Source organism: Paucibacter hankyongi (assembly GCF_037482915.1).
Lineage (GTDB): Bacteria > Pseudomonadota > Gammaproteobacteria > Burkholderiales > Burkholderiaceae_C > Paucibacter_A > Paucibacter_A hankyongi.
The window spans coordinates 115,116-288,098 of record NZ_JBBHJX010000005.1 but is presented as its reverse complement, the minus strand read 5'-3'; the positions used below and the strand labels follow the sequence as shown (position 1 = coordinate 288,098).

The following is a 172,983-nucleotide window of genomic DNA, read 5'->3' as shown; positions in this document are numbered from 1 at the left end:
CGGCGTCAGCAGCACAGAAGCGAGATTATGACCGATTTTCTTCAGCCTCGTCAAGTATTTTGAAAATTCTTTCAAAACCCAACTTCTTTCACTCCCTTCGCTTCCAAGAAGCTCTCATCAGCGAAGCCCGCTAGTCTAGCATGAATAAATTGGTCGACGGCAAATTGATTGAAGAGGCGAACAATCGCCTCGCCCACTAGCGAGACTAGCAAGATCGGCCGAGGCGTCGATTAGTGAGGCAGGGATGTGTTTTTCTGCGCAGCAAAGGCCAGTTCCGCGGCAGTTTGCGGATCCTCGCTTTGAAGCACAGCAGTCACGGCCCGGGCCAAACGGCCGGCATCGGCACGCAAGATGCGCTGCTTGACCGACGGGATTTGAGATGGGTGCATGGAAAAGCTACGCAGGCCCATGGCCAACAGCAGATCCGTGAAGGCTGGGTCGCCGGCCATCTCGCCGCAAACACTGACCGACTTACCGGCATTGCGCGCATGGGCGATAGAGCCTGCGAGCAATTGCAGCACGGCCGGGTGCCAAGGATCGTAAAGATGGGCTACCGCCTCGTCCGCTCGGTCAATGGCCAAGGTGTACTGAATCAAATCATTGGTGCCGATGGAGACGAAGTCCACATGCCGAAGCAACATCGGCAGCATGACGGCCGCCGCCGGAATTTCAATCATCACACCCAGATCCACGACGCCAAACGCGTGGCCAGCGTCATTGAGTTGCTGCTGAACCTTCTTGATCGACTCCAAGATTTGGCGCACCTCATTCAGGTGAGCCACCATCGGAATCAACAGTCGCACCTTGCCAAAGGCGCTGGCGCGATAGATGGCGCGCAATTGCTGCCGGAACATACTGGGTTCCGCCAAGCTCCATCGGATGGCGCGCAGGCCCATGGCCGGATTCAATACATGCTCATGGCGCAACTCGCTGGCGCTCAGACGATCCAAGGGCTTGTCTGCACCGACATCCACGGTTCGAATCGTCACCGGCATGCCACGCATGGCCTCCACAGCCGCGCGGTAGGCCAGAAACTGCTCATCCTCGCTGGGCAACTCTCCGCCACGGTTCATGAACAGGAACTCGCTGCGAAACAAACCCACTCCGGTCGCGCCGGCCTCAACGGCTGCAGGCGCGTCAGCGGGCAATTCGATATTGGCGTGCAACTCGACACGCTCACCGTCCAAAGTCACCGCAGGTGTATGTCGTAAGCGTGCCAAACGGGCTCGCTCCAATTCACTCTGACGCTGCCGGAAGCGATATTCCTCCAGCATGATTGGTGACGGATTGACGATGACTGTGCCGGCATCTCCATCAATGATGATCCAGTCATCCTGACGAATCAGCCGCGAGGCCTCCCGTGTGCCCACGACGGCTGGAATATCCATGCTGCGCGCGACAATGGCGGTGTGGGAAGTCTTGCCGCCGATGTCGGTGATGAACCCATGGAACACGCTGCGCTTGAATTGCATCATGTCGGCCGGGGCAATATCGGTCGCCACCAGCAACAGCGGATCCTCCCCAGCGAAATCGCGCTGCACCACGCTGGCAGCATCCACCGGCGCCTTGCCCTGTTCACGCGCCAAGGCACTCAGTATGCGCTCCACCACCTGCTCGAGATCAGCCTTGCGCTCGCGCAGATAGTCATCCTCCATCTCGTCGAACTGGCGCGCCAACACTTCCAGTTGGGCTGACAACGCCCATTCCGCGTTGTAGTGCCGCTCAACAATCCAATGCTTGGTTGCACCGAGCAAGGCCTCGTCGTGAAGCAGCATCAAGTGCACATCGAGTAAGGCTGCCAACTCATGCGGCGTGTCGCCGGGCAGGTCCTGCTTCAGGGTCTCTAATTCCAGCGCGACTTCATCACGGGCGCGCAATGCGCGGCGAATTTCAGACTCAATCTGACTCTCGGTAATGAAGTAGTGCGCCACATCCAGCCGACTGGACGCCACCAAAACGGCCCGACCAATGGCCACGCCGCGCGATACCGGGATGCCGAAAACCTGGAAGCTCATGCGCCGACTTTAGCAGGCTGCCAGGGGCCCTCACCGTCATTGATTCGTCACTCATGCGTCACGCCGGCGTCACCCCTAGCCCCGAGCATCAGCGCTGCCCACCAACGACCAGCAAGAGGCTGCCCATGAGGGATTTACCGCTGCCCACCCTGCCCTTCTCAGACCTGCGTCCGCGCATGCCCGAGACACGCCCCGCCCCGCCATCAATGCCACAGCCAAGCCCGAGCCGGACGCCTGCCGCGCGCCTGGATGTGAGCTGGGCACGCTGCGAAGACGAGGTGCTGGAGGCGCAGCGCCTGCGCTTTCAAGTTTTTGCCGATGAGATGGGCGCCAGGCTAAGCATTCCCAAAGGCGCACCGGCGGGACACGACGTTGACGCCTTCGACCCGTTCTGCGAGCACTTGCTGGTGCGCGCGATGGACGCCGACGGTTGCCCCGGTCAAGTGATTGGCACCTATCGAGTCCTGACCCCAGCTGCTGCCAAGCGGGCTGGAGGCTTGTACAGCGAAACCGAATTTGACCTGACTCGCTTGCGCAATCTGCGCGAGCGCATGGTCGAACTGGGTCGCTCCTGCATCCATCCCGAGCATCGTTCGGGCGGCGCCATCATGGCTTTGTGGGGGGCGCTGGCGGAATTCATGCAGCGCAATGATCTCGACACAATGATCGGTTGCGCCAGCATCAGCATGCGCGACGGCGGTCACTTTGCCGCCAGCCTGTGGAAGCAATTGGAACAAAGCCATTTGTCCAGCATCGAATGGCAGGTGCGTCCGCGTCTGCCGCTGCCCGTTGAGGAACTACGCCACGATCTGGCCGTAGAGCCGCCCCCGCTGATCAAGGGCTATTTGCGCTGTGGTGCACGCATTCTCGGCGCGCCCGCCTGGGACCCGGACTTCAACACCGCCGATTTGCCGATGATGATGAGACTGGCGGACTTGCCGGCCCGCTATCGGCGCCATTTCATGGGCTGAAGGGCGAGCCGCACCGGCAACTCAGGTCACTGGCCTTCGCCGAACTTATCGTTCACCAAGGCCGTGATCGCGTCCTGCGCGGCCTGCTCATCGGGGCCTTCGGTTTCCAACTCGACCTGCGAGCCCATGCCGGCCGCCAACATCATCACACCCATGATGCTTTTGGCATTCACCCGGCGGCTGTTGCGGCTCATGAATACCTCGCACTGAAAAGACCCGGCCAGCTTGGTCAACTTGGCGGAGGCCCGGGCATGCAGGCCCAATTTATTGCTGATGGTGAGCGTGGACTTGATCATTGTTATTGAAGCTCAGGGCTTCGAGCAGGGGTTCACAGGAATCTCATTCAACATGATGCCGCGCAAGCCACCTTGTGCGGCCCGGTCGGCCAAGTCCGCCAGCGGCTCGTTCACGTAACACAGCGAACGCCACAACATTGGCACATTGACACCGCTAAGCACGCGCACATGCGGGCCTTGCAAACGCATCGCCGCGTTGCAGGGCGTCGCGCCAAACACATCGGTCAATACCAAAGCTTCGACATGACCCGCCTTGTCCAGCAAGGCGCGAGCCGCCGCTTCGACCGCTTCGGCCGACATCTCTGGGCTCACGTCCAGCACGGCCAGTTGCGGTGCGCAATTTGGGAATGTGTGCTCGGCCACCGCTTTCATCGCGGAGGCCAGGGGCGCGTGGGCAATCAGGAGTAGACCGGGCATGGCGCGATTATCAACGGAGCGTCATGCACTCAAGTCACTCAACCCTGCGAAGCCCACGAAAGATGCACAGACATGCGCCCGGACGAGCGCCACCGGGAGGCTTCACTCATCCAGCTTCAGCGAAGACAAGAAGCCGTCCCATGCCTCTTCGCCACCTTTTTTGCCCAGCATGACCACCTGATAGACACGCAAGCCACGCGAAAAAACCGCCATACGCGCCTGTTGCGAGCCGCCCACCAAGGTCTGCACCTGCGCTTCGGGGTTGGGCGTCATGCCGGGCACCGACACCGGCTGGGAGGCTGCCACTTCGGCATGAAGTTTCCCAGCCAAGGACTGCCGCATCTGCAGCAAGGCGGGCGTCACCAGCTGCGGATCCGGCAACTCTGCCCAAGCCAAGGAGAAGCTCAAATCCGACGCCTTGCACTCGGCCAGCCCCATGCTCGAAGGTTCGGCCGCCGTAGCCGGCCGGGCATTGATTTGCGGCTTGCAAGGAAATACAGCCAGGATGCCGCTGCCGGCGGGCCTGACCTCGCGCCAATCCAAGGCGGGCGAACAAGCCGCCAAGGCCAGGGCCAAACAAAAAATGGAGGCGAACCGCCCCGGGCGACGCGGCAAGGCCAAGTGCTTCGAAATCATGCCGCCATTATCAAGTCGCTGGGGCGAGCCGAGCCGAGGGCCCATCACGACCGGGTGTCGCACAATCAAATCCATGCAACATCAGGCCCCACCCACTCCCAGCCCAAGCCAACCCCAGCAGAACAGTAACCCTGCAAGCCCGCCGATGGCGCTAGCGGGCGTGCGCATCCTCGACCTGTCCCGTGTGCTGGCCGGACCCTGGTGTACCCAGACCCTGGCCGACTTGGGGGCCGATGTCATCAAGGTCGAACGTCCCGGCAAAGGCGACGACACGCGCAGCTGGGGGCCGCCGTATTTGAAGGACCAAGACGGCGCGGACAGCAGCGAAGCGGCCTACTACCTTGGCGCCAATCGCAACAAACGCTCCATTGCGATAGACATCGCCAAGCCCGAGGGTCAAGCCTTGATCCGAAGGCTGGCCGCCAGCGTCGATGTGCTGGTTGAGAATTTCAAGGTCGGTGACCTGGCGCGTTACGGCCTTGACGCACAAACCTTGCAGGCCGCCAACCCGGGCTTGGTCGTTTGCTCCATCACCGGTTTTGGTCAAACCGGCCCCTACAAGGAGCGCGCCGGCTATGACTACGCCATCCAGGGCATAGGCGGGCTGATGAGCGTCACCGGCGAGCGTGATGATCTGCCTGGCGGTGGCCCGCAAAAAGTGGGCGTGGCGGTGGCCGACTTGTTCACCGGCATGTACGCCTGCGTTGCCATCCTGGCGGCATTGCGCCACCGGGACGCCACCGGTCAAGGTCAGACGATCGACATGGCCTTGTTAGACACCCAAGTCGCCATGCTGGCCAATCTGGGAGCCAACTATCTGTGCACCGGCCAAACGCCCGGCCGCATGGGCAATGCGCACCAGAACATCGTGCCCTATCAGGTGTTTGAGGCGGCCGACGGGCATTTGATTTTGGCCGTCGGCAACGACTCGCAATTCAGCAAGTTCTGCCGCATTGCGGACCACCCCGAATGGGCCTTAGACCCGCGTTTTGCCAGCAACGCGGCGCGTGTGCAGCACCGCGAAACGCTGGCCCCGCTGATCGCAGCCGCTCTCAAAGCACGGCCCCGCGATGAGTGGTTGTCCGCGCTGGAATCCGCTCAAGTGCCTTGCGGGCCCATCAACAACCTCGCCCAAACCTTTGCCGACCCGCAGGTACAAGCCCGCGGCATGACGGCACCGATCCCACACCCACTCAACCCGGACCTGCGCCTGGTGGCCAGCCCGATCAAGCTGTCGGCCACGCCGGTCAGCTACCGGCAAGCCCCCCCGACGTTGGGCCAGCATTCACAGCAGGTGCTGCGCGAAGCCGGCCTGGATGAAATGGAAATTGCGTCACTGTTCAAGACCGGCATCGTCGCCTGAGACCCGGCCAAGCGTGAGAAATTACGCACAAACAGGCGCGCAAGGCGAGGTAAAGCAGCGCTGAACGCTGTTTCCCCCGGATCGAGGGATGGACGCTCGAGGGCATCGCACTGACCATGGCGGCCGCTGTGGCTCATTCGCCACTCTGGCCTCAACAAACAGAACACCGCCCACAGCAATTCCGCGCCTCTTCATGTCCAAGCCGCCAACTGCTTCCACTGCCAGTGCCGCCCACGCCGCCGCGAACGATGTCGCCGGCGCGCCCAGCCACGCGCAGTGGGCCGACATCGTGCAGCAGTTGGGCGCAGAAATCGCTGGCCCGCTCAGCTCGGCCATGGAACGCATCCACGACCTGATCAGCACCGGCCAAATTGACCGCCAAAGCCTGCGTTCACTGAAGGAAAGCGTCGGCCAGGCCCGTGAGGCCGGGATGATGGGTCAACAATTGGCTCGGCTGGCCTCGGGGCGCTTACGCCTGTCGCGCGAACGCATGCACTTGACGCAGATTTTGCGCAGCGTGCTGGCCCAGCGCAGCCGCGAAACCCAGGCCCGTGGCATCCAAGTGCGGCAGATGCTCAAGCCGGTCGAAGTGATGACCGACGGATCACTGCTGTTCTCCTTGCTCAACGCCTTGATGGATTGGGCCTTGTCCAGCACCCACAGCTCGGTGGATCTGCGCCTGGACCTGACGCCCTGGCCGGCCAAAGCGCGCCTGGTTTGCCGCTTTGCTCACCGCTCACTGGACCTGCTGGACGATCCGCGCGCTCAGGAGCTGCCGCGCGCGCTCAACTCCTTGTCTTGGCGCTTGGTCGAGCAGACCGCCATCACCATGGGCGTACTGCCCCTGCGCGAAGATGAAGCCGGCATCACCGTGTTGACACTTGAATTCCCGAACACGGTCAGTGAAGAGACCGGGACTCCCGTCACGCCGCTTGAACCGGGCGCAGCTCAATTGCCGCAGCTGGAGCGCGAGCGTGACTCCGAGTACCTGCCCTCCAGCAATTCCAAGCCGCTGGCCGGTAGCCATGTCTTGATCGTGTCGCAGCGCCGCGACCTGCGCACACAGATCCAGTCCTCCATTCAGCACATGGGCTTGATCATTGATCTGGTCGGCAGCATGGCCGAGGCGCTTCAATTCTGCGAGGAAGGCCTGCCGCACGGCATCATCTTCGAAAGCGGCCTGCGCGGCCCCGAGTTCGAGCGCCTGCATGCCGAGACGCTGCGTGAAGTCCCGAACTTCTGTTTCGTCGAGGTACTGGACGAGCCGCATCTGACCCAGCTGTCGACCGCCACCGCGGACGCACTGGCACGCATTTCCCGCTTGCATGTGGCCGATGCCCTGCCCTCGGTGTTGCTGTTCGAACTCTCCAAGAGCCTGTAAACCTCGGGGAGCAGCGCCTTTCCGGCCCGGCTACACTGCGGCCATGAAGTTGCAACAAGCCGTCTTGATCCCCGTCCTGCTGGCCGCCTTGGCCGGCGGCGGATTTATGGCCTACAAGAGTCTGGGTCAGCAAGAAAAGGCCCCCGCCATCAGCTATGTGCTGCTGAACGGCGAGAAGCTCGACTCCCGTCAATGGGCCGGCAAGGTCATGCTGGTGAACTTCTGGGCCACCAGTTGCACCACTTGCGTGAAAGAAATGCCGCAGATCATCGCCACCCATGAGAAATTCAAGGGCCGCGGTTTTGACACGCTGGCCGTGGCCATGAGTTACGACCCGCCGGCCTTTGTGGCCAATTTCGCCGAAAGCCGCAAGCTGCCGTTTGGCGTGGCAATCGACAACACCGGCGACATCGCCAAGCAGTTCGGCAAGATCCAATTGACCCCGACCACCTTGCTGATCAACAAGCGCGGCGAGGTGGTCAAGCGCTATGTGGGCGAGCCCGACTTTGCCGCTCTTCATGGTCTGGTCGACAAGCTGCTGGCCGAAGCGGCCTAAGCCCAAGCCAGGCCGATCCAAAGTTTCACCCATGCAAGCCAAGGCCTACCGACTCTTGCGCCGGCTCAGCCTGGCGAGCCTGCTGCTCGGCCTGAGCCTAGGCGCATTTGCCGCCGACGAGCCCCTCGACAAAAACACCGTGGTCTTGGCCGGTGAAGATGACTGGGCACCCTATAGCGCGGCCGAGAAACCCGGCGCCGACACCCAAACCAGCCCGATCGGCTATAGCGTGGACCTGGTTCGCGCTGTCTTGGCCAGCCAGGGCATCAAGGTGCAATTCATCAACGTGCCCTTTGCGCGCTGCATGCAGTACGCCAAGACCGGCCAGGTGGCGGGCTGCTTCAACGCGACCATCACCGATGACAACCGCGCCGACTATGTCTGGCACCAACCGGCCATGTTCGAAGAGGAGTTGTCCATCTTTGGCCGGGCCGACAACAACGGCAGCGAATTGCGCCTGGCCGATCTGCGCGGCAAGCGTGTGGCCTATACGAATGGCTACACCTATCCCAGCGAGTTCATGCACGACAGCCGCATCCAGAAGTTCAGCGCCGTGTCCGACGGGGCCTTGCTGCGCATGCTGCTGAACAAGCGGGTCGACTACATCCTGCTGAATCGCACGCCAGGCTGGATGCGCATCGACGCGACGCCCGAGGCCCGCAACCAAATCAAACGCGTCGGCTTGGTGTCGATGGATGGGTTCTGGGTAGCATTTTCCAAACAGCACCCGCAGGGCGAACGCCTGGCGCAGGCCTTCAGCCAAGGCCTGGTACAGATGCGGCGCGACGGCAGCTACCAGCGCCTGCAAGACGATTTCCGGCGCCGCGTGCGCTACCGTTGAATTTCGGCGTTCGCCCCAAGCGGCCCGCTTGCGGCGGGGAACCAGACCCGAACACAAGTCCCCACGCCCTCGCGCCCGACACCCAATTCGATGCGCGCGCCATGTTGCTCGGCAATCGTCTGCACGATGGCCAGCCCCAGGCCCAGGCGCTGATGGCCTGCTTCGCCGGAGTGAGCGGCACCGCGTGATGGAGCTTGAAAGCGCTGGAACAAGCCCCGCTGCAAGGCCGGCGCCATGCCCGGGCCATCATCCTCCACCTCCAGGAACGGCTGCCCCAGTGCCTCACCGGTGCGCATACACACATGCGCATTCACGGGGCGACCATGCAAGAAGGCGTTTTCAAGCAAATTGCTGGCCATCTCATGCAGGTCGCCGCGACGACCCCGCACCGGCGCAGGCTCCAACTCAAAACTCAAATCGATGCCGCGCTGCTGCGCCTGATCAAAAAATTCACTCGCGCAGGACTCCGCCGTGTCGCGCAAGTCCAGCCTTGCAAAAGGCTCCTGCGCCATCGCCTCGGCGTTGGCTCGGGCCAAGGCCAGCAGCTTGGCCACCAAGCGGCCCATGCGGTCCAGAGCCAACGTCATCTGCACCATACGGCCTGTCACCGCCCCCGCGCCGTCGGCCGCAGGCTCGGCCGCGTCTTGCCGCAACAGATCCAACTGCAATCGCAAACCGGCCAGGGGCGTACGCAATTGATGGGCCACGTCGCCAATAAAGCGTTGCTGCGCCTGAGACAGGCCCTGCAAGCGGACCAACAAGCCATTGATCGCCCCCAACAATCCGCGCAATTCCAAGGGCAGCCGCTGCGTATCCAGGGGCTGCCATTCCCCCGCCGGGCGTCGCTCCAGCAAGGCCGCTGCGCGCTCCAGCGGTCTGAGCAGATGGCGCGTGACCAGCCACAGCGTCAACAGGGCGCAGGCCCACAGCGCCAAGCCCAGCGCGGCAGAGTTGAATAGCAAACGCTGCGCGGCCGCATCGCGCTTGCGCGTCGTCTCAGCCACCACGACGCGGGCGCGCCAAAACGGCCCCTGGCGCGGCAACACCAACACACGCAAGACCTGACCCTCGCAGCGCATTGTCTGCGCCAGTTCCTCGCCGGCCGCTCCCGGCGAGGCCGGCGCCCTTGCCGCAGCAACGGCGGTAAAAATCTGCAAGCCACCATCACCCCAGACAAACCGCCCGGACTCATCCAGCACCGCCATGCGCATTTGATCGACCGTGTCGGCCTGCAAGAGCGCCTGCGCCGAAGCGGGCAGATCGACATCCAGGTCATTGTCCGAATCAATCTCCACCCGCGCCGCCAGGGCCACGGCCACATTCAGCAGCGCCTTGTCAAAGGCCGCATCCGTCATTTGTTGAGCGGCCCGGTGATTGATGACCAGGGCCAGCAACAAGACCACGGTCAAGGGCGCGGCCAAGCCCAGCAACAGGCGCTGGCGCAGCCCGTCGGGCCAACAAGCGGCGAGTCGCTCAAGCATCGCTGGCGGCGCCCGACATCAAGCGATAACCAACACCCCGCACGGTGTCGAGCTGGAGTCCGGCCCCTTGCAACTTATGGCGCAGGCGGGACACATGAGTTTCAAGCGCGTTGCTGGACATCTCCCGGTCCCATTCGCTCAAGCTGTGCAGCAGCTTGCGCTTGCTCACAATCGTCGGGCTTTGCAAAACCAGCGCCAGCAACACGGCCCATTCCTTCGGCGTCAGGGGCAAGGCTTCGCCGTGCAGCGAGGCCATCTGCTGCGGCATGTCCAAGTGCAAGCTCCCCAGACTCAGCCCGGCCGCACCGGCCGCACCACTGCGACGGATCAAGGCCCGCAAACGGGCCAGCAACTCGGGCAACACAAAGGGTTTGACCAGATAGTCATCGGCCCCCTCATCCAGCCCACGCACGCGATCGGCCCAGTCTCCACGCGCGGTGAGCAGCAAGATGGGCAGGCTTTTGCCTTGCGCGCGTACACGCCGAAGCAGCGCCAGGCCATCCACATCGGGCAAGCCCAAGTCCAGCACCAGCGCGTCGTACTCGGCTTGCCCCAGGGCCGAGAGCCCATGCTCGCCAAGACCAAAGGCGTCCACCCCATAGCCCTGCCGACACAGGGCTTCCCGCAAGCCCTCGCGCAACGAGACGTCATCCTCGATCAACAAAACACGCATGCCTTTGAACCCGCCAACGGCCATCGAACCATGATTTGATTCTGGCACCGGCGCGCGACGACTCAAGCCTCTAGCAGTCCCTGCTTTTCGCAATGCAGCCGCGCCAGGGCTCGACCCGGTAATTCGTAAGACTTTGCAAGAAAACCGCCGCCCCGTGGTTTAGACAGGCAATCGACAGCTTCCAAAACGTAATCTTTCACGCGTCATCTCGAAGCCCGAAACATCGATGCGAACCGACGCAGGCCTTCCGAGGCGATTTACACAAGCTCACAGCTTGTTCGCCCGCTTCGGCCTAAGGTCTGCCTCAGCAAGCCCGAGCAATCCTCGACGAACGCACGGGCTTGCGCCCACCGCCTTGCAGCAACAGTCCAGGAGTTGAATGCCATGCCTAGCTACACACTGAACGTCAATGGACGTGAACATATCGTCAACGTCAGCAGCGAAGCGATGCCCTTGTTATGGGTCTTGCGTGATGTGATCGGCTTGACCGGCACCAAATACGGCTGCGGCATCGAGGTCTGCGGCGCCTGCACCGTCTGGGTCAACGGCCAGCCAGAGAAGGCCTGCAAGATGGATGTGTCCTCGGCCGCCGGCAAACAGATCACCACGATTGAGGGCCTGTCGGCCGACCGCAGCCACCCGGCGCAAAAAGCCTGGATCGCACACCAAGTACCGCAATGCGGCTACTGCCAGTCGGGCATGTTGATGAGTGTGGCGGCAGCCATGAAGGCCGGCCATCACGGCCAGGAGATCGCCAACGAGGTCAAGAACGTTTGCGTCTGTGGCACCTATCAGCGCATCAAGCAGGCCGTGACCGGTTTGTAAGCAGGAGAACACCAAATGCAAACAACGCTTCAACTCGACCGGCGCCAATTTCTTGCCGGTAGCGGAGGCCTCACGCTGGCCCTGTTCCTGCCGGCCAACTCGGCCGAGGCCGCGGCGGGCTCTGCAGTCAATAGCTGGCTCACCATCGGCAGCGATGACAGCATCCAGCTGACGATAGGCTGCTCAGACATGGGCCAAGGTTCCTTCTCCGGCCTGGCGCAGATTCTTTGCGAAGACCTGATGGTGGACCCCGCGCGGGTCAAGCTGGTGCAAGGCGCCCCCACTTTGGCGGTGCCGGCCCCCATCGGCAGCGCCATCAACACGGTCGGCAGCGGCGTCACCCGCGGCAATTTTTGGAAACTGCGCGACGCCGGAGCCATCGCCCGCGAAATGCTGGTCTCGGCGGCCATGGCGCAGATCGGCGATGGTGCGCGCAGCAATTACAGCGTCAACAACGGCGTGGTGACGCACGGGCCAAGCGGCCGCGCCCTCAGCTACGGCCAGCTGGCGGCAGCGGCCGCCCTGCTGCCCGCGCCAAGTTCAGCGCCGCTGGTGCCAGACAGCCAGTTCCGCTGCATCGGCAAGACGATGGCACGCTCAGACATCCCGCTCAAGGTCGACGGCAGCGCCGTTTACGGTTTGGATGTGCGGGTGCCGGGCATGGTCTATGCCGTCATCCGCCACTGCCCCAGCTTTGGCGGCAAGCTCGCTGCCACACCACCGACACCGGCGGGCATGCTGGCCGTGGTGCCCACCAAGGTGATGGCCGGCACGGCGCGTGGCGCCGAAGCGCTGGGCAATGTCAACGCATTGGCCGTGGTCGGCCCGACCACCTGGGATGCCTGGCAAGCGGCGAAGCGCCTGTCGCCGCAATGGATCTTGCCGGCCAATGTGGCCAGTCTGAACAGCACCCAGTTCATGCTCGATGCGCAGGCCTTGATGAGCAACGCCACCGCCTACGTGGCCGGGGCGGCCAACCCGCCGGGCACGCTCTACACGGTCGAGCGCAGCACCGCCGACGCCAATGCGGCCATCGCCACCGCCGCCAAGACCATAGAGGCCAGCTACAGCCTGCCCTATGTGGCCCATGCCTGCATGGAAGTCTTGAACTGCACGGTCGACTACGTGGCCGGACTGCGCTGTGAGGTCTGGGCTCCGACCCAATCGGCCAAGTCGGCGCTCAGTCTGGTCTGCGCCATCACCGGCCTCAGCGCCGACAAGGTCATCCTGCACACCACCTACCTGGGCGGCGGCCTGGGCCGCAAGGCCGAGCTGGACTTCATCAGCCAGGCCGTGCAGGTGGCGATGGCGGTGCAACGCCCGGTCAAGCTGATGTGGCCACGCGAAGAAGACTTCAGCCACGACCAATACCGCCCCATGGCCCTGGTCCGAGCCCGCGCTGGTTTGGATGCAAACGGCCAAATCGCCGGCTGGACTTACCGCAATGTCTCGCCCTCCATCCTCGGGCAACGTGGCGCGACGCTCGGCGCCAGCGGCGACAGCCAAGGCTCCGAAGCTTCGAACGCGCTGCCCTATAACTTCGGGGCCCGACTGACCGAATGGGTCAGCCACACCGCGCCGATCCCGGTCGGATTCTGGCGCTCGGTCGGAGCCTCGATCAATACCTTCGCGGTCGAGTCGATGATCGATGAATTGGCGGCCGCGATCGGGCAAGACCCGCTCCAATTCCGTCGCGCCCGTCTCAACAGCCCACGTTGGCTGGCGGTGCTGGAGGCCGCTGCCCAAGCGTCCGGCTGGGGCTTGCCCGGACCGGCCGGCACGGCGCGCGGCATCGCCATCGGAGCCGCCTTCAACAGCATCGTCGCCCAAGTGGTGGAAGTGAAAGCTGGCACGGCCGGGCCGGTGGTGACGCGGGTGTGGGTCGCCATCGACTGCTATATGACGGTCAACCCGGGCTCGGTGGAGGCGCAAATCGTCGGCGCCGTCGTGCATGCCATCAATGCCACCTTGTACGGAAAGCAGACCTTCGTCAACGGCGCCGCGCAGGTGAAGAATTTCAACACCAGCCGTATGTTGCGTCTGAACGAGATGCCCAGCGTGGCGGTGAAGATCATGCCGCCACCGGCAGCGGCCGACCGCAATATGCCACTGGGTGGCGTGGGCGAGCTGGGCGTGCCGACCTTTGCGCCGGCCATGGCCAACGCATGGTTCAAGCTCAGCGGCAAGCGCGTACGCAGCCTGCCCTTCTACCCGACGGCCACGATGGGAGGCTGAAGCCAAGCTGCACCGAGCCCTCCCGGGCTCGGGCGGCTCAAACGGTTTTACTCGCCCGCAGTAGGCTGAGCGGCCTGAGCCGCATGCTCGGCCTGCTGATCGGCGTGGTAGCTGGAGCGCACCATCGCGCCCACGGCCGCATGGCTGAAGCCCATCTTGTAGGCTTCGGCTTCGAACATCTTGAAGGTGTCCGGGTGCACATAGCGGCGCACCGGCAGGTGGTGGCCGGACGGGGCCAGGTATTGCCCGATGGTCAGCATGTCGATGTTGTGGGCACGCATATCGCGCATGACCTGCAGAATCTCTTCGTCGGTCTCGCCCAGGCCCACCATGATGCCGCTCTTGGTCGGCACGCCCGGCACCTCGGCCTTGAAACGCTTGAGCAGGTCCAAGCTGAACTGATAGTCGGAACCGGGGCGCGCTTCCTTGTAGAGGCGCGGTGCAGTCTCGAGGTTGTGGTTCATCACATCTGGCGGGGCGGCCTTCAGAATGTCCAAGGCACGATCAGCGCGGCCACGGAAGTCGGGCGTCAAGATCTCGATCTGGGTCGTCGGGCTGAGTTCGCGGATCTTCTGGATGCACTCGACAAAATGGCCGGCGCCGCCGTCACGCAGGTCATCGCGGTCCACGCTGGTGATCACCACGTACTTGAGCTTCAGCGCGGCGATGGTCTGCGCCAGCTTCAGCGGCTCTTCGGTATCGAGCGGGTCGGGGCGGCCATGGCCCACGTCACAGAAGGGGCAGCGACGGGTGCACTTGTCACCCATGATCATGAAGGTGGCCGTGCCCTTGCCGAAGCATTCGCCGATGTTCGGGCAGGACGCTTCTTCGCAAACGGTGTGCAGCTTTTGCTCGCGCAGGATCTGCTTGATTTCGTAGAAGCGGGTGCTGGGAGAACCGGCCTTGACGCGAATCCAGTCGGGCTTTTTCAGCGTTTCTGCCGGCACGATCTTGATGGGGATGCGGGCCGTTTTGGCCTGCGACTTTTGCTTGGCGCTGGCGTCATACGCCTCGCCCGTCTTCGCTTCGTGAGTGATGTTCTCGGTCGCCATGCCAGCCAAACTCCAAATGATCGTTCAGCCTTCGAGCTGGGCCTGCAGCCGCTCGCCGAAACGCTGGGCCACCTCGGGCCAATCCGCAAAAACCCCAAGTGTAACGAGGTCCACCGTCGCCAGACCCGCATAACCACAGGGGTTGATGCCGGCAAAGGGCTGCAAATCCATCGCCACATTCAGCGCCACACCGTGATAGGTGCAGTGCCGGCTGACCTTGATGCCCAGCGCCGCCACCTTGCCCAGACCGCGAAATGGGTCCATCGGGTCGGCCGGGCCGGAGAGCGCCGCATGGTTGTGCGGGTCATTCAGCCGCACATAAATGCCGGGCGCACCCGCCACCCTGTGGCCTGTGATGCCATAGGCGTCCAGCGTTTGAATCACCGCCGCTTCCAGGCGGAACACATACTCGCGCACGAAGTAGCCGGCGCGCTGCAGATTGATCAAGGGATAGGCCACCACCTGGCCAGGGCCGTGATAGGTCACCTGACCGCCCCGGTTGGTCTGCACCACCGGGATGCCGCCGGCCTGCAGCACATGGTCAGCCTTGCCCGCCAAACCTTGGGTATAGGTGGGCGGATGCTCGCAAAGCCAGAGTTCATCAGGGGTATCGGGCCCACGCGACTCGGTGAATTCGCGCATCGCCTCCACAGTCGGCGCATAGTCCACGCGCCCCAGGTTCTTCACAACAATCATGGCCGAATAGTAGCGCCAGGCTGTAAGGCCCCGGCGCGGACAAGCGACTGAGATTGAGTTAGCGTTCAAGACGCGCCACCCCAGCCCATACCCCCGAAGGACTCTCATGTCGTTTGTTCGCCGAACCATTTCCGCAGCACTGGCCATCGTCTTGATCAGCAGCCTGCTACTCACCACGATGAGCAGCCGGGCCGAGAGCAGCCCGCTGGAGCAGGCCTTGTCGGCCTATGAAGCGGGCGACTTGCGCGCTGCGGCACGTGGTTTTGCAGCCCTGTCCGCCAAACGGGCGCCGTTGGGCGACTACAACCTGGCGATGATGCATTTGCGCGCCGAGTTAGCCAAGCCCAATCCACGCGAGGCCAAGCGCCTGCTGGAACGCGCCGCCGCCAATGGCTTGGTGCGTGCCGAATTGGCGCTGGGCCAGTTTTATGAGCAAGGGTTGTTGGGCAAGCCCGATCTGAAGCAGTCCACCCAATGGTTCGCACGTGCCGCCGAGCATGGCAGCAGCGATGCCCAGGTGGCCCTGGCCACCGCCTACTATCTGGGCCGGGGTGCGACGCAAGACATGACCCTGGCAGCGCAGTGGTACCGCGAGGCGGCAAACGCCGGCGATGTCGGGGCGCAATACCTGCTGGCGTCGATGTATGAAAGCGGGCTCGGCCTCCCGGCCGATCTGCGGCTGGCGCGCTATTGGTACGACATTGCGGCCCGAAATGGCGACGAGGCCGCCCCCAGCAAGGTGCTGGACCTGGATCGACGCCTGGCGGCCGAAACCGCGGGCTAAGCCCGCGCGGCTGACAACAGGACCTTTACAGCACCACCTTGACCATCGGGTGGGTGCTGAGCGTGCGGTACAGCTCGTCGAGCTGTTCGCGGCTGGTGGCCGTGACGGTGATCGTCAGGCCCATATAGTTGCCGGCCTTGCTGGGGCGGCGCTCGATTGTCGCGGCATCAAATTCGGGGTCGAACTGCAGCGCCACCATCGTGATGGCCTCGACAAAGCCCTCCACATGCGAGCCCATCACCTTGATCGGGAAGCGCGAGGGGTATTCGATCAGCGATTGCTCGGGCGGGATGTCCGGCGGCGGGGTCATCGGGGGTAGATTACTCATCGTCTTCTTCTCAAATTCTCAAATCGATTGCAGCAGTTTGGCGCGCTGATAGGCCTCAAACAGGCGGGCATAGACCGGGCCGGGCTTGCCGTGCAGGGCGCCATGGCCGACCGGTTGGTGGTCCAGCGTGGTCACCGGCAGCACCTCTTTGGTGGCCGAACTGAGGATGATCTCGTCGGCAGCGAACAACTCGGCCTCCGAGATCGGGCGCAGGTTGTAGCCAATGCCGATTTCCTCGCAGAGTTCCTTCAGCAACTCAACCCGAATGCCTTCCAGCACCTGCTCGCTCTTCTGCGGGCCGAGCAGCGCGCCTTCCTTGACGATCCAGACATTCGAGGCCGAAGCCTCGGTCAAAAAACCGTCGCGCAACAAAATCGTCTCCGTCGCGCCCTGGTCGGCCGAAATCTGCCGGGCCAGCACATTGCCGAGCAAGGAGGTGCTCTTGATGTCGCCGCGCTCCCAGCGGAAGTCGCGCGCGCTGACGCAGCTGACGCCGTGATGGCGCTCCTCGGCCGAAATCGGACGGGCCTCGCTGCTGTAGGCAAAAAGGGTCGGCTTGATCTCGCTGGGCATCACATGGTTGCGTGGCGCAACACCGCGTGTCACCTGCAGATAGACCCACTGGTCCTCGGCATCAACCTTGGAGACCAGCTTGCGCACAATCTCCAGCCACTGCGCACGCAACAAGGGGCTGATGATGCGCAGCTTGGCGAGGCTGCGCTCAAAGCGGTCCATATGGCTCTCGAAGCGGAACAAACGCCGCCCATAGACCGGCAGCATCTCGTAGGCGCCATCGCCGAAGATGAAGCCACGGTCCATCACCGAGATTTTGGCCTCGGCCAAGGGCGTGTATTCGCCATTCAAATAGCAATACACATCGGGCAAAGCGTTTGTCTTCATGCAACGTCCTCCTGATCTCGGCAGGCCGTCAAAGGCCGGCCGCGTCTCAGACTGAGACTATCTCAGAACTGAGGCCGGACCGGCAGCCCTTACTTGATCCAAAGCCGGATGGCATCCCAGGCCCGGCCAAAAATACCCGCCAGCGGCACCGCCTCTTGCACCACCAAGGGCACTTCGGCCACGGGGGTACCTGCGGTGGTGGTCACGGTCAGGGTGCCGACGCGCTGGCCCTTGGTCAAGGGTGCAACCAGCGGATCGGTACGCTCCACCTTGGTCTGCAGCTTGGCGCCATCACCGCGCGGCACGGCCACAAACACGGCACTGGCGGCGCCCAGCTTGGCCTCGCGGGCCGCGCCCTTCCAGACCGGCACGGTACTGATCGCTTGGCCGTCTTCGAACAAACGCACCGCATCAAAGGCCGAGTAACCCCAGTTCAGCAACTTTTGGCTTTCGCTGGCGCGGGCTTCCTTGGAGGCCGTGCCCATCACCACGCTGAGCAGGCGGCGCTTGCCATTCGGAAACTCGCGCTGGGCGCTGGAGACCAGGCAGTAGCCGGCGGCTTCGGTGTAACCGGTCTTCATGCCGTCCACGCTAGGGTCGCGGCGCAACAGCAGATTGCGGTTGTCTTGGCGAATCTTGTTGAAGGTGTAGTCGCGCTGCGAGTAGTAGCTGTAGTACTGCGGAAAGTCGCGAATCAGATTCGACGCGATCACCGACAGATCACGCGCGCTGCTGCGGTGGCCTGGCTCGGTCATACCGGTGACGTTCTTGAACTCGGTGTTCTTCAAACCCCAGGCCTGCGCCTGACGATTCATCATCGCCACGAACTGCTCGACGGTGCCGCCCACGCCTTCGGCCAAGGCGACCGAGGCGTCATTGCCGGATTGGATGATCATGCCGCGCAGCAGCTCATCGACCTTGGGCGTCATCGTGGTGTCGATGAACATCAGCGAGGGGTCGCCCTTGCGCTCGTCCCAAGCGCGCTTGGACACGGTCAGCGGCTGCTCCAGCGTCAGGCGCTTGTCGCGCAAGGCGCCGAAGACGATGTAAGCCGTCATCAACTTGGTCAGCGAAGCCGGATCGTTTGGCGTATCGGCATCACGCTCGGTCAGCACCCGGTTGGCCGACATGTCCAGCAGCAGGTAGCTGCGCGCAGCGATCTCGGGCGCTTGCGGCGCCTGCGCTTGTGCCGGCAATGTGGCCACAGCGGCCGCGGCGGCCAGAACAAGAGCGATCAGTCGTTTCAATATCATCATCAAGAAGTCTCGGGGAATTCAGGCCTGCCAGCTGCGAACCACAATGTTCTTCAGCAATGGCAATTGCCCATGGAAAAAATGTCCGACGCCGGGCACCACAACGACCGGCAGGGCCTGCGGCCGCGCCCAGTCCAGCACCGAACTGAGCGGCACCACATCATCGACCTCACCGTGAATCACCAAGGTGTCGGCCGGTACCGGCGCGGTATCAAAACGGCTGGTAGCCGGGCCGACCAGCACCAGGCGCTCCGCCTGTTGCCCCTCGGCAAGACGGAGGGCCGCCTGCGAACTGACATAGGCGCCAAATGAAAAACCAGCCAGCACCAAGGGCTCATCGGTGTTGCGCACCGCATGGAGCGCCGCCAGCGCGTCATCAATCTCGCCACGCCCCTCGTCCCACACGCCCTCGGACCTGCCGATGCCGCGGAAGTTGAAGCGCGCCGCGCGATACCCTAACTGAACAAAGGCACGGGCCAAGGTTTGCACGACCTTGTTGTCCATCGTGCCACCCTGGGTCGGATTGGGATGACAGATCAAGGCCAGACCACGCGGAGCAAGGTCGGAGGCCGGGCTGTCGATGGCACATTCAATGACGCCTGCCGGGCCGGCAATCAGGCGCTTTTCGGTTTGTGCGTTCACAACTCAGAGCCCGACACTATCGGGCAAGAGCAGGCGCTCCACCACTTCGCCGTTCTTCAAATGCTTGTCGACGATTTCGTCAATATCGCTTTGGTCGACATAGGTGTACCAGGTCGCATCGGGATACACCACCGCCACCGGGCCACCGGCGCAGCGATGCAGACAACCCGCCTTGTTGACGCGGACGCCGCCAACGTCGGCCAAGCCCAAGTCACGCACGCGCGCCTTGCAATGATCAAAGCCAGCCTGCGCTCCATGCTGGGCGCAGCTGTTTTTGCCGCTGTCACGCTCATTGAGGCAGAAGAAGATGTGTCGCTTGAAATAGCTCATGGCCCTATTGTAGGGATGGGGCCCAAGCGAACCCTGGCAGGCAGTTGGGCTGCCGGGCCTAAACCTCGCGCTTGGCGACCAGCGTCAGCAACCAGGCCACCGCCGCAAACGGCCAGACCCAGCCGACCCATTCGGCCAGCCCGTAGAGATTGACGAATCGGCTTTGCTCCCAGGTCTGCAGCCGTTGCGCCAGATAAGGATCGGTCGGTGCCTGGCTGACCAAGGCGATCAAGGCACACATCACCACCAAGCCCAGCGCCGCACAGACACGGCGCGGCATTAGCGTTGCGATCAAGCCCAGCACGACGCCGGCGGCCAAACCCGGCCAAGTGGCCAAGGTCAGCCAGGCCCAGGTGTTTTGCGGACCGAAGTTCAGCCCGGTGGACAGCGCCGTGACCAAGACGCCTAACAAACCGGCTCCCAGCACCAGGAACACCCGCCGCAGGCCCGGTCGCGCTACCGACAAGCCCAGCAAGGCCGGTGACAAGACGCCCAGTGCAATCGTGATCGCCTCCAAACCCGGCGGCAGGGCCCGCGTCTCGTCGACCATGCTGTCCGCCCATTGCAGCGCCCAGGGCGTGCCCTCGAGCAGGTCTTGAGCGGTCAATTGCAGATGCGGCAACCATTGCCCTAAGGCGAGCGGGATGGGCGCCGGGAACAACAGGCCCAGCGGCCACAAGGCCAGCAGCGCCAGCGCGCCGGCGCAATGCGGTTGAAACCAGAATTCGCGCACATCGTGCCAGCGCCGCAGGCCGCCGAAGGCGTTCAGCAACAAGCCCAGCAACAGGCCCACCGCCGCGCCGATCGAGTTGAGCAGCCAATCGGCCAGCGAGGGCACCCGCGAGGGCAGGAAATACTGGCCAGTCTCCATCAGGAAGGACAGCAAGGGCCCCGGCAACAAACCCATGGCCACGCTGGGCCACAGACCCAGGCCACTGCGCAAACCGGCTGCCAAACCCAGCAGCCCCAGCGGCAAATAGCCCAGCAGATTGATGTATTGGTCAAAGAGGCCGAAATAGCGCGGCCAAGGCAGGCCGACCATGCCCTGCAAGGTCAGTCCGGGCGGCCAGACCCAAGGGCCAAAGGGATAGAGGCTGGCGTAAACGATCAGAGCCGCATAGGCCAACAGCAGCCAAGTGGCGGAACTTTGCCTGCGCACCGTGCGGCCCCAACCCTCAGAAAGGCTTCACCACCACCAAGACCACAATGGCCGCAAACATCAGCACCGAAACCTCGTTGAAAACGCGGAACCAGCGGTGGCTGCGGCGATTGGCCAGCTGCTCAAAGCTGCGCAGAATGCTGCGGCAGACATGGTGATAGCCCACCGCGCCCAGCACCAGCAGCAGCTTCAGGTGCAGCCAGCCGCGATTGAAACCCTGGAAGTTTTCCATCCACAGCCAAGCACCCAAGCCCAGCGCCGGAATCATCAGCATCGTCATGAAGCGATACAGCTTGTGCGCCATCAGCAGCAGGCGTTCCCGCTCGGCATGGCTGTCGGCCGGCACCATGGCCAGATTCACGAAGATGCGCGGCATGTAGAACAGGCCAGCAAACCAACTGGCGACGAAGACGATATGAAAGGCTTTGATCCAGAGCATGGGCGGATTATGCGTGGCGACACAAAATCAGCTCGCCGGGCGCCGTGCGAGCCATAAGGATGACTGCGGGCGAATTGGACAAAAAAAAGCCCCGGCTACACAGCCGGGGCGAGAAAGCCTTTTCGCTGTCATCACGCAAAGGCTCCTGCTCAGGGAGGAAAAGCAGGGAACGACCACCTTGCGGCTATCATTCGAAGTGAATATTAACAGAAACGTCACGGCCTTGTCAGCCTGACATGTCGCTTAGATTGCGCAGTCCCGCACAGAGCGCCAGATTTTCTTGAAATTTGACGGAGTTTTCATTTGTCCCGCTCAACCTTGAACCCCGCTCCCTTCCCGGCCAGCCGCCCGCGCCGCTTGCGCCGCGATGCTTTCACCCGCGCGCTGGTGCGTGAGCATGGCCTGCGCGCCAGCGACCTGATCTTGCCGGTGTTCGTGCACGAGGGTGTCGACCGGGTTGAGCCCGTCTTGTCCATGCCCGGCGTGGCCCGCCTGAGCCTGGATCGGCTGATCGGCGTGGCCGAGGAATGCGTCGACCTGGGCATCCCGGTGCTGGCGCTGTTCCCGGTCATTGACGCCGCATTGAAGACACCCGACGGCGCCGAGGCCGCCAACCCCGATGGCTTGGTGCCACGCGTCGTGCGTGCATTGAAAGACAAAGTCCCCGGCCTGGGCATCCTGACCGACGTCGCCCTCGACCCCTTCACCAGCCACGGCCAAGACGGCGTGCTGGACGAAACGGGCTACATCCTGAACGACCAGACGGTCGAGATGCTGACCCGCCAGGCGCTGGTGCAGGCCGAGGCCGGCGTCGACATCGTCGCGCCGAGCGACATGATGGACGGGCGTATCGGCGCCATCCGCCAGGCGCTGGAGGCCCATGGCCACATCCACACCCGCATCATGGCCTACAGCGCCAAGTACGCCAGCGCCTTCTACGGTCCCTTCCGCGATGCGGTGGGCTCCGCCGGCAACTTGGGCAAGGCCGACAAAAAGACTTACCAGATGGACCCGGGCAATAGCGATGAGGCCTTGCGCGAAGTGGCGCTGGACATTGCTGAAGGTGCCGACATGGTGATGGTCAAACCCGGCATGCCCTATTTGGACATCGTGCGTCGCGTCAAGGACGAGTTCCGCGTGCCCACCTTTGCCTACCAAGTCAGCGGCGAATACGCCATGATGAAGGCCGCCGCCGCGAATGGTTGGCTGGACCATGACGCGGTGATGATGGAGTCGCTGCTGGCCTTCAAACGCGCCGGCGCGGATGGCATCTTGAGCTATTTCGCCCTTGAGGCGGCTCGCCTGCTGAAGAAGGGCTGATGCGGGTTTTTCATATTCACGGCGACCGCTTCACCGAGCTGGGCCGCCTGCCCGCCGACCTGCCCGAAAGCGGTTTTCTGTGGCTGGGCTGCGGACGGCGTGAATTTGAGTTGCAGCATTTGGAGGTGCAACTGGGCTTGCAGCGCTGGGGCTGCGGCGCCTTGGTCGACCTGCACGTGGCGGATCTGGTCAACAACCAACTGCCCTCGCACTTCGACTACACGTCGTGGTACGACCTGCTGGTCTTTCGCCGACTGGCGGCCGCCCCCGGCAGCGAAGACTTGTTCGTGGACGACGAGCACGGCACGCTGGCCAGCGCGCAACAAGCGTTTCGCGCCATCGACACCAGCCCGGTTGGCTTCGCCGTCTTTGACCGGGTGCTGCTGACGGTGCACCCCACCGATTGCGCGGTGCGCGACTACTTCGCCGGCAAGATGGGCGCCCTGACCGAAGGGCGGGATCTGCGCGGCAGCTCGCGCCTGCCGAATAGCCCGGCCGAGTTGATGCTGCGCATGGTCAACCATATGGTGGACAGCTATCTGGAGTTGCGGCGCCTGCTGACGCGCCAGATGGGCACACTACAGCGCGCATTGATGGACTCGCGGCATGAGTTCAATCAATGGCCGCTGTTGCTGGAATCCCGTGACGCCCTGCACCGCCTGGAGGACACCTGCGAAGACCAGCGCAGCGCCATCCAGGAATGGATTGATGTGCTGGACGATTGGCCGACCAGCACCGACTCGGCCACGCAGCGCGAGCGCGAGTTGCTGCGGGTGCGTTCACGCGACGTGCTGGAACACATTGAACGCGTACTCAGCCATGTGCGGCGGATGGAGTCCTCGTCCGAGTCGGCGGTGCAGATGCACTTCTCGGCGCTGGGGCACCGCACCAATAACATCATGCGCACACTGACCGTGCTGACGGCGATCTTTTTGCCGCTGAATCTGATCACCGGCATCTTCGGCATGAACTTTGACAGCCTGCCGCTGATTCACCGTGCCACTGGCTTTTGGATCGCCTTTGGCGTGATGGGCGTGGTGGCGCTGCTGCTGGGCGGTTTTTTCTGGCGCAAGCGCTATCTGGGCACCCAGCGTTGAACGGGACGACGGCTGAAGCCGACGCTCAGGCTCGCTGGTAGGGGTCCGCAAACCCCAGCCCCACCATGATCTCGGACTCGCGGGCCTCCATGCATTCAGCCTCGTCCTCTTCCTCATGGTCATAACCCTGCGCATGCAGGGTGCCATGCACCAGCATCTGGGCGTAATGGGCGGCAATCTCGATGCCCGCTTCTTTGGCCTCGCGCTCGACCACCTCGGCGCAGATGACCAAATCGGCCGTCACCACCGGCTCATGGCTGTAATCAAAGGTCAGCACATTGGTGGCGTAGTCCTTGCTGCGGAAATCACGGTTCAAGGCCTGCCCCTCTTCGGCATCCACGATGCGCACGGTGATTTCGCCCGGCAGCTCCAAGGCGGCACGAATCCAGCGCTGCACCTTGTGGCGCGGCAATAGCGCGCGGTGGCGTGGGTCGGCGAATTGCAGCGACAGGCTCAGTTCGACTTGGCTCATTGCAGGCTCCCCTTCTCTGCCTTGTTCAATTTGGCTTCGGCCGCCGTGCGCGCCTCGTAGGCCTCCACGATGCGGGCCACCAACGGGTGGCGCACCACATCGGCGCTGGTGAAGCGCGTCATCGCGATGCCCTTGACCTTGGCCAACACCCGTTCGGCGTCCACCAGGCCGCTGGTCGTGCCGCGTGGCAGGTCGACCTGACTGGTGTCGCCGGTGACCACGCATTTGCTGCCAAAGCCGATGCGGGTCAGGAACATCTTCATCTGCTCGGGCGTGGTGTTCTGCGCCTCATCCAGAATCACAAAGGCGTGGTTGAGCGTGCGTCCTCGCATGAAGGCCAAGGGCGCCACCTCCAGCAAACCCTTTTCAAAAGCCTTGGTAACCCGATCAAAGCCCATCAGGTCGTACAAGGCGTCGTACAGCGGGCGCAGATAGGGGTCGACCTTTTGGGTCAGATCACCGGGCAGAAAGCCCAGCCGCTCGCCGGCTTCGACGGCAGGCCGGGTCAGGATGATGCGCTGCACCGAGCTGCGCTCCAAGGCGTCAACGGCACAAGCCACCGCTAAAAAGGTCTTGCCGGTGCCGGCAGGGCCAAGGCCAAAGGTGATGTCATGGGCCATGATGTGGCGCAAGTATTCATGCTGACGCGGCGTGCGGCCGGCCAGATCGGCCCGGCGCGTGCGCAGTACAAGCGCTTCGGCCGGCGCCTTGGGCTCTTGCGTCGCAACTTGCTTGCGCTTGCTCGCCGGCTTCAGCTCTGCGGCCGCCTCGGCCAAGGCCAATTGCAGAATTTCCGGCGCGATGGCGCGGCGGCCGCGCTCGTACAGACTCAGCAGCAGTTGCAGACTCCGCTCGGCCGCGGCTTTCGGGCCCTCAATTCGAAAATGCTCATGCTGGCGCACGATGCGAACGCCCATGCCGGCCTCGATTTGACGCAGATGCTCGTCCAGGCTGCCGCACAAATGGGCCAAGCGGCGGTTGTCGACCGGGGCAAATTCATGGCGAAAAATCACGAGTTGGCTTTCTTTCAAACGCTTTGAGCAAGAAGCACATTGTCGCCCGAGCAAGTACGGGGGCGAAGCCGGGTCGACGTCCTGCACAATCGCCTCCCATGCATTGTTCGACACCTCTTGATACAGCTCTCGACCTGCCCGCTCGGCGCGGCCTCGCAGGGTTGGCGCTGCCTTTGCCTCTTCTGTCTGTGCTGCTCCTGCTTCCAGGCGTGGCGCTGGCTCAAGCCACCGGGCCCATGAGCGGCGGGCTAGAAATGGGCGGACTCACGCCTTTGCTGCAAGCCCTTTTGGCCGGCATGCTGCTGATGATGAGCGCATCCACCGGTCTGATTGCCTACAGCCACGCGGGCGACCGCCCGACCGGCTACCTCAGCGCGGCCCTGCTGGCCGGCGGGCTGTGGGCACTGTTGCCGACACTGAGCGCGGGTCAAGCATTCCCCGCTGGAGCGCAACAAGCGCTGGCTCTCGCCTTGCTGGTTTGGGCAACGTGGGGCGCGGTGCAATACCTGCTGCATCAAATTTCCGCGTCCAGAACATGGATTGACCGTATCTTGCTGCTGCAAGGTGTCGTCGCTCCGCTGAGCCTGGTGTTGGGACCCGACGCCATGGCGTCTGGCATCTTGCGTGCCTGGTACAGCTTGATGTGCGTGGAATTGCTGCTGGTCATCGTTCGACATCTGAATGTACGGCGCCGTCGATTGAGCGTCAGCGCCAGCCCCTCGCGCCAGCAATCCCGAGACGTCTTCATCGCGGCAGGCCTCTTGGGCGCCGCCGCAACGTCTGCCTTTCTGGTTCTGGCAAACACCCTCGTGGGCTTGCCGCTCGTTCAATACGCGGACCTGAGCTCTTTCATGCTGATGGGCTTCCCCTTGGCCCTGCTCGGGCATGGGCTGCTGGCCACCGTGGCGATAGGCCAAGCTCGCAAGGCCGCCGAAGCGCAGCAGGACCAGATGGAACAGGCCATGATCGAACGCGTGGCCGAGGTGGAACGCAGCTACGGCGAAATGGCCGAGCAAAAGCTCGAGCAAGTGACCGAACGCGAGCGCAAGCGCATCGCCGCCGACCTGCATGACGACCTGGGCGCCAAGCTGCTGACCATCGTCCACACCAGTGAATCGGATCGCATCTCGACCCTGGCCCGTGAGGCTTTGGAAGAAATGCGCCTGTCCGTGCGCGGCCTGACGGGCCGCCCGGTACAACTGCTGGACGCGCTGGGCGACTGGCGTGCCGAGGTGGTGTCTCGCCTCGGTCAAGCCAATATCCTGGCCGAGTGGAAGTCACCGCCGGAGGACATCGTCCATACCCTGCCGGCGCGCGCTTACGTGCAAACCACACGGATCTTCCGCGAAGCGGTCAGCAACATCATCAAGCACAGCGGCGGTACCCATTGCACCATCAGCTGCCATGTGCAGGACGGCGATTTTCTGGTGACGATCCAGGACAACGGTCAGGGCATTCCGGCCGAACTGGATGGCCGCCTTGACCGCGGCCACGGCATGGCCAGCATGAAGTCACGCGCCAAGCAGATGCAGGGGCAATGTCTGGTGGAGTCCGGCCCGGGCTGGGGAACCGTGATTCGTCTCACGATTCCGCTCTAAACAGCGTGCAATTCGACTCCAACCCGTTGGCAGCGAGCCGATAAAGCCTTACTGTTACCGATGAATCCGAGCCGGTGCACCTTGCATCCAAGCCCGCACCCTGCCGCCAGCGACCGAGAACCCCATGGATCACATCCTCCTGCTTGAAGACATTCCTGAAATCCGCGCCTGGTTGAAAGCGCTGATCAAGCAGGTGTTTGCCAATGCACAAATCACCGAATGCTCGCGCGTGCAGGACGCTTTGGCCTTGGTCAACAGCCAGCGTTTCAATTTGGCACTGCTGGATTTGGGGCTGCCCGATGGCTCCGGCGTTGATGTGATCGCCGCCCTGCGCGACCGGCAACCCGAGGCCCAGTCGGTCATCGTGACCATTCACGATGATGACGAACATCTGTTCCCAGCACTGCAAGCCGGCGCCTTTGGCTATTTGCTGAAGGAGCAATCGCGCGAACTGCTGGTAGAGCAATTGCAGCGCATGAGCCAGGGCGAGCCGCCGCTGTCGCCCTCTATTGCGCGCAAGGTGATCTCCTACTTCGCCAAACAGAACCGCCCACAGGCGGCAGCACTGCTGCATGAGGTCTCACTGACCGACCGCGAAACCGAGGTGCTGCTGCGCGTGGCCAAGGGCTTCACCCTGCCGGAAATTGGCGTGCAGCTCGGCCTGTCGCGCCACACCATTGCCGATTACGTGAAGCAGATCTACCGCAAGCTGAATGTCTCCTCGCGCGCGGAAGCCGCCTTGGAGGCGCAACGCTTGGGCCTGTTCGGCAGGAACTGAAGCACAGCGCGATCGGCCGGATAATGGGCCGATGATTGGAAGACTGACAGGCGTCATCGCGGAAAAATCGCCCCCGCTGGTTCTCATCGATGTGCAAGGCGTCGGCTACGAGGTCGACGTGCCCATGAGCACCTTCTACAACCTCGGCAATCTGGGCGACAAGGTCTCGCTGCTGACCCATTTTGTGGTCCGCGAGGATGCCCAAATCCTGTTTGGCTTCCTCAGCGCCGAGGAACGCGCCACCTTCCGCCAGCTGATCAAGATCAGCGGCGTCGGCCCGCGCATGGCGCTGTCCTTGTTGTCCGGGCTGTCGGTGGCCGAGTTGGCCCAAGCGGTGGCGCAGCAACAGAGCGCCCGCTTGGTCAAGGTGCCCGGCATCGGCAAGAAGACCGCCGAGCGACTGCTGCTCGAGCTCAAGGGCAAGCTGGGGCCTGATTTGGGTCTGCCGGTCAATGTAGCGAACGACAACCAAGGCGATATCTTGCAAGCCCTGGTGGCCCTCGGCTACAGCGAAAAGGAAGCCGCGCTGGCACTCAAGGCCTTGCCGGCCGAAATCGGCGTTAGCGAAGGCATCAAGCTGGCGCTCAAGGCGCTGTCACGTTAAGTAGCGAGCGCAGATGAGCATTCAGACCGACGATTTCGCCAGCCCGATCAATCCAATCAACCCGGCCGCGCGCGTGATCAGCGCAGCCCCCAACTCACCCAAAGAAGAGGCGATCGAGCGGGCACTGCGCCCCAAGCTTCTGGACGAGTATGTGGGGCAATCGAAGGCGCGCGAGCAGTTGGAAATCTTCATCGGCGCGGCCCGCAAGCGTGACGAAGCGATGGATCATGTGCTGCTGTTCGGCCCGCCGGGTCTGGGCAAGACGACGCTGTCCCACATCATCGCCGCCGAGTTGGGCGTCAATCTGCGCCAAACCTCCGGCCCGGTGCTGGAAAAGCCCAAAGACCTGGCGGCCATCCTGACCAATCTCGAAAAGAACGATGTGCTCTTCATCGACGAGATCCACCGCCTCTCGCCCGTGGTGGAAGAAATCCTCTACCCGGCGCTGGAGGACTACCAGATCGACATCATGATCGGCGAGGGCCCGGCAGCCCGCTCGATCAAGCTGGACCTGCAGCCCTTCACCCTGGTCGGAGCCACCACCCGAGCCGGCATGCTGACCAATCCGCTGCGCGACCGCTTTGGCATCGTGGCGCGACTGGAGTTCTACACCGATGCCGAACTGCAGCGCATCGTGACCCGCTCGGCAGCGTTGCTGAACACGCCGATGGACGCCGAGGGTGCGATGGAAATTGCACGCCGTTCACGCGGCACACCGCGCATCGCCAACCGCTTGTTGCGCCGGGTGCGTGACTATGCCGAGGTCAAGGGCAATGGCCATATCGGCAAGAACATTGCCGACAAGGCGCTGGCCATGCTGGATGTGGATCCACGCGGCTTTGACCTGATGGACCGCAAACTTCTGGAGGCCATCGTGCATCGCTTTGACGGCGGCCCGGTTGGCCTGGAAAACGTTGCCTCAGCCATTGGCGAAGAGGCAGGCACGATCGAAGACGTGATCGAGCCCTACCTGATCCAACAAGGTTTCCTGCAACGCACGCCACGTGGCCGCATTGCAACCTTGGCGGCCTTCAAGCATTTGGGCGTGACACCACCCAAAGCGAGCGGGGCCTTGTTCGAGGAATAGCCTGACCCTCGCGTCAGCAAGGCAGAGAGGCAGCAATTTGCTCGCTGCCGCTAACGCCATTCAGGCATAAAAAAAGCGACCCGAAGGTCGCTTTTTTGATTCTGTCGCGAACGATCAGAAGTTGTGGCGCACGCCGACGGCGAAGGAATCCAGATCGCCCATCTTGGTGTTGTTGACATCAACAGCCGTGTAGAAACCGTACACCTTGGTACGCTTGCTCAGGTTGTAGTTGTAAGCCACGGTGTACTGCTTGGCGCCATGGTTGCCGAAAGAGCCACCAGCCTTGGTGCCGCCAACGTTCAGGTGGAACTCGGAAGCGCCCATGGCGTACATGGCAGACACGCGACCGACGTCACGGGTTGCATTGCTACCCACGCCCATGTCTTCACGCTGGTAGTAGCCACCGAAAGTGAACGCGCCCAGCTCATACAGACCGCGGACAGCATATTGCTTGGCTTCGCCTTGCTTGCTGTAGCCAGCACCCAGGTGCAGAGGGCCCATGTCGTAGTTGCCCGACAGGTCGAAGGCGCGCTCGTCGCCCTTGGCACCTTCACCAGCGTGGGCGGTGATTTCAGCCGAGAAGCCACCGAACACAGGCGTGAAGTAGCCAACCTTGTTGGTGCTTGTCCAACCAGCGCCGGAGTACAACTTGTCTTCCGAGTTGCCGGTGTCATGGTTGTGCATGGAGATGTAGTCGGCGGTCGCGAAGTACGAACCGTTGGTCCAACGACCCAGCTTGACGGCACCGAAGTTGCCGCTCAACTGCACTGCAGCTTCACGATTCCAGAAGGCTGCATTGGAAGCCTTGCCGTCGTCCGAATTCAGGCCATGCTCCAGCATGAACTGAGCCTTCAGGCCGCCGCCCAGATCTTCAGTACCCTTGAAGCCCAGACGCGAGTTGTTGTTGAAGACGGTCGCAACGCGATCGCCGCCATTCGTGGAGATGCTTTCCACGGAAGTATTGATACGGCCCCACAGGGTGACCGAGCTTTGAGCGAATGCGGGGGCGGCGAATGCTGCAACAGCTGCCACGAGAGCGATCTTTTTCATCGTATGCCTTTGTGAGTTGAGATTGAGCTGAGCTTGGTGGCCCGGTCTTCTGCGCAATGTGGCGTGAGTATAGAAGTCGAACGCGAGGGGCGCAGCATTCCGACGCGAAATTGCAACACTTAACTGCTATACCCCAAGGCATGCGCTTTCACACTTGCCAAGTGCACAGAAAGATAACGAGCAAAGTCCGCGCAGGCGGCGGGGCTTAGCGTTAGACGGGCTCAGCCTGCCTCGTCCAAGGCCAGCCCGTCAAGGTGGGCGCAGTCATGCCAACCGATCAGGCCAAAGCCTTCTGAGGCATACAGCAAACGGTTGATTGCCGCATTGGCCAAGACCCAGCTGCGCGGCGCCTGTAGCGATTGGCCGGTGCTTGCCCGGTACAGGCAATCAAGCACGCCGCCATGGCTGATGACGACCACAGTTTGGCCCGGGTGAGCCTGGGCCAGCCGCTGTACCGCCTCCACACTGCGGCGATAGAAGTCTGCCAGCGTCTCACCGCCCGGCGGGCCGAAATCGGCATCGCGCCGCCGCCAACGCTCGCTGTGCGAGGGCCATTTGTCGGCAATTTCCTGCCAGGTCAGACCCTCAAATTCACCAAAGCCGCGCTCCCGCAGGCCCACATCCAGTTGCAAGGGCGGCAATTCAGGTCGAAGTCGCAACAAGGGCGAGGCGGTTTGTTGCGCGCGAGCCAAGTCGCTCGCGTAAACCGCATCGATGGCTTCGTCCTGCAGCGCGTGCGCCAGTCGCTCGGCCTGCAGCAATCCCAGGGCACTGAGCCCGATATCGGTATGCCCCTGAATTCGGCTGGCGCGATTCCATTCGGTTTCGCCATGCCGGATGGCCAAGATGCGGGTGCTGCTATCGAGCGACATGACTCAAACGCCCCACAGCACCGGCTCACCAGCCTTTTCGCTGTGTCGCATCAATTCAATCAAGGGCCAGACGCGCTGGCGCAGGCTGATGCCCTCGCGCCGGGGTGGTGTCTCCCCTGCGGCCACGGCCTCGGCCTGAGCCGCTGCAAAGGCCGCGTCATCGTCGCTCGCTGCACGCTCCAGCGTTTGCATCGCCGCCGACAACTCGGCGGCTGGCAGCAATCCCTGCGCCGAGGGCTCTCGCCCCAGCAGCGCCAACATCTGATCGCCCTGCGGCCCCAGCATGATGACGTCCGCGCCTGCTTTCGACTTGAATTTGTAAATCATGTAGCCCCACCTCACATTGCCGTTCAGCCATTATTGTGAGGGCTGGATGGAGCGGAAAGGCGAGTCAAAAAGTCAAACGGGCTCTGGATATGCGCCGATAAAAGCACATGACCAGAACCCGCTTACACCAACAAGCCGCCCATCAGCTGCATACCCGATCGCCCCGGGGGCGAAGGGGGCCGCCTCCACACGCGCTCCTCAAAGGCCTGAGGATCGAGCGCCGGGGCATACAAAAAACCCTGAAACTCGTCACAGCCGGCGCGCGCCAGGAAGTCCCGCTGCACCTCGGTCTCAACCCCTTCCGCGATCACATGTAAGCGCAGGGCCTGACCCATCTGAATGATGGCATTGACGATGCCGGCGTCACTGACATCGCCGGGCAGCCCTTTGACAAAGCTGCGATCAATCTTCAGGCGCTGGATCGGGAATCGCTTCAAGTAGCCCAGGCTGGAATAGCCGGTACCAAAGTCGTCGATCGACATGCACACGCCCAGAGCCGCCAAGGCTTGCAGCCGATGCAGCGCTTCTTCGGCGTCTCGGAGCAAGATGGATTCGGTCAGCTCCAGCTCCAGCAGCGCGGGCGGCAAACCAGAGCTCCGCAAGACCTGGGCCACCGTCTCGGCGAACTGGCTTTGCTGGAACTGCAAGGCGGAGACATTGACCGCTACCGGCATGCGCCAACCCTGGCGCAGCCAAGACGCCGCTTGCTCCACCGCTTGGCGCAACACCCATTCGCCAATGGCCACGATGAAGCCGCTTTCCTCGGCCACCGGGATGAACTCGCCCGGTGAAATTTCGCCCCGCAGCGGGTCGCGCCAGCGGATCAGCGCCTCGGCGCCAATCACCTGCCCCGTGCCCAAGGCGATCTGCGGTTGGTAATGCAGGCGGAACTGCCCCTCCTGCAGCGCCTGACGCATGGCGTGATCCAGCCGCATGCGCGAGAGCAGGTCAACATCCTTGCGCGGCTGGTGGAAGTGAAAGGTCGATCGACCGCTCTCTTTGACCCAATGCATCGCCCGCTCGGCGCTCGCCATCAATTCTTCGGCACTGGCGCCATCGCCAGGGAAAAGTGCAATGCCGGTGCTGCAGGTGACGGTAAAGCTCAGCGTGTCGAAATTGAAGGGCCGCGACATCGCCTCCTGCACCCGCCGCGCCGCGTGTTCGGCGCCGCGCGTATCGGCCTGATGAATCAGCAAGGCGAACTCATCGCCGCCAAGCCTAGCCACCGTATCGACCTCGCGCAGGCAGGCCTTCAAGCGCTCGGCCACTTCCTTCAGTACCCGGTCGCCATAGGTATGACCCAAGGTGTCATTGATCTGCTTGAAGCGATCCAGATCCACATTGAGCAAGGCAAAGGGCGCGTTCTCGCGCTTGGCCATGGCCTGCGCGTAGTCCAAGCGTTCCGACAGGGCGCGCCGATTTGGCAAGCCGGTCAACATATCGCAATGCGCCAGCTCGTCAATGCGCTGATTGGCCGCCATTTTTTCGCTCAGGTCGCGGAAGGAATAGACCCGCCCGATCGGCCGCCCGCGGCTGAACTGCGGCAACGAGACCCGCTCCAGCACCCGCCCGTCGCTCAACTTGATCACATCGCTGCTCTGCAGCAGCGGCGCTTCTTCGATGGCTGCCAGGCGCTGAGCATAGGCGGCGCCGTCAATGACGCTGCGTCGCATCCAGGTCTGCACCGCTTCGTCATTACGCTCCAGCAGCAGATCGGCCGGAATGCCCCACAGCGAAGCGAAGCGCCGGTTGAAGGAGCGCATACGCCCGGCCAAGTCAGAGACCAGAATGCCGTCGGCGGTCGACTCCAACGTGGCCTGCAACTCGGCCACCAAGGCCTCGCGCTCCTCTTCGCTCTGACGCTGGCGGCTCAAATCTCGAATCGCCACCAACCAGTAGCCTTGGGGGGCCCCGGTCGGCCTGACCGGACTGATGCGGCGGGTCACCCACAGCATCTGGCCATTGGCATGCCGGATCAAGGTGTCGGAATTGAGACTGGCCGAGCTATTGCCTGCCGCTTCCATCCAGAACATCGCATCCTCGGGCGTGCTGGCCAGTGCCTCCACCGACTGTCCGAGCAACTGCTCGGCGCTCATGCCCAAGAGCTGCGTGGCCGCGCTATTGACCGCGAGGATGCAACGGCTGCGCCCATCCACCAACCACGCGGCCTCCAGCAAGCCCTCCATCAGGGCTGCAAAAGGTTCGGTAGAAGGCTGAGGGAGGCTTGGAAACTGCAGGCTGACCACGTTCACGCCGCCAACTCCGTCGCACCCATCCCGCCTCCGGCGCCAGCGCCGTTGCTGGGCTCGAAGAAGTAGGCAATACGGGTGCGAGGACTCAGGTAGTCCATCGAAGCGCGCGGCAACTGCTGCGCCTTCAGGCTGCGACGAATGCCGAGATCCGGCATATCTTCCAGATTCAGCACCAAGGCTTCTTCGCGCGGCACCTTGGGGTCGTGCACCATCACGCGCGGCTTCAGCGGTCGGGACGAATTGACGGCCACCACCAAGGCGAAACGGTCATCGGTCAACTGCACGGCCGAACCCGGTGGGTACACCCCCATCATGCGAATAAAAGCATTCAGCATGGTGGCATCAAAGCGATTGCGCCCCTGCGCAAACATCAGGGACAAGGCCTCGTGTGGCGTCATCGCCTTGGAGGCCAGCAAGGGATTGCACAGACCGTCGAAGCGATTCACCAGCGCGACGATGCGCGCGCCGGCGCTCATCTTGTCCATATTGATGCGCTGAGGGAAGCCGCTGCCGTCCGCGTTCTCATGGTGCTGGGCAATGATCAGCAAGGGGCCAGGCGACAAACCCATGCCTTGCGCGATCGCCACACCCTTGGCCACATGCTGTTGGTAAGCCTGAACTTCGGCATTGCTGAAACTGTCGTCGCGATTGCGCAAACGGGCCAGCACCTCCAGCTTGCCGACGTCGTGAAGCAAGGCGCCCACGCCCAGGTCCATCATTTCATCGCGGTTCAAGCCAAAGGCTCGCCCCAGCAGCAAGGAGATGATGGAGACATTCAAGGCGTGCGCGGTACTGCGGTCCCCGGCACCTTCATTCAGCAGGCGAATGTTGAGATCGCCTTCGACCAACATCTTGTCCAGCAGCGCCGCGGTCAAGGCCGTGGTCTGCTCGCGGCTGACACGCGGATCGCGCGGCACCAGATCCATCACTTCACGGAAGGCCGACGCGGCCTCGCCGTATTGGCGCTCACACAGTTGCAAAGCATCGCGCTGCGCGGCCAGGGCGCGCCGATGCGCTTCACGCGCCAATTCCTCGGCCGAACTGACTTCCGCAGCCGTGCTCGCCACCGGCGCCGCGACGGGCAGCGGTGTGGCGTCCATGTGCAAATCACTCTTGCCGGGACTCCAGCGCACCTGACTCAAGCCCAGGCGGCGCAATATCAGCAACTGATCCTCGGAAGCCAGCTTGAAACTGCTGAGCGGGAACGGATGCGACATCCAGCCCAGATCCAGGTGGATAAACATCCCCACCTTCAGCTGGCCTACATCGATCAAAGGATCGGCAGTTCTGTCCTTCATAGTTTTCCTACGCCTGTTCGTTGAGGCGCCCTCCAGTCAAGCTTCGGCTCGATTTTGGCCAAACTTTAGCGCCTGAACGAGTATTCCGGCGCTTCGATGCACTGGCAGAAATTCATGTGCGAATTGTCACGCCGCCAGAGCGAAAACGGGGGCCTATCTGTACAGTTGCGCCACTCGCCCAAAACGCGGCGCCCCAAATTTGAAGAGGAATTGATGAGCCAAGCCTATATCTGTGATGCCATCCGCACCCCCTTTGGGCGCTATGCGGGGGCGCTGTCCTCGATCCGCGCCGACGATCTGGGCGCGATCCCGCTGCGCGCGCTGATGGCGCGCAACCCGAATGTCGATTGGGAAGCCGTCGATGACGTCCTGTACGGCTGCGCCAACCAGGCGGGTGAAGATAACCGCAATGTAGCCCGCATGTCGGCGCTATTGGCCGGCCTGCCAATGAGCGTGCCCGGCGCCACCTTGAACCGCCTCTGCGGCTCGGGCCTGGATGCGGTTGGCTCGGCCGCCCGGGCGATTCGCGCCGGGGAAGCACAGCTGATGCTGGCCGGCGGGGTCGAAAGCATGAGCCGAGCGCCTTTTGTGATGCCCAAGGCCGAAGGCGCCTTCTCACGCAGCAACGCCGTCTACGACACCACCATCGGCTGGCGCTTCGTCAACAAGCTGATGAAGGCTCAATATGGCGTCGATTCGATGCCTGAGACCGCCGAGAACGTGGCGCTTGACTTCGGCATCGACCGCGAAGCCCAGGACCGTATGGCCCTGGCCAGCCAGTTGAAGGCCGTCGCCGCGCAGCAAGCGGGTTTCTTCGACCAAGAAATCACACCGGTAGAGATCGCCCAGAAGAAAGGTGATCCACTGCTGGTGAACCAAGACGAACACCCGCGCGCGACCAGCCTGGAGATTCTGGCCAAGCTCAAGCCCATCGTGCATGCCCAAGGAACGGTCACGGCCGGCAACGCCTCGGGCGTCAATGACGGCGCCTGTGCGCTGCTGCTGGCCAGCGAGAGCGCGGCGGCCAAACATGGGCTGCGCCCGCGCGCCCGTGTCGTCGGCATGGCGACGGCCGGCGTCGCGCCGCGCATCATGGGCATTGGTCCGGCCCCAGCCAGCCAAAAAGTGCTGGCCTTGACCGGCCTGAGCCTGGCCCAGATGGATGTGATCGAGCTGAACGAAGCCTTCGCCGCCCAAGGCCTGGCGGTCTTGCGCCAGCTCGGCCTGGCCGACGATGACGCTCGCGTCAACCCGAACGGCGGAGCCATCGCCCTGGGTCATCCGCTGGGTGCCAGCGGCGCCCGGCTGGTCACCACGGCCGTCAACCAACTGCATCGCAGCGGTGGGCGCTACGCCTTGTGCACCATGTGCATCGGCGTCGGCCAAGGCATCGCCCTGGTGATTGAACGGGTCTGACCCGCGCCGCTGACCATAACAGGGGCCACCGCCCCGCCACACGATCAAGCCATGAGCCCTCCTCATGGCTTGATGCTTTTTTGTCAAGCACAGGCGCCTTTGCATGCCGCGCAAGCGCTCCTCAACATGGGATACTGAATCCACAAGTCCGGTCGCGCTGCGCACATATATTGCCAAAAACCACGGACATCCATATTCTGTCGCCAACCCTTATTCAGCCAGCCAGAACCATTCGCAGACCAGACTTTCCAGCCATTTAGAAGTCGCGCCGCCCGCTCCCCAGCCAGCCGCCCCGGGAGTACAGGCACCCGTTAGGCGCTCATGTAGTCGCAATTCACCCTGGCCTCTCGGCATTTGGGTCTGAGCGGGGACGGCGATGACTTCTACAACGCGTGGCTCGTGGCCCGTTTCTGTGGATTTCTGGCGCAAAATGCACCAGCAAAATGTCAGCAGCACGCGCCTTTGATGATTTAGCCGCCTTCCAGGCCCCAGCGATGAACCCGCTCGACCGTCCGGCCGACCAGGTCGACCCGGCCGGTCTGGCCGAAACCTCTGGCCCTTTGAAACGCGATTTGGTTGCGGGTCTGGAAAAGGGCTTGGCAGTGATCGAGGCCTTTGACCAAGAGCGGCCGCGACTGACCATCAGCGAAGTGGCCGTGCGCACCGGTCTGACCCGCGCAGCCGCCCGGCGCTACCTGCTGACCTTGGCCCATCTGGGCTTTGTCACACAAGAACGCAAGATGTTCGCGCTGACACCCAAGGTGTTGCGACTCGGCCAGAGCTATATGCACTCGGCGCGCCTGCCCCGCATCGTCGAGCCGGAACTGCACAAGCTCGCCTACGCCATGAAGGAAGCCAGTTCAGCCGGCGTGCTGGATGGCAATGACGTGATCTGCATCGCCGCCACCAGCGCGGGCCGGGTGGTGTCACCGACGCTGCAACCCGGCTTCCGGGTGCCGGCCTACTGCGCCGGTACCGGCCGCGTGATGCTGGCAGCGATGCCGCCGGCGGAAGCCGACGCCTGGATCGCCCGCCAAACGCTGACCGCGCTGACGCCCAATACCGTGACCCATCCGGAGCGCCTGCGCATTGAAGTGGCACGGGCGCGGTCCCTGGGCTATGCCTGCGTCGACCAGGAATTGGAAATGGGCTTGCGCACCGTCGCCGTGCCGCTGAAGAACTACCGCGGCGAGGTGGTGGCGGCCATGTGCATCAGCGTACATGCCTCACGCATGAGCATGGATCAGATGGTGGAGAACTGCCTGCCCCCGCTGATGCAGGCGCAGGCTCACCTGCGCATGCTGCTCTAGTCACTTCCGTCTCGTCACTTCAGCCCAGATAGCGACGCTGCTGCAGCAAGGGGCTGACCCGGTAGCGCTCGCTGAGGTAGGCCTCGAACAGCCCGCCCAGCAGATCGACCACCGGTGCTGCCCCCAGCAGCGCCAGCCATTCAAACGGCCCGGCCGGGTAATTGACGCCCAGCTTCATCGCCAGGTCAGCGCCCTGCTCGTCGCAGACGCCTTGCCAGACCGCGTCCGCACCCTCGTTGACCAACATGGCCACCGTGCGGGCCACCACCAAGCCCGGCACGTCCCGCATCACCAGCGGCTCCCAGGCCAAGGCGCGACACAAGTCGGCCACTTCGGCCTGCGCAGCGGGGCTGCTGCGCGGACCAAAGGCGAGCGGCAATGCATCCATGCGGTCAGGCGCCACAGGCCAGTCCATCACCGCCAACTCGGTCTGATTCAACTCAAAGGCCAGCTGGGCGGCACTGCGGCCGCGACTCAGATGAACCTGCATCGCACCGACCTGCAAACCCGCCCATGAGGACTCGGCTTGGCGCTCAAAGGCCAAGCCCTTGTGCCCCAGCCAATCGGCGAGTCGCTCGACCAAGCCCCCTTGCCCATGCACACAGATTGAAGGCAGAGCCTGCTGCGGCGCCGCCACCGGGCCGCTGGCCTCGGGCGTGCCGATATAAAAACCGCGGCCGACCTTGCGGCCCAGGCGGCCGCCATCGACCAAGGCTTTTTGCACCAGCGAAGGGCTGTAGCGCTTGTCGCCAAAATTAGCCTCGAAGACCGACTGCGTCACCAGGAAATTGGTGTCATGCCCGATCAGGTCCATCAACTCACAGGGGCCCATGCGAAAGCCAGCGCCACGCAAGGCGCGGTCCATCTGAGCCGGCGTCCCCGCCTGCTCTTGCAGCAAGGCCAGCGCCTCGGCGTAATAAGGCCGCGCAATCCGGTTGACAATGAAGCCAGGGGTCGACTTCGCGTGCACCGGCGTCTTACCCCAGCGTCGCGCCAAGCGCTCGATCACCGCCGCCACGCTCGCCTCGGTCTCGGCGCCCGACACCACCTCGACCAATTTCATCAAAGGCACCGGGTTGAAAAAATGCATGCCCACCAGTCGTCCGGGGTTTTGCATGCCATTGGCCAAGGCAGTCACGCTGATCGACGAGGTGTTGCTGGCGATGATGGCGCCGGCGGGCAGCAGCGCATCCAACTGACGCAGCAGCGCCTGCTTGGGCTCGAGTTTTTCGACAATCACCTCGATCACCAAACCGGCCTCGGCCAGTTCGCTCAACTCGGCGGCCGGGCTGATGCGCGCCAACACCGCGTCGCGCTCAGTCAGCTCCATGCGCCCCTTGCTAACCAGCCCATCCAGCGCCTTGGCCATCTGCGCCAGCGCCGCCGCGGCCGCGCCTTCGCGCACGTCTAGCAACCGCACCGCATGGCCCGCCTGCGCCGCCACCTGGGCAATACCTGCACCCATGATGCCGGCACCGACCACGCCGACCAAGGCGGGCCGCTCGGCCGCGACCATCCAATTCATCGCTTCCATTGTTTCGCTCATCGTCCGCTTTCAGTCCCTGCCACCCAGCCACGCGGCCGGCCGTTTGGCCACAAAGGCCGCAAAACCCTCGCGGGCCTCCTCGCCGCTGCGTACCCGGGCGATCGTCTGCGCCGTCAGCTCGCGCAACTCCGGCGTCACCGGGCCGACCTCCATCTGTGCCAGCAAGGCCTTGATCTCGGCCTGTGCTCCCGGGCCGCAAGCCAGCAACTCGGCAACCCAATGGTCGATGGCCGCGTCCAGCTGATCACTGCCCTCCACCACCTGATGCAAGAGCCCGATCTGCAAGGCCTCGGAGGCTGAGATACGACTGGCGGTCAGCGCCAGTCGGCGCGCCTGACGCACGCCGACCGCGTTGACCAGATAGGGGCCGATGACGGCCGGCAGAATGCCGAAACGCGCCTCACTGACCGCAAACTTGGTGTCGGCACTGGCCACCGCGATATCGCAGGCACAGGCCAGACCGACGCCGCCGCCCAGCGCCAAGCCTTGGATGCGCGCCACGGTGGGCTTCGGGCAATTCGCCAGCAACTGCAGCATGTCGGCAAAGCGCCTGGCATCGGCCAAGTTGGCTTCTTGCGAGGCGGCCGCCGCGCGGCGCATCCATTCGATGTCGGCACCGGCGCTGAAGGCCTTGCCGGCGCCGGCCAACACCAACACCCGCACCGCCGGATCGGCCTGGCAATGTTGCACCGCCTGGCCCAGCTCCGAAATCATCAACTCATTGAAGGCATTGAATACCTCCGGTCGAGTCATGGTGATGTGCGCCACACCGCGCGCATCCACCGCAATCGTCAATGTCTCCACCTGAAACTCCTTGTAATCTCTCAAGTATCGCAGCGCCAAGCGGCTGTCTTCGATTCCTTGTCGGTACGCCCGCAAGCGGCACAATCCCTTCATGAATCTCGTCATTCCGATCCAAACCGAGGGCAGCCGACGGCCCGCCCGCGGGGGTGGCCTGCGTGGCCGCCAGGCCAGTCACACCGCTCTTGCAAGCGTCCGAAACTTGCTGGGCGACGCGCCGCGCCGGCGCGACCTGCTGATCGAGCATCTGCACCTGATTCAAGACCGCCACGGTCATTTGAGCGTCGACATGCTGGCCGCGCTGGCCGAAGAGATGAAGCTCTCGCAGGCCGAAGTGCACGAGGTCGCAAGCTTCTATCACCACTTCGACATCGTCTACGAAGGCGAACAGGCCCCGGCCTCACTGAGCCTGCGCGTTTGCAACTCCCTCAGCTGCAGCATGGCGGGCAGCGCTGGTCTCAGCCGCAAGTTGCGCGAATTACTGGCCGAGCAAAGCGGCGTGCGGGTGATCGAGGTGCCTTGCGTGGGCCGCTGCGAACAGGCCCCGGTTGCTGTGCTGGGCCAGCGCCCGGTCGGCCGGGCCACGTCGGCACAACTGATCGAGCTGATGCAGCAGGGTCAGACTCAAGATCTGTTGCCGCAGCATCAGCCGCTACAAGACTATTTAGCCCAAGGTGGCTACCGTGTCTTGGACCAGTTATTGGCCGGTACACGCAGCATCGAAGACACGCTACAGACCTTGAGCGACTCCGGCCTGCGCGGGCTGGGCGGCGCGGGATTTCCGCTCGGTCGCAAATGGACCATCGTGCGCGAACAGCCGGCCCCACGGCTGATGGCCGTCAACATCGACGAGGGCGAACCCGGCACCTTCAAGGACCGCTATTACCTGGAGCGCGAGCCGCAACGCTTTCTGGAAGGCATGTTGATCGCCGCCCACTGCGTCGGCGTCGAGGCCATCTACATCTATCTGCGCGACGAATACCACGCACTGCACCGGCTGCTGCGCGAAGAAATCGCGGCGCTGCAGGCGGCCCGCCCCGACCTGCCGCCCATCGAGTTGCGGCGGGGCGCCGGTGCCTATATCTGCGGCGAAGAATCGGCCATGATCGAGTCGATTGAAGGCAAACGCGGCTGGCCACGTCAGCGCCCGCCCTATGTGGCCGAACGCGGCCTGTTTGGTCGGCCGACGCTGCAACACAATATCGAATCGCTGCATTGGGTACGTGAGATTTTGGAGCGCGGCGCCAACTGGTTCTCGAGCCAGGGCCGCCACGGCCGCAAGGGCTTGCGCAGCTTTTCGCTATCCGGCCGGGTCAACAAGCCCGGCGTTCACCTGGCGCCGGCCGGCATCACCGTGCAAGAGTTGATCGACGAATATGGCGGCGGCATGCAAGACGGCCATCAGCTGTACGGTTACTTCCCCGGCGGGGCTTCGGGCGGCATGCTGCCGGCCGCGCTGGCCGATGTGCCCTTGGACTTTGACACCTTGCACGCGCATGGCTGCTTCATCGGCTCGGCCGCCGTGATCGTGTTTTCGCAGCATGACAGTGCACGCCAGTTGGCGCTGAACGCGATGGAGTTCTTTGAGCACGAAAGCTGCGGCCAATGCGTGCCCTGCCGCGAGGGCGCCCAACGGGCTGTCGAATTGATGCGCCAACCGCGTTGGGATCTCCCGCTGCTGGAGGACCTGTCCACCGTCATGAGTGATGCCTCGATCTGCGGCCTGGGCCAGGCCGCGCCCAATCCGCTGCGCTGCGCCCTGCGCTACTTCCCGCAAGAATTCAGCGCGGAGGGCCTGCAGTCATGAGCCACTTGCACAAGAAAGACGCGCCACATCAGCCCGAGCAAGCGGTGCGCTTCCTGCTCGACGGCGAGCCGATGCTGGCCGAGCCGGGCGAGTCGATCCTGAACGCGGCCAAGCGCCACGGTGTGGCCATCCCGCATCTGTGCCACCAAGACGGCCTCAACCCGGCGGGTAACTGCCGCGCCTGCGTGGTGCAAATCGAGGGCGAACGTGTACTCGCCGCCTCGTGCTGCCGCACGCCGCGCCCGAATCAACACATCCACCTGAAAAACGAACGGGTGCAGAAGGCCCAGGCCATGGTGCTGGAACTGCTGGCCGCCAAGGCGCCGGCGCAGGCCCACACGCGCAACTCCGAGCTGACGCAATGGTGCGAGGCCTTGCAGCTCGGCGCGCCACGCTTTGCCCGCCACCCCGCCCCGCCCGCCGACCGCAGCCACCCCGCCATCAGCGTGCAACTGGACGCCTGCATCCAATGCATGCGCTGCGTGCGAGCCTGCCGCGACGAGCAGGTCAATGATGTGCTGGGCATTGCCGGCTGGGGCCACGACACCCGCATCAGCTTCGATGCAGACGAGGCCATGGGATCCAGCTCCTGTGTGGCCTGCGGCGAATGCGTGCAAGCCTGCCCCACCGGCGCACTGACGCCCGCCAACGGCGCGGCGCTGCAGCAGGCCGACAGCGTGGTCGATTCGGTCTGCCCCTATTGCGGCGTTGGCTGCCAGCTCAGCTACCGGGTCAAGGACAACAAAATCATCGAAGCGGTCGGGCGCGACGGCCCAGCCAACCGCGGCCGCCTGTGCGTCAAGGGCCGTTACGGCTATGACTATGTCTCGAGCACCGAACGACTGCGCACGCCCTTGATCCGCCGCGATGGCGTGGCCAAGGACCCTGCCGATATCGGCCGAGTCCGGCGCGGTGAACTGCCGCTGAGCGCACTCTTCCGCGAAGCCAGTTGGGACGAGGCCTTGGGTTTTGCCGCCGCCGGCCTGGCCCGTCTGCGCGACGCGGGCGAGCGCGGCAGCCACAGCCCCTTGGCCGGCTTCGGCTCTGCCAAGGGCAGCAATGAAGAGGCCTATTTGTTCCAGAAGCTGGTGCGCCAGGGCTTTGGCAGCAATAACGTCGACCACTGCACACGGCTGTGCCATGCCAGCTCGGTGGCCGCGCTGTTGGAAGGCTTGGGCAGCGGCTCGGTCAGCAACCCGGTGGCGGATGTCGAACATGCGTCGCTGATCCTGCTGATCGGCGCCAACCCCAGCTCCAATCACCCGGTGGCGGCGAGCTTCATCAAGAACGCGGTCAAGGACAAGGGCGCCACGCTGATCGTGGCCGACCCGCGCCGCGCACCGATGGCCCGTTTCGCCACCCACCATCTGGCCTTCCGGCCCGACACCGATGTGGCGATGCTGAACGCGCTGCTGCACGTGATCATTGCCGAGGGCCTGACCGACCCGGACTTCATCGCCGCTCGGGTCAATGGTTATGAGGCCCTGAAGGCCGCGGTGGCCGAGTGCACACCGGAACGCATGAGCGAGATCTGCGGCATTGCGCCGGCGGTGCTGCGCGATGTGGCCCGGCGTTATGCCCAAGCCTCTTCGGCGATGATTCTGTGGGGCATGGGCATCAGCCAACATGTACACGGCACCGACAACGCCCGCTGCCTGATCGCGCTGGCCATGATCACCGGCCAGATTGGTCGCCCCGGCACCGGCCTGCATCCGCTGCGCGGCCAGAACAATGTGCAGGGCGCGTCCGACGCCGGCCTGATCCCGATGATGCTGCCCAATTACCAACGGGTCGCCAATGCCGAATTGCGCCAGCACTTCGAGGCGCTCTGGGCCACGCCGCTCGACCCGCAGCCGGGCCTCACCGTGGTGGAGATCATCCATGCGGCCTATGAGGGTCGCATCAAGGGCATGTTCATCGAGGGTGAAAACCCGGCCATGTCAGACCCTGACCTGGACCACGCGCGAGCCGGCCTGGCGCGGCTGCAGCATCTGGTCGTGCAAGACATCTTCGCCACCGAAACCGCCTTGCTGGCCGATGTGATCCTGCCGGCCTCCTCGCATCTGGAAAAGTGGGGCAGCTACACCAATACCGACCGGCTGATCCAAGTCGGCCGACCCGCCCTGAACCCACCGGGGCAAGCGCGCCAAGACCTCTGGATCATCGAGCAAATCGCGCGCCGCATCGGCTTGCCCTGGCACTATTGGCAGGCCGATGACGGCAGTGGCGCCCTGGCCGCGGAGGCACCGGTGGCGCGCGTGTTTGAAGAAATGCGTTCGGTGATGGCGCCGCTGGCCGGCGTACCTTGGTCGCGCCTGCAGCGCGAAGAGGCGGTGGTCACGCCAGCGCCGCTGGAGAGCGAAGCCGGCCACGCGATCATCTTTGAGCAACAGTTCTTGACCCCGGACGGGCGCGCCCATCTGGTGCCGGCCGGTTTCACGCCGGGCCCCGAACAACCGGGCCACGACTTTCCCTTGGTGCTGGCCACCGGCCGGGTGCTAGAGCATTGGCACACCGGCGCGATGACGCGGCGCGCCGAGCTGCTCGACGCCCTCTCGCCGACACCGCTGCTGCAGATGCATGCCGAGGATGCCGCCGGCCTGCGCCTGCACGAAGGCCAGGCGATCCGCATGACCTCGCGCCATGGCGAAGTCGAGGCCCTGCTGCAGATCAGCCCGGAAGTGCGGCCAGGCCAGGTCTTTCTGCCCTTCTGCTATTGGGAGGCCGCAGCCAATGTCTTGACCGGCAGTGCGCTGGACCCGGCCGGTAAGATCCCAGGCTTCAAAGTCACCGCCGTGCGCGTGGCGGCAGCATGAAACCACCATGAAGTTCGCCCTCTTGATCCTGATCGGCCTCTTGCTCGGCGCCCCGAACTGCGCCCAGGCTCAAGTACCGAGCACGCAAGCGCCGCCGCTGCTGGTCCGCCATGCCTTGGCTCAGGAGCAAAACGCCAAGGTGCTGACCTATGAGCAGGCCGTGCTGCGGCTCTTATTGGACAAGACGGTGGCCAGCCACGGTCCCTACTTGCTGCAAGCCACCGAGGTGGTGTCGCAGAACCGCGCGTTTTTGCAGTTAGCGGCCGGCGAGCTGGACTTGCTCAGCTCGATGAGTTCACGCGAACGCGAAACCCAGGGCTTGCCGATCCGGGTTTGCCTTTACCGCGGCCTGCTTGGTGTACGCCTGCCGATCGCGCTGAACCAGCGCCGCGAGCAACTGGAATCGGTCAACACCCTGCAGCAGGCGCTGGCCCTGCGCATCGGTCAGGTGGCCGATTGGCCCGACACCAAGGTCTTGAGCGACAACGGCTGGAAGGTCGAGCGGCTGCCGCGCCTGAGCACCTTCCCCGAGATGCTCAAACGTGAGCGCATCGATCTGTTCGCCCTCGGCGCCATCGAGGTCTACCCGATCATTGACACCATGCCCGGGTTGAGCGTCCTCGACCAATGGTTGATTGCCTACCCAGCGGTCTTCTACTTCTTCGTCAACCCAAAACAAGCCGCGCTCGCCGAACGGCTGCGTCGCGGCTGGGACATCGTCTTGGCCGACGGCAGCTTCGAGGCCTTGTTCGAGCATTGGGTTGGGCCACAGCTGGCGCGCGCCCGGCTCAATGAGCGTCGTTGGCTGATTCTAAAGAACCCAGAGCTGCCGCCCGCCACGCCCTTGGGCGACGCCCGGCTGTGGCATCCGCTGGTGCGCAACCGGGTGCTGGCCGGCAACAGCCCGGCCCCTTGAGTCGGCGGCGCCATCCTGCGTCTTTACCCAACAGCAATGCGGCGCGGGCGCTGCGGCCACGACAATTTGAGGGCAAGTCCAGCCTAGAGTCTGGCGCTCCCCTTGACCCGAAACCCGGAACCCGCCGTCGCCCACATGCCGCAAAATTTTCTGGCTTCGTCTACCCGCACCCTGCTGCCTTGCTTATTGCTTGCGGGCTGCTTGATCGGCTGCGCCGGCCCGCGCCACGCCAAGACGCCCTACGCACCCCGGCAGGACTTGGCCGCCGCACAAGAACGCGCCGAGGCCCTGGCCGCCGGCGGCTACACGGCCGAGGCGCCCACCAGCCTGACGCTGTCGCTGCAGCAATGGGTGCTGAAGGGTGAAAGCGTGCCGGTCAGCTTGGCCTTCCCGAGCAGCGGGCGCGGCGTGCCGCTGCTGGTCTATTTGCCCGGCCTCGGCGAGTCGGCCCAAGCCGGCGCGCATTGGCGTCATGCCTGGGCCCGCGCCGGTTACGCGGTCTTGAGTTTGCAAGCGCTGGAGACCGACGCCCAAGCCTGGTCTTCACCACTGGCCCGCTCCGCCGAGTTCAAGGCGCTGGCCCTGCAACATCAGCAGCCCGGCTTGCGCACCGAACGGCTGCGTCTGCTCGCGCACGCGCTGCAAGAGGCCCGCGCACGGGCCAAGGCGGGCGACAGCCTGTGGTCACGGGTCGACTTCGAGCGCATGGCCCTGGCCGGCTATGACCTGGGCGCCGACACGGCACTGGCCTGGGCCGACGCAGCCTCGGACGGCTCGGCCCAGGCGCTGCCAAGGCCACAAGCGCTGATCCTGCTGAGCCCGCAGATGCCGCCGCCCGAGTCCTCGGTGGCCGACTCGCCCGCGCCCCCCGGTCTGCGGCTGCCACTGCTGGCCATCAGCTCGCGCCGCGACACCGACCCGACGGGTCTGATCGGATCCCCGGCGCAGCGCATTGCCTTTTTCTCTCGGCTGACGGCCTCGGGCGATAAATACCTGCTGCTCTTGAACAGCAGCAGTCATGCCGCGCTGGCCGGAGCCAGCGGCATGGAAGAAGCACCCAACGAGCCCACCAGTGGCCGCGGCATGAGCGGCGGGAACGCCGGCAACGCATCCCGCGGCAATCGCGGAGGCAACAGCAGCGGAGGAAACTCACGCGGCGGCGGCATGCAGGATCACCGCGGCAATGGCCAGATGGCGCCGGCCCCCGCCCCGCTGCTGCGCGACAACGGCAACCAGGAGGCCGGCGTCGCCATCGAACACAGCAGCATCGCCTTTCTGGACGCGCATGTGCGCGGCCGGCCCGAGGCGCAACGTTGGCTGCAACTGCGCCCATCCGTCTGGTTGGCCAGTTTGGCCGAATGGCGGCTGCGCTAGGATGCGCCAACGACCGACATAGATCGCTAAACCCACATCACACAGGCAGAGCCGCATGATTCTCGAAATCGCCGAAATTCACATCGCGCCCGGCCAGCAGGCCGCCTTTGAAGCCGCCATTGCGCACGGCATCAGCAGCGTGATCTCGCGCGCCCAGGGCTTCATCAGCGCCAAGGTGCAGCGCGGCATCGAGTCCCCCGAGCGCTATATCCTGCAGATCGAATGGGCCACGCTGGAAGATCACACCGAGCATTTCCGCGCCGGCCCCCTATTCCCGGCCTGGCGCGCCATCGTTGGGCCCTTCTTTGCCCAAACGCCTCGGGTGGAGCACTTCTCCAGCGTGCTTTGAGGCCGGCGCTCCGGCCGCGCTGAAACGCGGTTCGGGCCGCACCGCTTGCCTTGCGTCAAGGCCTGCACACATCGCCAGGCCTACACTGAAGCCCCTGCTGCGCCACCGCGCACGCGCCGCCCTTTGCGGGGCTCCTAAGGCCAATCAGCGACGTCATGGACAAGCATTACCTGACCCCTCTTTTCACGCCCGAATCGATCGTGGTGTTCGCCGGCGCGGCGGACAGCCCTGAAGGCCAGACCAGCCAAGCCCGCGCCTTGCACCAGGCCCTGGGCAGCCAACGCTTCAACGGCAGCCTGCTCTACCTGGACATCCACACCACCGGCACGCTGGCCGACCTGGCACAAGCACGCGCCGACCTGGCCATCATTGCGCTGCCGCCGCAGGACATGGTCGCCGCCTTGGAGATTGCCGGCCGCATGACGTGCCGCGCCGCGCTGCTGATCAGCAGCGGCATCTCGGCCGAACAAGCGGCAGTGCTGAAACGGATCGCCAAACGTGAAGGCATGCTGCTGCTCGGCCCCAACAGCCTCGGCCTTCAACGGCCCTCGCAGCAACTGAACGCCAGCATTGCCGGCGACTTGGCCAATGTCGGCCCCTTGGCGTTGGTGTCGCAGTCCGGTGCCCTCACCGCCTCGATGCTGGACTGGGCGCGCAGCAATGCGGTCGGTTTTTCCTCGGTGGTGTCGCTGGGGCCGAATACCGGCGTTGACATTGCCCAGGTGCTCGACTTCCTCGCCCACGACGCCCAAACGCAAAGCATCATCGTCTACCTGGAGGGCATCTCCAACGCACGCCGCTTCATGAGCGCGCTGCGCTCGGCCGCCAATGCCAAGCCGGTGGTGGTGCTGAAGGCGGGCCGCAAGCCGGCCGGCAACGCCGCCGCGCAAACCCATAGCGGCGCCATCGTCGGCAGCGACGAGGTGTTTGACTCGGCGCTGCGTCGCGCCGGCGCCGTTCGGGTGCGCTCGTTTGTCGAGTTATTCTCCGCCGCCAAATGCCTGGCCTCGCGTTACCGGCCGGTCGGCAAGCGTCTGGCCATCGTCACCAATGGCGGCGGCCCCGGCGTACTGGCGGCCGATTGGATCAATGAGCTGTCGCTGCAACTGGGCACGCTGCCGCCCGAATCAGCGGCGCGCCTGAAGCCGCTGCTGCCCGAACTCGCCAGCTTGACGGATCTGATCGACCTGTCGGAGGATGCCGATGGCGCGCACTACCAGGCCGCCATCGAAGCCGCCGGCCGCGAGGCGCAGATCGACGGTGTGCTCGCCATCTACTCGCCCAAGCTGGGCGCCGACACCAATGCGGTGGCGCGCGCGCTCGCCGAGATCAAACGCCGATTGAGCAAGCCGCTGCTGGCCTGCTGGATGGGAGATGCCTCGGTGGGAGAGGCGCGCCAATTGCTCAATGAAGCGACCATTCCCAGCTTCCGCACCCCCGAGGCCGCGGTCGGCGCCTTTGGCAATATTGCCGCCTTCTATCAAAACCAGCGCCTGCTGCAGCAAACGCCGCCGCCGCTGTCCGCGCTGGCCAAGCCCGATATCGAAGCGGCCCGCCTGGTGATCGAGGGCGTGCTGGCCGAGCGCCGCAAGGTGTTGACCGAGATGGAGTCGAAGACGCTGCTGTCGGCCTTTCAGATTCCGGTCACCCACACCATCCTGGCCCGCAGCGCCAATGAGGCGATGATGATGGCCACCCAACTCGGCTACCCGGTGGCCCTGAAGATCGACTCACCCGACATCAGCCACAAGTCCGATGTGCAAGGCGTGGTGCTGGGTCTGACCCACGGCGCCGCGGTCAAAGAGGCCTATACCGAGATGATGGAGCGGGTCAGCCGCCTGCAACCCCAAGCGCGCATCAATGGCGTGACCGTGCAGAAGATGGCCGGCGCCAAGCGTGGCCGCGAGGTCTCGGTCGGCTTGGTCACCGACGACCCCTTCGGCCCGGTGGTGGTGTTTGGCGCCGGAGGCACCATGATCGAACTGATCGCCGACCGCGCCATGGAGTTGCCGCCACTGAATCTCTACCTGGCGCACCGCCTGATCGAGCGCGCCCGTGTGGCCGACACGCTGGGCGAATGGCGCGGTGCGAACGCGGTGAATATGGATGCGCTGGAGCAGGTGCTGCTGCGCGTCTCCGAGATGGTTTGCGAGCTGCCACAGCTGCGCGAGATGGACATCAACCCCATCATCGTGGATGAGTTCGGCGCGGTGGCCGTGGATGCGCGCATCGTCATCGACAGCGCGCCGCTGGCCATCGGACCGGGCTCGCAGCGTTATGGCCACCTGGCCATCTTGCCCTACCCGGCGCGGCATGAGCAGGTGTTCCCAATGCGCGGTGGTGGCGAGTATCTGGTGCGGCCAATCCGCCCCGACGATGCGCAGATGCTGCAAGACTTGGTGCAGCGACTCTCGCCGGAGAGCCGCTACTTCCGCTTCATCTCGTCGATGTCCGAGCTGCCACCGGCGCTGCTGGCACGCTTCAGCCTGATCGACTATGACCGCGAAATGGCCCTGGTGGCCATCTTCAAGGAACGCACGCCCGGGGCCGACGGAGAGATGATGGAGAGCGAGCGCATCATCGGCGTGTCGCGCTACATCACCAACCCGGACCAGAGCAGCTGCGAGTTTTCGCTGGTGGTGGCCGATGATTTCAGCGGCAAGGGCCTGGGCTCGCGCCTGATGGACAGCATCATGGAGGTCGCGCGCGAGAAGGGCCTGAGCGAGATCAATGGCATCGTGCTGGCCAAGAACCCCGGCATGCTCAAGCTGATGAAAAGCCTGGGCTTCACGATCAAGCCCTTCGACGAAGACCCCGATTTCAAGTGGGTGACGCACGCCTTGTGAGTCGTCAAACCCGCGTTAACTGAAGCGCCGGTTCATGGCGCAGCCCAATAGGAAACGGCCGGCACCTCGCGGTGACCGGCCGTCCTTCTTTCAACGCTGTTGGCCCAGCATTGGGCCGACGGGCTGACTGATTACTTCTTGGCCTTCTTGGCGGCCGGCTTGGCAGCGGGCTTGGCGGCAGGAGCAGCCTTGGCAGCCTTGCGAGCAGCAGCCTTAGGATCCACAGCAGCCTTGAAGCCGGCGCCAGGTGTGAACTTGGGCAGCTTGGCGGCAGCGATCTTGATCTTGTCGCCGGTGCTGGGGTTCACGCCGGTACGAGCGGCACGGGCGTGCTGCTTGAAGGAACCAAAGCCGGGAATCGACACGGCGCCGCCCTTTTTGACGGTGGTGACCACGGCGTCAAGCAGGGTCTCGAGAATGCGGCCGGCTTCGGCCTTGGTCAGCTCGTGCTTGGCGGCCAGATGTGCGATCAGTTCGGTTTTATTCATTCCAGGGTCTCGTCTGAGGTTTAGCCCGACCATCTCGGGCGGCGCTATTTTGTACCGAATCGCCGCAATAGCCGATGACGACTTGCTAAAAAGGGTAAGCGCCGGCAAAAAATCTTGCCTGGTGTGTGGCCAATTGTCCGTTCAGCGGCCAATCAAGTAAGCTTGACGCCGCCAACTTTCGCCCCGACAAGGGATCCATGAGAGCTTCAGCCAAGCATTTGCAGGTTTCAGCACCGGCCGCTCCAGCGCAAATCGACGCGGCCCTGGCCCAAATGGGCTGGCCGGCAAGCGCCGAGCTGGGCCGTATGCCGCTGCTGTTGTGCCTGCTGGATGCCCAGCGTCAAGCCTTGTTTGCCACCGATGCTTTGCTGCGTTATGCGGCCGGCCAACAGGCCCGGCCGGCCGAGCCCGATTGGCGGGTCTTGATCCACCCCGATGATGTGCCGGACTTTGAGCGCGCATGCGAACTGAGCCTGACCCGCCATGTCGGTCAGCTCGAGCTGGACTACCGACTGCGCGGCGCCGATGGCATCTATCGATGGCACTTGGCACAGCTGCGCTCGCTGCCGGTGAGCGAGATGCGAGACGCCACACGCTGGCTGCTGCTAGTCCATGTCGACATCGACGCCCGCAAACAAGCCGAGACCCGGCTGAAGGACAGCGACGATCTGTGGAAGCTGGCCCTGGAGAGCAATGGCGACGGCGTCTGGGACTGGCATGTGCAGACCGGCGTGGAGCTTTTTTCGCCGCGCATCTTGCAAATCTATGGCTATGCGCCGGGCGAAATTGAACCCGACCCGGCCGAGCTCGACGCTCGCACTCACCCCGATGACTTGGCGCAGATGCGAGCCGACCGCGACGCTCATTTCTCCGGACACACCGCCATCTACAGCAACGAGCACCGCGTGCTGTGCAAGGACGGCAGCTGGAAATGGGTACACAGCCGCGGCATGGTGATCAGCCGCGATGCGCAAGGACGGCCGCTGCGTATGGTCGGCACCCACACCGACATCACGCTGCGCAAACAAGCCGAGGCTTTGATCTGGGAGCAAGCCCATTTCGACGCACTCACCGGCCTGCCCAATCGTCGTAGCCTGCGCGACCGACTGGCGCTGAACCTGCAGGTCGCCGAGCGCGCGCAAGGGCAATTGGCGGTGCTCTTCATCGACCTGGACCATTTCAAGGAAGTCAACGACACGCTCGGCCATGATGTGGGCGACGCCCTGCTGATCGAGGCGGCGCGGCGCATCGAAGCCTGCTTGAGCCCCGGCGATACGGTGGCCCGCATGGGCGGCGACGAGTTCACCGTCGTCCGCCAGCCGGTGGCGGACGCGGCCGATGCGGAGCAGATTGCGCACGCCATCATCAGCACTTTGTCGAGCGCCTTTCAGCTCGGCAGCGAACGGGTCTTTGTGTCTGCCAGCATTGGCCTGAGCCTTTACCCACAAGACGGACGCCAGATCGAGAGCTTGTTCAAACATGCCGACCAGGCCCTCTATGTGGCGAAGGCGGCGGGCCGCAACCGGCTTGGTCGTTTCACCCCGGACCTGCAAGAGGCCGCCTTGAAGCGCATGCGGTTGAGCAACGACCTACGCGAGGCGCTGACGCAGCAACAGCTGTTTTTGGAGTACCAACCGATCGTCGACCTGGCCAGCGCCGAGATCCACAAGGCCGAGGCGCTGCTGCGCTGGGCCCACCCGACGCTGGGCTTGGTCAGCCCCGCCGTCTTCATCCCGTTGGCGGAGGCCAGCGGTTTAATCATCGAGATCGGTGAATGGGTGTTTCGTCAGGCGGCCAGCCAAGTCAAGCAGTGGAGGGAACAGATCGACCCTCAGTTTCAAATCAGCATCAACAAGTCGCCAGTGCAATTCCGCGATGAGGCGGGGCAAGGCGCCGGCCAGCACCGCTGGAAAGACACCATGCTGGCGCTCAATTTGAGCGGTGATGCCCTAACGGTAGAAATCACCGAAGGCCTGTTGCTGGAGGCGGACGATGGCGTCCGGCAAAGCCTAGCGAACTTGCATGCGGCCGGCTTCCAGGTCTCCTTGGATGACTTTGGCACCGGCTTTTCATCGCTGGCCTATCTGCACAAGTACAACATCGATGTGATCAAGATCGATCAACGCTTTGTGCGCCAACTGCAGCCCGGCGCCAAAGATTTAGCCCTGTGTAAGGCCATCATCACGATGGCGCATGAGTTGGGCATGCAGGTGGTGGCCGAAGGCATTGAGACCGAGGAACAGCGCGACCTGCTGCTGGCCGCCGGCTGCGACTATGGCCAGGGCTATCTGTTTGCACGCCCGATGGCTGCCGCGAATTTGGAAGCCGCGCTGAAAGCGGGCAAGTCCTGACCCCAAGGGCAGAACCTCCTCACGCACGAGAGTCGCCAAATGACAAAAGGGTCAGCACTTGCGTGCTGACCCTTCTTCAATTTGGTGCCCAGGAGAGGCTCGGTCACGTCCCGCGACCCCGGCGCCGCAAGCATGCGGACGCCCTTCTCGTCCTCACGCAAAGTCCGCAGGGACTTTGCTTCCTGGGAAGCACAGAATGACAAAAGGGTCAGCACTTGCGTGCTGACCCTTTTTCAATTTGGTGCCCAGGAGAGGACTCGAACCTCCACGGAGTTACCCGCTAGTACCTGAAACTAGTGCGTCTACCAATTCCGCCACCTGGGCTTTTTCTTCTCTTTGCTGTGACGCGCCTTGCGGCTTCGATCAGCGAAGAGGCCGGACTATAGCATGAGTTTTCGAGCCCAACTCTGCTCGCCCTAAAAAGATTCAATAAAACTAGAGCACCGAGCGCAGCGCCGCGTAGACGCGGTCCACATCTTCCGCGCCGGTACGCCAGTTGCTGAAGGCCGCTCGCACGGCCCAGCGCCCCTGGAAGAAGGTCGGTGTCAAGAAAGCCTCACCGGTATCGCGCAAGCGCTCCAACAGCGCTTGCAGCGTGGGCAGATCATCGACACCCCGGACCGCAAAGCAAACAATATTGAGGCGCACCGGTGCCAGCAATTGCAGGGTCAGGTCTTGCGTGATCCAGTCGCCGAGGCGGCGCGCGCAGTCGATATTGCGCACCACAATTTCGGCATGCCCCTCGCGGCCATAGGCCTGCAGACTGAACCAGGCCGGCAGGGCCCGCCAACGGCGTGAGTTCTCCGGCGTCAGATGCACGAAGTCGGGCTTGGCATCAAGCGCCTCGCCCAAGTAGGCCGAGGCATTGCGGAACACGCGCAGTTGCAGATCCCGCCGCCGCGTGAACTGCAGGGCGCTGTCATAAGGCACGTTGAGCCATTTGTGGCAGTCGACGCAGATCGAATCAGCCTCGTCCAAGCCGGCGACCAGATCGGCCACGCGATCGTCGAGAGCCGCAAAGGCTCCAAACGCCGCATCCACATGGAGCCAGAAGGGATGCCGCCGACGCAGCGCCAGCAAGGCATGCAAGTCATCGAAGTCGCCGCTGTTGACGCTGCCCGCATTGGCCACCACGATCAACGCCTCGCCGGGGCGGTCCAGCAAGGCCTGCTCCAGTGCTGCCACATCGATTGCGTCACGCCCGGGCAAGCACGCCACCGCCTGCACGGCGCGCCGCCCCAGACCCAACATGGACGCCGCCTTGTGGATGCTGGAATGGGCGGCAGCACTGAGAATGGTCACGGGGCCTAGGGACGCCAAGCCGTCTTCGCTGACCCGCACGCCGCGCTGCTCGCCCACCCACTCACGACCCAGCGCCAGGCCCACAAAATTCGACATGGTGGCGCCGCTGACGAAAGCGCCATGCTGCGCCGCCCCCAGGCCAAACCAGGCGCCGAGCGCCGCCACCGTCACCCGCTCCAATTCCGGGGCCTCAGAGTCCCAGCCGGCGGTGGGGTTCTGGTCCAGGGCCGACACCAGCCAGTCGCCCAACAGGCTGGCTGGTGTAGCGCCCCCGGTCACAAAACCGAGGTAGCGCGAGCCGGCGCTGCCCGACAACTGCGGCAGCCATTGCCGCTCAAAGCCTTGCAGCGCCGCCGCCGCCCCCACGCCCTTGTCCGTATCGGCGGGCGCGGGTGCGCCCTCGCGAGGTGCCTTGGCCGCCGGCCAATCGTCGAGCCCCTGCAAATGCTGCAGGGCGACGGCCCTCGCGTCCGCGGTCAGTTCGAGCCATTGGCTGAGATCGTGGTTGAGGAGTTGGTGCATAGGGAGTTCCAGTTAAGCAAGCGCCGCCGCAGGCCTCAATGCTAAAGTGGATTGGACTTAACACAGCAATCCAATTTCAGCCCGATGGACTGGCTCGAATCGCCCTCAATGCTCGGCGCTTGGCGTGAAAACCCGGGCCCGCTCTATGCCGCCCTGGCCAGTGCGCTGCAGGGGCTGCTGCTACGCGGCGAACTCTTGCCCGGGGACCGCCTGCCGCCCGAGCGGCGCCTGGCCGAACAACTGGGCTTGAGCCGCTCGACCGTGGTGGCCGCCTACGCACGGCTGGCCGAGGGCGGCTGGGTCGGGGCACGCCAGGGGCAGGGGACGACCGTGCTGGCGGGCCCGCCCGGCCATGTCGCAGCAGGGCGGCACCGTACCGCCATGGGCAGCCCGGTGCTGGCTCGCAGGCCGGCGCAGCGGGCCGACTGGGTGGACTTCTCGCTGGCCACCGCGGTGCCCGATCTGGCCTGGCTGACACCCAGCGAGGCCACCCAAAGGCTGGTGCTGCGCGAAAGCGCCTATCAACCCGAAGGCCTGCTGGCGCTGCGCGAGCGCATTGCCGCCCGCTACAGCCGGCAAGGCCTGCCGACCACGCCGGAGCAGATCCTGGTCTGCGCCGGCGCCCAGCAGGCTATCAGCTTGGTCGCGCAGCATTTTCTCGGCCCCGGTGATCGAGTGCTGCTGGAAGACCCAAACTACTTCGGCGCCATCGATGTGCTGCGCAGCAGCGGTGCCCATCTACAAGGCATTGCGGTGCAGCCACGCGCGACGCATGCCAATGCCTTCATCGAGGCGCTTGAACGCAACCGCCCGAAGCTGGCCTATGTGTGCCCCGGCCTGCACAACCCGACCGGGCAAAGCTGGTCAGCCAGCGCCAGCCACCGCTTGGGCCGGGCGGTTGCACGCAGCGGCACATTGCTTTTGGTCGATGACTCGCTCAGCGAGCTGTGCTTCACGGCCGTGCCTCCGCCCTTGCCCGCCGCGCCGGGCACCGCCATCGTGCATGTGGGCAGCCTGTCAAAAACCTTGTGGGCGGGCTTGCGCGTCGGCTGGCTGCGGGCGCCGCCCGCCATCATGGAAGCGCTGCGGCGCACCAAGACCTGCGCCGATATCGCCAGCAGCAGCTTGACCGGCGCCATCGCCTGCGACCTGTTCGATCGCCTTGATGCCCTGATCGAACCGCGCCGCAACACGCTGCAGACGCAGTGCCAGGTCTTGCTGCGCGCCATCGGCGAGCAGTTGCCGGGCTGGCGCGTACGCGCGCCTGACGGCGGCCTGTTTCTATGGGCCAAGCTGCCGGCGCACGGGCCACGCGCCAGTACTTTGACGCGGGCGGCGGAACGGGCCGGTGTGCGCCTGACGCCGGGCACTGCGCTAACGCTGGGGCCAGACGGCGAAAACTTTGTGCGACTGGCCTTCACCCAAACATCGGCCTTGGCGCTGGAGGGCGTCAGGCGGCTGGCCAGCCTCGATCCGCCAGACTGAACCGCACTATTCCACTTGCTGATGCATGCCCGCGTGGCGATGGCACACCGCTTGCTTAAGGCTGCAGGCAAGCCGCAGCTCATCTTGAAGGGACAGCATATGCCAAGCACCAGCATCGTCACGCAGCGCCGCCCACGCCACAGTCAGCGCGCCATCACCACCGCCAAGGCCCTGAGTCTGGTGGCGGTGATCTGGGGCCTTCTCTACCCCGCACTGCTGTGGGGCATGGGCGCCCTGCTGCGGGTCTGAACGCCCGACTTTTGTGCGGGCGACCGGGCTCACGTCAGTGGGCTGCCTGGTCGCTCGGGTCGTTCGAGTCGCTCAGCGCGCCAGGCCGAAAGGATCGTCGATCGAATGCGCCGGTTGGCTGAACCAGCGCGGCCCTTCGGCCGACATATAGACATGGTCCTCATGCCGGATACCAAACTCCCCCGGCACGCAAATCATCGGCTCATTGCTGAAACACATGCCGACATCCAGCGGCGTTTCGTCGTTGTCGACCAGATAGGGCCATTCGTGAATGTCGAGTCCACAGCCGTGCCCGGTGCGGTGCGGCAGCCCCGGCAACTCGTAGCGCGGCCCCAGGCCCGCGGCAGCAATCACACGACGTGCCGCACGATCCACGTCGCGGCAAGGGGCGCCCAGTTGCGCGGCCTCGAAGGCGGCCGCCTGTGCAGCTTTCTCCAAATTCCAGATTTCCCGCTGGCGCGGGCTGGGCTCGCCAAAAACATAGGTGCGCGTGATGTCGGACATATAGCCGTGCACCAGGCAGCCGGTGTCAATCAGGACCACATCGCCCGCCTTCAGCCGCTGCGCTTCCTTTACCCCGTGCGGGAAGGAACTGGCCACACCGAACAGCACGATGCAGAAGTACGAACCGCTAGCCCCCACCTTGCGGTGCGCGCTGGCAATGAAAGCCTCGACCTCGGTCGTGCTGATGCCCTCTTGCAGCATGCTGGCGGTGGCGCGGTGCACGGCCATGGTCATGTCATGCGCGCGCTGCATCAAGGCGATTTCCGCGCTCGACTTGCGCATGCGGCAGGCGGCGGTGACCGGCTTGGCGTTGACCCAGGCGATGCCCTCGCGCTGCAAGCCATCGACGACGAACAAGGGCGTGTCTTCGCCAAGGGCGACCCGCGCCGAACTCGCCACACCCAGATCAGCCAGCACCCGGCGGCACAGGGCGTAGGGGCTCTCATGCTCTTGCCACAGATGCAAGCCGCCCGGCAGCTGCATGTATTCACGCAGCGTGCCCTCTTCAAACGCCGGCGCAATGTACTGCGGCTCGCCCTCGGCGGGAATGATCAGGCCGACCAGGCGTTCGCTGGGGTGCCACACGGTGCCGCTGAAGTAACGCATATTCGTGCCGGCATGCGCATACAGCGCCCCCAGGCCCAGCTGCCGCAGCAAGGCCTGCGCCGCCGCCACACGGGCGCGGTATTCGTCCAGACCAATGGCCTGGGCGCCGCCCATCATGTCGCTCAATGTCGCCAGCGCCGCTGCCGCGCTCGTGCCGCCTACACCCAAGGTCATCGCAGACTCCGCAAATATATTTATTAAATATCTTAACCGATGCGGCGCTTCAAGTACAAAGCGGCCTGCGGTCTCACGCTTGCCATGGAGTTTCCCTGATGATTGAACTTGTTGCTGGTCTTGTGCTGTTTCTGGGCGTGCATTCGGTACGCATTGCTGCCGACGACTGGCGCGGCCGGCAAATTGCCCAGCGTGGCGAAGCGGTTTGGAAGTTGAGCTACACCGCGCTTTCGCTGCTGGGCTTCGGCCTGATCGTTTGGGGCTATGGCCAGGCCCGCTTGAGCCCGCAAGTGCTGTGGGCCACGCCCAAGGGCATGAGCCATCTGGCCGCACTCCTGACACTGATCGCCTTCGTCTTCCTGAGCGCCGCCTATGTGCCACGCAACGCCATCAAGGCGCGGCTGCGCCACCCGATGGTGCTGGGCGTCAAGGTCTGGGCCTTGGCGCATCTGCTCGCCAACAACACGCTGGCCGACCTGCTCTTGTTCGGCAGTTTCCTGATCTGGGCGGTGCTGTGCTTTCGCGCCGCCCGCCAGCGCGATCGCGTGAGCCCGCCCGCGGCGCTGCAGGCGCGCCCGCTGAACACCGCGCTGACGCTGGTGATCGGTGCGCTGGCCTGGGCCGCTTTTGCGTTCTGGGCTCACGCAGCGTTGATCGGCGTGCGCCCGCTGGGCTGAGCCCTTGCCGATGAGCCTCGGTTACAAGCGGGGCCGGTGCTTGCCATAGCTGAGGGCCACAAATCCATCCAGCAGCATGCCGCGGCGACGCTGAGTTACCCTTGCGCCCCATGCATCCCTTCAAGAAACTGCTGGCCTATGCCCAGGGCCACCGGCGCGATATTCGCCTGGCCACGCTGTACTCCATCCTCAACAAGTTCTTTGACATCCTGCCCGAGGTGCTGATCGGCGCCGCAGTCGATGTGGTGGTGCGCGGTGAGCAGAGCTTTTTGGCCAAGAACCTCTTGGTCAACTTCGGCATCACCGACACCTGGCAGCAGTTGCTGGTCTTGGGTGCGCTGAATGTGGTGGTTTGGATTGGCGAATCAGGCTTCGAGTACTTGTTGGAGCTGAAGTGGCGCGGCCTGGCGCAAAACATTCAGCATGAGCTGCGCCTGGACACCTACCGCCATGTACAAAAGCTCGAACTCAGTTACTTCGAGAACCAGCGCACCGGCGCGCTGATGTCGGTGTTGAACGACGACATCAACCAGCTGGAGCGCTTTTTGAACGGCGGCGCCAATCAAATCATCCAGGTGGTGTGCTCCTCGCTGATGGTCAGCGCGGTGTTCTTTGCGCTGCAGCCCGGCCTGGCGGTGATCGCTTTGCTGCCGGTGCCGGCGATTTTGTTCGGCACTTTTTGGTTCCAAAAGCGCCTGGCGCCGCGCTATGCCGAGGTGCGCGAGGCCGCCGGTGATGTCTCGGCCCGGCTCAATAACAATCTGCTCGGCCTGGCCACCATCAAGGCCTTTGTCACCGAGAACCTCGAGGCCGCCCATATCGAGCAGGCCAGCCGCGGCTATCTGCAGTCGAACGCCCGTGCCATCCGCCTGAGCTCGGCCATCACCCCGGTGATCCGCATGGGCATCCTGGCCGGCTTCACCACCACCTTGGTCTATGGCGGCTGGCTGACGATTCACGGCGATCTGGCCGTGGGCGCTTACTCGGTGCTGGTCTTCCTGACCCAGCGCCTGCTCTGGCCCATGACCCGCCTGGCCGAGGTGGCCGATATGTATCAGCGCTCGATGGCCGCGGCGCAACGCGCGCTGGGCTTGCTCGACACGCCGATTCGCATCGCCTACGAAGGCGAGCATTTCCCGGTCAGCCAAGCCCGTGCGGCGCTGCGCTTTGAGAACGTCAGCTTTGCTTATGCTGAGCAGCCCACCTTGCAAACGCTGAATCTAGACGTCCCCGCCGGCCAGACCATTGCCTTTGTGGGCAGCACCGGCTCGGGCAAATCCACCCTGGTCAAGCTGCTGCTGCGTTTTTACGAGCCGCAGCAGGGCCGCATCTTGTTTGACGGCAAACCGATCGCCGAGCTGAATCTGCAGGACCTGCGCCGCGCCATCGGCTATGTGGCGCAAGACAGCTTTTTGACCGATGGCACGATTGCCGAGAACATTGCCTACGGCATGGCCGAGGCCAGCGACGCACAAATTCACGAGGCGGCGCGCCTGTCCGAGAGCCTGGAGTTCATCGAGCGATTGCCGCTGGGCTTTGCCACCCGCGTCGGCGAGCGCGGCCAAAAGCTCAGCGGCGGTCAGCGCCAACGCCTGGCCCTGGCCCGTGCGATCCTGAAGAACCCGCCGCTGCTGATCTTGGACGAAGCCACCAGCGCGGTGGACAACGAGACCGAGGCCGCCATTCAGCGCTCGCTGAATGTGGTCAGCCAAGGCCGCACCACTCTGGTCATCGCGCACCGCCTGTCCACCGTGCGCCAAGCCCATTGCATCCACTTGCTGGAGCGCGGCCGCATCGTGGAGAGCGGCACGCATGAAGAACTGCTGGCACGCAGCGGCGCCTATGCAGCGCTGTGGCGGCTGCAAACCGGCGAGCTGGCCTGAGCCTTCGCCTTCAACACCCCTTGTCCATCGACCACCCCATGAGCGTTCAGTTCTCGGGTCTGCGCGGCCGGCTGCGCCAGTGTTTCCTCGGCAGCAGCGTCATCAGGGGACCGCTGGCTCGCCTCAGCACGCAGCAACTGGACAGCCCCGATGGGCTGCGCCGCTATCAACTGGCACTGCCCAGCGCTAGGCCCGCTGAGGCGAGCCCAGGCCTGCGCCCATTGGTGATACTGTTGCACGGCTTTGGTGCCAGCGGGGCGCAATTACTCGGTCAGGGCTTTCCGCCCTCGCCCTTCGCGCAATGGCTGGAGATTGCGGAGCGCGAAGCTTGGGTGCTGGCCGCGCCAGATGGGAGCGGCAAGAGCTGGAACGATGGCTTTGCCGATGCCAGCGCCAATGCCAAGACCGATGACGTCGGCTTCATCCGCTGCCTGATCGACCATCTGATCGCCACCCAGGCTGTCGACCCAAGGCGGGTCTATGTGATGGGCGTCTCCAAGGGCGGCATGATGAGCTTGCGTCTGGCGGCCGAGTTAGGGCCCAAGCTGGCCGGCTTTTGCGCCGTGCTGGCCTCGATGCCACGCAACAGCCGCTGCGCCATGCCCAGCCATCCACTGCCGGCCCTCTTCATCGCCAGTCGCAGCGACCCCTTGGTGCGCTATGAAGGCGGCAGCTTCCGAAAAAACCGCCACCAGGCCGGCGAGATGCTGGGCATTGAGGCATCGGTCGCCGTCTGGCGCGACTTGGCCGGCTTACACGGCCTGGGCGGCCAAGCACGGTGCACGCCCATCGCGCCGCAAGCCCCGCTCGACGCCAGTCCCAAAACAAAGGCCAGCAGGCAAGACTGGGGCGGCGAAGCGAAGGGGTCGATGCAAGTCAGCCTGGTCACCATCGAAGGCGGCGGCCACGCCGAGCCCAGCCCGACGCGGCGCTACCCAAGCTGGATCAACCTGCTCACCGGCGCGCAAAGCGCCGACTTCGAAACCGCCGAGCTGGCTTGGGCCTTCTTCAAGGATAAGAGAGCCGGTATTCAGACTTGACCCTGAGGCTGCCCCTGCGACTCACCCCGCTCATACACCACATTAGCGCGCCCCACCAGCAAGGGGTCCAGCTGGCCCAGCTTGCTGAGGTCTTTGTTGGTATAGGGCAGTTGGTGCAGCACATGGCGCATGGCATTCAGACGCGCACGCTTTTTACAGTCGGACTTGACCACGGTCCAGGGCGCTTCGGCGATGTCGGTGTGGAAGAACATCGCCTCCTTGGCCTGGGTGTAGCTGTCCCATTTGTCCAGCGAAGCCAGGTCGATGGGTGAGAGCTTCCATTGTTTGAGTGGATGGGCTTCGCGCTCTTTGAAACGGCGGCGCTGCTCTTCGCGGCTGACCGAGAACCAGAGCTTGACCAGATGAACCCCGCTGCGCACCAGATTGCGCTCGAACTCCGGCGCCTGGCGCATGAATTCCTTGTACTCGTCGCTGCTGCAAAAACCCATCACCCGCTCGACGCCGGCGCGGTTGTACCAGCTGCGGTCGAACAAGACGATCTCGCCCGCGGTGGGCAGGTGCTGCACATAGCGCTGGAAGTACCACTGGCCGCGTTCCACCTCGCTGGGTTTCTCCAGCGCCACCACGCGCGCGCCGCGTGGATTCAGGTGCTCCATATAGCGCTTGATGGTGCCGCCCTTGCCGGCCGCGTCGCGCCCTTCGAACAAGATGATGACCTTCTGGCCCGTCGCCTTGACCCAAGCCTGCAGCTTCAGTAACTCGACCTGCAGCTGGTACTTCTGCTGCTCATAGCTCTTGCGCGACATCAGGTTTTTATAGGGGTAGCCGCCACGACGCCAGTCGGTCGACAGTTCCTCATCCGGATGCAAGCCCTGCTGCTTGCGACTCAGCTGCAACTCCTGCAGCAGCGCCTGACGCAGGGCCGCCGCATCGTCGGCGGAGGAGCCGGCCACGATGGCCTTGACCGAGGAAGCCAGCGCCTCCGCGCCGCCCTTGGCGACGATGTCCTTCAAAGCAGCCAACTCCCGCGCCTGCGCGGCCGCAATGGCTTCCTTGACCACATGGCGGGCGATGCCGGGGCCACTGCGAGTGCCTGCGGTATCGCCGCTGCGGCTGCTGCGAGGTTTTGCCGCAGCCTTCGACGCGGTCTTTGTCTTCGCTGCGGCCTTGGGGCGCTGAAGAGATGCGGCCAACTTCTTGCCGACGGAGGACTTGCTCGGTGCTGGGCTCATGATGCTGATGCGGGAGTCACAAAAATGTCACGTTCGCACCTTGGCGCCGGTTTGGATTTGATCTAACTCAAGAGTCGAGGGCCTTCGGCCGCCGCGACCGGCCAAGGGGTCGATCAAATCCGTGGCCACGTGCAAATGGCACATTTCGGGGCCAAGAAGGCACAATGCCCGGCAGCCGTCGGCACCGCCCCACAAGGACGATCAACAGAACCGGCGCAGAAAACTGGAGTGAGCCCCGTGAAACGACTGACCCACACGCTGGCCCTGCTGCTGGCAGGCGTCCTGTTGCACCCCATCGGCACGGCACATGCAGCCAGCCTCGGCGCCGAGGGCTACCGGGAAAATTTCGACAGCATGGGGCTGCTTGGCGTGACGCCGCCCGACGGATGGAGCTTGTGGATCGGTGAGGCCGGCAGCTCCAGAAGCAGTTGGACTGAACGCATCAGCGCCAATGGTCCCGGTCACTGCGTCGCCAATATGCGGCGCTCGCGCGAGAATCTGATCGCCAGCAACGCGCCTTATGCCCCCAGCCATGTCGGCTACAACGCCGCCTTTGCCGTCAACCAGACCAAAGACCGGGTCTTGGCCACCTCACCCACCGTCTTCAGCGGCATGGCCTGGCAACTAGAGCTCAGCAACAGCAGTGGCAGCGCGATTGAGGCACTCAGCCTCAGCTATGACACCCGCCGCTTCACCAGCGCCGCGCACGACAACGAACTGCCCGGCTACCAGTTATTCATCAGCCTCGATGGTCGCTTCTGGAACGCCGTGGAGGCGCTCAACCCAGACCTGAACAGCGTGCCCAACACGGTCGGCGTGACCACGATCAAACAGGCCCGCGTGGACCTGCCCTCGCGCTGGGCAGCCGGCGCCACGCTGCTGCTGCGCTGGGTCGACGACAACGCCGAACAGAGCTCGCCGGACCAGATCATCGGCCTGAACAATGTCGAAGTGCAGGTGCTGAGCAAGCCCTGAATTCAGACGCTCATCTTCAAGAGCGCGCCAGAACCGAGGCCAGGCCTGCTTGCTCCACAGCCTGCCCGACCGTGGACTCACCGCGAGCTTGCCGCTGAGCCAGGCGCCAGCGCCGCTCCATCACCCAGATCGTGACCCCATACACCGCCACGATCAGCGCCGGAATCAAGACAAAGCGCTGCGCCGGAAAGGCATACCAAGCGCCCAGCACCAGCACGCTGCGAGCCACGGCATGGAAGACCCCGACCCAGTGCTGAATGATCCAGCTGTAGGGCAGCCACATCAGCCCAGCCAGCACCCCAAAGCTCAGCGGCAAGGATTGGTAGTCTTGCGTCGCCCAAGGCAGGGCAATGGTAAAGATCAGCAGGCACATCAGCACGGCTGAGATAAAGAGCCGATCAAACTCGTTCTTAGGCCTGTTGCGGGCAAAGAAGTTCTCACCGGTCCAGCGCGACAAGAACGCGCCCAGGTAAAAGATGACGCCGGTGCCGAGGTACAGCGCCATCACCGCCTGATACGGTGTGCCCAGCCAGCCCACCAGGCCAATGCCCGCCCAGGCCAAGGTGCCAGCCAGCGGCATGGCCAGGCCACGCCGGCGAGAAAACTCCTCGCGCTGCGCCTCGAGGCTGCGGGGGGCGACTGCGAGTTCATGATCGGTGTTCATCGGGATCGACTCCTTTTCTTCTCTCAACTCAGGGCGACGTGCTCTGTTGGGCCGAACTTTGACCTTTGACTCCGCCAGCGCCGCCCCGTTTGCGATGTTTCGACAGCCAGCGCGACGAATCGACGCCGTGGCCGATGCAAGTCAAGCCATCAGAAACGGGCTGAAACGGCTCTGCGAGATACTCACAAGGCATTCTTCATCCACAGTTCGGGCCGCTAGCCCGAGCCCAACTGCGCCAACATCGATCACGATGAGTTCCAAGCCTGCCGACACCAATAACCAGCCCACCGCCTCGAACGCCGCCCTGCCGCTGACCGGCCTGCGGGTGATTGAGTTCACCCATATGGTGATGGGCCCGACCTGCGGCATGGTGCTGGCCGACCTGGGCGCCGAGGTCATCAAGGTTGAACCCCTAAGTGGCGACAACACCCGCCAGCTGCTCGGCTCGGGCGCCGGCTTTTACCCCTTGTTCAACCGCAACAAGCTGAGCCTGAGCTTGAATGTGAAGGACCCGCGCGGGCTGGAGATCGTGCTCAAGTTGGTGGCCAGCGCCGATGTCTTCAGCGAGAACTTCAAGGCCGGCAGCATGGACAAGCTGGGCCTGGGCTATGAGGCCCTGAGCGGGCTGAACGAGCGCTTGATTTACGTCTCGCACAAAGGTTTTTTGCCCGGGCCTTATGAGCACCGCACAGCGCTCGACGAGGTCGTGCAGATGATGGGCGGCCTGGCCTATATGACCGGCCGCCCGGGCGACCCGCTGCGCGCCGGCAGCAGCGTCAACGACATCATGGGCGGCATGTTCGGCGCCATCGGCGTGCTGGCGGCGCTACAGCAACGCCACAGCAGCGGGCGCGGCCAGCAGGTGCAGGCGTCCCTGTTCGAGAACAATATCTTTCTGGTGGCGCAGCACATGATGCAGTTCGCCGTCACCGGCAAGGCCGCCGCACCGATGCCCGAGCGCATCTCTCCTTGGGGCATTTACGACGTGTTCAGCGTGGCCGGCGGCGAGCAGATCTTTTTGGCCGTGGTCAGCGACACGCAATGGGCGGTGTTCTGCCAGGCCTTCGCCCTGAGTGATCTCCAAGCCGACGCCCGCCTGGCCAGCAACAATCTGCGGGTGCAGGCGCGCGAATGGATGTTGCCCGAATTGCGCCAGCGCTTGAAGGAGCGGTCGGCAAGCGATATCGCCGCCGTCTTCGAAGCCGCCGGCCTGCCGTTTGCGCCCATCACCAAGCCCGAGCAGCTGATGCAAGACCCGCACCTGCTCGCCACCGGCGGCCTGGCGCCGATGACCCTGCCCGATGGCCGCGAGACCCTGGTGCCCCTGCTACCGCTGAGCCTGGACGGCGCCCGCCTCGGACTACGCCGCGACCCACCACGCCTTGGTCAGCACAGCCGCGAGCTACTGCAGTCCTTGGGCTACGGCGACGCATCGATCGCAGCCCTGGTGGCCGAGGGCGTGGTCGGCGCAGAAGCCGAGACTGAGGCCACTTAAGCCCAGTGCTCCGAGGCTTTGGGGTGAGTAGAGCTTCATCTGGGGCGACTGGCGCAGCGCCAGCCGCTGATACGCTTGGCAAGCTGATACCGTAGCGCCATGTCCACGCCTGCCACCGCGCCTGACACCGCTGCCGCCGCTATGGCCTCTACCGCCCAGCGCCGCTTCGCCTGGGGTTTTGCTGCCGCCATGCTGGCTATCGGCCTGCTGCAAAGCCTGTCGGAATTGCAGCACTACTTGGCGCGAGGAGGCCAGCATGGCTGGGAGCCTTTTTTGTGGGAGCTCAGCTCCACGCTGTGTACGGCCTTGTTGGCGCCGCTGATCTATCGGCTGCATCGCTTCAGCCTGAGCCTCCCGGCTTGGCCGCCCCGCCTGGGCCTGCATCTGGCTGGCGCCCTGCTCTACACCTTGCTGCATGTGAGTGGCATGTTCGGGCTGCGCCTGCTCGTCTATGCCTGGAGCGGCGTCAGCTATGAGCCCGGGAGCCCGGCCGAAATCCTGGCCTACGAGGCCGGCAAGGACTTGGTCGGCTATGCCTTCATCGTCGGCCTGTGTCACGCCTTGCAAATGCACGAGGCCAACCGCCAACGCGAGCAAGACCTGTTGCGCCTGCAGGCCGAGCTGGCCGAGGCGCGGCTGAGCCGACTGGCCGAGCAGATCCAGCCGCACTTCCTGTTCAACACCCTGAACCTGATCTCTTCGGTGATGTATGAGGATGTGGCCCAGGCGGACCGTATTCTTTGCGACCTGGCGGCCCTGTTGCGCCAGGCGCTAACGGCCCAGCAAAGCGGCCGCCACACGCTGGCGCAGGAGCTCGAACTGGTGCGCCCCTATCTGGCCATCATGCAGGCCCGCTTCGGTGAACGGCTCAGCGTCAGCATCAAGCTGAGTGAAGAGGCCCTGTCCTGCCTGCTGCCCAGCCTGCTCCTGATTGCCCCGGTGGAGAACGCCATCACCCACGATGTGGCGCAAACCAGCGGGCCGGTGCGCATCAGCCTACGCGCCGAGGTAGCCGATGGACTGCTGCATCTGCACGTGCACAACAGCGGCACGGCGCCACAGCGTGACAGTCGCGAGGGCGCCGTGGGCATGAGCAATACCCGTGAACGCCTGCGCAGCCTTTACGGCCAAGGGGCCCAGGTCTCGCTCAGCGCCGGCCCTGAAGGCGGCACGCTTTTGAGCCTGCAGTTGCCCGCCGAAAAGGAGCTGCCGCCTTGAAGGACTTGCCGCCGCTCACCCTCTTGATCGTTGACGACGAGCCGCCGGCGCGCGCCAAGCTGCGCCGCCTACTCAGTGCCATGCCCGACGTTCGTCTGATCGGCGAAGCCGGTGATGCCGACGAGGCCCAGGCCTTGGCCGAATCTTTGCGCCCCGATGCGGCCCTGTTGGACATCCAGATGCCTGGCCGCAGCGGCCTGGAGTTAGCCCTGACCCTGCCCGAAGGCATGCTCTGCGCCTTTTGCACCGCCTTTGATGCCCATGCCGTACAGGCCTTTGAACTCAATGCGGTCGACTACCTGCTCAAGCCCTACACGCCAGAACGGCTGACGGCCTGCGTGCAAAAGATACAAGAGCGAAGGCGTTTGCTAAAGCAGGCCACCGCGGCCGACAACGCAACTGCCGCTGGTGTAGCCGAGGCGCCGCCACGCTTCGCCTTGCTCAGCGCCCTGCAGCAGATTCAGCCGGTGCCGGGGCATTGGCTGGTGCCGCAACGCTCGAGTGCCGGCGGTGGCCTCTTCAAGCTGCCACTGGCCGAGGTCGAATGGGTGGCCGCGGCAGACAACTACATCGAATTGCACGCACCGCCGGTCAGCCATCTGGACCGCTGCACGCTGTCCGACTTCCTGGCCCACGCCAACGTGAAAGGTCTCGGCTTCCTGCGCGTGCACCGCTCCCATGCGGTCAACCCCTTGCACATCCAGTCCATTGCCAAGCTGCCGCGTGGCGAAGCCGAACTGCGCATGCGCTCGGGCATCAGCTTGCGGGTGTCGCGCGGATTCAGGGCCGCGCTGGACTGAGTCCACTCATAGCCGATGCACTCCGTTTGACGGGCGCTTGATTCACCCCCTAAAACCGGCCTGCTCGCCTTCAAGGCCGCGGCTTTTGAGATGCTGAAACCGCCCATTTCCGCCGTTTTTGGTGCTGCAGCGCCGATCAGCAGATAATCGCGCCCCCGTCACGGGATTTTTTTGTTGTGCACCCACTGGATATCTGATGAACAAAAGTGAATTGATCGAAAGCATCGCCACCAAGAGTGGCTCCACCCGTGCAGTCGCTACGGCCGCACTGGATGCTGCCCTGAGCTCGATCACCGAAGCCCTGGTCGCTGGCGACTCGGTGGCCCTGGTTGGCTTCGGCACCTTCAAGGTCGGCGAGCGCGCAGCCCGCACCGGCAAGAACCCCGCCACCGGCGAAGCGCTGGAAATCGCAGCCGCCACCGTGCCCAAGTTCACCGCCGGCAAGGCGCTGAAAGACGCGGTCAACGCCAAGAAGTAATTCTCCCAAGTGGGAGAGCAAAAGGCGCCGTCCTCGTGACGTGCGCCTTTTTTTTCGCCAATGACCTTGAAGCCGGGACTCGCAGGAAGCAGTCTTTGAATGAGGTGCTGATGCCAAGCGTCATCGGCGGCCGGATCACCACCAGATCGAACGCCAGAAAAACACAGTCTTCCCTCACGCCTATGAAAACCGACGAAGCCGCCGGTTTCAATCACAGCCTCAGCGTCGAGCTGGGCCCTTGAACCAAGGCAGCAAGGCCTTGGCGGCCTCGATGCGCAAGCTCATCTCGATCGACTCGTTGTTCATGACCTGCAGCAGGAACTCGCCGGGGTCGCGCAGCGTGCCTCCCGCAGGCGCGGCGCTGGCATTTGCGGCAAGGCCGGCAAGGTCATCGATTGCGCTTGCCACAACCAAGGCGGATTGCACAGGCACCACCGGCTGGCTCACCGACGTCGCGCTGGCAACGGCCCCATTCAGCTGGGCCAGCGCGGCCTGAAAGTCCGCCGCCTTCATTGGCGACAAACGAGCCAACAAATCGGCCTGGCCGTCGGGATTTGGGGGCGTATCCAGCCAGGGCTCCGACCCGAACACCGGCGCCAGGTCGGGCGCCACAAAGGCCGACCATTGCTGCCCCGACGGCAACTCACGTGCAGGCCAGGCCACGGTGGACAGCAATTGACGCCAACGCGCCGTCGCCAGATGCGGCAGAAATCGGCACCGCAACCCTTCTAAAAAGGCCAGCGCCACACTCGGCGTGATGGCCTCGGCCATAGAAAACCAGAGCTGGAGCGCATCCGTTCCCGAGACCGCAATCGCCGGCGCGGGCAGGCCCAGCTCGCTTTGCACGCCGCGCCACAAGGGCGCCAGATCGGACCAGTCGGCCGGCCCATGCAACTCCAACACAAAGCCACGCAGGTGCCCCTGCTCGTCCAGCAACTCGCACCGGCTCGGCCCAGCTGAGGGTTCGGCAGCAAGATGCGGAACATAAAGGCGCTGAAGTTCGGTGAGCAAGCGGTTCATTGAGTCTGTTCGAAGTCGGGGGCTTGGGTAGACGGTAGAGGCCGATGCCTCTGTCCCAAGCACTCTACTCGACCCGCGCCGCCACAAGCCATACTTCGGCATGCCCGACATCCAACCGCAATCCCAGGCCTCCACCCTCTTCAGCCAAAGCTACCCGCTGCTGTTTGTCGGTCTCTGGAGCACCGGCTTCATTGGCGCCAAGCTTGGCCTGCCCGATGCCGAGCCGCTGACTTTTTTGAGCCTGCGTTACGCGATCGTGTTGGTTTTGATGGGCGCGATCGCCTTGTTGACACGGGCACCCTGGCCGCGCACGGCGCGCGAGTGTTGGCATATCGGCGTCTCTGGCTTGCTGATCCACGCGGTCTATCTGGGCGGTGTTTTCATCGCCATTCGGCAAGGCCTGCCGGCCGGCGTCACCGCACTGGTGGTGGGCCTGCAGCCGGTGTTGACGGCCTTGGGGGCCGGCGCATGGCTGGGCGAAAGGGTCAAGCCCTCGCAATGGTTGGGCTTGTTGCTGGGCTTTGCCGGTGTCAGCCTGGTGGTGGCCCACAAGGTGGCGGCTGGCGTCAGCGGCGCCGCCTTGTTGGGCCTGTTGGCCCCGGCGGTGATTGCGTTGCTGGGCATCACCGCCGGCACGCTGTACCAGAAGCGCTTTTGCCCGGCCTTTGACCTGCGCAGCGGCTCGGTGATCCAGTTTTTACCCAGCCTGCTACTGACAGGCTTGCTGGCCTACCTCTGCGAATCAATGCAGGTGCACTGGTCGGGCAACTTCATATTCGCGCTCGGCTGGCTGGTGCTGGTGCTCTCGCTCGGTGCGGTGAACCTGTTGAATATGCTGATCCGGCGCGGCAGCGCGGTGCATGTCGCCAGCCTGTTCTACCTGGTGCCGCCCACCACCGCGGTGTTCGCCTGGGCCCTGTTCAATGAGACCCTGAGTGGCTTGGCTCTGCTGGGCATGGCATTGGCGGTGTTCGGGGTCTGGCTGGCGCGGCGCTGAGTCAGAAACTCAGCACAAAGGCCGCCCCGCCCTCCAGCGGCCGCACATGGCGCACCCGCCCGCCCATGCCGTGGACCAGTTGTCGCACCACCGTCAGGCCAATGCCCTGGCCGCCTTCACGGGCACTGAAGAAGGGAAGAAAGATCTTGCGCTCCAGGCCGGGCGGCACACCGGGACCGTTGTCGCGCACGCTGATCTGCAAGCGTCCACCGCGGCCCTGGCGCGCCAGCAACCACAGGCGCGGCTCGGGCAGCTCGGCGCAGGCTTGTTCAGCGTTGTGGATCAGGGCCAGCAGCGCCTGCTCCAGCTGCCCCTCATCGGCCATCAAGCGTAAACCCGGTTCGCTGACTTCAAAAACCAACTGACCGCCACCGCGCTCCCAGGCCGGCGCCACCGCCAAGCGAAGACGTTGAAACAGCGCATCTAAATCCACGGGGGCCAGAACCGGCGCCGGCCACTGGCTGACGCGCCGGTAGGTCGCGACAAATGTGGACAGGCCCTCGGCGCGCTGCGCGATGCCGTCCAAGGCGCTGCGCAGATCGGCTTCGACCAAGGACGGCTCGTCCAGCAACATCTGCGCCGTCTGACTCAGGCTCTTGATCGGCGTCAGCGAGTTCATGATCTCGTGCGTCAAGATCTGCACCAACTGTTGCCAGGCCAGCAAGGACTCGCCTTCCAGCTCGTTTTCCAAAGGCACCAAGACCAGCAGCGTCTGAGCCTCACCGTCGAGCGACAGCGTTTGCAGCTGCAGCTGCCAGCGCTCGCTGCCACGCTCGGTGTCCAGCAACTGCGGGCCACTGCGCTCGGCGCCTCGCAACAACTGCTGCAAGGCGGCCGCATCGCGGACGCCGCCGGGCGCCGCCAAGCGACGCGCACGGTTGCTCAAGGCCTGCAAGCGTCCCTGGCTGTTCAACACCCAGGCAGCCACCGGTAAATGTTCCAGCTGGGCCTGCAAGAGGCTGAGACGCTGGGTGTCGGGCGGCGGCGCCGGTTCGATGGGCATGGAGCGCACCCGAGTTCGCAGCTGTCGCCAGGCCTGCGCCATCGGCCACGCCAGCCACAGGCCGGCGCCAAACAACAAGCCGATGCCGACCCAGTCACGCGGCTCAGCACCGGCGCCGCGCGCCAAGGCGCCCGCCGCCAACCACAACAGGGCAAGCAGCAGGAGCCGCAGATGCTCAAAGCCCATGCTTGTCCAATCGGCGGTACAGGGCCGCCCGCGACAGGCCCAGGCTGCGCGCTGCCGCGCTCAAATTCCCCTCGGCTGCGGCCATGGCCGCAAGCAAAGCGGCCCTCTCCTGCGCTGCCAGCGAACGATCAGCCTCGGAGGCTGTCGGCTTGGCATCAACCGGCGTCGTCACGGTCCGGTGAGGCTCGCCTTGCTCAAAGCGTTGCAAGGCCTCGCGGCAGGTGGCGATCAGGCGCGGGTTGTCCCAAGGCTTGGTGATGAAGTCGAACGCGCCGCGCCGCAGCGCCTGCACGGCCAGCTCGATATCGGCATAGGCCGTCATCACCACCACCACCGGCGACCGCGGGCGCGCCTGCACTTCGGCCAGCAACTTCAAGCCCTGCTCGCCCTCGGTGCGACCGGGCCCGAAATTCAGGTCCAACAACAGCAGACTGGGCTGCAGCTTGTCGAGCGCCGCCATCAACTCGGCCGGCCGCCGCAGGCAGGTGATCGGGGCCACCCGGCGTTGCAGCAGCAACTGGGCTGCCAAGCCGACGCCGGGGTCGTCATCGAGCAGCAGGATGGTGTGGCGCGGATTCAGGTCGTCTTCGTTCACGGCACGCAGTTTCGCAGCTTGACGCACGCGCGCGCCAGACCGGTGTTCGGAAACGGACACGGGGCTTGGCCACGGCGCGCCGTGCACCGATGCTGCGAAGCCTGCACCCCTCTTTTTTGCCGCCCCATTTCAGGACTCCACATGATCGAACTGAGCCAACTGAGCAAACACCACCGCGCCGGTGACGTCGAAACCACCGCACTGAACGCCATCGACCTGCGCATTGAAGCGGGCGAATACGTGGCCATCACCGGCCCCTCGGGCTGCGGCAAGTCCACGCTCTTGGGCCTGTTGGGTCTGCTGGACCGGCCCAGCAGCGGCGTCTATCGCCTCGAGGGTGAAGACGTGAGCACCAAGAACGCGCGCGAACTGGCGGCCATCCGGCGCGGCCGCATCGGCTTTGTGTTCCAGAGCTTCAATTTGGTCGACGACCTGAGCGTGCGCGACAACATCCAGCTGGCTCTGCGTTACGGCCCCATGCCTGCCGCAGCCCAAGGCGAGCGCGTTGACGAGGTGCTGCATCGTCTGGGTCTGAGTCACCGCGCCGAGCACCGCCCCAGCCAGCTCAGCGGCGGCCAGCAGCAGCGCGTGGCGATCGCCCGCGCCATCGCCGCCCGGCCAGCGTTGCTCTTGGCCGACGAGCCGACCGGCAATCTCGACAGCGCGCATGGCCAGGAGGTCATGCGCCTGCTTCGTGAGCTGAACGAGGAGGGCACGACGCTGGTGATGGTGACCCACAGCCCCGAGCATGCGGCCCTGGCCTCGCGCACCGTGCGCTTGCTGGATGGCCGGGTGCTGGTCGACGCCCACGCGGAGCAGTACGCATGAGCCGCCTGCTGATGGAAGCCTGGTCCGGCCTGCGCCAGCGCGCCTCGGCCACCTGGGTGTCTTGCGGCGGCATGACGCTGGCCATGGCGGCCTGCGCCCTGGTGGCGGTCTTGGCGCTCTCGCGCGCGGCCATCGACCCTGGTGTGCCCGAGCCCGAGCGGGTGGTGATGCTGGACTTCATGACCCATCAGCCCGGCGAAGAAGCGCGCTGGCAAATGGCCTCGCCTGCCGGCCTTGTGCCACTGCTGAAAAGCCGCGGCCTGCCGCTGGAGCTGATCAGCCGCAGCAGCAGCGAAGGTTTCACGCTGCAGCTGAATGCCGATGGGCAAAACCGTTTGGAAGTGGTGCGCGTGCTGGCCGCCGACCCCGACTTGGCGGCGCTGATGGGTATCAAAGCGCTGCACGGCGATCTGCAGGCCACGCTGCGCCGCCGGGACGCGATTGCGCTGACACCCAAGCTGGTGCACAAGCTCTGGGGCGAGCTGCCTCTGGCCGAGGCCCTGGGTCGCACGGTCGAGTGCCGCGGCAAGGCGTATCAGGTGACGGCGGTGATTCCGGCCATCGACTCGCGCAGCAGCCTGAACGCCGCGCACGAGGCCATGGCCAGCTTCGAACTGGTGGGCAGCGACTTCCGCGGCGGCATCATCGACAGCCCTGAGGCGGTGGAGAGCATTCACCAAGGCAATGCCCAGGTCTACGCTCGGCTGCGCCCCGGCGCCAGCGCTGAGCAGTTGGGGCCGCTGTTGGAGCAGGCCTTTCAGGCCCACCCGCTCTACGCCAAGATCCCCCCGGAGTGGAAAGACAAGAGTCCGAACAAGAAAGCGGCCGAGTTCCGCGCCCTGCCGCTGGCCGAGTTGCCGCTACAGGGCCAGCCAATGATTTGGGATCTGTTGACCGCACTGGCCGCGGCCAGCGCCCTGCTGTTCGTACTGGCCACCATCAACAGCATGAATCTGCAAACTGCGCAGCTGCTGCAGCGCCGACGCGAAACCGCGCTGCGCCGCAGCCTCGGCGCTACCGGCTTTGACTTGCTCAAGCTCTGGAGTCTGGAAACGCTGCTGGGCCTGTTGATCAGCGCGGCCGGCGCGGCGCTGCTGGTCTGGTGGCTGGCCCCGGCGGTGGCCGATTGGCTGGGCCTGAGCGCCGAGCGGCCGATCGTCGAAGCGCTGCCCCTGCCGGTGCTGCAAGGCATGGGCTTGGCAGTGCTGGTGCTGCTGCCCTTGATTCTGGCCCTGCCCGCCGGCATGGCCTTGCGTCAGGTCCCGGCGCCCGCTCTGCAAGGCCGCACGGCCAGCGAAGGCCCCTGGGGGCGACGCATCCGCCAGGGTCTGCTGACGCTGCAACTGTGCGGTGCCCTGCTCCTGCTGGCCTTGACCGGCGTGCTGAGCCTGCAGCACCGCTATATGGTGAATGCCGACCGCGGCATCGAGACGCAGAACCGGCTGATCCTCAGTGCTATGGTCGAGCGTGATTTCGTGCCCAAGATGGACGCGTTCGCTGAGGGCCTACGCCAGCATCCGGCGATTCAGCACTTCGCCTTCAGTACGGCCCGGCCCGCCATGGACACCGACGGCCCCAGCGAATTGCATGTCGGCCCCAAGGGCGAAAGGCAGATGCTGCGCATGACGGTATCTTCGCCGAGCTTCTTTGACACCTATGGCATCAAGGTGCTGGCCGGCGACCCGAAGAGCGGCTCCGGCGACGGACGATTGGTGATCGACGCCAAAGCTGCGCGCATGCTCGGCTTCGCCTCACCGCAGGCCGCCATCGGTGCCGTGCTGCGCGGCGGCGGCGACTTGGCCAAGGAAGGTCAGGAGCAGCGCCGTGTGGTCGCAGTGGTGAATGACATCAAGCAGGAATCGGCTCGCGAGGCGGCCCGTCCACAAGGCTTCATGCTCAGCGATGAGCCGCAATGGGACCTGACCGTCTACGGGCCCGACCCGGTCGCCCTGCGTCAGGCCCTGGAATCGGTATGGACCAGCCATGGCCCGCCGCTGGCTCATCTGGTTTGGACCGCCGACGAACAACGCGCCCGCGTCTATCACCTGGAAAAATTGCTCAGCTGGCTGTTGGCTGCGGTGGCCTTGGTGGCGGTGGGCGTGGCCATGTTGGGCGCCTATGCCTTGGTGGCCGATACCCTGCGCCGTCGCCGCACCGAACTGGTCTTGCACCGCCTGCACGGTGCCAGTCACGCGGCCATTGCGCGCGAAGTAGCCTCCGAGTTCGCCATGCCGCTGGCCGTGGCAGGTCTGATCGGCCTGCCCCTGGCGGCCTTGTTGGGGCAAGACTATCTGAACGGCTTTGTGGACCGCATTGGCCTGGGTTCGGGACTGGTGCTGCCCTTGTTGGCGGCCGCGGCCCTAACCCTGCTTATCACCGGTCTTGCGGCGTTGCGCCATCTGCGCCTGGCCCTTGCGCTGCAACCGATTGAGGCGCTGCGCTGAGGACTGTTTGGGGCGGCTTTCTCTGAATGCAGCTTGATCAATTTGCATAGGGCTGGAGTTGGCACTTTGCGGACTTTAGTGCTCCTCTTGCCGAGGCCATCGGGGGCACAATTCCGCTCATGTCCTCCGGCTCTGGCTGCGCCAGACCCTCCCCCTTTACTTCGCTTCACCGTACCCCCGACGCCCTCGGCGATTTTCCTTACGCAACGACCCATCCTGCGGGAGCAGGACGGCTGGGCGCTCTGAACCGCGAGGTAAAGGAGGAGACACGGGCGCAAGCCCGGGGCGGGGGACAGGAGCGGGGCAGAGTGCCCAGTCGGCCTGCTCAACCACAGCCTTTGCTCTTTCGCTAAGACCGGCAAGCAGTCGCTCCAAGTCGGATGTCCGCAAAGTGCCGAGTTCAGTCAAAGGACAAGCCCAAAATCCGCCGCAAAGCACTTGGCGCCAACCCACTCGCCCCGACTGCGATCCCGCTCGCCCCATTTGACTTGTGGGGCGGCATGCCAGCGGAGATTCTGCTGGCATGAACACAACAAACTCAAGCAGCGAATCCGCAGGCGCGCATCAGCGCCTGTACTTTCTCGACTGGCTGCGCATCCTGGCCTTCGCCCTGCTGGTGGTCTATCACGTCGGCATGTATTACGTGACCTGGGGCTGGCATGTCAAAAGCCCGGCGGCCAGCACGGCGATAGAGCCGCTGATGCTGCTCAGCTCGCCCTGGCGCATGGGGCTGCTATTCCTGATTTCAGGCGCCGCTCTGATGCATGCCTTGGCCGCCAAGCCACGGCCCGCAGGCGCGTTCTTTCGCCGCCGCAGTGGCCGGCTGCTATGGCCCTTGCTGTTCGGCATGTTGCTCATCGTGCCGCCGCAGTCCTACTTCGAGGTGATCGCCAAATTCGGCTACAGCGGCAGCTATCTGGACTTCATGCCCGACTACCTGCGCGGCAATGCCGACTTCTGCCGGCTCGAAGAAGGCCGCCGGCGCTGCCTCAGCCTGCCGACCTGGAATCATCTGTGGTTCTTACCCTATCTGTGGGCCTACACAGGCCTGGCCCTGATGCTGGCGCGCTGGGCGCCGCGCCTGTTGGCCTGGGGCAGCGGAGCCATCGCCGCGCGCAGTGGCTCCACCCTGTTGCTGATGCTGCTGGGCGCGCTGCCGCTGATGGCGGCACGCTTGACGCTGGTTCAATTCGAGGTGACGCACAACCTCGTCTGGGATTGGTATGCCCATGCGCAATACCTCGGCTTGTTCTTGCTCGGCTACCTGATGGCTGGCGCCGGCGACAAGCTGTGGCTAGGCCTGCACCGCTTGCGTTGGCTGGCTTTGGCGGCAGCCCTGTGCAGCTGGGCGGGGCTGATGCTTTACTTCAAAGCCTATGCAGACACCCCGCCACCCGACACGCTGCGCTACGCCATGCGCCTGTTGTGGGGCGGCATGCAGTGGTGGGCCCTGGTGGCGGTCTGCGGCTTTGCGCGGCAATGGCTGAACCGGGACAACCCATTGCGCCGAGCCTTGGCACCAGCCATTTTCTGCGTCTACATCCTGCACCAACCCGTCATCATCGTTTTGACGCGTCTGCTGCTGCCGCTCGCACTCACACCCTTGCTCGAAGGCACGCTGTTGACAGGTTTGACCTTCGCCATTTGCGCGGCCGGCTACCTGGGCCTACGCCGTATCCCCATCTTGCGCAGCGCCATGGGCATCGAACGCCCGCGTACCTAAGCCTTCGGCTTATCCGCCGCACCGAGCTCACTGATCTCGGCCGCCAGTTCCAGCAAATGCGTAACGGTGAGTTGCAGCTGCTGCTGAAAGGCCTGACGCCAAGCCTCATCGGGGGCCTGGCCTGCCCGCAACATCATCTCGCCCTCGCTGGCGCGTCCAGCCAGCGCCTCGGCGCCGACCATGGCCGCCATGCCCTTCAGACTGTGCATCGCCAGGGTGGCGTCCGGCAGCTGGGTGGCGGCCAAGAAGCTGTCCAGCTGCGCCGGCAAGGTCTCGGCCTTGGCGGAAAAGGAGCGCACCGTCTTCTCATACAGCGGCGCCCGGCCCAAAAACCTGTCGATACCGGGCTGGGCATTGATGCCGCGGGCCAAGGCTCGCGCGCACAGCTCCTCGGGCAGGCTCAGCGTTGGGAAGTTGCGCGCCGGCGTAGCTTGCGCCTCGGCAGACACTGCGCCGGCTGCGGCGACCTTGGTGGCTGCTGCAGCCGGCGTGCTCGTGGCTTCGCCACTCTTGCCGCACAGGCTCAACAGCAGGGGCAGGAGGCGCTCAACATCAAAGGGCTTGCCCACATGCTCGTTCATGCCCGCCGCCAAGCAGGCCTCGCGGTCGGAACTGAGGGTGCCGGCCGTCATGGCCACAATAGGCAGGCGCTTCAAGCCCAGTTCGGCGCGAATGATTTTCGTCGCGGCATAGCCGTCCATCACCGGCATTTGTACATCGCTGAGCAGCAGGTCAAAGCCTTCGGGATCGGCCCGCAGCAGATCCACGGCCTCCTGCCCATTATTGGCCAATCGAACCGTGGCTCCCGCACTGTCAAGCAGTTCGAGGGCCACCTGCTGATTGAGCAGATTGTCTTCCGCCAACAGGATTCGCAAGCCTTGCAGACGCTTTGAATTCGCGCTTGCCGAGGAGGCCAGCATTTGCTCGTTTGACGCTTGCTGCGCGCCTGCAGCCCCGCCCGCCGGTCCGGCAGCACATGGCTTGAAGCAGGCAGCTTGAATTGCCTCAGACAGTATCGACGCCGTGATTGGTGCCAGCACGGTAGCGCTCAGCTCATCCAGACCGGCTTGCGCTTGGTCGGCCCGGCCCAGCAAGCCGAGCACCGCCACCTCAGCGTCCAGGCCGGCCGCACGCATCTGCCGGCACAGGGTCAGGTCTTGCGGCACTTGGTTCGCCGGCGGCAGTTGCCAGTCCAACAGCACCAGTCGCGGCCCTGGGCCGGCCAAACCGCCCGCGCTCATCAGCTGCAAGGCCTGCTCGGCGCCTTCGGCCAGCATGAGCTGGGCGCCAAGTGCTCGGCCGTAGTTCGCCAGCACGTCACGCGTGCCGGCATGGCGGCTGACGATCATCAGGCGCAGGCCCTCCATGTCCACCGGGGTGGTATTGCCAGCCGATACGGCTGCATCCACCGGCAGAACGAGGCGGAACGAAAAACTGCTGCCGCGCCCAACTTCGCTGTCGATGCGCAATTGCGCGCCCATCAGCGTCAGCAAACGCTGGCTGATGGACAGGCCCAGGCCGGTGCCGCCGAAGCTGCGAGTGGTGGAACTCTCTGCCTGGGTGAAGCCTTCGAAAATCCGGCTCTGGTTCTCGGGCGCGATGCCAATGCCGGTGTCACGCACCTCGAATTCAAGCTCGACGTTATCGGTGCCCGACCGATGAAGGCGAATAGCCAGCCTGACCTCGCCTTGTGCGGTGAACTTGATGGCGTTGCCGGTCAGATTGATCAACACTTGCTGCAAACGCAGGGCATCGCCGATCACTTGTTCGGGCAAATCCGGAGCGATGTCATACAGCAAGCGCACCGGCTTGTCGCCGCGGTTGGCGCTCAGGATCACCGCCAATTGGCGCAGCATCAGATCAAGGCTGAACGGGTGCGGGTCCAGGCTCATCTTGCCGGCCTCGACTTTGGAGAAGTCGAGCACATCATTCAGCAGCCCCAGCAAGGCCCTCGCCGCACCTTCGGTCTTGGCCGCATAGTCAGCCTGCTTGGCACTCAGCTCGGTGCGGCGCAACAGGGCCAGCATGCCCAGAATGGCATTCATCGGCGTGCGGATCTCATGGCTCATATTGGCCACGAAGCTGGACTTCGCTTGGCTGGCCTCCTGGGCCTGGCGGGTGCGCTCTTGCAGACTCAGATTGTCCTGCTCCAACACCTGGGTCAAGCGCTGCAAGGAGACTGAGGCGTTTGTAAAGGTGCGCTGAACCAATGCGAAGCTGCGCATCAGATAGTCCAACATGATCGCAGTGGCGACGCAGGCCACAAACAAGCGCAGCATCATGGCGAATTCCAGTTGCCCACGCCAAAACACCGCCACGATCAAGGCCAAAGGAACCATCGACCAAAGCCTGGCCTGCTTGATCGGCAAAACCACATAACTCAACAAAATGGCGGACGTGCACAGCAACAAGGGCAATACGCCATTGCCCAGCGCCGCCAGGCCCAACATCAGATTCATCAAGCCGACCACCAGCGCCGCATCTTTGGGTTTGCGTCGCGCAGCGCCGCGTAAGCGGACAAAGAGGATGCCGAACACCACCCCATTGAGCAAGGGCATGGCACTCTGCATCCAGGGCGCTTCGCCACTCAACAGCCTCGGCAGGCCAAGCAGCAACAACAAGACGTTGGCCAGCAGCGCCACCAGACAGGCTGCCACGAGGGTGGATGCGCCTATTTTTTGCAAAGCGCCGTCGGCCTCGGCAACGGCCGCTTGCAAACCCTGAACTTCTTGAGCCGAACCAGCAAGCTCGACCGCCGATGGCTCGGCTTGAGTCTCCGGCTTGGCCAAGGCGCCCAAGGGATCAGCGCCCATGGGGAAGAACGACCCACAGGGCGACAACTGCAACGACGAGCAAGGCTTTCTTCGAGCACATGGGGCGGCGAGCAAAAGATGGGAACTGACACAAAGATCAGAGCCCTTGCATTGTTGCGCAGTTTTCCCAGTGTCACCGCAAAGCTGGGGCGATGCCGATATGCTTGTCGGCACGCCGCGCCCAAGCCGGCCTCCCCAGCGATCAGAAAGCAACAGACATGAAATACCTGCATACCATGGTGCGCGTCACCGACCTCGACGCCTCGCTCAAGTTCTACCGCGACGCCCTCGGCATGCACGAGGTGCGCCGCAGCGAGCATGAAGCCGGCCGCTTCACCCTGGTCTATTTGGCCGCCCCTGGCGATGAGGCCGGCAAGTACCAGCCCCAGGTGGAGCTGACCTACAACTGGCCCGACGCCGACGGCCAAGGCGAGGTCTACACAGGCGGCCGCAATTTTGGCCACCTGGCCTTTGCCGTGCCCGACATCTACGCCGCCTGCCAGCGCTTGTTGGACCATGGCGTGGTGGTGGTGCGCCCGCCGCGCGATGGCCGCATGGCGTTTGTCCGCTCGCCCGACCTGATCTCGGTCGAATTGCTGCAAGACGGCCCGGCCCTGGCCCCGGCCGAGCCTTGGATCTCGATGCCCAATATCGGCGGCTGGTAAACACCAGCTCGGTCGGGCAGGAAGCATCACCATGGGTTTTCACGCCAGCGTCGGCGCGCAAAGCTATGCCTTCAGCAGTCTGGCCGAGCTCTTGGCCAAGGCCAGCCCGGCCCGCTCGGGCGATCAGTTAGCCGGTCTGGCGGCCGAGAGTGCGCAAGAGCGTGTGGCGGCCCGCCGCGCCTTGGCGGAACTGCCGCTGCGCCACTTCCTGAACGAAGCGGTGGTGCCCTACGAGACGGATCAGATCACGCGCTTGATTCTGGACAGTCACCGCGCAAACGCCTTTGCGCCGGTGGCGCATTTGAGCGTGGGCGACTTCCGCAACTGGCTCTTGTCCGACGCGACAAACCCGGCCGCCTTGAGCGCGCTGGCGCCGGGGCTCACGCCTGAGATGGTGGCCGCCGTCAGCAAACTGATGCGCAACCAAGACCTGATGCTGGTGGCGAGCCGCTGCCGCGTCGTCACCCGATTTCGCTCCACCTTGGGCCTGCCCGGCCATCTGGCGGTGCGCCTGCAACCAAACCACCCGACCGACAGCCCGGCCGGCATCGTCGCCAGCATCCTCGACGGCCTGATGTACGGCGCCGGCGATGCCGTCATCGGCATCAACCCGGCGGCCGACAACGTGCCCGCCATGATGCGCCTGCTGCATCTGCTGGACGACTTGATCCAGCGCCACCAGATCCCCACGCAAAGCTGTGTGCTGACCCATGTCAGCAACACCCTGCAAGCCATCGAACAAGGCGCGCCGGTGGATCTGGTGTTCCAGTCAATTGCCGGCAGCGAGGCCGCCAATCGCAGTTTCGGCATCGACCTGGCGTTACTGGACGAAGCGCATGCGGCGGCGCTCTCGCTGCGGCGCGGCCATGAACACGTGATGTACTTCGAGACCGGCCAAGGCAGCGCGCTCTCAGCCAACGCGCACCACGGGGTCGATCAACAGACCATGGAGGCGCGCGCCTATGCGGTGGCGCGGCGCTACCAACCGCTGCTGGTCAACACGGTGGTGGGCTTCATCGGGCCGGAGTATTTGTACGACGGCAAGCAAATCATCCGCGCCGGGCTGGAAGACCATTTCTGCGGCAAGCTGCTGGGCCTGCCGATGGGCTGCGACATCTGCTACACCAACCATGCCGAGGCCGACCAAGACGATATGGACTCGCTCTTGGTGCTCTTGGCCAGCGCCGGCCTGAACTTCATGATGGGTGTGCCGGGTGCCGATGATGTGATGCTGAACTACCAAAGCACGTCTTTTCACGATGCTTTGTTCGCCCGCAAGCTGCTCGGCTTGAAGCGCGCGCCCGAGTTTGAAGCATGGCTGCAAGCCATGGGCATCACCGATGCGGGCGGCGCGCTCTTGCCGGCAAGACCTGGCCCCGCTCTGCTGACTGACTCTCTCATGGCCAGGATTGGCGGCATGCCATGAGCGAGCAAGATATTGCCCCCGACCGCTGGGCCGCCTTGCGCAGCCACACGCCAGCGCGCATCGGTATTGGCCGCGCCGGCACCAGCTTGCCCACCCGCGAGTTGCTGGACTTTGGCGCCGCCCATGCGCAGGCGCGCGATGCGGTCTTGCTGCCGCTGGATGTCGATGCACTCGCTGCAGAGTTGATGACAGATCAAGGCCTGAGCTCTGTGAGCGTTCAAAGCCGCTGCACCGAGCGCGAGGTCTATTTGCGCCGCCCCGATCTGGGTCGGCGGCTCAACGCGGCCTCCGCCGAGAGATTGCGCGCGGCTGCGGGGCCGGCAGTCGATTTAGTCATCGTCCTGGCCGATGGCCTATCGGCCATCGCCTGCCAGCGTCACGGTCTGCCTCTGCTGGGCTTGCTGCGCCATGAGTTGGCGGGCGACGCGCTCAGCCTGGCACCCCACATCATCATCGCCACCCAGGCGAGAGTGGCGCTGGGCGATGACATCGGCGCCCTGCTGAATGCACGCGCGGTGCTGATGCTCTTGGGTGAGCGCCCGGGCCTGAGTTCCCCGGACAGCCTGGGCGCCTACCTGACCTTTGCCCCGCAAGTGGGGCGCAATGACGCCGAGCGCAACTGCGTCAGCAATATCCGCCCCGAAGGCCTGCCCTTGCCTGTCGCCGCCAAACGCATCGCCTGGCTCTTGCGTGAATCGCTGCGGCGCCAACTCAGCGGCGTGGCCTTGAAGGACGACAGCGAACGGGCGCTGCTGAGCGAATAGTTAGCTCAGCGCCTTCTTCATTCAGCCCTTAGCTTTGCGAGCCACCCGACTGCCGCGCCGTCCATGCGCGCAGTTGCTGCCGGTATTGATCCATCGCCAGATCATGCAGATCAAAGATGCAAGGGTCGCAGCCATTGCCGCAGCAGGCATCCAGATCGGGCTGATGCGGCGGCTCGGGCTTGGGGTCAACATCAGCGGCCTGCTGGGCCGGGTCAAATGGGCTTTCCATCGGCAAGCAGTGTCAGAGAAATCGTCAGAAAAACAAAAAAGCGGCCTTTTTGAGGGGCCGCTTTCTGCTTTGACTTCGCCGCTAACTCATTGTCAGCGTTGAAATCTCTATTCTGGTGGCCTGGGGCGGAATCGAACCACCGACACGCGGATTTTCAATCCGCTGCTCTACCAACTGAGCTACCAGGCCATCTTTTAACTTGCTGACTCGTCTCAGAAATCTGTTTCAAATCAGCGAAGACCATGACTATAGCACCATTTTTAGTTGCCGCGCTTATTTCTGCTGAGATCCACACCTAATTGTTTGAGCTTGCGATACAGGTGGGTGCGCTCGAGGCCGGTTTTCTCGGCCACGCGGGTCATCGAGCCGTTCTCTTTGGCCAGATGGAACTCGAAATAGCTCTTCTCGAAAGCGTCGCGCGCTTCACGCAAAGGGCGGTCCAGCTCGAAGCTTTGCTCAGAGGCCAGGCCCATGGACACGGGTTGCACCGACTGCGGCAGCATGCCCATGCTGGGCGCCGACGAGTACTGCACCGGCGCCTCGGGGCGGATGTAGCTGATGGGTTGCTGGCCGACCGGCGGCGCGGGGCGCGGCGCGGTTTTGACCAGGGACTGCTCCACCGCGCGCAGCAACTTTTGCAGAGTGATGGGCTTTTCCAGGAAGGCGATGGCGCCGAACTTGGTGGCCTCGACCGCCGTGTCGATGGTGCCGTGGCCGCTCATCATGATGACTGGCATGGTCAGCAGGCCCGCGCCGCCCCATTCTTTCAACAGGGTGATGCCGTCGACATCGGGCATCCAAATGTCCAGCAACACCAAGTCCGGGCGCATGCGCTCGCGCACGGCGCGCGCCTGGGCGGCGTTTTCTGCCAGTTCGATCGTGTGCCCCTCATCGCTGAGGATTTCCGACAAGAGAGCCCGAATGCCCAGTTCGTCGTCAACTACAAGAATTGTTGCCATGGAGTCCTAGTTCACGCCGGCTTGACTGCAGTGCCCGGCTCGGCCGCTGCAGTCGCGAGTTTTGAAAATGATAACGAAACTTGCGCACCCACCACCGCTTGGGTCTCATCGCCCCCCGCATGCAGATTAATCAGACGGATGCGCGCACCATGTTCGTCGGCTATTTTCTTGACCACGGCCAAGCCCAGGCCGGTGCCCTTGGTCTTGGTCGTGACGTAGGGCTCGAAGGCGCGTTTCAACACCTTCTCGGCGAAGCCAGCGCCATTGTCGATGATTTGCAAGCGCAAAGAGCTCGGCTCGCCACTTTCGTTGAGCGCTTGCTGGGTGCGCACCAGCACATGGCCGTCGGCGCGCTCTTGCACAGCATCCAGCGCGTTCTGCACCAGGTTGTGAATCACTTGCCGCAATTGCGTTGCGTCGCCACGGATGCGCTGGGCATCTTCCGCCAATTCCGCATGCAAGCGCCCGGCCTCCTGGGCCTCTGAATAGAGCGTTAGCACCTCGCTGACCAGCGCATTCAGGTCCAGCGGCTTGAGCTGCGCCGAAGGCAGCCGTGCGTAATCGCGAAACTCATTGACCAACTGCTTCATCGACTGCACTTGGTTGACGATGGTGGCCACCGAGCGCACCAGCATCGCTTGGTCCGTGCCTTCGAGCTTGGCCTCCAGCTTGTGCTGCAGACGTTCGGCCGAGAGCTGTATCGGCGTCAGCGGGTTCTTGATCTCATGCGCGAGACGCCGGGCCACCTCGCTCCAGGCCGCAGAACGCTGGGCCGACACCACCTCGGAGATGTCGTCAAACACCATCAGGCGGGCGCCATGCGGCAGCGGCGCGCCGCGTACCAGCAGGGTCAGCACGTCTCCACCGCTGTCCAGCTTCAATTCGAAAGCGTCTTGCCAGTGGTCACTCTCACCGCTGGCCGAATTGGCCGGGCTGTGCTGTTCAAAGCGCAGCCCGATCTCATCCGCAAACGCCTGCAACTCCGGCACTTCATTGAGTCGCCGCCCCTGGAAGGTGGTTGGCGGCAAACGCAGGATGCGGGTCGCTCCCGGATTGACGGTATCGACCCGCTGCTGCGCGTCAAACACGATCACGCCGGCGGTCAGGTTGTCCAGAATGGTTTGCAGATGGGTGCGGGCGCTTTCAAGCTCCGCCACGCTGCGCTCGACCATCGCGCGGGCGTCGGAGAGCTGCTCGGTCATGTCGGCAAAGGAGCGGGTCAGGCCACCCAATTCATCCCGCGAGCTGAGCATGGGCTTGCGACTCAGGTCGCCCTGCGCCACCTGGCGCACGCCGTCGGCCAACAGCAGCAGCGGCCGCGCCAATTGATTGCCCAGCGTCACCGCCAGCAAGAGCGCGGCAAACACGGCCAGGATCAGCACCAAGGTCAGCGTCCCCAGATACATGCGGCGCAGGCCGTCACGCTCCAGCGCACGCTGCTGGTACTCGCTGCTGGCCGCCTGCACGGCCAGGGCATTCGCCAGCACGGTCCGCGGCACACGCTGCACCACCATCAGAAAACGTTCTCCCACGCCGCTGCTGCTCAAGCGCAGCTCGGTATTGGGCAGCAGGGCCAATGCGCGGATTCGCGCCTGCCCCTGCAAGGCCAGCGCCTCATCCTCCAGGCCTTCCAACTGGCTAGCCACATTGGCGTTGCGTGCCAAACGCAGCATCGCATCGCTGGGGCGATCAGTGAGCAGCGAGCTGGTGTCGCCGCCGGAAGACATCAGGATCTGACCATGGCCGTTCACCAGGGCCACGGTGCGCGCCCCCAGTTGTTCGCGCACACGCTCCAGCGCCAGCGGCTGCGGCATGCCACTGCCCTCGGACAAACGCACGGCCGCGCCCTGCGTCTTGCTGGCCAGGTCGGTTTCCAGGCCGACCAAGGTGCCGCGTCCCAGGTTCAAGCCGGCTTCCAGCGCACTGGCCAGTCGTACATCAAACCAGCTCTCAATGCTGCGATTGACGAATTGATAAGAGACGCCGTAGATCAGCACGCCGGGCACCACCCCGACCAGGGCAAAAATACCGGCTAGCTTCAGCAATAGCTGGCTGCCAAACTTACCCCGGCGCACCCGCAGGGTCAGGCGCACGGCCGCTGCGCCAATCACCAGCACCAACAAGCTGGCCACCGCCGCATTGAGCCAGAACAACCAGACGTAGTGGCGCTCGAAGAAACCGCGCTCCGAGGTCGCGCCAATCGACAACAAAAAAGCCAGCACGCCACACACGCCGGTGACGATCACCATCGAGATCACCCAAGCCCAGCGCGCCCTTTTGCTCATGGGGCTGGGCTCACTGGCCGCCTGCGCCGCGGATGCTGAAGTCAGGGTTCAGGCTCAGATTGCGCTCGAGGTTGAGCCCCCAGCCCTGCGGCGAGCCCAAGCCGATCTGCATCGGGCGAGGCAGTTGGCTGGTGTCCAGGCGGTAGCTGAATTCGACGTAGTAACGCCCCTCGTCCTCGATGTCCTTGGGCTCGGCAATGCGCCAGCCGGACACACCGCGCAAGGCCACCAAGGCCTCGGCCAGGCTGGCATAGCTCTGGTTCAAGCCGCCGGTGCTGACCTTGAACTGCCGGGTCAGCGGCTGCCAGGCCAGACGCCAGGTGCGGCTGACCCGCGCAGCACGGGCATCACGCCAGTACCAACGGTTGCGCAGCACCGCCGCCTCGGCGACGAAATAAATCGGCACGCCCTTCATCAACGCCTCTTCGGCTGCCCGCGGCAGCTCAAAGCGGGTGCTGAAGCTGAGCTCCAGCCCCTCTTCAACCCGCGCGCTGCTGACCTGATTCAGTTCCACCCCCTCGGCACGCGCCGTGCCGACCGGCAGCACCAGCATCAGCACACTCAGCAGCAGCAAAGCCAGCCCCTGCACAAGCCGGCAAGACAAACGCTCAATTGCCCCGCCCCATGGCGATGGGCGGACAAGGCTTGCAACAGGAACGAAGGGCGAAGTCAAAGTCAGCGAGGGCGAGAGGTTGAACGGGCGCAAGGCTATCAAAAAAGCAATCAGAGCCTGACGCTCGCTCTCCGAGTTATTGGACTTGGAAGGGACGAAGCGGCTTAGGAAGCTTTGCGCAGCAGGGCGTAATAAAAACCGTCCACCACGGAAGGCTGGTCCGCCGCGCTTGCGATGCCATTGTGAGTGAGGGGAAGCAGGTGGCCAGTGACACCCGCCACATCCAGTTGCTCTGCCCCTGCTTGGCGTTGCAAAAATGCGTCGATTTGCGCCTGCCCCTCGGCTTTGAAGATCGAACAAGTGGCGTAAACGAGACGCCCGCCCGGCTTCAGCGTCGGCCACAAGGCGTCCAGCAGTTCGGCCTGAATGGTCGCCAAGTTGGCAATATCGCCCGGCCGGCGCAACCAGCGCACATCCGGGTGGCGGCGCACGATGCCCGAGGCGCTGCACGGCGCGTCCAACAAAATGGCGTCAAACGGCCGGCCATCCCACCAGTCGGCGGTGTTGCGGGCATCCATCGCGCGGCTCGAGGCCTGCAGCCCCAGCCGCTTCAAATTGTCTTGCACCCGCTCCAGCCGGGATGCGTCACTGTCCAGCGCCAGCACATCCAGATCGGCCAACTCCAGCATATGCGCGGTCTTGCCGCCGGGCGCCGAGCAAGCGTCCAGCACCCGGGCACCGGCCGGCAAGGCCGCCAAGCCCGGTTGCGAGCCCTGCACCAGGGGGCCCGCCAATTGCGCCGCCGCGTCTTGCACCGACACATCGCCCTCGGCAAAGCCGGGCAACACATGCACCGGCACCGCTCGCTCCAACACCAGCGCTTGCGGCGCCAAGGGGCCGACAGGCCGGGCCGCAATGCCGGCCGCCGTCAAACGTGCCAGGTAAACCGCGGTAGCGGCCTCGGGCGCGGCGCGGCGCGCATTGACGCGCAATGTCATCGGCGGATGCTCGTTATTGGCCTTCAGGATGGCCTGCCAGTCATCGGGCCAATCGGCTTGCACCTGCGCAATCCACCACGCCGGGTGATTGAAGGTCGCCTGCGGATTCGTCGCCAGGCCTTGCGCAATGGCCTCGCGCTCGCGCAGGAAGCGGCGCAACACCGCATTCACAAATCCGGCGCTGGCCGGCGTGCGCTTGCGCACCGCACTGACCACCTGATCCACCACCGTGTGGTCGGCATAAGGACGCTCCTGCCCGGTGGGCCAAAGCAACGCCAGCGCGCTCAGAAGCAAAGGTTCCACCTTGGGCGGAGGCGCCTTCGGGGCTAGCAATTGCCGCGCGGCCTCGGCGGCGCCCAGTTGACGCAGCACATAAAAGCTCAGCGACTGGGTGGCCGGGCGCAGGTCAGCCGGGCAACGCCCCAGCACTTCGGTCAGCGAACGGCCGGCGCGCACCGCCTGAACGGCGTCGGCCACCTGCAGCATCAGGCGCTGCAGCGGCGGGGAAAGTGGGGGAGTATTCTGTGTCACGCGGTCAGTGTAGGTCAGCCCAGTCGCCAAACCAGGGCAAGACCCGCCGCAGCGAAGTCTTTGCAAAGCAGACACAATGGCGCGGTTCTTGCCAAAAAGAGAAGACCCATGCCCGGCGATTCATCCCAACCGACCGTCACCCTGAGCGCCGCCGAACTGGCCGCCCTGCCCGCCTCCGAGCGCGTGCGCTACCGCCTGGTCAGCGCCGGCTGCCGCCACCATGCCAATGACAATATTTCCGCCTTCATCGAAGACGGCGAGTTGGCACAGTTGCAGGCCGAGGTACAGGCGCAGATGCAAGGCGTGCTGCGCGCCCTGGTGATCGACACCGACAGCGACCACAACACCCAGGACACCGCCAAGCGCGTGGCCAAGATGTTTGTGCAGGAGATTTTCAAGGGCCGCTACCAGCCGATGCCGGCAGTCACCGAATTCCCCAACGTGACGCGCTTGAACGAGCTGATGATCGTCGGCCCCATCACCGTGCGCAGCGCCTGCTCGCACCACCTCTGCCCGATCATGGGCAAGGTCTGGATCGGGCTGCTGCCGAACGAGCACTCGAACCTGATCGGCCTGTCCAAATACGCGCGCATCTGCGACTGGATCATGAGCCGCCCACAGATCCAGGAAGAGGCGGTCACCATGCTGGCCAACGAATTGCAGGAACGCGTGCAGCCGGACGGTTTGGCCATCGTGATGGAGGCCGACCACTTCTGCATGCACTGGCGCGGCGTGAAAGACAACGAATCGAAGATGACCAATAGCGTGATGCGCGGCGCCTTCCTGAAGGACTCGAACCTGCGGCGCGAATTCCTGTCGCTGATCAAGCCCTAAGATTTGCGCATCCAAAAAAGGAAATTGCCATGCTTGTCCGCCTGATGTACGCCAGCCGCGCCAAAGACGCCATGACGGAGCAGGACCTCAGCCTGATCCTCAAGCAGTCGCGCGAGCACAACCCGGCCGAGGGCATCACCGGCCTGCTTTGCTACACCGACGGCATCTTCATGCAGGTGCTAGAGGGCGGTCGCGACGCCATCAATGCGCGCTACAAGCAAATCCTCAGCGACGCCCGCCACCGCGACGTGATCCTGCTCAGCTATGAAGAAGTGGGCGAGCGCAATTTCGCCGGCTGGTCGATGGGGCAGGTCAATCTGCACCGACTCAACCCCGGCCTGCTCTTGAAGTATTCCGAAACCGGCCGCCTCGACCCCTACCGCATGAGCGGCCGTTCGCTGATGGCCTTGTTCCACGAACTGGTCAGCTCGGGCGCCATCGTCTGCAGCTGAGCCCGCAGACGGCGCCGACTCACAGCGAGCGCGCCTCCCTGAAGCCGTAAACGCTGGCCAGGATGCGGGTCGGAAACTGCGTGATTGCCTCATTGAAGCGGCTCACCGCCTGATTGAACACCTGGCGAGTGAAGCTGCGCTGGCGCTCAATCATCTTCAGCTCATCGACCAGCGCGAACAGCTCGGCGTGTTCGCGCAGCTCCGCGTGGTGATCCAGCAGCGACATCAGGCGCGTCAGCGCCGCGGCATGCACCGCGCTGGCCACACCCAGGCTGGCCACCGGGTCACCCGCATAAGGGCGCGCCCGCACCGCCTGCGCGGCGGCCTGCGATTCGGCCTGCGCCGTCTCCAGCGCGTCAAAAGTGGCTTGCTCATTGCTCAGCAAGGGGCGCAACAAGGCCAACAACTTGGCGCAGGTGCTGGCGCGCGCGCTCAGATGTTCATCGAGTTGCGCATAGGCGGCCGCGATCGCATTGCGCAGGCTCATCAGCCGGTTATAGGCACCGATGCACCAGAAGCCCAGCAAGGCCAGCATGCCCCAACCCAACCAGCTGAACTCAAACATGGCCGTCCCGCTGCTGCTCAAACTCAAGGTAACCACGCGCCCGTAACTCGCAGGCCGGGCATGTGCCGCAGCCATAGCCCCAGGCGTGGCGCAGGCTGCGCTCGCCCAAGTAACAGGTGTGGGTGTGCTCAATGATCAAGTCATTCAGCGCCGCACCGCCGAGTTGCGCCGTCAGCGCCCAGGTCTGCGCCTTGGTGATGAACATCAAGGGAGTTTCCAGCGTCATCGGACTGTCCAGCCCCAGGCTCAACGCCACCTGCAGCGCCTTGAGCGTGTTGTCGCGGCAGTCCGGGTAACCCGAAAAATCGGTCTCGCACATGCCGCCCACCAGCACCGAGGCGCCACGCCGATAAGCCAGCGTGGCGGCAAAGGTCAGGAACAGCAGATTGCGCCCCGGGACAAAGGTATTGGGCAGGCCGTTCGCCTGCATCTCGATGGCGCGGTTTTCGGTCAAGGCGGTGGACGAAATCTGCCCGAGCAGATTCAAGTCCAGCACATGGTCCTCGCCCAGCTTGGCGGCCCAGGCGGGGAAGCGGGCGCACAACTCGGCACGCACCGTCTGCCGGCAATCGAGTTCGATGCGGTGGCGTTGGCCATAGTCAAAGCCCAGCGTTTCAACCTCGGCATAACGCTCCAGCGCCCAGGCAAGGCAGGCCGTGGAGTCCTGACCTCCAGAGAATAAGACCAGCGCCTTGCGGGCCTGATTGGCTTGCGGAACAACAGTACTCATGAGGGACATTCCAAAGACATGGCTGCAAGTGTGCCAGGGTCGGTGGCCATGCTATGTTGTACCCATCCAAAACCCTGGAGGACGAATCCATGCGCCTGCGTTCCGGACACCCGCTTGCCCTGGCCCTGCTTTGCGCCTTACCCGGCATTGGCACGGCGCAAACCAGCAAGATCAGTCAGGTGCTGGTCTACCCCGGTGGTGCCAGCGTCGAGCGACTGGCCAAGGTGGCCGCGGGTGCGCAGCAGCTCAAAATCAGCTGCCTGCCGGCGCGCTTTGACCTCGACTCGCTGCAAATCCAGGCCGATACCGGCCTGCAGATCGGCGACGTCAGCGTGCAAACCGTGCCACGCGAACGCGCGCCCGAATGCGCCAGCAGCCCGCTCGATGCCCGCATCCGCGAGCTGGAGGATGCCCAGGCCGCCCTCAAGGCCGAGAGCGATGCGCAGGACCTGGTGCTGGGCTATTTGAAAAACATCGGCGGCGACGCCCGAGGCAGCGCCAGCCCGAGCGGCTCCATCGCCGGCACGGCCGACTCGCTGCGCCGCAGCGGCCTGGAAGCGCTACAGCGCCAACACCAGCTGTTACGCAAGAAGCAGCAGCTTGAGCAAGACCTGACCCCCTTGCTGGCCGAGCGAGACCGCCTGATCAAGGCCAACCCGCAGCTGCGCACCCTGCAGATCCGGCTGGCTGCGCCGCAGGGCGGAGAGGTCCGAGTCAGCTACCGCCTCAGTCAAGCGGGGTGGACGCCGGTCTACCGCGCCCATCTGGATACGACCAAAGGCCAAATGCGGCTGGAACGCCAGGCCCAGGTGGCGCAAAGCAGCGGAGAAGACTGGACCGGTGTGCGCCTGCGCCTATCGACCGCGCAGCCGCGTCAAAGCAGCGGCTTGACGCCGCCGCGCCCATGGACGCTGGACATCCTGCCGCCCGTCATCCAAGAGACGCAGATGCTGCAAGCACCGCGCGCCATGGCCGCGCCGGCCCCGGCCCCTTTCATCCCGCCACCCGAATTCAATGTCACGGCGCCCGAGGCTCGCTTTGATGTCAGCGTCTTCCAGGGCGAATTCGCAGCCGAGTTTGTGGTGCCGGGCCTGGTCACCTTGAGCAGCGACGGTCAAAGAGTGGGCTTCACGCTCGGCAACCATCCGGCACAAGACGCTCAGCTGCTGAGCCGAATCCAGCCGCAGCAAGAGGCGCAGGCCTATTTGATGGTGGATTTCGCGCGCCCGGCGGGCTCTTGGCCCAGCGGCAGCCTGCAGCTGTTTCGCGATGGCGACTTTGTCGGCCAGACCCAGCTGAACCTGGGTAGCGAGGAACGCAGCGAGATGTTCTTCGGCCGCGACGATATGTTGCGCGTGCGGGTCGAACCCGAGCAGCGCGGTGGTGCCAATGCCGGCTTCATTGGCGGCCGCACCGAGCAGAAGATCGGCCACGCCTATGTGCTGGAGAACCTGCACAAAAACAGCGTTATGCTGCAAGTGCTGGAGGCCAGCCCGGCGGCCCGTCATGAAGACATTCGCGTGCAGACCCAGTTCAGCCCCAAGCCGAGCCAACTGAGCTGGAAGAAGCAGCCCGGCTTGGTGCTGTGGCAGCAGCCGCTGGACGCCGGCCAATCGCTGCGCATCACGGCCGATTACTTGATCAGTTACCCCAAGGACGCGCGGGTGAGCGGCTTGCGCTAAGCGAGGAATCGAGGCAAGAGCACGCTCAGTTGCCGTAACCCAGGTCCTGGACGGCCTTGAGTCGGCCGTCCTCAAAGATCAGCAATTGCATGAACTGGCTGGGGCCAAAGTTATAGGTCCATTCCTCAATGCTGACCAGGATCTCTCGCTCCTGCTCCAGCACCTGCCCATTGACCATGCCCGGCCGCGTGGTGTTGAGGGCGCCATCACGCACACGGATGATGCGCTTTTCGGTGCGGCTGTCGCGCGTGCTGGGGGCGCCGCATTTCTGCTGCACTTCGGCCTTGTGCATGCCCGCATCGATCACATAGGAATTGCATCGAAAAGCATGCGCTGCCGGTGCCAACAAGAGCGCGGCGAGTGCCAACACGCTGGCCGCTGAAAGGAGGCTTTTTGTTGTCATGGGGAGGCGGTCAAAGCCGCATGATTTGATCTTCAGCCTGTGTAATGCGGCTCCGTCCGTTTCGGATGACTCAGCTTCTGACTTCGCCCTGCCCCAGCACCACCCATTTCATCGAGGTCAGTCCCTCCAGACCGACAGGGCCGCGTGCATGCAGCTTGTCGGTGGAGATGCCGATCTCGGCCCCCAGACCATACTCAAAGCCATCGGCAAAGCGGGTGCTGGCATTGACCATCACGCTGGCCGAATCGACTTCGCGCAAGAAGCGCATCGCGCTGACGTGGTTGGTGGTCAGGATCGCGTCGGTGTGGTGCGAGCCGTAGCGATTGATGTGGGCGATGGCCTCGTTCAGGCTGTCCACCACCTTGATGCTGAGGATGGGGCCGAGGTATTCCTCGCTCCAGTCGGCGTCGGTCGCGGCCAGCACCTTGGCGCCGGGAATCGGCCCCAGCAGCGCCAGCGTGCGCGGGCAGCCGCGCATCTCCACGCCCTTCTCGGCCAACAAGGCGCCGATATGCGGCAAGAAATCCGAGGCACTCTCGGCGTGCACCAGCAGCGATTCGGTCGCATTGCAGGGGCTGTATTTCTGCGTCTTGGCGTTCATCACCACCGTCAGCGCCTGACCGAACTCCACCTCGGCATCGACATAGCAGTGGCAATTGCCGTCCAGATGTTTGATCACTGGCACCTTGGCCTCGGCACTGATGCGCTCGATCAGGCTCTTGCCGCCGCGCGGGATGATCACGTCGACATGTTCCGGGCGCGTGATCAGCAGACCAACGGCCGCGCGGTCGGTGGTGTTGATCAACTGCACACCGGCCGCGGGCAGGCCGGCATCCTGCAGCGACGCCGACACCAGTTCCGCCAGCGCCAGATTGGAATGCAGGGCCTCGGAGCCGCCACGCAAGATGCAGGCATTGCCGCTCTTGATGGCCAGCGAGGCGGCCTCGATGGTGACGTTGGGGCGGCTCTCGTAAATCATGCCGAACACGCCCAAGGGCACGCGCATCTGGCCGACGCTGATGCCACTGGGGCGGCGGCGCAGATTCGTGATCTCGCCAATCGGGTCCGGCATTGCGGCGATTTGCTCGCAGCCTTCGGCCACGGTGGCAATGGTGTCTGGGCTGAGCTTCAAACGGTCCAGCATCGGCCCGGTCAGGCCATTGGCCTTGGCCGCGGCCAGATCCTTGGCATTGGCCGCCTTCAAGGCCGGTCCGGCGGCACGCAGGCGTTTGGCCAGGGCCAATAAGGCTTGATTCTTGGCTGCGGTGGAGGCGGCGGCCATGGCAGCGGCGGCGCTGCGGGCGGCCAGGCCCACGCCATCCATATAAACGGTCAAGCTGTTCAGGTCGGGGTTATGTGCGCTCATGGGGGCATTTTCACCGATGAGACAAAGGGGCTCCTTGCGGTGGGTTCCCAGCCGGCCTGTTGAGAGTCCTCGGCGCGAAGCACAAGTGCTTGCCCTTAGCGCCCCATCAGCCTTGGCCGCCCGCCCCCACAAGACTCAACACCGCCAACCAAAGCGGCGCGCTCAGCACGAACAGCAGCGTCGAGGCGACGATGGCCGCGGTGGTCTCGGCCTCCTGCGTGCGGTAGCGCTGGGCGAAGATCAAGGCGTTGGAGCCGGTCGGCAGGGCCGCGGCCATCACGATCACCGCCAAGGGCACGCCCGCCAGACCCAGGCCCCAATGGGCAAACAACAAGACCAGCAAGGGCAAGAACAACAGCTTGAGGGCCGCCAAGCCCATGACGCTGCGCCAGCTTTTGGGCCAGCCGTAATAGGCCAGCGACATGCCGATCAAGGTCAGGCACAAGGGCACCACGGCGGTCCCCAACATCTGCAAGACCTCATCCAGCACCGCCGGCAAGGCAACGCCCGTCGCATTCCAGAGCATGCCGGCCAGCACCGGCAAAACGACCGGATGAATGAGGGTGTTGCGCACCGTGCTGCGCAGCGTCGCCGCCAGGCCGCGCGCATCAGGATGGGCGCGCGCCAAGTCCAGCTCCACCAGCAACGTCAACACCGTCAAGAGCGTCAAGGCATGCAGGCTGATCACGGTGATGTGAATCGCCAGGCCCGCCTCGCCAAAGACACCGGCGGCCAGAGGCACGCCGATCTGCAGCGTATTGCCAAAAGTGGTGGTGATAGCCTGCACGCTCGGCCGCGCCGGCTCGGCCGCTGGACCGCGCCGCCAACGCTGCAGCCCGTAAACCGCCAACAGCAGCACCAGCACCGGTGCAAAAAAGGCCGCCAGAGTCAGCCAGGGCAAGCTGGCCAGGTCGAGACGCGCGGTGGTGCGAAACAGCAGCGCCGGCACGAAGATGTAGAAGGCTGCATTCGACAAAACACGTGCCGGGTCATTGCCACCGGAGCCGGCCTCGCCGAGCCAACGCATGCGGCCGACAAACCAGCCCAGCCCTACGGCGATAAAGATCGCCAGCAGCTTGTAGAACACCTGAACAGTCATCTGGCGCGGCGGGAGTCCCAGGTCAGGCGGTGGTCGGCAGACTCAGCTCGAAGGTGAATTGACTGCCGCGCCCAAACTCGCTGTGCACGCGAATCTCACTGCCCATCTCGCGCACCAACTGCTGGCTGATCGACAGGCCCAGGCCCGTGCCGCCCAGACAACGGGCATCGTCCACCACCTGTTCAAAGGGCTGAAACAAGCGCCCCAGCTGATGCTGAGCGATGCCAATGCCGGTATCACCCACCTCGAACTGCAACCGCACCTGCCCCGCCTCCTGCCCGAGCACCCGGACCAAAAGGCTGACCTGCCCTTGATCGGTGAACTTGACGGCATTCGACAACAGGTTCAGCAGCACCTGACGCAAGCGCTGGCCATCCACGAGTACCCGCGGTGGCAGTTGCTGGCTCAGGTCAACGTCAAAGTGCAGGCGCTTTTGTTCGAGCCGCAGGCGCACGCTGTCGCAGGCCATGTCCAGCAAGGCGCGCAGGTCTACCGAGCTGGGCTGCAGACGTACCTTGCCGGCCTCGATGCTGGCGGTATCCAGCACATCGGAAATCAAATTCAACAAGTGCTCGCCGGAATCGCGGATCAAGCCAATCTTGTTCTGCTGCGTAGCCCCCAGGCTGCTGTCCATCTGCAGCAACTGGGTGAAGCCCAGAATCGCATTCAGCGGGGTTCTGAACTCATGGCTCATCGTGGCCAGAAAGCGGCTCTTGGCCTCGCTGGCCGCTTCGGCGCGACGCTTGGCCTCGCTCAGCTCCAAGGTGCGCTCGGCCACCAGGTCTTCCAGATGGTCGCGGTGGTGGGTCAACTCCTGCTCGGCCAAGCGGCGCTGGCTGATGTCGCTGACCATGCCTTCAATGCGCGTGCCCTGGCCATCGGTGGTGGGCACCACGTGGGCGCTGAGCTCCACCCATAACTGTCGCCCTTCACGGGTCGCGATCAACAAGGGCACCTGCTGCAACAAGCGAAAACGCTGCAAGGCGCTGGCCACCCGCTTGTACTCGGGCCGCTCGACCTGCACCAAGGCGCGCAGCCGGGTCCCGACCGCCAAGGCCTGCTCCGGTGAAGCAAAACCCAGCATCTGAGCCAGCGCACGATTCACCCCCAGCAGGCGGCCGCGCGAGTCGGCCTGAAAAATACCCTCGGCCGCGTTCTCGAACAGACTGCGGTAACGCTCCTCGCTGAGCGTCAGGCGTCTGGAGGAGGCCAACAAGCGCTCGCTCATCGAATTGAACTGCTGCGTCAGCTGGCCGATTTCATCGGCATGGCCCACCTCTGCGCGTGCGCCCAGCTCGCCATCGGCCACCCGCCGAGCCAAGGCGCCCAAGGTCTCGACCGGCTGCTTGACGAAGCGATTCACCAAGACATAACAGGTACCGACCACGGCAGCCAGCACCGCCGCCAACAGGCCACCGACAAAGCGACGGATATGCGAGACCTGGCGCTCCACCAACTCGCTGCTGAACACCAGCACCGCTTGCGCCACCTGGGTCGGGCGCACATCGGGCCCGCTTTGGTAGAGGATAGGAAACTCTCGCCGCAGAGGACGCAGCGCCGGCGTGCCGCGCTCGCGCAGCATAGGCACCGCGCTCACGCCCACGCTGTTCAACTCGATCGATTGCACCTCGGGGTCCGCCATCACGGCGTCCAGCAGGTTGCCGATCGCCGTGCCGTCCAGATTCCAGATCGGCGCCGCGAAGCTGCGCGCCACCAGATCGGACATGCGCTGCTGCCGCTGCGCCAGGGCGATAGAGAGCTCGCGCTCCTCGCTGCTGCTCCAATACCAACCGACCGCCAGGGCCAACACCGTGGCCACCAAGGCGATGCCGGCGATCAGGCGGGTTTGAATACCGATATTGACGGGCAGGCGCGTCATGCTTCCCTCAAGTCTGCGCAGATGGGTGCGTGCGAATCACGCGGCAGCATAACGCCAATGCGCAGGAGGGCAAACATGCCGCGATGCCAGCATCATTACCGAGGCCTTAAGCCGCCTTTTTGGCCGCGCCCCGTTTTGTTGCGGCTTTCTTGGCGGCTACCTTCTTCGCTGGCGCTTTCTCGGCTTTCTCGGCCTTTTCAGCGGCAGGCTTGGCCCCGGGCTTGGCGGCGCGCGGCTCAAACTCGAACATCACCTTGCCCTCCTTCTTGTCGTAAGCCAAGAAGGCCTTGAACTTGCGGCGAGTCTTGTTGGAGACGAAGTTTTCCAGCAGCGCGGTCTTGCCCTCGCTCAGCAGCTTTTGCATCTGGCTGATTTCAATCGGCTGCTGCAAGATGATCTTGCCGCTCTTGAAGTCGCAGCTGACGGCCGCGCCGACGGCATGTTCGCAAACATAGTTGCTGCCATGCTCATAGACGGCGCTGCCGCACTTGGGACAAGCGCCCAGCGAGGTCTGCGCGCTGAAGTCCACCGGCTCGCCGTCGCCTTCGGCCTTTTTGGCGTCTTCGCCGAAGTCGAATTCCAGCTTCCAGTTGCTGATCTCGTCGTCATAGACCAGGGCCAACTCGGCGGTAAAGGGCCAACCGGCCTTGGAGCGGAAGCCTTCCAGCGGGCCGATCTTCTTGTCCAGCAAGAACTGCTCGACCTCATGCAGCTCAAAGCTGCGGCCACCGGGAATCTTGCCGATCGAGAAGCCACAACCCTCACCCTCACCGGACTTGCCTTGGCAAGTGAAGCGGCGGTAGTTCTCTTTCACCACGCCACCGCATTTGGGGCAAGGGGCTTTCAAGGTGGCGTAGTCGCCGGGGATGGTGTCGCGGTCGTATTCCTTGGCTTTCTGCACCACCTTCTGCGTCATGGCGGCGATCTCGGCCATGAAGTCATCGCGGTTCAGGCGGCCTTTTTCCATCTCGGCCAGCTTGAACTCCCAGTTGCCGGTCAGCTCGGGCTTGGTCAGCTCCTGCACATCCAGGCCGCGCAACAAGGTCATCAGCTGGAAGGACTTGGCGGTGGGCACCAGCTCGCGGCCATCGCGCAAGATGTACTTCTCCATGATCAAGCCTTCGATGGTGGCGGCGCGCGTGGCTGGCGTGCCCAGGCCCTTCTCGGTCATGGCGGCACGCAGCTCTTCGTCGTCGATCAGCTTGCCAGCGCCTTCCATCGCGGAGAGCAGCGTCGCTTCGGTGTAGCGGGCAGGCGGCTTGGTCGCCAAGGCCTTCACATCGGTGCTCTCGGTGCGCACCACCTCGCCGGCGGCCACGGCCACCAGATTGGCGTCGTCCTCTTGCGCTTCCTTGCCGTACACCGCCAACCAGCCCGGCTTGACCAGCACCTTGCCGTTGGTCTGGAAGTTGTAGTCCTTGCCGGCGGCTGCGACCGTCGAGATACGCGTGGTGACCAAGAACTCGGCCGGCGGGAAGAACACCGCCAGGAAACGCTTGACCACCATGTCGTAGAGCTTGGCCTCGATATCGGTCAGGCTCTTGGGCGCTTGCAGCGTCGGGATGATGGCAAAGTGATCCGAGACCTTGGTGTTGTCAAACACCTTCTTGGTCGGCTTGATATAGCCTTCCTTCAAGGCCTTGCGGGCATGGCCGGCCAGCTCGCGCAGCGGACCCGGCAGGTCTTCGCCGGCAATCATCTCGGCGGTCTGCTTGGCCACGGCCAGATAGTCTTCCGGCAGATAGCGCGAATCGGTACGCGGGTAGGTCAGCACCTTGTGCTTTTCGTACAAGGCCTGCGCCAAAGACAGCGTGGTCTTGGCCGAGAAACCAAAGCGCGAATTGGCCTCGCGCTGCAAGGTGGTCAGGTCGTAAAGCCCGCCGCAGCTTGACGTGGTGGGCTTGCTTTCTTCCGTCACCCGCGCCGGCTGGCCCAGTGCGGCCATGGCGATGGCGTCGGCTTCGGCACGGCTCCAGACGCGGTCAGCCTTCAGCTCCGCATCTTCGGGGTTTTTCTTCCACTTCGGATCAAACCACTTGCCTTCGTACTGGCCGGCCGGGGCGTCGAAGTTGGCGCGGATCTCCCAATAGTCGCGCGCCACATGCTTGCGGATCTTTTCCTCACGCTCGACCACGATGGACAGCGTCGGCGTCTGCACCCGACCGACGGTGGTCAAGAAAAAGCCGCCGTCGCGCGAGTTGAAGGCCGTCATGGCCCGCGTGCCGTTGATGCCCACCAGCCAGTCGGCCTCGGAGCGGCAGCGCGCCGCATCGGCCAAGGGCAGCATCTGCGCGTCGCTCTTGAGCTTGTCAAAGCCCTCGCGGATCGCCTGCGGCGTCATCGACTGCAGCCACAGCCGCTCCACCGGCTTGTTGATGGCGGCCTTGGCGGTGCCGGCGTATTGAACGATCAAACGGAAGATCAACTCCCCTTCGCGGCCCGCGTCACAGGCGTTGATCAGCTGCGTCACATCCTTGCGACGGATCAGCTTGACCAGGGCGTTCAGGCGGCCCTTGACCTTGTCGATGGGGTTGAGATCAAAGTGCGGCGGGATCACCGGCAGATTGGCAAAGCTCCATTTGCCGCGCTTGACGTCGAACTCCTCCGGCGCCTTGATCTCCACCAAATGGCCCACCGCCGAGCTCACCACGTACTGCTCGCTCTCGAAGTATTCGTCGTGCTTGTCGAACTTGCCGGCCACCGGCGTCAGGGCGCGGACGATGTCCTGCGCCACGGAAGGCTTCTCGGCAATGATCAGGGTCTTGCTCATGATGGTGATGATTTCTTCTGTTCAGTTGAACGGGGCTTCGCAAAACATGCCAAAGCCCTGCCTACAATCCGGCCTCGCGCACGCACGCTCGCACACACGCGCGCACACCCATGAATTCAATGTACCTAAAAAGCCGATGAGCTCATCAGCCCGCAAAAAAACTGCTGCCCCCACTGAAAAGGCCGTCAAGCCGGCGGCAGCCAGCAAGGGTCGGCGCATCCAGGTCAGGAATTCCGGGGTGCATGGGCGCGGAGTCTATGCGCTGGCGCACCTGAATGCCGGCGAAGTGCTGATCGAGTACACCGGCGAGCGCATCTCCTGGGACGAGGCCATGGACCGCCACCCGCATGATCCGGCCCAACCCAACCACACGTTTTACTTCCATGTGGAAGACGGCAGCGTCATTGACGCGCTGCACGGCGGCAACAGCTCGCGCTGGATCAACCACTCCTGCGAACCCAATTGCGAGGCCGACGAGGTCAACTGCCGCGTGTACATCAAGGCGCTGCGCGACATCTTGCCCGGCGAGGAGCTGTTCTACGACTACGGCCTCACCATCGACGAGCGCTACACGCCCAAGCTGAAAAAAGAGTTTGCCTGCTACTGCGGCAGCCCGGATTGCCGTGGCACCATGCTGACGCCGAAACGTTGAGTTAGCTTGCCGTGACCGAAAGCCACCAGAACTGGAACGTCGAAACCCTGTGGGAGCAACTGCTTCCCCTGCTGCCCGGCATCAGCATCGAAGTGCTGGCCCGCACCGACTCCACCAACACCGCCCTGCTCGAGCGTGTGCGCAGCGAAAGCCGCAATGGCGCGCCACAAGCCTACGGCCGCCGCGCCCACGATATGCAGCCCTGCCTGCTGGTGGCCGAGCACCAAACCCATGGCCGTGGCCGCATGGGCCGCGCTTGGCTCTCCAGCCCGGGTAGCTCGCTGACCTTCTCGCTGGCCCTGAGCCTGCAGCCGGGCGACTGGTCGGGCCTGTCGCTTGCGGTGGGTTGCGCCATTGCCGAGGCGCTGGAGCCTTCGGCAGGCATCGCTACGGGCGCCAGCCCGCGCCTGACGCTGAAATGGCCGAATGACCTCTGGTTGGACGGTCGCAAATTGGGCGGCATCCTGATCGAGACCGTGCCGGCCGGCGACAGCCGCATGGTGGTGATTGGCGTCGGTCTGAACATCAAGGAACTGGTTCTGGCCAAAGATGACGCCGACAGCGCCAGCTCCGGCAACCAATTCAACACCGGCTTCGCCGCGCTGAACGAGATCCACCCCGGCTGCAGCGGGCCCGAGGCGCTCGCGCTGATCGCCCCGGCCTTGGTCAAGGCCTTGCTGAACTTCGAGCAACAAGGCTTCGGCGCCTGGGCCGCGGCCTATGCAAGGCGCGACCTGACGCTGGGCCGCATGGTCACGGCCGGCGCCGCCGAGGGCATCTCCGAAGGTGTCAACGCCTCGGGCGAGCTGCAGGTTCGCACCCCCGAGGGTCTGAAGACCATCAGCGGCGGCGAAGTCAGCGTGCGCCTGACGCCGGCGGCCTCAGCCGACCCGCTCGCCAACCCTCACACCGACTTTCAAGCGACCCACTGAAGGCATCCACACATCATGCTGCGCGCCCTGGTTCTGCTCTTGCTGCTGCTCAATGCGCTGTTTTTTAGCTGGACCCAAGGCTGGCTGGATGGCGTGGTCGGCATCAAGGCCGGTGGCCAGCATGAGCCGGAGCGACTGACTCAGCAGGTCCACCCCGAGCGCATCGTGCTGCTGGAACCGAAGGCCGCCGCCGCCCTGCAAACCCGCGCTTGCCTGGAATCTGGCCCGCTGGCCGGTGACGCCGCGTTGGCCGAGGCCCAGGCGGCGCTGCAACGCGCCGGCTTCACCCCCGCCGACTGGCAAACGCAAAGCAGCGAACAGTCCGGCGTTTGGGCTGTGGCCTCAATCAAGCTACCCTCGAAGGACTTCCAAGCCCGCAAGGAAGAGACCTACAAGAAGCTGAAGATCAGCTACGAATTCCTCAGCGGCATGCCGGATGAAATGCCCACCCTGTTGCTGAGCCGGCATGACAGCGAAAAGGCCGCCGCCGCCGCGCTGGAGGCGCTCTCACAGCGCGCCCTGAAGGGCCTGCGAGTGCTGCAACTGCAGGCGCCGAGCAAACGCCACAAGCTGCTCTTGCCGCAAGTCGACGGTCTGCAACAAACCCGGCTGGCCGGACTGAAAGACGCCGCCTTGGCCAGCGGCTTCAAAGCCTGCCCGGTGCCACCAGCGGCCGCCGCTTCCAGCGCATCGGCCGCGGCCGGTCAAGAAATGACTTCGGCAGCTTCGGCCGCCTCGGCAAGCGCTGGAGCGGCCGCCAAGCCCTGACACATGGCGCTCTTGGCGCTCAGCACGTGCGGCGCGGGCCGCGCAGCACGCAAGTCGCCAGACCCAGCAAGGCCACCCACAGCGCACTGAAGGCTCCGCCACCACCGCCGCCACCACTGGACGTGGTGGTGGGCGGGGTTACCACCGGCACAGCGGCCACACTGATGCTGCTGTTGGCGCTGTACTTGAAGCCCTGGTCATCGGTCAGTTCAACTTTGACCGAGACGGTGCCGGCCGCGCTGGCGGTGAAGGTCGTACTGACCTGATTGCTGGCCGTAGAGAAGGCACTGACGATGCCGCCGCCATCGACCAAGGTCCAGGCATAGCCGGCCACCGTTCGGCCGGCAGGCAGGCTGCTGCCCGCGGCGCTGAGGGTGATCAACTGACCGGCGACGGCCGCGCTCGGCGCCACCGCGATGCTGACAGTGGCGGCATTGAGCGCCTTGGCTGCGGCCACGGCGGCGGCCGCGTCCAGCATGCCGGCGCCGCAGGTGCTGGTGGTGCAGTAACACTCATCCTGCACGGTGGTGGTGGGCGCCTTGCACTGGGCAATGCCGGCGGTGGCACCAGTGCTTACAAAGGGGCGGGCTGTGCTTTTGAGCAGACTCAGCACCTCACTAGAGGTCAGGCCCGAACGCTGCGAGGCCATCAAGGCCACCGTGCCGGCCACGATAGGCGCCGAGAAACTGGTGCCGACCGAGGCCGAGTTGTTGGTGTAGGCCGCATCGGCCAGCACCGGGCCGCGCGTGCCGCTATTTGTGGTGCTGAGCATCGGATACAGGCAAGCACCGGTCAGGTTGACGCAATTGCCGCCCGGCGCGGCAATCGCCACCTCGGGACCCATGCTGGAGAAACCCACCTTGCTGCCCACATGGCGCAAGCCGGTCACCGCGATCACGCCCGGGCAGTTGCCCGGCAGGCCGACCGCCTGCCCTTCGCTATTGCCGGCCGCCACGACGATGATGGCCTTGGCCGCATTGACCTGATTGATGGTGTCACGGTACAGGGCGCCGGTACCCGTCGTGCCACAGGTGCCGGTGCCGCCCAGGCTCAGGTTCAAGACCTTGGCCGGATTCGGATTGGCCGGCAGGCCCGGCACGCTGATGCCGGCCGCCCATTTCATGCCGGCCATGATGTCGGAGTCGTAACCGCCGCATTTGCCCAGCACGCGGATCGGCAGAATCTTCACGCCCCAGGCCACACCGGCAATGCCTTGGCCGTTGTTGCTGGCCGCCGCGATCAAGCCCGACACCCGGGTGCCATGCCAGGAACTGTTGGTGAGGTCCTCCGAGGTGCAGCCGCTGCCCAGCGTGCCGCCATCGATATCGGCCTGGCTGACCCAATCGCCGGGGTCGGAAGCGTCAGAGTCTGCGCCATTGCCATCATTGGCGGTGGCCACGCCGGCCGAGGTGCTGAAGCCCACCACGTCATAGCCGCCAACAAACTGACCCGCCAGGTCCGGGTGATCCATGCGCACCCCGGTGTCCAGCACCGCCACGACGACAGCACTGCTGCCGGTGCCCAGATCCCAGGCTGCCGGCGCATTGATGCTGGATACCGCCTCGCCGGGCACATTGCTGGGCGCCTTCAAATACCACTGGCCGTTGGCCGAGCCATTGCCGGCCGTCGGCGCGATACCGCCGTTGCCCACGTAGAGCGGGTCATTCGGCGTCACCGCAAAATGACGCCGGCGTTGATCGACCGCCACCGACTCGATCTCACTGTCTTGACCCAGTCGCTTGGCCAGGGTGGCCGAATCGATGCCGCTGGCGGTGAACACATGGGTGCGCTCATCCAAGCTCAGTCGCGCCCTCAAGCCGCCAAGGGCGTGCATGCCGGTGCGCAGGCCCAGGCCGGTGGCGCGGGTTTGCGCAACGTCCATGGCCGAAGACCGGCTCATGCGCGCCGCCATGATCTTGGCGCGCACGCTAGCGGCCTCGGGCTTGAAGCGCACGATCACGCGCGCGCTGTCGGGCGCGCTGACCGCAGCCGCCACTTGAGCCTGGGCGGGCTGGACCGCGGACAAAGCAAGCGTCGCAGTGAACAACAAAGCCAGCGGAGAGAACTTGAACTGCATGGTCTGCGACTCCAAAAAGCATTTCAGCGCCGACGCATCGACGCAGGTCTAGGCAGTTTAGACCTTGGCCCCAAAGTCACCGCGTAAAGAAGGGCAAATCAAGCCCCGCTGTTCCGGCCGAACAAAGGGCAAATCCTAGCCAAGCGGGCCGACCTGCTTCGCTATCCTGCGCCCTCACGCAGGCCGTGGCGCAGCGCGCCTAAGAGCCCAAACAAAAAAAGCAATCTCGGGGAGCTCACCATGAATTTGTTCGTCTCTCATTTTTCTGCGCAGCGTCTGCGCCCCATGCGCGCACTGGCTGGCGTACTGATGGGCTCGGCTTGGCTGCTGCTTGGCTTGACCTCAGTCCAAGCGCAAACCTTGGTGGCCGATGAAGCTGCCGCGAAGCCGCTTCAGTGCCTGGTCAAGTCCGGGGTGGCACCCAGCTTTCCGAAGCGGGTCTTGGACAAACACGTCAGCGGTTTCATCCGCGTCAAGCTGGTCTTCAGCCACCCCGAGCGCGCGCCCAAGCTGGAAGTCATTTTCCGCTCCGGCGCCGAAGAACACGTCGAGGAAGTGGAGCGTTACGTCAGCAGCTATCGCCTGCCCTGCCTGAAGCCTGGGCAAAACATCGAGGCGGTACAAGAGTTCAATTTCGATGCCGACAAATTCGGCAGCGTGCACTGGAACGATATGCGCCACGCGCCGGCGAGTTCGATCTCCAATGTCCACGCCTGCATCACGACTCCGGCACACCAGCCCAAGCATTTCGAAGACAACGCGCTGAATTCCAACATCAAGCGCAAAACCAATGGCAATTTGATCGCCAGCCTGCGCTTCACCAAGATGGATGCACCGCCCGAGGTCAAGGTGCTGTATGACAACGGCAATGCCAACTGGCGCAACTCGGTGCTGAGCCATCTGGCCGAATACCGCTTGACCTGCCCAGTGCCGGAGGGCGAGGGCTTGGTCATCGAACAGCAGTTCAAATATTCCGCCTCGACTCGCAGCCACGACTACACGCTCAAGGACACCGACCTGGTCAAATTCCTGGGCTTCGTCAAAGACATTGATCAGCAGAAAGTCCGCTTCGACTTGGACAGCATGGCCTGCCCATTCGAGGTGGTCTGGGGCGTGGGCATGCCCGCATTCAAAAACCGTGTCGGCCAGGCAGGCGAACCCAACCCCAACCGACTCGAGTTCCTAGCGTGGCTGGAGACGCTGAGCCTGAACGTGCGCCCCGAGGTGTTCGACCAAGTGCTGGGACAACAAATCAAGATCTACATCCCCTGCGGGAAGATCAATCTGGGTGAGTGAGGTTGCCAACAGCACGCAGTTTTAAATTGATGCATGAGCGGCGCCATTTGGCACTTAGCGGTCTTTTGCAGATGGGCGGGTGCCGCGCGCCGCCGGGGGCGTAATTCCGCTCCTGTCCCCAAGTGGCCTGATCACCGCCAAACCTAAGGACTGCTGAGTGCCAACAGCCTCGATTCACAAGCTAGCAAGCCCCATGAAAAAGGCCGCCCCGTGTTGCCACGGAGCGGCCTTCTGAACTTGCCCTTGTGAGGGCAAGCCTCAATCGGTCAGTTCACCAATTACTTGGCGATGACGCGCACCATCTCGAGCACTTTGTTCGAGTAGCCCCACTCGTTGTCGTACCAGGCGACCAGCTTGACGAAGGTGCCGTCCAGGGCGATGCCGGCGTCGGCGTCGAAGATGGAGGTGCGAGCATCACCGCGGAAGTCGGTCGCAACGACCTTCTCTTCGGTGTAGCCCAACACGCCCTTCAGCGCGCCTTCGCTCTGTGCCTTGAACTCGGCGCAGATATCCTTGTACGAAGCTTCGTTGTTCAGCTCAACGGTCAGGTCAACCACCGACACGTCGGAGGTCGGCACGCGGAAGCTCATGCCGGTCAGCTTCTTGTTCAGCTCGGGGATCACCACACCCACAGCCTTGGCAGCGCCAGTGCTGGAAGGAATGATGTTTTCCAGGATGCCACGGCCACCGCGCCAGTCTTTGTTGCTTGGTCCGTCCACGGTCTTTTGCGTGGCGGTAGCCGCGTGCACGGTGGTCATCAGGCCGCGCTTGATGCCCCACTTGTCGTTCAGCACCTTGGCCAGCGGGGCCAGGCAGTTGGTGGTGCAAGAAGCGTTGGAGATGATGGCTTGGCCGGCGTAAGTGTTGTGGTTCACACCGAACACGAACATCGGGGTGTCGTCCTTCGACGGAGCGGAGAACACCACCTTCTTGGCGCCAGCGGCCAGGTGCTTCTCGCCCGAGGCCTTGTCCAGGAACAGGCCGGTGGCTTCGACCACGATGTCGGCGCCGACTTCGTTCCACTTCAGGTTGGCAGGGTCACGCTCTTGGGTCAGGCGGATGGCCTTGCCATTGACGACCAGGGTGTTGCCTTCGACCGAAACTTCGCCGTCGAACTTGCCGTGCACGCTGTCGTACTTGAGCATGTAAGCCAGATAGTCAGGCTCGAGCAGGTCGTTGATGCCGACCACTTCGATTTCCTTGAAGTTGGCGATAGCAGCGCGGAACACCATGCGGCCGATGCGGCCGAAGCCGTTGATACCAATCTTGATCGTCATATCAGTCTCCTCAATAAAAAACCAAAAAACTCAAAACAGAACATCAAAAAAAGGGGTGCGCGCGGCACCCCTTTTGCATTGCTTACTTACTTGCTGCCCTTGCTGGACTTCTTGCCCTTCAGCTTGGCCACACCCAGCGCGACGCGGACGGTGTCGGCCACGTTCTCAGCCGTGAAGCCGAAGTGCTTGAACAGCACCGGGGCCGGGGCCGACTCGCCGTAAGTGTCGATGCCGACCACGGCCGCGCAACCATACTTCCACCAACCATCGGTGACGCCCATCTCCACCGCGATGCGGGGTGTGCCTTCAGGCAACACAGACTTTTTGTAGGCCAGGTCTTGGCGATCGAACACATTGGTCGATGGCATGGAGACCACGCGCACGCCGATGCCGTCCAGCGCCAGCAGCTCTTGCGCGCGCATGGCCAACTGAACTTCGGAGCCGGTGGCGATGATGACGGCCTTGGCCTTCTTCTTGATGCCCACATTGCTGGGCTCGGCCAAGACATAGCCGCCCTTGGCGATGTCGTCCACCGCGGTCTTGGGTGCGTAGGGCAGGTTCTGGCGGCTCAGGGCCAGCACGCTGGGGCGCTGGGCGTTGCCGATGGCCATGGTCCAGGCCACCACGGTTTCGGTGGTGTCGGCCGGACGCCAGACATCCAGACCCGGGATCATGCGCAGCGAAGCCACATGCTCAATCGACTGGTGGGTCGGGCCGTCTTCACCCAGACCGATGGAGTCGTGGGTGAACACATGAATAACGCGCTGCTTCATCAGCGCAGCCATGCGGATGGCATTGCGGCTGTAGTCGCTGAAGGTCAGGAAGGTACCGCCGTAGGGGATGTAGCCGCCGTGCAGGGCCACGCCGTTCATGATGGCGGCCATGCCGAACTCACGCACGCCGTAGTTGATGTGGCGGCCGGCATTGCTGCTGCCGTCTTCTTCCACGCGGAAGGCCGGGGTCGACTTGGTGTTGGTCAGGTTGGAGCCAGTCAGGTCGGCCGAGCCGCCCAGCAGTTCAGGCAAAGCGGCGGTGAAGGCTTCCAGCGCCAATTGGCTGGCCTTGCGGCTGGCCACGGTCTCGGCCTTGCCGTGAGCGGCAACCACGGCGTCCACCGCCGTCTGCGCGAAGTTGGCGGGCAACACACCAGCCATGCGGCGCTGGAACTCAGCGGCCAGCTCGGGGTGAGCGGTGGCGTAGGCGTCGAACTTCTCGTCCCAAGCGGCTTCCAGCTGGCTGCCGGCGGCCTTGGCGTCCCAATCGGCATAGACCTCTTGTGGGATCACGAAGGGCTCATGCGCCCAGCCCAGTTGCTCACGGGTCAGCTTGATTTCTTCGGCACCCAGCGGCTCGCCGTGCGCCTTGGCGGTGTTGGCGCGGTTGGGCGAGCCCTTGCCGATATGGGTCTTGGCGATCACCAGGGTCGGCTTGACGCTGCTCTTCTTGGCTTCGGCGATGGCGGCGTCGACAGCGTCGACATCATGGCCGTCCACCGGGCCGATCACGTTCCAGCCATAGGCCTCAAAACGCTGGGCGGTGTTGTCGGCGAACCAGGGGGCCACTTGGCCGTCGATGGAGATGCCGTTGTCGTCATAGATGGCGATCAGCTTGTTCAGCTTCCAGGCGCCGGCCAGCGAGCAAGCTTCGTGGCTGATGCCTTCCATCAGGCAGCCGTCGCCCAGGAACACATAAGTATGGTGATCAACGATCTGGTGCGCGTCGATATTGAATTCCTTGGCCAGCATCTTCTCGGCCAGGGCCAGACCGACAGCATTGGTGATGCCTTGGCCGAGCGGGCCAGTGGTGGTCTCAACGCCGGGGGTGATGCCCACTTCAGGGTGGCCCGGGGTCTTGCTGTGCAGCTGGCGGAAGGCCTTCAGCTCTTCGATCGGCAAGGCGTAGCCGGTCAGGTGCAGCAGCGCATAAATCAGCATGGAGCCGTGGCCGTTGGACAGTACGAAGCGGTCGCGATTGGCCCACTGCGGGTTGGCCGGGTTGTGGCGCAGGTGGCGGTTCCACAGCGCAACAGCGATATCCGCCATGCCCATGGGCGCGCCGGGGTGTCCGGAATTGGCTTGCTGCACGGCGTCCATGGCGAGTGCACGAATGGCGTTGGCCATCAGGGTGGGGTTGCTTGCTGCGGTAGTGGCCATGAGCTTGCGGAGGTGGAGTTACGGGGTAACCCGGGATTTTACTTGGCCTCGGCCAAGCCCTGGTTTAACCCTTCGAAGCGGTCGCACAGCCTAGCCCGGCCGACATACGCAAGCCTTGATTTAGCACAAAGCGGCGCGGCCAATTCCTGCGACGCTAGCGGCTCGCAGGGCTCGCCCGCGTCAACCATTGACAAGCCTCGGGGACAAGCATGAACACGACCATGAATGGGACCACGCAGAAGCCGCTGACGATCAGGGTTATCCAAGAGGAACACGGGGCCTTGGCCGCCATGCTTCGCTCGGTACCGCTGCTGCTGGCCGAGCATCGTCGGCACCGCACTCTGCCGGACTTCGCGGCCCTGCGGGCGATGTTGTTCTATGTGGATGAGTTCCCAGAAAAGCTGCACCACCCGAAGGAAAGCCAGCTGTTGTTCCCCAAACTGAGGGCGCGTGCGCCGGAAATTCGCGATGTGCTGGACAACCTGGACGAAGATCATCTGCGCGGCGAGCGCGCCATCCGCGACCTCGAACATGCGCTGCTGGCCTTTGAGATGATGGGGGAAGCGAGGCGCGAGGCCTTCGAGACCATGGCCGAGCGCTATGTGCGGGCCTATCTGCACCATATGCAGATCGAAGAGCGCGACATCCTGCCCTTGGCGTTGCGGGTCTTGAGCGTGGATGACTGGGGCGACCTGGACGAGGCCTTTGCCGAGAATCGCGACCCGCTCAGCGGCCACCGACCCGACGAGCCCTACCGCGCTCTGATGCAGAAGGTGCTGGCCGCCCTACCCGCACCAATCGGGCTGGGTCCGGCGCTTTAAGCCCCCCCCCCGACTTGCGGGGGCGGCGAGCGCCCGCGCCCCTGGGCGCTGTTGGCGAAGCATCCGGCTTGACCCGGTTCGCCTCGGCTCGGCCGCACCCGCCCAACCCAACTAAGCCAAACGGACTACACGCCAGGACGCAATGGCGACATGGCCCCCACTTAGGCTGCGCGAGCTTGTGCGGGGTTCTGTGTGGATTTGTTGGCACTTCATCGAGGTGTTTGCAAATCGGGCAGGGCTCGGCGCACAACCCGAGTACCAGCCTTCGCCATCCTTCAGGAGTCCTCTCTCATGTCTTTCCGCCTCAATCCTCTGAGCAGCCTCGTCGCTGCCGCTCTGGTCGCCATGGCTTCGCAAGCCAGCGCTCAAGTCTTCAACGGCACGCTGACCCAAGGCGTCAGCAGCTCGCAGTCGTCCTATGTTCAGGGCGCTACCGGCTACAACATCACCTCCATCATCACCGCCGGTGACGCCGTCGGCGGCTATCGCATGTCCGGCCTGCCGGACGGCCTGGGTGCTTTCGACAATGGCAACGGCACCTTCACTGTGCTGATGAACCATGAAATCGGCGCTAACGCCGGCATCGCTCGTGCCCACGGCGGCACCGGCGCCTTCGTGTCCTCATGGGTGATCGACAAGAACACCTTGGCCGTGCAATCCGGCGGCGACCTGATCAAGAAGGTCTACGGCTGGGATGCCGCTACGCAATCGACCGGCGCTCTGGTGACCGGCGCGGCCAATCTGAATTTCCAACGTTTCTGCTCTGCCGATCTGGCGGCCACCTCGGCCTATAGCTACAACGGCTACGGCACCACCAACCGCATCTTTCTGAACGGCGAAGAAGTCGGCACCAGCGCCAACAGCCGCGCCATGGCTCATGTCGCCACCGGCGCCAATGCAGGCAGCAGCTTCGTGCTGGGTGCCTTCAACCTGGCCACCAACGGCAGCGGTCAAAACCTGTACTCGGCCTATGAAAATCTGGCAGCCAACCCCTTCGCCCAAATGAAGACCGTGGTGATCGGCCAGAACGACGGCGGCACCGGCATCTCGAGCAATGCCGTGGCCGTTTACGTCGGCACCAAGACCAATGTCGGTAGCGATGTCGATCGCGCCGGCCTCACCAATGGCGTGATGAAGTACGTCAACGTTGTCGGCAACACCGCCGAGATCGCCGACGCGGCCACCCGCGCCACCAACATCGCCAACGGCAGCCGCTTCACGCTGAGCGCCACCGCTTCGACGACTTTCTCGCGCCCTGAAGATGGCGCTTGGGACACCCGTGCCGGCAAGCAAAACGTCTATTACTTCGTCACCACCGACCGTGTGGACACCACCGAGTTGAACGGCGGCACCCAAGTCGGCGCGACCCGCCTGTGGAGCATGACGTTTGACGACATCGCCAACCCTGATGCCGGCGGCAAGATCGACCTGCTGGTCGACGGCAGCAAGATGACCGGTGGCCTGAACAACAGCCGCGCCAATATGTTTGACAACATGACGGTCAACAAGGACGGCACCATCACGATGCAGGAAGACACCGGCAACAACGACCACAACGGCAAGATCTGGGAATACAACCTGAACACCGGCGCGATGAAGATCGTCGCCAAGTCCGACGCCGCCCGCTTCGGCGATGTGGTGAATGGCGTGTTCACTGGCCCAGGCTCCAACAAGTCCACCCCGACGGTTGCCGGTTACCACACCTATGACGAAGAAACCTCGGGCATCATCGACGTGACCGACATCTTCGACGCCGCCGGCACCACCGGCAAGAAGTACCAGCTGTTCGTGACCCAAGACCACGCCAGCGCTGCCGGCTTGGACGCCGCAGGCATGCTGGTTGGCAACAACCCCGCCGGCATCGTCGAAGGCGGTCAGTTGCAGTTGATGGTCAGCGACGCCGTCGCCGCCGTGCCGGAACCACAGACCTACGCCCTGATGCTGGCCGGTCTGGGCCTGGTTGGCTTCGCCGCTCGCCGCAAGGCCGCGCGTTGATCGCTTGATCGACACCGCTTGAGTCCTGCCGCCGGCTGAACACAGCCGGTCGGCTCAGCGCCCGAATGGAGATTCACGCTCCGCTCGGGCGCTTCTGCTTTTCCTCATCCAAAGCCTTAGTTCCGCGCAGCCATGACGCCTTCTTTGAATCTGTTGGGGCTCGAGCCCCTGTTCTTCTCTCCGCTGCTCAGCTTTGAAATCAGCAACGCAGCTGCGTTGAACGCGCAACTGCTTACCGAAGCGCTGGCGCGGCAAGCGTCTTCTCCCGGCTTGGCGCGCAGCAATATCGACGGGTGGCATTCCGAGGACGATTTCTTTGAACGCGAGGAAATCGGCTGCGCTGCATTGCGCACACAGATCATTGAGTCGGTGCGTGTCGCCACTCATCAGTTGTCGCCGGATTTCGACTTCAAACAATACGGCATCCAGGCGCAGGGCTGGATCAATGTGCTGCCGCCCGGCGGCATGAATGCTCCGCACGACCACCCGGGTTGGGTCTGGTCCGGCTGCTATTACGTGCACACCCCGGAGGGCGGCGATCGCAGCGGCAGCATCGAGTTCATCGACTCACGCACCAATGTGCGCGCACTGACGATTGAAGGCGCCAACTGCTTTGCCAGCAAGTACACGGTGCAGCCGCGGGCGGGCCAATTGCTGCTGTTCCCGTCCTACCTCAAACATTGGGTGGCGCCCAATCGCGGCGACCAAGCGCGCGTCTCGATTGCCTTCAACGCCCGTTTTGCGCGCAAACGCTGAGGCGGCGCGCTCCGCCATCCCCTTGCTTGCGGGGGCTTCGGCCAGATGACAACAAGGTGTCATACGGCCCAGGCATCGTGCCGCACAGGGAACCCACAGGGATCAATCGAGGAGATCACCCCATGCAACATCGCATCACCATCTTGGCCGGCCTGCTGGCCCTGGGCCTGAATCTGAGCGGCGGCGCCAAGGCCGCCGGCAGCAACAGCTATGACATGACCATCCTGGTCGCCAATGACGCGAAGTACAAGCCCACCGTCATGGTCGACCCCGACCTGATCAACCCCTGGGGCATTGCCCTGCGCCCGCCCGGCATTGGCGGCCACATCTGGACCAGCAATGCCGGTAGCGGCACCACCACCACGTATATCGGCGACGTCGGGGGCAAGCCGCTGTACCAAGACGGCCTGAAGGTCATCCCGATCAGCCAGGCCAAGGGCGTGGAAGCCTACACCCCACAAGTAACCGGTCAGGTCTACAACGCCGCCAGCGATATCGCCGGCCAGCCGACCGAGTTCTTCGTCTCCGGCGCCGCTACCAACTGGAACACCGGCGCAGCGGCCGGCACCATCTCGGGCTCGGCCAAGTTCGTCTTCGTCACCCTGGATGGCACCATCAACGCCTGGCGTGCCGGCACCAACCCCGGCATGAATGAAGCCGTGGTGGTGAAGGACTTTTCGGGCAACTGGGCCGGTGCCAATGGCTACCAGTACACACCCAACTTCACCGGCGTGGCGATGACGACGGCGGGCTTCAAGCTCGACGCCGGCGGCAACAAGGTGGCGGACAACCGGCTCTATGCCACCGACTTCGCCAACAACCGCATCATGACCTTCGACAACCAGTGGAACGACATCAGCGCCAGCGTCCACTTCGAGCGGCCGAATGATCTGCAAAACGACTTCATGCCCTTCAATATCCAGGACATTGGCGGTCGTCTGTACGTGGCCTATGCCGCCAGCGAGTACGACCCGCTGATGCCCAGCGAGCCGGTGCGCGCCCCCGCCCACGGCCGCGTGATCGCCTATGACCGCGACGGCCACATCGTGCAGGACTTCAAGGACCAGCTCGATATGAACGCCCCCTGGGGACTGGCCATGGCTCCCACGACCTTTGGTGCCTATGGCGGCAAGCTGCTGGTGGCCAACTTCGGCGATGGCAGTGTTGCCGCGCTGGACCCCGAGACCGGCGCCACGCTGGGCAAACTCAAGGATGCGCAGGGCAAGAACATCTTCATCGATGGCATCTGGGGCCTGACCTTCGGCAACGGCGTTGGCCTGGGCGACGCGAACTCGCTCTACTTCACGGCCGGCCCGAATCTGGAAGAAGACGGCATCCTGGGCAAGCTGACGGTCAGCGCCGTGCCCGAGCCGGAAAGCTATGCCCTGATGCTGGGGGGTCTGGGCCTGCTGGCCTGGAAAGCACGCCGCCGTCAGACCAAACGCTGAAAACTAGCCCGGCGGGGCATTCGCTACAAACGTTAAAGAATTCACAACTTTTTGCCGATAGCCCCTCTCAGGGGCTGTTGTTGGGACGGCTCCGCCCCCTTGCTTGGGAGGATGGACAGTGAAACAAACGTGCTTTTTGCCTCGCCTCTTGCGGCCAAGCCGCTTGACCTTGGGTCTGCTCACCCTATTGGCCTGTGGCCAGAGCCAGGCCTTTGACTTCAGCTACTCCGGCTTCGCCAATGTGACCGCCGGCAAGGTCTTCAGCGCCAGCGGCATCGACATCGGTTACCCGACCTCGGCGTCTTGGAGCAAATGCCCGACCTGCTATGTGGCCGACTACTCGCACGGCTCGGTCTACGAGAACAACTGGTCGCTGGCGCCGGAATCGCGCGCCGGGCTGCAGGGCACGGTCAACTTCACGTCTGACTTTTCCTTCACCGGCCAGCTGATGGCCCGGACCGCGGCCAAAGAGGCCAAGCTGGATCTGGAGTGGGCCTTCCTGAGCTACAACCTCAGCCCCAAATTCACTCTGCAAGCCGGCCGCAAGCGCCTGCCGCTGTTCTTCTACTCCGACTTCCAGGATGTCAGCTTCGCCTACAACTGGGTACGCGTGCCGCCGGATGTGTATGGCTGGGCGGTGGTCAATTACAACGGCGCCAACATCACCTACCGCGATGACATCGGCGGCTGGGCGGTCAAGTCCAGCGCCTATGCCGGCCAGGAACACTCCAAAGACAACCCCATCGGCAAGCTGGAGCGGCCCGAGCGCCAGGACATCAGCTGGGACAATATGATGGGTATTGACCTGGAGCTGAACCGCGACTGGTTCACCGCCCGCTTCTCGTACAACAAGTCCAAGCAGCGCTCCGTCGCCCATTTGCCCGAGGGGCAGGTGCAGACCTCGCCGGACCCGGCGCTGTACGGCAACTCATCGCCACAGACCTTCAGTTCCGCCTCCTTCAACATCGACTTGGACAACTGGGTGGGCCGCAGCGAGTTCTCGCGCATCACCCGTACGCCTGCGCGCGGCAGCTACCAAGGCTTTCTGCTGGGCGGCGGCTACCGGCTGGGCAAATTCCTGCCCATGTTGACCTACACGCAGCTGAAGGCCTACAGCGCCGGCGATGCCTCCAAGCATGTTGAAACCGACAGCAATATCAGCCTGACCTTGCGCTACCAGCTCAACGACACCAGCAGCCTGAAGCTGCAAGTCGACCGCAGCAATTGGGACTTCCTGGACGGCACCAACACCATGCGCAAGCTGGTCACGGTGTCCTATGACCTCATCTTCTGAATCGAGGTCACACCATGACAATCCATTTCACCAAACAGGCCTTGGTGCAGATTCTGCTGTGCGCCGGTCTCTCGTCGGCCTGGGCCGATGCGGTCATCATTGTTCATCCCAGCAACGCCACACCGATGGACGATGAGCAGGTGAGCAAGATTTTTCTGGGGCAAACCAAAACCTTCCCCGGTGGTGCCGAGGCACTGCCGGTCGATATCAAGGAAAGCCCGGTGCGCGAGGACTTTGGCAACAAGGTGCTGAAGAAAACCCCGGCACAGCTGAAGGCGCTGTGGGCGCGGCAGATTTTCACCGGCGGCGCCAAGCCGCCCCGCGAACTGGCCAGCGAAGACGATGTGCTGAAGTTCGTGGCAAGCACCCCGGGTGCGATCGGCTATGTCGATAGCAGCAAGGCCAATGCCAGCGTGAAGGTCCTCAAGCGCTGATAAGGCGGAGCCGGGCCCGGTCCACAGCCGCCCTGCCCGGCCCGATTAGACTCTCGCCCCATGCGAGCCATCATCCTCGCGGCCGGGCGCGGCGAGCGCATGCGGCCGCTCACCGACCAGACGCCCAAACCGCTGCTGAACGTGCGCGGCAAGCCCTTGATCGAATATCACATCGAGGCGCTGGCCGCCTCCGGCGTGCGCGACATCGTCATCAACACCGCCTGGCTGAGCGCGCAGTTCCCGGCCCAGCTGGGCGACGGCGCGCGCTTCGGGGTGCGCCTGCACTTCAGCGACGAGTCCAGCGAGCCGGCGGGTGCCTTGGAGACGGCCGGCGGCATTGCCCGCGCGCTGCCCCTGCTTTGCCCCACAGCATCGGATCAGGCCTTCTGGGTGGTGGCCGGCGATGTGTTCTTGCCCGATTTCAGCTTCCCGCCGGACGCGGCCGAGCGCTTTCTGCACCGTGAACTCGACGCCCAACTCTGGCTCACTCACAACAGCCCGCACCACCCCAAGGGCGACTTCGGCATTTCCGAGCAAGGGCTGGCCTTGAGCGGCGATGACGCCCCTGCGCAGCGCTACACCTGGGCCAGCGTGGGCCTGTTCCGGCGCCGCATGTTTGAAGCCATCACGCCCGGCAGCAAGGCCGCGCTGCGCCCCTTCCTGGAAGCCGCCATCCTGCAACGCAAGCTGGGCGCCAGCTTGCTGCCGGGCCGCTGGGTTGATGTCGGCACACCCGAACGCCTGGCCAGCCTACAAAACTGAGCATCGCACCCGCGCTGAAAGCCTTGCGCTGCGGATTTGCCCGCATAGCGCCCCCGCCCGCCTGAGCCAGAATCGGCCATTGGCTTGATGGACCGGCGATGGCGGCGACTCTTCAACATGGCGTGGCGAAAGCGGCAGCTCGAGGCTGGCTGATAGCCGCCGTGTTGGCCCTGCTTGCCACCGCCGCACTGAGCTGGTGGCAATGGACGCTGGCCCCGCAGCCCTGGATTGGGCTGCAACTGCTGGGGCTGTTGCTGGCCCTGTATGCCGTGTTCGCCTTGGCGCGCCAGCAAAAACATGCGCAGGAGCAAGCCAAGTCGGACTTAACGGCCCTGCACAAGCAAATCCTCGAAGCCATCAACGCCATGCCGGCAGGCTTCGAAATCTGGGATGCCGACGATCGCCTGCTGCTGCACAACGAGCTGATCAAGCGCCAATACGCCGTGCTCGGCACCGAGTTGCGCAGCGGCGCGGGGTTTGAGGACTTGGTCCGTCAGTCCTTGCAGCTGGGCATGATCAAGGAAGCCATCGGGCAAGAAGAAGCCTGGCTGCAAGCGCGCTTGAACGGGCGTCGCCAAGTCGGCGCCAGCGTGAGCACGCCCTTGCTGACGCAGTACGGCGACCGTTGGATTCACATCTACCAGACCCGTTGTCCGAGTGGGCAGCTGGTCTGCGTTCGCATGGATGTGACCGAATTGATTCACGCGCAGCACGACTTGGCGAGGCTGCAAGCACAGTCGCAGCAAGACCGCATGCTGCTGGAACGCGCCATTGACGCCATGCCGGCCGGCATCGAGATCTATGACGAGCAAGATCGCCTGGTCAAGGTCAATCGCCGCATGATGGCCTTGCAAGCCCACCAGGACTACGCACCGGGCCAGCCCTTCGAGGCGCTGTTGCGGCGCACGCTGGCGGCCGGCGCCTTACCGGCCGAGGCGGTCGGGCGCGAGGATGAATGGGTGGCTCAGCGCCTGGCCAGCCGCGGCAAGCAACAGGGCCCGATGTTGAATCAGCTTCCCAATGGCCTGTGGGTGCAGACCCATGAGACACGCACGCCTGAGGGGTATTTGCTGGCGGTGCGTCAGGACGTCAGCGCCTTGGTGGCCAAGGAGCAAGAGCTGAAGGCCAGCCAGACCGAACTGGAGGCGATCATCCGCACCGCAGCGGTGGCCATTGTCACCATCGACGCGCGCGGTCAGGTGCTCAGCAGCAACCCCGCCTCCGAGCGGCTGTTTGGTTATGCGCAGGCCGAATTGCTGGGCCAGAACATCAGCCTGCTGATGGACGAACCCGAGCGCAGCCACCACGACCACTACCTGCGCCGCTATGCCGAACAAGGCGGCCAGCTGACCGGCCGACCGAAAGAGTTCCACGCCCTGCACAAAAACGGCCACGCGCTGACGGTGGAAGTGGCGGTCTCCGAAGTATGCGGTGCCGACGGACCGTTCTTCGTCGGCGTCATTTCAGACCTGACCGACCGCAAGCAGTTTGAACTCGAGTTGCAGCATGCCAACGAGCGCCTGCTGCGCCTGTCCACCACCGATGCCTTGACCGAGCTGGCCAACCGGCGCCTGCTGATGCAAAGGCTGGAGGAGGAGTGGCGCCGCGGCCTGCGACTCGGCACGCCACTGAGTCTGCTGCTGATCGATGTGGATTACTTCAAGCTGTTCAACGACCACTACGGCCACCAAGCCGGTGACCAGGCCTTGATCCAGGTAGCGCAGGCGTTGCGCAACAGCGCCTGCCGCCCCACCGATCTGGTGGCGCGTTATGGCGGTGAGGAGTTCGTGCTGCTGCTGGCGCAAACCGATGCCGAGGGCGCGCTGGCCGTGGCCGAACGCTGCCGCGACGAGTTGCGCCAAGCCGCCGTCGAGCATGTCTTGTCAAGCCATGGCCAACGCCTGACGCTCAGCATCGGCATGGTCAGCGCCGTGCCGGTGCGCGGCGGGTCCGCCTCGCAATGGCTGGCGCAGGCCGATTTGGCGCTCTACCAAGCCAAGGCGAAGGGACGCGACGGCATCGTGAGCACGCCACTGTTTGGAGCGGACTGAAGCGTTTCCGACGCCCGACAGAGCACCGACTCAGTCCGCCGCAGCGCTCGGCACCCAGGACCCGGCCACCTGCAAGCCGCCGCTCTCGGCCCACTGCGACCAAGGCTGGTGCGCCGCCCGCTGCAGACTGGCGACATCGCTGCCGCTGCAAGCGATCGCGCCCAACCAACCATTGCGGCCGCCGCGTTTGACCTGGTAGAGCGCGGCGTCAGCCAGATCGATCACCGTCGACCAGTCGAGCGCCGCCGGCGCATCCGGCGCCAGCGGATAGCAGGCAAAACCGACCGAGCAGGTCTTGCTCAACAAGCGCCCATCATCGAGCTGGAACGGTTGCTCCGACACCACCGCACAGGCCCGTGCGGCCAAGTCGGCGGCTTGGGCGCGCGTGCTATCCCGCGCCACGATCAAAAACTCCTCGCCGCCCCAGCGCAGCAGGTAATCACTCTCGCGAAATACTTGCTGCAATCGCCCGCGCATTTGCTGCAGCACCGCATCACCCGCGGCATGACCGAACTGGTCATTGATCTGTTTGAAGTGATCAATGTCGAGCAAGAAGAACAGCAGGTCAGCGCCGTCCACGGCCTTTGCATCCTGCTGCCCCGCCATGGCCCGCGCGCCCCCGGCCTGATAGCGGAGCAGGCTGAGGGACACATCAGCCTCGATATGCTGGGTCAAGAAGCGCCGGTTTCGCAGGCCCGTCAAGGGGTCCGACAGGCTGGCCTCCTCCAAGGCCGCTGTGCGCTCACGCACCTTGCGCTCCAGCCACCCTTGGCGCGCGCGCAGCTGGCGGGTACGCAGTTGAACCAGGCCGAAGATCAAGGCCCCCGACACGATCAGCAGCGCGATGCTAAACCACCACTGCTGCCACCAAGCGGGCAAGACCTTGACGGCGATGGCCAGCTCCTGCTCGCTGGCCACGCCGCTGCGGTTCTGAGCCCGCACCCGCAGCAGGTAATCACCGGGGCTCAAATTGCTGTAGCTGGCAACACGCAGATCGGCGCCCGTCTCGATCCAGTCGGGATCGAAGCCCTGCAGGCGATAGGCATAGCGGCTGCTGCCCGCCATGCTGAAGTCCAGCACCGCAAACTCGACGCTAAAGCTGCGCTGCTCCGGCCGCAACAGCAAGCCGTTCTGCATGGGGCCGGCTTGCTGTCGTTCACCATTGACGCGCAGCTCGGCCACCGCCAGCGGCGGCGCGTGGGCCGGCCGGTCGAAGCGCTCCGGCTCCACCACGGCCACCCCCTTGGCACCTCCGAACAGCATGCGGCCGTCCTGCGTCTTGGTGAAGGAGAAAAACCAGGGTGTGCCGATATCGATGCCGTCGGTGGCGGTCAAATAGTCCAAGCGCCCGCTGACCGGGTCATAGACATGCATCTGAGTCCAGATGCGGCCGCGTCGGTCTTCCAGCAGATTGGCGCCATAAGGGCGGTTGACGATGCCATGCCGCTCGCTGATGCGCTCAAAGCTGGCCCGTTCGCCATCCCAGGTCTTCATCCGATGCAGGCCGGCCACGGCGGTATCGACCCAGAGCGTCTGCCGGCTGTCGAACAAAAGACCCAGCACGACCGGATTGCCCAGTTCGGCGCCAGCCTGGGCCTGCAACGCTTCCAAGTGCTGCGCACCCGGCGGGATGCGGAACAAGCCTTTCATGCTGCCGACCCAGAGGCTGTGGTCGAGTGCCTCGGCCATCACATGGATTTCGCCACTGAGCGCCTGCCCGTCGCCTTGTATGACTCGCTCGGTCCGCTCGGCGCCCGGCGCGAGCCGATACAGGCCATCGGCCGCACCAATCCACAAACTGCCCTCGCTGCCGACCAGCAGCCGACGGGTCTGGCCGCCGCCATGCGGCAGGGTGCGCAATTGCCGGCCAGCCCGGTCGTATTGATACAGCAGAGATTCAGCACCCAGCCAGATCGTGCCGGCCTCGGCGCCTTGTCCCTTCGATTCAGCCAGGTCCTTCGAGCCCACCTGCACCATCGCCGTGATGCGAGTCGCCTGCAGAAGCGCCACCGCCGACCGGTCTTTGGGCGCGCCCTGCGGCTGCGGCCTCAGCGCGCCAATGACCCGCAAGGCCGGGTCCAAGCGGGCGACGTCCCCTCCATGGGTGGCGGCCCAGATTTCACCGTTATCCAGTTGCAGAAGGCTGCGCACGTCGGCGCTGCGCAAGGGGCTGGCAGGCGCCTGGTCGGCCTCGCGCACCCAGATGCTCTGATTGGCCGGGTTGTGGCGCTGCAGGCCGAGGCCAAAGCCGCCAACCCAAACCCAGCCAGCCCGGTCCACCAGCAACTGCACCACCTCGTCGCCGGCCAAGCCCGCCGACCGGCCCGGCCGATGGCGCAGCGGCCGCAGCAGCTCCGTGCTGCGCACCTGATGCACATCGATGCCGGCTGCATGGCCAACCCAGATCTGCCCACCCGCCACCTCGACAATGCTGTTGACCGCGCCGCGCCCGCTGGCCCCGCGCTGCAGCGCCGCATCGGCCAGCAGCGTGCCGCGCAAGCTGTCCGGGTCCAATACGGCCAGCTTGCCCTGCTGGGTGCCGACCCAGATGCGACCGTCCGAGGCCTCGAAAATCGCCTGCACCGTCTGCCCAGCCAGCTCGCTCAGCACCGGCTCGAATCGATCCGAGCCCTTGATGCGCCGGCTCAGGCCCGACCAGGTACCGACCCAGAGCGTGCCCTGACTGTCGGCCAGCAAGGCCTGCACCCGGTCATCATCGAGGCTGCCGGCTTGCTTGGCGTGACGATGATGCTGAAATTCGCCGTTAGTCGGATTGAAGCGATCCAGCCCCGCACCCAAGGTGCCCACCCAGATGGCGCCATCGCGGTCCTCCGCCAAGGCGCGCACGGTCGCCAGCGGCGCCGGTGGCGGGCCGGCGCGGTCCGGCGAACGCCGCTCGGGATTCAGGTGACTGACCTGCTCGGTCAAGGGGTCATAGACCAACAAGCCATCGGTCTCGCTGCCGATCCAGAGGCGGCCATCGCGGCCGGGCAGAATGGCGCGCAGCCAGCCCAGATTGCGAGCCGCGGGCCGTGCGCTGGCGCGCTCTTGCGGCCTGAAATGGTAGGCATCGTGGCGCACCAAGCCGTCACCGGTGCCGATCCAGATAAAGCCGGCCCGGTCCTGCGCCAGCGAGGCCACCACATCGCGCGGAATGATGCCCGCCCCGACCGACTCAAAGCGCGGTTCGGCCAGGCCGCGGAGCGAATCTTGTGAAATGGGTGGATCGGCCGGCTTGGCCCAGGCCTGGCCAAGCGACCAGACCCACACCATCAAACAAGCCAGCAAGCGCGCGAAATTGGACATCGCATCACTATGACATGCGGACATGTCAGGGCCGGCCGAGGCGTGCGCAAAACGCCTCAGCGCAAACCCTTGGCGGGCGCCTCACTCAGCCAGCATGCGCCAGCGTGATCGCGTCAATGCGGGCCAGCAGTTCCGGCGTTAGCTTGGGCGTCAAGGCCCGCGCGCCCAGGTTGTCCTGCAGCTGAGCCAGCTTGCTGGCACCCAGGATCACGGTGGACACATGCGGATTGCGGTTGGCCCAGGCGATCGCCAATTGCGCCACATTGCCACCCAGCTCGGCGGCAATGCCGCTCAACTCGGCCACGGCCTCGTTCTTGGCCTTGTCGGTCAGACCCTCGCGCATCCAGCTCATATTCTCCAGCGCACCGCGGCTGCCGGCCGGCACGCCATCCTTGTACTTGCCGGTGAGCAGGCCCGAAGCCAGCGGGCTCCAGGTGGTCAGGCCCAGGCCGATGTCCTCATACAAGCGCGCGTACTCCTGCTCCACCTTGTTGCGATGGAACAGGTTGTACTGCGGCTGCTCCATCACCGGCTTGTGCAGATGGTGACGTTCCGCAATCTCCCAGGCGGCGCGGATATCGCTGGCCGACCATTCGCTGGTGCCCCAGTAGAGGGCCTTGCCCTGGGTGATCATGTCGCTCATGGCGCGCACCGTTTCCTCAATCGGTGTGTGCGGATCGGGGCGGTGGCAATAGGCCAGGTCGACAAAGTCCAGCTGCAGGCGCTTCAGCGAACCGTCGATGGCCTGCATCAGGTACTTGCGGTTCAGCGTGTCTTTGCGGTTGACGGTATTGCCTTCGCGCTCCAAGCCCCAGAAGAACTTGGTCGAGACGATGTAGTTCAGACGCGGCCACTTCAAGGCCTTGAAGGCCTCGCCCATCACCACCTCGCTCTGGCCCAGGGCATAGACCTCAGCGTTGTCAAAGAAGTTGATGCCGGCGTCATAGGCGGCGGCCAGCATCTCGGTGGCGGCGCGGGTGTCCACCTGCTTGTGATAAGTCACCCAGGAACCCAGGGACAACTCGGAAACTTGCAGGCCACTGCGGCCCAATCGACGGTATTGCATAGCATCCACTCCCGCTGCCGCAGCAGCGCAACAAATTCTAGAAAAGGGGTGAGAGGGTCGCAGCGTACCCGAGTCGCTCGGTTCCTGCAGCGCAGCCCCGAATCACCCATCAGAGCGAGCCACAGCACTGCTCGGCTCATGGAGAATGCCGCCGAACCCCAGTAGCCGGCAGCCCCATGAACGAATTGCCCCCCGCCCCTTGCGAGCCGAGAGAGCCCGCCCCCGCCCCGACGGGCCGGCGTGACTTCGTGCGCCAATCGCTGGCCATGGTCGCCGGCGCCGGGGCAGCGCTGGGCACGCTCGGCCTGAGTGCTTGCGGCGACAGCTCGGCGCCACCACCCGCTCCGCCACCGCCGGCCCCGCCCCCCTCGCCCCCCACACCCACTACGCTCAGCTTCAGCCACGGCGTCGCCAGCGGTGACCCCTTGCAGGACCGCCTAATCCTCTGGACCCGCGTGCTGGACTTGAAGGACGCCAACGCCAGCCTGACGGTGCGCTGGGAAGTCGCGCGCGATGTCGATTTCAAGACCCTGGTGAACAGCGGCGAGGCCCAGGCACGCGTGGAGGAGGACCACACGGTCAAGGTGGACGCCGGTGGCTTGCAGCCCGGGCAGCCGTACTTCTACCGCTTCAGCTGCAAGGGCGTGAGCTCGCCCGTGGGCCGCGCCAAGACGCTGCCCATCAGCGCCAGCCAGGTGAAGCTGGCGGTGTTTTCTTGCGCCAACTATCCATCCGGCTTTTTCAATGTCTATGCCGAGGCCGCCAAGCGCGAGGACCTGGACGTCGCCGTCCACCTAGGCGATTACATCTACGAATACGGCCGCGGCGACTACGGCAGTACCAACGCCGCGACACTCGGGCGCGAAGTGGAGCCGGCCAGCGAAGCCCTCAACTTGAACGACTACCGGCGCCGCTACGCACAGTACCGTTCAGACCCGGACCTGCAGCGCCTGCACGCCGCTCTGCCGATGATTGCGGTCTGGGACGACCATGAGGTCTGCGATGACGCCTGGTCCGGCGGCGCACTCAATCACCAAACGGCCACCGAAGGCGATTACGCCGCACGCAAGGCGGCCGCCATACAGGCTTATCACGAGTGGATGCCGATCCGCACCGGGACCCACCGGGAGCTGATCTACCGCAGCTTCGCCTTTGGCGATCTGCTCGCTCTGCACATGCTGGACACCCGGCTGGCGGGCCGCGACCGGCAGCTTGACTACGCGCGCTACGGCGGCGCCAGCAACTTCGATAGCACCCGCTTCGACGCCGATCTGGCCGACCCGAGCCGCCAATTGCTGGGCACGAGCCAGCAGCAGTGGTTGCAGCAGCAAATGGCCAGCTCCACGGCGACCTGGCAGGTGCTGGGTCAGCAGGTGCTGATGGCGCGCATGAAGGTGCCGGCAGCCATGCTGTTCGAATTCAACACCCCGGGTAGCGGCCTCAGCATGCAGGCCTATCTCGATCTGCGCCTGAAGGCCAAGTTTTCGCCAGCCTCGCTGACTGAGCAGGACCGGGCCTGGTTAGCGCTACCCGCTTTGCCCTACAACCTCGACGCCTGGGACGGCTATGACGCCGCCCGCGAAGCGCTGCTCGCCAGCGCCCGCGACCTGAACAAGAACCTGGTCGTGCTGGCCGGCGACAGCCACAACGCTTGGGCCAGCAATCTGGCCGATCGCGCCGGCACGCCGGTCGGCGTGGAGTTCGCCACCGCCTCGGTCAGCTCGCCCGGTATCGAGGCCTATGTCGGCAAGGATGCGGCCCCGCTGCTGGCGCCCGCGCTGACCGAATGGGTCGGCCCATTGACCTGGGCAGACACCTCACGCCGAGGCTTTCTGGTGATCACTGCCACGGCCCAAGACTGTCGCGCCGAGTGGGTCTTTGTCAGCGACATTGCCAGCCGAAGCTACAGCGCCAGCGTCGACCAGACGATGAGGGTGCGGCCTGGTGCCGGCCACCGCGCGCTGCTGCAGGCCTGATGGCGCTCGCTCAGGCTCGGCCACCTCAGGGTGACCGCTATAGTGAAGCGTCCTTCATCGCCGTATAGCCTCAAGCCGGCCGCTCACGCCATGCGCTCTCTTCTTCATCCGCCAAACGCCGCCTCCGCCCCGACCGCCGAACAGTTGCGGCTGGCCGTGGTGGGCGCCGGCCCGGCCGGGCTGACCCTGGCCCTGTTGGCCGCACAGTTGCTGCCCCAAGCGCATATCACCCTGTTCGACGCCCGCCCTCTAGAACGCGATGTCTCAGGCGACCCGCGGACGCTGGCCCTGGCGCTGGGCAGTGTGCAATTGCTGCAGCGCCTGCAGGCCTGGGACGGCAGTGCCTCACAAACGATTCAAAGCGTGTCGGTCAGTCAGGCGCCGCCGAGCTTGCAGCACCCGCTGTTCTCGGTCTTCAACCCCGGTGTCGATGAGCCCGAGGTCTGCCTGAGCGCCGCCGAGCAGGGCGTGGCGCAACTCGGCGCAGTGATCAGCTATGGCCAGTTGGTCGCGCCCCTGCAAGCCGCCTGGTTGGCACGCGCCGCGCAGGAACCGGCCCGCCTGTGCAGCCGCTTCGGCTCGCCGGTGCAAGGGCTGAAGGCATTGGGCGGCAGCGACGGCGGGGTTGAGGTCGACGCCGGCATTGCCGAGCGCTTCGACTTGGCCGTGGTGGCCGAAGGCGGCGTGTTTGCCGAGCAAGCCCGCAAGGCGCTGCAGCATGACTACCAACAAAACGCCTGGGTCGGCACCGTCACCCTGGCCGACGACAGCCCGCTCGGCGCAGCCTATGAGCGTTTCACCCGCCACGGCCCCGTGGCCCTGCTGCCGTTGAAACCGACGCAAGGCCAGCGGCGCGCCTCGCTGGTCTGGTGCGTGCCGCAAGCCGAGGATGAGGTGGCTGGGCTGAATGAGGCGCAGCGGCTGGCGGTGCTGAACCAATTGCTACCGGCCAGCGTCGGCCGCCTGCAAGCCATCGGCCCGCTGAAGTGCTTTGCCTTGGGCCTGAATGCCGAACGCACCCTGGTCGAACAGGGCTGCATCGTGCGCATCGGCAATGCCGCGCAAACCTTGCATCCGGTGGCGGGCCAGGGCCTCAATCTGGGCCTGCGCGATGCCTATGCCTTGGTCGACGCCTTGCGTGGCGGCCACGGTCTCGCTGAAGCGCTGCGCCGGGTCGAATGGCAGCGCGCACCGGACCGCTGGAGCATGATTGCCACCACCGATTTTCTGGCGCGCAGCTTCGCCTGGCGCTGGCCGGGCCTGCCGATTGCGCGCGGCCTGGCACTCGCCGCGCTGCAGGCCGCCACGCCGTTGAAGAAGGCTTTGGCACGGCAGATGATGTTCGGGCGCCGCTAAGCTACCGCTAAGGCCGTAGGTCGGCGAAGTAATTGCGACTCGCGCCTCTCCTTTGCGACTGACGGGCGTTAGTTCATGCGACTGACCTACCGTGTGTTGCGAAGGCTACGTAGTGGCGAGGAGTTCGGGGGGCTTTCAATGCTGGGTGACTGCCCCATAGCATTTGCGGATCGGGTGGCTTGGCAAGCTGGCCGCTTTCGGCGATTCCGGTCCTACGGGACGCTGAAACTGAACTGCGGCAAAGTGCCCATAGCGGGCATCCGAAGTGCCGACATCTGAGCTAACGATACAGCGGCCGCGGTCATTCGCGGCCGAGAGCCAGACTCACGGTGCCAGCCACTCAGCAGTCACTGCCCCGCTGCAGAGTTTGCGGCGCCGATGTCGGGCCTCGAATGTGCGGCGGTCATTCAGGTGAGCAGCTCACGAAATTCTCGGTCAGCCGGCGCCGAATGGCTGCTGCTTAATCCGTCGAATAGGCGCTATCGAGCCTATCGGAGCCGCTCGCTGCTTCGTCGTCCGAGGCAGCAGAGGTTTGTATAGGGTCGTCTGAGACCTACCCGCGCGACAGAGCATGGCTGCGCCAACACCGGGCTGAGAGCAGGTGTTGGACAAGCCTTCGGGGAGGAAACTGCGGGGACCGTGGTGCTGCGAGTCATCGCTGCCCAGCTATGCGATTTGACAGGCCACCTTTGCCGTCCCTGCCTTTTGGGGGACTTAGTTGATGCCCATCGACGAAGACCCAATGCGCTGTCTTGACGGGTGAGTTGCGATGGTGAGCGCTGTCCTTGCCGGGCTGCCGGTGTCACTTGGCATTAAAGCAGGGCCCGCCGGCCGACAGTCCACAGCCTCGCTGCATCTGCATCCGTTGCCGGTGAGCAGTGATCAAGGTGGGCCTCGCCGTGGGATGGGCGCTCATGTCGCCCCCCCAATTTCGGTGAAGGCCACGGATTGGCTGCCCGCGCAGGAAGGTCTGCACAGCTACGCTCCCCGCTTCCTTCCCACACTCGGTCGCCCTCATGCGCTTGCGCTTCGTTCGTCGTAACCAACTTACGGGACGACTTGCAACTTCAATAGTGCACCCATGCTGGGCGCACCATGAAAAATTCCCGCCTCGGCGGGACTTGCAAGCTCAGTCTTGCACCTGCGCTCAGGCCTTGCGGCGGCGTGCAGCGCCAATGCCGAGCAGGGCCACGCCCACGAGGGCGAAGGAGCCGGGCTCGGGCACGTGGTTGCCGGCTTGGCCGTCGTAGGCCAGGGCGTTGGCGAACAGCTGGCGGTAGTCGCCGGTGACGACGCCATAGGCTTCGGCATTGGGGAACAGCGAGACGTCGATCACATTGCGAGCGCCGTTGATGCCCACGAAGGCGCGGCCGTCATCCCAGGAGGCCACCAGGTCGGCATCGACGTCCAGGGTGTTGTTCCAGTCACCGCGGTACCTGCTGGCACAAATCGAGCTCACGCCGGCCATGATGGCGCTGCTGCTGTCGTAGCTGCCGAGGCAGGCCGAATTGTAGGCATCACCGCGGCCCGAAACGAAGGGTGCGTAGCCGCTGCTGGCAATGCGGCCGGCGTTGGGCACTTCCTGGCCCACGAAGGTTGCGCGCACCACTCGGCCGCCGGCGTCGACATAGTCGGCCAGCATATTGCCCAGCATGCTGGCATCGGAAGGGTAGAGGTTGCTCCAGAACAGGATCGAGTCGTACTGTTTCAGCAACGCCAGGCTGGGCGTGCCGGACTGCGCGGCATAGGTGCCGGAGTTAGCTTGGTCGAAGCGGGCGTCGCTGCCGATGATGGCGCTTTGTACCGCGGCGAGGCCCGTGTCGGCGCCCAGGAACAACGTCTTCACCGGGCCGGCGTGAGCGGCGAGGGAAATCAGCATCGAGGCAGCTAGGCCCGCGGTGCGCGCCCAAGTGGTGGTCTTCGTCATTTGCGTGTCCTCTATGGATTGAAACCGAGCGGCATGAGCCGGTGAAGCCATCTTATGACGCGTGCCCCGCATGTACCGCATGCGCAGGCCCCGCAACTGCGGGGTGAGGGCCCGCGAATGTCGTGACGTCTTTTGCGTGGGCGACTGGCTTCGAAGGTGAAGCGGCCAGTCGAGAAACTAGTCTTTCAGCGGCAGGAGTTCATGAATGCTGTCGTTCGGAAGCCAGACCGCGAATGACTCGGATCAGCCTTCCTGCGTCGGGCGATCTCGCGCGATGGGCGGCAGCAAAGGGCACTGAGTTGCCAAGTAGTCCGTGCCGTCGAAGTGTCCCGGCCGGCGCCTGGCCGAGAGTTGGAACAAACGCCGTATAGCTGACGTTCGGTTCGCCGACCGTTTTGCTCTGCGGCGGCTTACTTGCAACGGGCGGCCTTACGCTCCCGGCCAGTTCCGGTCACTCACAGCCGTTCCCGAAACCTGCCTTTGCAGGAACATAGGGCATCTCGAGCATAAGGGCCGAAGCCCGGCATCGGAGTTGTTATGCTGCGCTCCATGTCGCAGGAACAGCAACAACTTGAAGCCGCGGTCGCGGCTCTGGAAGCGCAGCGCCCCGTGCTGGGTAACTCCGTCGTCGAAACTCTGCTAGCGCCGGCGCGCGCTCGGCTGGCAGCTTTGGCGGCTCCGCCCGAGCCCCCATCTGAGATGGAGCAGCAGCTCAAGCAGGTGAGCATCCTGTTCCTGGACGTGGTGGGTTCCACCACGTTGAGCCAGCGCCTGGATCCGGAAGCCATCAGCGCAGTGATGGACGATGCCTTGTCGCGCGGCACGGCGATCGTTGAGGGGTTCCACGGCAAAGTGCTTCAGTACGCGGGAGACAACATCTTGGCCGCGTTCGGTGTTGACGAGACCCGCGAGGACGACGCCGAACGCGCTGTGCACTGCGGTCTGGCGCTGCTCGAATTGGGCCGCATCCTCGGTGCGGAAGTCTTGGCCCGTCACAGTCACGCAGGATTCAACGTGCGCGTGGGTATCCACACCGGCGGCGTGCTGCTGGGTGGCGGGGTAGACGCCGAAGGCACGATCCGCGGCATCGCGGTGAACATTGCCGCGCGCATGGAGCAGACCGCCCCGGCCGGCGCCTTGCGCATCAGTCACGACACCTACGCCCAGGTGCGCGGCCTGTTCGAGGTGGATGCGCAAGAGCCGCTGGCGGTGAAGGGTGTCGATGCACCCGTGCAGAGCTACCTCGTGCGCCGCGCCAAGCCGCGCCAGTTCCGCATCGGCACACGCGGCATCGAAGGGGTGGCCACGAAGATGATCGGCCGCGACGCCGAACTCGAAGCGCTGCAGGCCGCCTACCACCGCCTCTTCGAGCAGCGCACGCTGGCCGCCGTCACCGTGGTGGCCGAAGCCGGCATCGGCAAGAGCCGGCTGCTGTACGAATTCGAAGCCTGGAGCGAGGCCCGCCCCGAGAGCGTCTTCCTCTTCCGCGGCCGCGCCACGCCGGCCACCGGCACGCAGACCTTCGGCCTCTTGCGCGACATCATCGCCTGGCGCTTCCAGATCCACGACGACGACAGCATCGAGGCCGCAAGGAAGAAGATGGAAGACGGCATCGTGCCGCTCTTCCTGCACGACGACGGGCCTGATCTGGCCGAAGGCCACGCCCACCTGCTGGGCCACCTGATCGGCATCGAGTGGAAGGCCAGCCGCCACATCCGCGGCATCCTGGAAGACCCCAAGCAGATCCGCGACCGTGCGCATCACGCAGCGGCGCAGATGTTCCGGCGTTTGGCCGCCCAAGGTGGCGCGCCTGTTGTTCTGCAGCTCGAAGACTTGCATTGGGCCGACGAGGAGAGCCTGGACTTCCTGCACTACCTGGCCGACGTCAACCGCGACATCCCACTTCTGCAACTGGCCTTTGCCCGACCGACACTGTTCGAGAGACGCCCAGATTGGATCGGCAGCAATGACCGGCACGAACGCATCAACCTGACCGTGCTGGACCCGTTGGCCCGCCATGAGCTCGGCAAAGAACTGCTGCAAAAGTTGCCCGAAGTGCCTCCCATGTTGACCGAGCTGATCGTCGGCCGCGCTGAGGGCAACCCCTTCTTTATGGAGGAGCTCGTGCGCATGCTGATTGACCAGGGCGCGATCGACGCCTCGGGCGATACCTGGCGCCTGCAAGCGGACCGCTTGCAGGCAAGTAAAGTGCCGGTCACCTTAACTGGCGTGCTGCAGGCTAGGCTGGACAGTCTGCCAGCCCCAGAGCGGTTGACCTTGCAAGGGGCCAGTGTGATCGGGTCCGTGTTCTGGGACCGTGCGCTACTGGCACTGGATGCCCAGACCGAGGTCACACTGCCGCGGCTGGCGCAGCGGGAACTGGCCGTGCCACGCCCTGATGCCGAGTCTGACGGTTTGCGCGAGTACTCGTTCAAGCATGCCCTCCTGCACCAGGTGACCTATGAGACGGTGCTCAAGCGCCAACGCAAGCTGCTGCACGGCAAGCTGGCCCATTGGCTGGCCGCGCAGAGCCAGAGCAACAGCGCCCGGGCCGGTGACTTTTTGGGGCTGACGGCCCGCCACTTTGAGGCAGCGGGTGAGGATGCGAACGCGGTGGAGTTCCATGCGCAGGCAGCCGCGTACGCACATCAACGCTTGGCGCACGCCACCGCTCTGGCTCATGTGCAAGCGGCCTTGACCCTGCTGAATCAGGCTGGGGATGAATCCAGCCAGGCAGGCTTGCGCTGGCGGCTGATGTGCACACGAGAGAAAACCCTGGACCTCCAGGGTGAGCGTGAGTGCCAGGCGCAGGATCTCGATGCGATGGACCGCGTGGCCGCGGCCCTCGGTGATGATGAGCGGCGGTCCTATGTCGCCTTCAGAAGGTGCATCTGGGCAAACAACCTGGACAAACATGCCGAGGGTGAACAGTTTGCACGGCAGTCCGTGGCCTTGGCCGAATCAGCGTTAACCAATGCTGCTGGCGGCCCCAACGCAGGCGCGGATCTGATCAGCCTGCGCGAGCATCTGCTGATCAGTCTGCGGTGGCTGGCTCAGTTCATGCTGCTACAAGGACGGCTGGAAGAGGCTGAGGCCGTGCTCCAAAAGGCTTTGAGCGAAGCCAAAGCGCGTACGCTGCTCAAACCCCAGGCCGAGTGCCTCAGCGGTCTCGCTTGGGTTGCCTACATGCGCGCCGACACAGTTCTTGCGCTGAACCTGTTGAGCGCTTCCATTGACTTGGCCCGCCAGCTTGGCGATCGCCAGAGTGAATGCATAGTGCTGACCAATCTTGGTGCTGCTCGCGCTGGGTTGGGCAACCTGGCAGGCGGTCAGCACGACGCTGAAGAAGCCCTGCGACTCTCCAGCCAGCGTGGGCATCGAAGCTCGGAATGCGCCAACCTTTGCAACCTGTCCTGGATTGCACTTTTGCGGGGCGATGGAGCCCGCGCGCTGGACTTGGCAGACCGCGCACTTGACATTGCCTTGGCCATTCACGCGCGACTGTTTGAGGCCGTCAGCTTAATCAATAGCGGCCACGCCCAGGCTGCGCTGGGGCAGCCAGAACTTGCGGCGCAGGCGTATGTGCGCGCACGCACGGTGGCGGAGGAGATCGAGTCCAGCTGCCGATTCGAAGCCAGCGCCGGACTGGCAAAACTTGCATTGATGCGAGGGGATGTCGGTGCTGCCTTTAACGAGGTCAGTACCCTGCTGACGCCACCGGGGGACACATCGGAGATGGCTGCGGCTGCAGTCGGATGCTTCGACGATTCCGAAAACGCTGTCCTGATCGAGCTTATCGTCTGCCAGGTATTTTTCGCTGCAGATGACTCACGCGCAACATCCTGGCTGCGCCGCGCCTACGAGGGTCTGATGGCCAAGGCCGACACCATCACCGATGCTGATATGCGTCAGATGTTTCTCAACGACATTCCGCACCACCGTGAGCTTGTGGCGCTTTGGGAGGCGCGGCATAAAGGGTAAGGGCTATGGATCGACCTGCTATTGACCTTAGCCGGGGCAGCATGCCGCAACTTAGACTTAGATCAGCCAACAAAGGACATTGCGAACAGAGCGTCGGCTTAGCAGCGTTTGTTCCAACTCTCGGCCAGGCGCCGGCCGGGACACTTCGACGGCACGGACTACTTGGCAACTCAGTGCCCCTTGCTGCCGCTGAGGCCCGAAGGTAGGCCAGCTCCTTTGGCTGAGACCGGTCATTAAAGCCGAATCGATTGCACAACTGTCGCAGCAACATTGGCGCTCTTGTAGGCCAGCTGCTGAAACAGTGTCGCGGAGTACGCAGACGCGATGGCGCCGCCACCTCCAAGTCCTTGATCCACCTTGCGCGCCAGAGCAACTACTCTGGCGGCTTACGAAGGCAGCGCTGAACGCCCATCGGCTCAGACCGCCGGGCTCGTCAAAACTAGTGATTCCCTGCCGACGAGGATAGGAACAGAATCGCCCATCCGGCCGCTGCGGCATGGGGCCACAGCGCGAGTCTGTTCTTTACCAAGGAGTCATCATGGTGAGAGTCGTCAGCTATATCGGTCATGCCTCGCACGCCCGTTTCTTGCCCGCTGGTCTGAGTCTGTTGGCCGCAGCCGCCCTGGTGGCCTGCGGCGGCGGCAGCAGCAGCGACCCCACCCCGGTCACCCCGACACCCATCAAAACCACCGACGTCACCGTCGGTGTGGTCGACGGCCCGATACAAAACGCCTTGGTCTGCTTGGATGCCAACGACAACGGCCTGTGCGAGAGCACCGAGTTGCAGGGCAAGACCGATGCCGACGGCAAGGTCACGCTGAAGGTGCCAGACAGCGATGTAGGCAAACATGGCTTGGTGGCTGTGATCGGCACCGATGCGGTGGACAAGGACAACGGCCCCGTCACCACCGCCTTTGTGATGAAAACGCCGGCCGATTCCAGCGCCGTGATCTCACCGCTGACCACGCTGGTGCAAACCCATATCGAATCGACCGGCGCCAGCACCAAGGACGCCGAAAAGGCGGTGCAGCAGCAACTCAACCTGAACGTGCCGCTGCTGGAGGACTTCAGCAAAAAGACCGACGCCGACAACAAGCTGGCCGCCGACGTGGCGCGTTTGGTGGTGGTGGCCAAGCAAAACCAGGTCAACAGCACCAACGATGCCAAGGCCAGCGACGGCAGCGCATTGGGCAAGAACGAAATCGACGTCGAGATCAACAAGCGCCTGCTGGCCCTGTTGCCCGAATTGATCGCGGCAGCCAACGACCCGACGGTGCTGAATGCCGCCAACAAGGATGACAAGGCCAAGGCCATTCTGGACAAGGCCAAGGAAATTTCCGATCAATCCGGGCTGAGCAAAGAAAACGTCGGCAGCGTGGTGGCCATTGGCAAGACCGCGGGCGCGCCCGAGGAAGCGGCCTCGGCGCCCAGCGCCGGCCTGTCGGTACGCTGGTTCACCTTTGGCGACCCCGGCAATTACTTCTACCGCAGCTACCACTCGACCGCCGCGCAAAACACCACCGACGCCAATGGCAAACGCCATTTCACCGATTTCCGCGAAGAGAAAGTCAGCGAGGCCGGCGTGCTGAAGAGCTTCCGGCAATTCGGCATCAGCTACGACGGCCGTGGCGACGGCAGCTGGAAGCGCAACCAAACCTACTGGACCGGCACTGAATGGTTCGACTGCCCGGCCGAATTCGTCAACGACGCCACGCCATGGGACAAGGACGGCAAGAGCGAGTCACTGACCTGCAAGGCCTTCAAGTCCAAGAACAAACGGGTTGGCAGCGATATCGCCGGCAAGACCATGCTGGAGGTGGTCAAGCAAATTCGCGCCTATCCGTTGTTTGACAGCCAAGGCAAGTTCGCCGACTGGGGCCCCAATCCGGACACCTATGCCAGCCAATTGGCGGCCAAGTTCCCGGCCAATGCCAAGCTGCACTTCTATAGCGGGCAAGATATCTTCAACCCGATCGGCTACAACAATACCGAAGCGGATGCGCTGCGCGCCTATGTGGCCGAGCTGGCCAACGGTGTGCAGGCCAAGTGCAATAGCTGGACCGGCTCGACCGACGCTTCGCTCAAAGCCGTGGCCACCACCCTGGATGCCACGATCGCCGCCAACCCCGGCAAACCCTGCGTCTACACACCCAACAAGGTGACGCATGGCGACAAATTAGAAAACTGGGGCGCCAGCACCCTCAGCATCGGCGACCTCAAGGACACCGGCTACAGCGCCCCCACCGCCTACTACAAGAGCGGCGTGCGCCGGCTGCGGCTGGGCTTTGGCGAGCCGGGCAAGCTCAACTTCTTCAGCTGCCTGGCGCGCAGCACTGACAACGCGTCCATGAACTGCGAAAAGATCGGCAGCGGCGAGTACAAGATCGAAACCGTCGGCGATGCGCGGGTCTTGAGCATCAGTGGCCTGCCCAGCCGGGCCGCGGCCATCACCTACGAGCGCATGTTCATCGAACGCGGCGGCAAGGTCTACTTCGGCTTCCAGGACAAGCTCAAGCAGACCAACCAGATCCGACCCAACAAGGAGGCCTTTGAGGCGCTGTTGAAGGCCTTGATGCCTTGACGCCCTGATTCCTCAGCCCTCTGCACGATGTACCAAGGCCCGCCTCGCGCGGGCCTTGCTGTTGATGCGCCCTCAAGCAGGCATGCCTCAGCCCAAAGCCAGTGCGATCACATCACGCAGCATCAGATTGACATTGCTGCGCACCGCGCCCTCATTGGCCAGCCGCAGGCGTTCGTTCTGGTCCAGCACGGCCGAGCTGAACTCGGCCACATGCTGACTGCGCAGGCGCCGTTGATAGAGCACCGTGCCGCTGCGCTTCTCGATCACGGTGTAGGCGATGGTCACCACCACCTTCATGGACAGGCCGATCATCGGCTGCTCCAACTCAACCAGCTTCGCCTCCAACTGATAGTCGCCAGCGCCCGGCCGCATGGCCAGCATGCCGGTGGCGCGCAACGAGCTGTCGAGCGCCTCCTGCAGCGCTGCATTGCTGATCTTGGAGCCCCACAACATACCGGTCGGCTGCCCACCGGTGACCGGCGAGAGCACGATCTGCCCCTTCAAGCGATCGGGCACCCAGGAGCGCATTTGCAGGCTTTCGGTCGCACTGAGGGCCAGATTGGGCGGTTCGGTGGGCGTGCCGCAGCCGGAAAGCCCAGCCAGCGCCAGCAGGGCAGCGGGCACAAAGCCCACGCCACAGCTCGAGCCCCGGCCCCGGCTCACTCGCCAGCCCCTTGCTTGACTCTGGGCCCCCGTTCTATCCATCTGCGCTACTCCTGCATGCGCGGCCACTGCCGCGTCCGACGCTCAAAGTCTGCGGTGCTGCAGGGCCGGCAACTGCCGCCTGACCGCCTGCAAACGCGCGATATCCAGCTCGGCCATCACCAGGCCCTCGCCCTCGGGCAAACAAGCCAGCACCTCACCCCAGGGATCCACAATCATGGAGTGCCCCCAGGTACGCCTGCCATTTTGATGCCGACCGCCCTGGGCCGGTGCGATGACATAGGCCTGATTTTCGACCGCTCGTGCGCGCAGCAGCAATTCCCAGTGCTTTTCGCCGGTGGTGTAGGTGAAGGCGGCGGGCACGCAAAACAGATCGCAGGCAGCCTGTCCGGGCTGAAAGCTCATGGCCCGGTACAGCTCGGGGAAGCGCAAGTCATAGCAAATGCTCAAGCCCAGCTTGAAGCGCTCGACCTGCAGCGTGACCGGCTCGCTGCCGGCCTCCAGCACGCGACCTTCGTCATACTGCTCACGGCCATTGTCAAAGCGGAACAAATGCATCTTGTCGTAGCGCGCCGCCAACTGGCCATCGGGCGCGTAGACGCAGCAAGCATTGCGCACATGCGCAGCATCGGCCCCACGTAAGGGCAGCGTGCCCCCCACCACCCACAGGCCCAAGTCGGCCGCGGTCTGAGCCAACGCGGCCTGGATCGGCGCTTGAGCCCGGTCTTCAAAAGGCTCGGCCACCGCCAGCTTGTCGGTGTCCGCCGAGCCCATCAGGCAGAAGTATTCGGGCAGCGCCACCAGCTGCGCGCCCTGTTCCGCGGCCTGCGCCATCCAGTGGCGTGCACGCGCGAGGTTATGCGCCACATCGGGGCCGGAGACCATCTGGATTGCTGCGACTTTCATGGGGGGCTCTCCTTGTCTAACGCTGACTTGCGTGCATTCAGGGCGCGCTGGCGGCCTTGCCCGGCTCATCCAAGCGGTGCTCCACCTGCTCGACCTTGGGCTCAACCCAAGTGCCGGTGATGTGAAACTCGCGCGTGCTGGCGGCCGCGAGCGGCCGGCTCAAAATCCACTGTGCCAAAAAAGTCCCCAGGCCGATGGCCGGGTTGATCGCCGCATAGGCCAGCGAGGCTCCGCCGGTGTTGATTTCGGGCACCACCAAGACGCGCAGGTTCTGCGTCTCTGCGGCCAGATCGGCGCTGCCATCGAGCAACACGGCCGCCTGCACGCCGCGAGTGCGCAGATTGCTGCTACTGGCCACGCCGCGCGTGATCTTCACATCGCCGCTGATGCCATCGAAGGTGAAGCCCTCGGAGAACACATCGCGGAAGTCAAACAAAAACCGACGCGGCAAGGATTGCAGACTCAACACACCCAGCAAGCGGCCAACACCCGGCTCGACGTTGAGGAACTGACCCGACTCCAGTGCCACGCTCAATTGCCCGTTCATGCTGGCAAAGTCAGGCGACAGCGGTTCGCCATTCCAGCCCAGCTGCCCGCTCAGCTGACCACGGCCGCCACGCAAGACCCGGCCCTGGCCAAAACGCTCCAAGGTATCGCCGGCGTCGACCAAGTCCAGCTTCCAGTCCAACACGGTGCGGCGCTGGGCCCGGCCCGGCTCATTCAGCCATTGGCCGGTCGCGTTCAGCACCGCATCGGGCGCCTTCAGCTGCAGCTTGCTGAGGCGCCAGTCGCGCGCCACGCCGCTGGCCTGCGCCTCCACCTCCAAACGCCCCAGGCGTTTGCCACGCAACTCAAAATCATCGACGACGATGTCCAGATCGGGCACATTACCCGGCTGGCTTTCGAGCACCCGCCCGACCGAGTCGGCCTCCTGTTTGGGCAAGGACAGTCGGCTCAACCTGGCGTAGATGCGGCTGCTCTGGCCGGGCTTGGCCGAGCGAGTTTCAAAGAAACCGCTCATCTGCTCGGCATCGATGGTGCAACGCCAGGCATTCGCCACATGGCTGATGCCAGCCACCACGCGGGTCAACGGACGCCCCATCACCTGCAGCGCGTTGGCGCGCAGCGCAATCTGGTTCGGCAGGTAGCCGCCTTCGCCGGCCTGCGTGCCCGGGTCTTGCGAGGCCTCACCGTTGGCCGGGCCCAGCAGGCGCTGCATGGCGGACTGCCAGGCATCCAGATTGAAATGATCCAGATTCGCCTGCAGCTGCACGCCACTGTCCGGAAGGCCGGGCAGATTGTCTTGAATGCTCAAGGCGCCCTTCAAAACGCGCGCAGGTTCTTGCGAAATATCGCGCAGATAGTGGGCCTGCAAGGTATTGCCCAGCTCCACGCGTAGCTCGTCGCGGCCGCCCTGCAGTGCCGTCTGCACCCGCAGCGGCAGGGGCGTGGCCGCATCCTTTTTCAGCGGCGCCGGCAGATCCAAACCCAGGCCGACGAGATTGCTGGTTAGCGCAAATTCGGGCTGCCCTTGCCGCAGCCCCAACTGCAAACGATAAGCGGCCTGGCCTGTAGCCGCCTGCGCCAGTTTCGCCGCCAGCCCCAGCTCCGGCATGCGCCGCAAGGCCTCGGCGCCGGCCACTCCTTGGGCGACAAATTGCAGGCTGCCGTCCGCTTGGTTGCCGCCGTCAATGCTGGCCTCGCCGCCCAATGCACGGACCTGCAGGCCCTGCAGCTTGACGCCGTGACGATCAAACTCAACCGAGCCGCGGGCATTCGCCATCAGCGGTAAATCGGGCCGCAACCTCAGGTCGCCGCCCAATAATTGCACCGAGCCCTTGACGACCGACCCACTCAACTCGTTCAAGGGCAGGCTCAAGCTGAGCTTCAAATTGGCCGCGCCGCTGGCCGTGGCGGCCGCCAACATCCGGCCGCTGGCCTCGTTGACAGGACTTTGCCGTACGAACTTCAACAACTCGGTGGCCGGCCCCGTGCCGTTGCCTTCGATCTCCAATTGGTGCTTGACCAAAAGGTCCTTGATGCCCCCCTTGATGCCGCTGAGTTCGTAGCCCAGCATGCGGGCGCGGGCATTGCGGAACTGCATGCCGCCGCGCTCGAACACCAGCTCGCCATTGATGCGCTCCAGCATCGGCCAGTTCAGGGCCTGCCCCTCGAGTACCGGCACATAGGCCAGGTCGACGTCATGCGCCTGGGTGACGATGCGGAACTGCCCTTCGCGTTGGCCCTGGAAGGGGAAGCGGGCCAAGTCACCGCGCAGCTTGACCGTCACCGCCCGCGCCTCGCCGGCGCGCAAGGCGTCGCGCAGATAGTCCAAGGTGTGGTGACCGACCGCCAAGGGCAGGTAATGCTGAACCTTGACGGCATCGATGCGATCGAACTTGCCGCTCAAGTCCAGCCAGCCCGGGAAGCGGGCCTCTGCCGGCGCCGCGCCACTGCGCCAGACCGCATCAAACTCGCCCCGCAGCTCTTCATTCGCCAATCGCAGCTCGCTGACGCGCAGCTCAATCTGCGCCGGCTGCTGCGGTTTGGTGTCGATGCGCCAGTTCAGCTTGCCGCTCAGGCGTTGCAGCGGCGGCAGCGGCCGACGGAACAGCCCCGGCAACGACACCACGCCGTCCTGCATGCTGATGCTGGCCTGGCCGCCGCGTTCGTTCGCATCCACATGCAGGTCCAAGCCACGCAGACCGGGCCGCGCAGGCGGCGCGGGCGCAGGCTCAAGGCTCGCGTCGAGCCCTGTAGCCACAAGGCTGGCCGACCCTTGCTCGGGCTGCACCTGTGGCGCCGGCGTCTCGCCCAATTGCAAGCCTTGTAGATCGCCCTTGACCTTGTAGCTGCGCGGCTCGTCCAGCGGGCCCTCCCAGCGCGCATTCAACTGGCTCAGCACACCGTGCGGCGCCATCTGGGCCAACCAAGCACGCGACTGCCCCCCCAGCGGCAGACGCTGGGCCAGCTGCGCCATCAAGGCCAGATCGAGCCGCTCGGCCACCAACTCACCACCCAGCGGAGTCAAGTGCTTGAATCGCTCGGCGGCGCTGGCCGCCCCTGCCCCGCTTGCCAACTGAGCCTTCGACGGCTCGGGCAGATTGAGTCCGATCTGCCAGTCGGATTTGGGCCAGACCACCCCATCACCGCTGACAAAGCCAAGCTGGCGAGCGCGCAGGCTCAGCTGCTTGGCCTCATGCAACATCTGCAAGCGGCCTTCGATTTGTTCCAGCGCCAGTTGCTCGGCCGTCGGCGCCAGCCGCATCTTGACGCTGCGCAGGCCCATGTCCACGGTGACCGCCTTGAGTCCGCCGCCCTTGATGTCGATCCAGGCCCGCAAGGCACCATCGCCCTCGCTCAGCTCGAAGGGCAGATCGATATGGCGGCGCAGTTCGCGCACGTCGGTGCGCGGTAGGTCGGCGTAGAGCTGGCCGCTCCAGGTCTGCAGTTCGCTGGGCCGGCTCAGCAAAGTCTGGGTGAAGCGGCCGCGCAAGCCGAAACGCTGACCCCATTCGGGCGGCGGCGAAGCGTCCAGCCGCAGCTCATGGCGGCGCAAGCCATTGCGCAGCACCAGATTCAAATCAGACAGATCCAGCGGCACGCTGCCGCGACGCTCATCGATCCAGCGCACCCGACCGTTCAGGATCACAAACTCATGCTGATTCAACAGCCAGTCGACCCACTCCTCGGCCAGACCGGCGGTCTCGGCATGCGGGCTGTCATCGACACTGAAGCCGGCCACATAGAACTTGCCGCGCGCATCGCGGCGAATTTCCATCTGCGGCGCATCGATCAGCAATTGCTCGAAGCGCAAATGCATGGACAGCAGCGAGCGCGCCGACAGCGCCGCAGCAACCCGCGGCAGTCGCAAGGCCTCACGCCCCTGCGGGTCAAGCAGACGCACATCACGCATTTCCAGCGCTGGAATCCATCCCCCGGAGGTGACGGTAATTTTCCCGATGCGCAATTCAATGCCCAGCGTTTGCGAAGCCCTTCGCTCCAGCGAACCACGCCATTCATCGATGTGCGGCAGAATCGCCCAGTGCAAAACCAGCCAGGCCAGCAAAACCAGGCTCCAGGCCAGCAACAGCAGCGCGAGCGCCCAGCGGGCCACGCGCCGGCCGATGCGGGCGGGACGTCGGAGCCGAATCAGGCCTGCAGCAGTGACAGAGGCAAGCACGGACATTTAGAAGAAGGAAGCACTTGCCATGAAGCCGTTGACGGAAAACCCTGGGACGCCCTGGCGGCAAAATAGCCATCGCCCTGAGCCTTGGCAATCTAGCACAGCGACCACTCACTTTTGCCGATGAGTTTTCCCGAGATGACTACGCCTTCACCCGTTTCCGGCCCTCGGGCATTGGCCGAGTACAGCCGTTTTGTCCAACGCGTGCGGCGCCGCTATGCCGACGAGTTGTCGCTGCTGCCGCCCGGACTGCCGAGCCGCCCCGTGATTGAGGCGCTGGTGGGCACGCTGCAAGCCGCCGGACGGCCCTTGGCCGCGGCCCTGCGGGTAGCGCGCCATCTGGTGCTGGAACGGCTGGCGGTGCTGGACATTGAAGCCAACGCGGCCATGCACGACATCACCGCCGCCATGACCCATCTGGCCGAGGTCAGCCTGTGTCTGGCGCTGAAGGCCGCCCGCGCCGAACAGGACGCCATCTCCGGCGCGGCCCGCAATGCCGCCGGTGAGGTGATCGAGTTCTGGGTGCTGGGCATGGGCAAGCTGGGCGCCCGGGAATTGAATGTCTCGTCCGACATCGACCTAATTTACGTCTACGACGACGAGGGCATGACCGATGGCCCCATCCCCATCTCGGCCCATGAATACTTTGCCCGCGTCGCCAAGCGCCTGTATGCGTTGATCGGCGAGGTCACCGACGATGGCCAGGTCTTTCGGGTCGATTTGGCCCTGCGGCCGAACGGCAACTCCGGCCCGGCCGCCGTCAGCATGGCCATGCTGGAAGAGTACTTCCTCGTCCAGGGGCGCGAATGGGAGCGCTTTGCCTGGCTGAAGAGCCGGGTGGTGGCGCCGTTGGAGAGCGTGCAGAACGGTCTCGCCCTGGGCCTGCGCTCCTTGGTGACGCCATTTGTCTATCGCAAATACCTGGACTACGGGGTGTTTGAGGGCCTGCGCCAGCTGCATCGCAAGATCCGCGACGAAGCGCGCGCCCGCGCCGTGGGCCGGCCCGAGCGGGCCAATGACGTCAAGCTCTCGCGCGGCGGCATCCGCGAGATCGAGTTCACCGTGCAATTGCTGCAGGTGGTGCGTGGCGGGCAATTCCCCGAGATCCGCACCCGCTCGACCGTCAAGGCGCTGGGACGCCTGGCCGAGCGCGGCCTGATGAAGGCCGAGACGGCCGAGAAGCTGGCCACCGGCTATGAGTTCCTGCGCCGGGTCGAACACCGCATCCAGTTCCTCGACGACCAGCAGACCCATTGCCTGCCGAGCAGCGATGAGGACCTGGGCTGGATCGCCCGCAGCATGGGCCTGGTCTGCCAGAAGGAGACCTGCGAGCTGCTGGACCGGCTCTGCGAGATCCGCGAAATCGTCGCCAATGAATTCGACGCCTTGCTGCACGATGGTCAGGCGCCGGCCAAGGGCGGCAATGGCTGCCGAGGCTGCAATGGCCCGGCCCTGCCGGTCGACGCCGAGGAATTCCTGGCCAAGCTCCAGCCCGAGTTGGCGGTGGCCGTGCGGCGCTGGGCCGAGCAACCACGCGTACAAAGCCTGCGCGAGGAGTCGCGCCTGCGCCTGGCCAAGCTGGTCGGCCGGGCCGCGCTGGCTGTGCGCGACGAAGGCTGCAGCATCGAAGCGGCGGTGCGCTTTGTCGACTGGATCGAGCCGCTGCTGCGCCGCGAGAGTTATTTGGCCCTGCTGGTCGAGCGGCCGGCGGTGCAAACCCGCTTGCTGCGCCTGCTGGGCCTTGCGCGCTGGCCGATGCGCTACCTGATGCTGCACCCCGGTGTGATCGACGAATTGGCCGACAACCGCTTGCTGCATGACCGCTTCGACGGCCCCGGCTTTGTGGCCGAGTTGCAGGCCCGCCACGAGGCCTGGGAACGCTCCGGCGAGGCCCATGAGGAGGCCTTGCTCGACACCTTGCGGCGCGCCCACCATGCCGAGGTCTTCCGCACGCTGGTGCGCGACATCGAGGGCCACATCACCGTCGAACAGGCAGCCGACGAGTTGTCGGCGCTGGCCGACGCAATCCTGCAATGCACGATTGCCTGGACCTGGGCGCGCCTCAAGCAGGCCCACCGGCCGAGCCCACGCTTTGCCGTGATCGCCTACGGCAAGCTCGGCGGCAAGGAGCTGGGTTACGGCGGCGACCTCGATGTGGTCTTTCTCTTCGACGACGAAGATGAGGCCGACAAGGACCTGGTGCCCGAGGTCTATGGCGCCTTTGTGCGCAAGCTGATCACCTGGCTGACCGTGCGCACCGCCGCCGGCGAGTTGTTCGACATCGACACCGCACTGCGCCCGAACGGCAACTCGGGCATGTTGGTCACCTCCTTGGCTTCGTTCGAGAAATACCAAACCGGCCGCGGCAGCAACACCGCCTGGACTTGGGAGCACCAGGCCATCACGCGGGCGCGTTTCTGCGCCGGCGACGCCGGCCTGGCTGAACGCTTCGAAGCGGTGCGCCGCCATGTGCTGACCGCGCCGCGCGACCACGCCGCGCTGCGTCAAGAGGTGCAGGCCATGCGCGACAAGGTGCGCGCAGCCCATCCGGTCAAGGCCGGCAGGTTCGACATCAAGCACAGCCCCGGCGGCATGATGGACGCCGAGTTTGCCTTGCAGGTGCTGATCCTGGCCCATGCGGGGCAACACCCCGAGTTGATCCCGAACGCCGGGGCGATTGCGCTGCTGCAGCGCGCCGAAGAAGCCGGGCTGCTGCCTGCGACCGTGGGGGTCGCTGCGGCCAATGCCTACCGCGAACTGCGCCGCGCCCAGCACCGCGCGCGCCTGGATGAACAGCCAACGGCCGTCGACGACGCCACGCTCGAGACACTGGGACTGGCCAAACATCGTGATGCGGTGCTGGCCTTGTGGCAGGCCGTGTTCGTCTGAACATGGTGGCGCGGGCCTGGGTGGCGCTGGGGGCGCTGCTGTTCTTGGCCGCCCTGCTGGTGGCAGCGCAGCCATGGCCCAGCCAAATACTCGACTGGCAACCACAACTGGTGGCTAGCGAGCCCTGGCGGGCTTGGAGCGGCGCGCTGGTGCACTGGAGCCGGCAACATTTACTCGCTAATCTGGCCGCCTGCGCGATGGTGACCTTGTTTGGCTGGGGCGCGCGGGTGCCGGCACGCTGCGCCTTGGCTTGGTTCATGGCCTGGCCACTGACTCAATGGGCCTTGCTGAGCCAGCCCGACCTGGCGCACTTTGGTGGTCTCTCGGGCATCTTGCATGCCGGCGTGGCGGTGGTGCTGGTTGAGCTGCTGAATCGGCAAGGCCGCGACCGTTTCGTTGGCGCCTGCGTCAGCCTGGGCCTGTTGATCAAACTCTGGCAGGAGCAGCCCTTCGGCGAACCCATGCGCCAGTTGGCCGAATGGGATATCGCGGTGGTGCCCTTTTCCCACCTCACCGGCGCGCTGGCCGGGTCGCTATGCGCCCTGCTCTTGTTGCGGCGCTCGGCGCGCCAAGCGCGCACTTGAGGCTATCGCCAGCGTAGGCCGAGCCAGCGCTCGCCACGGCAAGGCGAAGTGCCACAATTCGGCCACAATCCGTAGGCGCGGCGTCAGTTTCAGGTGCTGAACTCGCGCCTCAACCTGGGCCTCCATCCAACTTCACTCGTGCCTGATTCCGTGTACAGCTCTCAAGACAGCGCAGAGGCCACAGGCTCGGCGGCGTCTTTGACTCGGCGAGCCAGCCTGCTGCAATTGCTGGTGATGCCGGCGCTGCCCGCCTTGCTGGGCGCGACGCCTGTGCAGGCTGCGCAGTCCAGTGAGCCACTGCTGGCCGCTGGGCCGGCCGATGTGATGGCCGACTTTCAGCGCTTTCTCAATCAGCGCGACCCCCTCAGCATCAGCGATTTTGGCGGCCCCTATTCGCGCCGCGATGTGGCCGAGGTCTTGCTGCTGCATCAGGCCCTGCAAGCCGGAGCCTGGACCTCGAGCCTGCGTTTCCTGGACATGCCCTCCGGCGAACGTCTGCTGCGAGAGATCGGCTCGGGCCATGCGATTTGCAGCGCCACTTGCTATTGGAGCGAAGACATCGCCGGGGCCGAAGCCGACCTGACGCTGAGCCTGCCGGTGCTCGGCCAAGGCGAGTTCGAGGTCGGCCTGTATGCACTGCCATCGAACCGGCAGGCCCTGGCCGCCAAGACGCTGGACGATGTGCGCCGCTTGCGCGTGCTGTCCAATCGAAACTGGGTGGTCGACTGGCGCACGCTGGACCGACTGGGCCTGGAGCAGCGCCAGCATGTCACCAACTGGGAGCTGATGCCCAAGATGTTGGCGGCCGGCCGGGCCGACTTTTTGCTGGCACCCTTCCAGGCCTCGCCCGATTTGTCTTTGCAGGTAGGCCAGGTGAAGCTGATCCCCATCCCGGGCATCAAGATCGCCATGCAGGGCACGCGCCACTACCTGATCTCACGAAATCATCCGGAGGGCGCGCAACTGAAAGCCCGCCTCGATGCCGGCCTGCAAGTGCTGCGCCAGCAAGGGCGGATTCGCAAGGCCTATACCCAGTCGGGTTTTTTCAATCCTGCTGTGTCGCAATGGCTGCGGTTTTAGAACCTTCAACCCGACCTCGTGTGAGGCTGCGGTGCTCTTGGTTCGCCGGCCTGCTGAGTCTGTTCAGTCTGTGTTTGGCAACGACTTCGCTGGCGGCCACACTGACCTTTCCGCTGCCCGCCGATGGCGACCGCAGCCGCTACAGTTTCGAGTTTGAACTGCTGCAGGCGGCCTTGAACGCCAGCCAAACTGGCAAGACCGAAGCGGACCAGTTGCGCTGGTCGACCCAGAACATGACCCAGGGACGTGCCCGCATCGAAGTCGCGGCCGGCAACTTGTCGGTGGTGCACAGCTATGCAACGCCCGAGTTGGATCAGCAACTGACGCCGGTGCCGTTTTCCCTGGACAAGGGACTGAACAGTCAACGCATCTTGCTGACCCGGCGCAGCCTGCTGCCCAAGCTGGCCGCCATTCGCAGCGCCGATGATTTGCGGGATTTGCGCTTCGGCGTGCTCGGCAGTTGGAGCGACCGACGCCTCCTGCAAGGCATGGGCTTCAAGGTTGAAACCACCGAATCGTTCAGCGGATTGTTCAAGATGCTGGGCCTCGGGCGCAGCGACGTGATCATGAGTGGCCTGCTGCATATGCAACAGGTGACCCCCTTTATGGCCGAGCCCAGCGATTTGGAGTGGGAGCCCACGCTGCTGATCACCGTCCCTTCACAACAGCGTTTCTACACCGCCCGCACGGCCGAAGGCGAAGCGCTGGCCAAGCGTTTGCTGCGCGGTTTGCAACGCTTGCAGGCCTCGGGTGAGTTCGACCGTTTGCATACCCAACACTTTGGTGAGCAAATCTCGGCCGGCAACGGGCGCCGCGTGATCCATCTGCTGGACAAAAACGCCGCGGCCTTGTCACCCCCGCGCCAGTGAGGCCCGCCAACGGGCCGTAGACTGGCCGCCTCTATCCCAGGCCGGAGCCTAGCCATGATTCAGCTGTGCGGTTTTTCGCTGTCGAACTACTACAACAAGGTCAAGTTCTACATGCTCGAAAAGGGCATCCCCTTCGAGGAGCACTTGGTCATGACCCATTCGCCCGAAGAAGCGGTGCTGAGCTGCTCGCCTCTCGGCAAGATTCCTTTCATCCGCACACCACAAGGCGCGCTGTGCGAAAGCCAGCTGATCCTGGACTACCTGGAAGCCGCCTACCCGCAGCCGGCGCTGCTGCCCGCCGACCCCTTCGGCGCCGCCAAGCAACGCGAGTTGATCACCTTCATCGAGTTGCACCTGGAATTGGTGGCGCGCGAGTTGTATCCGCAGGCCTTTTTCGGCGGCACCGTCAGTGAAGGCACCCAAGCCCGCGCGCGCAAACTGCTGGTCAAAAACATCGCCGCCTTCAAGCGCCTGGCTCGGTTTGCGCCCTTTGTCGGGGGTGAGCAGTTCTCGATGGCCGATTGCGCCGCCTGGGTCAGCCTGCCGCTGGTCGCCATGGCCAGCAAGGCCGTGCTGGGCGAAGACCTGCTGGCCGCCGGCGGCGTTGACTGGAAGCCCTACGCCAAGCTGATCGGCGAGCGCCCGGCGGCACTGAAGGTGGCCGCAGACCGCAAGGCGGATCAAGAGCGCATCGCCTTGCTGAAGGCGCAGGCCGGCTAAAGCCGCGGCGCCAAACGCTTCATCCCCCGTTTTCTGCAGACTGTCGGGCGCGGCTTGGGCCGCCCGGGGTGCTTTGTTATGGTGTGCTACATCAGCAACACACAGGCCAAGCGCCCAGGTTGATATGCAAAACTGGAACGACACCGCACCGATCTATCAGCAACTGGCCGACCGCCTGGCCGTGCAGTTGCTGGACGGCGCCCCTCCCGAAGGCGAAGCCTTGCCCTCGGTCCGCAACCTGGCCAGCCAGTACCTGATCAACCCTTTGACGGTGACGCGTGCACTGCAAAGTCTGGTCGATATGGGTCTGGTGGAAAGCCGTCGCGGCCTCGGCATGTATGTGCTGCAAGGCGCCAAGGCGCGCTTGCGCAAAAGCGAGCGCGAAGCCTTTTTGCAAAAAGAATGGCCTTTGCTGCGGGAAAAACTGCGCCGCCTTGGGCTGAGCGCCACCGACTTGAACTGGGAGACGAAATGAGCCACCTGATCGAAGCACGCGACTTCAGCCTTCACTACGGCTTCGGCAGCCGCCGCAAGACCGCCGTCGACAACATCAGTTTCAACATCCCCAAGGGCCGCGTGATCGGTCTGCTGGGGCACAACGGTGCCGGCAAGACCTCGCTGATGAAGGCCATGGTCGGCCTGATCGGCGGCGCTGGCGACCTGAAGGTGCTGGGCTTGGACCCGCGCCAGCAACGCAATGAATTGCTGCAATCGATCTGCTACATCCCCGATGTGGCGGTGCTGCCGCGCTGGGCCCGGGTCGATGAGTTGATCACCTTGATGAGCGGCCTGCAGCCGCGCTTCTCGGCCGAACGGGCGCGCACCCTGCTTCGGCGCACCAGCGTCGGGCCGCGCGACAAGGTCAAGAGCCTGTCCAAGGGCATGGTGACGCAGTTGCATCTGGCGCTGATCGCCGCCATCGATACCCAGTTGATGATCCTGGACGAGCCGACGCTGGGCCTGGACGTGATGTCGCGCAAGAGCTTTTATGAGATGCTGATCGACGAGTGGTGCGATGGCGAACGCACCGTGGTGATCTCGACCCACCAGGTCGAGGAAATCGAAACCTTGCTCAGCGACGTGATGATGATGGACGAGGGCCGCCTGGTGCTGAACATCAGCCTGGAGGAAATGGACTCGCGCTTCATGGCCTTGTCGCACGACGCCGCGGCCGCCGATGCGGTGGCCGGTGCCCACCCACTGCTGCGTTACCGCCTGCAAGGTCGCCCCGCCGCACTGTTCGATGGCGCGCCGCCCGAGCATGTGCAGCAACTCGGCCAGCGCTTCCGCCCCAGCCTGGTGGACCTGTTCATGGCCCTGACCCGCAAGCCCGAGCTGCAAAGCCGTCAAGCCTGAAGCCTAGGAGAGAAAAAATGACTTCGACAAGATACATGACATTGCTGCAGCGCGAGTGGATGCAGCATCACAAAGGCTGGCTGATCGTCATGCTGGCTGCACCCATCCTGCTTTTGTTGGCCATGCCTTTTGGCAAGGTCGAAATGGATGGCGTGCAACTGCCGTCCACCCTGCTGGCTGCGGCCGTGGTGGGCATCACGACCATCGGTGTCTGGGCCATCACGTGGTTGGTGACCTCGTTCCAACTGCCCGGCCTAGCGCGGCGAGACAACCAAGACCGTTCGATTGAGTTCTGGCTCTCACTGCCAGGCTCGCATACCGAGAGCATTTCGGCGACGCTGCTGATGCACACGGTGTTCGTCTCGGTGCTGGCCTTGGCTCTAGGGGCCGCGATGGGACTGGTGATGGCCATGGCCGTCGTGGTCAAAGTGATGGGCTTTGGGGCCTTGACGGACGTGTCTTGGTGGTCGCTGGGTGTGGCCACAGTTGCCGGCTTGCTACGCGTCAGCCTGGGTGCGGTGCTGTTCTCGCTCTGGTTGGCCCCGATCTACCTGATCACGATGGCGGCCGCGGCTTGGCTCAAGCGCGCCGGTGTTCCTGTCGTCATCGCCGTGATCGTGATTGCCGGCAATGTGCTGGACAAGGTCTATGGCAACCCCATCATCTGGAAGCTGCTGGAGCAACAGTTTGATGGCGCTGGACGAGCCCTCTTTGATGCCACCCACAGCTTGCGCGGCGGCGAGCCCGTCAAGGCTGAAGCGATGGAGATGTTCAATGGCTTCGCTGGCTGGGTCGCCCAAGACGCCTGGGCCGCCGTGATGAACCTGGCCTCCCCGCATTTCATCGGCGGCTTGGCCGTGGCAGCGGGCTGCTTTGGCCTGCTGATCCTGCACCGCCGCAACAACCACTGAGTCGGCCCCACCGCCTGCGCCATCGAGCCCGCCACTGGCGGGCTCTTTTTTTACTCGTCCACGTTTCCGCTCACTTGCAGGGTTCGCCAAGCGGCCACCGCCGCCGGCAATTCACCCAAGTCGGTCATGCAGCGAATACCCGGCACTTGCGGGTCACGGCGGCGCAGCAGCAGCGCACTGCCTCCCGCCCACAGTTGCACCGCCGGCGGCAACGCGGCGCGCAACTCGCTCAAGCCACGTTTCACCGCGGCGCTGGACATCAAGCCGCTGAAACTCAGGGCCACGATGTCGCTGGCATGTGCCAACGACGCGCGAGGCAAGGCCTCCAAGGGCGTCTGCACGCCGAGCGACAGGCATTGGCAGCCCTCCACGACCAGCATCGACTCGGCCATCAACAAGCCCAAACCATGGGGTTCCCCGGGCAAGGTGCTGAGCAGCACACGCGGCCGCTCGGCAGGTACCCGCAAGCTTTGCTGCGCCAGCCCCTGCACCGCCTGCCTCAACAGCTGTTGAATCAGCTCGGTGTAGATGTGCTCCTCGAACACCTCCAGCTCACCGCGCATCCAGGCATCCCCGACCCGCGTCGTCAAAGGCGCCACCAATTGCTGCACAAAGCCACCCAAGCCTTGGCGCAGCAAGGCTTGGGTCAGGAGGCGCCGCAATTCCTCAACCTGGTGCAAGCGCAGCATCTGCAGGCATGCTTCGATCGTCTCGTCTTGGGGAATCTCACCCCGACGCTCGGGCCCAGCAAGCGGCTTGCGGGCACCGTCTTGCGAAAGCTGCTGCAAGGTGTCCAGCGTGGCGGGCACGACACGCCCAGCGCGGTGCCCCGCATCGATCAGACGTTTCAGCAGACGCAGGCGCTGCACCTGTTCGACCGGATAGACACGGTCGCCCACTTCATCACGCAAGGGCGCCGGAAAGCCATAGCGACGCTCCCAAATGCGCAGGGTGTCCTTGCTCAAGCCGGTGTCCCGCTCCACCGCGGCGATGCCGGCGAGGCCAAGCATTGGCTCCGGCTCGGACGGTGGAGGGGCGTCAATCGCAGCAGACATGCAGCTCTTTCATGGGCGTGAAGTTGTCCTAGACAAACAAAAGACAAAATGAAATGTTTGTACTAATATAGTCATACGCAAGAGATTTGACTAGGACAAACAATGAACAAACGCCGGTATTTTGCAGCAAGGGCCAGCACCTACTTCGGCGCTGTATTGTTCTTGTCCACCCTCCACACGGCCCAGGCCGCGCCGGCCAACTGCCCGGCATTGCTGCAACGCGACATGCCGCGGCTGCAAGATGAAAAGCCCCAAGCGCTGTGCCAATACGCCGGCAAGGTGCTGCTGGTGGTCAACACCGCCAGCTTTTGCGGTTTCACCTCCCAGTACAAGTCCCTGGAGACGCTGTCTGCCCGCTACGCCGACCGAGGCTTGGTGGTGCTCGGATTCCCCTCCAACGACTTTGGCAGCCAAGAGCCGGGCAGCAACAAGGAAATCGCCGAGTTTTGCGAGAACACCTTCAATGTGAAGTTCCCGATGTTTTCAAAATCGGTGGTGAAACCGGGGCGCCCCGACACCAACCCGCTGTTTGCGGACTTGGCCCAACGCACCGGCTCGAGCCCGAAGTGGAACTTCCACAAATACCTGATTTCGCGCGATGGTCGGCAGGTGCAGAGCTTTGGCTCGATGACCGATCCTTTGAGCCGCAGCATCACCGAAGAGGTGGAGCGGCAATTGGCCAAACCCTGACGTTGACAGGTGCCCCATGACGACCCATGCTGCAAGCGTTGACGCATTGGCAAGGCCCCTGACGCCGAATTCCGACGTCATGGATGCGCATCAGCGACAAACCAATTCATCAATGACGAATTCATTGCGCAGCCTTTGTAAACAATTGCAAACGCAAGAAAAAAGTTTTGAAATTTTCGAAAAATCGCTAGCATTGGCACACTTACAGCCGCAAAGTCTCCCCTCTGTTGGGGCTGAAATCCAGAAGCCGTTTTCCTCCTCCTCCCTCCCTCCCTCGTTGGCTTCGGGGCACTTTGCGGCTACTTTTATACCCAAGGCCTCCGCCCATGGCGGGGGCCTTTTCAATCGCGGCGCCCAGGCCCTCGGCCTCAAACTTCCACCCAACTATTTGCAGCGCGAAGCCCACGCAAACGGAGGCAAAGGCGCAGCGGGTGCTGAAGACGGCGTCGGCTCATTGGGCGCAGCCGCCCATGCCGCAGACCTGCTGCCTTTGCTGCAGCAACTCGGCAAACCGCGCCAGCCCAACAACGCCGCCAACCGACGCGTCGCCGTCATCGGCTCGGGTATTGCCGGCCTGTCCGCCGCCTGGGCCCTCAACTCACAAGCCCATGTGACGCTGTTCGAGGCGGGCAACTACTTTGGTGGCCACACCCACACGGTCGACCTCGAACTCGAAGGGCGCCGTCACGGCGTCGATACCGGTTTTCTGGTCTTCAATGAGCGCACCTACCCCCTGTTGATCCAGTTGTTCAAGCAACTGGAGGTGCAGGTCGCGGCCAGTGATATGTCGTTCTCGGTGCAACTGCCGGAGCAGGATTTGGAATGGAGCGGCAGCAATTTAAACAGCGTCTTCGCCCAGCGCAGCAATTTGTTGCGACCCGCGTTCTGGGGCATGTTGCGCGATCTGCAGCGCTTTAACTCGCTCTGCACCCGCCTGGCCGAGCGCGGCGAAGAGGCCGCCTTGTCCCAACCGATCGGCGAATTCCTCACCCAGCACCGCTTGGGTCAGGCCTTCCGCGACTGGTATTTGCTGCCGATGGTGGCGTGCATCTGGTCCTGCCCGACCAGCCAAATGCTCGCCTTCCCGATCAGCACGCTGATTCGCTTTTGCCACAACCACGGGCTCTTGCAAGTGACGCAGCGGCCGCAGTGGTACACCGTCCGCGGAGGTGCAAAGCACTATGTCGAGAAGCTGCTGAGCGGCATCAGCGATGCGCGACTGAAGACGCCGGTATTCAGCGTTAGCCGCAACGCCGATGGATCCGTTCAGGTGAATTCGAGCCGAGGCAGCGAGCGTTTTGATGAGGTCGTGATGGCTTGCCACAGCGACCAAACGCTGGCGCTGCTCGAGCAAGCCAGCCACAGCGAGCGGCAGATCCTGGGCGCCATCCCCTACCACCGCAACCGGGCTGTTCTGCATACCGATACCGACCTGCTGCCGCGTCGCCACGTTGCTTGGGCGGCCTGGAACTACGAGCATGGCGGCCCGGCCCGCAAGGGCCAGGCTAGCCACGAGCAGCAAGCCGTGTGCCTGCATTACCTGCTGAATCGTCTGCAGCCCCTGCCTTGGCAGCAGTCGGTGATCGTTTCGCTGAACCCGGTGCGCGAACCGGCGCCGGCCAAAACGCTGGCCGAGTTTGATTACGCCCACCCGGTCTTCGATCAAGGCGCCGTGGCGGCCCAGGCCCGCCTACCCGAGATCCAAGGCGAAGGCCATGTTTGGTATTGCGGCGCCTGGACTCGCTATGGATTCCATGAGGATGGTTTGTTGTCCGGTCTGAAGGTGGCTCAGCGCCTGTTGAGCCAATGGGCCACCATGCCAACGCCACCGACCAGGGGGACGGCATGAGCCAAGGCGATCGCGCAAGCGGCAGCACGGCCTGGCCCGCCCAGGCCATGATCGGCCGTGGCCAGGTGCGCCATCGCCGCCTCGCGCCCGCGAACCATGCCTTTGCCTATCGCAGCTATTTCCTGATGCTGCCGATGCGCACCCTGCGGCACACGCCCTGCCCGGCCCTGCATCGCAACGGCCAAGGCGCGGGCCTTGCACGACTGAATTGGTTGAGCTTTCATGACGCCGACCATGGCGACGGCGGTCCCGACTGCCTCGCCTGGTTGGACGCGCTGCTGCTGCGCGAGGGTGTGGAGGACGCCAAGGGCGAGGTCTGGCTGCATTGCTACCCACGAGTGCTTGGTCACGCCTTCAAGCCGGTCAGCTTCTGGCATTGCCAACGCCAAGACGGGTCCCTGGCTGCCATCGTGGTCGAGGTCAACAACACCTTCGGCGAACGTCATTGCTATTTGCTGCAAGGGTCGTCGCTGGCCTATGGGCGGGCCATGCTGGCCAGCAAGGCCTTCCATGTTTCGCCGTTTTGCCGCGTGGCCGGACGCTACCGCTTCCGTTTCATGAACAGCCAGGGGCCGGACGCGATGCGCTGCGTGGCGCGTGTCGATCATGAGGATGAGCAAGGCCAACTGCTGCTGCAGACCAGCATCAGCGGAGAGTTGCAAGCACTCACCGAAGCCAGCGCCCGCCATGCCTTCATGAGCATGCCCGCGCAAAGTCTGATGGTGCTCGCACGCATCCATTGGCACGCCCTGCAGTTATTACTCAAACGCGTCCCCTTCTTTGGCAAACCTGCCGCCCCCGAAACCCTTGTGACCCGCTGAGGGCCTTGCACGCTATGAACACCAACACGCTCACACCGCGCATCAACCTGCCCGACAATGCGCCGCCCGCTGCACGCACCGTATTCAAGCTGCTCGGCCACCTGCGCCACGGCAGCTTGGATGTGCAGCTGCCTGATGGCGCATCGATGCACTTTGGCGCCAAGCCGGGACAGCATGCGGAGACGCACGCGACACGCGCGGCCTTTCGCATCCGCGACTGGGCAGTCTGCACGGCCACACTGCGTTCGGGCGACATCGGCTTTGCCGAAAGCTATATGGCCGGCCACTGGAGCAGCCCGGACCTGCGCGCTTTGCTGGAATTGTTCATCCGCAATCGCGAGGTGCTTGACGAGGTGATCTTCGGCTCTTGGTGGGGCTCGGCCTTGCATCGCTTGCGCCACCTGTTCAATCGCAATAGCCGCGCCGGCAGCCGCAAGAACATTCATGCGCACTACGACATCGGCAATGACTTTTACAAGCTCTGGCTGGACCCGAGCATGAACTACTCGAGCGCCTGGTTCGACGGCCAAGCCCAAGGCTCATTGACCGAAGCGCAAACCGCCAAGATGACCCGCGCGCTGCGTGAATGTGGTGTTAGTGAAAACGACCGCGTGCTGGAACTGGGCTGCGGCTGGGGCGCGGTGGCGGAATGCGCCACCCGTGACTTTGGCGCCCATCTGACCGGCGTTACCTTGTCGCACGAGCAATTGGCGTGGGCGCAGCAGCGCCTGCAACAAGCCGGCTTGGCCGAGCGCGCCGACTTGCGCCTGCAGGACTACCGAGACATCGCCGACCCGGCCTTCGACGCCATTGTTTCGATCGAGATGTTTGAGGCGGTCGGGCGCGAATACTGGGACGGCTACTTCAAGACCGTGCACGACAAACTCAAGCCCGGTGGCCGCGCCTGCATTCAGACCATCACCATCCGCGACGATTTGTTCGAGCGCTACAGCCGCTCCAGCGATTTCATTCAACAGTACATCTTCCCCGGCGGCATGCTGCCCAGCCCGAGCCAATTCCGCGCCCACGCCGCCAAGGCCGGTTTGCGCATCAGCAATGAACTGGCCTTTGGTCAGGACTATGCCCAGACCTTGCACCTGTGGCGCGAAGCCTTCCTGCGCCACGAAACGCAGGTGCGGGAGCAGGGCTTCGACACCCGCTTTGTGCGCCTGTGGGAGTTCTACCTGGCCTATTGCGAGGCCGCTTTCGCGGCTGGCAATACCGATGTGATGCAGTTCACCCTGCAAAGAGACTGAGCACCATGCCGAGCCGCCGCCGGCTACTGCAATGGGCTTGCGGCCTGCTGCCTGCCCTGCCTGGGCTTGCCGTCGCCGCGCCAGAGTTGTCGGAGTTGCGCCAGCAATCCAAGGCGCAGATGCGTTTCTTTGGACTGCTAATCTATGACATCCGTCTGTGGTCACGCGAACCCATCGACGCCCAGAACTGGCAGCGCAAAGAACTGGCCCTGGAGCTGGAATACGCCCGCAGCTTGAGCGGCCGCGAGATCGCCAAACGCTCCCTGGCCGAAATGAAGCGGCAAGGCGAGTTTGCCCCCGAACAGTCGCAGCGATGGCTGACGGAGATGGAAGCGGCCTTTCCCGATGTGCAGGCCGGCGACCGCATCAGCGGCTTGCACGAGCCCGGCGAAGGCGTGCGCTTCTTTGTCAATGGGCGCCTGCAAAAACGCATCAGCGACCCTCAGTTTGCGCGCCTGTTTTTCGGCATCTGGCTGGCCCCGCAGAGCTCCGAACCCGGCTTGCGCAAGCAGCTATTGGGCGCGCAATGAATAGCCCTGAGGCCTGGGCCATGCCGGGCAATGCAGCCTCGGCCCGCTACGGCGCCCTGGGTTTCGCACTCGCCTTTGTGGCCCTGCCGCTATACATCAGCCTGCCCGCCCATTACGCCCAGGAATTTGGCATGCCGCTGGCGCAGCTCGGCGCTCTGCTCTTGGGTGCTCGGCTTTTTGACGCCTTGCTCGACCCCTGGATTGGCCGGCTCTGCGACCGCTGGCTGAACCAGCACCCGGCGCGAGTCTTGCCGCTGATGCGCGCAGCGGCCCTGCTGCTGGCCGGCGGCTTCGCTGCCGTGTTCTTCCCGCCTTGGCGAACACCTAGCAGCCTGCTGCTCTGGTGCGCTGCCGCCTTGCTGCTGACTTACTTTGGCTACAGCTTGCTCAGCGTCATGCACCAGACTTGGGGCGCACGCTTTGGCGGCAGCGCCGTGCAACAAAGCCGCGTGGTGGCCTGGCGAGAAGGCTTTGCCTTGGTGGGGGTGATCACAGCCAGCCTGCTGCCCGGCTGGATTGGTTTGGCAGGTACCGCCCTCACCCTTGCCCTGGCCCTGGGTGTAGGCCTGCTCTTGCTGGGCCGAGCCCCGCGAGCGCCGGCCGTTTCCACTGCGACTCGCAGCAAGGGGCCAGCGGTTTCGGTCTGGCAGCGGCAAGACTTTCGGCGCCTGATGGCGGTCTTTCTGTGCAATGGCATCGCGACGGCGATCCCGGCCAGCCTCTTGCTGTTTTTTGTGCGGGATCGCCTGCAAACCCCGCAATGGGAAGGCGCTTATTTAGCGGCTTACTTCTGCGCAGCCGCCCTATCCTTGCCCTTGTGGCTGCGCATGGTGAAACGCTGGGACCATGCCCGCAGCTGGTTTGCAGCCATGCTGCTGGCCGTGGCCGCCTTTGCCTGGGCCGCCCTGCTGGGCGAAGGGGACAGCCTGGCCTTCACGGCCGTCTGTATCGCCAGCGGCCTGGCCATGGGCGCTGACCTGGCCATTCCAAGCGCTTTGCTGGCCCGCTTGGTGCATGGCGCCGGGCTGGGCGGTCATGCCGAAGGCGCCTTCTTCGGTTGGTGGAATGCTGCTAACAAACTCAATCTGGCCCTGGCCGCAGGGCTCAGTCTGCCCATGCTGCAAGCGCTGGGATATGCGCCTGGGCTGCGCGACGTCAATGCGCTGCAGGCCCTGACCGTGGCCTACTGTTTGCTGCCCTGCCTGCTGAAGCTGCTAGCCGCAGGCCTTCTCTACCAATTCCGGATACGCACCGCGCTCAACGAGGACTTGCCATGAGATTTCCTTTCCTCCCCCGCCCTGGGTTGCCCCGCCCTTGGCTGAGCCTCAGCTTGGCGGCCATCTTGCTGAGCGGCTGCGCCATGGGCCCGACGCCCGCACAGTACGCGCAAGAGAGCCCCAAGCTCGAACTGCGCCAGTACTTGAATGGGCCCTTGCTGGCGCATGGCATCTTCACCGACCGCAACGGCCATGTGAAACGCCGTTTTGTGGTCAAGCTGATGGGGCGCTGGCAGGGCGATACCGGCATCCTCGAAGAAGACTTCGAATACAGCGACGGCAGCCGCGATCGCCGCGTCTGGACCATCCAGGAACTCGGCGGCGGGCGCTACAGCGGTCGCGCCGACGATGTAGTCGGCCTGGCCCGGGGCGAAGCGGCCGGCAATGCGCTGCGCTGGAGCTACACCTTAAAGCTCCCTGTGGACGGCAAAGTCTATGAGGTGGACTTCGATGACTGGATGTACCTGATCGACGACAAAGTGATGCTGAACAAAGCGGTGATGAGCAAGTTCGGTTTCGAGTTGGGCCAGGTCACCTTGTCCTTCCAGAAACTCTGACCCCCATGGCCTTGAATCCCAAACTTCGAGACTGGCAGGGTCGCACGGTCTGGCTGGTGGGCGCGTCCAGCGGCATTGGTCAGGCATTGGCTCATCAACTGCACTGTGCGGGGGCGCGCGTCATCGTGTCGGCTCGGCAGGCGGATCTGTTGCAGACCTTTGTCGATGAGCATCCGGGTAGCATGGCCAAGCCACTCGATGTGATGGACGCCAGTGCCTTGCAACAGGCTTGCAAAGCCATTGTGCGCAGCCACGGGTCCATTTCGCTGGTGCTGTATTGCGTCGGCTATTACAAAGCCATGAGCGCGCAGCAGTTCTCGCTGGCCGAAGCGCGCCGGCATATGGACGTTAACTACGTCGGCGCCCTGAACCTGCTGGACGCCGTGCTGCCGCAGCTGCTGCTGCAAGCGCATCAAGGCTTGGAAACACACCTGAGCTTGGTGTCCAGCGTGGCCGGCTACCGCGGCTTGCCCAAGTCACTAGGCTATGGTCCCTCGAAGGCGGCGCTGAGCCATTTGGCCGAGGCCCTCTACCTCGATCTATCGGATGCGGGCATTGGGGTGTCGGTGATTCACCCAGGCTTCGTGGCGACCCCGCTTACAGCGCAAAACGACTTCAAGATGCCGGCGCTGATCAGCCCCGAGACGGCGGCGCTGGCGATACTGCAAGGCTGGCGCAGCGGCGAGTTCGAGATCCACTTTCCCAAGCGCTTCACGCGTTTCATGAAGGCACTGCGCCTGCTGAGCGACAGCGCCTACTTCAGCCTGATCAAGAGAACCACCCGCCCATGACGCCATGCACCGACCCGCGCGCGAGCGCGCTGATCAGCTTCTTCGAGCGGCTCCAGCCCGGTGACTTGAGCCGCATGGGCAGTCGCTACACCGAACAGGCTTTTTTCAAAGACCCCTTCAACGAGGTTCAAGGCCTGGCGGCGGTGACGGCCATTTTTTCCCATATGTTCGAAACCCTGGAGGCTCCGCGCTTCACCGTGCTGAACGCCTTGGTGCAGCACGATCAGTGTTTTTTGACCTGGGATTTCCACTTCAAGCTGAAGGGTCAGGTCTTGCCACGGCAAATCCACGGCAGCAGCCATCTGCGCTTTGCGCCAGATGGCCGCGTCGCCTACCACCGCGACTACTGGGACGCGGCCGAAGAGTTCTACGAAAAGCTACCGCTACTGGGGGCGGTGCTGCGCCTGATCAAGCGCAAGCTGAAGGTCTGAGCCCCGTCCGCCCGGTTCAGCGCAGCCAGCCCTTGCGGCGGAAATAGATGAAGGGCGCGGCCACCGACGCCAGCATCAGCCCCAGCGCAAAGGGGTAGCCCCAGGCGTATTCCAGTTCCGGCATGTACTTGAAGTTCATGCCGTAGATGCTGGCAATCAGCGTCGGCGGCAGCAAGGCCACGCTGGCCACCGAGAAGATCTTGATGATCTTGTTCTGGTTGATGTTGATGAAACCGACCGTCGCATCCATCAAGAAGTTGATCTTGTCGAACAAGAAGGCGGTGTGCGAGTCGAGCGAATCAATATCGCGCAGAATCTGCCGCGACTCCTCGAACTGCTCGGCATTGAGCATGCGGCTGCGCATCATGAAGCTGAGTGCGCGGCGGGTGTCCATCACATTACGGCGGATGCGCCCGTTCAAGTCTTCCTCGCGGGCAATGGCCGACAGCACTTCACCGGCCTCGGCGTCATTCACGTCCTTCTTCAGCACGCGGGCGCTGACGGTTTCGAGTTTGTCGTAAATGCCTTCCAGGATGTCGGCCGAATACTCGGCATCGGCGTCGTACAGCTTCAGCAGCACATCCTTGGCGTCTTCAATCAAGGCCGGGATGCGGCGTGCGCGCAGGCGCAGCAGGCGAAACACCGGCAAATCGCCGTTGTGAATGGAGAAGAGCACATTGTTGTAGAGGATGAAGGCCACCCGCACATTGCGGGTGATCTCGTTGCCGTCGATCAAAAAGTCAGACCGGATGTGCAACTCGCCGTTGTCTTCTTCATAGAAACGCGCCGACTCTTCCAGGTCCTCGTCAACGATGTCTTCAGGAATGGTCAGGCCAAAACGGTCTTGAATCCAACCTTTTTCTTCGGCGCTGGGCTGGTCCAGATCCACCCAAATCGGACGCGATTGCGCCAAGTCTTCGGCGGTTTCAATTTCTTCCTGAAACAGGCCGCCCTTCAAGCGCCCGTTGTCCAAGGTAAACACATTCAGCATGCAGATCTCCAGCGCCGCAGCGCCGACTAGAGTCTGGACGGTACTTTGCCGTCCGGAAGGTGGGTGTGTTGGGGACCCGTCTCACTCCGGACAATTGGCAAGGCAGCGGCTCAAGGCAGGCTGCAAATACCTTTGACGTGGGAATGGACGGTCACCGCGGGTGATCGCTGTCCAAGAAGGACTCCAGAGCTGGGAAGCTTTCATTATCACCTCGTGGCAAAGCAGTTCCCGAAAGCAGCTTGCGCGGTGTGCGCACAGTCAAATCGGCAAACGGACTACCGCCCGACTTGAAGCTGTAAAACACTTGTCATGAATTCACTTCGGGTGCAAACTGGACTTACCGATTCACTACCCAAGCCCCATTTCGAGACCCAGCAATTAGCCCACTTCGTTCTTTGACCATTTGTTCCCGTTTTCTCGATTCCTCTTGTGAAAGGAGGCTTTATGAACCTGACAATCAGTGGCCACCATTTGGAAGTAACGCCGTCTCTGCGTGAGTATGTGCTCACAAAGCTCGACCGGGTGACCCGCCATTTTGATCAAGTCGTTGACATCAACGTCTTGCTCACCGTGGAGAAGCAAAAGGAAAAAGAACGTCGCCAGAAGGCCGAAGTCACAGTGCATGTGAAGGGGCGCGATATCTTCGTCGAACAGTCGCACGAAGATCTTTACGCAGCCATTGATCAGTTGATGGACAAATTGGACCGTCAGGTCTGCCGCCACAAAGATCGTTTGCAAGATCATCACCATACCGCTGCAAAGCGCATGGAAATGCCGGCTCCTTGATGGACCTGAAAGGCGATCGCTGTTGAACAGCCATCGCCTCCGCAAGCAAGGCGACCTCGGGTCGCCTTTTTGTTGCCCCGAAGAAATTCCCCAAAAAGAGACTTAAAGCTTCGCCAAAGCCACAGAAATTCGGTGCTTGCAGCACAGCAGGTCGAGCACTTGTACACTGCTCGACCTGTAGCCAGACATGCGCTGATACGCACGATGGCCGCAAATTTCTATAATTCTTCACCCAGACACCGAGCAAGCGTGCCGCCGAGGGCCACCGCCCAACTCAGCGCTTCGACACCATGAACCGTCTCGCCGCCATCCTTCCTGCCAGCAATGTGCTGGTAAATGTGGACGCATCCAGCAAAAAGCGTGTTTTCGAACAGGCCGGCCTGCTGTTCGAGAACAATCATGCGATCGCGCGCGCGCTGGTTGCCGACAACTTGTTTGCCCGCGAACGCCTGGGCTCAACCGGGCTGGGGCACGGTGTGGCGATTCCACATGGCCGCATCAAGGGGCTGAAGAATCCACTGGCAGCCGTCTTGCGCGTCCAGCAAGCGATTGGCTTCGACGCACCCGATGATGAGCCCGTCAGCCTGCTGATCTTTTTGCTGGTCCCGGAGGCCGCCACCCAGCGGCACTTGGAAATCCTCTCCGAGATTGCGGAGATGTTGTCGGACCGCGAGTTGCGCGAGCGCCTGAAGACCGAAACCGAAGCCAGCGCTGTGCACCGCCTGATCTCCGACTGGGAACCGCTCAAGTCGGTCGCCTGAACTTCTCTCTGTTTCAAACGCCAATACAGTGAAACCCACCTCCATCAGCGCCGACCGTCTCTTCGAAGAGCACAGGGAGGCGCTGCGATGGGAGTGGATCGCCGGTCACGCGCACCCGGAACGCCGCTTTGACGAGGCCGCCGTGCGCGACGCGCAATCGGCCGCCGACTTGGTCGGCTACCTGAACTACATCCACCCCTACCGGGTGCAGATCGTGGGTCGCCGCGAAGTGGCCTATTTGAGCCAGGCCTCGGGCGAGGTGCTGGACCGCCGCATTGCCCGCATCGTTACGCTTGAGCCGCCAGTCATCATCGTGGCCGATAACCAGCCGCCGCCGGATCGCTTGGTGGCCATGTGCGACCGTGCCGAGATCCCGCTGTTCGAAACCGCCGAGTCGGCCGGCCATGTGATTGACGTGGTGCGCGCCTATCTGGCCCACCTGTTTGCCAACCGCACCACCCGCCACGGCGTCTTCATGGACATCCTGGGCCTGGGCGTGCTGCTGACCGGCGAGTCAGGTCTAGGCAAAAGCGAACTCGGGCTGGAGTTGATTTCGCGCGGCCACGGCTTGGTGGCCGATGACGCGGTTGACCTGTTTCGCATCTCGCAAACCGCCATCGAGGGTCGCTGCCCCGAGTTGCTGCTGAATCTGCTCGAAGTGCGCGGCATTGGCCTGCTGGACATCAAGGCGATCTTTGGCGAGACCGCCGTGCGTCGCAAGATGCGGCTGAAGCTGATCGTCCACCTGGTGCGCAAAGAAACGTTGGAGCGTGATTTCGAACGCCTGCCTTACGAGCCGCTGTACGAAGAGGTGCTGGGCATGCCGGTACGCAAGGTCATCATCGCCGTCGATGCAGGCCGCAACTTGGCCGTCTTGGTGGAGGCCGCCGTGCGCAACACGGTGCTGCAGCTGCGCGGCATTGACACCTACCGAGAATTTGTCGAACGCCACCAACGGGCGATCGAAATGGGCCAGCACGACCAGGACTGAGTCCGCCTCAGTCCTGCCTGCCCCGCCACTCAGCTGCCGCGATGCGGGCAGTCCTTCTTGATGCAAGCCGCGTAAAGCGCCAGGGAGTGTTCCTGTAGCTCGAAGCCTCGCTCGGCGGCGATGCGGTGCTGGCGCTCCTCGATCTCGGGATCAAAGAACTCTTCAACGCGGCCACAAGTCAGACAGACCAGATGGTCATGGTGATGGCCTTGGTTGAGCTCAAACACCGACTTGCCGGATTCGAAATGATTGCGCGACAGCAGGCCCGCCTGCTCAAACTGCGTCAACACCCGGTAGACCGTGGCCAAGCCAATGTCGGCATCCTCGATCAGCAAGGCTTTGTAGACATCTTCGGCGGTCATGTGGCGCTGATTCGTCTTCTGGAAAATCTCCAGAATCTTGATGCGCGGCAGGGTCGCCTTGAGCCCGCTGTTTTTAATCTCTTCGGTCCGGTTCATAGCTCGATAGGGCCGGCGCGGCCCCCCATGGGCCTGCCGCTAGAATGGGGCGATCATAGCCAGCAACGGCTCGTTCAGCAGCCCAAGCCCCTACAGAAGCACTCATGCGCCCGAATATGTGTACTGCCTCCCCTGCTCGCTTGAGCCTGCTCGCGCTATCTGCCGTCGCCATGGCCCTGTTGAGCGCCTGCGCCGGCTCGGTTTCGGGCGACAAAGTGCTGGGCCTCGTCCGGCCTTATCGCGTTGACATCGTGCAGGGCAATGTCCTGACCAAGGAATTGACCGCCCGCGTCAAGCCCGGCATGAACCGCGCCCAGGTGCGCGATCTGCTCGGCTCGCCGTTGCTGACCGACATCTTCCACGACAACCGCTGGGACTATGTCTTCACCATCCGCCGCCAGGGTGCGGCGCCGCAGCAGCGTCAGGTGGTCGCCTGGTTTGATGGCGACATCCTGAAATCGCTCGACCTGCCGGCCGACCTGCCCAGCGAAAACGAATTCGTCAGCGCCATCAACACCCGCGAACTGCGCGGTGACGCGCCCAAGCTGGCGCTCAGCGAAGAGGAGCGCAAGGCCTTGCCTTTGCCGACCAAGCCGGCCGTCGCGGCCCCCGAGGCCATGGGCGCACAACGCAGCTACCCACCGCTGGAGCCCAAGCAATGAGCGGCGCCGCAGCCGCCCAGACCCGCATCGTCATCGCGGGCAGCTCCGGCCGCATGGGCCGCATGCTGATCGAGGCCGTGGTCAACGCGCCGGACTGCCTGCTGCACGGCGCGCTGGTCCGCGAAGCCAGCCCAACGCTTGGCCAAGATGCCAGCGCCTTCTTGGGCCAGAACAGTGGCGTGCTGATCACCGCTGACCTGCAGCAAGCGCTGCGCGGCGCCGATGTGCTGATCGACTTCACCCGCCCCGAAGGCACGCTGGCCCATCTGGCCGTGTGCCGCGAACTGGGCGTCAAGGTGGTCATTGGCACCACCGGTTTCAGCCCCGAACAAAAAGCCCAGATCGGCGAACACGCTCAGCACATCGGCATCATGATGGCGCCGAATATGAGCGTGGGCGTGAACGTGGTGTTGCGCTTGTTGGACATGGCCGCCCGATCCTTGAATGAAGGCTTTGACATCGAAATCATCGAAGCCCACCACCGCCATAAAGTCGATGCCCCGAGTGGCACCGCGCTGGCCATGGGCGAGGCCGTGGCCAAGGCCCTGGACCGCGATTTGAAGAGCTGCGCGGTCTATGGCCGCGAAGGCGTCACCGGCGAGCGCGACCCGTCCACCATTGGCTTCGCCACGGTGCGCGGCGGCGACATCATTGGCGACCACACCGTGCTGTTCGCCGGCACCGGTGAGCGCATCGAGATCAGCCACAAGGCCAGCAGCCGCAGCACCTTCGCACTCGGCAGCCTGCGCGCCGCGCGCTTTTTGGCCGGTCAAGCGCCTGGCCTCTATGACATGAACGATGTGCTGGGTCTGGGGGCATGACAGGATTCGCTGACTTCTGGAGCCAAGGCGATGCCGTCATCCGGGCGGTGGCCGCCTTGTTGCTGCTGATGTCGGTCGGCGCCTGGGTGGTCATTTTCTGGAAGAGCTGGATGCTGCAGCGTGCCCGCCGCAGCCTGGCGCGCGCCATCCCTGCGTTCTGGGGCGCCAGCGATCTGGCCGGCGGCCGCGCAGCCTTGGAGGGCTTTGACTCGGAAGCGGTGCTCCAGCCCTTGCTGGATGCGGCCACAGCCAGCACGCAGCAAGGCAGCCTGGACGGCGCCACCCGGCGCGATTCGCGCCTGACGCGGCGCCTGCGCGACGCCCTGCACCAAGTAGTCCGGCGTCTGCAATTCGGTCAGGTGCTGCTGGCCTCGATTGGCAGCACCGCCCCCTTCATTGGCCTGTTCGGCACCGTCTGGGGCATCTATCACGCCCTGGTCAGCATCTCGGCCGGCGGCAATCTGACGATCGAGAAGATTGCCGGCCCGGTTGGTGAGGCGCTGATCATGACGGCGGCCGGCCTGGCCGTCGCGATTCCGGCCGTGCTGGCCTACAACATCTTCGGCAAACAGGTCGGCGACTGCGAGGCCGAGTTGGAAGGCTTCGCACACGATCTGCGCGAGATGTTGGATCAAGACTGAGCGGACGCACGATGGCCTTCGGTCGACTGGAACGCAGCGAGCGCCCCAAGCCGATGGGCGACATCAATATGACGCCACTGATCGACGTTATGTTGGTGCTGCTGGTGATCTTCATGATCGCCGCGCCGCTGATGAGTTCATCGCTGCGACTGGACCTGCCCAAGAGCGAAGCCGCCCGCCCTTCGGACGCGCCCAAATTCATCGCCATCGGCTTGCAGCCCGATGGCAGCCTATTTCTCGGTGATGCGAAGCTGGACAAACAACAGTTGCAGCAACGCCTGCAGGAGCTGGGCAGGGCCAACCCCGAGTTGGAGGTCCAGCTGCGCGCCGACCAAAGCGCGCCCTACGGCCAAGTGGCCGAACTCATCGGCTGGTGTCAGAGCGCGGGCTTGAGTCGCATCGCCTTTGTGGCCGATGCCCCCACAAAGAGCGAGTGACGATTCAGGGGCTGACGTCGATCATGCCCGCCAGAGCTACTGACCGCACTCACGCATGACCTTTGCCCCACTCTCTCCCGCCTCTGTGCCCACATTGCGGCGCCCAGCCCAAGCCCCTATCGCGCTGCTGACCCTCTTGCTGCTATGCCTGCTCAGCGGCTGCAGCAGCTACATCCTCGGCGAGCCCGCTGGCACCGGGGACCGCCGCCTGGGCGTGCAGCTACAGGCCCTACAGTCCGACCCCGCCCCGCTCACCGAGCCGCGCTACATCTTCATTGGCGCGGCGCTCAACGACCGGCAAAACGTGTTTGATGCGGATATCCGCTTGCTGGACGCTAAGTTCGCCGCGACCTACGGCAAGGCCTATCGCTCGATTCTGCTGTCCAACCGACGGATCACCGAGGGTTCGCGTGAATTGCCCTTGGCCAGCATCGATCAGATGGACGAGGTGTTTGAGTTCTGGGCAGAACACAAGCGCGCCAATGACCGCTTCATCGTCGTGCTGAGCAGCCACGGCAGGCCGGGCATACTGGAAGTGGCACAGCAGCCGCTCTATCGCACGCCGCGCCTGCTCAGCTCCAAGAAGCTCGAAAGCTGGATGGAAGCCCTGGAGCCCAACCGCAGCTGGCTGATGATTTCCGCCTGCTACTCAGGCTCGCACCTGGAGCGCCTGCGGCAGGACCATTTACTGGTCATGACCGCCTCCAGCGCCCGTACCTCGTCCTTTGGCTGCGCCGACAATCAGACCAACACATGGTTTGTGGGCGAGCTGGCCCAAGCCATGCAAGCCAAGCAAAGTTTTGGCGCACTCTGGGACAGCGCTTACGCCAATATTGCATTGCGCGAGAAGCAGATGAAGCTCCCCAGCTCCATGCCGCAGCTGCGCACCGGCTCTGAATTAAAAGAAGGTTTGAATGAAGACTGGTCTCGTTTCTAGACCCGGCTCTTGGGCGCCCCTGCTGGGCCTGTGCCTGTCCTTGCTGACTCAGCCTGCCTGGGCTGCCACATTGGAGACACCGAGTCCAGTCAGCCTGGTCTACTGGAGCGCCGGCGACTGCGGCCCCTGCCGAGCCTGGTCCCAGACCGAGCGCAAGCAGGAGTTTCTGGCCGAGGCCAAGGCTCTGGGTGTCACGCTGGTGGAGGTGCAAAGGCCCCGCCTGGCCGACCCATTGAGTCACTACGCTTGGCCCAAGGAGCAAGCGCCCCTGATGCAAAGCTATCTGACGCATCAGTACGCGCCAGCCCGGCTGACCCCGGCCTTTGACTTTGTCTGCCGCGGCGACTTGGTGCAGCGCATCGACGGTCTGCACGAATGGGACTCCTTTTGGAAGAGCAGCTTGCGCCGCAGCGTCAAGCAATGCAAGGAACTACCCGGCTGATTCCGTTCGCGCCGGCAGGGGCGGCAGAGCGCAGCCCCTACAATTTGGCGCATGAACGATAAGTACGCCCCCAACGAGATCGAAGCCGCTGCGCGCCAGTATTGGAATTCCCGCGACGCCTACCGCGTCACCGAGGACCAAGACAAGCCCAAGTTCTACGCCTGCTCCATGCTGCCCTACCCCAGCGGCAAGCTGCACATGGGCCATGTGCGCAACTACACGATCAACGACATGCTGACGCGTCAGCTGCGCATGAAGGGCTACAACGTCTTGATGCCGATGGGCTGGGACGCTTTCGGCCTGCCGGCCGAGAACGCCGCGATGAAGAACAAGGTGCCGCCCGCCAAGTGGACCTACGACAACATCGCCTATATGAAGTCGCAGATGCAGGCCATGGGCCTGGCGATTGACTGGTCGCGCGAAATCGCCACTTGCACACCCGAGTACTACAAGTGGAACCAATGGCTGTTCCTGAAGATGCTGGAAGCCGGCATCGCCGAGCGCCGCACCCAGGTCGTCAACTGGGACCCGGTGGACCAGACCGTGCTGGCCAATGAGCAGGTGGTCGATGGCAAGGGCTGGCGCTCCGGCGCTGTGGTCGAAAAGCGCGAGATCCCCGGCTACTACCTGAACATCACCAAGTACGCCGATGAGCTGCTGGCCGCCGTGGCCGACCCCAGCAATCCGCAATACCTGAGCGGCTGGCCCGAGCGCGTGCGCCTGATGCAGGAGAACTGGATCGGCAAGAGCGAAGGCGTGCGTTTTGCCTTCCCGCATGAGATCAAGGGCGCCGACGGCGCGCTGATCCAAGACGGCAAGCTCTACGTCTTCACGACGCGTGCCGACACCATCATGGGCGTGACCTTCTGCGCCGTGGCGCCGGAGCACCCGCTGGCCACGTACGCCGCAGCGTCCAACCCAGAGCTGGCCGCCTTCATCGAAGAATGCAAGCGCGGCGGCACCACCGAAGCCGAGCTGGCCACGCAAGAGAAGAAGGGCCAGCGCACCGGCCTCTTCGTCACCCATCCGCTGACCGGCGCGCAGGTCGAGGTCTGGGTCGGCAACTACGTGCTGATGAGCTATGGCGACGGCGCCGTGATGGGCGTGCCCGCGCACGACGAGCGCGACTTCGCCTTTGCCAAGAAGTACGGCATCGCAATCCAACAAGTCGTCGCGGTGGAAGGCGAGAGCTTCAGCCTGGACGCCTGGGCCGAGTGGTATGGCGACAAGCAAAAAGCCGTCTGCGTCAACTCCGGTGACCTCAACGGTTTGAGCCACAAAGCCGCCGTCTCCAAGGTGGCCGAATTGGTCGGCGCCAAGGGCCTGGGCGAGAAGAAAACCACCTGGCGCCTGCGCGACTGGGGCATCAGCCGCCAGCGTTACTGGGGCACGCCGATCCCCATCATCAACTGCGATGACTGCGGCTCGGTGCCGGTGCCTGAGAAAGATCTGCCGGTGGTGTTGCCGGAAGAGTGCATCCCCGACGGCAGCGGCAACCCGCTGAAAAAGCACGCTGGCTTCTTGAACGTGGCCTGCCCCAAGTGCGGCAAGCCGGCCCAGCGCGAAACCGACACCATGGACACCTTTGTCGACTCGTCCTGGTATTTCATGCGTTACTGCGATGCGCAGAACAAGGACGCCATGGTCGGCGACGGCACCGCCTACTGGATGCGCCAGGGAGCGGCCATGGACCAGTACATCGGTGGCATTGAACACGCCATCCTGCACCTGCTCTACGCCCGCTTCTGGACCAAGGTGATGCGCGACCTGGGCCTGGTCAAGGTGGACGAACCGTTCACCAAGCTGCTGACCCAGGGCATGGTGCTGAACCACATCTACTCGCGCCGTGGCGAGAAGGGTGGCATCGAATACTTCTGGCCGCATGAGGTGGAAGACGTGGCCGACGCCAACGGCAAGGTCACGCACGCCACGCTGAAGAGCGATGGCTCGCGCGTGGAGTACGAGGGCGTGGGCACCATGTCCAAGTCCAAGAACAATGGCGTTGACCCGCAAGAGCTGATCAACCAGTACGGCGCCGACACGGCCCGTCTGTTCGTCATGTTCGCTTCGCCGCCGGAACAAACGCTGGAGTGGAACGACTCCGGCGTGGAAGGCGCGCACCGCTTCTTGAAGCGCGTCTGGGCCTTTGGTGTCAAGCATGAGGCCGCCATCAAGAGCGCCGGCCAAGACTTCGCCGCCCTCAGCGGCGAAGGCAAGGCGCTGCGCCGCGAGGTGCACTTGGTGCTCAAGCAGGTCAGCTATGACTACGAGCGCATGCAGTACAACACCGTGGTGTCGGGCGGCATGAAGCTGCTCAATGCGCTGGAAGGCTTCAAGGCTGCGGGCCAAGACGCCGCCATCCGCGAAGGCTTCTCGGTGCTGCTGCGCGTGCTCTACCCGGCCTGCCCGCACATCGCTCACCAGCTCTGGCAAGACCTCGGCTTTGCCGCCGAGCTGGGCGATCTGCTCGACAGCGCCTGGCCCAGCGTCGATGAAGCGGCCCTGGTGCAAGACGAGATCGAGCTGATGCTGCAGGTCAACGGCAAGCTGCGTGGCTCCGTCAAGGTGCCGGCCGCCGCCGACAAGGCCGCCATCGAAGCCGCCGCGCTGGCCAACGAAGACTTCCTCAAGTTTGCCGAAGGCAAGCCGGCCAAGAAGGTCATCGTGGTGCCGGGTCGTCTGGTCAACGTGGTGGTCTAAGGTCGGATGAGCATGCAGCGGCGTCGCCTGCTTGTATCGGCAGCACTGGCTGGCTTGACCAGCCTGGGCGGCTGCGGCTTTGAGCTGCGCAAGGAACCGGAATTCCTGTTCCAGCGCCTAGCGCTGAGTGGCTTCGCGCCCGGTTCGCCGTTCGCGATCGAGCTGCGTCGCCAACTGATGCGCTCGCCCGTCAAGGTGGTGGAAGATACCAACCAGGCCGAGGTGGTATTGGTAGCGCTGCAGGATGTGCGCGACAAGGTGGTGGTCAGCTCCACCGTAGCCGGCCAAGTGCGCGAGTGGCAGTTGCGCCTCAGCGTGGACTACTTGCTGCGCACGCCCAATGACGAATTGCTGCTGCCGCGCACCGAGCTGCGCCTGGTGCGCGAAATGAACTACACCGAAGAGCGCGCGCTGGGCAAGGAACAGGAAGAAGCTCAGCTGCACCGCGCCATGCAATCCGACGCGGTGGCCCAGGTGATGCGCCGCCTGACTGCAGTTCGACTGCCGGGCTGACCCTCATGCAATTGCGTGCCGACGCCCTCCCCCAGCAGCTTGCCAAGGCGCTGCGCCCGATCTACACCATCTACGGTGACGAGCCACTGCTGGCGCAAGAGGCGGCCGATGCGATTCGTGCCGCCGCACGGGCTCAGGGTTATGGGGAGCGCAAGGTCTTCACCGTGGCGGGGGCTTACTTCGACTGGGGGCCGGTGCTCGGCGCCGCGCAAGCGCTGAGCCTGTTTGCCGAACGCCAGTTCATTGAGATCCGCATTCCCAGCGGCAAGCCAGGCAAGGATGGCTCCGAGGCACTGCAGCGTTATTGCGCCGCCCTGCCCGAAGATGTGGTAACCCTGGTCACCCTGCCCAAGCTCGACAAGACACAGACCAACAGCGCCTGGTTTGCCGCGCTGGACGGCGCCGGCGTGACGGTGCGCGTCGACCCCATCGAGCGCCGCGCGCTGCCGCAATGGATCGCCCAGCGCCTGGTGGCCCAAGGCCAGCGCGTCCCCGAGGGTGAAATCGGTCAACGCACCTTGGCCTTCTTCGCCGACCGAGTCGAGGGCAATCTGCTCGCCGCACACCAAGAACTGCAAAAGCTGGCCCTGCTGCACCCCAAGGGCGAACTGAGCTTTGAGCAGATCGAAGCGGCCGTCTTGAACGTGGCTCGCTACGACGTCTTCAAACTCAGCGAGGCCGTCTTGGCCGGCCATGTACCGCGCCTGCTGCGCATGCTGGAAGGACTGGAGGCCGAGGGCGAGGCTGCGGTGCTGGTGCACTGGAGCTTGGCCGAAGACATTCGCGCGTTGAAACGGGTGCGTGATGCGGTCGACGCCGGCAAACCGCTGCCGATGGCGCTGCGCGAATCGCGCGTCTGGGGCGCCAAGGAGCGTTTGTTCGAGCGCATTGTGCCGGGCCTGCAAGCGGCCGACCTGACCCGTCTGGTTGAGGCCGCGCAGGTCTGCGACGGCTTGGTCAAGGGCCTGCGCCACCCCGACTGGCCCTTGGACGCCTGGGCCGGCCTGCGCCGCCTGGCCCTGATGCTGGCCGAAACCGTGGTCGCACGCGGGCCGCGCTTGGTGCTGCAGGCTTAAACGTCAGAACGGCGCTCAGGCCCCCCTCAAGGTGCTTTGAAGGGCATTTCAATCACAAAGCGGCTGCCTTCGCCCTCACGGCTTGTGACGCTCAGGCCGCCGCCGAGCAGGCTGCCGCTGATGTTGTGAGCAATGCTCAGGCCCAGGCCGCTGCCGCCTTGGCCGAACTTGGTGGTGAAAAAGGGGTCGAAGATGCGCTCCTGCACCGAGGGCGGAATCCCCAAGCCATCATCGGCCACCCACAGACTGAGCCGCCCCGCCTGCTGGGCTTGAGCGCCCAGCGTGATGAGGCCCTCTTTGCGGCCCTCAAACGCATGCACCAAGGCGTTGTTGATCAAGATGATCAAGACCTGCCCCAAGGGGCCCGGGAAGCTGTCTAACTGCAAACCCGCAGGCACCTCCAGGGCTAAGCGCACACCGGCTCGGCGCAGCTGCAAGCCCATGGTCTGCGCGCATTGTTCGCAGAGCTCACGCAGGTCGAAACTGCGACGCTGTTCGGCGCTGCGATCCACCGCCACCTGTTTGAAGCTGCGCACCAAGGCCGCCGCCGTCTCCATGCTGCGGTTGATGACCTCCAGGCCATCGCGGGTGCGGCCCGCGTATTGCTCCCAATCTGAGCGTTTCAAGGCCTGCTGCTCAACCCGCTGAACGAATTCCTGGGTGCTGCCCAGCAGCGTGCTGGCGATCAAGAGGCTGTTGCCAATCGGCGTGTTCAACTCATGCGCCACGCCGGCCACCATCGAACCCAAGGCCGCCAACTTCTCCTGCGCCATCAGCTGACGCTGCATCTGACTCAGGCGCAGATAGGCGCCGGCATTGTCCAGCGCGATTGCGATGTAGGAGCGCAGGGTGCGAAAGATCAATTGCTGCCGCTCTCCGTAAGCCTTGGCCCGTGGAGACTGAATCGTCATCGCGCCTATCACCCGCTCACCGGCCAGCAAAGGCGCAAAAATCAGGCTGAGTTGCTGGCTGGTACCGGGCACATGCTCACCCAGTTTCTCTTGTTCCGCCGCGTCGCTGAACAGGATTTCCTTGCGCTCCTGCACGCAGCGCACGCACAGGGAGCGCTCCGAACTCATCTCGATCGGCGGGTCCGTGAAGGGTTCGCCGTTTTCAATACCGTAAGCACAGTAGAGCTGGCGCCCCGCGGCGTCGAGCAAATAGATCGCCAGGCAAGGCGCGTCCAGCAGCGCATTGACATGCCGTGTCATCACCTCAAAGATGCGTTCGGCCACCAGCTCATTGGTGATCTCCTGGCCAACCTGGCCTAGATGCTGCAGCACCTCATGCGTGTCGCGCAGCAGTTGGAAACGCGCCGCCTCCGACTCGGCTAGACGGCGCAGGTGCTCGCTCTCGGCGCGGGCGCTCTCGATCTGGTGATGCACCCGCAAGGCGCTCGAACGCCGCATGGCCTCCTCGTTGAAGCTGTGCTGGCGCGCCGCGCTGGCGCGTTGCGACCAGTGATAGGCGCGCTCGAAGTTGCCGCCATCCGCAAAGGCCTTGGCGGTGGCCTCCAGCAATTGCATCGAAGGCTGATAGGACTCCATGCCCTCGGCCAATTGCAATGCGGCCAGATAAGACCCCAGTGCCCGGCCATGGCTACCCGAGCACCCCAGAGCGCTATCTTCCGCCTGCTGCACATCGCCCAAGACCCACAACATGTCGACCTCATTGTTGGGCTCATGCTGTTCACGCGCCAGGCGCAGGCCCTCCTCGGCATGGCCGCGGGCCAACTCAAAGTGACCCAGCATCAACTCGGCCCTGGCCAAACCCAGTTGCGCCTCGGTGCGCAGATCCAGCGAGCGCGAAGCCACCGCGCGCTCCATCAGCTCGGTAAACGCCGCATGGGCCGGCACGCCGCGGTCCGAGTTCAACTCGGTATGACCCAGAAAATTCAGCGCCAAGGCACGCGTGCGGTTGTCCGGCTGCGCCGCGCAGAGCTGCAAGCATTCCTGCAGCAAGTCGCGCGCATCACCCAGTTGCCCGAGCCGACGCAGAGCCTCGCCGGTGTGCGCCAGGCACAGGCTGATCATGCTGGGCCAGCGCGAACCTCGGGCCAGGTCGAGGCCGCGTTTGAGCCACTCCATGGCGGTCTGGAAGTCGCTCATCTTGGTATAGGTGTGACCCAGATTGGTGGCCAGCGTGATGGCGCGACGGATCTGACCGGTCAACATGGCCAGCTCAAACGCTTTTGAATGGGCCTGGATGCCACTCAGAAAATTGCCCTGCATCGCCGCCAGCAGACCGCGAAA

General features: G+C 64.1%; 144 protein-coding genes, 2 tRNA genes and 3 pseudogenes (1 of these 149 cut by a window edge). 89 read left to right on the top strand and 60 right to left on the bottom strand.

What is annotated here, in order from left to right; genetic code table 11:
- Positions 1–230 precede the first annotated feature (230 nt).
- Positions 231–2,015, bottom strand: a complete 1,785-nt coding sequence (gene ptsP, locus WG899_RS10865; protein WP_339595658.1) for a phosphoenolpyruvate--protein phosphotransferase — start codon at positions 2,013–2,015, stop codon at positions 231–233.
- 125 nt (positions 2,016–2,140) lie between these two features.
- Here ptsP and WG899_RS10860 point away from each other — a divergent pair, with 125 nt between their 5' ends.
- Positions 2,141–2,986, top strand: a complete 846-nt coding sequence (locus tag WG899_RS10860; protein ID WP_339595657.1) for a GNAT family N-acetyltransferase — start codon at positions 2,141–2,143, stop codon at positions 2,984–2,986.
- Positions 2,987–3,012: 26 nt separating this feature from the next.
- On the opposite strand, the gene WG899_RS10855 is transcribed toward WG899_RS10860, so the two are convergent.
- From WG899_RS10855 to WG899_RS10845, 3 genes are all read right to left on the bottom strand, one after another.
- Entirely contained in the window at positions 3,013–3,282 is a 270-nt protein-coding gene (locus WG899_RS10855) for an HPr family phosphocarrier protein (protein ID WP_339595656.1), read from the bottom strand.
- 12 nt (positions 3,283–3,294) lie between these two features.
- Entirely contained in the window at positions 3,295–3,699 is a 405-nt protein-coding gene (locus WG899_RS10850) for a PTS sugar transporter subunit IIA (RefSeq protein WP_339595655.1), read from the bottom strand.
- Between the two features lie 102 nt (positions 3,700–3,801).
- Entirely contained in the window at positions 3,802–4,335 is a 534-nt protein-coding gene (locus tag WG899_RS10845) for a hypothetical protein (RefSeq protein WP_339595654.1), read from the bottom strand.
- A gap of 145 nt (positions 4,336–4,480) precedes the next feature.
- Between WG899_RS10845 and WG899_RS10840 the strand changes: the two genes are divergently transcribed.
- The 4 genes from WG899_RS10840 (at position 4,481) to WG899_RS10825 (ending at position 8,476) form a co-directional block, all read left to right on the top strand.
- Positions 4,481–5,698, top strand: coding sequence for a CaiB/BaiF CoA transferase family protein (locus WG899_RS10840; protein ID WP_339595653.1), 1,218 nt, complete (start codon positions 4,481–4,483; stop codon positions 5,696–5,698).
- A gap of 193 nt (positions 5,699–5,891) precedes the next feature.
- Complete coding sequence (locus WG899_RS10835) at positions 5,892–7,079, top strand: sensor histidine kinase family protein (RefSeq protein WP_339595652.1); 1,188 nt, start codon at positions 5,892–5,894, stop codon at positions 7,077–7,079.
- Positions 7,080–7,122: 43 nt separating this feature from the next.
- Positions 7,123–7,635, top strand: coding sequence for a TlpA family protein disulfide reductase (locus WG899_RS10830; RefSeq protein ID WP_444718837.1), 513 nt, complete (start codon positions 7,123–7,125; stop codon positions 7,633–7,635).
- A 31-nt stretch (positions 7,636–7,666) separates the two neighbouring features.
- Positions 7,667–8,476 (top strand): substrate-binding periplasmic protein, encoded by an 810-nt coding sequence (locus WG899_RS10825; protein WP_339595651.1) that lies wholly within the window; start codon positions 7,667–7,669, stop codon positions 8,474–8,476.
- Here the strand turns inward: WG899_RS10825 and WG899_RS10820 are convergent.
- Positions 8,467–9,957, bottom strand: coding sequence for a sensor histidine kinase (locus WG899_RS10820; RefSeq protein WP_339595650.1), 1,491 nt, complete (start codon positions 9,955–9,957; stop codon positions 8,467–8,469). The genes WG899_RS10825 and WG899_RS10820 overlap by 10 nt on opposite strands.
- Positions 9,950–10,630: a response regulator gene (locus tag WG899_RS10815; protein ID WP_339595649.1), complete on the bottom strand. Its 681-nt coding sequence runs from the start codon at positions 10,628–10,630 to the stop codon at positions 9,950–9,952. Before WG899_RS10815 ends, WG899_RS10820 begins: the two co-directional genes overlap by 8 nt.
- A 384-nt stretch (positions 10,631–11,014) precedes the next feature.
- Between WG899_RS10815 and WG899_RS10810 the strand changes: the two genes are divergently transcribed.
- On the top strand, positions 11,015–11,455 hold the full coding sequence (locus WG899_RS10810; RefSeq protein WP_339595648.1) for a (2Fe-2S)-binding protein: 441 nt from the start codon (positions 11,015–11,017) through the stop codon (positions 11,453–11,455).
- A gap of 15 nt (positions 11,456–11,470) precedes the next feature.
- A complete protein-coding gene (locus WG899_RS10805; RefSeq protein ID WP_339595647.1) occupies positions 11,471–13,690 on the top strand; it encodes a xanthine dehydrogenase family protein molybdopterin-binding subunit in 2,220 nt (739 codons plus the stop codon).
- A gap of 47 nt (positions 13,691–13,737) precedes the next feature.
- Here the strand turns inward: WG899_RS10805 and lipA are convergent, their stop codons facing one another.
- On the bottom strand, positions 13,738–14,742 hold the full coding sequence (gene lipA / locus WG899_RS10800) for a lipoyl synthase (protein WP_339595646.1): 1,005 nt from the start codon (positions 14,740–14,742) through the stop codon (positions 13,738–13,740).
- Positions 14,743–14,766: 24 nt separating this feature from the next.
- Positions 14,767–15,438, bottom strand: a complete 672-nt coding sequence (gene lipB / locus WG899_RS10795; RefSeq protein ID WP_339595645.1) for a lipoyl(octanoyl) transferase LipB — start codon at positions 15,436–15,438, stop codon at positions 14,767–14,769.
- A 106-nt stretch (positions 15,439–15,544) separates the two neighbouring features.
- On the opposite strand from lipB, the gene WG899_RS10790 reads away from it, so the two are divergent.
- Entirely contained in the window at positions 15,545–16,222 is a 678-nt protein-coding gene (locus tag WG899_RS10790; RefSeq protein WP_339595644.1) for a tetratricopeptide repeat protein, read from the top strand.
- 25 nt (positions 16,223–16,247) lie between these two features.
- Here the strand turns inward: WG899_RS10790 and WG899_RS10785 are convergent, their stop codons facing one another.
- The 7 genes from WG899_RS10785 to WG899_RS10755 all read right to left on the bottom strand — a co-directional run bounded on the left by WG899_RS10785 (position 16,248) and on the right by WG899_RS10755 (position 21,273).
- On the bottom strand, positions 16,248–16,550 hold the full coding sequence (locus WG899_RS10785) for a DUF493 family protein (protein ID WP_339595643.1): 303 nt from the start codon (positions 16,548–16,550) through the stop codon (positions 16,248–16,250).
- 18 nt (positions 16,551–16,568) lie between these two features.
- The gene (locus WG899_RS10780; RefSeq protein WP_339595642.1) at positions 16,569–17,450 is read right to left on the bottom strand and encodes a D-amino acid aminotransferase; all 882 of its coding nucleotides are present in this window, start codon (positions 17,448–17,450) and stop codon (positions 16,569–16,571) included.
- A gap of 89 nt (positions 17,451–17,539) precedes the next feature.
- A complete protein-coding gene (locus WG899_RS10775; protein WP_339595641.1) occupies positions 17,540–18,706 on the bottom strand; it encodes a D-alanyl-D-alanine carboxypeptidase family protein in 1,167 nt (388 codons plus the stop codon).
- Positions 18,707–18,724: 18 nt separating this feature from the next.
- On the bottom strand, positions 18,725–19,345 hold the full coding sequence (locus WG899_RS10770; RefSeq protein WP_339595640.1) for an alpha/beta hydrolase: 621 nt from the start codon (positions 19,343–19,345) through the stop codon (positions 18,725–18,727).
- Positions 19,346–19,348: 3 nt separating this feature from the next.
- The gene (locus WG899_RS10765; protein WP_339595639.1) at positions 19,349–19,675 is read right to left on the bottom strand and encodes a (2Fe-2S) ferredoxin domain-containing protein; all 327 of its coding nucleotides are present in this window, start codon (positions 19,673–19,675) and stop codon (positions 19,349–19,351) included.
- A gap of 58 nt (positions 19,676–19,733) precedes the next feature.
- The gene (locus WG899_RS10760; protein ID WP_339595638.1) at positions 19,734–20,834 is read right to left on the bottom strand and encodes a VanZ family protein; all 1,101 of its coding nucleotides are present in this window, start codon (positions 20,832–20,834) and stop codon (positions 19,734–19,736) included.
- A gap of 16 nt (positions 20,835–20,850) precedes the next feature.
- Positions 20,851–21,273 (bottom strand): CopD family protein, encoded by a 423-nt coding sequence (locus tag WG899_RS10755; protein ID WP_339595637.1) that lies wholly within the window; start codon positions 21,271–21,273, stop codon positions 20,851–20,853.
- 303 nt (positions 21,274–21,576) lie between these two features.
- Between WG899_RS10755 and hemB the strand changes: the two genes are divergently transcribed.
- Positions 21,577–22,593, top strand: a complete 1,017-nt coding sequence (gene hemB, locus WG899_RS10750; protein ID WP_339595636.1) for a porphobilinogen synthase — start codon at positions 21,577–21,579, stop codon at positions 22,591–22,593.
- Positions 22,593–23,690 (top strand): magnesium transporter CorA family protein, encoded by a 1,098-nt coding sequence (locus WG899_RS10745; RefSeq protein WP_339595635.1) that lies wholly within the window; start codon positions 22,593–22,595, stop codon positions 23,688–23,690. The genes hemB and WG899_RS10745 overlap by 1 nt, the downstream gene beginning before the upstream one ends.
- A gap of 25 nt (positions 23,691–23,715) precedes the next feature.
- Here WG899_RS10745 and ybeY read toward each other — a convergent pair whose 3' ends face one another.
- Both ybeY and WG899_RS10735 read right to left on the bottom strand, forming a co-directional pair.
- Positions 23,716–24,162: an rRNA maturation RNase YbeY gene (ybeY, locus tag WG899_RS10740; RefSeq protein WP_339595634.1), complete on the bottom strand. Its 447-nt coding sequence runs from the start codon at positions 24,160–24,162 to the stop codon at positions 23,716–23,718.
- A complete protein-coding gene (locus tag WG899_RS10735; protein WP_339595633.1) occupies positions 24,159–25,175 on the bottom strand; it encodes a PhoH family protein in 1,017 nt (338 codons plus the stop codon). Before WG899_RS10735 ends, ybeY begins: the two co-directional genes overlap by 4 nt.
- A 188-nt stretch (positions 25,176–25,363) precedes the next feature.
- Here WG899_RS10735 and WG899_RS10730 point away from each other — a divergent pair, with 188 nt between their 5' ends.
- From WG899_RS10730 to ruvB, 4 genes are all read left to right on the top strand, one after another.
- Entirely contained in the window at positions 25,364–26,773 is a 1,410-nt protein-coding gene (locus WG899_RS10730; protein ID WP_339595632.1) for a sensor histidine kinase, read from the top strand.
- A gap of 124 nt (positions 26,774–26,897) precedes the next feature.
- Complete coding sequence (locus WG899_RS10725; protein ID WP_339595631.1) at positions 26,898–27,551, top strand: response regulator; 654 nt, start codon at positions 26,898–26,900, stop codon at positions 27,549–27,551.
- Positions 27,552–27,582: 31 nt separating this feature from the next.
- On the top strand, positions 27,583–28,155 hold the full coding sequence (ruvA, locus tag WG899_RS10720) for a Holliday junction branch migration protein RuvA (protein WP_339595630.1): 573 nt from the start codon (positions 27,583–27,585) through the stop codon (positions 28,153–28,155).
- Positions 28,156–28,168: 13 nt separating this feature from the next.
- Complete coding sequence (ruvB, locus tag WG899_RS10715) at positions 28,169–29,242, top strand: Holliday junction branch migration DNA helicase RuvB (protein WP_339595629.1); 1,074 nt, start codon at positions 28,169–28,171, stop codon at positions 29,240–29,242.
- A gap of 114 nt (positions 29,243–29,356) precedes the next feature.
- Here the strand turns inward: ruvB and WG899_RS10710 are convergent, their stop codons facing one another.
- The 5 genes from WG899_RS10710 to WG899_RS10690 all read right to left on the bottom strand — a co-directional run bounded on the left by WG899_RS10710 (position 29,357) and on the right by WG899_RS10690 (position 35,041).
- Positions 29,357–30,292, bottom strand: a complete 936-nt coding sequence (locus tag WG899_RS10710; protein WP_339595628.1) for a porin — start codon at positions 30,290–30,292, stop codon at positions 29,357–29,359.
- Positions 30,293–30,513: 221 nt separating this feature from the next.
- Positions 30,514–31,164, bottom strand: a complete 651-nt coding sequence (locus WG899_RS10705) for a histidine phosphatase family protein (protein ID WP_339595627.1) — start codon at positions 31,162–31,164, stop codon at positions 30,514–30,516.
- 3 nt (positions 31,165–31,167) lie between these two features.
- Complete coding sequence (locus WG899_RS10700; RefSeq protein WP_339595626.1) at positions 31,168–31,491, bottom strand: DUF1840 domain-containing protein; 324 nt, start codon at positions 31,489–31,491, stop codon at positions 31,168–31,170.
- Positions 31,492–31,613: 122 nt separating this feature from the next.
- Entirely contained in the window at positions 31,614–33,743 is a 2,130-nt protein-coding gene (locus tag WG899_RS10695) for a putative bifunctional diguanylate cyclase/phosphodiesterase (RefSeq protein WP_339595625.1), read from the bottom strand.
- Positions 33,740–35,041, bottom strand: coding sequence for an HD-GYP domain-containing protein (locus WG899_RS10690; RefSeq protein ID WP_339595624.1), 1,302 nt, complete (start codon positions 35,039–35,041; stop codon positions 33,740–33,742). Before WG899_RS10690 ends, WG899_RS10695 begins: the two co-directional genes overlap by 4 nt.
- Before the next feature lie 213 nt (positions 35,042–35,254).
- On the opposite strand from WG899_RS10690, the gene pcaF reads away from it, so the two are divergent.
- Positions 35,255–36,457 carry a 3-oxoadipyl-CoA thiolase gene (pcaF, locus tag WG899_RS10685; protein ID WP_339595623.1) on the top strand — a complete coding sequence of 401 codons (1,203 nt, stop codon included), beginning with the start codon at positions 35,255–35,257 and terminating at the stop codon, positions 36,455–36,457.
- Positions 36,458–36,951: 494 nt separating this feature from the next.
- Positions 36,952–37,767, top strand: coding sequence for an IclR family transcriptional regulator domain-containing protein (locus tag WG899_RS10680; protein ID WP_339595663.1), 816 nt, complete (start codon positions 36,952–36,954; stop codon positions 37,765–37,767).
- 19 nt (positions 37,768–37,786) lie between these two features.
- Here WG899_RS10680 and WG899_RS10675 read toward each other — a convergent pair whose 3' ends face one another.
- Positions 37,787–39,292, bottom strand: coding sequence for a 3-hydroxyacyl-CoA dehydrogenase (locus tag WG899_RS10675; RefSeq protein WP_339595622.1), 1,506 nt, complete (start codon positions 39,290–39,292; stop codon positions 37,787–37,789).
- A gap of 30 nt (positions 39,293–39,322) precedes the next feature.
- Positions 39,323–40,117 (bottom strand): enoyl-CoA hydratase-related protein, encoded by a 795-nt coding sequence (locus WG899_RS10670; RefSeq protein WP_339595621.1) that lies wholly within the window; start codon positions 40,115–40,117, stop codon positions 39,323–39,325.
- Between the two features lie 91 nt (positions 40,118–40,208).
- Between WG899_RS10670 and WG899_RS10665 the strand changes: the two genes are divergently transcribed.
- The 6 genes from WG899_RS10665 to WG899_RS10640 all read left to right on the top strand — a co-directional run bounded on the left by WG899_RS10665 (position 40,209) and on the right by WG899_RS10640 (position 50,222).
- Positions 40,209–41,921, top strand: coding sequence for an NADH-ubiquinone oxidoreductase-F iron-sulfur binding region domain-containing protein (locus tag WG899_RS10665; protein ID WP_339595620.1), 1,713 nt, complete (start codon positions 40,209–40,211; stop codon positions 41,919–41,921).
- Positions 41,918–44,737, top strand: coding sequence for a formate dehydrogenase subunit alpha (fdhF, locus tag WG899_RS10660; RefSeq protein WP_339595619.1), 2,820 nt, complete (start codon positions 41,918–41,920; stop codon positions 44,735–44,737). The genes WG899_RS10665 and fdhF overlap by 4 nt, the downstream gene beginning before the upstream one ends.
- A gap of 7 nt (positions 44,738–44,744) precedes the next feature.
- A complete protein-coding gene (locus WG899_RS10655; RefSeq protein WP_339595618.1) occupies positions 44,745–45,653 on the top strand; it encodes a transporter substrate-binding domain-containing protein in 909 nt (302 codons plus the stop codon).
- Positions 45,654–45,788: 135 nt separating this feature from the next.
- Positions 45,789–47,027: an alpha/beta hydrolase gene (locus WG899_RS10650; RefSeq protein WP_339595617.1), complete on the top strand. Its 1,239-nt coding sequence runs from the start codon at positions 45,789–45,791 to the stop codon at positions 47,025–47,027.
- 55 nt (positions 47,028–47,082) lie between these two features.
- Positions 47,083–47,376, top strand: coding sequence for an antibiotic biosynthesis monooxygenase family protein (locus WG899_RS10645; protein WP_339595616.1), 294 nt, complete (start codon positions 47,083–47,085; stop codon positions 47,374–47,376).
- A 155-nt stretch (positions 47,377–47,531) separates the two neighbouring features.
- Entirely contained in the window at positions 47,532–50,222 is a 2,691-nt protein-coding gene (locus tag WG899_RS10640; protein WP_339595615.1) for a bifunctional acetate--CoA ligase family protein/GNAT family N-acetyltransferase, read from the top strand.
- 131 nt (positions 50,223–50,353) lie between these two features.
- Here the strand turns inward: WG899_RS10640 and WG899_RS10635 are convergent, their stop codons facing one another.
- Positions 50,354–50,710 carry an HU family DNA-binding protein gene (locus tag WG899_RS10635; protein ID WP_339595614.1) on the bottom strand — a complete coding sequence of 119 codons (357 nt, stop codon included), beginning with the start codon at positions 50,708–50,710 and terminating at the stop codon, positions 50,354–50,356.
- Between the two features lie 197 nt (positions 50,711–50,907).
- Between WG899_RS10635 and WG899_RS10630 the strand changes: the two genes are divergently transcribed.
- A complete protein-coding gene (locus WG899_RS10630; protein ID WP_339595613.1) occupies positions 50,908–53,061 on the top strand; it encodes a putative bifunctional diguanylate cyclase/phosphodiesterase in 2,154 nt (717 codons plus the stop codon).
- Between the two features lie 239 nt (positions 53,062–53,300).
- Here WG899_RS10630 and WG899_RS10625 read toward each other — a convergent pair.
- Positions 53,301–53,385 (bottom strand) — tRNA-Leu (locus WG899_RS10625).
- Positions 53,386–53,496: 111 nt separating this feature from the next.
- Positions 53,497–54,885, bottom strand: a complete 1,389-nt coding sequence (locus WG899_RS10620) for a pyridoxal phosphate-dependent decarboxylase family protein (RefSeq protein ID WP_339595612.1) — start codon at positions 54,883–54,885, stop codon at positions 53,497–53,499.
- 84 nt (positions 54,886–54,969) lie between these two features.
- On the opposite strand from WG899_RS10620, the gene WG899_RS10615 reads away from it, so the two are divergent.
- Together WG899_RS10615 and WG899_RS10610 are read left to right on the top strand one after the other, a co-directional pair.
- Positions 54,970–56,370: an aminotransferase-like domain-containing protein gene (locus WG899_RS10615; RefSeq protein WP_339595611.1), complete on the top strand. Its 1,401-nt coding sequence runs from the start codon at positions 54,970–54,972 to the stop codon at positions 56,368–56,370.
- Between the two features lie 99 nt (positions 56,371–56,469).
- A complete protein-coding gene (locus WG899_RS10610; protein WP_339595610.1) occupies positions 56,470–56,619 on the top strand; it encodes a hypothetical protein in 150 nt (49 codons plus the stop codon).
- A gap of 72 nt (positions 56,620–56,691) precedes the next feature.
- Here the strand turns inward: WG899_RS10610 and WG899_RS10605 are convergent, their stop codons facing one another.
- Positions 56,692–57,903 carry a M24 family metallopeptidase gene (locus tag WG899_RS10605; protein WP_339595609.1) on the bottom strand — a complete coding sequence of 404 codons (1,212 nt, stop codon included), beginning with the start codon at positions 57,901–57,903 and terminating at the stop codon, positions 56,692–56,694.
- Between the two features lie 98 nt (positions 57,904–58,001).
- Here WG899_RS10605 and WG899_RS10600 point away from each other — a divergent pair, with 98 nt between their 5' ends.
- From WG899_RS10600 to WG899_RS10590, 3 genes are all read left to right on the top strand, one after another.
- On the top strand, positions 58,002–58,580 hold the full coding sequence (locus tag WG899_RS10600) for an NnrU family protein (RefSeq protein ID WP_339595608.1): 579 nt from the start codon (positions 58,002–58,004) through the stop codon (positions 58,578–58,580).
- Positions 58,581–58,690: 110 nt separating this feature from the next.
- A complete protein-coding gene (locus tag WG899_RS10595) occupies positions 58,691–60,463 on the top strand; it encodes an ABC transporter ATP-binding protein (RefSeq protein WP_339595607.1) in 1,773 nt (590 codons plus the stop codon).
- A gap of 38 nt (positions 60,464–60,501) precedes the next feature.
- Positions 60,502–61,503, top strand: a complete 1,002-nt coding sequence (locus tag WG899_RS10590; RefSeq protein WP_339595606.1) for a CE1 family esterase — start codon at positions 60,502–60,504, stop codon at positions 61,501–61,503.
- On the opposite strand, the gene ppk2 is transcribed toward WG899_RS10590, so the two are convergent.
- Positions 61,494–62,696 (bottom strand): polyphosphate kinase 2, encoded by a 1,203-nt coding sequence (gene ppk2, locus WG899_RS10585; protein ID WP_339595605.1) that lies wholly within the window; start codon positions 62,694–62,696, stop codon positions 61,494–61,496. The genes WG899_RS10590 and ppk2 overlap by 10 nt on opposite strands.
- A gap of 237 nt (positions 62,697–62,933) precedes the next feature.
- Here ppk2 and WG899_RS10580 point away from each other — a divergent pair, with 237 nt between their 5' ends.
- Positions 62,934–63,671, top strand: a complete 738-nt coding sequence (locus WG899_RS10580; protein WP_339595604.1) for a hypothetical protein — start codon at positions 62,934–62,936, stop codon at positions 63,669–63,671.
- Positions 63,672–63,687: 16 nt separating this feature from the next.
- On the opposite strand, the gene WG899_RS10575 is transcribed toward WG899_RS10580, so the two are convergent.
- Positions 63,688–64,335: a DUF7010 family protein gene (locus tag WG899_RS10575; RefSeq protein ID WP_339595603.1), complete on the bottom strand. Its 648-nt coding sequence runs from the start codon at positions 64,333–64,335 to the stop codon at positions 63,688–63,690.
- Between the two features lie 250 nt (positions 64,336–64,585).
- On the opposite strand from WG899_RS10575, the gene WG899_RS10570 reads away from it, so the two are divergent.
- From WG899_RS10570 to WG899_RS10555, 4 genes are all read left to right on the top strand, one after another.
- Positions 64,586–65,830 carry a CaiB/BaiF CoA transferase family protein gene (locus tag WG899_RS10570; RefSeq protein WP_339595602.1) on the top strand — a complete coding sequence of 415 codons (1,245 nt, stop codon included), beginning with the start codon at positions 64,586–64,588 and terminating at the stop codon, positions 65,828–65,830.
- Between the two features lie 99 nt (positions 65,831–65,929).
- The gene (locus WG899_RS10565; protein ID WP_339595601.1) at positions 65,930–67,048 is read left to right on the top strand and encodes a sensor histidine kinase; all 1,119 of its coding nucleotides are present in this window, start codon (positions 65,930–65,932) and stop codon (positions 67,046–67,048) included.
- Positions 67,045–67,848 carry a LytR/AlgR family response regulator transcription factor gene (locus WG899_RS10560; RefSeq protein ID WP_339595600.1) on the top strand — a complete coding sequence of 268 codons (804 nt, stop codon included), beginning with the start codon at positions 67,045–67,047 and terminating at the stop codon, positions 67,846–67,848. Before WG899_RS10565 ends, WG899_RS10560 begins: the two co-directional genes overlap by 4 nt.
- 196 nt (positions 67,849–68,044) lie before the next feature.
- Entirely contained in the window at positions 68,045–68,326 is a 282-nt protein-coding gene (locus tag WG899_RS10555; RefSeq protein WP_339595599.1) for an HU family DNA-binding protein, read from the top strand.
- A gap of 219 nt (positions 68,327–68,545) precedes the next feature.
- Here the strand turns inward: WG899_RS10555 and WG899_RS10550 are convergent, their stop codons facing one another.
- On the bottom strand, positions 68,546–69,346 hold the full coding sequence (locus tag WG899_RS10550; protein ID WP_339595598.1) for a hypothetical protein: 801 nt from the start codon (positions 69,344–69,346) through the stop codon (positions 68,546–68,548).
- Positions 69,347–69,446: 100 nt separating this feature from the next.
- Between WG899_RS10550 and WG899_RS10545 the strand changes: the two genes are divergently transcribed.
- Positions 69,447–70,343 (top strand): DMT family transporter, encoded by an 897-nt coding sequence (locus WG899_RS10545; RefSeq protein WP_339595597.1) that lies wholly within the window; start codon positions 69,447–69,449, stop codon positions 70,341–70,343.
- A 1-nt stretch (position 70,344) separates the two neighbouring features.
- On the opposite strand, the gene WG899_RS10540 is transcribed toward WG899_RS10545, so the two are convergent.
- The gene (locus tag WG899_RS10540) at positions 70,345–71,532 is read right to left on the bottom strand and encodes a sensor histidine kinase (RefSeq protein ID WP_339595596.1); all 1,188 of its coding nucleotides are present in this window, start codon (positions 71,530–71,532) and stop codon (positions 70,345–70,347) included.
- Positions 71,522–72,127 (bottom strand): response regulator, encoded by a 606-nt coding sequence (locus WG899_RS10535; RefSeq protein ID WP_339595595.1) that lies wholly within the window; start codon positions 72,125–72,127, stop codon positions 71,522–71,524. Before WG899_RS10535 ends, WG899_RS10540 begins: the two co-directional genes overlap by 11 nt.
- A 141-nt stretch (positions 72,128–72,268) precedes the next feature.
- Here WG899_RS10535 and WG899_RS10530 point away from each other — a divergent pair, with 141 nt between their 5' ends.
- The 3 genes from WG899_RS10530 (at position 72,269) to WG899_RS10520 (ending at position 77,122) form a co-directional block, all read left to right on the top strand.
- Entirely contained in the window at positions 72,269–72,955 is a 687-nt protein-coding gene (locus WG899_RS10530) for an ABC transporter ATP-binding protein (protein ID WP_339595594.1), read from the top strand.
- A complete protein-coding gene (locus tag WG899_RS10525) occupies positions 72,952–75,399 on the top strand; it encodes an FtsX-like permease family protein (protein WP_339595593.1) in 2,448 nt (815 codons plus the stop codon). The genes WG899_RS10530 and WG899_RS10525 overlap by 4 nt, the downstream gene beginning before the upstream one ends.
- A gap of 523 nt (positions 75,400–75,922) precedes the next feature.
- Complete coding sequence (locus WG899_RS10520; protein ID WP_339595592.1) at positions 75,923–77,122, top strand: acyltransferase family protein; 1,200 nt, start codon at positions 75,923–75,925, stop codon at positions 77,120–77,122.
- Here WG899_RS10520 and WG899_RS10515 read toward each other — a convergent pair.
- Positions 77,119–79,935, bottom strand: coding sequence for a hybrid sensor histidine kinase/response regulator (locus WG899_RS10515; RefSeq protein WP_339595591.1), 2,817 nt, complete (start codon positions 79,933–79,935; stop codon positions 77,119–77,121). The two genes, WG899_RS10520 and WG899_RS10515, sit on opposite strands and share 4 nt — an antisense overlap.
- A 218-nt stretch (positions 79,936–80,153) precedes the next feature.
- Between WG899_RS10515 and WG899_RS10510 the strand changes: the two genes are divergently transcribed.
- Genes WG899_RS10510 through eutC form a run of 3 tightly spaced genes read left to right on the top strand, consistent with a single transcriptional unit; the run spans position 80,154 to position 82,790 of the window.
- A complete protein-coding gene (locus WG899_RS10510) occupies positions 80,154–80,600 on the top strand; it encodes a lactoylglutathione lyase (RefSeq protein ID WP_339595590.1) in 447 nt (148 codons plus the stop codon).
- 31 nt (positions 80,601–80,631) lie between these two features.
- Positions 80,632–82,026 (top strand): ethanolamine ammonia-lyase subunit EutB, encoded by a 1,395-nt coding sequence (locus WG899_RS10505; RefSeq protein WP_339595589.1) that lies wholly within the window; start codon positions 80,632–80,634, stop codon positions 82,024–82,026.
- Positions 82,023–82,790 (top strand): ethanolamine ammonia-lyase subunit EutC, encoded by a 768-nt coding sequence (eutC, locus tag WG899_RS10500; protein WP_339595588.1) that lies wholly within the window; start codon positions 82,023–82,025, stop codon positions 82,788–82,790. The genes WG899_RS10505 and eutC overlap by 4 nt, the downstream gene beginning before the upstream one ends.
- 28 nt (positions 82,791–82,818) lie before the next feature.
- Here eutC and WG899_RS10495 read toward each other — a convergent pair whose 3' ends face one another.
- The 6 genes from WG899_RS10495 to rsmB all read right to left on the bottom strand — a co-directional run bounded on the left by WG899_RS10495 (position 82,819) and on the right by rsmB (position 88,360).
- Positions 82,819–83,019: an oxidoreductase-like domain-containing protein gene (locus tag WG899_RS10495; protein WP_339595587.1), complete on the bottom strand. Its 201-nt coding sequence runs from the start codon at positions 83,017–83,019 to the stop codon at positions 82,819–82,821.
- Positions 83,020–83,132: 113 nt separating this feature from the next.
- Positions 83,133–83,208: transfer RNA gene (locus WG899_RS10490), tRNA-Phe, on the bottom strand.
- Positions 83,209–83,279: 71 nt separating this feature from the next.
- Positions 83,280–83,978 carry a response regulator gene (locus tag WG899_RS10485; protein ID WP_339595586.1) on the bottom strand — a complete coding sequence of 233 codons (699 nt, stop codon included), beginning with the start codon at positions 83,976–83,978 and terminating at the stop codon, positions 83,280–83,282.
- A gap of 11 nt (positions 83,979–83,989) precedes the next feature.
- Positions 83,990–86,263, bottom strand: a complete 2,274-nt coding sequence (locus tag WG899_RS10480) for a sensor histidine kinase (protein ID WP_339595585.1) — start codon at positions 86,261–86,263, stop codon at positions 83,990–83,992.
- A 10-nt stretch (positions 86,264–86,273) separates the two neighbouring features.
- Positions 86,274–86,867: a DUF4390 domain-containing protein gene (locus WG899_RS10475; protein WP_339595584.1), complete on the bottom strand. Its 594-nt coding sequence runs from the start codon at positions 86,865–86,867 to the stop codon at positions 86,274–86,276.
- Positions 86,868–87,040: 173 nt separating this feature from the next.
- Positions 87,041–88,360, bottom strand: coding sequence for a 16S rRNA (cytosine(967)-C(5))-methyltransferase RsmB (gene rsmB, locus WG899_RS10470; protein WP_444718838.1), 1,320 nt, complete (start codon positions 88,358–88,360; stop codon positions 87,041–87,043).
- A 153-nt stretch (positions 88,361–88,513) separates the two neighbouring features.
- Between rsmB and folE the strand changes: the two genes are divergently transcribed.
- Entirely contained in the window at positions 88,514–89,239 is a 726-nt protein-coding gene (folE, locus tag WG899_RS10465; protein WP_339595582.1) for a GTP cyclohydrolase I, read from the top strand.
- 29 nt (positions 89,240–89,268) lie between these two features.
- The gene (locus WG899_RS10460; RefSeq protein ID WP_339595581.1) at positions 89,269–89,691 is read left to right on the top strand and encodes a BLUF domain-containing protein; all 423 of its coding nucleotides are present in this window, start codon (positions 89,269–89,271) and stop codon (positions 89,689–89,691) included.
- A gap of 19 nt (positions 89,692–89,710) precedes the next feature.
- Here WG899_RS10460 and WG899_RS10455 read toward each other — a convergent pair whose 3' ends face one another.
- Complete coding sequence (locus WG899_RS10455; RefSeq protein ID WP_339595580.1) at positions 89,711–90,256, bottom strand: LemA family protein; 546 nt, start codon at positions 90,254–90,256, stop codon at positions 89,711–89,713.
- Positions 90,249–90,986 carry a 7-cyano-7-deazaguanine synthase QueC gene (queC, locus tag WG899_RS10450; RefSeq protein ID WP_339595579.1) on the bottom strand — a complete coding sequence of 246 codons (738 nt, stop codon included), beginning with the start codon at positions 90,984–90,986 and terminating at the stop codon, positions 90,249–90,251. The genes WG899_RS10455 and queC overlap by 8 nt, the downstream gene beginning before the upstream one ends.
- An 89-nt stretch (positions 90,987–91,075) precedes the next feature.
- Between queC and WG899_RS10445 the strand changes: the two genes are divergently transcribed.
- A complete protein-coding gene (locus tag WG899_RS10445) occupies positions 91,076–92,668 on the top strand; it encodes a DUF4139 domain-containing protein (RefSeq protein WP_339595578.1) in 1,593 nt (530 codons plus the stop codon).
- A 25-nt stretch (positions 92,669–92,693) separates the two neighbouring features.
- Here the strand turns inward: WG899_RS10445 and WG899_RS10440 are convergent, their stop codons facing one another.
- From WG899_RS10440 to WG899_RS10420, 5 genes are all read right to left on the bottom strand, one after another.
- Positions 92,694–93,071: a DUF2845 domain-containing protein gene (locus tag WG899_RS10440; RefSeq protein ID WP_339595577.1), complete on the bottom strand. Its 378-nt coding sequence runs from the start codon at positions 93,069–93,071 to the stop codon at positions 92,694–92,696.
- 70 nt (positions 93,072–93,141) lie between these two features.
- Positions 93,142–94,416, bottom strand: coding sequence for a glutamate-5-semialdehyde dehydrogenase (locus tag WG899_RS10435; protein WP_339595662.1), 1,275 nt, complete (start codon positions 94,414–94,416; stop codon positions 93,142–93,144).
- Between the two features lie 127 nt (positions 94,417–94,543).
- Positions 94,544–95,536: an AEC family transporter gene (locus tag WG899_RS10430; RefSeq protein ID WP_339595576.1), complete on the bottom strand. Its 993-nt coding sequence runs from the start codon at positions 95,534–95,536 to the stop codon at positions 94,544–94,546.
- 22 nt (positions 95,537–95,558) lie between these two features.
- A complete protein-coding gene (locus tag WG899_RS10425) occupies positions 95,559–97,415 on the bottom strand; it encodes an ATP-binding protein (protein ID WP_339595575.1) in 1,857 nt (618 codons plus the stop codon).
- Between the two features lie 106 nt (positions 97,416–97,521).
- A complete protein-coding gene (locus WG899_RS10420) occupies positions 97,522–100,185 on the bottom strand; it encodes a DNA topoisomerase III (RefSeq protein ID WP_339595574.1) in 2,664 nt (887 codons plus the stop codon).
- 136 nt (positions 100,186–100,321) lie between these two features.
- Here WG899_RS10420 and WG899_RS10415 point away from each other — a divergent pair, with 136 nt between their 5' ends.
- The 3 genes from WG899_RS10415 to WG899_RS10405 are packed head-to-tail and all read left to right on the top strand — an operon-like array spanning position 100,322 to position 102,537.
- Positions 100,322–100,837, top strand: a complete 516-nt coding sequence (locus WG899_RS10415) for an SET domain-containing protein (protein WP_339595573.1) — start codon at positions 100,322–100,324, stop codon at positions 100,835–100,837.
- A gap of 11 nt (positions 100,838–100,848) precedes the next feature.
- Positions 100,849–101,769: a biotin--[acetyl-CoA-carboxylase] ligase gene (locus WG899_RS10410; RefSeq protein ID WP_339595572.1), complete on the top strand. Its 921-nt coding sequence runs from the start codon at positions 100,849–100,851 to the stop codon at positions 101,767–101,769.
- Between the two features lie 15 nt (positions 101,770–101,784).
- Positions 101,785–102,537, top strand: coding sequence for a hypothetical protein (locus WG899_RS10405; RefSeq protein WP_339595571.1), 753 nt, complete (start codon positions 101,785–101,787; stop codon positions 102,535–102,537).
- Positions 102,538–102,556: 19 nt separating this feature from the next.
- Here WG899_RS10405 and WG899_RS10400 read toward each other — a convergent pair whose 3' ends face one another.
- A complete protein-coding gene (locus WG899_RS10400) occupies positions 102,557–104,614 on the bottom strand; it encodes a S8 family serine peptidase (protein WP_339595570.1) in 2,058 nt (685 codons plus the stop codon).
- 240 nt (positions 104,615–104,854) lie between these two features.
- Between WG899_RS10400 and WG899_RS10395 the strand changes: the two genes are divergently transcribed.
- Positions 104,855–105,910, top strand: a complete 1,056-nt coding sequence (locus WG899_RS10395; RefSeq protein WP_339595569.1) for a hypothetical protein — start codon at positions 104,855–104,857, stop codon at positions 105,908–105,910.
- A gap of 278 nt (positions 105,911–106,188) precedes the next feature.
- Here WG899_RS10395 and gap read toward each other — a convergent pair whose 3' ends face one another.
- A complete protein-coding gene (gene gap, locus WG899_RS10390; RefSeq protein WP_263539292.1) occupies positions 106,189–107,187 on the bottom strand; it encodes a type I glyceraldehyde-3-phosphate dehydrogenase in 999 nt (332 codons plus the stop codon).
- Positions 107,188–107,273: 86 nt separating this feature from the next.
- Entirely contained in the window at positions 107,274–109,340 is a 2,067-nt protein-coding gene (gene tkt, locus WG899_RS10385; protein ID WP_339595568.1) for a transketolase, read from the bottom strand.
- A gap of 221 nt (positions 109,341–109,561) precedes the next feature.
- On the opposite strand from tkt, the gene WG899_RS10380 reads away from it, so the two are divergent.
- From WG899_RS10380 to WG899_RS10345, 9 genes and pseudogenes are all read left to right on the top strand, one after another.
- Complete coding sequence (locus tag WG899_RS10380; RefSeq protein ID WP_339595567.1) at positions 109,562–110,161, top strand: hemerythrin domain-containing protein; 600 nt, start codon at positions 109,562–109,564, stop codon at positions 110,159–110,161.
- Between the two features lie 1,902 nt (positions 110,162–112,063).
- A pseudogene (locus WG899_RS22360) lies at positions 112,064–112,156 on the top strand (PEPxxWA-CTERM sorting domain-containing protein); the annotation flags it as partial.
- Positions 112,157–112,288: 132 nt separating this feature from the next.
- Complete coding sequence (locus WG899_RS10370; protein ID WP_339595565.1) at positions 112,289–112,912, top strand: TIGR02466 family protein; 624 nt, start codon at positions 112,289–112,291, stop codon at positions 112,910–112,912.
- A gap of 122 nt (positions 112,913–113,034) precedes the next feature.
- A pseudogene (locus tag WG899_RS10365) lies at positions 113,035–114,252 on the top strand (TIGR03118 family protein); the annotation flags it as partial.
- A 6-nt stretch (positions 114,253–114,258) separates the two neighbouring features.
- Positions 114,259–114,360: pseudogene (locus tag WG899_RS22355) on the top strand (PEP-CTERM sorting domain-containing protein); the annotation flags it as partial.
- 169 nt (positions 114,361–114,529) lie between these two features.
- Positions 114,530–115,654, top strand: a complete 1,125-nt coding sequence (locus WG899_RS10360; RefSeq protein WP_339595563.1) for a porin family protein — start codon at positions 114,530–114,532, stop codon at positions 115,652–115,654.
- 14 nt (positions 115,655–115,668) lie between these two features.
- Complete coding sequence (locus WG899_RS10355) at positions 115,669–116,088, top strand: type 2 periplasmic-binding domain-containing protein (RefSeq protein WP_339595562.1); 420 nt, start codon at positions 115,669–115,671, stop codon at positions 116,086–116,088.
- A gap of 60 nt (positions 116,089–116,148) precedes the next feature.
- On the top strand, positions 116,149–116,850 hold the full coding sequence (murU, locus tag WG899_RS10350) for an N-acetylmuramate alpha-1-phosphate uridylyltransferase MurU (protein WP_339595561.1): 702 nt from the start codon (positions 116,149–116,151) through the stop codon (positions 116,848–116,850).
- A 161-nt stretch (positions 116,851–117,011) separates the two neighbouring features.
- Entirely contained in the window at positions 117,012–118,901 is a 1,890-nt protein-coding gene (locus tag WG899_RS10345; protein ID WP_339595560.1) for a sensor domain-containing diguanylate cyclase, read from the top strand.
- Positions 118,902–118,931: 30 nt separating this feature from the next.
- Here the strand turns inward: WG899_RS10345 and WG899_RS10340 are convergent, their stop codons facing one another.
- Positions 118,932–122,207, bottom strand: coding sequence for a ligand-binding sensor domain-containing protein (locus WG899_RS10340; RefSeq protein WP_339595559.1), 3,276 nt, complete (start codon positions 122,205–122,207; stop codon positions 118,932–118,934).
- A gap of 85 nt (positions 122,208–122,292) precedes the next feature.
- Positions 122,293–123,273, bottom strand: coding sequence for a potassium channel beta subunit family protein (locus WG899_RS10335; protein ID WP_339595558.1), 981 nt, complete (start codon positions 123,271–123,273; stop codon positions 122,293–122,295).
- 176 nt (positions 123,274–123,449) lie between these two features.
- Between WG899_RS10335 and WG899_RS10330 the strand changes: the two genes are divergently transcribed.
- Positions 123,450–125,249 (top strand): alkaline phosphatase D family protein, encoded by a 1,800-nt coding sequence (locus tag WG899_RS10330; RefSeq protein ID WP_339595557.1) that lies wholly within the window; start codon positions 123,450–123,452, stop codon positions 125,247–125,249.
- 90 nt (positions 125,250–125,339) lie between these two features.
- A complete protein-coding gene (locus WG899_RS10325) occupies positions 125,340–126,605 on the top strand; it encodes an FAD-dependent monooxygenase (protein ID WP_339595556.1) in 1,266 nt (421 codons plus the stop codon).
- Between the two features lie 1,147 nt (positions 126,606–127,752).
- Here the strand turns inward: WG899_RS10325 and WG899_RS10320 are convergent.
- Positions 127,753–128,532, bottom strand: coding sequence for a PEP-CTERM sorting domain-containing protein (locus WG899_RS10320; protein WP_339595555.1), 780 nt, complete (start codon positions 128,530–128,532; stop codon positions 127,753–127,755).
- A gap of 537 nt (positions 128,533–129,069) precedes the next feature.
- Between WG899_RS10320 and WG899_RS10315 the strand changes: the two genes are divergently transcribed.
- Together WG899_RS10315 and WG899_RS10310 are read left to right on the top strand one after the other, a co-directional pair.
- On the top strand, positions 129,070–132,513 hold the full coding sequence (locus tag WG899_RS10315; protein ID WP_339595554.1) for an ATP-binding protein: 3,444 nt from the start codon (positions 129,070–129,072) through the stop codon (positions 132,511–132,513).
- A 538-nt stretch (positions 132,514–133,051) separates the two neighbouring features.
- Entirely contained in the window at positions 133,052–135,094 is a 2,043-nt protein-coding gene (locus WG899_RS10310) for a hypothetical protein (protein WP_339595553.1), read from the top strand.
- A gap of 87 nt (positions 135,095–135,181) precedes the next feature.
- On the opposite strand, the gene WG899_RS10305 is transcribed toward WG899_RS10310, so the two are convergent.
- From WG899_RS10305 to WG899_RS10295, 3 genes are all read right to left on the bottom strand, one after another.
- Positions 135,182–135,727 (bottom strand): hypothetical protein, encoded by a 546-nt coding sequence (locus tag WG899_RS10305; RefSeq protein ID WP_339595552.1) that lies wholly within the window; start codon positions 135,725–135,727, stop codon positions 135,182–135,184.
- A gap of 114 nt (positions 135,728–135,841) precedes the next feature.
- A complete protein-coding gene (locus WG899_RS10300) occupies positions 135,842–136,663 on the bottom strand; it encodes a carbon-nitrogen hydrolase family protein (protein WP_339595551.1) in 822 nt (273 codons plus the stop codon).
- Positions 136,664–136,700: 37 nt separating this feature from the next.
- Positions 136,701–140,846, bottom strand: a complete 4,146-nt coding sequence (locus WG899_RS10295) for a YhdP family protein (protein WP_339595550.1) — start codon at positions 140,844–140,846, stop codon at positions 136,701–136,703.
- A gap of 141 nt (positions 140,847–140,987) precedes the next feature.
- Between WG899_RS10295 and glnE the strand changes: the two genes are divergently transcribed.
- The 8 genes from glnE (at position 140,988) to WG899_RS10255 (ending at position 149,258) form a co-directional block, all read left to right on the top strand.
- Positions 140,988–143,738, top strand: coding sequence for a bifunctional [glutamate--ammonia ligase]-adenylyl-L-tyrosine phosphorylase/[glutamate--ammonia-ligase] adenylyltransferase (gene glnE, locus WG899_RS10290; protein ID WP_339595549.1), 2,751 nt, complete (start codon positions 140,988–140,990; stop codon positions 143,736–143,738).
- Positions 143,717–144,322 carry a rhombosortase gene (gene rrtA / locus WG899_RS10285; protein ID WP_339595548.1) on the top strand — a complete coding sequence of 202 codons (606 nt, stop codon included), beginning with the start codon at positions 143,717–143,719 and terminating at the stop codon, positions 144,320–144,322. The genes glnE and rrtA overlap by 22 nt, the downstream gene beginning before the upstream one ends.
- A gap of 138 nt (positions 144,323–144,460) precedes the next feature.
- A complete protein-coding gene (locus tag WG899_RS10280; RefSeq protein WP_339595547.1) occupies positions 144,461–145,402 on the top strand; it encodes a transporter substrate-binding domain-containing protein in 942 nt (313 codons plus the stop codon).
- Positions 145,403–145,476: 74 nt separating this feature from the next.
- Positions 145,477–146,271, top strand: a complete 795-nt coding sequence (locus WG899_RS10275) for a substrate-binding periplasmic protein (protein ID WP_339595546.1) — start codon at positions 145,477–145,479, stop codon at positions 146,269–146,271.
- Between the two features lie 54 nt (positions 146,272–146,325).
- Complete coding sequence (locus tag WG899_RS10270; RefSeq protein ID WP_339595545.1) at positions 146,326–146,991, top strand: glutathione S-transferase family protein; 666 nt, start codon at positions 146,326–146,328, stop codon at positions 146,989–146,991.
- 124 nt (positions 146,992–147,115) lie between these two features.
- The gene (locus WG899_RS10265; protein ID WP_339595544.1) at positions 147,116–147,466 is read left to right on the top strand and encodes a GntR family transcriptional regulator; all 351 of its coding nucleotides are present in this window, start codon (positions 147,116–147,118) and stop codon (positions 147,464–147,466) included.
- Positions 147,463–148,347, top strand: a complete 885-nt coding sequence (locus WG899_RS10260) for an ABC transporter ATP-binding protein (protein WP_339595543.1) — start codon at positions 147,463–147,465, stop codon at positions 148,345–148,347. The genes WG899_RS10265 and WG899_RS10260 overlap by 4 nt, the downstream gene beginning before the upstream one ends.
- Before the next feature lie 17 nt (positions 148,348–148,364).
- Positions 148,365–149,258: a hypothetical protein gene (locus tag WG899_RS10255; RefSeq protein WP_339595542.1), complete on the top strand. Its 894-nt coding sequence runs from the start codon at positions 148,365–148,367 to the stop codon at positions 149,256–149,258.
- A 50-nt stretch (positions 149,259–149,308) separates the two neighbouring features.
- On the opposite strand, the gene WG899_RS10250 is transcribed toward WG899_RS10255, so the two are convergent.
- On the bottom strand, positions 149,309–150,313 hold the full coding sequence (locus WG899_RS10250) for a MerR family transcriptional regulator (RefSeq protein WP_339595541.1): 1,005 nt from the start codon (positions 150,311–150,313) through the stop codon (positions 149,309–149,311).
- Positions 150,314–150,415: 102 nt separating this feature from the next.
- Here WG899_RS10250 and WG899_RS10245 point away from each other — a divergent pair, with 102 nt between their 5' ends.
- From WG899_RS10245 to WG899_RS10205, 9 genes are all read left to right on the top strand, one after another.
- Positions 150,416–151,003 (top strand): glutathione peroxidase, encoded by a 588-nt coding sequence (locus WG899_RS10245; protein WP_339595540.1) that lies wholly within the window; start codon positions 150,416–150,418, stop codon positions 151,001–151,003.
- Between the two features lie 493 nt (positions 151,004–151,496).
- Complete coding sequence (locus WG899_RS10240) at positions 151,497–152,852, top strand: NAD(P)/FAD-dependent oxidoreductase (RefSeq protein WP_339595661.1); 1,356 nt, start codon at positions 151,497–151,499, stop codon at positions 152,850–152,852.
- Complete coding sequence (locus tag WG899_RS10235) at positions 152,849–153,673, top strand: DUF1365 domain-containing protein (protein ID WP_339595539.1); 825 nt, start codon at positions 152,849–152,851, stop codon at positions 153,671–153,673. The genes WG899_RS10240 and WG899_RS10235 overlap by 4 nt, the downstream gene beginning before the upstream one ends.
- Before the next feature lie 14 nt (positions 153,674–153,687).
- The gene (locus WG899_RS10230; RefSeq protein ID WP_339595538.1) at positions 153,688–154,929 is read left to right on the top strand and encodes a class I SAM-dependent methyltransferase; all 1,242 of its coding nucleotides are present in this window, start codon (positions 153,688–153,690) and stop codon (positions 154,927–154,929) included.
- A gap of 5 nt (positions 154,930–154,934) precedes the next feature.
- Positions 154,935–155,459 (top strand): chalcone isomerase family protein, encoded by a 525-nt coding sequence (locus tag WG899_RS10225; protein WP_339595537.1) that lies wholly within the window; start codon positions 154,935–154,937, stop codon positions 155,457–155,459.
- A complete protein-coding gene (locus WG899_RS10220; RefSeq protein WP_339595536.1) occupies positions 155,456–156,736 on the top strand; it encodes an MFS transporter in 1,281 nt (426 codons plus the stop codon). Before WG899_RS10225 ends, WG899_RS10220 begins: the two co-directional genes overlap by 4 nt.
- Positions 156,733–157,293, top strand: a complete 561-nt coding sequence (locus WG899_RS10215; RefSeq protein ID WP_339595535.1) for a DUF3833 domain-containing protein — start codon at positions 156,733–156,735, stop codon at positions 157,291–157,293. Before WG899_RS10220 ends, WG899_RS10215 begins: the two co-directional genes overlap by 4 nt.
- Positions 157,294–157,298: 5 nt before the next feature.
- On the top strand, positions 157,299–158,084 hold the full coding sequence (locus WG899_RS10210) for an SDR family NAD(P)-dependent oxidoreductase (protein ID WP_339595534.1): 786 nt from the start codon (positions 157,299–157,301) through the stop codon (positions 158,082–158,084).
- Positions 158,081–158,515, top strand: coding sequence for a nuclear transport factor 2 family protein (locus tag WG899_RS10205; RefSeq protein WP_339595533.1), 435 nt, complete (start codon positions 158,081–158,083; stop codon positions 158,513–158,515). The genes WG899_RS10210 and WG899_RS10205 overlap by 4 nt, the downstream gene beginning before the upstream one ends.
- A gap of 16 nt (positions 158,516–158,531) precedes the next feature.
- Here the strand turns inward: WG899_RS10205 and corA are convergent, their stop codons facing one another.
- Positions 158,532–159,506, bottom strand: coding sequence for a magnesium/cobalt transporter CorA (gene corA, locus WG899_RS10200; protein ID WP_339595532.1), 975 nt, complete (start codon positions 159,504–159,506; stop codon positions 158,532–158,534).
- Between the two features lie 444 nt (positions 159,507–159,950).
- Here corA and hpf point away from each other — a divergent pair, with 444 nt between their 5' ends.
- From hpf to hprK, 3 genes are all read left to right on the top strand, one after another.
- Complete coding sequence (gene hpf / locus WG899_RS10195; RefSeq protein ID WP_339595531.1) at positions 159,951–160,292, top strand: ribosome hibernation-promoting factor, HPF/YfiA family; 342 nt, start codon at positions 159,951–159,953, stop codon at positions 160,290–160,292.
- A gap of 290 nt (positions 160,293–160,582) precedes the next feature.
- Positions 160,583–161,053, top strand: coding sequence for a PTS sugar transporter subunit IIA (locus WG899_RS10190; RefSeq protein WP_339595530.1), 471 nt, complete (start codon positions 160,583–160,585; stop codon positions 161,051–161,053).
- Between the two features lie 28 nt (positions 161,054–161,081).
- Entirely contained in the window at positions 161,082–162,044 is a 963-nt protein-coding gene (hprK, locus tag WG899_RS10185) for an HPr(Ser) kinase/phosphatase (protein WP_339595529.1), read from the top strand.
- A 29-nt stretch (positions 162,045–162,073) separates the two neighbouring features.
- Here the strand turns inward: hprK and fur are convergent, their stop codons facing one another.
- Positions 162,074–162,502 carry a ferric iron uptake transcriptional regulator gene (fur, locus tag WG899_RS10180; RefSeq protein ID WP_339595528.1) on the bottom strand — a complete coding sequence of 143 codons (429 nt, stop codon included), beginning with the start codon at positions 162,500–162,502 and terminating at the stop codon, positions 162,074–162,076.
- Positions 162,503–162,618: 116 nt separating this feature from the next.
- Between fur and WG899_RS10175 the strand changes: the two genes are divergently transcribed.
- Genes WG899_RS10175 through holA form a run of 9 tightly spaced genes read left to right on the top strand, consistent with a single transcriptional unit; the run spans position 162,619 to position 170,731 of the window.
- Positions 162,619–163,164 carry an outer membrane protein assembly factor BamE gene (locus tag WG899_RS10175; RefSeq protein WP_339595527.1) on the top strand — a complete coding sequence of 182 codons (546 nt, stop codon included), beginning with the start codon at positions 162,619–162,621 and terminating at the stop codon, positions 163,162–163,164.
- Positions 163,161–163,985 carry a 4-hydroxy-tetrahydrodipicolinate reductase gene (gene dapB, locus WG899_RS10170; RefSeq protein ID WP_339595526.1) on the top strand — a complete coding sequence of 275 codons (825 nt, stop codon included), beginning with the start codon at positions 163,161–163,163 and terminating at the stop codon, positions 163,983–163,985. Before WG899_RS10175 ends, dapB begins: the two co-directional genes overlap by 4 nt.
- Complete coding sequence (locus WG899_RS10165) at positions 163,982–164,626, top strand: MotA/TolQ/ExbB proton channel family protein (RefSeq protein WP_339595525.1); 645 nt, start codon at positions 163,982–163,984, stop codon at positions 164,624–164,626. The genes dapB and WG899_RS10165 overlap by 4 nt, the downstream gene beginning before the upstream one ends.
- A gap of 11 nt (positions 164,627–164,637) precedes the next feature.
- Positions 164,638–165,063 (top strand): ExbD/TolR family protein, encoded by a 426-nt coding sequence (locus WG899_RS10160; protein ID WP_339595524.1) that lies wholly within the window; start codon positions 164,638–164,640, stop codon positions 165,061–165,063.
- A gap of 55 nt (positions 165,064–165,118) precedes the next feature.
- A complete protein-coding gene (locus WG899_RS10155; RefSeq protein WP_339595523.1) occupies positions 165,119–166,000 on the top strand; it encodes a C13 family peptidase in 882 nt (293 codons plus the stop codon).
- Positions 165,978–166,442 (top strand): hypothetical protein, encoded by a 465-nt coding sequence (locus tag WG899_RS10150; protein ID WP_339595522.1) that lies wholly within the window; start codon positions 165,978–165,980, stop codon positions 166,440–166,442. Before WG899_RS10155 ends, WG899_RS10150 begins: the two co-directional genes overlap by 23 nt.
- Positions 166,443–166,493: 51 nt before the next feature.
- On the top strand, positions 166,494–169,142 hold the full coding sequence (gene leuS / locus WG899_RS10145) for a leucine--tRNA ligase (RefSeq protein ID WP_339595521.1): 2,649 nt from the start codon (positions 166,494–166,496) through the stop codon (positions 169,140–169,142).
- A gap of 12 nt (positions 169,143–169,154) precedes the next feature.
- On the top strand, positions 169,155–169,655 hold the full coding sequence (locus WG899_RS10140; protein ID WP_339595520.1) for an LPS-assembly lipoprotein LptE: 501 nt from the start codon (positions 169,155–169,157) through the stop codon (positions 169,653–169,655).
- Positions 169,656–169,660: 5 nt separating this feature from the next.
- Positions 169,661–170,731 carry a DNA polymerase III subunit delta gene (gene holA / locus WG899_RS10135; RefSeq protein WP_339595519.1) on the top strand — a complete coding sequence of 357 codons (1,071 nt, stop codon included), beginning with the start codon at positions 169,661–169,663 and terminating at the stop codon, positions 170,729–170,731.
- Between the two features lie 26 nt (positions 170,732–170,757).
- On the opposite strand, the gene WG899_RS10130 is transcribed toward holA, so the two are convergent.
- On the bottom strand, positions 170,758–172,983 hold the 3' portion of the coding sequence (locus WG899_RS10130; protein WP_339595518.1) for an ATP-binding protein. The gene runs 579 nt beyond the window's last position; only the last 2,226 of its 2,805 coding nucleotides appear in the window; its start codon lies beyond the right edge, outside the window — the gene reads right to left on this strand; it ends in the stop codon at positions 170,758–170,760.

Bases quoted from the DNA above. Each gene is read 5' to 3' on its own strand.
- ptsP (WP_339595658.1), bottom strand. From the start codon at position 2,015: ATGAGCTTCCAGGTTTTCGGCATCCCGGTATCGCGCGGCGTGGCCATT.
- WG899_RS10860 (WP_339595657.1), top strand. From the start codon at position 2,141: ATGAGGGATTTACCGCTGCCCACCCTGCCCTTCTCAGACCTGCGTCCG.
- WG899_RS10855 (WP_339595656.1), bottom strand. From the start codon at position 3,282: ATGATCAAGTCCACGCTCACCATCAGCAATAAATTGGGCCTGCATGCC.
- WG899_RS10850 (WP_339595655.1), bottom strand. From the start codon at position 3,699: ATGCCCGGTCTACTCCTGATTGCCCACGCGCCCCTGGCCTCCGCGATG.
- WG899_RS10845 (WP_339595654.1), bottom strand. From the start codon at position 4,335: ATGATTTCGAAGCACTTGGCCTTGCCGCGTCGCCCGGGGCGGTTCGCC.
- WG899_RS10840 (WP_339595653.1), top strand. From the start codon at position 4,481: ATGGCGCTAGCGGGCGTGCGCATCCTCGACCTGTCCCGTGTGCTGGCC.
- WG899_RS10835 (WP_339595652.1), top strand. From the start codon at position 5,892: ATGTCCAAGCCGCCAACTGCTTCCACTGCCAGTGCCGCCCACGCCGCC.
- WG899_RS10830 (WP_444718837.1), top strand. From the start codon at position 7,123: ATGAAGTTGCAACAAGCCGTCTTGATCCCCGTCCTGCTGGCCGCCTTG.
- WG899_RS10825 (WP_339595651.1), top strand. From the start codon at position 7,667: ATGCAAGCCAAGGCCTACCGACTCTTGCGCCGGCTCAGCCTGGCGAGC.
- WG899_RS10820 (WP_339595650.1), bottom strand. From the start codon at position 9,957: ATGCTTGAGCGACTCGCCGCTTGTTGGCCCGACGGGCTGCGCCAGCGC.
- WG899_RS10815 (WP_339595649.1), bottom strand. From the start codon at position 10,630: ATGCGTGTTTTGTTGATCGAGGATGACGTCTCGTTGCGCGAGGGCTTG.
- WG899_RS10810 (WP_339595648.1), top strand. From the start codon at position 11,015: ATGCCTAGCTACACACTGAACGTCAATGGACGTGAACATATCGTCAAC.
- WG899_RS10805 (WP_339595647.1), top strand. From the start codon at position 11,471: ATGCAAACAACGCTTCAACTCGACCGGCGCCAATTTCTTGCCGGTAGC.
- lipA (WP_339595646.1), bottom strand. From the start codon at position 14,742: ATGGCGACCGAGAACATCACTCACGAAGCGAAGACGGGCGAGGCGTAT.
- lipB (WP_339595645.1), bottom strand. From the start codon at position 15,438: ATGATTGTTGTGAAGAACCTGGGGCGCGTGGACTATGCGCCGACTGTG.
- WG899_RS10790 (WP_339595644.1), top strand. From the start codon at position 15,545: ATGTCGTTTGTTCGCCGAACCATTTCCGCAGCACTGGCCATCGTCTTG.
- WG899_RS10785 (WP_339595643.1), bottom strand. From the start codon at position 16,550: ATGAGTAATCTACCCCCGATGACCCCGCCGCCGGACATCCCGCCCGAG.
- WG899_RS10780 (WP_339595642.1), bottom strand. From the start codon at position 17,450: ATGAAGACAAACGCTTTGCCCGATGTGTATTGCTATTTGAATGGCGAA.
- WG899_RS10775 (WP_339595641.1), bottom strand. From the start codon at position 18,706: ATGATGATATTGAAACGACTGATCGCTCTTGTTCTGGCCGCCGCGGCC.
- WG899_RS10765 (WP_339595639.1), bottom strand. From the start codon at position 19,675: ATGAGCTATTTCAAGCGACACATCTTCTTCTGCCTCAATGAGCGTGAC.
- WG899_RS10755 (WP_339595637.1), bottom strand. From the start codon at position 21,273: ATGCTCTGGATCAAAGCCTTTCATATCGTCTTCGTCGCCAGTTGGTTT.
- WG899_RS10745 (WP_339595635.1), top strand. From the start codon at position 22,593: ATGCGGGTTTTTCATATTCACGGCGACCGCTTCACCGAGCTGGGCCGC.
- ybeY (WP_339595634.1), bottom strand. From the start codon at position 24,162: ATGAGCCAAGTCGAACTGAGCCTGTCGCTGCAATTCGCCGACCCACGC.
- WG899_RS10725 (WP_339595631.1), top strand. From the start codon at position 26,898: ATGGATCACATCCTCCTGCTTGAAGACATTCCTGAAATCCGCGCCTGG.
- ruvA (WP_339595630.1), top strand. From the start codon at position 27,583: ATGATTGGAAGACTGACAGGCGTCATCGCGGAAAAATCGCCCCCGCTG.
- ruvB (WP_339595629.1), top strand. From the start codon at position 28,169: ATGAGCATTCAGACCGACGATTTCGCCAGCCCGATCAATCCAATCAAC.
- WG899_RS10710 (WP_339595628.1), bottom strand. From the start codon at position 30,292: ATGAAAAAGATCGCTCTCGTGGCAGCTGTTGCAGCATTCGCCGCCCCC.
- WG899_RS10705 (WP_339595627.1), bottom strand. From the start codon at position 31,164: ATGTCGCTCGATAGCAGCACCCGCATCTTGGCCATCCGGCATGGCGAA.
- WG899_RS10700 (WP_339595626.1), bottom strand. From the start codon at position 31,491: ATGATTTACAAATTCAAGTCGAAAGCAGGCGCGGACGTCATCATGCTG.
- WG899_RS10690 (WP_339595624.1), bottom strand. From the start codon at position 35,041: ATGAAGGACAGAACTGCCGATCCTTTGATCGATGTAGGCCAGCTGAAG.
- pcaF (WP_339595623.1), top strand. From the start codon at position 35,255: ATGAGCCAAGCCTATATCTGTGATGCCATCCGCACCCCCTTTGGGCGC.
- WG899_RS10680 (WP_339595663.1), top strand. From the start codon at position 36,952: ATGAACCCGCTCGACCGTCCGGCCGACCAGGTCGACCCGGCCGGTCTG.
- WG899_RS10675 (WP_339595622.1), bottom strand. From the start codon at position 39,292: ATGAATTGGATGGTCGCGGCCGAGCGGCCCGCCTTGGTCGGCGTGGTC.
- WG899_RS10665 (WP_339595620.1), top strand. From the start codon at position 40,209: ATGAATCTCGTCATTCCGATCCAAACCGAGGGCAGCCGACGGCCCGCC.
- fdhF (WP_339595619.1), top strand. From the start codon at position 41,918: ATGAGCCACTTGCACAAGAAAGACGCGCCACATCAGCCCGAGCAAGCG.
- WG899_RS10655 (WP_339595618.1), top strand. From the start codon at position 44,745: ATGAAGTTCGCCCTCTTGATCCTGATCGGCCTCTTGCTCGGCGCCCCG.
- WG899_RS10650 (WP_339595617.1), top strand. From the start codon at position 45,789: ATGCCGCAAAATTTTCTGGCTTCGTCTACCCGCACCCTGCTGCCTTGC.
- WG899_RS10645 (WP_339595616.1), top strand. From the start codon at position 47,083: ATGATTCTCGAAATCGCCGAAATTCACATCGCGCCCGGCCAGCAGGCC.
- WG899_RS10640 (WP_339595615.1), top strand. From the start codon at position 47,532: ATGGACAAGCATTACCTGACCCCTCTTTTCACGCCCGAATCGATCGTG.
- WG899_RS10635 (WP_339595614.1), bottom strand. From the start codon at position 50,710: ATGAATAAAACCGAACTGATCGCACATCTGGCCGCCAAGCACGAGCTG.
- WG899_RS10630 (WP_339595613.1), top strand. From the start codon at position 50,908: ATGAGAGCTTCAGCCAAGCATTTGCAGGTTTCAGCACCGGCCGCTCCA.
- WG899_RS10620 (WP_339595612.1), bottom strand. From the start codon at position 54,885: ATGCACCAACTCCTCAACCACGATCTCAGCCAATGGCTCGAACTGACC.
- WG899_RS10615 (WP_339595611.1), top strand. From the start codon at position 54,970: ATGGACTGGCTCGAATCGCCCTCAATGCTCGGCGCTTGGCGTGAAAAC.
- WG899_RS10610 (WP_339595610.1), top strand. From the start codon at position 56,470: ATGCCAAGCACCAGCATCGTCACGCAGCGCCGCCCACGCCACAGTCAG.
- WG899_RS10605 (WP_339595609.1), bottom strand. From the start codon at position 57,903: ATGACCTTGGGTGTAGGCGGCACGAGCGCGGCAGCGGCGCTGGCGACA.
- WG899_RS10600 (WP_339595608.1), top strand. From the start codon at position 58,002: ATGATTGAACTTGTTGCTGGTCTTGTGCTGTTTCTGGGCGTGCATTCG.
- WG899_RS10595 (WP_339595607.1), top strand. From the start codon at position 58,691: ATGCATCCCTTCAAGAAACTGCTGGCCTATGCCCAGGGCCACCGGCGC.
- WG899_RS10590 (WP_339595606.1), top strand. From the start codon at position 60,502: ATGAGCGTTCAGTTCTCGGGTCTGCGCGGCCGGCTGCGCCAGTGTTTC.
- ppk2 (WP_339595605.1), bottom strand. From the start codon at position 62,696: ATGAGCCCAGCACCGAGCAAGTCCTCCGTCGGCAAGAAGTTGGCCGCA.
- WG899_RS10575 (WP_339595603.1), bottom strand. From the start codon at position 64,335: ATGAACACCGATCATGAACTCGCAGTCGCCCCCCGCAGCCTCGAGGCG.
- WG899_RS10570 (WP_339595602.1), top strand. From the start codon at position 64,586: ATGAGTTCCAAGCCTGCCGACACCAATAACCAGCCCACCGCCTCGAAC.
- WG899_RS10565 (WP_339595601.1), top strand. From the start codon at position 65,930: ATGTCCACGCCTGCCACCGCGCCTGACACCGCTGCCGCCGCTATGGCC.
- WG899_RS10555 (WP_339595599.1), top strand. From the start codon at position 68,045: ATGAACAAAAGTGAATTGATCGAAAGCATCGCCACCAAGAGTGGCTCC.
- WG899_RS10550 (WP_339595598.1), bottom strand. From the start codon at position 69,346: ATGAACCGCTTGCTCACCGAACTTCAGCGCCTTTATGTTCCGCATCTT.
- WG899_RS10545 (WP_339595597.1), top strand. From the start codon at position 69,447: ATGCCCGACATCCAACCGCAATCCCAGGCCTCCACCCTCTTCAGCCAA.
- WG899_RS10540 (WP_339595596.1), bottom strand. From the start codon at position 71,532: ATGGGCTTTGAGCATCTGCGGCTCCTGCTGCTTGCCCTGTTGTGGTTG.
- WG899_RS10530 (WP_339595594.1), top strand. From the start codon at position 72,269: ATGATCGAACTGAGCCAACTGAGCAAACACCACCGCGCCGGTGACGTC.
- WG899_RS10525 (WP_339595593.1), top strand. From the start codon at position 72,952: ATGAGCCGCCTGCTGATGGAAGCCTGGTCCGGCCTGCGCCAGCGCGCC.
- WG899_RS10520 (WP_339595592.1), top strand. From the start codon at position 75,923: ATGAACACAACAAACTCAAGCAGCGAATCCGCAGGCGCGCATCAGCGC.
- WG899_RS10515 (WP_339595591.1), bottom strand. From the start codon at position 79,935: ATGGGCGCTGATCCCTTGGGCGCCTTGGCCAAGCCGGAGACTCAAGCC.
- WG899_RS10510 (WP_339595590.1), top strand. From the start codon at position 80,154: ATGAAATACCTGCATACCATGGTGCGCGTCACCGACCTCGACGCCTCG.
- WG899_RS10505 (WP_339595589.1), top strand. From the start codon at position 80,632: ATGGGTTTTCACGCCAGCGTCGGCGCGCAAAGCTATGCCTTCAGCAGT.
- eutC (WP_339595588.1), top strand. From the start codon at position 82,023: ATGAGCGAGCAAGATATTGCCCCCGACCGCTGGGCCGCCTTGCGCAGC.
- WG899_RS10495 (WP_339595587.1), bottom strand. From the start codon at position 83,019: ATGGAAAGCCCATTTGACCCGGCCCAGCAGGCCGCTGATGTTGACCCC.
- WG899_RS10485 (WP_339595586.1), bottom strand. From the start codon at position 83,978: ATGGCAACAATTCTTGTAGTTGACGACGAACTGGGCATTCGGGCTCTC.
- WG899_RS10480 (WP_339595585.1), bottom strand. From the start codon at position 86,263: ATGAGCAAAAGGGCGCGCTGGGCTTGGGTGATCTCGATGGTGATCGTC.
- rsmB (WP_444718838.1), bottom strand. From the start codon at position 88,360: ATGCTGCAGGTGGCCGACGCCGTTCAGGCGGTGCGCGCCGGCCGTTCG.
- folE (WP_339595582.1), top strand. From the start codon at position 88,514: ATGCCCGGCGATTCATCCCAACCGACCGTCACCCTGAGCGCCGCCGAA.
- WG899_RS10460 (WP_339595581.1), top strand. From the start codon at position 89,269: ATGCTTGTCCGCCTGATGTACGCCAGCCGCGCCAAAGACGCCATGACG.
- WG899_RS10455 (WP_339595580.1), bottom strand. From the start codon at position 90,256: ATGTTTGAGTTCAGCTGGTTGGGTTGGGGCATGCTGGCCTTGCTGGGC.
- queC (WP_339595579.1), bottom strand. From the start codon at position 90,986: ATGAGTACTGTTGTTCCGCAAGCCAATCAGGCCCGCAAGGCGCTGGTC.
- WG899_RS10445 (WP_339595578.1), top strand. From the start codon at position 91,076: ATGCGCCTGCGTTCCGGACACCCGCTTGCCCTGGCCCTGCTTTGCGCC.
- WG899_RS10440 (WP_339595577.1), bottom strand. From the start codon at position 93,071: ATGACAACAAAAAGCCTCCTTTCAGCGGCCAGCGTGTTGGCACTCGCC.
- WG899_RS10430 (WP_339595576.1), bottom strand. From the start codon at position 95,536: ATGACTGTTCAGGTGTTCTACAAGCTGCTGGCGATCTTTATCGCCGTA.
- WG899_RS10425 (WP_339595575.1), bottom strand. From the start codon at position 97,415: ATGACGCGCCTGCCCGTCAATATCGGTATTCAAACCCGCCTGATCGCC.
- WG899_RS10420 (WP_339595574.1), bottom strand. From the start codon at position 100,185: ATGAGCAAGACCCTGATCATTGCCGAGAAGCCTTCCGTGGCGCAGGAC.
- WG899_RS10415 (WP_339595573.1), top strand. From the start codon at position 100,322: ATGAGCTCATCAGCCCGCAAAAAAACTGCTGCCCCCACTGAAAAGGCC.
- WG899_RS10405 (WP_339595571.1), top strand. From the start codon at position 101,785: ATGCTGCGCGCCCTGGTTCTGCTCTTGCTGCTGCTCAATGCGCTGTTT.
- WG899_RS10400 (WP_339595570.1), bottom strand. From the start codon at position 104,614: ATGCAGTTCAAGTTCTCTCCGCTGGCTTTGTTGTTCACTGCGACGCTT.
- WG899_RS10395 (WP_339595569.1), top strand. From the start codon at position 104,855: ATGAATTTGTTCGTCTCTCATTTTTCTGCGCAGCGTCTGCGCCCCATG.
- gap (WP_263539292.1), bottom strand. From the start codon at position 107,187: ATGACGATCAAGATTGGTATCAACGGCTTCGGCCGCATCGGCCGCATG.
- tkt (WP_339595568.1), bottom strand. From the start codon at position 109,340: ATGGCCACTACCGCAGCAAGCAACCCCACCCTGATGGCCAACGCCATT.
- WG899_RS10380 (WP_339595567.1), top strand. From the start codon at position 109,562: ATGAATGGGACCACGCAGAAGCCGCTGACGATCAGGGTTATCCAAGAG.
- WG899_RS10370 (WP_339595565.1), top strand. From the start codon at position 112,289: ATGACGCCTTCTTTGAATCTGTTGGGGCTCGAGCCCCTGTTCTTCTCT.
- WG899_RS10355 (WP_339595562.1), top strand. From the start codon at position 115,669: ATGACAATCCATTTCACCAAACAGGCCTTGGTGCAGATTCTGCTGTGC.
- murU (WP_339595561.1), top strand. From the start codon at position 116,149: ATGCGAGCCATCATCCTCGCGGCCGGGCGCGGCGAGCGCATGCGGCCG.
- WG899_RS10340 (WP_339595559.1), bottom strand. From the start codon at position 122,207: ATGTCCAATTTCGCGCGCTTGCTGGCTTGTTTGATGGTGTGGGTCTGG.
- WG899_RS10335 (WP_339595558.1), bottom strand. From the start codon at position 123,273: ATGCAATACCGTCGATTGGGCCGCAGTGGCCTGCAAGTTTCCGAGTTG.
- WG899_RS10330 (WP_339595557.1), top strand. From the start codon at position 123,450: ATGAACGAATTGCCCCCCGCCCCTTGCGAGCCGAGAGAGCCCGCCCCC.
- WG899_RS10325 (WP_339595556.1), top strand. From the start codon at position 125,340: ATGCGCTCTCTTCTTCATCCGCCAAACGCCGCCTCCGCCCCGACCGCC.
- WG899_RS10320 (WP_339595555.1), bottom strand. From the start codon at position 128,532: ATGACGAAGACCACCACTTGGGCGCGCACCGCGGGCCTAGCTGCCTCG.
- WG899_RS10315 (WP_339595554.1), top strand. From the start codon at position 129,070: ATGCTGCGCTCCATGTCGCAGGAACAGCAACAACTTGAAGCCGCGGTC.
- WG899_RS10310 (WP_339595553.1), top strand. From the start codon at position 133,052: ATGGTGAGAGTCGTCAGCTATATCGGTCATGCCTCGCACGCCCGTTTC.
- WG899_RS10300 (WP_339595551.1), bottom strand. From the start codon at position 136,663: ATGAAAGTCGCAGCAATCCAGATGGTCTCCGGCCCCGATGTGGCGCAT.
- glnE (WP_339595549.1), top strand. From the start codon at position 140,988: ATGACTACGCCTTCACCCGTTTCCGGCCCTCGGGCATTGGCCGAGTAC.
- WG899_RS10270 (WP_339595545.1), top strand. From the start codon at position 146,326: ATGATTCAGCTGTGCGGTTTTTCGCTGTCGAACTACTACAACAAGGTC.
- WG899_RS10265 (WP_339595544.1), top strand. From the start codon at position 147,116: ATGCAAAACTGGAACGACACCGCACCGATCTATCAGCAACTGGCCGAC.
- WG899_RS10260 (WP_339595543.1), top strand. From the start codon at position 147,463: ATGAGCCACCTGATCGAAGCACGCGACTTCAGCCTTCACTACGGCTTC.
- WG899_RS10255 (WP_339595542.1), top strand. From the start codon at position 148,365: ATGACTTCGACAAGATACATGACATTGCTGCAGCGCGAGTGGATGCAG.
- WG899_RS10250 (WP_339595541.1), bottom strand. From the start codon at position 150,313: ATGTCTGCTGCGATTGACGCCCCTCCACCGTCCGAGCCGGAGCCAATG.
- WG899_RS10245 (WP_339595540.1), top strand. From the start codon at position 150,416: ATGAACAAACGCCGGTATTTTGCAGCAAGGGCCAGCACCTACTTCGGC.
- WG899_RS10235 (WP_339595539.1), top strand. From the start codon at position 152,849: ATGAGCCAAGGCGATCGCGCAAGCGGCAGCACGGCCTGGCCCGCCCAG.
- WG899_RS10230 (WP_339595538.1), top strand. From the start codon at position 153,688: ATGAACACCAACACGCTCACACCGCGCATCAACCTGCCCGACAATGCG.
- WG899_RS10225 (WP_339595537.1), top strand. From the start codon at position 154,935: ATGCCGAGCCGCCGCCGGCTACTGCAATGGGCTTGCGGCCTGCTGCCT.
- WG899_RS10220 (WP_339595536.1), top strand. From the start codon at position 155,456: ATGAATAGCCCTGAGGCCTGGGCCATGCCGGGCAATGCAGCCTCGGCC.
- WG899_RS10215 (WP_339595535.1), top strand. From the start codon at position 156,733: ATGAGATTTCCTTTCCTCCCCCGCCCTGGGTTGCCCCGCCCTTGGCTG.
- WG899_RS10210 (WP_339595534.1), top strand. From the start codon at position 157,299: ATGGCCTTGAATCCCAAACTTCGAGACTGGCAGGGTCGCACGGTCTGG.
- WG899_RS10205 (WP_339595533.1), top strand. From the start codon at position 158,081: ATGACGCCATGCACCGACCCGCGCGCGAGCGCGCTGATCAGCTTCTTC.
- corA (WP_339595532.1), bottom strand. From the start codon at position 159,506: ATGCTGAATGTGTTTACCTTGGACAACGGGCGCTTGAAGGGCGGCCTG.
- hpf (WP_339595531.1), top strand. From the start codon at position 159,951: ATGAACCTGACAATCAGTGGCCACCATTTGGAAGTAACGCCGTCTCTG.
- WG899_RS10190 (WP_339595530.1), top strand. From the start codon at position 160,583: ATGAACCGTCTCGCCGCCATCCTTCCTGCCAGCAATGTGCTGGTAAAT.
- fur (WP_339595528.1), bottom strand. From the start codon at position 162,502: ATGAACCGGACCGAAGAGATTAAAAACAGCGGGCTCAAGGCGACCCTG.
- WG899_RS10175 (WP_339595527.1), top strand. From the start codon at position 162,619: ATGTGTACTGCCTCCCCTGCTCGCTTGAGCCTGCTCGCGCTATCTGCC.
- dapB (WP_339595526.1), top strand. From the start codon at position 163,161: ATGAGCGGCGCCGCAGCCGCCCAGACCCGCATCGTCATCGCGGGCAGC.
- WG899_RS10165 (WP_339595525.1), top strand. From the start codon at position 163,982: ATGACAGGATTCGCTGACTTCTGGAGCCAAGGCGATGCCGTCATCCGG.
- WG899_RS10160 (WP_339595524.1), top strand. From the start codon at position 164,638: ATGGCCTTCGGTCGACTGGAACGCAGCGAGCGCCCCAAGCCGATGGGC.
- WG899_RS10155 (WP_339595523.1), top strand. From the start codon at position 165,119: ATGACCTTTGCCCCACTCTCTCCCGCCTCTGTGCCCACATTGCGGCGC.
- WG899_RS10150 (WP_339595522.1), top strand. From the start codon at position 165,978: ATGAAGACTGGTCTCGTTTCTAGACCCGGCTCTTGGGCGCCCCTGCTG.
- leuS (WP_339595521.1), top strand. From the start codon at position 166,494: ATGAACGATAAGTACGCCCCCAACGAGATCGAAGCCGCTGCGCGCCAG.
- WG899_RS10140 (WP_339595520.1), top strand. From the start codon at position 169,155: ATGCAGCGGCGTCGCCTGCTTGTATCGGCAGCACTGGCTGGCTTGACC.
- holA (WP_339595519.1), top strand. From the start codon at position 169,661: ATGCAATTGCGTGCCGACGCCCTCCCCCAGCAGCTTGCCAAGGCGCTG.